This is a genomic window from Streptomyces sp. NPDC102259 (genome assembly GCF_044766465.1).
Lineage (GTDB): Bacteria > Actinomycetota > Actinomycetes > Streptomycetales > Streptomycetaceae > Streptomyces.
In genome coordinates this window covers 170,711-398,338 of sequence record NZ_JBIWMA010000005.1, presented here as the reverse complement: position 1 = coordinate 398,338, position 227,628 = coordinate 170,711, and the positions used below count along the sequence as shown (strand labels likewise).

At 71.9% G+C, this 227,628-nt stretch carries 200 protein-coding genes, 1 tRNA gene and 3 pseudogenes (2 of these 204 only partly in view); 119 read left to right on the top strand and 85 right to left on the bottom strand.

Features of this window, described 5'->3' with window-relative positions; translation table 11 throughout:
- The 3 genes from ACIRPU_RS15985 to ACIRPU_RS15975 form a co-directional block, all read right to left on the bottom strand.
- On the bottom strand, nt 1–405 hold the 5' portion of the coding sequence (locus ACIRPU_RS15985; protein ID WP_403867041.1) for a nickel transporter. The gene continues 1,296 nt to the left of window position 1, outside the view; 405 of the gene's 1,701 nt are visible here — the first part of the coding sequence; it begins with the start codon at nt 403–405; its stop codon lies beyond the left edge, outside the window.
- Nucleotides 402–2,069 carry a tetratricopeptide repeat protein gene (locus ACIRPU_RS15980; protein ID WP_403867038.1) on the bottom strand — a complete coding sequence of 556 codons (1,668 nt, stop codon included), beginning with the start codon at nt 2,067–2,069 and terminating at the stop codon, nt 402–404. Before ACIRPU_RS15980 ends, ACIRPU_RS15985 begins: the two co-directional genes overlap by 4 nt.
- A 175-nt stretch (nt 2,070–2,244) precedes the next feature.
- A complete protein-coding gene (locus ACIRPU_RS15975) occupies nt 2,245–3,753 on the bottom strand; it encodes a DUF4331 domain-containing protein (protein WP_355705003.1) in 1,509 nt (502 codons plus the stop codon).
- Nucleotides 3,754–3,963: 210 nt separating this feature from the next.
- Here ACIRPU_RS15975 and ACIRPU_RS15970 point away from each other — a divergent pair, with 210 nt between their 5' ends.
- From ACIRPU_RS15970 to ACIRPU_RS15960, 3 genes are all read left to right on the top strand, one after another.
- Complete coding sequence (locus ACIRPU_RS15970) at nt 3,964–4,506, top strand: sigma-70 family RNA polymerase sigma factor (protein WP_384114495.1); 543 nt, start codon at nt 3,964–3,966, stop codon at nt 4,504–4,506.
- A complete protein-coding gene (locus tag ACIRPU_RS15965) occupies nt 4,503–5,321 on the top strand; it encodes an anti-sigma factor domain-containing protein (RefSeq protein ID WP_403867033.1) in 819 nt (272 codons plus the stop codon). Before ACIRPU_RS15970 ends, ACIRPU_RS15965 begins: the two co-directional genes overlap by 4 nt.
- Before the next feature lie 126 nt (nt 5,322–5,447).
- Entirely contained in the window at nt 5,448–5,729 is a 282-nt protein-coding gene (locus ACIRPU_RS15960) for a hypothetical protein (RefSeq protein WP_078615612.1), read from the top strand.
- Nucleotides 5,730–5,764: 35 nt separating this feature from the next.
- Here the strand turns inward: ACIRPU_RS15960 and ACIRPU_RS15955 are convergent, their stop codons facing one another.
- The 4 genes from ACIRPU_RS15955 to hmgA are packed head-to-tail and all read right to left on the bottom strand — an operon-like array spanning nt 5,765 to nt 10,283.
- Nucleotides 5,765–6,973, bottom strand: coding sequence for a CaiB/BaiF CoA transferase family protein (locus ACIRPU_RS15955; protein ID WP_403867030.1), 1,209 nt, complete (start codon nt 6,971–6,973; stop codon nt 5,765–5,767).
- 10 nt (nt 6,974–6,983) lie between these two features.
- Nucleotides 6,984–8,129 carry a type ISP restriction/modification enzyme gene (locus ACIRPU_RS15950; protein WP_403867028.1) on the bottom strand — a complete coding sequence of 382 codons (1,146 nt, stop codon included), beginning with the start codon at nt 8,127–8,129 and terminating at the stop codon, nt 6,984–6,986.
- Between the two features lie 25 nt (nt 8,130–8,154).
- A complete protein-coding gene (locus tag ACIRPU_RS15945) occupies nt 8,155–8,904 on the bottom strand; it encodes a GntR family transcriptional regulator (protein ID WP_403867025.1) in 750 nt (249 codons plus the stop codon).
- A 26-nt stretch (nt 8,905–8,930) separates the two neighbouring features.
- Nucleotides 8,931–10,283: a homogentisate 1,2-dioxygenase gene (hmgA, locus tag ACIRPU_RS15940; protein WP_403867022.1), complete on the bottom strand. Its 1,353-nt coding sequence runs from the start codon at nt 10,281–10,283 to the stop codon at nt 8,931–8,933.
- A gap of 177 nt (nt 10,284–10,460) precedes the next feature.
- Here hmgA and ACIRPU_RS15935 point away from each other — a divergent pair, with 177 nt between their 5' ends.
- The 5 genes from ACIRPU_RS15935 (at nt 10,461) to ACIRPU_RS15915 (ending at nt 16,879) form a co-directional block, all read left to right on the top strand.
- Complete coding sequence (locus ACIRPU_RS15935) at nt 10,461–10,982, top strand: hypothetical protein (RefSeq protein WP_403867019.1); 522 nt, start codon at nt 10,461–10,463, stop codon at nt 10,980–10,982.
- A gap of 128 nt (nt 10,983–11,110) precedes the next feature.
- Nucleotides 11,111–11,728, top strand: a complete 618-nt coding sequence (locus tag ACIRPU_RS15930) for a TetR family transcriptional regulator (protein ID WP_385554976.1) — start codon at nt 11,111–11,113, stop codon at nt 11,726–11,728.
- Between the two features lie 95 nt (nt 11,729–11,823).
- Nucleotides 11,824–14,061 carry a molybdopterin oxidoreductase family protein gene (locus ACIRPU_RS15925; protein WP_403867015.1) on the top strand — a complete coding sequence of 746 codons (2,238 nt, stop codon included), beginning with the start codon at nt 11,824–11,826 and terminating at the stop codon, nt 14,059–14,061.
- A gap of 141 nt (nt 14,062–14,202) precedes the next feature.
- A complete protein-coding gene (locus ACIRPU_RS15920; protein WP_403867012.1) occupies nt 14,203–15,624 on the top strand; it encodes a CitMHS family transporter in 1,422 nt (473 codons plus the stop codon).
- Nucleotides 15,625–15,643: 19 nt separating this feature from the next.
- Complete coding sequence (locus tag ACIRPU_RS15915; RefSeq protein ID WP_403867009.1) at nt 15,644–16,879, top strand: MFS transporter; 1,236 nt, start codon at nt 15,644–15,646, stop codon at nt 16,877–16,879.
- Nucleotides 16,880–17,552: 673 nt separating this feature from the next.
- Here ACIRPU_RS15915 and ACIRPU_RS15910 read toward each other — a convergent pair.
- Nucleotides 17,553–17,687: pseudogene (locus ACIRPU_RS15910) on the bottom strand (hypothetical protein); the annotation flags it as partial.
- 121 nt (nt 17,688–17,808) lie between these two features.
- Between ACIRPU_RS15910 and ACIRPU_RS15905 the strand changes: the two are divergent.
- From ACIRPU_RS15905 to ACIRPU_RS15890, 4 genes are all read left to right on the top strand, one after another.
- On the top strand, nt 17,809–18,528 hold the full coding sequence (locus tag ACIRPU_RS15905; RefSeq protein ID WP_403867006.1) for a class F sortase: 720 nt from the start codon (nt 17,809–17,811) through the stop codon (nt 18,526–18,528).
- A 235-nt stretch (nt 18,529–18,763) separates the two neighbouring features.
- Nucleotides 18,764–20,101 carry an ABC transporter ATP-binding protein gene (locus ACIRPU_RS15900; RefSeq protein ID WP_403867003.1) on the top strand — a complete coding sequence of 446 codons (1,338 nt, stop codon included), beginning with the start codon at nt 18,764–18,766 and terminating at the stop codon, nt 20,099–20,101.
- A gap of 143 nt (nt 20,102–20,244) precedes the next feature.
- Complete coding sequence (locus tag ACIRPU_RS15895; protein ID WP_384114525.1) at nt 20,245–21,633, top strand: aldehyde dehydrogenase family protein; 1,389 nt, start codon at nt 20,245–20,247, stop codon at nt 21,631–21,633.
- 15 nt (nt 21,634–21,648) lie between these two features.
- Entirely contained in the window at nt 21,649–22,731 is a 1,083-nt protein-coding gene (locus ACIRPU_RS15890) for a Zn-dependent alcohol dehydrogenase (RefSeq protein WP_403867000.1), read from the top strand.
- Between the two features lie 348 nt (nt 22,732–23,079).
- Here the strand turns inward: ACIRPU_RS15890 and ACIRPU_RS15885 are convergent, their stop codons facing one another.
- The 3 genes from ACIRPU_RS15885 to ACIRPU_RS15875 form a co-directional block, all read right to left on the bottom strand.
- Complete coding sequence (locus ACIRPU_RS15885) at nt 23,080–24,087, bottom strand: DMT family transporter (RefSeq protein ID WP_403866997.1); 1,008 nt, start codon at nt 24,085–24,087, stop codon at nt 23,080–23,082.
- A 164-nt stretch (nt 24,088–24,251) separates the two neighbouring features.
- Nucleotides 24,252–25,145, bottom strand: coding sequence for an ArsR/SmtB family transcription factor (locus tag ACIRPU_RS15880; protein WP_403866994.1), 894 nt, complete (start codon nt 25,143–25,145; stop codon nt 24,252–24,254).
- A 34-nt stretch (nt 25,146–25,179) separates the two neighbouring features.
- A complete protein-coding gene (locus ACIRPU_RS15875; protein WP_351762708.1) occupies nt 25,180–25,821 on the bottom strand; it encodes a TetR/AcrR family transcriptional regulator in 642 nt (213 codons plus the stop codon).
- 91 nt (nt 25,822–25,912) lie between these two features.
- Between ACIRPU_RS15875 and ACIRPU_RS15870 the strand changes: the two genes are divergently transcribed.
- The 3 genes from ACIRPU_RS15870 to ACIRPU_RS15860 all read left to right on the top strand — a co-directional run bounded on the left by ACIRPU_RS15870 (nt 25,913) and on the right by ACIRPU_RS15860 (nt 28,125).
- The gene (locus ACIRPU_RS15870; protein ID WP_403867223.1) at nt 25,913–27,064 is read left to right on the top strand and encodes an acyl-CoA dehydrogenase family protein; all 1,152 of its coding nucleotides are present in this window, start codon (nt 25,913–25,915) and stop codon (nt 27,062–27,064) included.
- A 74-nt stretch (nt 27,065–27,138) separates the two neighbouring features.
- On the top strand, nt 27,139–27,426 hold the full coding sequence (locus ACIRPU_RS15865; RefSeq protein WP_020128241.1) for a YiaA/YiaB family inner membrane protein: 288 nt from the start codon (nt 27,139–27,141) through the stop codon (nt 27,424–27,426).
- A 72-nt stretch (nt 27,427–27,498) separates the two neighbouring features.
- Nucleotides 27,499–28,125: a TetR/AcrR family transcriptional regulator gene (locus ACIRPU_RS15860; RefSeq protein ID WP_355705022.1), complete on the top strand. Its 627-nt coding sequence runs from the start codon at nt 27,499–27,501 to the stop codon at nt 28,123–28,125.
- Between the two features lie 53 nt (nt 28,126–28,178).
- Here the strand turns inward: ACIRPU_RS15860 and ACIRPU_RS15855 are convergent, their stop codons facing one another.
- Complete coding sequence (locus ACIRPU_RS15855) at nt 28,179–28,640, bottom strand: MaoC family dehydratase (protein ID WP_310435249.1); 462 nt, start codon at nt 28,638–28,640, stop codon at nt 28,179–28,181.
- A 130-nt stretch (nt 28,641–28,770) separates the two neighbouring features.
- On the opposite strand from ACIRPU_RS15855, the gene soxR reads away from it, so the two are divergent.
- Complete coding sequence (gene soxR, locus ACIRPU_RS15850; protein ID WP_403866989.1) at nt 28,771–29,316, top strand: redox-sensitive transcriptional activator SoxR; 546 nt, start codon at nt 28,771–28,773, stop codon at nt 29,314–29,316.
- Between the two features lie 160 nt (nt 29,317–29,476).
- Here soxR and ACIRPU_RS15845 read toward each other — a convergent pair whose 3' ends face one another.
- The 3 genes from ACIRPU_RS15845 to ACIRPU_RS15835 form a co-directional block, all read right to left on the bottom strand.
- Complete coding sequence (locus tag ACIRPU_RS15845) at nt 29,477–30,544, bottom strand: RNA ligase (ATP) (RefSeq protein ID WP_403866986.1); 1,068 nt, start codon at nt 30,542–30,544, stop codon at nt 29,477–29,479.
- An 88-nt stretch (nt 30,545–30,632) separates the two neighbouring features.
- Nucleotides 30,633–31,382 (bottom strand): 3-keto-5-aminohexanoate cleavage protein, encoded by a 750-nt coding sequence (locus tag ACIRPU_RS15840; RefSeq protein WP_403866983.1) that lies wholly within the window; start codon nt 31,380–31,382, stop codon nt 30,633–30,635.
- 152 nt (nt 31,383–31,534) lie between these two features.
- Nucleotides 31,535–32,137, bottom strand: a complete 603-nt coding sequence (locus ACIRPU_RS15835; RefSeq protein ID WP_384124391.1) for a hypothetical protein — start codon at nt 32,135–32,137, stop codon at nt 31,535–31,537.
- 210 nt (nt 32,138–32,347) lie between these two features.
- Between ACIRPU_RS15835 and ACIRPU_RS15830 the strand changes: the two genes are divergently transcribed.
- Nucleotides 32,348–35,134, top strand: a complete 2,787-nt coding sequence (locus ACIRPU_RS15830; RefSeq protein WP_403866979.1) for a penicillin acylase family protein — start codon at nt 32,348–32,350, stop codon at nt 35,132–35,134.
- 57 nt (nt 35,135–35,191) lie between these two features.
- On the opposite strand, the gene ACIRPU_RS15825 is transcribed toward ACIRPU_RS15830, so the two are convergent.
- On the bottom strand, nt 35,192–36,472 hold the full coding sequence (locus tag ACIRPU_RS15825; protein ID WP_403866976.1) for a serine-threonine protein kinase: 1,281 nt from the start codon (nt 36,470–36,472) through the stop codon (nt 35,192–35,194).
- 223 nt (nt 36,473–36,695) lie between these two features.
- Here ACIRPU_RS15825 and ACIRPU_RS15820 point away from each other — a divergent pair, with 223 nt between their 5' ends.
- From ACIRPU_RS15820 to ACIRPU_RS15810, 3 genes are all read left to right on the top strand, one after another.
- Entirely contained in the window at nt 36,696–37,457 is a 762-nt protein-coding gene (locus tag ACIRPU_RS15820; protein WP_403866973.1) for an SDR family oxidoreductase, read from the top strand.
- A complete protein-coding gene (locus tag ACIRPU_RS15815) occupies nt 37,454–39,127 on the top strand; it encodes a class I adenylate-forming enzyme family protein (protein WP_403866970.1) in 1,674 nt (557 codons plus the stop codon). Before ACIRPU_RS15820 ends, ACIRPU_RS15815 begins: the two co-directional genes overlap by 4 nt.
- A 97-nt stretch (nt 39,128–39,224) precedes the next feature.
- Nucleotides 39,225–39,818 (top strand): TetR/AcrR family transcriptional regulator, encoded by a 594-nt coding sequence (locus ACIRPU_RS15810; protein ID WP_355705031.1) that lies wholly within the window; start codon nt 39,225–39,227, stop codon nt 39,816–39,818.
- Between the two features lie 65 nt (nt 39,819–39,883).
- Here ACIRPU_RS15810 and ACIRPU_RS15805 read toward each other — a convergent pair whose 3' ends face one another.
- The 3 genes from ACIRPU_RS15805 to ACIRPU_RS15795 all read right to left on the bottom strand — a co-directional run bounded on the left by ACIRPU_RS15805 (nt 39,884) and on the right by ACIRPU_RS15795 (nt 42,617).
- Nucleotides 39,884–41,098: an acyl-CoA dehydrogenase family protein gene (locus tag ACIRPU_RS15805; RefSeq protein WP_355705032.1), complete on the bottom strand. Its 1,215-nt coding sequence runs from the start codon at nt 41,096–41,098 to the stop codon at nt 39,884–39,886.
- Nucleotides 41,099–41,103: 5 nt separating this feature from the next.
- Nucleotides 41,104–42,135, bottom strand: a complete 1,032-nt coding sequence (locus tag ACIRPU_RS15800) for a phosphotransferase family protein (protein ID WP_403866966.1) — start codon at nt 42,133–42,135, stop codon at nt 41,104–41,106.
- Nucleotides 42,136–42,320: 185 nt separating this feature from the next.
- Nucleotides 42,321–42,617 carry a hypothetical protein gene (locus ACIRPU_RS15795; RefSeq protein ID WP_403866963.1) on the bottom strand — a complete coding sequence of 99 codons (297 nt, stop codon included), beginning with the start codon at nt 42,615–42,617 and terminating at the stop codon, nt 42,321–42,323.
- A 149-nt stretch (nt 42,618–42,766) separates the two neighbouring features.
- Here ACIRPU_RS15795 and ACIRPU_RS15790 point away from each other — a divergent pair, with 149 nt between their 5' ends.
- On the top strand, nt 42,767–43,771 hold the full coding sequence (locus ACIRPU_RS15790; protein WP_403866960.1) for an NADP-dependent oxidoreductase: 1,005 nt from the start codon (nt 42,767–42,769) through the stop codon (nt 43,769–43,771).
- Nucleotides 43,772–43,796: 25 nt separating this feature from the next.
- Here ACIRPU_RS15790 and ACIRPU_RS15785 read toward each other — a convergent pair whose 3' ends face one another.
- The 4 genes from ACIRPU_RS15785 to ACIRPU_RS15770 form a co-directional block, all read right to left on the bottom strand.
- Nucleotides 43,797–44,123 carry a DUF202 domain-containing protein gene (locus ACIRPU_RS15785; protein ID WP_403866957.1) on the bottom strand — a complete coding sequence of 109 codons (327 nt, stop codon included), beginning with the start codon at nt 44,121–44,123 and terminating at the stop codon, nt 43,797–43,799.
- Nucleotides 44,120–44,512 carry a YidH family protein gene (locus ACIRPU_RS15780; RefSeq protein ID WP_403866954.1) on the bottom strand — a complete coding sequence of 131 codons (393 nt, stop codon included), beginning with the start codon at nt 44,510–44,512 and terminating at the stop codon, nt 44,120–44,122. The genes ACIRPU_RS15785 and ACIRPU_RS15780 overlap by 4 nt, the downstream gene beginning before the upstream one ends.
- Nucleotides 44,513–44,582: 70 nt before the next feature.
- Nucleotides 44,583–45,098, bottom strand: a complete 516-nt coding sequence (locus ACIRPU_RS15775) for an NUDIX domain-containing protein (RefSeq protein ID WP_355705040.1) — start codon at nt 45,096–45,098, stop codon at nt 44,583–44,585.
- Between the two features lie 90 nt (nt 45,099–45,188).
- Nucleotides 45,189–46,082 carry a DMT family transporter gene (locus tag ACIRPU_RS15770; protein WP_403866951.1) on the bottom strand — a complete coding sequence of 298 codons (894 nt, stop codon included), beginning with the start codon at nt 46,080–46,082 and terminating at the stop codon, nt 45,189–45,191.
- A gap of 401 nt (nt 46,083–46,483) precedes the next feature.
- Between ACIRPU_RS15770 and ACIRPU_RS15765 the strand changes: the two genes are divergently transcribed.
- The 3 genes from ACIRPU_RS15765 to ACIRPU_RS15755 all read left to right on the top strand — a co-directional run bounded on the left by ACIRPU_RS15765 (nt 46,484) and on the right by ACIRPU_RS15755 (nt 48,894).
- Nucleotides 46,484–47,434 carry a hypothetical protein gene (locus ACIRPU_RS15765; RefSeq protein WP_403866948.1) on the top strand — a complete coding sequence of 317 codons (951 nt, stop codon included), beginning with the start codon at nt 46,484–46,486 and terminating at the stop codon, nt 47,432–47,434.
- A gap of 73 nt (nt 47,435–47,507) precedes the next feature.
- Nucleotides 47,508–48,287 (top strand): molybdopterin-dependent oxidoreductase, encoded by a 780-nt coding sequence (locus ACIRPU_RS15760; RefSeq protein ID WP_403866945.1) that lies wholly within the window; start codon nt 47,508–47,510, stop codon nt 48,285–48,287.
- The gene (locus tag ACIRPU_RS15755) at nt 48,271–48,894 is read left to right on the top strand and encodes a cytochrome b/b6 domain-containing protein (protein ID WP_355705044.1); all 624 of its coding nucleotides are present in this window, start codon (nt 48,271–48,273) and stop codon (nt 48,892–48,894) included. Before ACIRPU_RS15760 ends, ACIRPU_RS15755 begins: the two co-directional genes overlap by 17 nt.
- Nucleotides 48,895–49,116: 222 nt before the next feature.
- Here ACIRPU_RS15755 and ACIRPU_RS15750 read toward each other — a convergent pair.
- The 3 genes and pseudogenes from ACIRPU_RS15750 to ACIRPU_RS15740 all read right to left on the bottom strand — a co-directional run.
- Nucleotides 49,117–49,652, bottom strand: a pseudogene (locus ACIRPU_RS15750) (SDR family NAD(P)-dependent oxidoreductase); the annotation flags it as partial.
- 31 nt (nt 49,653–49,683) lie between these two features.
- Entirely contained in the window at nt 49,684–51,081 is a 1,398-nt protein-coding gene (locus tag ACIRPU_RS15745) for a gluconate:H+ symporter (RefSeq protein WP_355705047.1), read from the bottom strand.
- Nucleotides 51,082–51,137: 56 nt separating this feature from the next.
- Nucleotides 51,138–51,653 carry a gluconokinase gene (locus ACIRPU_RS15740; RefSeq protein WP_403866941.1) on the bottom strand — a complete coding sequence of 172 codons (516 nt, stop codon included), beginning with the start codon at nt 51,651–51,653 and terminating at the stop codon, nt 51,138–51,140.
- Nucleotides 51,654–51,793: 140 nt separating this feature from the next.
- Between ACIRPU_RS15740 and ACIRPU_RS15735 the strand changes: the two genes are divergently transcribed.
- A complete protein-coding gene (locus ACIRPU_RS15735; protein ID WP_403866938.1) occupies nt 51,794–52,495 on the top strand; it encodes a FadR/GntR family transcriptional regulator in 702 nt (233 codons plus the stop codon).
- A 34-nt stretch (nt 52,496–52,529) separates the two neighbouring features.
- Here the strand turns inward: ACIRPU_RS15735 and ACIRPU_RS15730 are convergent, their stop codons facing one another.
- The 3 genes from ACIRPU_RS15730 to ACIRPU_RS15720 all read right to left on the bottom strand — a co-directional run bounded on the left by ACIRPU_RS15730 (nt 52,530) and on the right by ACIRPU_RS15720 (nt 58,428).
- Nucleotides 52,530–52,964 (bottom strand): YchJ family protein, encoded by a 435-nt coding sequence (locus ACIRPU_RS15730; protein WP_403866935.1) that lies wholly within the window; start codon nt 52,962–52,964, stop codon nt 52,530–52,532.
- Between the two features lie 167 nt (nt 52,965–53,131).
- A complete protein-coding gene (locus ACIRPU_RS15725; protein ID WP_403866932.1) occupies nt 53,132–54,484 on the bottom strand; it encodes a M1 family metallopeptidase in 1,353 nt (450 codons plus the stop codon).
- A gap of 77 nt (nt 54,485–54,561) precedes the next feature.
- Nucleotides 54,562–58,428 (bottom strand): Pls/PosA family non-ribosomal peptide synthetase, encoded by a 3,867-nt coding sequence (locus tag ACIRPU_RS15720; RefSeq protein ID WP_403866929.1) that lies wholly within the window; start codon nt 58,426–58,428, stop codon nt 54,562–54,564.
- Nucleotides 58,429–58,909: 481 nt separating this feature from the next.
- On the opposite strand from ACIRPU_RS15720, the gene ACIRPU_RS15715 reads away from it, so the two are divergent.
- Complete coding sequence (locus ACIRPU_RS15715) at nt 58,910–59,791, top strand: ABC transporter substrate-binding protein (protein WP_403866926.1); 882 nt, start codon at nt 58,910–58,912, stop codon at nt 59,789–59,791.
- Between the two features lie 66 nt (nt 59,792–59,857).
- Here the strand turns inward: ACIRPU_RS15715 and ACIRPU_RS15710 are convergent, their stop codons facing one another.
- Together ACIRPU_RS15710 and ACIRPU_RS15705 are read right to left on the bottom strand one after the other, a co-directional pair.
- A complete protein-coding gene (locus ACIRPU_RS15710; protein WP_403866923.1) occupies nt 59,858–62,623 on the bottom strand; it encodes a SpoIIE family protein phosphatase in 2,766 nt (921 codons plus the stop codon).
- A gap of 207 nt (nt 62,624–62,830) precedes the next feature.
- A tRNA-Leu gene (locus ACIRPU_RS15705) sits at nt 62,831–62,915 on the bottom strand.
- 207 nt (nt 62,916–63,122) lie between these two features.
- Between ACIRPU_RS15705 and ACIRPU_RS15700 the strand changes: the two genes are divergently transcribed.
- The 3 genes from ACIRPU_RS15700 to ACIRPU_RS15690 all read left to right on the top strand — a co-directional run bounded on the left by ACIRPU_RS15700 (nt 63,123) and on the right by ACIRPU_RS15690 (nt 65,988).
- Entirely contained in the window at nt 63,123–64,451 is a 1,329-nt protein-coding gene (locus ACIRPU_RS15700) for a M20/M25/M40 family metallo-hydrolase (RefSeq protein WP_403866920.1), read from the top strand.
- A 177-nt stretch (nt 64,452–64,628) separates the two neighbouring features.
- Nucleotides 64,629–64,862 carry a chaplin ChpH gene (chpH, locus tag ACIRPU_RS15695; protein ID WP_054239358.1) on the top strand — a complete coding sequence of 78 codons (234 nt, stop codon included), beginning with the start codon at nt 64,629–64,631 and terminating at the stop codon, nt 64,860–64,862.
- 187 nt (nt 64,863–65,049) lie between these two features.
- Nucleotides 65,050–65,988: a chaplin gene (locus ACIRPU_RS15690; RefSeq protein ID WP_403866916.1), complete on the top strand. Its 939-nt coding sequence runs from the start codon at nt 65,050–65,052 to the stop codon at nt 65,986–65,988.
- Between the two features lie 69 nt (nt 65,989–66,057).
- On the opposite strand, the gene ACIRPU_RS15685 is transcribed toward ACIRPU_RS15690, so the two are convergent.
- Complete coding sequence (locus tag ACIRPU_RS15685) at nt 66,058–66,246, bottom strand: DUF5703 family protein (protein WP_005485166.1); 189 nt, start codon at nt 66,244–66,246, stop codon at nt 66,058–66,060.
- Between the two features lie 47 nt (nt 66,247–66,293).
- On the opposite strand from ACIRPU_RS15685, the gene ACIRPU_RS15680 reads away from it, so the two are divergent.
- A complete protein-coding gene (locus ACIRPU_RS15680) occupies nt 66,294–66,974 on the top strand; it encodes a hypothetical protein (protein ID WP_403866913.1) in 681 nt (226 codons plus the stop codon).
- A gap of 100 nt (nt 66,975–67,074) precedes the next feature.
- Here the strand turns inward: ACIRPU_RS15680 and ACIRPU_RS15675 are convergent, their stop codons facing one another.
- Together ACIRPU_RS15675 and ACIRPU_RS15670 are read right to left on the bottom strand one after the other, a co-directional pair.
- Entirely contained in the window at nt 67,075–69,435 is a 2,361-nt protein-coding gene (locus tag ACIRPU_RS15675) for a helix-hairpin-helix domain-containing protein (protein ID WP_403866910.1), read from the bottom strand.
- Entirely contained in the window at nt 69,432–70,418 is a 987-nt protein-coding gene (locus tag ACIRPU_RS15670; protein WP_355705058.1) for an aldo/keto reductase, read from the bottom strand. The genes ACIRPU_RS15675 and ACIRPU_RS15670 overlap by 4 nt, the downstream gene beginning before the upstream one ends.
- A 200-nt stretch (nt 70,419–70,618) precedes the next feature.
- Here ACIRPU_RS15670 and ACIRPU_RS15665 point away from each other — a divergent pair, with 200 nt between their 5' ends.
- On the top strand, nt 70,619–71,674 hold the full coding sequence (locus ACIRPU_RS15665; RefSeq protein ID WP_403866906.1) for an LLM class F420-dependent oxidoreductase: 1,056 nt from the start codon (nt 70,619–70,621) through the stop codon (nt 71,672–71,674).
- A 241-nt stretch (nt 71,675–71,915) separates the two neighbouring features.
- A complete protein-coding gene (locus ACIRPU_RS15660) occupies nt 71,916–72,704 on the top strand; it encodes a ferritin-like domain-containing protein (protein ID WP_403866903.1) in 789 nt (262 codons plus the stop codon).
- A 34-nt stretch (nt 72,705–72,738) separates the two neighbouring features.
- On the opposite strand, the gene corA is transcribed toward ACIRPU_RS15660, so the two are convergent.
- Nucleotides 72,739–73,734, bottom strand: coding sequence for a magnesium/cobalt transporter CorA (gene corA, locus ACIRPU_RS15655; RefSeq protein WP_384124694.1), 996 nt, complete (start codon nt 73,732–73,734; stop codon nt 72,739–72,741).
- Between the two features lie 62 nt (nt 73,735–73,796).
- On the opposite strand from corA, the gene ACIRPU_RS15650 reads away from it, so the two are divergent.
- The 4 genes from ACIRPU_RS15650 to mshC all read left to right on the top strand — a co-directional run bounded on the left by ACIRPU_RS15650 (nt 73,797) and on the right by mshC (nt 77,387).
- Nucleotides 73,797–74,483 (top strand): histidine phosphatase family protein, encoded by a 687-nt coding sequence (locus tag ACIRPU_RS15650; RefSeq protein ID WP_384124693.1) that lies wholly within the window; start codon nt 73,797–73,799, stop codon nt 74,481–74,483.
- Between the two features lie 112 nt (nt 74,484–74,595).
- Entirely contained in the window at nt 74,596–75,186 is a 591-nt protein-coding gene (locus ACIRPU_RS15645; RefSeq protein WP_384124691.1) for a DUF3090 domain-containing protein, read from the top strand.
- Nucleotides 75,150–75,992: an SCO1664 family protein gene (locus ACIRPU_RS15640; protein WP_403866898.1), complete on the top strand. Its 843-nt coding sequence runs from the start codon at nt 75,150–75,152 to the stop codon at nt 75,990–75,992. Before ACIRPU_RS15645 ends, ACIRPU_RS15640 begins: the two co-directional genes overlap by 37 nt.
- Nucleotides 75,993–76,157: 165 nt before the next feature.
- Nucleotides 76,158–77,387, top strand: coding sequence for a cysteine--1-D-myo-inosityl 2-amino-2-deoxy-alpha-D-glucopyranoside ligase (gene mshC, locus ACIRPU_RS15635; RefSeq protein ID WP_403866895.1), 1,230 nt, complete (start codon nt 76,158–76,160; stop codon nt 77,385–77,387).
- 123 nt (nt 77,388–77,510) lie between these two features.
- Here the strand turns inward: mshC and ACIRPU_RS15630 are convergent, their stop codons facing one another.
- The 8 genes from ACIRPU_RS15630 to ACIRPU_RS15595 all read right to left on the bottom strand — a co-directional run bounded on the left by ACIRPU_RS15630 (nt 77,511) and on the right by ACIRPU_RS15595 (nt 85,992).
- Nucleotides 77,511–78,446, bottom strand: coding sequence for a PAC2 family protein (locus ACIRPU_RS15630; protein WP_384123812.1), 936 nt, complete (start codon nt 78,444–78,446; stop codon nt 77,511–77,513).
- A 218-nt stretch (nt 78,447–78,664) separates the two neighbouring features.
- Nucleotides 78,665–79,336 (bottom strand): FadR/GntR family transcriptional regulator, encoded by a 672-nt coding sequence (locus ACIRPU_RS15625; RefSeq protein WP_020128291.1) that lies wholly within the window; start codon nt 79,334–79,336, stop codon nt 78,665–78,667.
- Between the two features lie 116 nt (nt 79,337–79,452).
- Complete coding sequence (locus tag ACIRPU_RS15620) at nt 79,453–80,748, bottom strand: amidohydrolase (RefSeq protein WP_403866890.1); 1,296 nt, start codon at nt 80,746–80,748, stop codon at nt 79,453–79,455.
- Complete coding sequence (locus ACIRPU_RS15615; RefSeq protein WP_403866887.1) at nt 80,745–81,503, bottom strand: nucleoside phosphorylase; 759 nt, start codon at nt 81,501–81,503, stop codon at nt 80,745–80,747. Before ACIRPU_RS15615 ends, ACIRPU_RS15620 begins: the two co-directional genes overlap by 4 nt.
- The gene (locus ACIRPU_RS15610) at nt 81,500–82,366 is read right to left on the bottom strand and encodes an ABC transporter permease (RefSeq protein WP_403866884.1); all 867 of its coding nucleotides are present in this window, start codon (nt 82,364–82,366) and stop codon (nt 81,500–81,502) included. Before ACIRPU_RS15610 ends, ACIRPU_RS15615 begins: the two co-directional genes overlap by 4 nt.
- Nucleotides 82,366–83,427, bottom strand: a complete 1,062-nt coding sequence (locus ACIRPU_RS15605) for an ABC transporter permease (RefSeq protein WP_403866881.1) — start codon at nt 83,425–83,427, stop codon at nt 82,366–82,368. Before ACIRPU_RS15605 ends, ACIRPU_RS15610 begins: the two co-directional genes overlap by 1 nt.
- A complete protein-coding gene (locus ACIRPU_RS15600; RefSeq protein WP_403866878.1) occupies nt 83,424–84,956 on the bottom strand; it encodes an ABC transporter ATP-binding protein in 1,533 nt (510 codons plus the stop codon). Before ACIRPU_RS15600 ends, ACIRPU_RS15605 begins: the two co-directional genes overlap by 4 nt.
- On the bottom strand, nt 84,937–85,992 hold the full coding sequence (locus ACIRPU_RS15595) for a BMP family ABC transporter substrate-binding protein (RefSeq protein ID WP_403866875.1): 1,056 nt from the start codon (nt 85,990–85,992) through the stop codon (nt 84,937–84,939). The genes ACIRPU_RS15600 and ACIRPU_RS15595 overlap by 20 nt, the downstream gene beginning before the upstream one ends.
- 380 nt (nt 85,993–86,372) lie before the next feature.
- On the opposite strand from ACIRPU_RS15595, the gene mtnA reads away from it, so the two are divergent.
- Complete coding sequence (gene mtnA, locus ACIRPU_RS15590) at nt 86,373–87,404, top strand: S-methyl-5-thioribose-1-phosphate isomerase (protein WP_403866872.1); 1,032 nt, start codon at nt 86,373–86,375, stop codon at nt 87,402–87,404.
- Nucleotides 87,405–87,526: 122 nt separating this feature from the next.
- On the opposite strand, the gene mtnB is transcribed toward mtnA, so the two are convergent.
- The 3 genes from mtnB to ACIRPU_RS15575 are packed head-to-tail and all read right to left on the bottom strand — an operon-like array spanning nt 87,527 to nt 89,462.
- Nucleotides 87,527–88,135, bottom strand: a complete 609-nt coding sequence (gene mtnB, locus ACIRPU_RS15585) for a methylthioribulose 1-phosphate dehydratase (protein ID WP_403866868.1) — start codon at nt 88,133–88,135, stop codon at nt 87,527–87,529.
- Entirely contained in the window at nt 88,132–88,866 is a 735-nt protein-coding gene (gene mtnC / locus ACIRPU_RS15580) for an acireductone synthase (protein WP_403866865.1), read from the bottom strand. The genes mtnB and mtnC overlap by 4 nt, the downstream gene beginning before the upstream one ends.
- Nucleotides 88,863–89,462 (bottom strand): 1,2-dihydroxy-3-keto-5-methylthiopentene dioxygenase, encoded by a 600-nt coding sequence (locus ACIRPU_RS15575; RefSeq protein WP_403866862.1) that lies wholly within the window; start codon nt 89,460–89,462, stop codon nt 88,863–88,865. Before ACIRPU_RS15575 ends, mtnC begins: the two co-directional genes overlap by 4 nt.
- A 542-nt stretch (nt 89,463–90,004) precedes the next feature.
- Between ACIRPU_RS15575 and ACIRPU_RS15570 the strand changes: the two genes are divergently transcribed.
- The 4 genes from ACIRPU_RS15570 to mtnK are packed head-to-tail and all read left to right on the top strand — an operon-like array spanning nt 90,005 to nt 94,913.
- Nucleotides 90,005–91,102, top strand: a complete 1,098-nt coding sequence (locus ACIRPU_RS15570; protein ID WP_403866859.1) for a substrate-binding domain-containing protein — start codon at nt 90,005–90,007, stop codon at nt 91,100–91,102.
- Nucleotides 91,089–92,642 carry a sugar ABC transporter ATP-binding protein gene (locus tag ACIRPU_RS15565; protein WP_403866856.1) on the top strand — a complete coding sequence of 518 codons (1,554 nt, stop codon included), beginning with the start codon at nt 91,089–91,091 and terminating at the stop codon, nt 92,640–92,642. Before ACIRPU_RS15570 ends, ACIRPU_RS15565 begins: the two co-directional genes overlap by 14 nt.
- 37 nt (nt 92,643–92,679) lie before the next feature.
- A complete protein-coding gene (locus tag ACIRPU_RS15560; protein WP_403866853.1) occupies nt 92,680–93,726 on the top strand; it encodes an ABC transporter permease in 1,047 nt (348 codons plus the stop codon).
- Nucleotides 93,727–93,740: 14 nt separating this feature from the next.
- Entirely contained in the window at nt 93,741–94,913 is a 1,173-nt protein-coding gene (mtnK, locus tag ACIRPU_RS15555) for an S-methyl-5-thioribose kinase (protein ID WP_403866850.1), read from the top strand.
- 19 nt (nt 94,914–94,932) lie between these two features.
- Here mtnK and ACIRPU_RS15550 read toward each other — a convergent pair whose 3' ends face one another.
- The 5 genes from ACIRPU_RS15550 to ACIRPU_RS15530 form a co-directional block, all read right to left on the bottom strand.
- Nucleotides 94,933–95,496: an SMI1/KNR4 family protein gene (locus ACIRPU_RS15550; protein WP_403866848.1), complete on the bottom strand. Its 564-nt coding sequence runs from the start codon at nt 95,494–95,496 to the stop codon at nt 94,933–94,935.
- 202 nt (nt 95,497–95,698) lie between these two features.
- Nucleotides 95,699–97,315 (bottom strand): glycerol-3-phosphate dehydrogenase/oxidase, encoded by a 1,617-nt coding sequence (locus tag ACIRPU_RS15545; RefSeq protein WP_355705082.1) that lies wholly within the window; start codon nt 97,313–97,315, stop codon nt 95,699–95,701.
- A 9-nt stretch (nt 97,316–97,324) separates the two neighbouring features.
- The gene (gene glpK, locus ACIRPU_RS15540) at nt 97,325–98,863 is read right to left on the bottom strand and encodes a glycerol kinase GlpK (protein ID WP_355705083.1); all 1,539 of its coding nucleotides are present in this window, start codon (nt 98,861–98,863) and stop codon (nt 97,325–97,327) included.
- Between the two features lie 74 nt (nt 98,864–98,937).
- Complete coding sequence (locus ACIRPU_RS15535) at nt 98,938–99,732, bottom strand: MIP/aquaporin family protein (RefSeq protein WP_355705084.1); 795 nt, start codon at nt 99,730–99,732, stop codon at nt 98,938–98,940.
- 425 nt (nt 99,733–100,157) lie between these two features.
- On the bottom strand, nt 100,158–100,922 hold the full coding sequence (locus ACIRPU_RS15530; RefSeq protein ID WP_355705085.1) for an IclR family transcriptional regulator: 765 nt from the start codon (nt 100,920–100,922) through the stop codon (nt 100,158–100,160).
- Between the two features lie 395 nt (nt 100,923–101,317).
- Here ACIRPU_RS15530 and metH point away from each other — a divergent pair, with 395 nt between their 5' ends.
- The 4 genes from metH (at nt 101,318) to ACIRPU_RS15510 (ending at nt 109,385) form a co-directional block, all read left to right on the top strand.
- Entirely contained in the window at nt 101,318–104,839 is a 3,522-nt protein-coding gene (metH, locus tag ACIRPU_RS15525; RefSeq protein WP_403866843.1) for a methionine synthase, read from the top strand.
- Between the two features lie 113 nt (nt 104,840–104,952).
- Entirely contained in the window at nt 104,953–105,651 is a 699-nt protein-coding gene (locus ACIRPU_RS15520) for an HAD family hydrolase (RefSeq protein ID WP_403866840.1), read from the top strand.
- 476 nt (nt 105,652–106,127) lie between these two features.
- A complete protein-coding gene (locus ACIRPU_RS15515) occupies nt 106,128–107,735 on the top strand; it encodes an ABC transporter substrate-binding protein (protein ID WP_403866837.1) in 1,608 nt (535 codons plus the stop codon).
- Between the two features lie 66 nt (nt 107,736–107,801).
- Nucleotides 107,802–109,385: an ABC transporter substrate-binding protein gene (locus ACIRPU_RS15510; RefSeq protein WP_403866833.1), complete on the top strand. Its 1,584-nt coding sequence runs from the start codon at nt 107,802–107,804 to the stop codon at nt 109,383–109,385.
- A gap of 82 nt (nt 109,386–109,467) precedes the next feature.
- Here ACIRPU_RS15510 and ACIRPU_RS15505 read toward each other — a convergent pair whose 3' ends face one another.
- Nucleotides 109,468–110,139, bottom strand: a complete 672-nt coding sequence (locus tag ACIRPU_RS15505) for a response regulator transcription factor (RefSeq protein ID WP_020128315.1) — start codon at nt 110,137–110,139, stop codon at nt 109,468–109,470.
- 14 nt (nt 110,140–110,153) lie between these two features.
- Nucleotides 110,154–111,230: a RecB family exonuclease gene (locus tag ACIRPU_RS15500; protein ID WP_403866830.1), complete on the bottom strand. Its 1,077-nt coding sequence runs from the start codon at nt 111,228–111,230 to the stop codon at nt 110,154–110,156.
- Nucleotides 111,231–111,417: 187 nt separating this feature from the next.
- Here ACIRPU_RS15500 and ACIRPU_RS15495 point away from each other — a divergent pair, with 187 nt between their 5' ends.
- From ACIRPU_RS15495 to ACIRPU_RS15485, 3 genes are all read left to right on the top strand, one after another.
- Complete coding sequence (locus tag ACIRPU_RS15495) at nt 111,418–113,013, top strand: site-2 protease family protein (protein ID WP_403866827.1); 1,596 nt, start codon at nt 111,418–111,420, stop codon at nt 113,011–113,013.
- Nucleotides 113,014–113,065: 52 nt separating this feature from the next.
- On the top strand, nt 113,066–113,968 hold the full coding sequence (locus ACIRPU_RS15490; RefSeq protein WP_046261810.1) for a tRNA (adenine-N1)-methyltransferase: 903 nt from the start codon (nt 113,066–113,068) through the stop codon (nt 113,966–113,968).
- Between the two features lie 206 nt (nt 113,969–114,174).
- Nucleotides 114,175–114,753 carry a hypothetical protein gene (locus ACIRPU_RS15485; RefSeq protein WP_403866824.1) on the top strand — a complete coding sequence of 193 codons (579 nt, stop codon included), beginning with the start codon at nt 114,175–114,177 and terminating at the stop codon, nt 114,751–114,753.
- Between the two features lie 57 nt (nt 114,754–114,810).
- On the opposite strand, the gene ACIRPU_RS15480 is transcribed toward ACIRPU_RS15485, so the two are convergent.
- Nucleotides 114,811–115,116: a ferredoxin gene (locus tag ACIRPU_RS15480; protein WP_403866821.1), complete on the bottom strand. Its 306-nt coding sequence runs from the start codon at nt 115,114–115,116 to the stop codon at nt 114,811–114,813.
- Between the two features lie 243 nt (nt 115,117–115,359).
- Between ACIRPU_RS15480 and arc the strand changes: the two genes are divergently transcribed.
- The 6 genes from arc (at nt 115,360) to prcA (ending at nt 121,502) form a co-directional block, all read left to right on the top strand.
- Nucleotides 115,360–117,126: a proteasome ATPase gene (gene arc, locus ACIRPU_RS15475; RefSeq protein ID WP_355706592.1), complete on the top strand. Its 1,767-nt coding sequence runs from the start codon at nt 115,360–115,362 to the stop codon at nt 117,124–117,126.
- 233 nt (nt 117,127–117,359) lie between these two features.
- Nucleotides 117,360–118,871 carry a depupylase/deamidase Dop gene (gene dop / locus ACIRPU_RS15470; protein WP_403866816.1) on the top strand — a complete coding sequence of 504 codons (1,512 nt, stop codon included), beginning with the start codon at nt 117,360–117,362 and terminating at the stop codon, nt 118,869–118,871.
- A gap of 188 nt (nt 118,872–119,059) precedes the next feature.
- On the top strand, nt 119,060–119,278 hold the full coding sequence (locus ACIRPU_RS15465) for a ubiquitin-like protein Pup (protein ID WP_020128324.1): 219 nt from the start codon (nt 119,060–119,062) through the stop codon (nt 119,276–119,278).
- 33 nt (nt 119,279–119,311) lie between these two features.
- Nucleotides 119,312–119,905, top strand: a complete 594-nt coding sequence (locus ACIRPU_RS15460; protein ID WP_403866812.1) for an endonuclease VII domain-containing protein — start codon at nt 119,312–119,314, stop codon at nt 119,903–119,905.
- Complete coding sequence (gene prcB / locus ACIRPU_RS15455) at nt 119,857–120,702, top strand: proteasome subunit beta (protein WP_403866809.1); 846 nt, start codon at nt 119,857–119,859, stop codon at nt 120,700–120,702. The genes ACIRPU_RS15460 and prcB overlap by 49 nt, the downstream gene beginning before the upstream one ends.
- A 62-nt stretch (nt 120,703–120,764) precedes the next feature.
- Complete coding sequence (gene prcA / locus ACIRPU_RS15450; RefSeq protein WP_403866806.1) at nt 120,765–121,502, top strand: proteasome subunit alpha; 738 nt, start codon at nt 120,765–120,767, stop codon at nt 121,500–121,502.
- Between the two features lie 63 nt (nt 121,503–121,565).
- Here prcA and ACIRPU_RS15445 read toward each other — a convergent pair whose 3' ends face one another.
- Nucleotides 121,566–122,582, bottom strand: a complete 1,017-nt coding sequence (locus ACIRPU_RS15445) for a LacI family DNA-binding transcriptional regulator (protein WP_403866803.1) — start codon at nt 122,580–122,582, stop codon at nt 121,566–121,568.
- Nucleotides 122,583–122,703: 121 nt separating this feature from the next.
- Between ACIRPU_RS15445 and ACIRPU_RS15440 the strand changes: the two genes are divergently transcribed.
- The 12 genes and pseudogenes from ACIRPU_RS15440 (at nt 122,704) to ACIRPU_RS15385 (ending at nt 134,820) form a co-directional block, all read left to right on the top strand.
- Nucleotides 122,704–123,963 (top strand): MFS transporter, encoded by a 1,260-nt coding sequence (locus ACIRPU_RS15440; protein WP_403866800.1) that lies wholly within the window; start codon nt 122,704–122,706, stop codon nt 123,961–123,963.
- Nucleotides 123,964–123,972: 9 nt separating this feature from the next.
- Entirely contained in the window at nt 123,973–125,334 is a 1,362-nt protein-coding gene (pafA, locus tag ACIRPU_RS15435; RefSeq protein ID WP_057607036.1) for a Pup--protein ligase, read from the top strand.
- Nucleotides 125,335–125,469: 135 nt separating this feature from the next.
- Nucleotides 125,470–126,465: an FKBP-type peptidyl-prolyl cis-trans isomerase gene (locus ACIRPU_RS15430; protein WP_384112557.1), complete on the top strand. Its 996-nt coding sequence runs from the start codon at nt 125,470–125,472 to the stop codon at nt 126,463–126,465.
- Nucleotides 126,466–126,527: 62 nt separating this feature from the next.
- On the top strand, nt 126,528–126,899 hold the full coding sequence (locus ACIRPU_RS15425; RefSeq protein ID WP_384112560.1) for an FKBP-type peptidyl-prolyl cis-trans isomerase: 372 nt from the start codon (nt 126,528–126,530) through the stop codon (nt 126,897–126,899).
- A gap of 130 nt (nt 126,900–127,029) precedes the next feature.
- A complete protein-coding gene (locus ACIRPU_RS15420; RefSeq protein WP_403866795.1) occupies nt 127,030–128,007 on the top strand; it encodes a helix-turn-helix transcriptional regulator in 978 nt (325 codons plus the stop codon).
- Between the two features lie 18 nt (nt 128,008–128,025).
- Nucleotides 128,026–129,105 carry a WYL domain-containing protein gene (locus ACIRPU_RS15415; protein ID WP_355706582.1) on the top strand — a complete coding sequence of 360 codons (1,080 nt, stop codon included), beginning with the start codon at nt 128,026–128,028 and terminating at the stop codon, nt 129,103–129,105.
- Nucleotides 129,102–129,392 carry a hypothetical protein gene (locus ACIRPU_RS15410; protein WP_355706581.1) on the top strand — a complete coding sequence of 97 codons (291 nt, stop codon included), beginning with the start codon at nt 129,102–129,104 and terminating at the stop codon, nt 129,390–129,392. Before ACIRPU_RS15415 ends, ACIRPU_RS15410 begins: the two co-directional genes overlap by 4 nt.
- A 20-nt stretch (nt 129,393–129,412) precedes the next feature.
- Nucleotides 129,413–129,607 (top strand): hypothetical protein, encoded by a 195-nt coding sequence (locus tag ACIRPU_RS15405; protein WP_403866791.1) that lies wholly within the window; start codon nt 129,413–129,415, stop codon nt 129,605–129,607.
- A gap of 283 nt (nt 129,608–129,890) precedes the next feature.
- Nucleotides 129,891–130,178, top strand: a complete 288-nt coding sequence (gene tatA / locus ACIRPU_RS15400; protein ID WP_351762481.1) for a Sec-independent protein translocase subunit TatA — start codon at nt 129,891–129,893, stop codon at nt 130,176–130,178.
- 47 nt (nt 130,179–130,225) lie between these two features.
- On the top strand, nt 130,226–131,185 hold the full coding sequence (gene tatC, locus ACIRPU_RS15395) for a twin-arginine translocase subunit TatC (protein WP_403866788.1): 960 nt from the start codon (nt 130,226–130,228) through the stop codon (nt 131,183–131,185).
- Between the two features lie 31 nt (nt 131,186–131,216).
- Nucleotides 131,217–131,898, top strand: a pseudogene (locus ACIRPU_RS15390) (diacylglycerol kinase family protein).
- 63 nt (nt 131,899–131,961) lie between these two features.
- Nucleotides 131,962–134,820: a DEAD/DEAH box helicase gene (locus tag ACIRPU_RS15385; protein ID WP_403866785.1), complete on the top strand. Its 2,859-nt coding sequence runs from the start codon at nt 131,962–131,964 to the stop codon at nt 134,818–134,820.
- Nucleotides 134,821–134,916: 96 nt separating this feature from the next.
- Here the strand turns inward: ACIRPU_RS15385 and atzF are convergent, their stop codons facing one another.
- The 4 genes from atzF to ACIRPU_RS15365 are packed head-to-tail and all read right to left on the bottom strand — an operon-like array spanning nt 134,917 to nt 141,605.
- Entirely contained in the window at nt 134,917–136,572 is a 1,656-nt protein-coding gene (gene atzF, locus ACIRPU_RS15380; RefSeq protein ID WP_403866782.1) for an allophanate hydrolase, read from the bottom strand.
- Nucleotides 136,573–136,630: 58 nt separating this feature from the next.
- Nucleotides 136,631–140,143, bottom strand: coding sequence for a 5-oxoprolinase/urea amidolyase family protein (locus ACIRPU_RS15375; protein WP_403866779.1), 3,513 nt, complete (start codon nt 140,141–140,143; stop codon nt 136,631–136,633).
- Nucleotides 140,140–140,781 carry an urea amidolyase associated protein UAAP2 gene (locus ACIRPU_RS15370; protein WP_403866776.1) on the bottom strand — a complete coding sequence of 214 codons (642 nt, stop codon included), beginning with the start codon at nt 140,779–140,781 and terminating at the stop codon, nt 140,140–140,142. Before ACIRPU_RS15370 ends, ACIRPU_RS15375 begins: the two co-directional genes overlap by 4 nt.
- The gene (locus ACIRPU_RS15365) at nt 140,778–141,605 is read right to left on the bottom strand and encodes an urea amidolyase associated protein UAAP1 (protein ID WP_403866773.1); all 828 of its coding nucleotides are present in this window, start codon (nt 141,603–141,605) and stop codon (nt 140,778–140,780) included. Before ACIRPU_RS15365 ends, ACIRPU_RS15370 begins: the two co-directional genes overlap by 4 nt.
- 170 nt (nt 141,606–141,775) lie before the next feature.
- Between ACIRPU_RS15365 and ACIRPU_RS15360 the strand changes: the two genes are divergently transcribed.
- From ACIRPU_RS15360 to ACIRPU_RS15335, 6 genes are all read left to right on the top strand, one after another.
- Entirely contained in the window at nt 141,776–142,402 is a 627-nt protein-coding gene (locus ACIRPU_RS15360) for a TetR/AcrR family transcriptional regulator (protein WP_403866770.1), read from the top strand.
- 279 nt (nt 142,403–142,681) lie between these two features.
- Nucleotides 142,682–144,310 carry a sensor histidine kinase gene (locus tag ACIRPU_RS15355; RefSeq protein ID WP_403866767.1) on the top strand — a complete coding sequence of 543 codons (1,629 nt, stop codon included), beginning with the start codon at nt 142,682–142,684 and terminating at the stop codon, nt 144,308–144,310.
- The gene (locus tag ACIRPU_RS15350; protein WP_355706570.1) at nt 144,307–144,714 is read left to right on the top strand and encodes a roadblock/LC7 domain-containing protein; all 408 of its coding nucleotides are present in this window, start codon (nt 144,307–144,309) and stop codon (nt 144,712–144,714) included. Before ACIRPU_RS15355 ends, ACIRPU_RS15350 begins: the two co-directional genes overlap by 4 nt.
- Entirely contained in the window at nt 144,711–145,142 is a 432-nt protein-coding gene (locus ACIRPU_RS15345; protein ID WP_403866764.1) for a DUF742 domain-containing protein, read from the top strand. Before ACIRPU_RS15350 ends, ACIRPU_RS15345 begins: the two co-directional genes overlap by 4 nt.
- Nucleotides 145,123–145,743: an ATP/GTP-binding protein gene (locus ACIRPU_RS15340; protein WP_355706568.1), complete on the top strand. Its 621-nt coding sequence runs from the start codon at nt 145,123–145,125 to the stop codon at nt 145,741–145,743. Before ACIRPU_RS15345 ends, ACIRPU_RS15340 begins: the two co-directional genes overlap by 20 nt.
- Before the next feature lie 92 nt (nt 145,744–145,835).
- Nucleotides 145,836–147,344: a cytochrome P450 gene (locus tag ACIRPU_RS15335; protein WP_403866761.1), complete on the top strand. Its 1,509-nt coding sequence runs from the start codon at nt 145,836–145,838 to the stop codon at nt 147,342–147,344.
- Here ACIRPU_RS15335 and ACIRPU_RS15330 read toward each other — a convergent pair.
- Nucleotides 147,338–148,309: an RluA family pseudouridine synthase gene (locus ACIRPU_RS15330; RefSeq protein ID WP_403866758.1), complete on the bottom strand. Its 972-nt coding sequence runs from the start codon at nt 148,307–148,309 to the stop codon at nt 147,338–147,340. The two genes, ACIRPU_RS15335 and ACIRPU_RS15330, sit on opposite strands and share 7 nt — an antisense overlap.
- 66 nt (nt 148,310–148,375) lie before the next feature.
- On the opposite strand from ACIRPU_RS15330, the gene ACIRPU_RS15325 reads away from it, so the two are divergent.
- A complete protein-coding gene (locus ACIRPU_RS15325; protein WP_403866755.1) occupies nt 148,376–148,957 on the top strand; it encodes a GNAT family N-acetyltransferase in 582 nt (193 codons plus the stop codon).
- Between the two features lie 112 nt (nt 148,958–149,069).
- On the opposite strand, the gene ACIRPU_RS15320 is transcribed toward ACIRPU_RS15325, so the two are convergent.
- From ACIRPU_RS15320 to ACIRPU_RS15310, 3 genes are all read right to left on the bottom strand, one after another.
- Nucleotides 149,070–150,626, bottom strand: a complete 1,557-nt coding sequence (locus ACIRPU_RS15320; RefSeq protein ID WP_403866752.1) for an amino acid permease — start codon at nt 150,624–150,626, stop codon at nt 149,070–149,072.
- Nucleotides 150,627–151,399: 773 nt separating this feature from the next.
- The gene (locus ACIRPU_RS15315) at nt 151,400–152,245 is read right to left on the bottom strand and encodes a siderophore-interacting protein (protein WP_403866749.1); all 846 of its coding nucleotides are present in this window, start codon (nt 152,243–152,245) and stop codon (nt 151,400–151,402) included.
- Between the two features lie 163 nt (nt 152,246–152,408).
- Nucleotides 152,409–153,347 carry a 5'-3' exonuclease H3TH domain-containing protein gene (locus ACIRPU_RS15310; protein WP_403867220.1) on the bottom strand — a complete coding sequence of 313 codons (939 nt, stop codon included), beginning with the start codon at nt 153,345–153,347 and terminating at the stop codon, nt 152,409–152,411.
- Between the two features lie 207 nt (nt 153,348–153,554).
- On the opposite strand from ACIRPU_RS15310, the gene ACIRPU_RS15305 reads away from it, so the two are divergent.
- The 4 genes from ACIRPU_RS15305 (at nt 153,555) to ACIRPU_RS15290 (ending at nt 158,214) form a co-directional block, all read left to right on the top strand.
- Nucleotides 153,555–154,640: a glycine betaine/L-proline ABC transporter ATP-binding protein gene (locus ACIRPU_RS15305; protein ID WP_403866746.1), complete on the top strand. Its 1,086-nt coding sequence runs from the start codon at nt 153,555–153,557 to the stop codon at nt 154,638–154,640.
- Nucleotides 154,633–156,447 (top strand): ABC transporter permease/substrate binding protein, encoded by a 1,815-nt coding sequence (locus ACIRPU_RS15300; RefSeq protein ID WP_403866743.1) that lies wholly within the window; start codon nt 154,633–154,635, stop codon nt 156,445–156,447. Before ACIRPU_RS15305 ends, ACIRPU_RS15300 begins: the two co-directional genes overlap by 8 nt.
- Nucleotides 156,448–156,910: 463 nt before the next feature.
- Nucleotides 156,911–157,495 carry a helix-turn-helix domain-containing protein gene (locus ACIRPU_RS15295; RefSeq protein WP_403866740.1) on the top strand — a complete coding sequence of 195 codons (585 nt, stop codon included), beginning with the start codon at nt 156,911–156,913 and terminating at the stop codon, nt 157,493–157,495.
- Nucleotides 157,495–158,214, top strand: coding sequence for a helical backbone metal receptor (locus tag ACIRPU_RS15290; RefSeq protein WP_403866737.1), 720 nt, complete (start codon nt 157,495–157,497; stop codon nt 158,212–158,214). Before ACIRPU_RS15295 ends, ACIRPU_RS15290 begins: the two co-directional genes overlap by 1 nt.
- Here the strand turns inward: ACIRPU_RS15290 and ACIRPU_RS15285 are convergent.
- Nucleotides 158,126–159,292, bottom strand: a complete 1,167-nt coding sequence (locus ACIRPU_RS15285) for a TDT family transporter (RefSeq protein WP_403866734.1) — start codon at nt 159,290–159,292, stop codon at nt 158,126–158,128. The genes ACIRPU_RS15290 and ACIRPU_RS15285 overlap by 89 nt on opposite strands.
- A gap of 70 nt (nt 159,293–159,362) precedes the next feature.
- Between ACIRPU_RS15285 and ACIRPU_RS15280 the strand changes: the two genes are divergently transcribed.
- Nucleotides 159,363–160,292 carry a LysR family transcriptional regulator gene (locus tag ACIRPU_RS15280; RefSeq protein ID WP_403866731.1) on the top strand — a complete coding sequence of 310 codons (930 nt, stop codon included), beginning with the start codon at nt 159,363–159,365 and terminating at the stop codon, nt 160,290–160,292.
- A gap of 92 nt (nt 160,293–160,384) precedes the next feature.
- On the opposite strand, the gene ACIRPU_RS15275 is transcribed toward ACIRPU_RS15280, so the two are convergent.
- Together ACIRPU_RS15275 and ACIRPU_RS15270 are read right to left on the bottom strand one after the other, a co-directional pair.
- Nucleotides 160,385–161,110 (bottom strand): gamma-glutamyl-gamma-aminobutyrate hydrolase family protein, encoded by a 726-nt coding sequence (locus ACIRPU_RS15275; protein ID WP_403866728.1) that lies wholly within the window; start codon nt 161,108–161,110, stop codon nt 160,385–160,387.
- A gap of 40 nt (nt 161,111–161,150) precedes the next feature.
- Nucleotides 161,151–161,885: a FadR/GntR family transcriptional regulator gene (locus ACIRPU_RS15270; RefSeq protein ID WP_403866726.1), complete on the bottom strand. Its 735-nt coding sequence runs from the start codon at nt 161,883–161,885 to the stop codon at nt 161,151–161,153.
- A gap of 104 nt (nt 161,886–161,989) precedes the next feature.
- Between ACIRPU_RS15270 and ACIRPU_RS15265 the strand changes: the two genes are divergently transcribed.
- The 3 genes from ACIRPU_RS15265 to ACIRPU_RS15255 are packed head-to-tail and all read left to right on the top strand — an operon-like array spanning nt 161,990 to nt 165,580.
- Entirely contained in the window at nt 161,990–163,360 is a 1,371-nt protein-coding gene (locus ACIRPU_RS15265; RefSeq protein WP_403866723.1) for a glutamine synthetase family protein, read from the top strand.
- Between the two features lie 46 nt (nt 163,361–163,406).
- The gene (locus tag ACIRPU_RS15260; protein WP_355706550.1) at nt 163,407–164,792 is read left to right on the top strand and encodes an aldehyde dehydrogenase family protein; all 1,386 of its coding nucleotides are present in this window, start codon (nt 163,407–163,409) and stop codon (nt 164,790–164,792) included.
- Nucleotides 164,789–165,580, top strand: coding sequence for a 3-oxoacyl-ACP reductase (locus ACIRPU_RS15255; RefSeq protein WP_355706549.1), 792 nt, complete (start codon nt 164,789–164,791; stop codon nt 165,578–165,580). The genes ACIRPU_RS15260 and ACIRPU_RS15255 overlap by 4 nt, the downstream gene beginning before the upstream one ends.
- A 33-nt stretch (nt 165,581–165,613) precedes the next feature.
- Here the strand turns inward: ACIRPU_RS15255 and ACIRPU_RS15250 are convergent, their stop codons facing one another.
- On the bottom strand, nt 165,614–166,816 hold the full coding sequence (locus tag ACIRPU_RS15250; protein WP_403866719.1) for an amino acid deaminase/aldolase: 1,203 nt from the start codon (nt 166,814–166,816) through the stop codon (nt 165,614–165,616).
- Between the two features lie 281 nt (nt 166,817–167,097).
- Here ACIRPU_RS15250 and ACIRPU_RS15245 point away from each other — a divergent pair, with 281 nt between their 5' ends.
- Both ACIRPU_RS15245 and mycP read left to right on the top strand, forming a co-directional pair.
- Nucleotides 167,098–169,248: a hypothetical protein gene (locus ACIRPU_RS15245; RefSeq protein ID WP_403866716.1), complete on the top strand. Its 2,151-nt coding sequence runs from the start codon at nt 167,098–167,100 to the stop codon at nt 169,246–169,248.
- The gene (gene mycP / locus ACIRPU_RS15240) at nt 169,245–170,447 is read left to right on the top strand and encodes a type VII secretion-associated serine protease mycosin (protein WP_403866714.1); all 1,203 of its coding nucleotides are present in this window, start codon (nt 169,245–169,247) and stop codon (nt 170,445–170,447) included. The genes ACIRPU_RS15245 and mycP overlap by 4 nt, the downstream gene beginning before the upstream one ends.
- Here mycP and ACIRPU_RS15235 read toward each other — a convergent pair whose 3' ends face one another.
- The gene (locus ACIRPU_RS15235; protein WP_403866711.1) at nt 170,448–171,431 is read right to left on the bottom strand and encodes a serine hydrolase; all 984 of its coding nucleotides are present in this window, start codon (nt 171,429–171,431) and stop codon (nt 170,448–170,450) included. It abuts the gene before it with no gap.
- 151 nt (nt 171,432–171,582) lie between these two features.
- On the opposite strand from ACIRPU_RS15235, the gene ACIRPU_RS15230 reads away from it, so the two are divergent.
- Nucleotides 171,583–172,314: an SseB family protein gene (locus ACIRPU_RS15230; RefSeq protein WP_403866708.1), complete on the top strand. Its 732-nt coding sequence runs from the start codon at nt 171,583–171,585 to the stop codon at nt 172,312–172,314.
- 9 nt (nt 172,315–172,323) lie between these two features.
- On the opposite strand, the gene ACIRPU_RS15225 is transcribed toward ACIRPU_RS15230, so the two are convergent.
- Entirely contained in the window at nt 172,324–172,701 is a 378-nt protein-coding gene (locus tag ACIRPU_RS15225; RefSeq protein ID WP_403866705.1) for a DUF1844 domain-containing protein, read from the bottom strand.
- A gap of 373 nt (nt 172,702–173,074) precedes the next feature.
- Between ACIRPU_RS15225 and infC the strand changes: the two genes are divergently transcribed.
- From infC to ACIRPU_RS15175, 10 genes are all read left to right on the top strand, one after another.
- Nucleotides 173,075–173,824 carry a translation initiation factor IF-3 gene (gene infC / locus ACIRPU_RS15220; RefSeq protein ID WP_403866702.1) on the top strand — a complete coding sequence of 250 codons (750 nt, stop codon included), beginning with the start codon at nt 173,075–173,077 and terminating at the stop codon, nt 173,822–173,824.
- A gap of 107 nt (nt 173,825–173,931) precedes the next feature.
- The gene (rpmI, locus tag ACIRPU_RS15215) at nt 173,932–174,126 is read left to right on the top strand and encodes a 50S ribosomal protein L35 (RefSeq protein ID WP_006374321.1); all 195 of its coding nucleotides are present in this window, start codon (nt 173,932–173,934) and stop codon (nt 174,124–174,126) included.
- Between the two features lie 98 nt (nt 174,127–174,224).
- Nucleotides 174,225–174,608 carry a 50S ribosomal protein L20 gene (gene rplT, locus ACIRPU_RS15210; RefSeq protein ID WP_020132316.1) on the top strand — a complete coding sequence of 128 codons (384 nt, stop codon included), beginning with the start codon at nt 174,225–174,227 and terminating at the stop codon, nt 174,606–174,608.
- A gap of 219 nt (nt 174,609–174,827) precedes the next feature.
- Nucleotides 174,828–175,691, top strand: a complete 864-nt coding sequence (locus ACIRPU_RS15205; protein WP_403866698.1) for a TrmH family RNA methyltransferase — start codon at nt 174,828–174,830, stop codon at nt 175,689–175,691.
- A gap of 53 nt (nt 175,692–175,744) precedes the next feature.
- Nucleotides 175,745–176,884 (top strand): ATP-binding protein, encoded by a 1,140-nt coding sequence (locus ACIRPU_RS15200; RefSeq protein ID WP_403866695.1) that lies wholly within the window; start codon nt 175,745–175,747, stop codon nt 176,882–176,884.
- A 151-nt stretch (nt 176,885–177,035) separates the two neighbouring features.
- Nucleotides 177,036–178,157: a phenylalanine--tRNA ligase subunit alpha gene (gene pheS / locus ACIRPU_RS15195; RefSeq protein WP_403866692.1), complete on the top strand. Its 1,122-nt coding sequence runs from the start codon at nt 177,036–177,038 to the stop codon at nt 178,155–178,157.
- Complete coding sequence (gene pheT, locus ACIRPU_RS15190; protein ID WP_403866689.1) at nt 178,157–180,679, top strand: phenylalanine--tRNA ligase subunit beta; 2,523 nt, start codon at nt 178,157–178,159, stop codon at nt 180,677–180,679. Before pheS ends, pheT begins: the two co-directional genes overlap by 1 nt.
- Nucleotides 180,680–180,888: 209 nt before the next feature.
- Nucleotides 180,889–181,944 carry a PP2C family protein-serine/threonine phosphatase gene (locus ACIRPU_RS15185; RefSeq protein ID WP_403866686.1) on the top strand — a complete coding sequence of 352 codons (1,056 nt, stop codon included), beginning with the start codon at nt 180,889–180,891 and terminating at the stop codon, nt 181,942–181,944.
- Between the two features lie 230 nt (nt 181,945–182,174).
- Nucleotides 182,175–183,515 carry a transcriptional regulator gene (locus ACIRPU_RS15180; RefSeq protein ID WP_403866683.1) on the top strand — a complete coding sequence of 447 codons (1,341 nt, stop codon included), beginning with the start codon at nt 182,175–182,177 and terminating at the stop codon, nt 183,513–183,515.
- A gap of 168 nt (nt 183,516–183,683) precedes the next feature.
- The gene (locus tag ACIRPU_RS15175) at nt 183,684–184,220 is read left to right on the top strand and encodes an NUDIX hydrolase (RefSeq protein ID WP_355706537.1); all 537 of its coding nucleotides are present in this window, start codon (nt 183,684–183,686) and stop codon (nt 184,218–184,220) included.
- Between the two features lie 7 nt (nt 184,221–184,227).
- On the opposite strand, the gene ACIRPU_RS15170 is transcribed toward ACIRPU_RS15175, so the two are convergent.
- Together ACIRPU_RS15170 and ACIRPU_RS15165 are read right to left on the bottom strand one after the other, a co-directional pair.
- A complete protein-coding gene (locus tag ACIRPU_RS15170; RefSeq protein ID WP_355706536.1) occupies nt 184,228–184,485 on the bottom strand; it encodes a hypothetical protein in 258 nt (85 codons plus the stop codon).
- A gap of 183 nt (nt 184,486–184,668) precedes the next feature.
- Nucleotides 184,669–185,541, bottom strand: a complete 873-nt coding sequence (locus ACIRPU_RS15165) for a 3-hydroxybutyryl-CoA dehydrogenase (RefSeq protein ID WP_307162312.1) — start codon at nt 185,539–185,541, stop codon at nt 184,669–184,671.
- A 182-nt stretch (nt 185,542–185,723) separates the two neighbouring features.
- Here ACIRPU_RS15165 and ACIRPU_RS15160 point away from each other — a divergent pair, with 182 nt between their 5' ends.
- Nucleotides 185,724–186,944 carry a glycoside hydrolase family 10 protein gene (locus ACIRPU_RS15160; protein WP_403866678.1) on the top strand — a complete coding sequence of 407 codons (1,221 nt, stop codon included), beginning with the start codon at nt 185,724–185,726 and terminating at the stop codon, nt 186,942–186,944.
- A gap of 1 nt (nt 186,945) precedes the next feature.
- Here the strand turns inward: ACIRPU_RS15160 and ACIRPU_RS15155 are convergent, their stop codons facing one another.
- Complete coding sequence (locus ACIRPU_RS15155; RefSeq protein ID WP_383478408.1) at nt 186,946–187,146, bottom strand: DUF1918 domain-containing protein; 201 nt, start codon at nt 187,144–187,146, stop codon at nt 186,946–186,948.
- Between the two features lie 43 nt (nt 187,147–187,189).
- Nucleotides 187,190–188,188, bottom strand: a complete 999-nt coding sequence (locus ACIRPU_RS15150; RefSeq protein ID WP_403866675.1) for a DMT family transporter — start codon at nt 188,186–188,188, stop codon at nt 187,190–187,192.
- Here ACIRPU_RS15150 and ACIRPU_RS15145 point away from each other — a divergent pair.
- From ACIRPU_RS15145 to ACIRPU_RS15135, 3 genes are all read left to right on the top strand, one after another.
- Nucleotides 188,187–189,641: a PLP-dependent aminotransferase family protein gene (locus ACIRPU_RS15145; RefSeq protein WP_403866672.1), complete on the top strand. Its 1,455-nt coding sequence runs from the start codon at nt 188,187–188,189 to the stop codon at nt 189,639–189,641. The two genes, ACIRPU_RS15150 and ACIRPU_RS15145, sit on opposite strands and share 2 nt — an antisense overlap.
- 45 nt (nt 189,642–189,686) lie before the next feature.
- Nucleotides 189,687–190,139: a GNAT family N-acetyltransferase gene (locus ACIRPU_RS15140; protein ID WP_403867218.1), complete on the top strand. Its 453-nt coding sequence runs from the start codon at nt 189,687–189,689 to the stop codon at nt 190,137–190,139.
- Between the two features lie 213 nt (nt 190,140–190,352).
- A complete protein-coding gene (locus tag ACIRPU_RS15135) occupies nt 190,353–190,946 on the top strand; it encodes a histidine phosphatase family protein (RefSeq protein ID WP_384125409.1) in 594 nt (197 codons plus the stop codon).
- Here ACIRPU_RS15135 and ACIRPU_RS15130 read toward each other — a convergent pair.
- The gene (locus tag ACIRPU_RS15130; RefSeq protein ID WP_403866669.1) at nt 190,928–191,371 is read right to left on the bottom strand and encodes a DUF6314 family protein; all 444 of its coding nucleotides are present in this window, start codon (nt 191,369–191,371) and stop codon (nt 190,928–190,930) included. The two genes, ACIRPU_RS15135 and ACIRPU_RS15130, sit on opposite strands and share 19 nt — an antisense overlap.
- Before the next feature lie 136 nt (nt 191,372–191,507).
- Between ACIRPU_RS15130 and ACIRPU_RS15125 the strand changes: the two genes are divergently transcribed.
- Nucleotides 191,508–193,997 carry an alpha-L-arabinofuranosidase C-terminal domain-containing protein gene (locus tag ACIRPU_RS15125; protein WP_403866666.1) on the top strand — a complete coding sequence of 830 codons (2,490 nt, stop codon included), beginning with the start codon at nt 191,508–191,510 and terminating at the stop codon, nt 193,995–193,997.
- A gap of 56 nt (nt 193,998–194,053) precedes the next feature.
- Here the strand turns inward: ACIRPU_RS15125 and ACIRPU_RS15120 are convergent, their stop codons facing one another.
- Nucleotides 194,054–194,737 (bottom strand): hypothetical protein, encoded by a 684-nt coding sequence (locus tag ACIRPU_RS15120; RefSeq protein WP_403867214.1) that lies wholly within the window; start codon nt 194,735–194,737, stop codon nt 194,054–194,056.
- 125 nt (nt 194,738–194,862) lie between these two features.
- Between ACIRPU_RS15120 and argC the strand changes: the two genes are divergently transcribed.
- From argC to ACIRPU_RS15095, 5 genes are read left to right on the top strand one after another with little or no spacing between them, the layout of a single operon-like run.
- Nucleotides 194,863–195,891: an N-acetyl-gamma-glutamyl-phosphate reductase gene (argC, locus tag ACIRPU_RS15115; RefSeq protein ID WP_403866663.1), complete on the top strand. Its 1,029-nt coding sequence runs from the start codon at nt 194,863–194,865 to the stop codon at nt 195,889–195,891.
- Nucleotides 195,888–197,039 (top strand): bifunctional glutamate N-acetyltransferase/amino-acid acetyltransferase ArgJ, encoded by a 1,152-nt coding sequence (gene argJ / locus ACIRPU_RS15110; protein ID WP_403866660.1) that lies wholly within the window; start codon nt 195,888–195,890, stop codon nt 197,037–197,039. Before argC ends, argJ begins: the two co-directional genes overlap by 4 nt.
- Nucleotides 197,036–197,989, top strand: a complete 954-nt coding sequence (gene argB / locus ACIRPU_RS15105; protein WP_403866657.1) for an acetylglutamate kinase — start codon at nt 197,036–197,038, stop codon at nt 197,987–197,989. The genes argJ and argB overlap by 4 nt, the downstream gene beginning before the upstream one ends.
- Nucleotides 197,986–199,170, top strand: a complete 1,185-nt coding sequence (locus tag ACIRPU_RS15100) for an acetylornithine transaminase (RefSeq protein WP_403866654.1) — start codon at nt 197,986–197,988, stop codon at nt 199,168–199,170. Before argB ends, ACIRPU_RS15100 begins: the two co-directional genes overlap by 4 nt.
- 30 nt (nt 199,171–199,200) lie before the next feature.
- Nucleotides 199,201–199,746: an arginine repressor gene (locus ACIRPU_RS15095; RefSeq protein WP_355706524.1), complete on the top strand. Its 546-nt coding sequence runs from the start codon at nt 199,201–199,203 to the stop codon at nt 199,744–199,746.
- A gap of 579 nt (nt 199,747–200,325) precedes the next feature.
- On the opposite strand, the gene ACIRPU_RS15090 is transcribed toward ACIRPU_RS15095, so the two are convergent.
- The 7 genes from ACIRPU_RS15090 to ACIRPU_RS15060 form a co-directional block, all read right to left on the bottom strand.
- The gene (locus tag ACIRPU_RS15090; RefSeq protein ID WP_403867211.1) at nt 200,326–201,063 is read right to left on the bottom strand and encodes an FAD:protein FMN transferase; all 738 of its coding nucleotides are present in this window, start codon (nt 201,061–201,063) and stop codon (nt 200,326–200,328) included.
- A 52-nt stretch (nt 201,064–201,115) separates the two neighbouring features.
- Entirely contained in the window at nt 201,116–202,201 is a 1,086-nt protein-coding gene (locus ACIRPU_RS15085; RefSeq protein WP_403866651.1) for an FMN-binding protein, read from the bottom strand.
- A gap of 56 nt (nt 202,202–202,257) precedes the next feature.
- Entirely contained in the window at nt 202,258–203,640 is a 1,383-nt protein-coding gene (locus ACIRPU_RS15080; RefSeq protein ID WP_403866648.1) for a ferric reductase-like transmembrane domain-containing protein, read from the bottom strand.
- A 116-nt stretch (nt 203,641–203,756) separates the two neighbouring features.
- A complete protein-coding gene (locus ACIRPU_RS15075) occupies nt 203,757–204,464 on the bottom strand; it encodes a L,D-transpeptidase (protein WP_403866645.1) in 708 nt (235 codons plus the stop codon).
- A gap of 83 nt (nt 204,465–204,547) precedes the next feature.
- Nucleotides 204,548–204,691, bottom strand: a complete 144-nt coding sequence (locus tag ACIRPU_RS15070) for a hypothetical protein (protein WP_403866642.1) — start codon at nt 204,689–204,691, stop codon at nt 204,548–204,550.
- Nucleotides 204,688–205,269, bottom strand: coding sequence for a pyridoxamine 5'-phosphate oxidase family protein (locus ACIRPU_RS15065; RefSeq protein WP_384118565.1), 582 nt, complete (start codon nt 205,267–205,269; stop codon nt 204,688–204,690). Before ACIRPU_RS15065 ends, ACIRPU_RS15070 begins: the two co-directional genes overlap by 4 nt.
- Before the next feature lie 168 nt (nt 205,270–205,437).
- Nucleotides 205,438–206,319 (bottom strand): hypothetical protein, encoded by an 882-nt coding sequence (locus ACIRPU_RS15060; RefSeq protein ID WP_403866639.1) that lies wholly within the window; start codon nt 206,317–206,319, stop codon nt 205,438–205,440.
- 219 nt (nt 206,320–206,538) lie between these two features.
- Here ACIRPU_RS15060 and argH point away from each other — a divergent pair, with 219 nt between their 5' ends.
- The 4 genes from argH to ACIRPU_RS15040 all read left to right on the top strand — a co-directional run bounded on the left by argH (nt 206,539) and on the right by ACIRPU_RS15040 (nt 211,278).
- Nucleotides 206,539–207,972 (top strand): argininosuccinate lyase, encoded by a 1,434-nt coding sequence (argH, locus tag ACIRPU_RS15055; RefSeq protein WP_403866635.1) that lies wholly within the window; start codon nt 206,539–206,541, stop codon nt 207,970–207,972.
- 57 nt (nt 207,973–208,029) lie between these two features.
- The gene (locus ACIRPU_RS15050) at nt 208,030–209,001 is read left to right on the top strand and encodes an aldo/keto reductase (RefSeq protein ID WP_403866632.1); all 972 of its coding nucleotides are present in this window, start codon (nt 208,030–208,032) and stop codon (nt 208,999–209,001) included.
- A 101-nt stretch (nt 209,002–209,102) separates the two neighbouring features.
- On the top strand, nt 209,103–209,663 hold the full coding sequence (locus ACIRPU_RS15045) for a TetR/AcrR family transcriptional regulator (RefSeq protein ID WP_355706516.1): 561 nt from the start codon (nt 209,103–209,105) through the stop codon (nt 209,661–209,663).
- A 91-nt stretch (nt 209,664–209,754) separates the two neighbouring features.
- Nucleotides 209,755–211,278 (top strand): MFS transporter, encoded by a 1,524-nt coding sequence (locus tag ACIRPU_RS15040; RefSeq protein ID WP_403866629.1) that lies wholly within the window; start codon nt 209,755–209,757, stop codon nt 211,276–211,278.
- 319 nt (nt 211,279–211,597) lie between these two features.
- Here the strand turns inward: ACIRPU_RS15040 and ACIRPU_RS15035 are convergent, their stop codons facing one another.
- Nucleotides 211,598–212,269: a 1-acyl-sn-glycerol-3-phosphate acyltransferase gene (locus ACIRPU_RS15035; protein ID WP_142269965.1), complete on the bottom strand. Its 672-nt coding sequence runs from the start codon at nt 212,267–212,269 to the stop codon at nt 211,598–211,600.
- Nucleotides 212,270–212,581: 312 nt separating this feature from the next.
- Here ACIRPU_RS15035 and ACIRPU_RS15030 point away from each other — a divergent pair, with 312 nt between their 5' ends.
- From ACIRPU_RS15030 to ACIRPU_RS15020, 3 genes are all read left to right on the top strand, one after another.
- Nucleotides 212,582–213,763 (top strand): glycerophosphodiester phosphodiesterase, encoded by a 1,182-nt coding sequence (locus ACIRPU_RS15030; protein ID WP_403866626.1) that lies wholly within the window; start codon nt 212,582–212,584, stop codon nt 213,761–213,763.
- Between the two features lie 67 nt (nt 213,764–213,830).
- Nucleotides 213,831–214,337 (top strand): sigma-70 family RNA polymerase sigma factor, encoded by a 507-nt coding sequence (locus tag ACIRPU_RS15025; RefSeq protein ID WP_403866623.1) that lies wholly within the window; start codon nt 213,831–213,833, stop codon nt 214,335–214,337.
- Between the two features lie 45 nt (nt 214,338–214,382).
- Nucleotides 214,383–214,880 (top strand): GNAT family N-acetyltransferase, encoded by a 498-nt coding sequence (locus ACIRPU_RS15020; RefSeq protein ID WP_403867207.1) that lies wholly within the window; start codon nt 214,383–214,385, stop codon nt 214,878–214,880.
- Here the strand turns inward: ACIRPU_RS15020 and ACIRPU_RS15015 are convergent.
- Nucleotides 214,870–215,292: a hypothetical protein gene (locus tag ACIRPU_RS15015; RefSeq protein WP_403866620.1), complete on the bottom strand. Its 423-nt coding sequence runs from the start codon at nt 215,290–215,292 to the stop codon at nt 214,870–214,872. The two genes, ACIRPU_RS15020 and ACIRPU_RS15015, sit on opposite strands and share 11 nt — an antisense overlap.
- Nucleotide 215,293: 1 nt before the next feature.
- The gene (locus ACIRPU_RS15010) at nt 215,294–215,653 is read right to left on the bottom strand and encodes a hypothetical protein (protein WP_355706511.1); all 360 of its coding nucleotides are present in this window, start codon (nt 215,651–215,653) and stop codon (nt 215,294–215,296) included.
- A gap of 698 nt (nt 215,654–216,351) precedes the next feature.
- Here ACIRPU_RS15010 and ACIRPU_RS15005 point away from each other — a divergent pair.
- The 8 genes from ACIRPU_RS15005 to ACIRPU_RS14970 all read left to right on the top strand — a co-directional run.
- On the top strand, nt 216,352–217,413 hold the full coding sequence (locus tag ACIRPU_RS15005) for a methionine ABC transporter ATP-binding protein (RefSeq protein ID WP_403866617.1): 1,062 nt from the start codon (nt 216,352–216,354) through the stop codon (nt 217,411–217,413).
- Nucleotides 217,410–218,147, top strand: a complete 738-nt coding sequence (locus ACIRPU_RS15000; RefSeq protein WP_403866614.1) for a methionine ABC transporter permease — start codon at nt 217,410–217,412, stop codon at nt 218,145–218,147. Before ACIRPU_RS15005 ends, ACIRPU_RS15000 begins: the two co-directional genes overlap by 4 nt.
- 76 nt (nt 218,148–218,223) lie before the next feature.
- Nucleotides 218,224–219,051 (top strand): MetQ/NlpA family ABC transporter substrate-binding protein, encoded by an 828-nt coding sequence (locus tag ACIRPU_RS14995; protein ID WP_403866611.1) that lies wholly within the window; start codon nt 218,224–218,226, stop codon nt 219,049–219,051.
- Between the two features lie 169 nt (nt 219,052–219,220).
- Complete coding sequence (locus tag ACIRPU_RS14990) at nt 219,221–219,859, top strand: GNAT family N-acetyltransferase (protein WP_403866608.1); 639 nt, start codon at nt 219,221–219,223, stop codon at nt 219,857–219,859.
- A 96-nt stretch (nt 219,860–219,955) separates the two neighbouring features.
- Nucleotides 219,956–221,179, top strand: a complete 1,224-nt coding sequence (gene cbiE, locus ACIRPU_RS14985; protein WP_403866605.1) for a precorrin-6y C5,15-methyltransferase (decarboxylating) subunit CbiE — start codon at nt 219,956–219,958, stop codon at nt 221,177–221,179.
- A 459-nt stretch (nt 221,180–221,638) separates the two neighbouring features.
- On the top strand, nt 221,639–226,051 hold the full coding sequence (cobT, locus tag ACIRPU_RS14980; protein WP_403866602.1) for a nicotinate-nucleotide--dimethylbenzimidazole phosphoribosyltransferase: 4,413 nt from the start codon (nt 221,639–221,641) through the stop codon (nt 226,049–226,051).
- Between the two features lie 148 nt (nt 226,052–226,199).
- Nucleotides 226,200–227,432 carry a uroporphyrinogen-III C-methyltransferase gene (cobA, locus tag ACIRPU_RS14975; protein WP_403866599.1) on the top strand — a complete coding sequence of 411 codons (1,233 nt, stop codon included), beginning with the start codon at nt 226,200–226,202 and terminating at the stop codon, nt 227,430–227,432.
- 63 nt (nt 227,433–227,495) lie between these two features.
- On the top strand, nt 227,496–227,628 hold the start of the coding sequence (locus ACIRPU_RS14970; RefSeq protein ID WP_384118589.1) for a TrmH family RNA methyltransferase. 722 nt of this gene lie beyond the right edge of the window; the window shows 133 of its 855 coding nt (coding positions 1–133); its start codon is at nt 227,496–227,498; its stop codon lies beyond the right edge, outside the window.

Sequence of the window (227,628 nt, the reverse complement as noted above, 5' to 3'; positions counted from 1 at the left end):
GGACACGGCGGGCAGCGGAGCCGTCAGCCCGCACTCCACCCGCAGGGTGTCGAGCCCCGCCTGACCGGGCCGTACGACCGCCTTGGCGGCACCGGCCGTGAGGGTGACGGCCCGGCCGTCCACGGTCAGCCTGCTGCCGGTCGCCGCCGTCGCGCAGCGCTGCCGGGCCCACTCCGTCATACCCAGCCGTTCGATGTCCGGCTTGGCCTGGGTCGCCGGGATCTCGGCGAGGTCCTCGACGTGGTCGACGCGGAGCTGTCCGGGGGCGGCGACGAGACCGTCGTAGCGGTTGACGGTGAAGTTGCCGAGGGGGTGCGCGCTCGCGTTGGCGGAAGGGACCAGCGCGAGCGCGCAGCCGGCCGTGAACACGGCCGCGCAGGAGGCCAGCAGACGACGGGAAATCACTTGCTCGCCTCCAGCGTCTTGAGTGCCGTACGGGCCTCGCGGGCGCCCAGCGCCGAGAAGCCGGGGTTCAGCTTCAGGGCGGCGGCGAGGTGGGTACGGGCGTCGGCGGGGTGTCCTGTGGCCTTCTCGATCACCCCGCGGTGGTAGAGGAAGGACGCGTTGCGGTAGCCGGTGGCCGTGGCCTGCCGGGCGTAGGGGAGGGCCTCGGCGTCCTTGCCGTTGACGTGCAGGGCCCAGGCGAGGGCGTCCGCCGTGTGCACGGTGTGCCGACGGGACCAGTCGTCCCGGGCCGCGCGCAGGGCCGTCGCCCGGTCACCGTGGTCGGCCGCGGCGAGCGCGGTGTCGAGGTCGGCGTTGACGCCGTTGGCGCGGGCGATGGCCGTCCACGCGTCGACCAGGAGGTACTGGTTCTCGGCCTTCGCCGCGTCGCCCTCGCCGCCCCTGGCCTCGTACAGCTCGCCGAGCTCCACCAGCGGTCCGGGGAGCGGATAGCGGGCGACGATCAGCTCCAACCCCTTGATCGCCGCCGCCTTTTGTCCGCTCGCGGCCTGGGCGCGGGCGCGGCCCTCCAGCGCGGGGAGGTAGTTCTCGTCGGCGGCGAGGGCGCGGGCGTAGTGGGTGAGCGCGGTGGTGTAGTCGCCCTGGTTCCAGGCGAGTTGACCGAGCTGGGCGGCGACGTAGGCGATGTCGCCGGGTGAGGTCGACGCGGCGAGCGCCCGCTCCAGGACCTGACGGGCCGTGGTGACGTCGCCGCGCAGTTCGTGGACGTACGCGTAGCGGGTGAACACCGGTACGCCCGGCTGCCGTTCGTCGGCCGTCTTCGCGGCCTCCTCGGCGTCGTCGTAACGGCCGAGCTCGACGAGGGCGTCGATACGGGAGCACAGGGCGCGCTCGCTGTAGGGGTTCTGCTTCAGCGCCCGGTCGGCCAAGGCCAGGGCGTTCGCGAAGTCGTGCCGGGCGGCGGCGAGGGCGGCCCGGCCGGCGAGCGCCTGGTCGTTGTCGGAGCGCAGCGAGAGGGAGCGCTTCAGGGCCTGCTCGGCCTGCGGGTAGCGCGACGGGTCACCCTTGGTGCGGGCCTGCTCGACATAGGCGAGACCGAGGGTGGCCCAGCCGCCGAAGTCCCTGGGCTGCGCCCGGAGATGGGCCTGGAGCGCGGTGATGCTCGAGTCGAGGTCGCCACTGGCGAGCAGTCCGGGGGAGACCGCCGCGGCGGTCGACACGGGCACGTTCTGTCCGTCCCGCGCCGCGCCGAGCGCGATCGCCCCGGCGGTGAGCGCCACGGCCAGCATGGCGGCGCAGGCGGTGAGTTGGGCGGCCCGCCACCGACGCCCGGCGGCACCCGCACGACGCACCGCGGCGACCCGCTCGTCGCCGTCGCCGTCGCCGTTGCCAGCGCCACCGACTTCGGCCTCGGCATCCGCGGCTGCACCTGCCTCGGCGCCGGTGTCGCTGTCGGCGTTCGCGTCGGTCTCGGTCTCGGTCTCGGGGGCGGCCGCGGGCTCCGCCGCGGCCGTGGTGTCCGTGCCGGAGGCTTCCTGGGGTTCCGGCACGGTGTCCGGCACCGGCTGCCCGGGTTCCGCGACCGGCCCACCGGACTTCGGTTCACCGGAGTCCGGTACCGGTCGGGTGGGCTCCGGCTCGCCGTCGATCGTCCGCGGGGACATGCCCTCTCCTAGGTCGCCTGGGGTCGTTCAGCCTGCTCGCGTGGGGGTGGCGCGGCCCGCGCCGTGGGGGATGAATACGCGGGCCGCGCCAGTCGGTGGGGCGGGCCGGGGAGCGCAGGATTCTCCCCGGCCCGCTCAGGAGAAGGGCCCAGTGGGCCCCGCTCAGGAGGAGGGCCTAGTAGGCCCGCCGCCGCCCGCGCCACCACATCAGCCCGCCGCCGATCAGCAGGATTCCGGCGGCGCCGGCGCCCGCGGAGGAGGCGATGAGGGTGGTGTTGCCGGTCGAGCCGGAGAGGGCGTCGCCGAGCTGGCTGCGGGTGGCCGCGTCGGTCTTGGCGGTCGCGCCGCGCGAGCCCTCGGTGGGCAGGGCCACGTACGGGAAGTACTTCTCGAAGGACTTGTCGTTCTTGTCGACCGCGTCGCCCAGGTCGTTCTTGGAACCGACCAGCTCACCCTCGACGACCTGGAGCGAGGCGTCGATCACGTCGTCGGTGAGGCGACGGCCGTTCGGGAAGCCCGCGTTGTCGCCGTCGAGGACGCCGAGCCGCTTGGGGCTGGCGGTCGGCTTGATCGAGGTGTTGAGGCGCAGCTCCTCGGACGGCGTCACGTACGGCGGCTGGTTGAGGCCCTTGACGCCCTTCAGGAACACGTCGACGAGGTCGTTGCGCGGCTCGGCCGGCGCCTTGATCTTGTAGATCGCCTCTATGAGCTTCGGCAGCTCGGGGTTGGTGACGTTCTTCAGGAACTGGCCGTCGTCCTTGGGCTCGGACGCGTTGAACTTGTCCTTGTCCTTGATCGGGTTGACGACCTCGTTGACCAGCGGCATGCCGAGCCGCGAGACCTGCGAGTAGTGGCCCTGGGCGTTCTCGCGCTGGGTCGTCGACCAGATGCCGACGATCGGCTGGTGCTCCGACTCGGCGATCATGTCGTTCGGGACCTGCAGCGCGATCGAGTTGACGTTGTAGCCCTTGAGCGTGTCGTTGCCGACCTCGGAGAGGTCACCGCCGTACAGCAGGTCGAAGACGCGCAGGTCGAGGAAGAACGGGTCGTCGGCCTGGCCCGCGAAGGTCTTGGCGCCGCTGGAGAGCTTGTAGATCGCCTGGTCGCGCAGCTTCGAGTAGTGCGGCATCGAGGCCTTGCCCACGTTCGACGGCGCCACCGGCACGTCGTCCGCGAGCTTCGTCTCGTGCTCGACCTTCCCCTTCTTCGACTTGATCAGTTCGAGGTCGTACGTCTGCGTGATGTTCAGGTCCGCGTCGTCCAGGCTCTCGACGGCGCCCGTGTTGTAGAGGAACGTCTTCTTGTTCTTCACGTGCGTCTTGAAGGTATAGCGGAAGGTCAGGTCCTCCTTCGCGTCACCGTTGTTGTCGATGTGCAGGTCGTACTGGGCGTCCTCGGCGAACGGGAAGAAGTTGGGACCGCCGGCCGGCTCCTCGAAGGGGATCCAGTTCGCGACGATCGTCGTCGTGTCCGGGTGGTCCGGGCTGACGAAGGCGTACACGTCGGTGTTGTCGTACTGCGGGGTGCCCGAGATGAGGGGGGCCTCGCGGTGGCTGGAGGCGTAGGCCGCCCCCGGCACCAGCGTGGCCACGCCGGCGGCTGCGAGCCCCCCGGCGGCCAACGCACCGCAGACGAGGGTCGCGACGCTCCTGCGTCCGTTGCCGCTCCTGGAGAAAGCTGTCATGCCGTCCGTCCTCTGTGCCAAGTTGCCTGACGGACAGTGATACGGAGCGAGGGGTGGGTTCGGATTGGTCCAAACTCAAAAACTTTTAATTTCCTGCTCACCCGCGTTTTCGGCGCTTCGATACGTACCCCCCATCCGGAGGTGTGTTCGTTGCGAATGCCTGGTGTGACGGGGCGGCCCGGGTGTGGTGGCCGCAGGGAGGGGGACCGCATGGAGGCGGACGAGCTACTGGTGCTCGTGGCTGGGGGCGACCAGCGCGCATTCGAACAGCTCTACGGACTGGTGTCGGGGCCGGTGTTCGGGCTCGTGCGCCGGGTCGTCAGGGATCCCGCGCAGTCGGAGGAGGTCTCCCAGGAGGTGCTTCTGGAGGCCTGGCGCTCGGCCGGCCGCTTCGACCCGAGCCGGGGCAGCGCCCTCTCCTGGATCCTCACCCTCGCGCACCGCCGCGCCGTCGACCGGGTGCGCAGCGCCCGCGCGGCCGTGGACCGTGAGCAGCGCGAGGCGTCGCGGTACCACGACCCCGCCTTCGACCAGGTGGCGGAGGAGGTCGAGGCGGGTCTGGAACGCCAACTGGTGCGTCGCTGCCTCGACCGGCTGACGGCGCTCCAGCGCCAGTCCGTCACCCTCGCCTACTACGACGGCTACACGTACCGTGAAGTGGCCGACCGGTTGTCGCTGCCGCTGGGCACGGTGAAGACCCGGATGCGTGACGGACTCACGCGGCTGCGCGACTGCCTGGGAGGTGCCGCATGAGTGTGCTCGGCCTGTTCCGCCGGGAGGACCTGCACTCGCTGGCCGCCCCCTATGCGCTCGACGCCCTCGAACCCGACGAACGCCGCCGCTTCGAGAAGCATCTGACGGGTTGCGACCGCTGCTCCGCCGAGGTGCGGGCGCTGGCCGAGGACGCCGTCCGGCTCGCCTGGTCCCAGGCCGCGCAGCCGCCGGCCCACCTGCGCAGCCGGGTGCTGGCGGCCGTGCAGAGAACGCCGCAGGAGTCCTCCCGCGCGCCGGTACGAGGGCGCGCGCCCCAACTGCCCGCGCACGTCTGGGGCACGCAACCGCCGCCCGGACGCTCCCGTACGCCCCGCGCGCGCCGCCCGCTGTTCGTGCCGTTCGCGACGGCCACCGCCGCCGCGGCCCTCGTCGTCGCCTCGCTCTTCGCCGTCCAGGCGGGTCGCGCGCAGGACGAACTGAAGGCCGAGCGCACCCAGGCTCGTGAGATCGCCCACGTTCTCGCAGCTCCCGACGCGCGGGCGAGCACCGGGAAGGACGCGGAGGGCCGCAGCATCGGCGTGATCGCCTCGGCCGCGGAGGGGCAGGCGATCGTCACCCTGAGCGGATACGCGGAGCTGCCCACCGGACAGGTGCATCAGCTGTGGCTCATGCGCCCCGACGCGCAACCGCGCTCCCTCGGGCTCTTCGACGGCGACACGCCCTTGGTCGCCACCGGTCTCGACAAGGTCGCGACATCACTCGCTGTGACCGTCGAGCCCGACGGGGGATCACCACAGCCCACTACGCAGCCAGTTGTCCAACTCACCCTGAAATCGGTTGGATTCGGAGAGTGATCGGGGAGGCGTCGTCAACCCCCTTACGGGGAAGGTGAATCCTGTGAGCTCGATACACGTGTGCCTCGACGGGGCGATAGGGTTACCCTGCCCGGGCCGGGCGGACTCGTACGGGTGGGGAGTGACATGGAACAGATAACGATGCACAGCAGGGCGCGGGTCCCTGCGATCACCTGCGGGAGCAGTGCGACCAGTTCGCGCCTCGACCGCCATCTCTCGGTGCTGGCGGGTCCCGCCATACCGCAGCGCGAGACGCTCGAGGCGACCTCGCTCATGCGGGAACTGACCGCGCGTGAGCCCGCGCGCGGCCACGGCCCCAAGACGGCGCGGGCACGGGTGAGCCGCGTCTCGCTCTTCGCGCCGCTGCGCCGACTGCGGCGCTCACTGTTCGGAGGCAACAAGCACTGACCGGCCGGCGCGTCCTCACGTACTGAGTCCCGCGCTCAGGCGGCCACACCGTCCCGGCGCAGCGCTGCGATCTCCTCGTCCGCCATCCCCACGGCACGCAGCAGCGCTTCGGTGTGCTCCCCGAGCGCGGGCACGTCTCCCATCCGTGCCTCCGCCCCGCCCGGCAACGTGATCGGGGGCAGCAGCGCCCGCAACGGCCCGACCGGCGTCCCCACCTCCCGCCACCGCTCGCGGGCCGCCAGCTGCGGATGCTCCGCCAGCTCGTGCAGATTCCTCAGGCGTGCGCACGCGATGCCCGCGCCCTCCAGTCGCGCGAGCGCCTCGTCGGCGTCCAGTGCGCCCAGGGCCCCGGCCACCAGCGCGTCCGTACGCTCCCGGTTCACCACCCTTGCCGCATTGGTCGCGTATGCCGGATCCGTCCCCAATTCGGGTCGGCCGACGACCTGTTCGGCCAGTCGGCGCCACTCCCGGTCGTTCTGCACGGACAGCAGCACCCGCCCGCCGTCGGCGGTGGCGTAGGCGTCGTAGGGCGCGATCACCGCGTGCGCGAGGCCGGTGCGGGCCGGGACGGCGCCGCCGTGCATCGTGTGGTGCAGCGGATGCCCCATCCACTCCGCGAGCGCCTCCAGCATCGACACCTCCACCGGCCCGCCCCGCCCGGTCGTGCCCCGCCGCACCAGCGCCGCCAGCACGCCCGAGAAGGCGTACATGGCCGCCGCGATGTCCGCCGCGGGGATGCCCGCCTTCACCGGCTGCTCCGGCGTCCCGGTCACCGACACCAGCCCCGCCTCGCACTGCACGAGCATGTCGTACGCCCGCTTGTCCGCGTACGGCCCGCTCGCCCCGTACCCGGAGATGTCGACGGCGATCAGCCGCGGATGCGCCGCGCACAGGGTGGCCGCGTCCAGACCCAGCCGGGCCGCCGCCCCCTGGGCGAGGTTCTGCACGAACACGTCCGCGTCGGCGATCAGCCGCCGTACGACGTCCAGGCCGCGCGGGTCCTTGAGGTCCAGCGCGATGGACTCCTTGCCCCGGTTGCACCAGACGAAGTGCGAGGCGAGGCCGGCCGCGGCCGTGTCGTAGCCGCGGGCGAAGTCACCGCCGTCGAGCCGCTCGACCTTGATCACCCGGGCGCCGAGGTCGGCGAGCTGGCGGGTGGCGTACGGGGCCGCGACCGCCTGTTCGACGGCGACGACGGTGAGGCCGTCCAGGGGCGGCGGCAGCGGCGGGGGGCTGTGGTCCATGAGGTGGATGCTAGAGCAGGGCGAACTGGCCCTCCGGGCCCTCCTCGTGGTGGTCGAGGACCGTCGCCGGGTGCCGGGCCGGCTCCGGGACCGGCAGGATGCCGGCCGCGCGCAGCTCGCGCGCCGTGATCGAGTCCGTCACCGTCAACTCCTCCTGCTGGGCGCGTGCTTGCGCGAACAGGGCCGACACCGTGATCAGTTCGAGGAGCTCGGACGTCCAGGTCTGCGTCCAGGCCTTCGGGCGGATCGCGGACAGGGTGCCCGGCTCGGGCTCCGCCGTCCGGGCCGCGAACCACTGCTCCAGGACGCGGATCCCGCCCGCCGTGAGGTCCCAGGCCGCGGGCGGGACCGGGGAGACCCGGCCGCCGTCGAGGTGCAGGGTCTCCTCGTCGCGGTCGTAGTGCAGCGTCAGGGGCCGGTTGGGCAGCGGGGCGCGGACGTAGGGGCGGCGGCCGCCGGGGAGCCGGGGGCGGTCGCCGTCGCGGCGGAGCAGCCACAGGGCGCGACGGCCCAGCTCCACGCCGCGGGCCCACAGCTCGGGGTCCCGGGTGAGCGGGACCGTGTGATCGGGGCGGACGGCGGTCAGGGTCCAGGCCAGGAAGTCCACCGGATCGGGGGAGTGGCCGAGATGCTCCAGGAGGCCCGGCGCCAGGTTGGGTTCCGCGCCGCCGGGGCGCCGGTACAGCGGGTGGACCCGGCCGGGACGCGCCAGCGGGATCAGCGAGGTCGCGAGCAGGGGCGGGCCCGGCGGGGACGGCGTCTCCACCACGAAGACCTGGTGCTCGTCCGCCACCCGCCACAGCTCGGGCCGGGCCGCGTCGATCAGCCGGTGGTCGGGGATGAGCCAGTGCTCGTCGAAGGGGGCGGCCAGTACCCGTACCGGCTCCGGGCAGCGGCCCGAGGCGCGGACGAGCCGCTCCGTGCCGCCGAGATGCCCGGGCAGCTGCCCGACCGCCGTGTGCAGGGTGCGTGAGCGCGTCGGCTCGAACAGGGCCTCGCGGTCCGGGCCCTCGGCCTTCACCAGGGCGTCCCAGCGCGCTTTGAGGGATGCCGGGTCGGGGTCCGTCGGCCACCCCCGGCCGAGCCGCGGCGGTGCGACGGACCACGGCATGAGGTCCGCCAGCGGCGGAGCGTCGTCGGGCGTCACGCTGGGCATCGTACGACGGGTCGCCCGCGGCCCGTCACGTCGCGTCGAGCGTGACCGTGAAGGAGAAACGGTCGCCCCGGTAGTGGATGACGGCCACGTCGAGGACCCGCCCGCCGGTGTCGTAGATGACGCCGGTGTAGTGCAGGATCGGGCTGAGCAGCGGGACCCCGAGCAGCCGGGCGGTCTCCGGGTCCGCCAGCCGGGCCTCGACCGTGTCCGTGATCCGGCTGATGTCCACGCCCACGAGGTCCCGCAGCACCTTCGTCATGGGCCGGCGCACCAGGTCGTCCGGGTCGATCCGGGCGGCGAGTTCGGGACGGACGTAGTTGCGGGCGTGGTTGGTCGGCTCGCCCGTGTTCTCGTCGCTCCTCAGCCGGTGATAGGTCGCCACCTCGGCCAGGTCCGGGAAGTGCTCGGCGACTTCGGCGGGGACGGTCGTACGGCCGTGACCGAGGAGCTCCGTCGTCATGGCGGACTGCTGGGCCACGATCGCGTCGACCGAGCCGAGGAGCCGGACCGGAGCGCCCCGCCGCGCGCTCGGCTCGATGAACGTGCCCCGCCGGCGGTGCCGGGTGATCAGCCCCTCGGCCTCCAGCTCCTTCAGCGCCTGCCGCATGGTCAGCACGCTCACCCCGTAGTGACCCGCCAGCTGCTCCTCGGTGGGCAGCCGGAGCGGGTCCTGTGGCGAGCGGCCGAGTATCGACGCGCGCAGCGACTGCGACACCTGGTACCAGAGCGGCAGCTTGCGGGTGAGGACGATCGAGTCCGGGGCGAAGGAGGTCACGGGCTATCCGTACCGGTCGGCACCGTTCAGTGCAATGTTGCGTCGGACGTTGCGTCGGACGGACGGAAGTGGCGTTCGAGGCCCTGCCAGACCTCGTCGTAGCGCGGCTGGAGGTGGTCCGCCCGCGCCGCGTGCGGGGTGAGGGTGAGCGGCCAGCGGGTCTCGAACATGAACGCCAGCCCGTCGTCGATCTTCTGCGGCCCCAGCTCGGCGGCGCTCGCCCGCTCGAACGTCTCCCGGTCCGGGCCGTGCGCCGACATCATGTTGTGCAGCGAACCGCCGCCCGGCACGAAGCCGCCCTTTCCGGCCGTCTTCGCGTCGTACGCGCCCTCGATCAGGCCCATGTACTCGCTCATCACGTTCCGGTGGAAGTACGGCGGCCGGAAGGTGTCCTCGCCGACCAGCCAGCGCGGGGCGAAGACCACGAAGTCGACGCCGGCCAGACCGGGGGTGTCGGACGGGGCGGTCAGCACCGTGAAGATCGACGGGTCGGGATGGTCGTAGGAGATGGTCCCGATGACGTTGAAACGGCGCAGGTCGTAGACGTACGGCACATGGTTGCCGTGCCAGGCGACCACGTCGAGCGGGGAGTGGTCGTACGTCGCGCTCCAGAGGTGGCCGCAGTACTTGTTGACCACCTCCACCGGGCCCTCGACGTCCTCGAACGCGGCGACGGGCGCGCGGAAGTCGCGGGGGTTGGCGAGGCCGTTGGCGCCGATGGGGCCGAGGTCGGGGAGGCGGAAGGGGGCGCCGTAGTTCTCGCAGACGTAGCCGCGGGCGGAGGCGTCCAGCAGGTCGACGCGGAAGCGGACCCCGCGCGGGATCAGCGCCACCTCGCCGGGCTCGGCGTGCAGCTGCCCGAACTCCGTGCACAGCAGCAGTCCGCCCTGCTCGGGAACGATCAGCAGCTCGCCGTCGGCATCGCTGAACACGCGTTCCATGGAGGCGTTCGCGTGGTACAGGTGCACGGCCATGCCGGTGCGCTGGGTGACGTCGCCGTTGCCGCCGAGGGTCCACAGGCCGCGGAGGAGGTCCGTGCCGGCCGACGGCTCGGGCAGGGGGTCCCAGCGCAGCCGGTTCGGGTCGGGGACCGTCTCGGTGAACGGGCCGGTGCGCAGCGCGCCGTCGTCGACGCGGGTGAACGCCGGGTGTGCGGCCGACGGGCGGATCCGGTAGAGCCACGAGCGGCGGTTGTGGGCGCGCGGCTCGGTGAACGCCGTACCGCTGAGCTGTTCCGCGTACAGGCCGAGGGGCGCGCGCTGCGGCGAGTTGCGGCCGTCGGGCAGGGCCCCCGGCACGGCCTCGGAGGCGTGCTCGTTGCCGAACCCGGAGAGATAGGCCAGGCCCTCGGCCGTCTTGCGTGCGTCCCCGCTGCTCATGTTCGCTCCCTCCGGCGCCCCGCGGGTGCGCCTGCTGATTCCTATGCATCACCGTAGGATTGCGATTTCCCCGGCGCAAGAGGTGCGCGGGTCCTCCTCCTGGAGGACGATCAAGACGGCCGGAACCAGACCTCAGGGGGATCCCGCGTGTCGGTGCGTTGTTCTACGCTCCCCCGCATGTCGTGGACGCGCGGAAGCCTCGCCGTGCCCGCGGTCTGTGTCCTGCTGTTGACCGGATCCGCTGGCTGCGGCACCAGTGATGCCCAGGAGCGGGGGGACGCGACGACCGCGGCGTCGGTCTCCCCCTCTCCGGTGGGCAAGGTCCTGAAGGACACGGACGACGAAGGGCGGCACTACCGCGAGGTGGAGAAGAAGGGGGCGCCCGAGGTCGGTGTCGAGGTGGAGCCCGAGGCCGACGGAAGCTGGGACGTCCGCCTGAAGGTGGAGAACTTCCGGTTCACGCCCACCGCGACGAAGGCGGGGGCGGCCCACGGCCGCGGCGCCGCCCGGCTCTACGTGGACGACCAGCCGGTCGCGGACCTGCGCACCCCGTCCTACCGCATCCCGGCCGGCTACCTCCCGCACGGCACCCACCAGGTCACCGCGCGGCTGTGCGCGGACGACGGCACGGTGTGGGCGGTGGACGGCAAGCCGGTGGAGAGCACGGCGTACATCACGGCGTCGGAGCCTTCCTCCTGAGGGGACTCCCGGCTCCCCTGTGACGGCTCCCAGGGGACGGCTCCCAGGTGACGGCCCGCGTTGAGTGCATCAGGCATCTTTCTCCGTATCGAGGGGTGAGGTTCACCCCGCCGCGACGGAAAGGCATCATGAGCTCCGTGCCCCAAGCGACATCGCTCCGTCGTGCGCCCGTGCAGCGGCGCAGTGCCGAACGGCTGACCAGAATCCTCGACGCCTGTGCCGACCTGCTGGACGAGGTCGGCTACGACGGCCTGAGCACCCGGGCCGTCGCCGAACGCGCCGCCGTCCCCATCGGCTCCGTCTACCGCTTCTTCGGCAACAAGCGGCAGATGGCCGACGCGCTGGCCCAGCGCAACCTCGAGCGCTACTCCGAACGCGTCACCGAGCGGCTGAAGGGGGCGCGCCGGGGCGACTGGCGGGCCGCCATGGACGCCGTGCTCGACGAGTACCTGGCCATGAAGCACACCGCGCCCGGGTTCTCCCTCGTCGACTTCGGCAACCAGATCCCGGTCGGAGCGCGGCACGCGGAACCCAACCACCGGGTCGCCGACCGCCTCACCGACCTGCTCTCCGACTATCTCGTCCGCGAGCCCGACGAGGACCTGCGCCGCACCTTCCTGATCGCGGTGGAGACCGCGGACACCCTCGTCCAGCTGGCCTTCCGGGTGGATCCGGAGGGCGACCCCAAGGTGATCGACGAGGCGCGGGAGCTGCTGCGGGCGTATCTGGCGCGGACCCTGGACTGAGCGGTCCGCCGGGACCCCTCCCCACCGTCCGTACCGGTCGGTATGCTCGGCTCCAGACCGTGCGTCATCGCTGCCGCCGCGCCCCAGGAGGACCCGTGTCCCGCACCGCCCTGCGAATCTGCCCGTTGTGCGAGGCCACCTGCGGGCTGACGCTCACCATCGAGGGGACGAAGGTCACCGGCGCCCGCGGCGACCGGGAGGACGTCTTCAGCAAGGGCTTCATCTGCCCCAAGGGCGCCTCCTTCGGCGCCGTCGACGGCGACCCCGACCGGCTGCGCACGCCCCTGGTGCGCCGGGACGGCGAGCTGCGCGAGGCCACCTGGGAGGAGGCCTTCGACGCCGTGGCCGCCGGGATCCGGCCGGTCGTCGAGCGGTACGGGGCGAACTCCGTCGGAGTCGTCCTCGGCAACCCCAACGTGCACACCATGGCCGGCGCGCTCTACCCGACCGTGCTGATCGCCGGCCTCGGCACCCGCAGCCTGTTCACCGCCTCCACGGTCGACCAGATGCCCAAGCACGTCTCCAGCGGACTGCTGTACGGCGACGCCAACGCGATCCCCGTGCCGGACCTGGACCACACCGACCATCTCCTGCTCATCGGCGCCAACCCCATGGAGTCCAACGGGAGTCTGTGCACCGCCGCCGACTTCCCCGGCAAGCTCAAGGCGCTCAAGGCCCGCGGCGGCACCCTCACCGTCATCGACCCGCGCCGCACCCGCACCGCGAAGCTCGCCGACCGGCACATCCCGATCCGGCCGGGCACCGACGCGCTGCTGCTCGCCGCCATGGCCCAGGTGCTCTTCGAGGAACTCCTCGTGGAGCCCGGCGAGTCGGCCCCCCACCTCGAAGGCCTCGAGGAACTCGCCGAGGCCGTAAGGGACTTCACCCCCGAAGCGGTGAGCGCCGCCTGTGACGTGGAGGCCTCGCTCATCCGCACCCTGGCCCGCGAACTCGCCGCCGCCCCCACCGCCGCCGTCTACGGCCGCATCGGCAGCTGCACGGTCCCCTACGGCACCCTCGCCAGCTGGCTCGTCGACATCCTGAACATCCTCACCGGCAACCTGGACCGGCCCGGCGGCGCCCTCTTCCCGCAGGCCGCCACCGACCGCACGCCCCGGCCGGCCGGTCCCGGCCACGGCTTCCAACTCGCGCGCTGGCACTCCCGGGTGAGCCGGCACCCGGAGGCCAAGGGCGAACTGCCGCTGTCGGCGCTCGCCGAGGAGATCGACACCGTGACGGCACAGGGCGAGCCGATCCGCGCACTCGTCGCCGTGGCCGCCAACCCCGTCCTGTCCGCCCCGGACGGCGACCGGCTCGACAAGGCGCTCGGCTCCCTCGACTTCATGGTCAGCATCGACCCCTACCTGAACGAGACCTCCCGCCACGCCGACGTGGTGCTGCCCCCGCCGCCGCCCTCGCAGAGCCCGCACCACGACTTCGCCTTCAACACCCTCGCCGTGCGCAACCAGGTCCGCTACAGCCGCCCGGCCGTCCCGCTCGAGCCCGGCCGGATGGCCGAGACCGAGATCCTCGCCCGGCTGACCCTGGCCGCCACCGGCATGCACGGCGCCGACCCGTCCGCCGTGGACGACCTGGTCATCGGCCAGACCCTCGGCAAGGCGGTGAAGGAACCGTACTCGCCCGTGCACGGCCGCGACCCGCGCGACCTCGCGGCACAGCTCACCGGCGAGACCGGTCCCGAGCGGCGGCTCGACATGATGCTGCGCCTCGGCCCCTACGGCGACGGCTTCGGCGCCCGCCCGGACGGACTCGGCCTCGCCCGGCTGCTCGCCCACCCGCACGGCATCGACCTCGGGCCGCTGCGCCCACGCCTGCCCCAGCCGCTGAAGACGCGCAGCGGGCGGATCGAACTGCTGCCGCGACCGATCGTCGACGATCTCCCGCGGCTGCGGGAGGGACTGAAGCGGGAGCCCGACGCACTCGTCCTGGTCGGCCGGCGCCATCTGCGGTCCAACAACAGCTGGATGCACAACGTCCCCGCGCTCACCGGCGGCACCAACCGCTGCACCCTGCACATCCACCCCGAGGACGCCGAACGGCTCGGTGTGCTCGACGGCGCGCCGGTACGGGTGAAGGGCGCCGGGGGAGAGGTGACCGCACCCGCCGAGGTCACCGACGGCGTGCGCCGGGGCGTGGTCAGCCTGCCGCACGGCTGGGGCCACGACCGCCCCGGCACCCGCCTCAGCCATGCCGCCACCGACCCCGGCGTCAACGTCAACCAGCTCCTCGACGGCAGTCTGCTGGACCCGCTGTCGGGCAACGCGGTGCTCAACGGAGTGCCCGTGGAACTCACCGCCGTGACGGCCCGCTGACCTGAGCAAAGCTGTGACCTGGACTTTTGCGCTTATTGCTCGCACGTCAACGTCTTGTTAACAGCGTTTGAACGGACCTAACGTCGACCCACCGCCGACCCCCAGGTGGGATGTTCAAGGGCGAACGTTAGGTATCCACTCATGCTGACCATCCTCGGCTTCGCCATGATCGCGACCTTCCTGGTCCTGATCATGCTGAAGAAGATGTCGCCGATCGCGGCGCTCGTGCTGATCCCGGCACTGTTCTGCGTCTTCGTCGGGAAGGGCGCCAGGCTCGGTGACTACGTCATCGACGGCGTCACCAGCCTCGCCCCCACGGCGGCGATGCTCATGTTCGCGATCGTCTACTTCGGTGTGATGATCGATGTCGGCCTCTTCGACCCGATCGTCCGGGGCATCCTGAAGTTCTGCAAGGCCGACCCGCTCCGCATCGTCGTGGGCACGGCGCTGCTCGCCGCGATCGTCTCCCTCGACGGCGACGGCTCCACCACGTTCATGATCACCGTCTCGGCGATGTACCCGCTGTACAAGCGCCTGAAGATGAGCCTGGTCGTGATGACCGGTGTCGCGGCGATGGCCAACGGCGTGATGAACACGCTGCCCTGGGGCGGCCCGACCGCCCGTGCCGCCACCGCGCTGAAGCTCGACGCCAGCGACATCTTCGTGCCGATGATCCCGGCCCTGGCCGTGGGCCTGCTCTTCGTCATCGCCCTCTCCTACGTCCTCGGCCGCCGCGAGCGCGCCCGGCTCGGCACGCTGACGCTGGACGAGGTGCTGGTCGAGGAGAAGGAGACCGAGACGGTCCTGGTGGGCGCCGGCGCCGGCGGCTCCGACGGCAAGACCCCCGTCCGCACGGGCGGTTCGGGCTCCGGCACCGACGCGCCGGACGAGATCGACCACGCCGACGAGGACGACGACGACTTCCAGGGCCTCGACCCGCAGCGGGCCACCCTGCGCCCCAGGCTGTACTGGTTCAACGCGCTGCTCACGGTCACGCTGCTCACCTCCATGATCATGGAGTGGCTGCCGATCCCGGTGCTGTTCCTGCTCGGCGCCGCGCTCGCCCTCTCCGTCAACTTCCCGCACATCCCCGACCAGAAGGCCCGGCTGGCCGCCCACGCCGACAACGTCCTCAACGTCTCCGGCATGGTCTTCGCCGCCGCCGTCTTCACCGGCGTCCTCCAGGGCACCGGCATGGTCGACCACATGGCCACCTGGATGGTGGACGTCATCCCCGCGGGCATGGGCCCGCACATGGCCCTCGTCACCGGCGTCCTGAGCCTCCCGCTCACCTACTTCATGTCGAACGACGGCTTCTACTTCGGCGTCCTGCCGGTCCTCGCCGAGGCCGGCGCCGCGCACGGCGTCTCGCCGCTGGAGATGGCCCGCGCCTCGCTCGTCGGCCAGCCCCTGCACATGTCGAGCCCGCTCGTCCCGGCCGTCTACGTCCTCGTCGGCATGGCCAAGGTCGAGTTCGGCGACCACACGAAATTCGTGGTCAAGTGGGCCGCCCTCACCAGCCTGGTGATCCTCGGCGCGGGCATCCTGTTCGGGATCATCTGAGCCATTCATGGAGGAACTTGTGAGGCCCGGCAGGAACCGCGGCTGGCTGCTCCGTCTCGTCATCGCCTTCGGCTTCGCGCAGGGGGCGGTCTCGATGGCCCGGCCCGCCGTCTCCTACCGGGCCCTCGCGCTGGGCGCGGACGAGCGGGCGATCGGCGTCATCGCGGGCGTGTACGCGCTGCTGCCGCTCTTCGCCGCCGTGCCGCTCGGCCGGCGCACCGACCACGGTCGCTGCGCGCCCCTGCTGCCCGTCGGCGTGGTCCTGATATCCGGCGGCTGTGTGCTGAGCGGTGTCGCCGGCTCCCTCTGGGCGATGGCCCTGTGGAGCGGGGTGATGGGCCTCGGCCATCTCTGCTTCGTCATCGGCTCGCAGTCGCTGGTCGCCCGTCAGTCCGCGCCGCACGAACAGGACCGCAACTTCGGCCACTTCACCATCGGCGCCTCGCTCGGCCAGCTGGTCGGCCCGATCGCGGCCGGCGCGCTGATCGGCGGCGCCGACATGGCGGCCGGCAGCGCCCTCGCCCTGCTGGTCGCGGGCGCCGGCTGCGCGGTCGCGTTCACCTCGCTGTGGCGCATCGAACACCGCGACACCGCGCCCAAGTCCCGTGCGGAGCAGGGGGAAAGGGTTCCCGTCGGCCGCATCCTGCACGCGCGGGGCGTCCCCGCCGGCATCCTCATCAGCCTGTCCGTGCTGTCCGCGACCGACATCCTCACCGCCTATCTGCCGGTGGTCGGCGAACACCGGGGCATCGCGCCGTCCGTCGTCGGCGTCCTGCTCAGTGTCCGCGCGGCGGCCTCCATAGCCTGCCGGCTCGTCCTCACCCCCCTGTTGCGACTGCTCGGCCGGACCCTGCTGCTCACCGGGACCTGTCTGCTGGCGGCCCTGCTGTGCGCCGGGATCGCACTGCCGGTGCCGGTCTGGGGACTGGGCGTGATCCTCGCGCTGCTCGGCTTCTGCCTCGGCGTCGGGCAGCCGCTGTCCATGACGACCGTCGTCCAGGCGGCGCCCGACGGGGCCCGTTCCACCGCCCTCGCGCTGCGCCTGACCGGCAACCGGCTGGGCCAGGTCGCCGCGCCGGCCGCCGCGGGGCTGGTGGCCGGGGTCGCGGGGGTGGCCGCGCCGTTCGTGATGCTGGGGGTGCTGTTGCTGGTGTCGTCGGGAGTCGCGGTGCGCTCGCGCGGGGAGGGCGGAGCGCAGGCGGCCGTGCCCCGGCGCCGGTCCGGATCGGGGTTGCGCCGGTCGAGCGATGTCTGACGGCGCGTCCGGCGGCGCTCCCACAGTCGTGGACGCCGATGTGAAAGAGAGTCAGGTGCAAGAGCGATTTGTATGAAAATCGTCCTGACTCGGAGGAATGCGCATGCCCAGCTCGACGCTCCCGTCCGCCCTCGGCTCCCGCCTCGGCGTCACGGCTCTCACGGTGCTCGCCGCGGCGGGGTTCACCTGCCTCTCGGCACCGTCCGCCGTAGCCGTGGGGGAGGCCGGTGACATCAGGATCCACCGCGAGCAGGTCCCCCCGGGCGTCTCGAAGGACGACCCGGTGGCCTGCCGCTTCTACCTCGACGCCGCCAACTTCGGCGAGCTGCCGACGGTCGCCTACACCATCAAGGCGCGGCCCCCGGCCCCCGACACCGCCACGGTCTCCGGCAACATCACCCTGACCCAGGGCGCCGGGCACACCGACACCCTGGGGCTGGCCGAGGGGTCGTACACGCTCGAGTGGACGATCGCCGGGGACGTTCCGCTCACGCCCAAGGTGAAGGTCTTCAAGATCAGCTGCCCCGAGGGCCGACGCGACGGGAACGGGAGCCCGAACCGGCCGATCACCGACGACGGCCGTGAAGCCGGCGGACCGAACGGCCAGGCAGGCGGCGGCCAGAACGGCGGCGGTCAGAACGGTGGCGGCCAGAACGGCACCGCGCAGAACGGCACCGCGCAGAACGGCACCGCGCAGAACGGCACCGCGCAGAGCGGAACCGCGCAGGGCGCCGGTGGCCGGGAAGGCGGAACCCAGGGCGGCTCCGCCTGGAGCGGCGAGAAGGGCGGCCCGGAGGGCGGCGTGCACGCGGGCGGCGGCGGCCTCGCCGACACCTCGCAGGCCTTCACCCCGCTGGCCGGGGCCGCGGCCGTCGGACTGGTGGCCGTCGGCGGAGTCGCCTACTTCCGACTGATCCGCCGCCGCACCCATGGTGCCGCGTAGGCGCGTACGCAGGCCCTGGCACCGGACCCGCGCCTACCGCCTCACCAGGACGGCCGTGCTCGCGGTCGTCCTGGTGACGGTCGGCGTCCGGTGCGGGGGGCACGACGGCCCGGCCACGGCGGCCCGGGCCGGGGAGGCGGCGTCCGGCGGGACGCAGGCCGCCCCGGCCGCCGGGGGCGACGCCGACGAGGAGGGCCGGACGGCGGGGAAGAAGGCGTCCGAGAGTCCGGGGCCCCCTCCCCGCCCGCTGCCCCGGTCCCCGGCGACCACCCTGCGAGTGCCCTCCCTGGGCATCGACGTGCCGATCGTCCCGCTCCGGCTCGGCCCGGGCCGGCACCTCGGGACACCCCCGCTCGACCGGCCCAAGCTGGTCGGCTGGTACGCGGGCGGCCCCACCCCGGGGGAGCGGGGCACCGCCGTCGCCGTGGGCCACCGCGACACCAAGACCGGCCCGGCGGTTTTCGCGGGCCTCGCACGCGTGGCCCGGGGCGCCCGGATCGAGGCCCTGCGCGCCGACGGCCGGACGGCCGTCTACACCGTGGACCGGGTGCGCGTCTTCGACAAGGCCACCTTCCCCGACAAGGAGGTGTACGGCCCGACCCGCCGCCCCGAACTGCGCGTCCTCACCTGCGGGGGCCTCTTCCGGCACGCGACGGGATACACCAGCAACGTCGTCGTCTTCGCCCATCTGACGGCGACCCGCTGACCCGCCGCCGGGCCGCGCCGACGTCCACGGCCCGGGGCCGACGCCGCTGAATCAGACAGTCCGGTTTCTCACCTGTCGGACGGGAGCGTCCGATCCGGGCGTGTCTCTTCCCCCGGGCGCACACAGTCCGTTAACTTCCGTGACTCACAAGCCCCGTTCGACCCGCACGGGGCAGGTCGGACAGCGGAGCACCGGCCGGGCCGGCCCGGCACACGAGTCCCCGGGGACACTACTCATGACACGCGCCATCTCGTTGCACGACGTCAGCAAGGTCCACACCCGAGGCGTCCGGGTCGTGGACCGGCTGTCGCTCGACATCGCGCCCGGCGAGTTCCTGGTCCTGCTCGGCCCCTCCGGCTGCGGCAAGTCCACCGTGCTCCGCATGATCGCCGGCCTGGAGCACATCACGGAGGGCGAGTTACGGCTCGACGGCGAGTACGCCAACGACCTGGCGCCCTCGGGGCGGGACATCGCGATGGTCTTCCAGAACTTCGCGCTCTACCCGAACATGACCGGCCGCGACAACATCGGCTTCCCGCTGCGCATCGAGGCCCCCGGCGCCGACCCGGGTCCCCGCGTCGACGCCACCGCCCGGATGCTCGGCATCGAGGACCTCCTCGACCGCTTCCCCGGCCAGCTCTCCGGCGGCGAACGCCAGCGCGTGGCCATGGGCCGGGCCATCGCCCGGCACCCCTCCGCCTTCCTGATGGACGAGCCGCTGTCCAACCTCGACGCCAAGCTCCGCAACCATCTGCGGGCCGAGATATCCAAGCTGACCCGGCATCTGGGCGTCACCACGGTCTACGTCACGCACGACCAGGCCGAGGCCATGTCGCTCGGCGACCGGGTCGCCGTACTGCGCGGCGGCGTCCTCCAGCAGGTGGGCACCCCGCGGTCGGTCTACGCCCTGCCGCGCAACGTCTTCGTCGCCGCCTTCATCGGCACCCCGCGCATCAACCTCCTGCGCGGCCTCGTCCGCGCCCCGCTCGACGGAGCCATGACGATCAGCCTCGGCAAGCAGGCGCTCCGGCTGCCCGAACCCCACTGCCTGGACCACAAGCTGCTACGGGTGCAGCAGGGCCGCGAGGTGATCGTCGGACTGCGCTCGGAGGCGGTCCGTATCGCCACGCCCGCCGACGCCCGGCCAGGCGAGACGCACATCACCGGTCTGGTGGAGCACGTGGAGTTCCAGGGTCACGAGGTGCTCGTCCACTTCAACACCGGATCCCGGCTCGCGGTCGTGCCGGAACTGGAGGCGCCCCGCCCCGTCCAGCGGCCGCCCCGGCGGCGCCGCCGGGGCGGCGGGGTGCTGGGCCGGCTGCGGAAGGGGGCGGGCGGCCTGCGGTCCGGTACGGTCGGCGTCCTGGACGATCCGGCGTCCCCGGAGCGGCCGCCCGCGTCCCCGGAGGCCCGCCCCCTCGGCGACCTCGTCGTGCGCACCACTCCCGACTTCGACCTCCGTCACGGGATGCAGGTGCCGCTCCTCGTCGACATCGCCCATCTCTTCGTCTTCGACCAGCACGGCGAGCGCATCAGCCCGGCTCCGGCCCGGCTGCCGGACCTCGACGAGTGAGCAGGCGTCCCGAGCCGTCCGCGGTCCGGTGACGGTCCGGTGTCCCGCGCGTTCCGCGTCCTTCACCCGCCGTCCCCTGGTGCCAGAAAACTAACAGCGCTAGTTTAGGTCGCGGACGACGAGGCCCGCCCGAAGGGAACGCGATGAAGGCACATGACGGCATCTATCTCGACGGCGCCTGGCGCCCGGCCGCGGGCCGGGATGTGATCGAGGTCGTCGACCCGGTGGACGAGCAGGTGATCGCCCGGGTCCCGGCGGCCGACGCCGTCGACGTCGACGCCGCCGTCCGGGCGGCCCGCGCCGCCCTGCCGGGCTGGGCCGCGACCCCGCCCGCCGAACGCGCGGCCCGCCTGACCGCGCTCCGGGACGTCCTGGCGGCCCGCAAGGACGAGATCGCCGAGACGGTCACCGCCGAACTCGGCTCGCCCCTGGCCTTCTCCCGGGCCGTCCACGCGGCGGTGCCGATCGCGGTGGCGGGCTCCTACGCCGAACTGGCCGCGACCCACTCCTTCGAGGAGAAGGTCGGCAACTCGACCGTGTTCCAGGAGCCGGTCGGTGTGGTCGGCGCCGTCACCCCCTGGAACTACCCGCTGCACCAGATCGTCGCCAAGGTCGCCCCGGCCCTCGCCGCGGGCTGCACGGTGGTCCTGAAGCCCGCCGAGGACACCCCGCTGACCGCCCAGCTCTTCGCCGAGGCGGTCCACGAGGCGGGCGTTCCGGCCGGCGTCTTCAACCTGGTCACCGGCCTCGGCCCGGTCGCCGGGCAGGCCCTCGTCGAGCACCCCGGCGTCGACCTGGTGTCCTTCACCGGCTCCACGGCGGTGGGCAGGCGGATCGCGGCGACGGCGGGCGCGGCCGTCAAGAAGGTGGCCCTGGAACTCGGCGGCAAGTCCGCCAACGTCATCCTGCCGAGCGCCGACCTCGCCAGGGCGGTCAACGTCGGCGTCGCCAACGTGATGTCCAACTCCGGCCAGACATGCAGCGCCTGGACCCGGATGCTCGTCCACCGCGACCGGTACGACGAGGCGGTCGAGCTCGCCGCGGCGGCGGCCGCCAAGTACGCCGACCGTATCGGCCCCGTCGTCAACGCCGCACAACGGGACCGGGTGCGGGGCTACATCGAGAAGGGCATCGCCGAGGGGGCGCGGCTGGTCGCGGGCGGCCTCGAATCCCCGCGCGAGCAGGGCTACTTCGTCAGCCCCACGGTCTTCGCCGACGTCACCCCCGACATGGCCGTCGCCCAGGAGGAGATCTTCGGCCCCGTCCTGTCGGTCCTGCGCTACGAGGACGAGGAGGACGCCCTGCGGATCGCCAACGGCACGGTCTACGGACTCGCGGGCGCCGTCTGGGCCGGCGACGAGGCGGAGGCGGTGGCCTTCGCCCGCCGGATGGAGACCGGCCAGGTCGACATCAACGGCGGCCGCTTCAACCCGCTCGCGCCCTTCGGCGGCTACAAGCAGTCGGGCGTCGGCCGCGAGCTCGGCGCCCACGGCCTCGCCGAGTACCTCCAGACCAAGTCCCTCCAGTTCTAAGGGAGTCAACCGAACATGGCTGTCCGCGCCGCCGTACTGCCCGCCATCGGCGCTCCGTTGCAGATCACGGAGATCGACCTTCCGGACCCCGGCCCCGACCGGGTCCGCGTCCGGCTCGCCGCCGCCGGCGTCTGCCACTCCGACCTGTCCCTGTCCGACGGCACCATGCGGCTGCCGCTTCCCGCCGTTCTGGGCCACGAAGGCGCGGGCACGGTCGTCGCCGTCGGCGAGGGGGTCGAACACCTGGCGCCCGGCGTCGGCGTCATCCTCAACTGGGCACCGTCCTGCGGAAGCTGCCACCCCTGCACGCTGGGCGAGGTGTGGCTGTGCGTGAACGCCCTCAACGGGGCCGCGGAGGTGTACGCCCGCACGACGGACGGCACGGACCTGCACCCAGGGCTGAACGTCGCCGCCTTCGCCGAGGAGACCGTCGTCCCGGCCTCCTGCGTGCTGCCCCTGCCGGACGGCATCCCGCTCACCGACGCGGCCCTCCTCGGCTGCGCCGTCCTCACCGGCTACGGCGCGGTCCACCACAGCGCGCAAGTCCGTCCCGGCGAGACGGTCGCCGTCTTCGGCGTCGGCGGAGTCGGCCTCGCCACCCTCCAGGCGGCCCGGATCGCCGGCGCCTCGAAGATCGTCGCCGTCGACGTCTCCCCGGAGAAGGAGGAACTGGCGCGGGCGGCGGGCGCCACGGAGTACGTGGTCGCCTCCGACCGGACCGCCCGCGAGATCCGCGCCCTCACCGGCAAACAGGGCGTCGACGTGGCCGTCGAGTGCGTCGGCCGCGCGGTCGCCATCCGTACGGCCTGGGAGTCGACCCGGCGCGGCGGCCGCACCACGGTCGTCGGCATCGGCGGCAAGGACCAGCAGGTCACCTTCAACGCCCTGGAACTCTTCCACTGGGGCCGCACCCTCGCCGGCTGCGTCTACGGCAACTGCGACCCGGCGAAGGACCTCCCGATCCTCGCCGACCACGTCCGGGCGGGCCGACTGGACCTGAGCGCCCTGGTGACGGAGCGCATCGCCCTGGAGGACATCCCGGGTGCCTTCGAGAACATGCTGGCGGGCAAGGGAGGCCGAGCACTGATCACGTTCTGACGGCGAACCCCACCGGGCTCTCGCCCCACGGGCGGTCTTAGCCCACCGGGGGGTCTCGGGCCACCGGGGGGTCTCGGCCCACCAGGGGTTTCGGGCCGCGTCCGGCGGTCTGGGCCGCTGCGGGTTTCGCCCGTTAGGCGGTTTCGGCTCATCGGGGGTCCGGGCCCACTGGGGGATTCGGTCCGTTCACCGGTCTGGGCCCACCGGGGGCCTTGGCCCGTCCAGGGGTCTGGGCCCACCGGGGTCCCGGCCGGTCCGGCGGTCTGGGCGTATTGGGGTCCCGGCCGGTCCGGCGGTCTGGGCGTACTGGGGTCCCGGCCGGTCCGGCGGTCTCGGCCTACTGGGGCCTCAGCCCGTCCGGGGGCCGACCTCGGGCCCCGGCTCCGGAACGTCCTCCCGCGCCGCACCCGCCTCCCGCGCCGCGTCCGCCCCCTGCGCCGGCGGCGTGCGCGGCGTGCGCGGTGTGTGGGGCCTCGACCGGGACACGGCCACACCCGCCAGGCACAGTGCTCCACCGGCCAGGGTGAGCAGCCCCGGCACCTCGCCCAACGCCAGCCACGACATCAGGACGACCAGCGCGGGCACCGCGTACGTGGTCGCCCCCATGCGGCTCGCGGTCGTCCGGGCCAGGGCGTACGCCCACGTGGTGAAGGCGAGGGCGGTCGGAAAGACGCCCAGGTAGACCATGTTGAGCGTCGCGGAGACCGGCGCGTCGGCCGCCTCGTGGACCAGCTGCCCCGCGAACGGCAGACACACGACCGTCCCGATGGCACACCCGAACGTCGTCACCTGGAGCGCGGTCGCCCGGCTCAGGGCGGGCTTCTGCGCGACGACCCCGCCCGCGTATCCGAAGGCGGCGAGCAGACACAGCACCACCCCGAGCACCGACGATCCGCCCTCGCCCGACATCGACAGTCCCACCGCGACCGCGCCCGCGAACGACACCGCCATCCCCGCCAGCAGCCGCGGCGGCATCACGTCACCGAGCAGCCGTGCGCCGAGCAGGGCGATGAGGATCGGCCCGATGTTCACCACCAGCGCCGCCGTCCCCGCGTCCACCTGCTGCTCGCCCCAGTTGAGGACGACCATGTAGAAGCCGAACCACAGCACGCCCGACACGGCGATCCCGCGCCAGGCGGCCCGCGGCGGCCACCCCGCGCGCCGTACGGCGCAGATGACCCCCAGCACCAGCGCTCCGGAGGCCAGCCGCCCGAGCGCCAGCGCCCCCGGCGAGTACGCATCGCCCGCGCTGCGGATCGACACGAAGGCCGAGGCCCAGAGCACGACGGTCACGGTGGCCGCACCGGCGGCGAGCAACTCTGTACGACGTTCGGTACGCCGGGGGCTGTGCATCATGCTCCTCAGGCTAGGAAGAGGGACGGGTCGAAAGCTCGCGGATTTCGGACGAGAGGCCGACGCGGCCGATGCGGCCGAGGAGGCCGGGGGCCGAGAGCCGAGTGGCCGGCGTCGGCCCCGCGGCGAGGCCTCCCGGCGGCGCCGTGCGGGCCGGCGGGTGCGGGTCAGCGCAGCGCCCCCGCCTCGATGCCCAGCAGCTCGGCCAGCGCCCGTTCGCCCGCCACCGTCACCTTCACGGCCCGCTCGGAGCCGATCCGCACGCACCATCCCGCGTCGAGGGCGTGCCGGCACAGGGCCGCGCCCGCCGCACCGGCCAGGTGGGGGCGGCGCTCGGTCCAGTCGAGACAGGCGCGGGCGAGCGGCCGGCGGGTCGCGCGGTCGAGCGCGATGCCGCTGTCCTCGAACCACCGCAGTCCGGCATCGGTCAGCAGGAACCCGGTGGCCCGTTCCCCGGACGCCGGTGCCGTCGGTCCGCTCGCGTGCGGCCCTGCTTCCGCTACCGCCCCCGTCCCGCCGCCGGTCGCCCCCTCCGCCCCCTCCGGCCCCTTCGGCTCCTCCAGCCCCTTCAGCCCGGTCGGCCCCTCCGGCTCGTTCGCCGTGCTCAGCAGTCCGTGGGCGGTGAGCGCGTCGGTGACGGCGATGCCGAGCCGGCCGGCGAGGTGGTCGTAGCAGGTCCGGCCCCGGGCCATCGCCGATCCGGCGCTCGCGGCGCGCAAGGTGCGCGGCCGGTCGGCGCGGCGCGGGGCGACCTGGCCGGCCAGGTCCTCCACGAGCTGGGCGACCCGGGTGTCGGCGAGCCGTACGTACCGGTGCCGCCCCTGCCGTTCCTCGGCCAGCAGCCCGCCGCCGACCAGCTTGCCCAGGTGCTCGCTCAGCGTCGACGGGGCCACGCCCGCGTGCCGGGCCAGCTCACCGGCGGTCCACGCCCGCCCGTCGAGCAGCGCCAGCAGACAGACGGCCCGCGTCTCGTCGGCGACGAGCCCGGCGAGGGCGGCCAGCCCCGGCGCCCGTGCGTCCCTGTCGTTCCCGGTGTCCGTGATGCTCACGTGTTCCAGCATGCGCGACGGACACTTCGGTGGCCGCCGAACCGTGCTAGGGCAGCTGCTCGAACTGCTGGGAGAGCCCGTCCAGCAGTGCCGTCAGCCCGGTCTCGAACGCCCGCTCGTCGATCTTCTCCTGCTGGTCGGCGAGGAGGTGGGCCTGCCCGAGGTGCGGGTAGTCGGCGGGGTCGTAGGCGCTCACGTCGTCGACGAAGCCGCCGGCGAACGAGCCGAGGGCGGAGCCCATGACGAAGTACCGCATCAGCGCGCCGATGGAGGTGGCCTGCGCGGGCGGCCACCCGGCGCGGACCATCGCGCCGTACACCGCGTCGGCGAGCCGCAGCCCGGCGGGCCTGCGGCCGGGGCCCTGGGCGAGCACCGGGACGATGTTCGGGTGGTCGCGCAGGGCGGCGCGGTAGGAGACGGCCCAGTCGTGCAGCGCGGTGCGCCACTCCCGGCCGTCCTCGAACATCGACAGGTCGACCTGCGCGCTCACCGAGTCGGCGACGGCCTCCAGGATCTCGTCCTTCGTGCGGAAGTGGTTGTACAGCGAGGGGCCGCTCACCCCCAGCTCGGCGGCGAGCCGCCGCGTGGAGACGGCCGGCAGGCCCTCCGCGTCCACGAGCGTCCGTGCGGTCTCGACGATCCGGTCGGTGCTGAGAAGGGGCTTGCGCGGTCGGGCCATGGCGCACATAGTAGGGCTGCACAACGTAAACTAGCAGTGCTAATTTAAATGCCAACGGTGAAGCGTTCCTGAAGGCCTTCCTCTGTGAGGTGATCTCGTGGTGAATCTGGCGCTCAGCGAGGAGCAGGAGGCCGTCCGGCGGCTCGCCAAGGACTTCGTGGACCGCGAGGTCGCCCCGCACGTCGTCGCCTGGGACCGCGCCGAGGACATCGACCGGTCCCTGGTCAAGAAGCTCGGCGAGGTCGGCTTCCTCGGCCTGACGATCGACGAGGAGTACGGCGGCTCGGGCGGCGACCACCTCGCGTACTGCCTGGTCACGGAGGAGCTGGGTCGCGGGGACTCGTCCGTGCGCGGGATCGTGTCCGTCTCCCTGGGGCTGGTCGCGAAGACCGTCGCGGCCTGGGGGGACGAGGAGCAGAAGCGGCGCTGGCTGCCGGGACTGACGTCCGGCGAGTACGTCGGCTGCTTCGGCCTGACTGAACCCGGCACCGGCTCGGACGCCGGCAACCTCGCCACCCGCGCGGTGCGCGACGGCGACTCCTACGTCATCAACGGCACCAAGATGTTCATCACGAACGGCACCTGGGCCGACGTGGTCCTGCTCTTCGCCCGTTCGACGGACGCGCCGGGCCACAAGGGCGTCTCCGCGTTCCTCGTTCCCACCGACACCCCGGGCCTGAGCCGCCGCGCGATCCACGGCAAGCTCGGCCTGCGCGGCCAGGCGACCGCCGAACTGGTCCTGGACGACGTCCGGGTCCCCGCCTCCGCGATGCTGGCGCCCGAGGGCAAGGGATTCTCCGTCGCGATGTCGGCGCTGGCCAAGGGCCGTATGTCGGTCGCGGCCGGCTGTGTCGGCATCGCGCAGGCCGCCCTGGACGCGGCGGTGCGGTACGCGGGCGAGCGCGAGCAGTTCGGCAGGACCATCGCCCACCACCAGCTGGTCCAGGAACTGATCAGCGACATCGCGGTCGACGTGGACGCGGCCCGGCTGCTGACCTGGCGGGTCGCCGACCTGATCGACCGGGGACAGCCCTTCGCCACCGAGTCCTCCCAGGCCAAGCTGTTCGCCTCGGAGGCGGCCGTCCGCGCCGCCAACAACGCCCTCCAGGTCTTCGGCGGCTACGGCTACATCGACGAGTACCCGGCGGGCAAACTCCTGCGCGACGCCCGCGTGATGACGCTCTACGAGGGCACGAGCCAGATCCAGAAGCTGCTCATCGGGCGGGCGCTGACGGGGGTTTCGGCGTTCTGAGAAGGAGCACCTGAGTACGGGTCTGAGTAGGTGCGCGGATGTGGCGCGGACCGCCGCCGCCGAAGCTTGTCCCCATGAGTGACACACCGGTCAAGCAGCAGAGCACGGCAGCGTTCTACGGACAGGCCGTGGCCTCCTTCGGCATCGCCATCGCGGCCACCGCCATCGGCATCTACAACCTCCACACCGACGCCTGGGTGCGCGGCTTCCTGGCGATCGCCGTCCTGTATCTGGTGACCTCCGCCTTCACGCTGGCGAAGGTGATCCGCGACCGTCAGGAGGCAGGACAGATCGTGAGCCGGGTGGACCAGGCCCGCCTGGAGAAGCTCCTCGCCGACCACGATCCCTTCGAGAAGATCTGAGCAGGCACTCTAAGCGGCCGCTCACCTTCGGCGGTATGGTGTAGCTCCTGTACCGAGAGGGGCGAACGAGCGATGAGTACGGCGGAGGAGACGGCCGGCGGCGAGATCGAGCCGTGGGAAGAGGTCACCCCTGACGCGGCCCGGCGACTGCTGGTCGCCGCCGTGGAGGCTTTCGCCGAGCGCGGATACCACGCGACGACGACCCGCGACATCGCGGGTCGCGCGGGAATGAGCCCGGCCGCCCTGTACATCCACTACAAGACCAAGGAAGAGCTGCTCCACCGCATCAGCCGGATCGGCCACGACCGTGCGCTGGGCATCCTGCGCGCGGCGGCCGCCGGCGAGGGCGACGCGACCCGGCGCCTCGCGGACGCCGTGAGCTCCTTCGTCCGCTGGCACGCCGGGCGGCGCACCACGGCACGGGTCGTCCAGTACGAACTGGACGCCCTCGGCCCCGACGCCCGCGCCGAGATCCTCGACCTGCGCCGACAGGTCGACGCCGAGGTGCGCGGGATCATCGAGGACGGCGTGGCGAGCGGCGAGTTCGCCGTACCGGACGTGCAGGGCACGACCCTTGCCGTGCTGTCCCTCTGCATCGACGTGGCCCGCTGGTTCAACGTGGACGGCCCCCGCACGCCCGACGAGGTCGGCGCGCTGTACGCCGACCTCGTGCTGCGGATGGTGGGCGCCGCGAAGTAGCGCCCCCAGGCCGTCGCCCGGTCGCCTACAGGCCGTCGCCTCCAGGCAATCGTCTACAGGTAGTAGCGGGCCACCGACTCCGCCACGCACACGGGCTTGTCCCCGCCCTCGCGCTCCACGGTGAAGGCGACGGCCACCTGGACGCCGCCGGTGACGTCCTCGACGCCGGTGATCGTCGCGGTGGCGCGCACCCGCGAGCCGACGGGTACGGGGGAGGGGAAACGGACCTTGTTCGTCCCGTAGTTGACGCCCATCTTCACGTTCTCGACCTTGATCAGCTGCGGGCCGAAGAGCGGCAGCAGGGAGAGCGTGAGATAGCCGTGCGCGATGGTGGTGCCGAAGGGGCCGGCGGCGGCCTTCTCGGGGTCGACATGGATCCACTGGTGGTCTCCGGTGGCCTCCGCGAAGAGGTCGATCCGCTTCTGGTCGACCTCCAGCCAGTCGGTGTACCCCAGCTGCTCGCCCACCGCCGCCTTCAGGTCGTCGGCGGACGTGAAGATCTTCGGCTCTGCCATGTCTGCGGCCCTCTCGCGTCACTAGCTGCCCATGTCACCATGCCATAGGTCTAAGCGACTGCTTAGCATGGTCGGGTCCCGGGCCGATGTCAACGGACCCGTGGACGAGCCGATGGGTAGGCTTCCAGGGGTGCCCCAGATTCCCGAGAAGATCCACGAGCTCACGGTCGGCCAGCTCGCCGCGCGCAGCGGCGCCGCCGTCTCCGCCCTGCACTTCTACGAGACGAAGGGGCTGATCAGCAGCCGTCGCACGGCGGGCAACCAGCGCCGCTACCACCGTGACACGCTGCGCCGCGTCGCCTTCGTCCGCGCGGCGCAACGCGTCGGCATCCCGCTGGCCACGATCCGCGAGGCCCTCGCCGAGCTCCCCGAGGAGCGCACCCCGACCCGTGAGGACTGGGCCCGGCTCTCGGAGGCCTGGCGCACGGAGCTGGACGAGCGCATCAAGCAGCTCAACCGGCTCCGCGACCATCTCACCGACTGCATCGGCTGCGGCTGCCTGTCCCTCGCCACCTGCGTCCTGTCCAACCCGGACGACGCGTTCGGCGAACGGGGTTCCGGCTCACGGCTGTTGGTGGCGCAGCGGGCGGGGGAGAAAGGGGCGGCCGAGCCGAGGGTGTCCGAGCCGAGGGTGGGGGAGGAGCGGGAGGAGGAGAAGGCGGCCGGCTGTTATTGAGCCGGGCCCGTTGGAGCGCCCGGCGGCCCGGCGCACCCGTGCACCCGGCGCACCCGGCGCGCCCGCATAAGTGGCGCACCCGGCGTGTCCGGGGCCCCTCGCGCCCGGCCGCGCGCCGCCGCCCCCTCCCGTCCTCGGTTCCCTCCCGTCCTCGGTTCCCTCACTCGTACTCGGTTCCGCCCTTGCGGGTCAGATACGCACCGCTCACCGCCTTGGCGATGGCCCGGCCCCCCGTCACCGGGCTGTACCGCTCGACGGCGGGCCGGATGACCACGCCCTCGCGCAGGTGCAGCCCTCGTCCGGACACCGTCTCGCGGCCGGTCGCGATCTCCAGGACCCGCTCGCTGTCGTACGGGCCCTCGAACAGGCGGGGTACGAGGGGCAGTTCGCCGTCAAGCAGCTCCGCCGCGTCCAGCCAGCGCACCACGCCGTCGATCTCCGCGGACACGTCGAACACCGCGTATCCGAGGGTGTCGCGTCGGCCGTCCGCGCCGTACGTCAGATCCTGCACGCCCGCTCCGTACACCTCCCCGAAGACGCCGATCCGGCGCGCGCCCAGTCGCTCGGCGAGACGGGCCGCCGCCGCGGGGACGCCATGGCCGTGCACGGCCCGCCAGTACAGGTTCCTCGGATCCTCCGTCAGGGCCAGGGACTTCGAGCCGAAGCCCTTCGAGGAGACGTACACCCGCTCCTCGTCCGCGACATAGGTCAAAAGGCACGCCGAGCCGTGCAGTTTCTCGGTCAGGACCACCGGCTCGCCGGGTTCGAAGATGCCGGGGTAGCGCTGGATGTTCTCGATGTCGACCCAGGGCAGCAGATCCGGCGCCGCCTCGACGTCGCCGCTCATGGTCGGCGGGATCGGCGGCACCCACTTGACGATGCCCAGCCGCTCCGCGAAGTCGGTGCCCTCCGCGGCGGCCAGCGCCAGGTCGACGTCCGCCAGCGCCTCGGGCCGGCACACGATCCCCTGCGACAGCTCGCCCCGCAGCCGCACCGCCTTCACCCGGTCCGACCCGCTGCCCGCCAGCCGCCCGGTCAGCCCCAGCTCCTCGACCAGTCCGGTGGGGAGCACCGACTGCTCGGGGATGTACAGGGCGGCCTCGCCGGTGCGGTACGCGCCCTTGGCGACGACGGCCCGGTACAGGCCGACCTGGGCCAGTTCGAGGGCGTCGGCGTTGGGGTGTTCGTGGACGGTCAGCACTTCGGCGGTGACGCGCAGCGTCGACATGAGGGCTCCTTCAAGGCCGCTGAGGGGTGGCTCAGTTGGGTTTCATCGCCCTCAACTCTCCCCGCCGGAAAGGGATGGAGCGACCCGATTAGCGGCTGGTACCGTCTCCTCCTCGCGCGGTGGGCTCACCCGCGCGCCGGGTCAGCGCCTCCGCCACCAACTGGGCGTTGGACAGCGCCCGTTCCCCGTCCGGCAGGGTCAGCATGTCCTCCAGGCCCACTCGGGTCGGCAGGCCCAGCCGCCCCGCCAGCCGCAGCACCGGCCATGCGCCTTCGTCCTCGCCGTGCAGCAGAATCGGACGGCCGAACGCGGTGCCCAGCTCGGCCAGGAGAGCACGCGCGGTCGACTCGGCCGTGTCCGGGGTGGTGTCCGTCACCTCCGCGAGCACCCGCAGCACCTTTGGGCCGAGGGGCGAGCGGGCGAACCGCGCCGCCCCGTCCGTACCGGACCAGATGCCGGCCTCCACGCCCACGCCTCTGTGGAGGAGGGCGGCGGCCAGCTCCTCCGCGCCCGGCTCGTGCCAGTTGACGGAGGCGTGGTCGGGCAGCACCGTCCAGTCGCGCACCCGGGTGAGCCGGGCCGCCGGGTCCGGGTGCGCCCAGGCGCCTGTCGTCACGCCGACCGGCACCGCCACCCGCGCCCGTATCGCGTCGAGGGTCGCCGCGACCACCCGCGGCGACATCGTGTCCTGTCCGCACGGGGTCTTGGGATGGACGTGGACGTCCGTGGCCCCCGCCGCGACGGCCTCGGCCGCGGCGTCCGCCATCGCCTCGGGCGTCAGCGGCACGATCGCCCCGTCCGCGGTGCCGCGCGCTCCGTTGAGACAGACCTGCACCATGCCTCGATGGTGACACCCGCCACTGACAACGGCGTCGGTCGTCGGCATCCGTCGCCCGCACCGGCGTGATGGGGGGTGCGGCATCCCCGGCGCACCCCCGCCGTGCTCTCAGGCCGGCCGCGGGCCGACCTTGGGCAGAACTCGGGCCGGTGTCAGGCCGACACCAGCAGACGTCCGCTCCTGGCGTAGGCCAGGGCCTCGGGCGTGAGCACGGGGCGCGGCACGAGAATCCCGCAGTCCGCACAGACCGGGCCGGCCGACGGTTCGTGATCCAGGTCGTACTTCCAGGGCAGCCGCTCGCCGCCGCACACCGGGCAGCCGGAACCCGGCGCGCGCTCCAACGCGGCGGTCAGCTTGCGCAGCACGTCGGCCAGCGGCTCACGGGGGTGGAGCCGCGGGTCGTCGCACCAGGCGACGCCGAAGCCGCCCCAGGTCAGCCGGTGCCAGTCGTCCACGCTGCCGGGCCTGCGCAGCCCGTCGTGCTTCTCCTTCTTGCGGCGTTCGGCGAACTCGGCCTCGTAGGCCAGCCACACCGCCCGCGCCTCCTCCAGCTCGTCCAGCGCGGCCACGAGCCGCGCTGGATCGGGGGAGCGGTCCTCCGGACCGAACCCGGCCCGGGAGCACAGGTGGTCCCAGGTCGCGCGGTGTCCGTAGGGGGCGAACCGCTCAAGGCACTTGCGCAGTGAATACCGCCGTAGTGCGAGATCGCACCGGGGGTCTCGCACCTGTCTCGCCAGACTCCGGAAACCGGCCATCGCCTTGCACCTCCGTCACATCTGCATCTGCACTTCGGTCACTTCGGCGTCGTCGTACGGACGTCGTCGAATAGACGTATCGACATGCGATTCGGCTCCATCCGATTTTCGAGGACCTCCACCTGTCGAAAACTTGACGCATGTTCATCTTCAATCCCGGGGATACCGGCGGTAACCTTCCGCCGACCCCCCCGTCGCTAGGAGCAGCCGATGCCACGGCGAACCCCCCGCTTCACTCTCGACAGACTGAGAACTCCCGGCAGATTCCCCGGGTTCCTGAAGACAGCCTCCGTATGCGCGCTGATCGCCGGTCTTTTGTCGCCGCTTTCCCAAATGGCGGTAGCCGCCGAGGCCACAGCGGCGAACGACTACTGCGGCGGCCAGTGTTCCGACATCCTGCCGCCCGGCGAGAACGGCAACGCCACCCTCGCGCAGGTCCTGCTCAACCAGGCATTCGGCACCCAGCCCGAGCATGCCGAGGACCAGCTCGGCCCCTACGCCAACCTGGCCAAGGGCTACTCCACCCTCACCAACGCCACGATCAACACGTTCTTCAACGACGCGTCGTTCGGTGTCGCTTCCGATCAAGTCGCCTCCACCCTGAGCCCGGCGGGCCGCGGCGACGTGACGATCGTCCGCGACAAGAAGACGGGCGTACCGCACATCACCGGTACCACCAGATACGGCACCGAGTTCGGCGCCGGATATGCGGCAGCCCAGGACCGGCTGTGGCTGATGGACGTCTTCCGGCACGTCGGCCGAGGCCAGCTCACCGCCTTCGCGGGTGGCGACCCCTCCAACCAGGGTCTTGAACAGCAGTTCTGGCGCAACGCTCCGTACACCGAGGCAGACCTCCAGGCCCAGATCGACAACGCCGTGGCCAACAACGGCACCCGCGGCCAGCAGGCCCTGGCCGACGCCAACGCCTACCTGGCCGGCATCAACGCCTATATCGACGCCTCCGACAGCGGCCGCTACTTCCCCGGTGAATACGTCCTGACCGGCCACAAGGACTCAATCACCAACGCGGGCACCATCGACCACTTCAAGATCACCGACCTGGTGGCGCTGGCCTCGGTCATCGGCGCGCTCTTCGGATCGGGCGGCGGCGGGGAGGTCAACAACGCGGTGTCGCTGCTCGCCGCGCAGGAGAAGTACGGCGTGGAGCAGGGCACCCAGGTCTGGGAGGCGTTCCGCGAGCGCAACGACCCCGAGGCCGCGCTCACCGTCCACAACGGCCAGAGCTTCCCGTACGCGGCCAAGCCCGCGAGCCCGCAGGGCGAGGCGCTGCCGGACAGCGGCTCGGTGGCCTCGGAGCCGCTGATCTACGACGCCACGGGCACCGGGGGCGACGCCACGGCGACCGTCACCTCCGCCACGGCGACCGCGACCGCCCTCAGCTCGGCCAGGCGGGGCATGTCCAACGCCCTCGTCGTCAGCGGCCAGGCCACCGCGAGCGGCCATCCGATCGCCGTCTTCGGCCCGCAGACCGGCTACTTCGCCCCGCAGTTGCTCATGCTCCAGGAGATCCAGGGCCCGGGCATCAGCGCCCGCGGCGCCTCCTTCGCGGGGCTGAGCATGTACGTCGAGCTCGGCCGCGGCCAGGACTACGCGTGGAGCGCCACGACCTCCGGCCAGGACATCATCGACACCTACGCGGTCGAACTCTGCCAGGACGACTACCACTACCTCTTCCACGGCACCTGCACGGCCATGGACGTGGTGGAGCAGAAGAACGCCTGGAAGCCCACCACCGCCGACGGGACGGCCGCCGGTTCGTACACGATGCGCGTGTACCGCACCAAGTACGGACCCGTGGAGTACCGGGCGACCGTGGGCGGCAAGAAGGTCGCCTACACGACCCTGCGCTCGTCCTTCATGCACGAGGCCGACTCGATCATCGGCTTCCAGATGCTGAACGACCCGGACTACGTCAAGAGCCCGCAGACCTTCCAGAGCGCGGTCCAGCACATCAACTACACCTTCAACTGGTTCTACGCCGACTCCACGCACACCGCGTACTACAACAGCGGCGACAACCCGGTGCGGGCGAGCGGCGTCGACGCCGAGTTCCCGGTGTGGGCGCAGTCGGCGTACGAGTGGAAGAGCTGGGTGCCGGCCACCAACACGGCCGCGTACACGCCGGCCTCGGCGCATCCCAACTCCATCGACCAGGACTACTACATCTCCTGGAACAACAAGCAGGCCAAGGACTACGCCACGGCGTCCTGGGGCGACGGGTCCGTGCACCGCGGCAACCTGCTGGAGGACCGGGTGAAGAAGCTCGTCGCGGCCGGCGGCGTCACGCGCGCGTCCCTGACGAAGGCGATGGCGGACGCGGCCCTCGCCGACCTGCGCGCCGAGGACGTCCTGCCCGACCTGCTGAAGGTGATCAACAGCTCCACGGTCACCGACTCCACGACCGCGGCCGCCGTGACCAAGCTCCAGACCTGGCTGACGGCGGGCGGCAAACGGACGGAGACGGCGGCCGGTTCCAAGACGTACGCCGACGCCGACGCGATCCGGATCCTGGACGCCTGGTGGCCGCTGCTGGTGAAGGCCGAGTTCGAACCCGGTCTCGGCACCGGCCTGTACACGGCGTTCACCGCGAACCTGCCGATCGACGAGACCCCGTCGGCCGCCCACGGCCCGACCGGGGCGCACGCCGGAAGCTCCTTCCAGTACGGCTGGTGGAGCTATGTCGACAAGGACATCCGGTCCGTGCTCGGCGAGTCGGTGCAGGGCGCGCTGCCCCAGAAGTACTGCGGCAGCGGCACCGTCAGCAGTTGCCGGGACGTCCTCATCAGCACCCTGAAGACGGCGGCCGGCAAGACCGCGGCCCAGGTCTACCCGGGCGACACCCTGTGTGCGGCGGGCAATCAGTGGTGCGCCGACTCGATCGTCCAGCGCACCCTGGGCGGCATCAAGCACGGCAACATCAGCTGGCAGAACCGGCCCACCTTCCAGCAGGTGGTGGAGTTCACGTCCCACAGATAGTCACGTTCCACGGGTAGTCGTGTCACGCCGGTAGTCCCTGCGACGGCGGGGCGGGTCCTAACGGATCCGGCCCGCCGCCAGCACCAGCCGCGCCAGCTCGGGGTGCACGATGTCACTGTGCGCCCCGGCCGGCGCCCCGCCACGCCGGACCACCGCCGCCGCGTCGACGTTGACGCACCCCGACGTCGGCAGCGGTCCGGACAGCGCGTCGGCGAGCACGCGCGCGTGCGTGCCCGGCACGGCCTGCACCCCGTCGTGCCCCATGGCGCCCCACTTGGCGCCCAGCGCCTCCCCGACGAGCCCCTGAGCGTCGCCCGCCATCCGCGAGGCGAGCGGGTACATCGTGCTCAGCGCCTGGTCGAACCGCGAGTAACAGCACACCAGGGGGCCGTCGATCCGGTTCTGCTGGCCCTGGAGCACCCCTCGCGGGGCGAACGCGTAGTGCGAGAAGGCCCCTTGGAGCAGCGTCACCGACTTCACCGTGCGCACCCCGTCCGGCAGCCCCCGCAGCGCGAACGACACCAGCCGCCCGCCGAAGCTGTGCCCCACCAGATGCACCCGGACGGCCGGCGCCACCGCCGCCAACCGCCCGACGAGCGGCCCGAGTCCACGCTCGCCGACCGTCCCGGCGCGCCGCTTCATCGCGTAGTACGTCGCCTGCCGCAGCAGCTCGTGCGCCCCGTCCCACGGGTCGGGCAGCGCGAACTCCCCGGCCCCCGGTGCGGAATCGAGGCCGGACAGGGCCCGCGCGAACTCCTCGCAGGCCACCGCCGTCGGGCAGGCGAACATCTCCGGCTCGTCCTGGGGCACACCCTCCGCCAGGGTGTCCGCTCCGAACAGAGCCTGCGGTCCCGGCGGGATCACGTCCACCAGCAGTCGCACCAGTCGGCCGAACTCCTCCAGCTCGGCCTCCTCGGGCGGCCGCTGCTCCAGCAGCCGTGCGATCCGGTCGACCAGCGTGGCCCGGCCGGGGAACGTCTCGAGGAGCGCGTGCCGGGTGTCCCCGTCCAGGGCCGGGCGTCGGGTCCGCGCGGCCGCCGCGGAGCGCGGGAGGTCGGGGATCGGCTCGTCCGAGAACCGCATCGACGGCCACACCACGCCCACGTAGCCGATGCGCGCCGCCGGGGCGAGTGCGGGGATCGGGGCGAAGAAGCGGCTGTAGAGCAGGGTCGCGCCGGTGCGGTCGCTGTTCCAGCCGTGCGAGAAGACGATCAGGTCACGGACCCCGCTCCGCTTCACCCCGGCCAGCAGCCGGTCCCGGCGTCCGGCGTCGACGTCCCCGTCGGCGTCGAAGGTCAGCTCCCAGTAGGGAGTCACGCTCATCGCCGGATCCGCCATGACAGGTCCCCTCGTCCCCCGAAGCGGTGCGCCAAGTGCGCGCATCGTCCTGCGAACGGGGGTAATTGGCCATACGTCACGGCTCATCCGTACAAGAGGCAATCCCGTCCCGTCCGCCGGAACGGGCCCGAGTCGATGCGGGGCACCCCTTCCGCCACAACATACCGACTGGTTAGTCTGACGGAGAGCCGATTCGTGCCGCAGTCGCGTCGAAGGAGACCGGGTGGAAGCCGTGCAGGATGCCGGAGTGGTCGTGACCGGAGCGGGAGGCGGTATCGGGGCCGCGCTGGCCCGCCGCTTCGCCGCCGAGGGAGCCCGGGTCGTCGTCAACGACCTCGACGCGGACCGGGCGCACGCCGTCGCCGACGAGATCGGCGGGATCGCGGTCCCCGGCGACGCTTCCCGGATCGTCGAGGAGGCCCGGGAGGCGCTCGGCGGCACCGTCGACGTGTACTGCGCCAACGCCGGAGTCGGCTCGGGCGGCTCTGAGTCGGCCGAGGAGGCCGTCTGGGCGCTGGCCTGGGACGTCAACGTCATGGCCCATGTCCGTGCGGCCCACGCGCTGCTCCCGGACTGGCTGGAGCGCGGCCGGGGCCGGTTCGTCTCGACCGTGTCCGCCGCCGGGCTGCTCACGATGATCGGCGCCGCTCCGTACAGCGTGACCAAGCACGGCGCGTACGCCTTCGCCGAGTGGCTGTCGCTGACCTACCGCCACCGGGGGATCAAGGTCCACGCGATCTGTCCCCAGGGCGTCCGCACCGACATGCTGGACGCCACCGGCAGCGCGGGCGACCTGGTGCTCAAGCCGACCGCGATCGAGCCGCAGGACGTGGCGGACGCCCTGTTCAAGGGCATCGCGGAGGACCGTTTCCTGATCCTGCCGCACCCCGAGGTCGCCGGGTACTACCAGGTGCGGGCCGGGGATCCCGACCGCTGGCTGACCAACATGAACCACCTCCAGCAGAAGTGGGAGACCGCCGAATGACCGCGCCCGCCTCCCGTTACGCGGCCAAGCCCTGGCTGGCCCTCCTCGACGAGGCCCAGCGTGCCCCGATCGACCCCGCCGACTCCCTCGTGCACGCCTTCCGCAGGTCCGTCGCCGAGGCCCCCGACCGCACCTGCCTCGCCTACTTCGACGGGCGGCTCGGCTACCGCGAGGTGGACGAGCTCAGCGACTCCGTGGCCGGTCACCTCGCCGCCCGCGGCCTGGAGCCCGGTGACCGGGTCGCCGTGCTGCTGCAGAACTCCCCGTCCTTCGTCATCGCCCTGCTCGGCGCGTGGAAGGCGGGCGCGACGGTCGTCCCCGTCAACCCGATGTACAAGTCGGGCGAGGTCGCCCACGTCCTGCGGGACGGCGAGGTGGCCGCGCTGATCTGCTCCGACCGGGCCTGGGAGTCGTATCTGCGGGAGACGGCCGCCGACTCGCCGGTGCGGATCGTGCTCACCGGCTGCGAGCTGGACTTCCAGACCCGGGGCGACGCGCGCGTGCTGACCTTCGAACGGCTCCCGCAGGCGTCGGACGCCGACGACCTCACCGCCGTCGCCCGCGCCGGCCACAAGGCCCCCGAGGGCCGCGAGGCCGCCCCCGGCGACATCGCCCTGATCAGCTACACCTCGGGCACGAGCGGCGCCCCCAAGGGCGCCACCAACACCCACCGCAACATCATGGTCAACGCCGAACGGCAGCGCACCGGCCTGCGCCTGCCCGAGGCGCCCGTCTACTACGCGCTCGCGCCGCTGTTCCACATCACCGGCATGGTCTGCCAGCTCGGCGCCTGTCTGAACAGCGCGGGGACACTCGTCCTGACGTACCGCTTCGAGGCGGGCGTCGTGCTGGAGGCGTTCGCCGAGCACAAGCCGCACTACACGGTGGGCCCGTCCACCGCCTTCATGGCGCTGGCCGCCCACCCCGACGTCACCCGGGACCACTTCGCGTCCTTCGTGCACATCTCCTCCGGCGGCGCGCCGGTGCCGCCCGCCCTGGTGGAGAAGTTCCGGGCGGGCTTCGGGCCGTACATCCGCAACGGCTACGGACTCACCGAGTGCACCGCGCCCTGCGCCTCCGTGCCGCCCCAGCACGAGGCGCCGGTCGACCCGGCCTCCGGGACCCTCGCCGTCGGCGTGCCCGGGCCCGACACGGTCGTACGCATCGTCGACGACCAGGGCGCGGAGGTGCCCTTCGGCGAGCAGGGCGAGATCGTCGTACGGGGCCCGCAGGTGGTCCCCGGGTACTGGCGCCTGCCCGAGGCCACCGCCGAGACCTTCCCCGGCGGCGAACTGCGCACCGGCGACATCGGGTTCATGGACGAACAGGGCTGGCTGTACGTCGTCGACCGCAAGAAGGACATGATCAACGCGTCCGGCTTCAAGGTGTGGCCGCGCGAGGTCGAGGACGTGCTGTACACGCACCCGGCGGTGCGCGAGGCGGCCGTCGTCGGGGTGCCGGACGGCTATCGCGGGGAGACCGTCAGGGCGTACATCAGCCTGCGTCCCGGCGCCGACGCGGATGCCGATACGCTCGCGGCCTACTGCAAGGACAGGCTGGCCGCGTACAAGTATCCGCGGCAGGTGGTGATCCTGCCCGACCTGCCCAAGACGGCGACTGGCAAGATCCTCCGTCGGGAGCTGCGTTCGCGCCCACAGGACAGTCGGTAACAATCAGCAGCAGATCCGCAGCAGGTCCGCGGCACGTCAGCGGTACGACAGCCGGTAAGGCTCGCCGATAAGGCATCGAGGAAGGCAGGTGGCGGCAGTGCCCAGGACGACGGACGGTGACGGGACACCCGTGCCGCAGCGGCTGCTGGCCGCCGCCACCCGGCTATTCGCCGAGCAGGGCTACGACCGCACGTCGGTACAGGAGATCGTCGAGGCGGCAGGCGTCACCAAGGGCGCGCTGTACCACTACTTCGGCTCCAAGGACGACCTCCTGCACGAGGTGTACGCGCGCGTGCTGCGCGTTCAGCAGGAGCGTCTGGACACCTTCGCGAACGCCGACGAGCCGATCGAGAAGCGGCTGCGGGGCGCGGCGGCGGACGTCGTCGTCACGACGATCGAGAACCTCGACGACGCGTCGATCTTCTTCCGTTCGATGCACCATCTGAGCCCAGAGAAGAACAAGCAGGTGCGGGCCGAGCGCCGGCGCTACCACGAGCGCTTCCGCGCCCTCGTCGAAGAGGGCCAGGAGGCCGGTGTCTTCTCCACGGCGACCCCGGCCGACCTGGTCGTGGACTACCACTTCGGCTCGGTCCACCACCTGTCGACCTGGTACCGCCCGGACGGTTCGATGGGCCCGCAGGAGGTCGCCGATCATCTGGCGGACCTTCTGCTGCGGGCCCTGCGGCCCTAAGTAGCCGACAGACGGGTAGACAGGTAAGGGGCGGTCGCCATGGCGACCGCCCCTTACCGCGTGTCCTAGAGGTACTTCTTCAGTTCCCGTCGGGCCAGTGACCGCTGGTGCACCTCGTCCGGCCCGTCGGCGATCATCAGCGTGCGCGCTCCGGCGTACAGCTCGGCCAGCGGGAAGTCCTGGCTGACGCCGCCCGCGCCGTGCAGCTGGATCGCCCGGTCGATGATGTCGACGACCGCGCGGGGCGTCGCGATCTTGATGGCCTGGATCTCCGAGTGGGCGCCCCGGTTGCCGACGGTGTCCATCATCCAGGCGGTCTTCAGCACCAGCAGCCGCAGCTGCTCGACCGTCACGCGCGCGTCCGCGATCCAGTTGTGGACCACGCCCTGCTGGGCCAGCGCCTTGCCGAAGGCGTCGCGGGAGACGGCCCGCCGGCACATCAGCTCGATCGCCCGCTCCGCCATGCCGATCAGCCGCATGCAGTGGTGGATGCGGCCGGGACCGAGCCGGGCCTGGGCGATGGCGAAGCCGCCGCCCTCCTCGCCGATCAGGTTCGTCACCGGCACCCGCGCCCGGTCGAAGACCACCTCGGCGTGGCCGCCGTGGGAGTGGTCCTCGTAGCCGAACACCTTCATGGCCCGCACGACCGTGACACCCGGTGTGTCGCGCGGGACGAGCACCATGGACTGCTGACGGCGGATGTCGGCGCCGTCCGGGTCCGTCTTGCCCATCACGATGAAGATCTTGCAGTCCGGGTTCATCGCCCCGGAGATGTACCACTTGCGACCGGTGATGACGTACTCGTCGCCGTCCCGCTCGATCAGCGTGGTGATGTTCGTGGCGTCGGAGGAGGCCACCTCCGGCTCCGTCATCGCGAACGCCGAGCGGATCTCCCCGGCCAGCAGCGGCTCCAGCCACTGCTTCTGCTGGCGCTCGTCGCCGAACTGGGCGAGCACCTCCATGTTCCCGGTGTCCGGGGCGGCGCAGTTCAGGGCCGTCGGCGCCAACTGCGGGGAACGGCCGGTGATCTCGGCCAGCGGCGCGTACTGGAGGTTCGTCAGACCGGCGCCGTGCTCGGCGTCGGGGAGGAACAGGTTCCACAGGCCCTGGCTGCGGGCCTGCTCCTTCAGCTCCTCGACCACGGCCGGGGTGTCCCACGGCGAGGCGAGCAGCGCGCGCTGCTCCTCGGCGACGGACTCGGCCGGGTACACGTGCTCGTCCATGAAGGCGAGCAGCTTGGCGCGGAGCTCCTCGGTGCGTGCGTCGAACGCGAAGTCCATGCCGGTCAGCCTTCCTGGAGAGTGGTCAGTCCGTGCTCGATGAAGACGGGGACGAGCTCCCCGATGCGGTCGAAGCCGCGTCCGACCGTCTGGCCCAGCGTGTACCGGTAGTGGATGCCCTCCAGGATCACGGCGAGCTTGAACCAGGCGAACGCCGTGTACCAGGAGACAGCCGACACGTCACGCCCCGAGCGGGTCGCGTACCGCTCGATCAGCTCGGCCGGCGACGGGTGCCCGGGAGCCGAGGCGGTCGTGGAGATGGGCGAGTTCGGGAGTTGCAGCGGCACGCTGTACATCGCCAGCAGCCCCAGGTCGGTCAGCGGATCGCCGAGCGTCGACATCTCCCAGTCGAGGATCGCCCGGATCGTGTCGTCGGGCCCGATCAGGACGTTGTCGAGCCGGTAGTCGCCGTGCACGACCGCCGGGGCGGGGGAGTGCGGCAGCCCGCGGCCGAGCGCCGCGTGCAGCTCGTCGATCCCGGGCAGCTCGCGGCTGCGGGAGGCGTCCAACTGCTTGCCCCAGCGGCGCAGCTGCCGGTCGAGGAAGCCCTCGGGGCGGCCGAAGTCGGCGAGGCCCACCGCGGCGGGGTCCACCGCGTGCAGCTCCACCAGCGTGTCCGCCAGCGAGAGGACCGTGTCCCGGGTGCGTCGCTCGCCGATCGGGGCGAGTTCGCCGGCCGTGCGGTACGGGGTGCCCTCGACGAACTCCATGACGTAGAAGGGCGCTCCGGGCGCCGCCTCGTTGTCGGGGTCCTCGCACAGCAGCACCGGGCGCGGAACCGGCACGCTCGTCGGGTGCAGGGCGCTGATCACCCGGTGCTCGCGCCGCATGTCGTGCGCGGTGGCCAGCACGTGTCCGAGCGGAGGGCGCCGCACGACCCACTTCGCGGTGCCGTCGGAGACCGCGTACGTGAGGTTCGACCGTCCGCCCTCGATCAGCCGGCCGGTGAGGGGGCCGTCGACCAGACCGGGACGCTCGCGCTCCAGCAGGACGCGCAGCCGGTCGAGATCGAGACCGGGCGGGTGGTCGGGGCTCATGCGCGGCTCCTGCGGACGGGACGGGAAATCAGCATGCGCACCATGATGCCGACCGGTCGGTATGCCGTCCAGTGGTCACGCCCAACGTGATCGGGGCCACGATAGGACGACGGCCCCCCGGGCCGTACCCGGGGAGCCGTCGCAGAGCGGTTCTCGGCCGCCTCGGCCGTCGTCCTCTGGACCGTTCAGTGGTCGTCCCAGTGGCCGTCGTGCTCGGCGTGCCGGTGCCCGTCGTGCAGGTAGTCCACGTGGTCGCCGTGTCGCACGCGCGCGTGCCCGCAGTCCTCGCCGTGCCGGTGCTCGTGCCCGGCGTGGGCCACGTGCCCGCCCGGCTCGCACTCGTCCCAGTGGCCGCCGTGCTCACGGTGCAGATGCCCGTCGTGGACGTAGTCGACGTGGTCGCCGTGCCGCACCTCGGTGTGCCCGCAGTCCGGGCCGTGCGTGTGGGTGTGGGCGGAGTGCTCGAGATGGAGGGTGGTCATGCTGCTCACCTTCGAAGCTGCGGGGTGATGACGTGGGTGATGTCATGGGTGGAGGCGTGGGTGATGACGTCGGACAGGCTGCCACGTGAACTCCGCATATCAGGTCATTCCGCTTGCGTGGCGTCCGGGTACCCCGGAGGGTCGGACCCATGAAGGCCATCAGCTACTCACGCTACGGCGGCGCCGAGACGCTCGTGTACGGGGACGTCCGCGAGCCCAAGATCGGCCCCGACTCGGTGCTGGTGAAGGTCCGGGCGGCAGCCGTGAACCCCGTCGACTGGAAGGCCCGCGAGGGCTACCTGGACCCGATGATCGACGCCGTCTTCCCGGTGATCCCCGGGTGGGACGTCTCCGGGGTCGTCGTGCAGCTCGGGGTGTCCGTCGCGGAGTACGCGGTCGGCGACGAGGTCATCGGCTACGTCCGCGAGGACTTCCTCTCCCGCGGCACCTTCGCCGAGTACGTCGGCGCTCCGGTGCGCACCCTCGCCCGTAAGCCGCGCAACCTCACCTGGGAGGAGGCCGCGGGCCTGCCGCTGGCCGGGCTCACCGCCTACCAGGTGCTCACCAAGGCCCTCCGGGTGAAGCGCGGCGAGACCGTCCTCGTCCACGCGGCCGCGGGCGGCGTCGGCTCCATCGCCGTGCAGCTCGCCCGCCATCTGGGCGCCCGGGTGATCGGCACGGCGGGCGAGGCCAACCACGACTTCGTACGCTCGCTGGGCGGCGAGCCCGTGACCTACGGCGAGGGGCTCGCCGAACGGGTCCGCGGGCTGGCCCCCGAGGGCGTGGACGCGGCCTTCGACACGGTCGGCGGCGACACGCTGAAGGTGTCCGCCAACCTGCTGGCCCAGGAGGGACGCCTGACGTCGATCGCCGACGGGGACGTCGTCGGCTACGGCGGCCGGTACTACTGGGTCCGGCCGGACGCCGAGGACCTCACCCGGTTGTCGGAACTGGCCGAACAGGGCGTGGTGTCCGTGCACGTCTCCGAGACGTTCCCGCTGGAGCGCGCGGCGGACGCCTACCGGCTGAACGAACGGGGCCGCACCCGGGGCAAGATCGTGGTGACGGTGGACTGGGCGGACGAGGCCCCCGAGGACGGGTCCACCGAGAACGAGGCCCCGGAGAACAAGACCCCCGAGAACGGGGAGCAGTGAGACCGGCGCGGTCCCGGACGGGGTCCTAGGCCACCACCAGCGCCGCGGCGCACACCGCCGTCGCCACCGCGCACAGGACCGCCGCCGTGGCGAGCCGCGGGGTGAGCGCCGCCGGGACGGCCGTGGCCGAGAGGGCGTGGATCCGGTGGTGGGCGAGCAGCAGGAAGGCCAGCCACAGGCCGCCGCACAGCACGCAGGCGACGATCCCGGACACCGACACCCCGCCGTGCAGCGCCGCCTTCACGGCGAGTACGGCGGCCACCGTGCTCGCCAGCGTCGTACGCCGCCAGGCGAGCCGGGTCCGCTCGGGCTGAAGACCGGGGTCACGCGTCGGCCGGGCTTCCTCGCTCACCCTTCCCACCCGACCAGCACCACGACGGTCATCGCCAGGGCCACCACCGCGACCAGCACGCCCAGCAGCGCCGGAAAGCGGGACACCGGCAGGTCCTCGCCCCGGCGCATCGCCCGTTCGCAGCGCATCCAGTGGTTGACCGCGCGCAGGGAGCACAGCACGCCCGCGGCCAGCAGGGCCAGCGCCAGCCCGACCCGCCAGCCCCAGCGCAGATCCGGCAGGAACTGGTCCACCGCGAAGCCCCCGCCGATCAGCGCGAGCGCGGTGCGCAGCCAGGCCAGGAACGTGCGCTCGTTCGCCAGCGAGAACCGGTAGTCGGGTGTGCGGCCCTCCTCCCGGACCTGCTCGGGAGCGAACCACAACCGGACGTTCTGTACGAACTCGATCACCCGCAGGACCCTACCCGCCGGCCGTCGTCCGCCCGGATCCCGGTGCCCGCCGGGGCGGTGTCCGCCCTGCTCAGCCGGTCGCCCGGTGCGCCTTGAGCCGCTCGTACGCCGCCAGGCCGTCCGGCACCCATTCCCAGACGGAGAGCCGCCGTTCGACCTCCTCCTCGGGGAGGAAGCCGTGCCAGGCCACCTCCTCCACCTGGGGGTCCACCGGCAGGTCGCAGCGGACCTCGTAGACGGCCGACCACCAGCTGCCGGCGGCCCCCGCGTCGTACAGGAACTTGAAGAGGAACTCCGGGCGGGGCAGGCCGCTCACGCCCAGTTCCTCCTCGGCCTCGCGCAGGGCGGCGTCGTCGTAGGCCTCGCCCGCGCCGACCACGCCGCCGACGAACATGTCGTACAGGGAGGGGAAGACCAGCTTGGTCGGGGTGCGGCGGTGGACGAAGACCCGGCCCTCGGCGTCCCGGGCCCGGACGAAGACGCAGCGGTGACGCAGCCCCTCGGCGTATGCCTGCCCGCGAGGGGACTGTCCGACCACCCGGTCGTTCTCGTCGACGATGTCGAGGATCTCGTCAGCAGCGCTCATGGACCCATCCAAGCAGGCCCACCACCGGGGTCGGCGGCCCACCACCGGGGTCGACGGCCCGCCACCGGGGTCGGCGCCGGGTGCCGGCGGCTACTGGGGCTGGAGGTCCGCGACCCGTTCCCGCGGCGCCGTGCCGCGTGGCATCGCCGGGTGCAGTCCGAGGAGCACGATGCCCGCGACGATCGCCGCGAGCCCCGCCGACTCCCAGGCCAGCGCCCCGGTGTCGGTGCGCAGCTGGTCACCGAGGAAGCCGACCCCGCAGATGATCCCCGCGAGGGGCTGGGCCGCGGTCAGCGCGGGCAGCGACATCCGCAGCGGCGCCGTCTCGAACGCGCTCTGAACCAGCACGAGGCCGGTCACGCCCAGGGCGAGCACCGCGTACGGCTGCCAGCCGGTCAGCAGCTCGCCGAGGCCGCCCGCCGTGAAACGCTGCCCGCTGACCCTGGTCAGCGCGTCCTGGACGCCGTACAGCAGACCGGCCGCGAGGGACAGCAGCACCGGGCCGGAGCTCAGCCGGGAGCGTTTGGCGTAGGTGGTGAGCAGCAGGGCCAGCCCGATCATCACCCCGATGATCAGCCAGTGCCGCAGCGGATCCGCGACCGCGGTGCCGCCGCGCGGCTCGCCCGCCACGATGAAGGTGGTCACCCCGCCCGCGAGCAGGACCAGGCCCGCCCAGCCCTGGCGGCCAAGGGACTGCTTCGTCTGATGCCGGGAGAGCGCGAGGGCGAACAGCAGGTTCGTCGCGAGCAGCGGCTCCACCAGGGAGATCTCGCCCTGTCCGAGCGCTATCGCACCGAGCGCCATGCCCGCCACCATGAGGCCGATGCCGCCCAGCCAGCGGGGCACCTTCATCAGGTCGAGCAGCAGCCGGGGGGAGAGGAAGTCACCGAGCGGAGCCCGCTGGGCCGCGTTCTGCTGAAGTACGAACCCGAAGCCGAGGCAGCAGGCGGCACTCACGGCGAGAACCAGAACCAGAACCGACACGCTGCCTACCTCGATCATCCGGTCGGACCACGGACGGGATACGCAGTGGCCGACTGTAGCGTCCCAGCGCCCTCGGCGCCTCGAGTACCCGGAACCGGGCGGTTGACTCGGCCGCGGCACCCGGGAACAGGGCCGGGTTGCGGGGCGGCCCTACGGCCATGGTGTGGGCTACGGGCGGGCCGCGCCATGGCGTACGCCACACCGGCCGCCCGGACACCCGGCGGCAGGGGGCCCCACCAGCGGCGCTCCGGCACCGGATTTCCGCCGCCGGTCGGCGGTCGGCATCTGTCGTGGTCTCCCGACCCTTGACGTTGAGTGTTCCCTAGGGATTGGCTGTGCGTGATCGGCCGATCGCAGGCCGATGCCAGAGCCGCCGCCGAGGGAGATGAGGAAGTCCCGCGGTGCCCTTACCCCCGCCCCCTCCCGGCCGTGATCACGAGCGCGTCCCCCGGACCCCCGACCCGGCCCTGGACGACACGGAGCTCGGCCTCGCCCGCGCCGCGCTGGCCCAGGGTCGCCGGCAGCCCGTCCGCTCCCTGCTGGCCCGGACCGGCGCCGACTGGGACCGCCGCGCGCACCGGACGACGGTGCTCGCCCTCGAGCCGGACGCGGCCGCCCGGGCCCACGAGTGGCTGCTCGACGAACCCGCCGGCGCCGACGCCGCCCTGCTGCTCGCCCTGGCCCAGGTCCGCCGGACCCTGCGCGGCAAGGAGGACGCGGCGGTCGCCCGAGCGGCGTGCCGTTCGGCCGCCGCGCTCGCCCCCGCCGACCCCACCCCCTGGCTCGGCCTGCTCCAGCTGGAACGGGACGGCGGGGCGCGGGCCGTGCGGATCTTCGAGGAGGTCCGGTCCCGGCACCGCGACCACCATCACGCGCACCACCTCATGGTCGCCCGGCTCGCCGAGCGTCGTGCGGACCGTGGCCCGGACCCCCTGCACGAGGTCCACGACTTCGCCGCCTGGGCCGCCGAACAGGCGCCCGCCGACTCCCCGCTGGCGATCCTCCCGGTCGTCGCGCACGCCGAGCGCTACCGCGTCCTGGCCGCCCACGGCTTCGCGCCCGCCGACCCCGCCGCCTGCGGGCACTGGCGGGACGGCCGGGCCAGGGGCGTGACGAAGGCCGCCTTCGACTGGTGGCTGGAGTGGGAACACGACGACCACCCCCGCCACCTGATCGACCTGAACTTCCTCGCCCACGCCAAGGTCCTGGAGGGCCGGGGCGCCGAGGCCGCCGCCCTCTTCCAGCGCATCGGCCGGCACGCCACCCCCGAGCCCTGGTCCTACCCGGACCGCGACCCCTGCCGGGCCTTCCACGCGGCCCGTGCCGCCGCGCTCGGTCTGAGAGCCGGGTGAGAAGTGATGACGTAAATCTGACGTCCGCCCGGGATCCCTGGCCCCGGCGGGCCCCAGGTGCTCGAATGGAAGGGTGAACTCCGAACCACCCGAGCCGGCCGAGGCACCCGAGGCATCCGAGCCCCCCGCCTCGGACGCGGTGCCCGCGGAACGTGGCACACCCGTCGGCCGGCGGGTCTTCCTCGGCACGCTCGCCCTCGGCGCCCTGGGAGTCGTCGCGGCGCCCCCGCTCCAGCGCGGTATGGAGGCCTTCCTCGGCAGCGCCGCCGACAAGGACCCCACCGGCCTCACGGGTCTGCTCCCCAACGGCGGCGGCTTCCGCTACTACTCGGTGACGTCCTCGGTCCCGCACAAGAGCGCCACGAACTACCGCCTCACCGTGGACGGCCTCGTCGACCGGCCCGGGAGTTACACGCTGGCCGACCTCAGGGCCCTGCCCCAGACCCGGATGGTCAAGGACGTCCAGTGCGTCACCGGCTGGCGGGTGCCGGGCACGCCCTTCGAGGGCGTCCGGCTGTCCGCCCTGCTCGACGCGGCCGGAGTGCAGGCCGAGGCCGGCGCCGTCCGCTTCACCTGCTTCGACGGCGCCTACACCGAGAGCCTCACCCTCGCCCAGGCCCGCCGTTCCGACGTCCTGGTCGCGCTGCGCATGCAGGACAAGGACCTCGGCCACGACCACGGCGGACCCGTCCGCCTCTATGTGGCGCCCATGTACTTCTACAAGTCCGCCAAGTGGCTCTCCGGCATCACCGTCACCGAGAAGGTGAAGCCCGGCTACTGGGAGGAGCGTGGCTACGACGTCGACGCCTGGGTCGGCCGCTCGAACGGACGGGACGATGAGCCTACGAGCTGAGGCGCCGCCGGCGACCACGGAGATCCCCCGCTTCACCCGCGCCGAACGGTGGGTGCACCGCACCACGGGCCTGCTGATGGGCGTGTGCGTGGTGACGGCGGCCGTGCTGTACATCCCCGAGTTCGCCCAGCTCGTCGGCCGCCGCGAGCTGGTGGTCCGCGTCCACGAGTGGGCGGGTCTGGCCCTGCCGGTGCCGGTCCTGGCGGGCCTCGCGTCCCGCGCGTTCCGCGCCGACCTGCGGCACCTCAACCGCTTCGGCCCGCACGACCGCCGCTGGCTGCGGGCCGCCCTGCGCCGGGACAAGCGCCGGCAGTCGCGTCCGGCGGCCAAGTTCAACGCCGGCCAGAAGGTCTACGCGTCCTGGATCGCCGGGGCGACCCTGGTGATGCTCGGCACCGGCCTGCTTATGTGGTTCACCCACCTCACCCCGATCATGTGGCGCACCAGCGCGACCTTCGTGCACGACTGGCTCGCCCTCACGATCGGCGTCGTCCTGGCCGGCCACATCGGCATGGCCCTGGGCGATCCGGAGGCCCGCCGCGGGATGCGCACGGGCTCGGTGAGCCGGGAATGGGCCGACCGGGAACACCGCCTGTGGCGGCCCTAGGGCCTGTCGTCTGGATCAGGTCGGCCTGACCGACGCGACAGGCGCCAGCCGAACCCCTCACCCGGTCGGTCTCCGCACCGGGCCTCCTCAACCACCGAAGTCCAGCAGCACCTTGCAGGAGCGGCCCCGGTCCGCGGCGAGCGCGAACGCCGACTCCGCGTCCCGTACCGGGACCACCGCGCTGATCAGGGCGTCGAACGCGAGCAGGCGCAGCGCCGCGTCGACGCCGTACGGTCCCCAGTCCGCGCACATGCCCTTGGTGAGCATCTTCAGCGCGCCCTTGGTGGCCGCGTAGGGCGCGATGCCCGGGCGGACCACCTCGCTCTGGAGCGAGCAGATGTTGATGATCTTCCCGTGGCCGCGTTCCGTCATCCCGCGGGCGGCCTCCCGGCCCACCAGGAACGCGCTGGTGAGGTTGGTGTCCAGCAGCCGGTGCCAGTCGGACTCGGCGAACTCCAGGAGCGGGGCGCGCAGTTGCATGCCCGCGTTGTTGACCAGGATGTCGAGCGGACCGACCCGGTCCTCGATCTCGGCCATCCCGGCCCCACCGAGGAGCCATCGGTGACGTCGAACACGCTCGTGTGCACCTCGCCGGGCAGTCCGGCGGCCGCCCGCTCGAGACGGTCCGCGTCCCGCCCGTTGAGGACCACCCTGCAGCCGGCCTCCGCGAGGCCCCGGGCCAGGGCCAGCCCGATGCCCCGGCTGGAGCCGGTGACCAGGGCGGTCCGGCCGCTGATGTCGAACAGGGGGTGACTCATCGCCGTACCCCTTCCCGCTCTCGGCGTACCGCTAGATGACCAGCGAGAGGAGCAGGACCAGACCGCCGGCGACCACGGAGATGATGGTCTCCATGACCGACCAGGTCTTGATGTTCTGGCCGACGGTGAGCCCGAAGTACTCCTTCACCAGCCAGAACCCCGCGTCGTTGACATGGCTGAAGAACAGCGAGCCGGCGCCGATGGCCAGGACCAGCAGGGCGGTGTGCGTGGTCGACATGTCGGCCGCGAGCGGCGCGACCAGGCCGGCCGCCGAGATCGTCGCCACGGTCGCCGAACCGGTCGCCAGCCGGATGGTCACCGCGATCAGCCAGGCCAGCAGCAGCGCCGGGATCGACCAGTCCTTGGAGATGTCCAGGACCATCTGACCCACGCCGCAGTCGATCAGCGTCTGCTTGAAGCCGCCGCCCGCGCCGACGATCAGCAGGATGCCCGCGATGGGCGCGAGGCCCTTCTCGACCAGCCCAGAGATCCGGTCCTTGGCGAACCCGGCGGGCCGCAGCAGGGTGAAGATGCCGACGAGCACGGCGGTGAGCAGCGCGATCAGCGGCGAGCCGACGACGTCGAAGACCCGCTGCACGGTGTGCTCGGGGTCGTCCACCACGATGTCGACCAGTGCCTTGGACAGCATGAGCACGACGGGCAGCAGGATGGTGGCGAGGGTGGCGCCGAAGCCGGGCCGCTTCTCCAGGTCCTCGGAGGGCCGCTGCGCGATCATGCGGTCGGGGGCGGGGACGTCGACCCAGCGGGCGGCGACCCGCGAGAACAGCGGTCCGGCGACGACGACCGTCGGGACGGCGATGAGCACGCCGAGCGCCAGGGTGACGCCCAGGTTGGCGCCGACCGCGTCGATCGCGACCAGCGGACCGGGGTGCGGCGGGACCAGACCGTGCATGACCGACAGACCGGCCAGCGCCGGTATGCCGATCCGCATGAGCGAGTAGTTGCCCCGCTTGGCGACCATCAGCACGACGGGGATCAGCAGCACCACGCCGACCTCGAAGAACAGCGGCAGACCGATGACGGAGGCGATCAGCACCATCGCCCACGGCATCGAGCGGCCGCCCGCCTTGGCGAGGATCGTGTCCACGATCTGGTCGGCGCCGCCGGAGTCCGCGAGCATCTTGCCGAGGATCGCGCCCAGCGCGATGAGCACGCCCACCCCGGCGACGGTGGCGCCGAGTCCGGTGGTGAACGAGGCGATGGCCTTGTCCAGCGGCGCCCCGGCGAACGCGCCGAGCGCGAGCGAGCCGATGGTCAGCGCCAGGAAGGCGTGGAGCTTGAACTGGGTGATGAGCAGGACGATCACGGCGATGCCCGCCAGAACGGCGATGCCCAGCTGCGCGTGGCCGGCCGAGGTGATCGGCTCGACGGTGTCCGCTGCCAGCATCTCGACACTGAGTCTGGTCACGGGTGATTCCCTTGCAGGTATGGGGATGGGGATGGGGAGGGGGGAACGCGGGGTGGTCAGGCGGGCTGAGCGAGCGCGTCGAGCGCGGTCACGGCCCGCCCGGTGATGGCCTCCGGGCTGCCGGAGACGTCGACGACGACGCCCGCCTCGTCCGGCTGGAGGGGCTGGAGCGTGGCGAACTGGGAGTCCAGCAGAGCGGTCGGCATGAAGTGGCCCTGCCGGTGCGCCATGCGGTCCTCGATCAGCGCGCGGTCGCCCGCGAGGTGCACGAAGACGACCCCGGGGGCCGCGGCCCGCAGCCGGTCGCGGTACGACCGCTTCAGCGCCGAGCAGCTCACGACCCCGCCGAGCCCGGCCCGCGCGTCCGCCCAGCCGCCGATGGCGTCGAGCCACGGCCACCGGTCCTCGTCGCCGAGCGGGGTGCCGGCCGACATCTTGTCGATGTTGGCCTGCGGGTGGAAGTCGTCGCCCTCGGCGTACGGCACGCCCAGCCGGGCGGCGAGCAGGGGACCGATGGTGGTCTTGCCCGTGCCGGCGACACCCATCACCACGACGACGTGCGGGGTACGCATCTCTGCCTCACTGTCTGCCTCGACGTCCGACGCCAACGGGCGCCGACGACACTGAAACCGATTAGGTACGACTAATTCAAGAGTGTGTGACAAATAAGTCTGACTTTTTGGCTCAGTGATCTACCCCGTACTCTGAGTGCATGACCACTCCGGGCCGGGGTCTGCACGGCCAAGTACTCGACGCCCTGGGCCCCGCGATCACCGCGGGTGAGTACCCTCCGGGCAGCGTTCTGCGCACCGACGAACTGGCCCAGCGCTTCGACGTCTCCCGCTCGGTGATGCGCGAGGCGGTCCGCGTCCTGGAATCCATGCACCTGGTCGAGTCCCGCCGCCGCGTGGGCGTGACGGTCCGCCCCCGGTCCGCGTGGAACGTCTACGACCCGGAGGTCATCCGCTGGCGGCTGGCCGGCGCCGACCGCCCGCACCAGCTGCGCTCGCTCACCGTCCTGCGCTCGGCGATCGAGCCGGTCGCGGCGGGCCTGGCGGCGAAACACGCCACGGCGGAGCAGTGCGCCGAGCTCACGGAGTGCGCGCTCGGCATGGTGGCCAACTCACGCGGCCACCGGCTGGAGGGATACCTCGTCCACGACATCGCCTTCCACCGGGTGATCCTCGCCGCCTCGGGCAACGAGATGTTCGCCCGCCTCGGCGACGTCGTCGCGGAGGTCCTGGCGGGCCGCACCCATCACGAGGTCATGTTCGAGGACCCCGACCCGACCGCCGTCACCCTGCACGTCCAGGTCGCGGAGGCGGTCCGCGAGGGCGACGCGGCCCGCGCGGAACGACTGACCCGGGAGATCACGGTCGGCGCCCTCCAGGAACTGGACATCCTGGCGCCCTAACGCGCCCTGGTGTGCGCCCCGGTGCGCCGTCGCGTCACTCGGGGAACTCCCCGTCCACGTACACCCACGCCCCGGCCACCCGCTCGAAGCGGCTGCGCTCGTGCAGCGCGCCGCCCCGGTAGGAGGCCCGGAACTCCACGGTCCCGGTCGTGTGGAAGGCGCTTCCGTCCGCCGTCCCGAGGATCTCCAGGCCCGTCCACCGCATCCCCGGATCGAGCTCGAGCCGCTCAGGTCGCGTCCGCGGATGCCACGTCCGCAGCAGATACCCCACGTCACCCCGGACGAAGGCGCTGTACCGCGACCGCATCAGCGCCTCCGCGGTCGGCGCGGAGTCGCCACCCGTGTGGAAGCGACCGCAGCAGGCCTCATAGCCCGCGGGCAGCCCGCAGGGGCAGCCGGCGGGCACGGCGGGGGAGGTGCGGACGGCGGCGGAGGCACGCGGTCGCGGGCGGGCGGTACGTCGAGCCATGACCCCATTGTGCCCGCCCACCGATCACGCCCCGCGAGGGGCCGCGCCCCCGAAGGGACGCGCGAGGGGCGCGGGGGACTTCGCGATCAGCCCCCACCCGCCCGCAGGCCACCCGCCCGCAGACTGACGACCGACCGTGCGACTCTCACCGCAAGGCCGGCGGAGCGCTACGCCGACTCCGCGCCCCGGCTCACCGAAGGGACCGGCAGCGGCGGCAGCGCCGTGCCGTACACCCACGCCTCGAACAGCTCGTCCAACGGCTCCGGCGCGAACCGTGCCGCGTGCGCGGCGAGCGTCGACGTCGTCACCGAACCGCCCCGGTGCAGCCCGAGCCAGGCGCGCAGCATCCGGAAGAACGCCTCGTCGCCGAGCGCGCAGCGCAGCGCGTGCACGGTGAGGCCGCCGCGCTCGTAGAGCCGGTCGTCGAACATCGACTTGCGGCCGGGATCGGCGAGGCGCAGGTCCTGCGGCAGCGACGACAGCGACCGGTGCGCGACCGCGGCGAGCTGCTGCGCGCTGCGCCCGCCCGACCGCTCCGACCACAGCCACTCCGCGTACTTCGCGAACCCCTCGTTCAGCCAGATGTGCCGCCAGTCGGCGATGGACACACTGTTGCCGAACCACTGGTGCGCCAGTTCGTGCGCCACCAGCCGCTCCGAACCCCGCGCGCCGTCCACGTGGTTGGCGCCGAACAGCGACAACCCCTGGGCCTCGACGGGGACATCGAGCTCCTCCTCCGTCACCACGACCGCGTACTCGTCGAACGGGTAGGGCCCGAAGAGCTGTTGGAAGAGGTGCATCATCCCGGGCTGCCGCGCGAAGTCCCGCGAGAACTCCGCCAGCAGCTCCGCCGGGAGGTGCCCGTGCTGGGGGACGCCCCCGAGTCCCGGGTCGCCCAGCAGGACGGTCTGGTACTTCCCTATCACCAGGCCGACCAGATAGCTCGACGTCGGCGCCGACTGCTCGTACACCCACGTGGTCGTCGAGGCCTTCGTGGTCCGCGTCAGCAGCCGGCCGCCCGCCACCACGGAGTACGCCGACGGCGTGGTGACCGATATCAGGTACGACGCCTTGTCCGCGGGCCGGTCGTTGCACGGATACCAGGAGGGCGCCCCGACGGGCTGGCTCGCCACCAGCGCCCCGTCGCCCAGCTCCTCCCAGCCGATCCCGCCCCAGGGGCTGTTCACCGGCTTGGGGTTGCCCGACCAGTGCACCTCGACGGTGAAGGCGGCCCCGGCGCGCAACGGCTTGGCGGGCCGCACCCGCAGCCGGCCGCCGCGGTGGGTGTAGTGCGTCGGCCGGCCGTCCACCCGGACCCGGCCGATCTTGAAGTCGGCCAGGTTCAACTGGAACTCCGGCAGCGCCGAGCGCCCCACGATGGCGTTGATCCGCGCCGCGCCCGACAGCCGGTTCGGGCCGGGCCGGTAGTCCAGCGTGAGCTCGTAGCGGTGCACCCGGTAACGGGAGTCACCGTTCGCCGGGAAATACGGATCCGGCCCTACCGCCTGCTGAACTGCCACTTCCCCGTCCGCTCCCTGACCTGTCATCGAACCACCCGCCGCCGGTTCACCGCCCGCCGACTCCGAGTGGCCCCTCCTCAGGGACGCCATGCCTCGATCGGGTTGCCGAGCCAGCGGGTGTCGTCCGGGACGGACTCCGCGGCCATGACGAGCGACGCGGGACCCAGGGTCGTCCGGGCCCCGATCGTGCTGCCGGGCAGCACGATCCCGCCAGGGCCCAGCGTGGCACCCTCACGGAGGACCACAGTATCCGTCCGCAAGATCCGGTCGTGGAAGAGGTGAGTCTGCAGGACGCACCCGCGGTTCACCGTCGCCCCGTCGCCGAGGGTCACCAGGTCCGACTCCGGCAGCCAGTAGCTCTCCACCCACGCGCCCTTGCCGATCCGCGCGCCGAGCCCGCGCAGCCACGCCGTCAGCACCGGCGTCCCCGGCACGGCGCCCGCCAGCCACGGCACCGCCACGACCTCGACGAACGTGTCCGCCAGCTCGTTGCGCCACACGAAGCCGCTCCACAGCGGATGCTCGCCGCTGCGATGCCGCCCGACGAGCAGCCACTTGGCGACGATCGACACGACGGCCGCCGCGCCCCCCGCCCCGAGCAGGACGAGCCCGGACAGCAGCGGCGCCCAGACGCCCAGCGCGCACAGCGCCGCCACCGTCAGCACGGCCAGCGCCGCCGAGCAGAACACCGGCACGATCCTGCACAGCTCCACCAGCGCACGCGCCCACAGCAGCCGCGCGGGCGGCTCGTAGGTGCGGCTCTGGTCACCGCCGGTCGTGTTCCGCGGCAGCTTCACCGGCGGCAGCCCCAGATACGAGCTGCCCTTCTTCGCCTTCTTCGGCGTCGCCGACAGCACGCCCACCAGGCCGCCGTCCGGCACGCTCCGCCCCGGCGCGGTCATCCCCGAGTTGCCGAGGAACGCCCGCCGACCGATCTCTGCCCGCCCGATCCGCATCCAGCCGCCGCCGAGCTCGTACGGCGCGGTCAGCGTGTCGTCGGCCAGGAACGCGCCCTCACCGACCGTGGTCAGGCTGGGCAGCGCGAGGACGGTCGACACCTCGGCGCCCTTGCCGATCCGCATCCCGAGCAACCGCAGCCACACCGGCGTGACCAGCCCCGCGTACAGCGGGAAGAGGGTCTCGCGCGAGTGGTCCATGAGCTGCGTGACGGTCCAGGCCTGCCAGCCGATCCTGCTGTGCGTGGGATGCGTGCCCTCGCGCAGGCCGAGGCTCAGGAGCCGTACGGCGATCAGCAGCAGCACGGCGTACGCCAGACCGAAGGCGAGCGTGGCCGGGACCAGGGCGAGCGCGGCGCCCCGCAGGGCCTCACCGAGCCCGCCGCCCGGGGTCACGAAGCGGCTCGCCACCAGCAGCGCCGCCCCGGCCGCCAGTACCGGCAGCGAGGTCAGCGCGACACCGGCCAGGCCGTACAGCACCCGCCAGGACGTGCCCCGGGCCGGCCGCTCCTTGGGCCAGTTGCGCTTGGCCTTGCCGAGTTTGACCGCGGGCGCGCCCGCCCACCGCTGACCGGTGGGGATCTGACCGGTGACCGCCGAGCCCGGCGCCACCTCGGCCCGCTTGCCGACCCGGGCGCCCGGGAAGAGCATGCTGCGCGTGCCGACGACGGCGTGCGCGCCCACCTTGACCGGCCCGACCTCCAGCCGGTCCCCGTCCAGCCACCAGCCGGACAGGTCCACCTCGGACTCCACGGCCGCGCCCCGGCCCAGCTTCAGCATGCCGGTCACCGGCGGCAGCGAGTGCAGGTCCACGTCCGGCCCGACCTTGGCCCCCAGGGCCCGCGCGTAGCGCTCCAGCCAGGACCCGGTCAGCGAGGTCGCCCCGCTGAACTCGGCCAGCCGCTCGGCCGTCCACAGCCGCAGATGGACGCCGCCACCGCGCTTGTGCCGCCCCGGCTGCACACCGCGCAGCAGCAGCCGCGCCCCGCCCGCGGCGATCGCGAGCCGTCCGGGCGGGCTGAACAGCAGCAGCGCGGCGGACCCGACCAGCCACCACGGGGCGGTCGGCAGCCAGGCGTACGCGGGCAGCAGATTGCCGAGCGCGGCCAGCGGCACCGTCCAGCGCAGCCCCATCAGCGTGAACAGGGGTACGAGCAGCAGCGTCTGGATCACCTTGGCGCGCGCGGGCACCGGCGCGATGACGCGGGTCGCCCCGTCGTCCTGCCCGGACTTCTCCAGGTGCCGGGCCAGCTTGCGCAGGGTGGGCTGCTGGTAGATGTCGAGGACGGCCGCGCTGGGGTAGCGGGTGCGCAGCCGCGTCGTCAGCTGGGCGGCGGCGAGACTGCTGCCGCCGATCGCGAAGAAGTCGTCGCGGGCACTGCCCACGGGGATGCCGAGGACCTCGGTCCACTGTTCCGCCAGCCAGGCCTCGGTGCCGTAGAGCTGCTCGGCCGGGCCGCCCGTCTCCACCCCTTCCAGGGGCCAGGGCAGGGCGTTGCGGTCGACCTTGCCCGAGGTGCGGGTCGGCAGGTCGTCCACCGGCGCGAGCAGCGGCACCAGGGCGGCGGGCAGCTCGGCGCGCAGCCGCCGCACGGCCGCCGCCTGGTCCCAGCCGTCCTGCGTCACGACGTACCCGACCAGGAGCTGGTTGCCGCTGCGGGCGGTCCGCACGGCGGCGGCGGCCCCCGCGACACCCGGCAGCGCCTGGAGTGCCGCGTCCACCTCGCCCAGCTCGATCCGCCGCCCGCCGAGCTTGATCTGCTCGTCGGCCCGCCCGAGGAAGACGAGCCCCTCGGCGTCGGCGCGCACCAGGTCACCGCTGCGGTACGCCCGCTCCCAGCCCAGCGACTTCAGCGGCGCGTACTTCTCCGCGTCCTTCTCGGCGTCGAGATAGCGCGCGAGCCCGACCCCGCCGATCACCAGCTGCCCGCTGCCGCCCAGCGGCACGGGCTCCCCGGCCTCGTCCACGACGGCCAGCTCCCAGCCCCTGAGCGGCAGCCCGATGCGGATCGGCTCCTCGCCGGACATCAGGGAGGCACAGGCGACAACGGTGGCCTCGGTCGGCCCGTACGTGTTCCAGACCTCCCGGCCCTCCGTCACCAGCCGCTGCACCAGCTCGGGGGGGCAGGCCTCACCGCCGAAGATCAGCAGCCGTACGTCGTTGAGCGTCTCGGGCTCCCACAGCGCTGCCAGCGTCGGCACCGTGGAGACGACCGTGATCTCCTGCTCGACCAGCCAGGGCCCCAGATCGGCGCCGCTGCGGACCTGGGAGCGGGGCACGGGCACCAGACAGGCCCCGTAGCGCCAGGCCAGCCACATCTCCTCGCAGGAGGCGTCGAAGGCCACGGAGAGCCCGGCCATGACCCTGTCGACGGGCCCGATCGGCTCCTCGGTGAGGAACAGCGCGGCCTCGGCGTCCACGAAGGCGGCGGCGCTGCGGTGACTGACGGCGACGCCCTTGGGCTTCCCGGTGGAGCCGGAGGTGAAGATGATCCAGGCGTCGTTCTCGGTGCCGGGTCGGGCGGCGGCCGCACCGGACGTGCCGTGGACGGTGATCTCGTGCCGGGCGCCGACGACGGCCCGCACGTCCGCCTCCCCGAAGACCAGCTCGGCCCGCTCGTCGGGATCCTCGGCGTCCACCGGGACATAGGCGGCGCCGGCGGCGAGGACGGCGAGGATCGCCACGTAGAGGTCGTTGGTGCCGGACGGGACACGGATGCCCACCCGGTCGCCGAGCCCGACCCCGGCGGCGGAGAGCCGGCGCCGGAGGTTCTCCACCTCGACGGCGAGGGCGCGGTAGGTGAGGGGCGTGCTGCCGTCGTCCAGGGCGAGCTCGTCGGGGAACGACCGCACGGACGCGTCGAAGACGTCCACGAGGGTGCGGGGGGAGGCGGCGGGGCCGCCGGAGAAGCGGGCGGTGTCGCCGAGTTGTGCGCGGATCTCTTCGTCGAGCAGGCCGAGAGCACTGCTCTCGTGGGTGGCTGCCATCGGTCCTCGCGTCTCGATCCCGGAAGCCTCCGGGGCGCCGGCGGGCCCGCAGGTCTGCCTGGGGTTGTCCGGTCCAGCTCCGTAACAAGCCGGAAATTTTAGTACGACGCTAGGCTCGCCGCAGGGGCCCGGCCACTCGGGGAGGCCGTCCGGGTGCCGTGGAAGATCAACGGAAACGCTCTGACCTGGAAGCTTCGCGCCGCGGCGAGACTTGCCCCACATCGAGGGGAAGGACGCCTCTGGCGACCTGATGTCCCGGTTTGAGGTGTGCGCGCCATGGGCGGCGACGGGGGCCGACACGGCGAGGGCGGCCGGCCGGTCGACCGGAACTTCCGAGACCCGAAACCCGTCCGGCCACTCCGGCGCCGCCGGAAGACGGGTGCCCGACCTGTGCCCCGCAGTCCTTCCGTGCGGCTCCGGCAGTCGTATGGTTCGTGGTGATTTATGGTGACTAAAGGAGCATGTCCCTACCGGAGGTGCCATGACGCGCGCCGCGGCAGCGATCGTCTCTCTGGCTGTCAGCGTGGCGTTCATCGTCGCGACATCGGCTTGTGACCAGGGCGGGGAGGACACGTCGAACGCCCACTACGGCGACTGCCCGGTTTCGGGACATTACGGGGAGTTCCGCCTGTCACCCGAGACGGCGGGCGCCCTCACGGTCAGAACGACCCTGCCCGCGCCCGGCTGGTGGAACGGCGACACGCCGGACTCGATCAAGAGTGGCTACGAGTACTGCATGGCCGCGAACATCGCCTATCGGTCCGGACTCGACCGGGTGAAGGTCGAGAACGCCCCCTTTCCGGACGTCGTGTCCGGCCGGACCAAGGACTTCGACCTGGCCCTGGCGCAGATCACGATCACCCCGGAACGGAGCAAGGTCGCCGAGTTCTCCCCGCCCTACCTCTCCTCGACGCTGGGAGTGCTGATCAGGGACGGCGAGAAGATCGACGAGGGCAACATCCGTGACGTCCGCATCGGAGTGGCCGAAGGCACCACGGGCGAGAAGTTCGTCGAGAAGCGCCTCAGGCCGACCAAGCCCGTCACCCCCTTCGCCAACGACCCGGCGATGGTCACGGCGCTGGAGGAGGGGCGGGTCGACGCGGTCGTCCACGACACGACGATTCTGCTGGCGTATCCCCCTAAGCGGGAGAGCAGGGTGCGCCTCGTGGGCCAGTACAGGACCGACCAGGGTTACGGCGCCTTGTACCCGAAGGGGTCACCCGACAAGGACGAGCTGGACCGGATCATCCGGCAGCTGATCGAAGACGGAACGCTCACCAAACTGTCGGCCGTCTATCTCGGGGCCGCCTTCGGCCAGGACCCGGCCAAGATCCCGTACTTCACGGTCGACGGCAGCTCCTGAACGCTCCCGGGTGTGCGCACACCCGGAGCGGCGGTCCGGATGCCGTCCCGCTTCACGGGTCCGCCATCAGTACGCGCTCAGGTCTCCGACGGCTCCGGCGGCGAGCGCCTGCTCGGCCCAGATGATTTTGCCCCGGTCGGTGTACCGGGTTCCCCAGCGGTCGGACATCTGTGCGACGAGAAGCAGACCGCGGCCGCCTTCGTCGGTGAAGGCCGCGCGGCGCAGGTGCGGGGAGGTGCTGGTGCCGTCGGCGACCTCGCAGATCAGGCTGTCGCGGTCGCGCAGCAGCCGCACGCTGATGGGGGCCGCTCCGTACCGGATCGCGTTCGTCACGAGTTCGCTGAGGATCAGCTCGGTCGTGAAGGCGGCCTCGCCGACTCCCCAGGACTCCAGCAGGCGAGTGGCCTCGGCGCGGATCCGGGAGACGGCCGCGGGGTCGTCGGGCACCTCCCACTCCTCGATCTGCTCCGGGTCGAGGAGCCGGGTGCGTGCGACGAGCAGGGCGACATCGTCACTCGATCTGGTGCGCAGCATCGCGTCGAGCACCGCCCGGCAGGTGTCGTCGGGGGTGGCGCCGTCCGTATGGGCGAGCGCCTGCCTCAGCATGCCGAGCCCGATGTCGATGTCACGGCCGCGCGCCTCGACCAGGCCGTCGGTGTACAGGACCAGCCGGCTGTCGGCGGCCAGTCGGAGTACGGCCGTCTCGACCGGCAGGCCTCCCCCCACGCCGAGTGGCGGGGCGACGGGGATGTCGGGGAAGGTCACGGAGCCGTCGGGCGAGACCAGCGCCGGACCGGGATGACCGGCCCGGGCGAGAACACACCGTCCGGAGACCGGATCGTAGACCGCGTACAGGCAGGTGGCGCCGGTGACGGCCTCGGTGTCGCCCTCGGCTGCCGCGCCCTGGTCGATCCGGGTGATCAGGTCGTCCAGGTGCGCGAGAAGCTCGTCCGGAGGCAGGTCCAGGGTGGCGAAGTTGTGCACCGCGGTCCTCAGGCGGCCCATCGTCGCGGCGGCGTGCAGACCGTGTCCGACGACATCGCCGACCACCAGGGCCACCCGGGCCCCCGGCAGCGGGATGACGTCGTACCAGTCGCCGCCCACCCCCGCCTGGGCGGGCAGGTACCGGTGCCCGACCTCCAGGGCGGACAGCTCGGGGAGCGCGCCGGGCAGCAGGCTGCGTTGCAGGGTGACGGCCGTGGTGTGCTCGCGGGTGTAGCGCCGCGCGTTGTCGATGCACACGGCCGCCCGGGCGGCGAGTTCCTCGGCGGGGGACAGGTCGTCCGGCTCGAAGGGATCCTGCTCCGAACGCCAGAACTCCACGACACCCAGCAATTGGCCTCGGGCCTGGAGCGGCACCGAGATCATGGAGTGGACACCGAATGCGATGACCTTCCGGGCCCGCTCCGGGTTCTGGACCCGCCATCCGTCGGCCATGGCGAGGTCCGCCACCAGGACCGGTCGGCCGGTGGTCATACCGATGGCCACGGGGTTGCCGGGCGCGTAGCGCATACGCCTCCCGACGGGGTAAAGGGGCACATCGTCCCGGATGCCCTGGGCTGCGATACGGCGCATTTCCCTGGTCGCCCCCGTCGGTTCACCCCCTTGCAGCACGGGCTCCAGCAACTCGACGGTGGCGAAGTCGGCGAAGCGCGGGACCGCCACCTCGGTCAGCTCCTCGGCGGTGCGCTTCATGTCGAGGGTGGTACCGATTCGCGTGCTGGCCTCGTAGAGCAGTTGCAGGCGTCCGCCCGCCACGTCCGCCCGGCCCGCGAGGGCGCGCAGCTCCGTGGTGTCCCGCAGCGTGGCCACGCTGCCTCCTTGCAGGCCCACCGGCCGCACGCTCACCGCGAGCAGGATGTCCCCGGCCAGGAAGACCTTGTCCGTGGCCGCCCGACCCGATGCCAGCAGTTCGGCCAGGGCCGGGTTCAGCCCGAGTTCGGTGACCGACCTGCCCTCGGCCTCCGGCGGCAGTGCGAGCAGCCGGCGCGCCTCGTCGTTGACCAGCAGCAGCCTTCCGTCACCGTCCAGAATGATCACGCCTTCGCGGACCGCGTGCAGCACCGCGTCGTGGTGCTCGTACATGCGGGTCATCTCCACCGGCCCCAAGCCCCGGGTCTGGCGCCGCAAACGCCCGCTGACCAGTGCCGACCCACCCGCGGCCAGCAGCAGTGCGACACCGCCGGCGGCGAAGATCACCGGCAGTTGGCGCTGCACCACACTGGTCACCTTGTCCGCCGTGACGCCCACGGTGACGAGGCCGACCGCGGTCCCCTTCTTGTCGAAGACCGCCACCGTCGAGTCGACCGCCTTCCCCAGACTGCTGTCGAACGTGGTCTGGTGGGGCTCGCCCTCGAGCGCCTGGTCGTAGGAGGTGGAGACGTGCTTCCCGATCTGGTCCGGGTCCGGGTGGGTCCACCGGAAGCCGTAGGGGCTCAGCGCCACGACGTAGTCGACGCCGGTCTTCTTGCGCACCGCCTCGGCATGGGGCTGGAGTGCCGCCGTCGGGTCATCGCTCTGCATCGCCTCCGCGGTGCCCGGGGCGTTCGCGAACGACTCGGCCGCCACCAGCGACCGGTCGCCGGCCTCCTGGATCGCGCGGTTGCGGTCCTGGATCACGAGCACCACCACGGCCGTGGCGACGAGCAGGAGGACGACCGCGAGTTGCAGCAGGAATACCTGACCGGCGACGCTGTGCGGTTTCCGCAAGAACAGCAGACGTCGGCCGGTCGTACGGTGATGGGCCTTCGGGCCGGCCTCCGGCGGCCCGCCCTTGGGTGGCACGCGGCCGGCCCGTCGGCTCGCTGGGACAGATTGCCCGAGTTTGCCCATTTTTCCAGTATCGGTGACCGGCTCGGCGGGCGCGGCCCGGGGTGGACCCGGGCCGCACGGTCGGACCGGCGCCGCAGTGGGTCCGCGGCGGGCAAGGAATGCGAAGGCTCCAGGAACGGCAAATTGCCGGTGAGTCATATGACTCACCGGCAATTTGTGAACCCGCCGAGTTCGATCTTGTGAACGTCTCGTCTGGTTCTTCTTCTGTGTCCGAGGGGGGACTTGAACCCCCACGCCCGATAAAGGGCACTAGCACCTCAAGCTAGCGCGTCTGCCATTCCGCCACCCGGACAAGGTGTCTGTCGTGCGGGGTTTCCCCCGCGGCGACGTCGTAAACATTACCAGGCTTTCCGGGGTGCCCGATCACGGGCGGTCGCCCCCGCCGGATGCCGTATCCCGCGTGAACGGCGTGTGACGGGCCGGGACCGGCCTTGGGCGGGGAGCGGGGGAGAGGGAGGATGAGGGGGACCCACCAGCAGTGACAGCGGGAGGAACCAGCGTGAGCGCGACCGACGGCACGGCCAGGAGCGTCACCGGCGAGGACGAGGTCGTGGACCTCTGCCGCGAGCTGATCCGGATCGACACCAGCAACTACGGCGACCACTCGGGCCCGGGTGAACGCAAGGCGGCCGAATGGGTCGCCGAGAAGCTCGCCGAAGTGGGGCTCGAACCGGAGATCTTCGAGTCGCACCCGGGACGCGCCTCCACCGTGGCCCGCATCGAGGGCGAGGACCCGTCCAGGCCCGCACTGCTCATCCACGGTCACCTCGACGTCGTACCGGCGAACGCGGTCGACTGGACCCACCACCCCTTCTCCGGCGAGGTCGCCGACGGATGCGTGTGGGGCCGGGGCGCGGTCGACATGAAGGACATGGACGCGATGACGCTGGCGGTCGTCCGCGACCGGCTGCGCACCGGGCGCAAGCCGCCCCGCGACATCGTGCTGGCGTTCCTCGCCGACGAGGAGGCGGGCGGCACCTACGGCGCCCGTCACCTCGTCGACAACCACCCCGAGCTGTTCGAGGGCGTCACCGAGGCGATCAGCGAGGTGGGCGGCTTCTCGTTCACCGTGAGCGAGGAGCGGCGGCTCTATCTCATCCAGACGGCCGAGAAGGGCATGCACTGGATGAAGCTGACCGTGGCCGGCACCGCCGGGCACGGCTCGATGATCCACCGGGACAACGCGATCACCGAGCTCTCCGAGGCGGTCGCACGGCTCGGCCGGCACACCTTCCCGGTACGGGTCACCAAGACGACCCGCGCCTTCCTCGACGAACTCGGCGACGCGCTCGGCACCCCGCTCGACCCCGAGGACATGCAGTCGACCCTGGCCAGGCTGGGCGGGATCGCCAAGCTGATCGGCGCGACCCTGAGCAACACCGCCAACCCGACCCAGCTGGGCGCCGGCTACAAGGTCAACGTCATCCCGGGCGAGGCCACCGCGCACGTCGACGGGCGCTTCCTGCCGGGGCACGAGGACGAGTTCCTCGCCGACCTCGACCGGATCCTCGGCCCGAAGGTGCGCCGTGAGGACGTGCACTCCGACAAGGCGCTGGAGACCTCCTTCGACGGGCCGCTGGTCGAGGCGATGCAGTCCGCGCTGCTCGCCGAGGACCCGACCGCCAAGGCCGTCCCCTACATGCTCTCCGGCGGCACGGACGCCAAGTCCTTCGACGACCTCGGTATCCGCGGCTTCGGCTTCGCCCCGCTGAAGCTGCCGCCGGAGCTGGACTTCGCCGGGATGTTCCACGGCGTGGACGAGCGGGTCCCGGTGGACGGGCTCCAGTTCGGGGTGCGCGTGCTCGACCGGTTCATCGACGCGTCCTGAATTGTCCCGGTGAAACGAGATTTCACCGGGCGGAGAACGGGCGAAGAAAATCGACCGCCTGTGCGGGCGCGACTGGGAAGAGTGAATGCGCCGATAAGCGCGTAGCCTCATTAATTCCCCCTCGTTACTGGTGATGCGATCCGCTGCTTGGGATCGCATTGCCAACAAGGAGGAATAATGATCAAGAAGGTCGTCGCTGCTGCGGCTGCCACTGGTGGGCTGGTTCTCGCGGGCGCGGGTCTGGCTGTTGCCGATGCCGGTGCCCAGGGTGCTGCCGTGCACTCCCCGGGTGTCGTCTCGGGCAACGTGATCCAGGTGCCCGTGCACGTCCCGGTGAACGTCTGCGGCAACACGATCTCGGTGATCGGGCTGCTGAACCCCGCCTTCGGCAACACCTGCATCAACAAGTGACGTCGACCCGCTGAGGGGTCGTCCGTCCTCACCGTCGGCCCCGGGGCGCGCGCCATGCGCTCCGGGGCCGACCGGTATTTCTCCGAAGGAAAAGCCGAAGAAGTCGAAGAGCCCGAAACGAATCGAACAGCTGCCATGATGCGAGCAATTCGGGACGAGTGACGAGATTGAAAGCAGGGATTCAGTAATGCGACAGGTCACCCGCAAAAGCCTCATGACCGTGGCGGCGGCGACGGGGGTGATCGCCGCCGCGAGCGGCTACGCCCACGCCGACGCCGGCGCGAACGGCGCCGCCACCGACTCGCCCGGCGTCCTGTCGGGCAACTCGGTGCAGGCGCCGGTCAACGTTCCGGTGAACGTCTGCGGCAACACCGTCGACGTGGTCGGGGCGCTCAACCCGACCTTCGGCAACTCCTGCGCCAACAAGGGCGGCGGTGCGCGGTCGGGCGGCTACGGCGACCACCGTGGCGGCGGCTACGGCGATCACCAGGGTGGCGGCTACGGCGGCCACCAGGGCGGCGGCTACGGCGACCACCAGGGCGGCGGCTACGGCGACCACCAGGGTGGCGGCTACGGCGACCACCAGGGCGGTGGCGGCCGGGGTGGAAACCACGGCGGGCAGCACGGCGGCGGCCATGGCGGCTCGGGCGCGCAGGGCGGCTCCGGGGGCGCGCACGCGGGCGGGTACACCGGCGGATCGCCCGGTGTCGGCTCCGGCAACCACGTCCAGGCGCCTATCGACGTGCCGGTCAACGTGTGCGGCAACAGCATCGACGTGGTCGGGATCCTCAACCCGTCCTTCGGCAACGACTGCGCCAACGACAGCGGTACCGGCGCCCACATGCCCCCCTCCCGCGGCCACGAGACGCCGGGCAAGCCCGCAGAGCACGGCCCCGGCAAGCCGGGCGGGCACGGACAGTCCAACCCGTCCCGACCCGGGGGTGTGCCGTCCACCTCGGATCACGTGACCCCGGCCGGCGCCTCCACCGTCCACCGGCCCGCCGCCCACGCCGCGCAACTCGCGCACACCGGCAGCGAACTGCCGATGGGCCTCGTCCTGCCGGCCGGCGCGGGCGCGCTGCTCGCGGGCGCGGTGCTCTACCGCAAGGCGCGTCCCTCCGCCTGAACCTCGGGAGAGCCCACGACGGAGCGGGCCCCGCCTCGGCGGGGCCCGCTCCGTATCCGTCGGCTCACCTCACCACGTGGCCCGCACCTGGCGGATGATCCGCCGACGCAGCCGCACCCTGCGGCTGCCGTCACGCAGCAGGCTCAGGCGGTCCAACTCCCAGTGTCCGTACTCGGCATGGTCGGTCAGCAGTCGGGTCGCGTCCTTGCGGGAGACCCCGCGCGGTACGTAGACGTCGACGAATTCGTATTCCGGCATCGCATCTATTGTGCGGTCTGGGGTCCGGTACGGATAGCGTCTGCACTATGTCTGATGCTGCGCAGCCCACCGCTGCCGAGGTACGCGCCGCCGCCGAGGCGGTCAAGACCGCGCTCGACCGCCACCTGGCGGCGGTCGAACGTAGGACGGGGGAGGACGACCCGGCTGTCTACGAGGCGTTCAACGAGCTGGCCGCGGCCGCCGAGGTCTACGACGAACTGCTCTACGACCGCTATGACGAGGTCACGCCCTTCGAGATCCCCGGCGCGGAAGACTCCCTGCCGCCGTACGCGGGTCCCGAGGAGCCGAACGCGCTGAGTGTGCTGATCCGCCGCGACTACGCCGTCGCGGAGCCACAGCGGCTGCTGGCGCAGGCCCAGCGGATCGAGGCGGCGGACGGCGAAGGAGTGGGCGGGGCGGTCTCGGACACGGTGCACGGGGCGCTGGGCATTCTGTTCGGCGAGTTCGAGACGGACGAGATCGCCTCCCGGCACAAGGAGTTCGGCCTGGAGGAGGGCGACTCCACGCTGTGGGTGCTGGCGGCCGACGAACCGGCCGAGCCGGGCGAGTGGCTGGAGACGCCGTTCGAGCAGGCCGACCCCGGCCGGGTCGTCTGCCGCTTCGACGTGAGCTCGGTGTTCGACGAGCTCGACGACGGCGACGACGACGAGGATCTCGCGGACGACCTCGAGGACGAGGAACTGGAGCCACTGGACGCGGACCGCTAGCCGCTGGCCGGCAGCCGGCAGCGGGGAAGCGGGAGCCTTCGGGTGTTCATGACGGCGGCGGTCGCGAGGGGGAGCCCCTTCGGGACCGCCGCCGTCCGCGTTACTCGGCCGCCGGGACCTGGGTGCGCAGCAGCACCGGCAGCCGCGTCGTGCGGGGCTTCGCCGGGACCTCGGCGACGGCCTTCGGCAGGGCCTGCTCGACGCCGTGCACCACGGACAGGTGGCGCTCCGCCCGGCCGAACGCCGTGTAGACCCAGGGACGTGAGAGGGCCTGCGCGGCGTCCCCGGGCAGGACCACGACGGCCGCGGGCCACCGGCTGCCCACGGCCTGGTGCGCGGTCAGCGCCCATCCGTGCCGTACGGCCTGCTCCACCCGTTCCCTCGGGACGACCACCGGGCCGTCGGCGCAGGACAGGTGCAGTCCGTCCGCGTCGGCCGTCACCACCCGGCCGGGCACCGTACGGCCCGGCGCGGGCGAGTAGGCGATCCGGTCACCGGGGTCGAAGCCGCCGAAGCGGCCGGGGCCGGGATTGAGCCGTTCCTTGAGGGCGGCGTTCAGCGCGCGCGTGCCGGCCGCGCCACCGTGTCCCGGGGTGATCGCCACCGTCTCCTCGGGGGTGATCCCGAAGGCCCGCGGCACCGAGTCGGCGACGAGCTGCACGGTCCGGTGCACGGCCTCGCCCGCCTCCCGCACCGGCACGATCACGATCTCCTTGCCGGGTGCGTCGACCTGGTTCAGCTCGCCGATGCCGACGCCGGAGACGAGTTCGCCGATCGGCCCCGGGTCGGGCGTGCGCGAGGCGACCTGCGGGCAGGCGCGCGCCGCGAGCAGATCGGCGAAGACCCGGCCCGGTCCGGCCGACCACAGCACCGCCGGATCCCCGCTCAGCACCAGCCGCGCCCCGTCCGGCAGCGACTCCGCCAGCATCGCGGCGCTCTCCACGTCCAGTTGCGGCGCGTCGAGCAGGACCAGCAGGTCGAGGGCGAAGGCCCCCTCGGCGTCCCGCCCGGGACCCTCGGCGCCGGCCAGCAGACCGGCGACGGTGACGACGGCGCCGTCCGCTGCCCGCTCGCCGAGGAGAGCCGTGAACCGCTGCCGTCCGTCCGGCGTGTGGCAGGCGGCGACCGCGCGCAGACCCAGGGTCCGCGCCGCGGTGAGCAGTGCCGCCGGTTCGGCGCGGGAGGCGTCGCCGCCGGTGTGCAGCACCAGACCGTGTCCGGCGACGGCGCGCAGCAGTTCGGCCGTGCTGCCGGACGCGCCGGCCGTCACCGACTCCCACCGTGCGGAGGATTCCTTGGCCAGGGAGTTGACCACCCGGGCCAGCGCGTCGGCGAGGCTCTCCTCCGCCAGCGCGTACCGCTCCAGCCCCACCAGGACACGGACCGGCCGGGTCTCCTCGCCGTCTTCGGCGCCCTCGTCCCCGCCGCTCTCGGCTCCGCCGTCGGCGCGGTTCTCGGCGGTCCCCCCGGGCCGGCCGGCGTCCACGGAGTCCAGGGCGTCCTGGAAGACGAGGGCGTCGCCCTCGGCCAGCGCGCTCTGTACGGCCGCCTCGGCGTCCGGCACGACCTGCCGGCCGAGGGCCGCGGTGAGCGTGGGCAACTCAAGGGCGGTGTGCCCGGCCAGGGCGGCCTGTTCCAGCAGCCAGACCGTCACCGCGCGGCCGCGCCGTTCGTCGTCGGGGGCGCACTCCGGGCCGAGCAGCGCCCGCGCGAACCCGTCGGCCTGCTCGGGACGCACGCCGGGGACGCGCAGCAGTTGCCACGGGTCCTCGCGCAGCAGATCCTCGGCGTCCTCGCCGAGCGCGGCCGCGGCCTGCGGCGCGAGTGTCTCGGGCGCGCCGCCCTCGGCGAGCACGCGCCGCACGCCCTCGACGGCTTCCGCCGCGGGCGCCGGCGCCGTGTCAGCGGTCGGGACGGCGGGCACCGGCTGGGGACGCCGTTCCGGCTCCGGGGCGGGGCGGCGCGGGGCGCGGGCCGGCTCGGCGAACACGGTGGCCGCAGGCTTCGCCCCGCCTTCCACCGCCCGCACGGCCGCCAGCAGGTCGGCGGCCTTCCCGCTCAGCTTGGTCCCGCTTTCGATGGGCTCCGCCTTCTCGGCCCGGCGCCGCTCGATCCGCTCCCGCTCGCGCTTCTGCGCGGCGAGCTCGGCCTGCGCCTCGGAGAGCTGCGCGGCCGCTTCGCCGTCGCCGGTCTTGCCGGCGTCTGCGTCTGCCCCGTCTGCCTCGGCCTCTGCCCCTGCGGCGAGCGTCTCCTCGCCTTCGCCCTCACTTTCGCCCTCGGTCACGACCTCTGCGCCGCGCGCGGGAGGGGTGTCGTCGTCGCTCGTCGGGGCGCTGTCGGCCGGCGCGGGTTCGGGCCGCGCCGTCGCGGTGTCGTCCGGGGTCCCGGGCTCCCCGGCCGCGTCCGGCGTCGCCGGTCCGGCGTTCTCCGTGCTCTCCGGGGGAACCGACTCCGTGCTCACAGCGTGCTCCAGTCGTGATCGGGATAGCGGTGCACGGGCGCCGACACGTCGTCGAGGGCCCGGCAGATCTCGTCAGGAAGACTAAGGGCCTCCACTGACAATGCCGCCGTGAGCTGCTGCGCGTTGCGCGCGCCGACGATCGGGGCGGCCACGCCGGGCCGGTCGCGGACCCAGGCGAGGGCGACCTGGAGCGGGGTCACCGCCAGCCCGTCGGCGGCGGTCGAGACGGCGTCCACGATGCGGCTCGCGGTGTCGTCGAGATACGGCTCGACGAAGAGCCCGAAGTGGTCCGAGGCGCCGCGCGAGTCGGGCGGCAGGGCGTCGCCCCGGTACTTGCCGGTGAGGACGCCGCGGCCCAGCGGAGAGGAGGGCAGCAGTCCGACGCCCAGATCCAGGGCGGCCGGCAGCACTTCGCGCTCGACGCCGCGTTGCAGCAGTGAGTACTCCATCTGCGTCGCGGCGAGGCGGGTCCGGGTGCCCGGCGCGGAGAGCTGCCAGGTGGCCGCCTTGGCGAGCTGCCAGCCGCAGAAGTTGGAGACCCCGGCGTAGCGGGCGCGGCCGCTGGCGACAGCGATGTCGAGGGCCTGGAGGGTCTCCTCCAGCGGTGTGTAGGGGTCGAAGGCGTGCACCTGCCACAGGTCGACATGGTCCGTGCCCAGCCGGGCCAGCGAGGCGTCGAGGGCGGCGAGGAGGTGCCCGCGTGAGCCGTCGTAGGGCCGCTCCGGGTCGGGGACGCTGCCCGCCTTGGTCGAGATGATCAGGTCCCGGCGCGGCACCAGGCCCTCCATCAGCCGTCCGAGCAGATATTCGGCGTCCCCGTCGCCGTACACGTCGGCCGTGTCTACGAGGGTCCCGCCCGCCTCCCAGAACGTCTTCAGGACGTCCGCGGCGTCGTGCTCGTCGGTGTCGCGGCCCCAGGTCAGGGTGCCGAGCCCGATGCGGGACACACGCAGGCCGGTGCGGCCGAGATGCCTCTGCTCCATGGTCGCCGAGATTACTGGCCAGAACTGGGCAGTGGGTTGCCTGTGGATAACCGAATCTCCGGGAGGGGGAGCCCAGTTCCGCAGGCCGCGGTCCCGGCTCCGATCGGCGCGACCCTCGCCACATCACCCTCCTCGGCCCCCGGCCCCCGCGCTAAGGTCTCCGTAACAGCGTCGTTACTGATCAGTAAGGGGAATCGGCCATGCAGCTCGGGATCAACCTCGGCTACTGGGGTGCCGGAATGGACGGCGACAATCTCGCCGTCGCCCAGGAGGCCGACCGCCTCGGATACGCCGTCTGCTGGGCCGCCGAGGCCTACGGCTCCGACGCGGCCACCGTGCTCACCTGGGTGGCCGCGCAGACCGAACGCATCGACGTCGGCTCGGCGATCTTCCAGATCCCGGCCCGCCAGCCGGCGATGACCGCGATGACCGCCGCCACCCTCGACTCGCTCTCCGGCGGGCGCTTCCGTCTCGGCCTCGGCGTATCGGGACCGCAGGTCTCCGAGGGCTGGTACGGCGTCAAGTTCGACAAGCCGCTGTCCCGCACGCGTGAGTACGTGGAGATCGTCCGCAAGGCGATGACGCGGGAGCGGCTGTCGTACGACGGCGAGCACTGGACGCTGCCGCTGCCGGGCGGTCCGGGCAAGCCGATCAAGCTGACCGTGCACCCGGAGCGCGAGCACATCCCGCTGTACATCGCCGCGATCGGCCCGAAGAACCTGGAGCAGACCGGCGAGATCGCCGACGGCGCCCTGCTCATCTTCCCGTCCGCCGAGCACCTCGAGGACACCGCGATCAAGCACCTGCGGGCCGGGCGCGAGAAGGCCGGCAAGACCCTCGAGGGCTTCGACGTCTGCCCGACGCTGCCGCTGGCCCTCGGGGAGGACAAGGACGTCGAGCGGCTCGCCGACACCTTCCGCCCCTACACGGCGCTGTACGTCGGTGGCATGGGCAGCCGCAAGCAGAACTTCTACAACCAGCTCGCGCGCCGGATGGGCTACGAGGCCGCGGCCGACGAGATCCAGGACAAGTACCTGTCGGGCGACAAGCAGGGCGCCGCGGCCGCCGTGCCGCACGAGCTGATCGACCGGACCACGCTGCTGGGTTCGGTGGAGCGGATCGCCGACCGGATGAAGGCGTACGCGGCGGCCGGCGTCACCACGCTCACCCTCGCCCCCGCGGGCTTCACCCTGGACGAGCGCCTCGCCTCGCTTCGAGCCGGCGCTCAGGCCATCGAGCTCGCCGGTGTGGGCTAGCCGGTACCGGGGCTTCGGGAATTCCAGCGGCCGTGGTGGGGGCTCGGGGGTCTTCCCCGCCACGGCCGTCACGCGGAACAACGCGCCACACGGCGCGCGGTTACGCTCCCGGGCCGACTCCTGGGGTCCCTCTTTTGGCGGAGTCGTCCGACACACCTGTTGCAGCGCCTCTCGTGCCGCATTTGACTCGTTCCTTGCGGAATGCTGCGGAATCCTGCGCGATGCGGAGAGGTGTCCCACGATGCTTTCGGCCAAGAGTCTGTTCCAGGAGATCATCGCCAACGACGAGTCCTTCGCGCTCTTCTGTTCCATCGCCGCCGGCGGGGAGTCCCAGGGCGGCTGGGAGAACGCCCGGATCGCCGCGCTCGTCCCGCGGAGCGAACGCCACCTCGCTCCCAAGATCGCCCGGCACGGCGCCGACGAGGACAAGCACGGGCGGATCTTCGACGCCCTGATGCGCAAGCGCGGGCTCGCCCCCGTGCCCGTCCCGCGCGACACCGACTACACGATGCTCCTGGAGCGCGCCGGCATCGGTCTCGCGCACGACCGGCTCCGGGCCGACCATCCGCTGACCGTGCACGACATCGTCACCTACCTCGCCCACAGCCGGGTCACCGAACAGCGGGCCTCCGAGCAGATGGAGCTGCTGCGCAGGCACTTCGCCGACCACCCCGACCTAGGCCGCGCGGTGAAGATGATCTCGAACGACGAGGACAACCACCTCGCCTACTGCCACGAGGAACTGCTGCGCCTGGCCCGCGCGGGGCACGGCCGCGCCATCCAGCGGACGCTGCGCGAGTACGCGCTCGCCGAGATCCGGGTCTACCGCGACGTGAGCCTGGCCGTCATGGCCCACATGGGAGACATCCTCGGCTGGCCGAGGGCCAGGTCGGCGTTCCTCGCGGCCGGCATCCACGCCGTGTTCGCGTGGGAGCGGTTCGCGGGGTGGCGACGGATGGTCTCCCTGGAGATGCCCGAGCGCCGTGACGCGCTCGGCGGCCCGGCGGTCACGGCTCCCGAGTTCGCCTGAGTCCCGACCGCGCGGACCGCCCCCGTAACCGCCCCTAGAGCCATCCCCGATGCTTGAACAGCCGGTACAGCAGCACCTCGAGCCCGGCCATCAGCGCGATCACCGTCGGATACGACCACACCCACCGCAGCTCCGGCATGTGCTCGAAGTTCATGCCGTAGATCCCCGCGATCATCGTGGGGATCGCGGCCATCGCCGCCCACGCCGAGATCTTCCGCATGTCGTCGTTCTGCCGGACGCTCATCTGCGCCAGGTGCGCCGAGAGGACGTCCGTGACCAGCCGGTCCAGCCCCTCCACGGACTCGTTCACCCGCGTGAGATGGTCGCTGACGTCGCGGAAGAACGGCCGCGCCCGGTCGTCCACGAAGGGCACCCCCGGGCTGGACGCGCCGGCGCCCGCCAGCCGGGTCAGCGGTGGCCCCAGCGGGCCGGTGGCCCGGCGGAACTCCAGGATCTGCCGCTTGAACCGGTAGATCCGCGACGCGGTGTGCCGGGTGCCGCCGCCGTCCGGCGAGAACACCTCCGCCTCCAGCTCCTCCAGGTCCGTCTGGAGTTCCGTCGCCACGTCCAGGTAGTGGTCCACGGTGGCGTCGGCGATCGCGTACACCACCGCCGTGGGGCCCTTGGCGAGCAGTTGCGGCTCGTGCTCCAGCCGGTGCCGTACGGCGGCCAGCGGAGCGCCCTCGCCGTGCCGGACGGTCACCACGAAGGCGTCACCGAGGAAGACCATCACCTCACCGGAGGAGACCGCGTCGCTCTCGGGCTCGTAGACGACCGGCTTGAACACCAGGAAGAGCGAGTCGTCGTAGATCTCCAGCTTGGGCCGCTGGTGGGCCTTCAGGGCGTCCTCGACGGCGAGCGGGTGCAGGCCGAACTCCCGCGTGACGTGGTCGAACTCCTTCTCCGTCGGCTCGTGCAGCCCGATCCACACGAACCCGCCCGCGGCCCGTGCCTCGGCCAGGGCGTCCGAGAAGTCCTCCGGGCCCTCGCTACGGTGCCCGTCGCGATAGACGGCGCAGTCGACGATCACTCGTCGCACTCTCCCTTCGGACGCTCACCGGCGCACGCCCGCGTGCGCCTACTCTGGGCCGCATGCCCACGTTGATCCTCGTCCGGCACGGCCGGTCCACCGCCAACACCTCCGGACTGCTCGCCGGCTGGACGCCCGGCGTCGCCCTCGACGAGCGCGGAGCCGCGCAGGCCGCCGCCCTGCCCGGGCGGCTCGCCGCGCTGCCGATCGCCGAGGTCGTCGCAAGTCCCCTCCAGCGCTGCCAGGAGACGATCCGGCCGCTCCTCGACGCCCGACCGGGGCTGCGCGCCCACACCGACGAGCGGATCGGGGAGTGCCACTACGGCGACTGGTCCGGACGCAAGCTCGCGGAACTGATGGACGAGCCCCTGATGGAGGTCGTGCAGGCGCACCCCTCCGCCGCCGCCTTCCCCGGCGGTGAGTCCATGCGGGCCATGCAGACCCGCGCCGCCGAGGCGGTACGGGAGTGGAACGCGCGCGTGGAGCGCGACCACGGCGCCGACGCCGTCTATCTGATGTGCTCGCACGGCGACGTCATCAAGTCGCTCGTGGCGGACGCCCTCGGGCTTCATCTCGACCTCTTCCAGCGGATCTCTGTGGAACCGTGTTCCGTCACCGCGATCCGTTACACCCGGCTGCGCCCCTTTCTCGTACGCCTCGGCGACACCGGCGACTTCGCGTCGCTCGCCCCGCGCGAGGAGCCGCCGGCCGGGGAGGCGACGGTCGGGGGTGGTGCGGGCGCACCGTGATCGTCGGCCGCAGTAGGGTGAAGCGGTCCGCAAACGCGCGCGTACCCGCAGGGACGTTCCCCCACGCGTTCCCCGGCCCCACGATCACCCACGATTCCCATGGAGACAGGACGTGTCCCGTCAGGTGTTCCTCTACGACCCCCCGGACCGCTTCGTGGCCGGTACGGTCGGACTGCCCGGGCGCCGTACCTTCTTCCTCCAGGCCACCGCCGGCGCCCGAGTGACCAGCGTGGCCCTGGAGAAGACCCAGGTCGCCGCGCTCGCCGAGCGCATGGACGAACTGTTGGACGAGGTCGTCCGCCGGAGCGGCGGCAGCGCCCCCGTGCCCGCGATGTCGCCCGCCGAGAACACCGACACGGGCCCCCTCGACACTCCGATCGAGGAGGAGTTCCGGGTCGGCACCATGGCCCTCGCCTGGGACGGTGAGGAACAGCGCATGATCGTCGAGGCGCAGGCCCTCGTGGAGCTCGACGCGGACTCCGAGGAGGACCTCGCCGAGGCCGAGGAGAAGCTCCTCCAGGACGAGGAGAACGGGCCCCCGATGCTGCGGGTCCGGCTGAGCGGCGCGCAGGCGAGGGCCTTCGCCAAACGCGCCCTCGATGTCGTCAACGCGGGCCGGCCGCCGTGTCCGCTGTGCAGCCTGCCGCTCGATCCGGAAGGACACGTATGTCCGCGTCAGAACGGATACCGCCGGGGGGCGTGACGACCACCGACCCGGCCGCCGCGGCGGCGTACGAACTTCTCGCGCGCGGCGAGCTCACCGTCCGCGGACGCATCCGCGGCGCCTCGAACGCGGCCCTGTACTGCACCGTCGCGCACGAGGGCCGTGAGGCCGCCTGCGTCTACAAGCCCGTCGCCGGGGAGCGGCCGCTGTGGGACTTCCCCGACGGCACCCTCGCCCAGCGCGAGGTCGCCGCCTACGAGGTCTCCGAGGCGACCGGCTGGGGCCTCGTGCCGCCCACCGTGCTGCGGGAGGGGCCGCACGGCGAGGGCATGTGCCAGCTGTGGATCGAGACGGCCCCGGAGTCGGAGCTGCTCGCCCTGGTGGACGCGGAGGAGCCCGAGCCGGGCTGGCGGGCGATCGGGTTCGCCGAGGTCGGCGAGGGCCGGACCGCGCTGCTGGTGCACGCCGACGACGAACGGCTTCGCCGGCTCGCCGTCCTCGACGCGGTGATCAACAACGCCGACCGCAAGGGCGGCCACCTGCTGCCCACCGCCGACGGCCGGCTGTACGGCATCGACCACGGGGTCACCTTCAACGCCGAGAACAAGCTGCGTACGCTCCTGTGGGGCTGGGCGGGGGAGACCCTGACCGACGAGGCCGTCGAGGTGCTCGAGGGCCTCAGAGGCGCCCTGGAGCCCGGCGGACGGCTGGCGGTCACCCTGGCCGCCCTCATCACCCCCGCCGAAGTCGACGCCGCACGCGCGCGTACGGACGCGCTGCTGGCGGCCGGGAAGCATCCGGAGCCGAGCGGCGACTGGCCGGCCATCCCCTGGCCCCCGGTCTGACGGTCTGAGGGTCTGAGGGTCTGGCCGGCGGCCGTACGCCGAGACGCCGGCCGGAACGCGTGCCGCCCGGAAAGCACGCCGGCCGGCATCACACAAGAGGGCCTTCCCGGCCATCTGGCCTGCTCCGGTTCGTATACGCAACTTCCGTCCGGTTAGGCTCATGACATGCATGCCTGGCCCGCTTCCGAGGTCCCCGCCCTGCCTGGTCAGGGCCGCGACCTGAGGATCCACGACACCGCGACCGGCGGCTTGGTCTCCCTCGACCCCGGTCCCGTCGCCCGTATCTACGTCTGCGGCATCACGCCGTACGACGCGACCCACATGGGTCACGCGGCGACCTACAACGCGTTCGACCTCGTCCAGCGCGTGTGGCTCGACACCAAGCGGCAGGTTCACTACGTCCAGAACGTCACCGACGTCGACGACCCGCTCCTGGAGCGGGCCGAACGCGACGGCGTCGACTGGGTCGCCCTCGCCGAGAAGGAGACGGCGCTCTTCCGCGAGGACATGACGGCCCTGCGGATGCTGCCGCCGCGACACTACATAGGCGCCGTCGAGGCGATACCCGGCATCGTCCCGCTCGTCGAACGGCTGCGGGACGCCGGCGCCGCCTACGAGCTCGACGGCGACGTCTACTTCTCCGTCGAGTCCGACCCGAACTTCGGCCGGGTCTCGGGCCTGGACGCGGCCGCCATGCGGCTGCTCTCCGCCGAGCGCGGCGGCGACCCCGACCGCCCCGGCAAGAAGAACCCGCTCGACCCGATGCTCTGGATGGCGGCCCGCGAGGGCGAGCCCAGCTGGGACGGCGGCTCGCTCGGCCGCGGCCGGCCGGGCTGGCACATCGAGTGCGTGGCCATCGCCCTGGACCACCTCGGGATGGGCTTCGACGTGCAGGGCGGCGGCTCCGACCTCGCCTTCCCGCACCACGAGATGGGCGCCTCCCACGCCCAGGTGCTGACCGGCGAGTTCCCCATGGCCCAGGCGTACGTCCACGCCGGCATGGTCGCCCTGGACGGCGAGAAGATGTCCAAGTCCCGGGGCAACCTCGTCTTCGTCTCGAAGCTGCGCCAGGACGGCATCGACCCCGCCGCCATCCGGCTCACCCTCCTCGCCCACCACTACCGGGCCGACTGGGAGTGGACCGACCAGGTCCTGGCGGACGCCGAGGCCCGGCTCGGGCGCTGGCGCGCCGCCGTCTCCCGGCCCGACGGGCCGCCCGCCGAGGCGCTCGTCGAGGAGATCCGCGAGGCGCTCGGCAACGACCTCGACGCCCCGGCCGCCCTCGCCGTCGTCGACCGCTGGGCGGCGCTCCAGCAGGAGCGGGGCGGTACGGACATCGGGGCCCCCGGTGTCGTCTCGCGGGCCGTGGACGCGCTGTTGGGCGTGGCGCTGTAGCCGAAGGCGTCTCTCCACCCGGTAGGCCACCGGGTACGCCACCGAGTACGACAAGGGGCGGTGCGCCGAAGCGCACCGCCCCTTGTCGGTCCTGTGTCCTGCCCGCTGTACCAGTCCTCCGAATCAGTCCTCCGAGGAATCGCTGTCGTCGGAGACGTCACCACTCGGCTTCGGCGGCTTCGGGGGCCGGGTCCGTTCCCCGGGCCCGGGCGGGCCGCCGCCGTCCCGGCGCCGCAGATAGCGCTCGAACTCGCGGGCGATCGCCTCGCCCGACGCCTCCGGCAGCTCCGCGGTGTCCCGCGCCTCCTCCAGCGTCTGCACGTACTCGGCGACCTCGGTGTCCTCGGCGGCCAGCTGGTCCACGCCCACCTGCCAGGCACGCGCGTCCTCGGGCAGCTCGCCCAGGGGGATGCGTACGTCGATCAGGTCCTCGAGGCGGTTGAGGAGGGCCAGCGTCGCCTTCGGGTTCGGCGGCTGCGAGACGTAGTGCGGCACGGCCGCCCAGAGGCTCACCGCGGGCACCCCCGCGTGCGAGCACGCCTCCTGGAGGACGCCGACGATGCCCGTGGGGCCCTCGTACTTGGTCTCCTCCAGGTCCATCCGCTGCGCCAGGTCCGCGTCGGACGTGGTCCCGCTGATCGGCACCGGACGCGTGTGCGGGGTGTCACCGAGCAGGGCGCCCAGGATGACCACCAGCTCCACGCCCAGCTCGTGCGCGAAGCCCAGCAGCTCGTTGCAGAACGAGCGCCAGCGCATGGACGGTTCGATGCCGCGGACGAGCACCAGGTCGCGTGGCTTGTCGCCGCCCACCCGGACGACCGACAACCTTGTCGTCGGCCACGTGATCTTGCGCACGCCGGCGTCCATCCACACCGTGGGGCGGTTCACCTGGAAGTCGTAGTAGTCCTCGGCGTCCAGCGCCGCGAACACCTCGCCCTTCCACTCCCGCTCCAGGTGCCCGACCGCGGTGGAGGCGGCGTCGCCGGCATCGTTCCAGCCCTCGAACGCGGCCACCATGACCGGGTCGATCAGCTCGGGAACCCCCTCGAGCTCGATCACCCAGCGCCTCCTTCCGACGTGCCCTCGCTTGACCACCCAACCTTACGGCGTTCCGCGGGGGCGCTCGCAGCCCCCTTGCACGGGGGAGTGAACGGATCACTGCCCCGTTCGCCACCCCCGAACACCCCTGGCCGGACCCGACTCACGGCATCGACTCACAGGTGGCGCACAGGGTGGGGGCACAGGGTGGGTGCACGGGGTGGGCGCACGTCTCGGAGTCACAGCGTCGAGCGCAGCCACTGCTCCACGCTCGCGATGTGCACCGTCGCCCAGGACCGCGCCGCCTCCGCGTCCCGGTCGCGCAGGGCCGCCAGGATCGCCCGGTGCTCGCGCAGCGTGCCGGCGACCGCGTCCTCCTGCGTCAGACCCCGCCAGATACGGGCCCGGGTGGTGGGCCCGGACAGCCCGTCGAGCAGCGAGCACAGCACCGAGTTGCCGGCGCTCTGCACGATGCCCCGGTGGAACTCCAGGTCGCCCGCGACCAGTTCCTCCACCGAGGGCTCGGCCCCGAGCTTGTCCAACTGGGCGTCGAGCGCGTCCAGTTGCTGCTCGCTGATGCGCAGGGCGGCCATCGCGGTGGCGGCCGGCTCCAGGATGCGGCGCACGGCCAGGAACTCCAGGACCGTGTCGTCGCGGTGGAAGTCGACGACGAAACTCAGCGCTTCCAGGAGCAGTTGCGGATCGAGACTGGTGACGTAGGTGCCGTCGCCCTGCCGCACGTCCAGGATCCGGATCAGCGACAGGGCGCGCACCGCCTCCCGCAGGGAGTTGCGGGACAGGCCCAGATCGGCGGCCAGCTCGCTCTCCTTGGGGAGCCGGTCCCCGGGGCGCAGCGCACCCGAGACGATCATGCCCTTGATCTTCTCGATCGCCTCGTCGGTGACTGCCATGACCGGCCTCCCTGTCGTTCGTCGCCCAGACATCGGAATTCAGACATCAGATCCCGACATCGGATCCGGACATCAGATCCAGACATCGGATGTCTCAGCGCCATTATGGGGGCAGATCAGAGCAGTGCCTCCAGATCCGCGATCACCGCCCGCTCGTCGACCGTGGTCAGCGCACGATCGCGCATCAGCACCCGCCCGTCGACGACGGTGTCCCGCACGTCCGACGGGTGCGCCGCGTACGCCAGCGTCGACCACGGGTCGTGGCGCGGCCGCAGATGCGGTGCGTCCAGATCGAGGACGATCAGGTCGGCGCGCTTGCCGGCCTCCAGCGAACCGAGCTGCTCGTCGAGCCCGAGCGCCCGCGCGCCCTCGATCGTCGCCATCCGTACGGCCTGCTCGGCGCCGACCGCCGTCGGGTCGCCCGCCGCCTTGTGCACCAGTGCCGCCTGCCGTACGGCCCCCAGCACGTCCAGCGAGTTGGAGCTGACGGCGCCGTCCGTGCCCAGACCCACCGTCACGCCCGCGCTCAGCAGTCGCGGCACGGGCGCGATGCCGCAGCCCAGCTTCAGGTTCGACACCGGACAGTGGGCGACGGCCGTGCCCGTGCGGGCCAGCGCCGCGATCTCGGGCCCGGTGAGGTCGACGGCGTGCGCGAGCAGCACGTCGGGGCCGAGCAGCCCGAGGGAGTCGAGCAGCTCCACCGGCCGCTTCCCGTGCAGCACCTCGACGGTGGCGACCTCGGTGGCGTTCTCGGCCGCGTGGATGTGCACCAGGGCCCCGAACTCGCGGGCCAGCGCGAAGATTTCGGTGAGCTGGCCGGGGGAGAGGGTGTACGCCGAGTGCGCGAAGACGACGGGCCGGTGGCCGGGCCGGGCGGGCCCGCGTGCCTCGAGGTCGCGCCGCGCCCACCCGAGCCGCTCCTCGTACGCGATGCCGTCCGGCGGCCCGGGCACGTCCATGAAGGTCGGTCCGGTGTGCAGCCGCCAGCCCGCCGCACGGGCCGCCCGCTCGGCCGCCTCGTGGAACCAGTACATGTCCAGCGCCGACGTCACTCCGGCCCGCAGGCTCTCCGCGACCGCCAGCCGCACCGCCGCCGCCACGTTCTCCGGCGCCAGCAGCTCCGCCTCCCACTTCAGGACCCGCTCCAGGAAACCCTGGAGGGTGACGTCGTCGGCGCGGCCGCGCAGCAGGGTCATCGCGAGGTGGGTGTGCGTGTTGATCAGCCCGGGGAGGACGAGACAGCCGGCGGCGTCGATCTCCTCGGCGGCGGTGTGGCGCTCGCGCAGCTCGTGGGCCGGTCCCACGGCGACGATCGCGCCCTCGTGGACCGCGACCGCCCCGCCCTGGACGACGGTTCCGGCGTCGTCCATCGTCAGGACGTCGCCGCCGTGCACCAACAGGTCGATGCTCACGCCTGGTCGCCTTCCGCTTCCGCCAGCAGCCGCAGCGCCTCCAGCGACACCACCGCGCCGCGCTCGACGCCGGCCGCGACGATCTCCCGGTGCGGGTCGTAGCCGCCCGTGGCCTGTTCGTCGACCAGTTCGTCGGCGTTGGCCCCGTCGATCACCAGCACCCCGCCCGCGACCAGGCCCCGCAGCGAGGCGGTGACCAGCAGCGCGGACAGTTCCATCTCGATGGCGGCGAGCCCGGCGCCGGCATAGGAGAAGAGCGGCAGCAGGCCCGGCTGGAAGGCCGCCCGGGTCCACACGACGCCCCGGTGGTGCGGGGCGCCGGCCTGGCGGGCCGCCCGCTGGAGGGCGAGGACCGCCTCGGGCGCGGACACCGCCGGGTACTCCGGGGGCAGCAGTTGGTGGGTGACGCCGTCGTCGCGGACGGCCGCCTCCGCGATGACCAGGTCGCCGTCCCCGATGCCCGGCTTCATCGCGCCCGCCGTGCCGAACCGCAGGAACGTGCCGACGCCCGCGTCCGCCAGTTCCTGGAACAGCAGGATCGCGCCCGGCGCGCCCACCCCGTGCGAGGCGACGACGACCGGCAGGCCCTTCCAGCTTCCGCTGAACACCCGGTACTCGCGGTGGTACGAGACCTCCTCGGCGCCGTCGAGGAGCGCGGCGACGGCCGCAGCGCGGGCCGGGTCGCCGACGACCACGGCGTGCGCCGGGAGACCGGTGCGCGGGATGCGGGTGACGGGCAGCAGATCCTGGGTCATTGGACGGCTCCGGTGGTACGGGGGCGGCGACGGCGGCGGGCCGTCGTGAGGAACAGCGCGCCGAGCGTGACGACATAGGGCGCGGCGTCGGTCGCCTGCTGCGGCAGGCCGAGACCCTGGAGGCGGAACCCGGCCGCTTCGGCGAGCCCGAACAGCAGCGCGGCGAGCAGGACGCCCAGGGGCGCGGCGCGGCCCAGCATGACGGCCACGACAGCGATCCAACCACGGCCCGCCGTCATGTTCTCCGTGAACAACGTGACGTTGCCGAGGGCGAGCTGGGCGCCCGCGAGTCCGCACAGCACTCCCGACAGCAGGATCGCGCCGTACTGGTACTTCGCCGGGCTCACCCCGAGGGTGGCCGCCGCGTCGGGCGCCTCGCCGACCCCGCGCAGCCGGAGTCCCCAGACATGCCGCGACAGCAGCAGGGCTGCGACCGCGACCGCAGCCCAAGAGAGGTACGCGAGCGGGGTGAAGCCGCCGATGAGCGGCAGCCCGGCCAGGGACGGATCGTCGAAGGTGCCCTGCACGCCGAAGACCGTGCGCAGCAGGAAGCTCGTCAGGCCGACGGCCAGCAGGTTCATGGCGATGCCGAGGACCACCGCGTCCCCGCGCAGGGTGACCGCCCCCACGGCCAGGATCAGCGAGTACGTGGCCGCCGCGAGGGCCGCGGCCAGGACGCCGAGCCAGGGGCTGCCGGTGAACCAGCTGGTCGCCACGGAGGTGAAGCAGCCCATCAGCATCATGCCCTCGAGGCCGATGTTGAAGACCCCGGCGCGCTCGCACAGGGCGCCGCCGAGGGCCGCCAGCAGGATCGGGGTGAGCGCGCGCAGCGCCGACATGAGGAGATCGGAGTCGAGGAACATCACACCGCCTCGCTTTCCCGCGCGCGGCGGCCGAACGGACGGCTGGGGAACAGGTGGCCGGGGAAGCGCAGTCGGGCCGCGAGGAACACGATCACGATCGCCTGGAGCACCTGGGTCAGTTCGCGCGGCACCTCGGTGGTGCGCTCCATCGCCAGTCCGCCGACCTGGAGGACGGCGAAGAAGAACGCGGCGACCACCGTGCCCAGCGGAGCCGCGGTGGCGAGCAGGGCCGCGGTCAGGCCGGTCCAGGTGTAGCCGGGGGCGGTGAGCGAGCCGTCCACGAAGCGGTAGGGGAAGCTCAGCACGCCGATGGCGCCCACGAGCCCGGCGAGGCCCCCGGAGAGCGCCATCAACTTCAGGGTCAGACCCCGGCGTTCGACGCCCGCGTACGCGGAGAAGCGGGGGTTGAGGCCCGTCATGCGGATCTCGTAGCCGACGGCGGTGCGCCGGTCGGTGAACCAGTACGCGGCGGCGGCGATCACGACGAGGACGAGCCCGAGGGTGACCGTGGAGTCGCCGAACGCGGGCAGCGCCACCCCGTCCGGCAGCGCCCGGGTCTGGGGCAGGCTGGAGCCCGGCTCCTTGAGCGGGTAGCGCGCCAGGTAGGAGGCCAGCGACACCGCCGGGTAGCTGAGCAGCAGGCTGCTGACCAGCAGCGGGACCCCGAGGCGGTTCTCGCACAGGGCGGCCAGGACGGCGTACCCGGCGCCCGCGGCCATGCCGGCCAGCAGGGCCAGGGCCACGGTGAGGGGCGCGGGGAGCGGCGAGTAGAGGCCGGTCACGGCGGCGGTGATCCCGCCGAGCACCATCTGCCCGTCGCCGCCGAGGTTGATCAGCCCGGCCCGCAGCGGGATCGCCAGCGCGAGCGCCAGACCGAGCACGCTGGTGCCGGTGGTCAGGGTCGAGCCGATGCCGTCGGCGCCGAGCGCGCCGGTCACGACCGCTTCGTAGGCCGAGACCGGGTCCGCGCCGGTGCCGAGCAGGAACAGCGCGCCGATGACGAGGCCCGCGAGGACGGAGAAGGTGAGGGGGGAGCGCAGGGCTCCGGATATGCGTGTCATGTCAGTGGGTTCATCTCGGTGGCCTCCACGGGGGCGCCCGCCATCGCGAGGCCCAGCGTCCGCTCGTCCGCCTCGTCCTTGGTGTACGAGGCCGCGACCCGGCCCTCGTACAGGACGAGCACACGGTCCGCGAGGCCGCGGATCTCGCTCAGCTCGGCCGAGACGAGGAGGACGGCGTGACCGGCGTCGCGGTAGGCGATCAACTGGTCGTGGATGTTCTGGATGGCGCCGATGTCGACGCCCCGGGTCGGCTGCTCGACCAGCAACAGCGGTGCCTCATGGGCGAGTTCGCGGCCGATGAGCAGCTTCTGGAGGTTGCCGCCGGACAGCGCGGAGGCGGGGACCTCGGTGGTCGCCGCTTTGACGCCGAAGCGTTCGACGAGCCGCCGGGCGTGCGCGCGGACGGCCGCGGGCGGCAGCAGGCCACGGGTGGAGAGGGTGGTGCGGTGGTGGCCCATCGCCAGGTTGTCCGCGACCGAGGCGGCGGGGGCCGTACCGACCGCGTGCCGGTCCTCGGGGACGTAGGCGAGCCCCTTCGCGCGCCGCTCGGTGGCCGAGGCGTGCGTGATGTCGTCGCCCTGGAGCGTGACCTGTCCGGCGGCGACCGGGCGCAGCCCTGCCAGCGCCTCGACCAGCTCGCTCTGGCCGTTCCCGGCGACCCCCGCGATACCGACGATCTCACCGGCGTGCACGGTGAGGTCCACATCGTGGACGGAATCCGTGCGGAAACCGGTGACCCGCAGCACCGGCTCACCCGGCGTTCCCGGTGCGTGGACGCGGTCCAGCTCCACCGCGCGGCCCGTCATCGCGGCGGCTATCTCGTCGGCCGTCGTGTCGGAGGTGACCAGCCGGGCGGCGACCCGGCCGTCCCGCAGGACGGTCACCCGGTCGCTGCCCTCCAGCACCTCGCGCAGCTTGTGGGTGACGAGCACGACCGTACGGCCCTGCGCGGTCAGCGACTTGAGCACGCCGAACAGGGTGTCCGCCTCGGCCGGGGTGAGCACGGCCGTCGGCTCGTCGAGGATGAGCGTACGGGCGCCCCGGTGCAGCAGCTTGAGGATCTCCACGCGCTGCCGCAGCCCGACCGGCAGGTCGCCGACCCGGGCGTCGGGATCGACGGCCAGCCCGTGCTCCGCGGCGAGTTCGCGCACCCGGCGGCGGGCCGCTGCCCGGTCCACCAGGCCGAAGCGGCGCGGTTCGGCTGCGTAGACGACGTTCTCGGCGACCGTCAGCGAGTCGAACAGCTTGAAGCTCTGGTGGACCATGCCGAGCCCCGCGGCCATGGCGTCGGAGGGGCTCGTGAACCGCACCTCCCGCCCGTCGATCCGGATCGACCCGGCGTCGGCGCGCTCCATGCCGTACAGGACCGACATCAGCGTGGACTTGCCCGCGCCGTTCTCGCCCATCAGGGCGTGGATCTCACCGCGGCGGACGGTCAGGTCGACGGCGTCGTTGGCGAGCGTGCCGGGGAACCGCTTGGTGATTCCCCGGAGCTCGACGGCGAGGTCCTCAAGAGGCGGCGGGGTCATCGACCTTCAGCTCTCCGGAGACGATCTGGTCGCGCAGCGCCTCGACCTTCGTCAGGACGTCCTTGTGGTCGGCGATCACGCACTTCGACGTGTCCACGCCGTCCTCCAGGCCGGTCAGGCTGATGCCGCCCTCCTTCAGGCCGTACGAGACGGTCGTGCCGGTCGTGCCGCCGAGGACCGTCTCGACGCCCTTCTCGACGGCGATGTCCGTGCGCTTGATCACGTTGTCGACGACCGTGCCGGGCGCCGAGGCGCACTGGTTGACGTCGACGCCGTACGCGAACGCGCCCTTGGCCTTCGCGGCCTCGAAGACGCCGTAGTTGCCGGCCGCCGCGGCCGCCATGATCTGGTCGTAGCCCTTGGCGAGCAGGGTGTTCGCCTGCTCCTTGGCGCGGGCCGAGTCGTCGAAGGGGGACTGGCCGCCGACGAAGCGGGTCGACGTCTCCGTCGTGGCGGCGACCTTCTTGGCGCCGGCCGCGAACGGGTCGCTGTAGCGGCGGAACTGGGGGGTGTCGAGCACGTCGACCGCGCCGACCTTGCCGGACTTGCTCAGCAGGCCCGCCTCGGCGCCGGCGAGATAGACGCCCTCGTGCTCACGGAAGACCGCGCAACTGACGTTCTTGAAGGTCTTGGTGGTGCACGCGTCAATGATCAGGAACTGCTGGCTCGGGTTCTTCGCGGCCTGCTGGGCGACGATGTCGGCGAACTCGAAGCCGACGAGGACGATGACGTCCGGCTTGGCGTCCACCGCGGCCTGCACGTTCTGCTGCTGCGAGGCGGTGTCGGTGGACTCGTAGACCTTCTGGGTCCCGTCGTGCTGCTTCGCCGCGCTCTCGACGCCGGTCACCGCGAGCTTGAGGAACTCGTTCTGGCCGACGGCGTCGGGGGTGACGAGGGTGAAGGACTTGCCGCTGCCGCCGCTCGCGCTCGTGGCGGAATCGTCCTTCTTCGCGGCGGCGTTGCAGGCGGTGGCGAGGAGCACGGTGCCGGTCGCGAGGGCGGCGAGCTGCACGGAGCGGCGGTGTCTGCGGGGCATCGGGGAACCTTCCGGGTATGCCGAGCGGCGCATCACGATGCTGAGGTGCGCGCGTACGGCGGGGTGAGGTGAGCGACGGTGCTCGGTGCGGCAGAGACCGCGGGGGAGGGCCGAGGGGACGGACTCAGCCGCGACAGCCGTCGCCGGCGCAGCGGCCGAAGTCGAGGAAGCGGCGCCTGGTGAGCAGCGGCATGCGTTCCCCCTTCGTCTCGATCTGCGGGATGCTGGTATCGCCCTGCGGATGCAGGTGCTGGACTCTAACACTCGTTTCCGGACATCGGCCCGGGTGTCCCGAACTCTGGTTCGCTCACCGTTCCTCGGGTGTTCTTCGAGGTCATGTACGGTGTCGAACACCATTGGAACATCAGGAGCGTCCCGTTATGTCCCAGGAACTGCGCGCCGTCGAGTGGACCGGAACCGGCCTCGCGCTGATCGACCAGACCGCTCTTCCGCATCGCACCGTGACCGTCGATGTCCACGATGTGGACACCCTGGTCGACGCGATCCAGCGGCTGGTCGTGCGCGGCGCCCCCGCGATCGGCGCCGCGGGCGGGTACGGCGTCGCGATCGCACTGCTCCAGGGTGAGCGCGAGGGCTGGACGGAGAACGAGACGCGCGAGGCCGTCGCCCGCGTCCGCGAGGCGCGCCCGACCGCCGTCAACCTCATGGTGTGCGTGGACCGGGTCATGACCCGCTTCGACGAGGGGCTCGACGCGGTCCTGGCGGAGGCGGCCGCGGTCCAGCGCGAGGACGTCGAGGCCAACCGTGCGATGGGCGCGTTCGGCGCGGACTGGCTGCTGAAGCGGGTCGGCGACGACCGCCCGCTGCGGATCCTGACGCACTGCAACACCGGCGCGCTGGCCACCGCGGGATGGGGCACCGCCCTCGGTGTCATACGCGAACTGCACGCGCGCGGACGCCTCGAGGTCGTCTACGCCGACGAGACCCGCCCGCTGCTCCAGGGCTCGCGCCTGACCGCCTGGGAGCTGGTCCAGGAGGGCATCCCGCACTTCGTCCAGGCCGACGGGGCCGCCGCCGGCACCATCCTGCGCGGCCAGGTCGACGCGGCGATCGTGGGCGCCGACCGCATCGCGGCCAACGGCGACACCGCCAACAAGGTCGGCACCGTGGGGGTCGCCCTCGCCTGCGCCGACGCGGGCATACCGTTCCTGGTGGCGGCGCCCACCACCACGGTCGATCTCTCGACGCCGGACGGCGCAGCCATCCACATCGAACTCCGCGGCGAGGACGAGGTGCTGGAGTGGGGCGGGGTGCGGACGGCGCCCGCCGAGTCGCGCGGCCACAACCCGGCGTTCGACGTCACCCCGGGCCGACTGGTGACGGGCCTGGTGACCGAGCGGGGCGTCCTGGAGGTGTCCACGGGGGAGTTGCCCGGGGACCGGCTGCGCTGAGCACACCACTTCGCACACCACTGCGCGCACCGGCCGTGCCGGACACACCGAAGGCCACGGTCGGGGGACCGTGGCCTTTCGCGTGACCCGCGTGACCCGCGTGACCCGCGTGTCCGTCGTGGTCAGCGCCGCGTCAGCTCCAGCTCCAGGAGCCATTCGACGACCTCGGTGTGGTGGCGGGCCTGGCGCGGGGTGTCGCCCCACACGTACAGGCCGTGCCCGGCCACGACGACCGCCGGCATCCGGGTTTCGCGGGCCGCCTCCAGCCGGTCGCCGAGGACCTTCATGTCCTGGCTGTTGGCGATGACCGGCAGCGTCACCTCGACGTCGTGCGCCGGCTGGCCGAGGCCCTTGAGCATCTCCAGGTCCTTGAAGACGATCCCGCCCGGGTGCCGGTGGCCGAGCGCCACCGAGGCCACCGTGTGCACGTGCACGACCGCACCGGCACCGGTCAGCGCGGCCACGCGCGCGTGCAGCTCGGCCTCGGCGGACGGCTTGCCCCCCTGCACGGCGGCACCGTCCCCGTCGACCAGCACCACGTCCGCGGGCGTCAGTTCACCCTTGTCGTGGCCGCTCGCGGTGACCGCGAGCCGCAGCGGATCGCGGGTGAGCACGACCGACAGGTTGCCGGAGGTGCCCCGCATCCAGCCGAAGGAGGCGAACCGGGCGGACTCGGCGGCGAGGACCGCCCCCGCCTCCTCCAGGTCGAGTGCGGTGAGGTCGGCGGTCATGAGGTGCTCCTGGAGTTGCTGACGGCGATCTCGTCGAACGTCCCCGCTTGTGCGTGGTCGCCGACGCCCTGCTGGAAATACGGTTCTCCCGGCCGCCGGATCCCGACCGCGTGCCAGCCGGCCTCGCGGGCCGCGTCCAGCTCCCCCGGCCGGTCGGAGAGGAAGAGCAGCCGGTCGGCCGGCACGCCGGTCGAGACGGCGATACGGCGGTACGACTCCGGCTCCTGCTTGGGGCCGGCGTTCTCGGTGTCGTACAGACCGGAGACGAGCGAGGTCAGGTCGCCCGCCGGGCTGTTGGTGAACCAGGCCCGCTGGGCGGACACCGAACCCGACGAGTAGACGTACAGCCGCAGCCCCGCCGCGTGCCAGGCGCGCAGCCGCGGCACGACGTCGTCGTAGAAGTGCGAGACGAGGTCGCCGCGTGCGAAGCCCTCGGACCAGATGACGCCCTGGAGGCTCTTCAGCGGGGTCGCCTTGCGGTCCTCGTCGAGCCAGGCGTTCAGCGTCTTCTCGATCGTGGCCGCGTCGGCGTCCGGCCGGTCCGTCAGCTCCCGCACCTGCTCGATCGCCCGTGCCACCGCGGGCTCCCCGGCCCGCTCGGTGAGCAGTTCGGCGAAGCGGGCGCGCGAGTACGGGTACAGCACGTCCACCACGAAGCCCGTGGCGCTCGTGGTGCCCTCGATGTCGAGCACCACGGCGTCCACGTCGTACGTCAGGCCGCGCACGCTCACGCGGCGGCCCGGTCGGCCTCGTAGCCGGCCGCGATCGTGTCGTAGTCCGGGAAGCGGCCGGCGATGGTGGAGCCGGTGAAGCTGCCGATCCAGCCGTCCTCCTCGTGGAAGAAGCGGATCGCCGTGAACGACGGCCGGGTGCCCATGTCGAACCAGTGGGTGGTGCCGCGCGGCACGCCCAGCAGATCGCCCTTCTCGCAGAGGACGGCGTGCACCTCGGCGTTCACGTGCAGGTAGAAGATGCCGGAGCCGGAGACGAAGAAGCGGACCTCGTCGTCGTCGTCGTGGGTGTGCTCCTGGAGGAACTTCTCGCGGGCCGCCTTCGCCTTCGCCGGGAACTCCGGGTCGTCGCTCGGGTGCAGGCCGAGGACGTCGACGGTGGTGAAGCCCTCCTCCTCGTTCAGCTTCTCGATCTCCGGGCCGTACGCCGCGAACACCGTCTCGCTGTCGGCGTCGAACGGCACGTCCGAGCGGACCGGCCACTGTTCGTAGCGCACGCCCAGCGGCTCGAGGGCCGCGGCGATCTCGACGGGGTCGGAGGTGCGGCGGACCAGGGTCTCCGGGCCGGACTCGGGCCAGGTCGTCAGCAGCGTCATGGAAGCAACTCCAGGATTCTGAAAGGGATGTCCGGATACCGAGACGGATCGGACGGGGAGGGGAAGGGCGAGGCGGGCGGCGAGGACGGTCACTCAGCCGCGACACAGCGCGCCGGGACAGCGCCGCATGCGGGGCATGCGCAGCGCGTTCGCGCGATATGTGGTCATCGGGGCCTCACTGTGCCGGGTCGGATGCCGGTTCCGTGATGGTAACTCCCGGCGGCACGTCCACCGCCTGTGACGTAATCGTTGTCTCGGGTATTGAGATGCGGCGTCCATTCCTTTGACGGGTGGCTGGAATCGTTCTCATGATCTGCATATGAAGACGCTGCTGCTCGTGCGGCGGCTGTACGTGGACTTGCTCCGGTCGACCACAGCCAGCTGTCGCTGACCCCTCCCGGAGCTCCGACGCGCCCCCGTTCCCGGGGCGCCGCCCGCCACGCGCGGTGGCTTGTTCCCGTCCTTCGCTCCGGGCTCACGCATCCCTGCTTCGCCTCCCCTCCGCCCCACCCCTCTGCGTCACCCCGCACCTGGAGCCCCTCATGTCCCGTGTCCGTCTGCCTCTCGCCGCGCTCTCGCTGGCCTCCGTCTCCGCTCTCGTCCTCTCCGGCTGCGCGCAGTCCACGGACGCCTCGAAGGACACCGGCAACGCCGCTGCCTCGGCCTCCGCCGCCACCGGCAAGAAGCCCGCCCCCTTCAGCGCGGGGGCGGTCAAGGTGGCCCTGGTCCGGCAGAGCGGCGCCGGCGACTACTTCGAGCAGTGGGGCAACGGCGCGAAGGCCCAGGCCAAGGCGCTCGGCATCGGCCTGACCGTGTACGACGCCCAGGCCGACAACGCCAAGCAGGCCACCGACCTGTCCTCGGCGATCAACTCCGGGGCGAAGGCGATCATCATCGACCACGGCTTCCCGGCGACCATCCAGCCGGAGATCGACAAGGCCGTGAAGAAGGGCATCAAGGTCGTCGTCTACGACGTCGAGACCGCCACCGAGGGTGTCGTCTCCACCAAGCAGGACGACGCGAGCATGGCCCAGGCCGTCCTCGACGTGATGGCCAAGGAGGTCGGCAAGAACGCCAAGGTCGGCTACGTCAACGTCGCCGGCTACGCGGCCCTCGACAAGCGCGACAGCGTCTGGAAGTCGACGGTGACCTCGCAGGCCTGGAAGCAGCAGTTCAAGGTCGGCAAGGTCACCGACTCCACGGCCACCGACAACGTTCCCCTCGTCTCCGCCGCGCTCACCCAGCACTCCGACGTGGCCGGCGTCTTCGCGCCCTACGACGAGCTGGCCAAGGGCACCGTGCTCGCCGTGCAGAACAAGAAGCTCCAGGACAAGGTGAAGGTCTTCGGCGCCGACGTCTCCAACGCCGACATCCAGCAGATGACCGCCGCCGACAGCCCCTGGGTCGCCACGGCGGGCACCGACCCGTCCGCGGTCGGCGCGGCCGTCGTGCGCACCACCGCGCTGGAGCTGGCCGGTCAGTTGAACAAGACCTCCGTCGAGTTCCCGGCCGTCGCCATCACGCAGGACTTCCTGCGCGAGAAGAAGATCGCGAACATGGACCAGCTGCGGGAGGCGCTGCCCGCGCTGAACCTGTCGCAGGTCTCCACCGCGGACTGGATCTCGAATGTCGCCCACTGAGGCCGGCCCTTCGCAGGCCGTCCCGGCGATCGGTCTCACCGACGTCAGCATGGCCTTCGGCGGCAAGACGGTGCTCGCCTCCGTCACCCTCGACATCGCACCGGGCAGCGTCGTCGCGCTGCTCGGCGCGAACGGCGCCGGCAAGTCCACGCTGATCAAGATCCTCTCCGGCGTCCACACGGACCACGGCGGCGAGGTGCGCGTCGACGGCACACCGGTCGCCCTCGCCTCTCCGCTGGCCGCCCGTCAGCTGGGCATCCAGACGGTGCACCAGCGGATCGGCGAGGGCATCGTGCCCGGCCTCACGGTCGCCGAGAACCTGGTCTTCGAGGAGCTCGCGCAGAAACGCGGCAACCCGTTCCTGAGCGGCCGGAGCACGCTCGCCCGCGCCCGCGAGATCCAGGCCGGCCTCGGCCTGGACTGGCGCGACCCGGTGCTCAAACAGGACGTCGGCGAACTCGGCATCTCCGACCGGCAGTTGCTGATCCTGGCCCGCGCGCTGGCCACCCGCCCCCGGCTGCTCATCCTCGACGAGCCGACCTCAGCCCTCTCCGCCGCCGAGGCGCAGCGGCTGTTCGCGCTCGTCGGCAGGATGCGCGAGGACGGCATCGCCGTGCTCTACGTCTCCCACCGGCTCGGCGAGATCGACGCGCTCGCCGACCGGCTGGTCGTACTGCGCGACGGTCTCCTGACCGAGGACCAGACCAAGCCCTTCGACTGGGACGCGGCCCTGCGCGCGATGCTGCGACACGGGCCGGCCCGGCAGGCCCACGAGGCGACGAGCACGCGGCCCGCCAGGGAAGGAGCCGAAGGGGCGGTCGCCCTCTCGCTGCGCGGTGTGCGGCTCTTCGAAGGCCGAGACCCCCTCGACCTCGACCTGCGCTCCGGCGAGGTCACCGGCGTCGTGGGCCTGCTGGGCGCGGGCAAGACCGAGCTGGCCCGCGGCCTGTTCGGCGCGGAGCCCTTCACCACCGGCGCCGTGCAACTGGACGGTACGGCCTACGCGCCCCGCCGCCCCTCCGACGCCATCCGCGCCGGCGTCCACCTCGTTCCCGAGGACCGGCACGCCGACGCCCTGGTGCCCGGCTGGTCGGTCGCGCGCAACATCTCGCTGCCGTTCCTGAAGTCCTTCTCCCGGGCAGGCCTCATGAACGGGGCGAAGGAGGACGCCCTGGGCCGCGAGACGATCGACGCCCTCGGTGTCGTCACCCGCGACGAGCACAGCACCGTCGAGGAACTGTCCGGCGGCAACCAGCAGAAGGTCGTCGTCGGCCGCTGGCTGGCCCACACGCCGCGTGTCCTCATCCTGGACGAGCCGTTCCGAGGCGTGGACATCGGCGCCCGGCGCGACATCGGCCGCCGGGCCCGCGCCCTCGCCGCCGAGGGCGCGGCCGTCCTCGTCCTGTCCGCCGACGTCGACGAGGTCCTGGAGGTGGCCGACCGGGTCGTCGTCCTCGCGGCCGGTGAGGTCCATCTCGACGCGTACGGCGAAGACGCGGAACGCGACCGCGTGATCCAGACCATCTCGGCGTCCGTCTGATGCCGGCCCGCCCCCACGAAGGCCCAGGAAGCACCCCATGACCACCACCCAGAGCACCGAGGTCCCCACCAAGGCGGCGATCCGGCCGGCGACCAGCACGGCGGTGCGCGTCCAGAACGCCGTGATCAAGTACGGCTTCATCTTCGTGACGGTCGTGCTGTTCCTGTACTTCGCGCTGAGCGAGGGCTCCTTCCGCGAGTCGGCCACCCTGCTCGACACCCTGCGGTACGTCTCCGTCGCCGCGATCCTCGGGCTCGGCGTCACCCTCACCATGGCCGTCGGCGGGATGGACATGTCCGTCGGCGCCGTCGCCGGACTGGGCGTCTCCGTCGCCGCGCAGACGATGGTCGTCTTCAACCAGGTCGGCACGGTCGCGATCCTCGCGGTCCTGGTGGCGGGCGCGCTCGCCGGCCTGCTCAACGCCCTGCTGATCGTCGTACTGAAGATCCCCGACATGCTCGCCACGCTCGGCACGATGTTCGTCATCCAGGGCAGCAAGCTGATCCTCGTCGACGGCCAGTCGATCACTCCCGGCATGACGATGTCCGACGGGTCCACCGCGCCCGGCAGGTTCACCGACGGCTTCCTGAAGATCGACCGCGGCACGGTCCTCGGCATCCCGATCTCCGTGCTGATCTTCGGCGGTCTGACGATCGCCGCCTGGGTCTTCCTCGCCCGCACCCGCTGGGGCCGCGTCCTGTACGCCATCGGCGCCAACCCCGAGGCCGCCCGGCTGGCCGGCATCCGCGTCGGCGCCTACCGCTCCCTGGCCTACGTCATCTCCGGCGTGCTCGCCTCGGTGGGCGGCCTCATCCTGGCGTCCAGGATCGGCCAGGGCGATGTGTCGGCCGGCACCTCCCAGCTGCTGGAGGCGGTGGCGGTGGCACTCGTCGGCACCTCCGTCCTGGGCCGCGGCCGGCCGAACGTCTGGGGCACCGCCCTCGGCGCGGTGCTCATCGGCATCATCACCACCGGCCTGACCATCAAGGGTCTGCCGTACTACACGCAGGACGTCGTCGAGGGCGCGGTGCTGATCCTCGCCCTGGTCTTCAGCTTCACCCTGTCCAAGCGCCGCACCGCATAAGGGAGTTCACGACCATGGGCTACCGCATCCTGGAGACCGACGACATCCCCGCCTACCTGGGCGAGCGGGGCCACTGGGAGGACCTCGCGGACATCCGGGTCCGGGAGGTGTCGGACGGCAACATGAACCGGGTGTTCCTGGCCTCCTCCGCCGACGGCACCCGCAGCCTGGCCGTCAAGCAGGCTCTGCCCTGGGTCCGCGTCGCCGGCCCCTCCTGGCCGATGAACCCCGACCGCGCCGACGCCGAGGCCCGCGCCTACGAGCAGGTCGCCAAGGTCGCCCCCGACAAGATCCCGGTGGTGCACGGCTACGACCCCGAGAACTACGCCCTCGTCATGGAGGACATGTCCGACCTCGAGGTGCTGCGCACGCTGCTCAACGAGGGCGCGGCCTACGGCCCGCACATCTCGGCGAGGATCGGCGAGTTCGTCGCCCAGTTCGCCTTCGCCACCAGCGACTTCGGCATGCCGTCCGCCGAACGCAAGGCGCTGATCGCGGCCTCCGTCAGCCCGGAGCTGTGCAAGATCACCGAGGACGTCGTGCTGTCCGAGCCGTACGTCGAGCACGAACACAACCACTGGCACCCCGGCCTCGACGACCTGGCGGCCGCCTTCCGTGCCGACAGCCGGCTGCGCACCGAGGTCGCCGACCTCCGCCACACCTTCATGACCAGCGCCCAGGCCCTCCTGCACGGTGACCTGCACACCGGCAGCGTCATGGTCGGCACCCGCGAAGGCGCGCCCGTCGTCCGGGTCTTCGACCCCGAGTTCTCCTTCGTCGGGCCCATCGGCTACGACCTCGGCCTGTACTGGGCCAACGTGCTGGTCTCCGAGGAACGGGCCCGCGCCCTCGGCGTCCTGGCCGACCACACCGACCAACTCCGCCTGACCTGGGAGGCGTTCGAGGCCGAGTTCCGCCGTCTGTGGCCGACCCGCGTCGACGCCTTCTTCGACGACGCCTATCTCGACCGCTTCCTGCGCCGCGTCTGGACCGACTCCGTCGGCTACGCCGGCACGGAGATCGTCCGCCGCATCATCGGCTTCGCCCACCTGACCGACCTGACGACCCTGCCGGACCCGGTACCCGCGTCCCGGCGGTCCCTGCTCCTGGGCCGCGAACTGATCGTGCGACGCGAGGAACTGACGGACGTCGACGCGGTACGGGCGCTCGTGGAGTCGCTGGGCTGACCGGCCCGGGGACGGCCGCTCACTCGACGTCGAACCACTCCTTGCCCGCCGCCCAGTGCGCCACCCAGCCCGCGAAGCCGGGCGCGCAGGTCGTGCGCCCGGACTCCGCGTCGAACGGCAGGGCACCCACGTCGGTCACCAGCCATATCCGCCCCCGGTGGGGGCCGGTGACGACGAGGTGCCAGTTCATCGCGCAGCCGTCCGTCCCCAGCACGACGGAACCGTGGTTGAGCACCTGCTCCACGACCGCCTCGGGGTCGTCGTCCTCATGGGGGGCGTCCTCCTCCCACAGCCACTGCCGCGTGAGCGGGAACGGCTTGGCCAGGTCCCGGCGCGCCTCGTCGTCGCCCCAGTCCGAGGGCAACTCGGCCAGCCCCACGAGGCCGTACTCCGGCGGCCCCTGGAACGACCCGTCGGCCACCTCCGCCACGAACGTGCGGTACGGCTCCGGCAGCACCACCCCGTGCTCCGTCTCGAAGGCGCGCACGGCCTCCCAGCCGAGCGCCGACTCCCCGCCGTCGTCCACGGCGAAGGCCTTCCGCAGGGCCGCCAGTTCGGCGGGATCCGCCTGATCGATGTCCATGTCCCCAGGAAAGCACCCGGCACTGACAACCCGACCGCCGCGAGGGCGAACGGGCATGCGGAAGGGGCGGCTCCATAGGGGTGGAGCCGCCCCTTCCTGTTCCGGCCCCGGTACGGAGGGGCCGTCCCCGACGCCGGCCCGGGTCAGGGGAGCGGGCCGGCGGAGGATCTTCCGGAGGGTCTCTTCTCCGGGTGAGCCGGACCTACTTCTTGTCGAGCAGGTCCTGGACCTTGCCGCGGACGTCGTCCGTGGCGAGGCCGCGGATCGTCAGCGTCGTACGGCGGCGCAGCACGTCGTCCGCCGTCTGAGCCCACTCGTTGTCGCGGGCGTAGACGACCTGCGCCCAGATCTCGGGGGCCTCCGGGTGGACGCGCTCGCCCAGCTCGGGGTTGTCGTTGGCCAGCCGGGCGATGTCGAAGGCCAGCGAGCCGTAGTGGGTCGCCAGGTGCCGGGCGGTGTCGGCCGCCATGCGCGGGCCGGGCGCCGGATTGTCGACCAGCAGACGGTGGGCGACCGCGCGCGGGTTGGCGACGCCGGGCAGCGGCAGCTTCTTCGGCAGCGAGGAGATCGGCTCGAAGTCGTCGCCCAGCGGGTGGCCGGGCAGCGCCTCCAGCTTCTGCATGACCGTACGGCCGATGTGCCGGAAGGTCGTCCACTTGCCGCCGGCGACGGACAGCATGCCGCCCCTCCCCTCGGTCACCACGGTCTCGCGCTTGGCCTTCGCCGTGCTGCCGGGACCGCCCGGCAGCACCCGCAGGCCCGCGAAGGCGTACGTGATCAGGTCCCGGTCCAGCTGCTGGTCGCGGATGGAGAACGCGGCCTCGTCGAGTATCTGGGCGGTGTCCTTCTCGGTGACCGAGACGTCCGCCGGGTCGCCCTCGAACTCCTCGTCGGTGGTGCCGAGCAGCAGCATGTCCTCCCAGGGGAGGGCGAAGGTGATGCGGTACTTGTCGATGGGGGTCGCGAGCGCGGCCTTCCAGGGGGCGGTGCGCTTGAGGACCAGGTGGGCGCCCTTGGAGAGGCGGATGGACGGAGCCGCGTTCGGGTCCTCCATCTTGCGCAGGTGGTCGACCCACGGGCCGGTCGCGTTCAGCACCAGCCGGGCGCTCACGCCGAACTCGTCACCGGAGAGCCGGTCGCGCAGTTCGGCGCCCGTGACCCGGCCCTTGGTGAAGCGCAGCCCGGAGACCTCGGCGTGGTTGAGGACGACGGCGCCCGCCTCGACGGCCGCGCGGACCGTCATCAGCGCCATGCGCGCGTCGTTCATCTGGTCGTCGCCGTACACGGCCACGGCCTTGAGGTTGTCGGTGCGCAGTTCGGGCACGTCCTGCGCGGCCTTGGCCGGGGACAGGAGGTGACCGACGCCGTCGCCGAACGCCGACAGTGCGGAGTAGGCGAAGACGCCCGCCCCGAGCTTCGCCGCGCCGTGCGGCCCGCCCTTGTACACGGGGAGGTAGAACGTGAGCGGGTTCGCCAGGTGGGGGGCCACCTGGCGGGAGACCGCACGGCGCTCGAAGTGGTTCTCCGCCACCAGCTTCACCGCGCCGGTCTGCAGGTAGCGCAGACCGCCGTGGAGAAGCTTGGAGGAGGCGGAGGAGGTGGCGCCGGCGAAGTCGCCGGCGTCGACCAGAGCCACCCTGAGCCCGGACTGTGCGGCGTGCCAGGCGGTGGAGATGCCCAGGATGCCGCCGCCGATGACGAGAAGGTCGAACGACGCCTTGGAGAGCTGTTCCCGGGTCTCGGCACGGCTCGGGTTGGAGCCGGACGCCGGGTGCGTCCCCAGGGCAGGCACGGACTTCAGGGTGGTCTGACTGGTCATGTGGGGTTCTTACTCCTCGTCCTCGAGCCAGCCCATGGTCCGCTCGACGGCCTTGAGCCAGCTCTTGTACTCACGGTCGCGGGTCTCCGCGTCCATGCGGGGGGTCCACTCGGCGGCCCGGCGCCAGTTGGCGCGCAGATCGTCGGTGCTCGTCCAGAAGCCGACGGCGAGACCGGCGGCGTAGGCGGCGCCGAGGCAGGTCGTCTCGGCGACCATCGGGCGCACCACGGGGGCGTCCACGAAGTCCGAGAGCGTCTGCATCAGCAGGTTGTTGGAGGTCATGCCGCCGTCGACCTTGATCGCCGCGAGCTCGACGCCGGAGTCCTTCGTCATGGCGTCGGTGATCTCACGGGTCTGCCAGGCCGTGGCCTCCAGAACGGCGCGCGCGAGGTGCGCCTTGGTGACGTACCGGGTGAGGCCGGCGATCACACCGCGGGCGTCGGAGCGCCAGTACGGGGCGAACAGACCGGAGAAGGCCGGCACGAAGTAGGCGCCGCCGTTGTCCTCGACCGAGAGCGCGAGGGTCTCGATCTCGGCGGCGGTGGAGATCAGGCCCATCTGGTCGCGCATCCACTGCACCAGCGAACCGGTGACGGCGATCGACCCTTCGAGGGCGTAGACCGCCTTCTGCTCGCCGATGCGGTAACCGACCGTGGTGAGCAGGCCGTTGTAGGAGTTGACCGGCTTCTCGCCGGTGTTCATCAGCAGGAACGTGCCGGTGCCGTACGTGGACTTGGCCTCGCCCTCGGCGAAACAGGTCTGGCCGAACAGGGCCGCCTGCTGGTCACCGAGCGCCGAGGCGACCGGGATGCCGCCGAGCAGGTCGCCGAGCTTGCCGCCGGTGATCTCGCCGTACACCTCGGCGGAGGAGCGGATCTCGGGGAGCATCGCCAGCGGGACGCCGATGGACTCGGCGATCTTGTCGTCCCACTCCATGGTGTGCAGGTTCATCAGCATGGTGCGGGAGGCGTTGGTGACGTCGGTGACGTGCCGGCCGCCGTTCACACCGCCCGTCAGGTTCCAGATGACCCAGCTGTCCATGGTGCCGAAGAGGATGTCGCCCGCCTCGGCACGCTCGCGCAGACCCTCGACGTTGTCGAGCAGCCAGCGCGCCTTCGGACCGGCGAAGTACGAGGCCAGGGGGAGGCCCGTCTCGCGGCGGAAGCGGTCCTGGCCGACGTTGCGGCCGAGCTCCTTGCAGAGCGCGTCGGTGCGGGTGTCCTGCCAGACGATGGCGTTGTGGACGGGCTGACCGGTGTTCTTGTCCCACAGCAGCGTCGTCTCGCGCTGGTTGGTGATGCCGATGGCCTTGATGTCGTCGCGGGTGATGCCGGCCTTCGCGATGGCGGAGGCGACGACCTCCTCGACGTTGGTCCAGATCTCGTTGGCGTCGTGCTCGACCCAGCCCGGCTTCGGGAAGATCTGCTCGTGCTCCTTCTGGTCGACGGAGACGATACGGCCGTCCCGGTCGAAGACGATGCAGCGCGAGGAGGTGGTGCCCTGGTCGATGGCGGCGATGAAGGGGCCGGCGGTGTGCGCGTCGGTCACGGTGTGCTCCTGGGGTTCCGTGGTGAGGGGGCTGTCTGTACGGCGCTGATGACTACGCGGTGTGGCTGGTGCTCTTAAGCAAAAGCGACGTTGTAGATACCCGCAGCGATCGCGCCGCCGATCAGCGGACCGACCACCGGGATCCAGGCGTAGCTCCAGTCGGAGCCGCCCTTGTTGGGCAGGGGCAGGAGGGCGTGCACGATGCGCGGACCGAGGTCACGGGCCGGGTTGATCGCGTAGCCGGTCGGGCCGCCGAGGGACAGACCGATCGAGACGACCACCAGCGCGGTGATCAGCGCGCCCAGGTTGCCCAGGCCGTTGCCCTTGTCGTTCAGGCCCTGCGTGAGCACGGCGAGGACGAGCACGATGGTGCCGATGATCTCCGTGGCGAGGTTCTGCCAGACGACCCGGATCTCCGGGCCGGTGGAGAAGACGCCCAGGACCGGGCCGGCGCCCTGTTCGCGCGCCTCGACGGACTTGGCCTTCGCGGCCTCCGCGTCCGGCTCGCCGACGATCTCCTTGTCGGTGAGGTGCGCGTGGAACTGGCCGTAGTAGGCGACCCAGACCAGGGTGGCGCCGATGGCGGCACCGAGCAGCTGCCCGGCCCAGTAGACCGGAACGTTGCTCCAGTCGTCGTCCTTGATCGCGAGTGCGAGCGTGACCGCCGGGTTGAGATGGGCGCCCGAGAGGGGCGCCGAGGTGTAGACAGCCGTCAGAACGGCGAAACCCCACCCGAAGGTGATGGCGAGCCAGCCGGCGTTACGGGCCTTGGAGGCCTTCAGCGTGACGGCGGCGCAGACGCCACCGCCCAGCAGGATGAGTATGGCGGTACCGATGGTCTCGCCGATGAAGATGTCGGAGCTGGACACCCGCGACTCCTTTGTCCTTCGTCCAGGAAGCCGAACCCCGGGTCCCGCCGGGGGTTCGAGCGCCCTCGGGGGTGAGAGCGATGCCGGCCTTTGGCGTTGTCACACTCTAGCGCGTATTGCCGTTAGGTGTTCGACAATGTCGACCGGTGGACGGGAGTCTTGCCCCGGTGTTACGTGTGCGTCAAGAGTGTTGTTCTCGAAAGCGCGATCGTTATTGATCGCCACGAGTTATCGATCTTCGCGTCGGTGCGCATGCTCTCGCCCTGTTTGCCCAGTTCGGGCGGCTATTGCGGCGTATGGCAAAGGCCGGAACGTCAAGGGCCGGAACGTCGAAGGACGTCCCGGCCTGCTCTTACGTGCTTCTCAGGAGCGAGGGGTCGGCGGCGGGTCGAGCCGTGCGCCGACGGTGCGTCGAGCGGGGCCGCTCAGAAACGCCCGGCGCCCAGGTCGCGCGAGACCGCGCGGGCGCAGTCCCGCACCGCGGCGATCAGCTCGGGGCGCACCTCGCCGTCCCGGCCCAGCCGCTCCACCGCGCCGGTGATGCCGACCGCGCCCACGGGCATGCGCCGCCGGTCGTGGATGGGCGCGGCGATGGAGGCGACGCCCTCCCAGGTCTCCTCGACGTCGGCCGCGTACCCCCGCGCGCGGGTCAGGTCGAGGACCCGCTCGAAGGCCTCCGGTTCGCACACCGTGCGGTCCGTGAACGGCTTGCGCTCGGCCTCCAGGACCTCACTGTGCGCGACCGGGTCGTAGGCGGAGAGGACCTTGCCCAGGGCGGTGGAGTGCAGCGGCTGCATGGCCCCGATCTCCAGCACCTGTCGGCTGTCGTCGGGCCGGAACACGTGGTGCACGATCAGTACGCCCTGCTGGTGCAGCACCCCCAGGTGGACGCTCTCGCCGCTGGACCGGGCCAGGTCGTCCGTCCACACGAGGGCACGCGCGCGTAGCTCGTGCACGTCCAGATAGGTGGTGCCCAGGCGCAGCAGCTCCGCGCCCAGCTGGTAGCGCCCGGAGGCGTCGTCCTGCTCGACGAAGCCCTCGTGCTGGAGGGTGCGCAGGATGCCGTGGGCGGTGGCCTTGGCCAGGCCTGTGGACGAGGCGATGTCCGACAGGCCCAGTCGCCGCTCGCCGCCGGCGAGCAGCCGCAGCATCGCGGCCGCACGTTCGACCGACTGGATGTTCCGTGCCATCGCCGTCCTGCCTCCGTCCCCTCGACCGTCAACGCGCGGCATCAAGTGCCGTCGTTCGGCAATGTCGAACACTACCGGTCCATGTCGACCTCTCGCTAATGTTCGGTCGATACGTGTTACGCCATTCGCCTCCACGCAGTGACGCGGCCGTCGCACGCTCGTGTTCCGGTGGCGCTCCGCTCGTGTTCCGGTGGCGCTCCGCTCGTGCCCGGCTCCAGCCCGGCTCGTGGCCGCCCCGGGAAAGGCCGCCACACCCGTCCGTCCCGTGGACGCCCCTGACCATAAGGCCTCCGTCCCGGCTACCCTGACGGCGTGCGCTCGTCTCGGGAAGCCTTCCTGCCCGCATTCCGAGGTGACGCAAAGCCGACAGCCGTCGCATCTGAGGGAGCCCTTTCATGGCCTCTGTGCCGCCGACCCCTTCCGCCGACAGCCGGACCCGTGTGTCCGCGCTCCGAGAGGCCCTGGCCACCCGTGTGGTGGTGGCCGACGGAGCGATGGGCACCATGCTCCAGGCCCAGGAGCCCACCCTCGACGACTTCGAGAACCTCGAGGGCTGCAACGAGATCCTCAACATCACCCGGCCGGACATCGTCCGCTCCGTGCACGAGGAGTACTTCGACGCGGGTGTGGACTGCGTCGAGACCAACACGTTCGGCGCAAACCACTCGGCCATGGCCGAGTACGACATCTCCGAGCGGGTGTTCGAGCTGTCCGAGGCGGGCGCCCGTATCGCCCGTGAGACGGCCGACGCATTCGCCGGACGCGACGGACGCACGCGCTGGGTGCTGGGCTCGATCGGCCCCGGCACCAAACTGCCCACGCTCGGCCACATCGGCTACGGCACCCTGCGCGACGGCTTCCAGGCCAACGCGGAGGGCCTGCTCGCCGGTGGCGCGGACGCCCTGATCGTCGAGACGACGCAGGACCTCCTCCAGACGAAGTCGTCGATCCTGGGCGCCAAGCGCGCGATGGAGGCGACCGGCTTCGACGTGCCGCTGCTGGTCTCGATGGCGTTCGAGACGACCGGCACGATGCTGCTCGGCTCGGAGATCGGCGCGGCCCTGACCGCCCTCGAGCCCCTCGGCATCGACATGATCGGCCTGAACTGCTCGACGGGCCCGGCCGAGATGAGCGAGCACCTGCGCTATCTGGCCCGCCACTCCCGCACCCCGCTGCTGTGCATGCCCAACGCCGGTCTGCCGATCCTCACCAAGGACGGCGCCCACTTCCCGCTCGACGCCGAAGGCCTGGCCGACGCCCAGGACACCTTCGTACGCGACTACGGGCTGAACCTGGTCGGCGGCTGCTGCGGCACGACGCCCGAGCATCTGCGGCAACTCGTGGAGCGGGTCCGGGGCGCCTCGCCCGCCGAACGGCAGCCGCGGCCCGAGCCCGGCGCCGCCTCGCTCTACCAGACCGTGCCGTTCCGCCAGGACACCGCGTACATGGCGATCGGCGAGCGCACCAACGCCAACGGCTCGAAGAAGTTCCGCGAGGCCATGCTGGAAGGCCGCTGGGACGACTGTGTGGAGATGGCCCGGGACCAGATCCGCGAGGGCGCGCACATGCTCGACCTGTGCGTCGACTACGTGGGCCGCGACGGCGTCGCCGACATGGACGAGCTGGCCGGCCGGTTCGCCACCGCCTCCACGCTGCCGATCGTCCTGGACTCCACCGAGGTCCCGGTCATCCGGGCGGGCCTGGAGCGGCTCGGCGGCCGCGCGGTCATCAACTCCGTGAACTACGAGGACGGCGACGGCCCCGAGTCCCGCTTCGCCAAGGTCACCGAGCTGGCCCGGGAACACGGCGCCGCGCTGATCGCGCTGACCATCGACGAGGAGGGCCAGGCCCGGACCGTCGAGACGAAGGTCGCCATCGCCGAACGGCTCATCGAGGACCTGACGACGAACTGGGGCATCCAGGAGTCGGACATCCTCATCGACACCCTGACCTTCACCATCTGCACCGGCCAGGAGGAGTCCCGGGGAGACGGCGTCGCCACCATCGGGGCGATCCGCGAGCTCAAGCGCCGCCACCCCGACGTGCAGACCACGCTGGGCCTGTCGAACATCTCGTTCGGCCTCAACCCGGCCGCGCGCATCCTGCTCAACTCGGTCTTCCTCGACGAGTGCGTGAAGGCGGGCCTGGACTCGGCGATCGTCCACGCGTCGAAGATCCTGCCCATCGCCCGCTTCACCGAGGAGGAGGTGACCACCGCCCTCGACCTGGTCTACGACCGCCGCCGCGAGGGCTACGACCCCCTCCAGAAGCTGATGGCGCTGTTCGAGGGCGCCACCACCAAGTCCCTCAAGGCCGGCAAGGCCGAGGAACTGGCCGCGCTGCCCCTGGACGAGCGGCTCAAGCGCCGGATCATCGACGGCGAGAAGAACGGCCTGGACGCCGACCTCGCCGAGGCCCTCCAGACCCGCCCCGCCCTCGACATCGTCAACGCGACGCTCCTGGACGGCATGAAGGTGGTCGGCGAACTGTTCGGTTCCGGCCAGATGCAACTGCCGTTCGTGCTCCAGTCCGCCGAGGTCATGAAGACCGCGGTCGCCTACCTCGAACCGCACATGGAGAAGTCGGACGCCGAGGGCAAGGGCACCATCGTGCTGGCCACCGTGCGCGGCGACGTCCACGACATCGGCAAGAACCTCGTCGACATCATCCTGTCCAACAACGGCTACAACGTCGTCAACCTCGGCATCAAGCAGCCGGTCTCCGCGATCCTGGAAGCCGCCCAGGAGCACCGGGCCGACGTGATCGGCATGTCGGGTCTGCTGGTGAAGTCCACGGTGATCATGAAGGAGAACCTGGAGGAGCTCAACCAGCGCAAGATGGCGGCCGACTACCCCGTCATCCTCGGTGGCGCCGCCCTGACCAGGGCCTACGTCGAACAGGACCTGCACGAGATCTACCAGGGCGAGGTCCGCTACGCCCGGGACGCCTTCGAGGGCCTGCGCCTGATGGACGCCCTGATCGGCGTCAAGCGCGGGGTGCCCGGGGCCGCGCTGCCGGAGCTGAAGCAGCGCCGGGTCCGCCCGAGCGCCGCCGCGGCCGTCGAGACCGAGGAACGCCCGGAGGAGGGCCACGTCCGTTCCGACGTCGCCACCGACAACCCCGTCCCGAAGCCGCCGTTCGACGGCACCCGTGTCATCAAGGGCATCCAGCTCAAGGAGTACGCCTCCTGGCTCGACGAAGGCGCCCTGTTCAAGGGCCAGTGGGGTCTGAAGCAGGCCCGCGCCGGCGACGGACCGACCTACGAGGAGCTCGTCGAGACCGAGGGCCGGCCGCGGCTGCGCGGCCTGCTGGACAAGCTCCAGACCGACAACCTCCTCGAAGCGGCCGTCGTCTACGGCTACTTCCCCTGTGTGTCCAAGGACGACGACCTGATCATCCTGGACGAGCAGGGCAACGAGCGGACCCGCTTCACCTTCCCCCGCCAGCGCCGCGGCCGCCGCCTGTGCCTGGCCGACTTCTTCCGCCCGGAGGAGTCGGGGGAGACGGACGTCGTCGGCTTCCAGATCGTCACGGTCGGCTCGCGCATCGGCGAGGAGACCGCGAGGCTCTTCGGCTCGAACGCCTACCGCGACTACCTCGAGCTGCACGGCCTGTCCGTGCAGCTCGCCGAGGCCCTCGCCGAGTACTGGCACGCGCGCGTGCGTGCCGAACTCGGCTTCGCGGGCGAGGACCCGGCCGACGTCGAGGACATGTTCGCCCTGAAGTACCGCGGCGCCCGCTTCTCCCTCGGCTACGGCGCCTGCCCCGACCTGGAGGACCGCGCCAAGATCGCCGAGCTGCTCCGGCCCGAGCGGATCGGCGTCCACCTGTCGGAGGAGTTCCAGCTCCACCCCGAACAGTCCACGGACGCCATCGTGATCCACCATCCCGAGGCGAAGTACTTCAACGCACGGTGACTCGGGCGTGCCACTGAGCACACTGATCGGATAAGTCGTACACTTGTCGGTCCACTGAAGGCCGGTTCCCCACAACGGGAACCGGCCTGCTCGTCCCTCAAGGAGGTATGTGGATGACCAGTACGGTTCCCGCGCCAGTAACCCGTACGGCCGAGGGCTCCGCCCTGCAGGCCGTGCTGCTCGACATGGACGGCACCCTGGTGGACACCGAGGGTTTCTGGTGGGACGTCGAGGTCGAGATCTTCGCCGGCCTGGGCCACACCCTCGACGACTCATGGCGCCATGTCGTGGTCGGCGGCCCGATGAGCCGCAGCGCCGGGTTCCTGATCGAGGCGACCGGGGCCGACATCGACCTCGCCGCACTCACCGTCCTGCTCAACGAGGGGTTCGAGGACCGCATCATCCGCGCGCTGCCCCTGATGCCGGGCGCCGCGCGGCTGCTCGCCGAGCTGGCCGAGCACGAGGTGCCCACGGCCCTCGTCTCCGCCTCCCACCGGCGCATCATCGACCGGGTCCTGACCTCGCTCGGCGCCGAGAACTTCCGCCTGAGCGTGGCCGGCGACGAGGTCCCGCGGACCAAGCCGTACCCCGACCCCTACCTGTTCGCGGCCGCCGGACTGGGCGTGGACCCCGCCAGGTGCGCCGTCATCGAGGACACCGCGACCGGGGTCGCCTCGGCCGAGGCGGCGGGCTGTCACGTGGTCGCGGTGCCCTCCGTGGCGCCGATCGCGCCGTCCCGCAGGCGCACCGTCGTCTCCTCGCTGGAACAGGTCGACCTGGCATTCCTGCGCGACCTGATGCCGCTCCGATGATCGGCACCGCGATCATTGGTGATCGGCCGATGACGGAAATGCGATAGGAGTTCACCCAGCGTGCACCGCCGATAACAAGGAATTCGGCGGGTGTGCGCGCGGTGGAATTCCGATCTACGGCAGGTCCCGGTGACGGCTGAATTCCACCCCACCCGAACCCCGTACTGCGTGTGACGTTCCCCACCCGTGCGGGGGTCGACAGTTGACTGTCCGTATGCATGACGCCCTGATGAACTGGGCTTCGGCGCGTCTTTGTGTCCCGATTGATGGGCGGCTGTACGAATCCTTCCGCTGAGGGTTGTTCAGTGCGTCCGCGGCCGGTTTCGCAGCGTGATGGGGTTTCAACTCCGCTGGCTGCGAACCCTCGTGCTGGTGCGGACTAATCTCATCGCGAGAACCTCGCCCTAACCCGTGATCCGCCGCGACACCCCTGCATGCCGGGTACACGGACTCGACAGCTCTGGAGAAACTCGAGCATGAACCGCAAGACTTTGGTGCTGCCGGCCGTGGTCAGTCTGCTCGCGCCCGTACTCGCCGCCTGCGGCGGGTCCGACGGCGGTAGCGGCAGTGGGGACGCCATCGTCATGGGCACCACCGACCGGTTCTCCGTCACCAAGGACGCCCCGGCGCCGCTCGACCCGGCGTACTCCTACGACGTGGGCACCTGGAACATTCTGCGCCAGACCGTGCAGACCCTGATGATCCAGCCCAAGGGCGAGGGCGAACCCGTCCCGGAGGCGGCCCAGAGCTGCGGCTTCACCGACACCGGCAACGAGCGCTACGCCTGCAAGCTGCGCAGCGGCCTCAAGTTCGCCAACGGCGACGCGGTCACCGCCGAGGACGTCAAGTTCTCCATCGAGCGCGCCCGCGCCATCAAGGCCGACTCCGGCGTGTTCGCCCTGCTCTCGACGATCGACACCATCGAGACGCAGGGTGACAACGAAGTCATCTTCCATCTCAAGACCGCCGACGCCACTTTCCCCTTCAAGTTGTCGACTCCGGTCGCCGGCATCGTCAATCCCGACGACTACGAGAAGGACAAGCTGCGCGACGGCTTCTCGATCGACGGCTCGGGCCCCTACACCCTCAAGGCCGAGACCGACGGCGACGAGATGACCAAGGCCGTGTTCACCAAGAACCCCAACTACAAGGGGACGCTGAAGGTGAACAACGACCAGGTCGACATGGTCTCCTACGAGGACGCCGACGCCATGGGCACCGCCCTCGAAAAGGGCGACATCGACCTCATGACCCGCACCATGTCGCCGGAGCAGATCCAGAAGCTCTCGGAGTCCTCCGCGGCCGGGGACATCGGCCTCGTCGAGCTGAACGGCCTCGAGATCCGCTACCTGGCCTTCGACACCACCGACCCGTCGGTCAAGTCCAAGGCCGTGCGCCAGGCGATGGCCCAGGTCATCAACCGCAGCGAGCTCGTCTCCGAGGTGTACGGCTCCCAGGCCGAGCCCCTCTACTCGTTGGTCCCGGCCACCCTCACGGGTCACTCCAACTCGTTCTTCAACACCTACGGCGACCCGAACGTCAGCAAGGCCAAGAGCCTGCTGGAGGACGCGGACATCAGCGCCCCGGTGAAGCTGACGCTGAACTACACGACCGACCACTACGGTCCGGCCACCAAGCAGGAGTTCGAGGTGCTGCAGAAGCAGCTCAACGACAGCGGCCTGTTCGACGTCACCATCAAGGGAACGGCCTGGGACGCGTTCGTCCCGGCCGAGCGCAAGGGCGAGTACGCGGTGTACGGCATGGGTTGGTTCCCCGACTTCCCCGATGCCGACAACTTCGTCGCCCCGTTCCTCGACAAGGACAACTTCCTCAAGTCCCCGTACTCCAACACGGACATCATCGACACCCTGATCCCGGCGTCCCGCCGCGAGGCCGACCGCCTCAGCGCCGCGAAGAACCTGACGAAGATCCAGGACATCGTCGCCCGGGACGTCCCGATCCTGCCGCTGTGGCAGGGCAAGCAGTACGTCGCCGCCAACAACGACGTCACCGGCACGGCCTACGTGCTGAACTCCTCCGCGACCCTTCAGCTGTGGGAGCTCGGCAACGGCGCGAGCAACTGACGCACCCCCCCTCCGGGGCCGGCCACCACGGCCCCGGTGTGCAGAGAAACAACGACAAGGCATTTTGTGAACATGCGTAACCAGTGGCCAGTCCTGCCGATCGTGGCGGGACTGGCCTCCGGCCTGTTGACCGGCTGCGGCACCCAGAGCGGGGGCTCCGGGGGTGACGCCTCCTCCGTGGTCCTGGGGATGTCCGACGACGTACTGGCCACGGACCCCGCCTCCGGCTACGACCCGGGCTCCTGGCTGTTGTTCAACAACGTCTTCCAGTCACTGCTGAGCTTCCCCAAGGGCGGTACGGAACCCGAGCCGGACGCGGCCCGGGAGTGCTCCTTCACCGACACGCGGACCCAGGTCTACACGTGCACGCTGAAGGACGGCCTGCGGTTCAGCAACGGCGACGCGCTCACCTCCGAGGACGTCAAGTTCTCCTTCGACCGCATGCTGAAGATCGACGACGAAGCCGGCCCGGCGATCATGTTCCCCCTGCTCGACAAGGTCGAGACACCCGACGCCAAGACGGTCGTCTTCCGGCTCAAGGCGCCCGACGCCACCTTCCCCAGCAAGATCGCCTCGGGCGCCGGCTCCATCGTCGACCACGAGGAGTACGACGCCGACGGCCTGCGCGAGGACGGCGCCGCCGTCGGCTCCGGCCCCTACAAGCTGGACTCCTTCGGCGACGACCAGGCCGTCTTCTCCGTCAACGACAACTACCGGGGCAGCGCAGGCGATCCCGACAACACCGGCGTCACCCTGAAGTTCTTCGGCGGCGACCAGAAGGCCCTCAAGCAGGCCCTGCTCGCGAACGAGATCGACATCGCCTACCGGGGCCTCACCGCCGCCGACGTCTCCGACATCCAGCAGAGCACCGCCGACGGGGGCGCCGAGGTCGTCGAGGGCAGCAGCGCCGAGGTCCAGCACCTCGTCTTCAACATGGACGACCCGGTCGCCGGAAAGCTCGGCGTCCGCCAGGCCATCGCCCACCTGATCGACCGCGAAGCCCTGATCAAGGACGTCTACGAGGGCACCGCCGACCCCCTCTACTCGATCGTCCCGGCCGGAATCGCGGGCCACAACACCGCCTTCTTCGACCGCTACGGCGCCCGCCCGTCCCGGGCCGCGGCCGCCGCCGCGCTCGCCGACGAGGGCATCACCGACAAGGTGAAGCTCACCCTCTGGTCCACCCCGACCCGCTACGGCCCGGCCACCGACCAGGAACTGAAGGCGATCGCGGCCCAGCTCAACGCCAGCGGCCTGTTCGACGCCGACGTCCGGTCCGTCGCCTACGGCCAGTACGAGAAGGACGTCGTCGACGGCAAGTACGGCGTCTACGTCAAGGGCTGGGTGCCCGACTACCCGGACGCCGACAACTTCACGTCGCCCTTCTTCGGCAAGGGCAACGTGCTGAGCAACAACTTCGCCGACGCCGCCATCACCGGCACGCTCCTCCCGCGCACCGCCGCGCAGAGCGACCGCACCGCCACCGACGCGGACTACGCCGAGCTGCAGAACATCGTCGCCGAGCAAGTGCCGGTCCTGCCCCTCTGGCAGGCCAAGCAGTACGCGGTCGTCGGCGAGAACGTCTACGGCCTGGAGAACTGCCTGGACGCCTCCACGGTGTTCCGCTTCTGGGAACTCAGCAAGAGCTGACGACCCGACAGTCACCCGCCACACGCAGGAAGGCGCCCCCTGACCAGGGGGCGCCTTCCTGTTTCCTCCGGTATCTCCAGTGCTACTGCGCGCCGGGACGCACCAGACCGCTCTCGTACGCGTACACCGCGGCCTGCACCCGGTCGCGCAGGCCCAGTTTGTTCAGCACATGACCCACGTGCGTCTTCACGGTGGTCTCGCTGACGAAGAGGTCGGCGGCGATCTCGGCGTTCGACAGCCCGCGCGCCACCAGCTTCAACACCTCCACCTCACGGTCGGTCAGCGTGTGCAGCGTGTCCGGCACCGGCTCGTCGCCCGACGGCAGATGCGTGGCGTACTTGTCGAGCAGCCGACGCGTGATGCTCGGCGCCAGCATGGCCTCGCCCGAGGCCACCACCCGGATCGCCTGGACCAGTTCGTTGGCGGGCGCGTCCTTCAGCAGGAACCCGCTCGCCCCGGCCCGCAGCGCCTCCACCACGTACTCGTCGAGGTCGAAGGTGGTCAGCACCAGCACCTTCGCCGGCCCGTCCCGCCCCGGCCCGGTGATCTGCCGGGTCGCCTCCACCCCGTCCATCCGCGGCATGCGGATGTCCATCAGCACCACATCGGGCTGCAACGCCCGCACCTGGTCGAGAGCCTGGAGGCCGTCTCCGGCCTCGCCGACGACCGCGAGATCCTGCTCGGCCTCCAGGATCATCCGGAAGCCGGTACGCAGCAGCGGCTGGTCGTCGACGAGTAGGACGCGGATGGCCACGTATGTCTCCTTCTTTAGCCCGGCCCCATTCTGCCCTGAGCCCCGCCCTCGGACTCCGCCGCCCTCACCGGCAGCGTCACGGGAAGCGGATACGGCGGGGGAGTGCCGCCGAACTCCGGGCAGTGCGCCTGGTGGTCGCACCAGCCGCACAGCTTGGTCGGCCGGGGACGCCACTCACCCGTCTCCGTCGCCAGCCGGATGGCTTCCCACAGCGCGAGCAACTTGCGCTCGACGCGCTCCAGATCGGCCAGGACCGGGTCGTACGTCAGCACGTCGCCGCTGCCCAGGTACACGAGTTGAAGCCGCCGGGGGACGACGTTCTTCAGCCGCCACACGACCAGGGCGTAGAACTTCATCTGGAACAGCGCGCCCTCGGCGTACTCCGGCCGGGGCGCCTTGCCCGTCTTGTAGTCGACGATCCGCACCTCGCCGGTGGGCGCGACATCGACCCGGTCGATGATCCCGCGCAGCCGCAGCCCCGACTCCAGCTCCGCCTCGACGAACAGCTCCCGCTCGGCGGGCTCCAGCCGCGTCGGATCCTCCAGCGTGAACCAGCGCTCGACCAGCCGCTCGGCCTCCACCAGCCAGCCGGCCAGCCGCTCGCCCTCCGGATCGTCGGCGAACAGCTCCACGACCTCCGGCCGCGACTCCCGCAGCCGGTCCCACTGGCCCGGGATCAGCGACTTGGCCCGCGGCGCGGTCCGCTCGGCCGCCGGCGCGTCGAACAGCCGCTCGAGGACCGCGTGCACCAGCGTGCCCTTCGTGGCCGCCGGGCTGGGCTTCTCCGGCAGCCGGTCGATCACCCGGAAGCGGTACAGCAACGGGCACTGCATGAAGTCACCGGCCCGCGAGGGCGAGAGCGAGGCGGGCGCTTTGGCGGCGACGGCCGTCGCCACCGCGTCCGGGACCACCGCGTCCGGGACCGCCGCGCCCGGGACCACCGCGCCCGGGACCGCCGGGCCCGGGATGATCGCCTCCGGGGCGGCCGACTCCGGGGCGGCCGTCGCCGGGGTGCTCGTCTCCGTATGCGCCGGATCCTCCACGACACCGCCGTCGTCCACCCGGGCGACGCCCTCGCTGCTGCTCTCCATGACCCCAGACCTTACGGCCCACCACTGACAGTCACCCAGCGCGCGCACCCCGGCTCGTCCCGAACACCGGCGACGACCGGGGAAACACGGGGGGTGCCGGGGCGGAACACGTCACGACCGCCGCATACCATCGGTCCGAGACCCTCCCGCCCTGTACGAGCGGGGGACGCTTCGACGAGGGGACACCGTGGTGGAAAGCGGCGGGACCGGGCGGCCGCGGCCGGACAACGAACAGTCGGCCGAGCACCCCGCGACACCTGCGTCTCCGGCCACCGACCTCGCGCAGACCCCGGACCCCGGCACCCCCGGCCCGGCCACGCCCGACGCGGAACCCGCGCCGGCCACGTCCGAGGCACCGGCGCCGAGCGAAGCCGCGTCCGCCGAAGCCGCGTCCGCCGACGGTGGGGACGCTCCGCAGGAGCCCTCGACCCCCGGCGACGACCACGGCACGACCGGTGCGAACGGGGTCGGCGAGGGCGAAACCGAGGCCGGGGCCGAACCCGAGGTCGGGGCCGAACCCGAGGTCGGGGCCGAACCCGAGGCCGGGCAACGGGTACCTCCCACCCCCACCCCTGCCCCCGCCTCCGTGCCGGCCCTCCCGAAGGGCCCCCCGCCCCAGCGTCCCCCGGAGCAGCCGCGCGGCGGCCTCCTCATGGGGCGCCCCTTCGGTGTGCCCGTCTACGTGGCGCCCAGCTGGTTCCTCGTCGCCGCCCTCATCACCTGGGTCTTCGGCAACCAGCTCGACCGAGTGCTCCCCGAACTCGGCGCCCTGCGCTACCTCGTCTCCCTCTTCTTCGCGGTCGCCTTCTACGCCTCCGTGCTCATCCACGAACTCGCCCACACCATCGCCGCCCTGCGCTTCAAGCTCCCGGTCCGCCGCATCCAGCTCCAGTTCTTCGGCGGCGTCTCCGAGATCGAGAAGGAGGCCGAGACCCCCGGCCGCGAGTTCTGGCTCGCCTTCGTCGGCCCGCTGCTCTCCCTCGTCCTCGCCGGCGTCTTCTACCTCGCGATGCAGCCCGTGGAGCCCGGCACCGTCCCGGGCGTCCTGCTGGCCGGCCTGATGATCTCCAACCTCATCGTGGCGATCTTCAACCTGCTGCCCGGCCTTCCTCTCGACGGCGGCCGCATGCTCCGCGCCGTCGTCTGGAAGCTCACCGGCAAGCCCATGAACGGCACCATCGCCGCCGCCTGGGTCGGCCGGGCCCTCGCCGTCTCCGTCCTCATCGGCCTGCCCCTGCTCACGCAGTCAGGCGCCCTCGGCTCCAGCGCCGAGGACAGCGTCGGCATGGACACCGTCACCGACGCCCTCCTCGCGGCCATCCTCGCCGCGATCATCTGGACCGGCGCCGGCAACAGCCTGCGCATGGCCCGCCTGCGCGAACACCTCCCCGAACTGCGCGCCCGCACCCTCACCCGGCGTGCCGTCCCCGTCGAGACCCACACCCCCCTCTCCGAGGCCCTGCGCCGCGCCAACGACGCCGGCGCCCGGGCCCTGGTCGTCGTCGACGCCCACGGCGAACCCCTCTCCCTCGTCCGCGAGGCCGCCATCGTCGGGGTGCCCGAACACCGCCGCCCCTGGGTCGCCGTCAGCGGCCTCGCCCAGGACCTCACCGACGGCATGCGCGTCTCCGCCGAGCTGGCCGGCGAGGACCTCCTCGACGTCCTGCGCGCCACCCCGGCCACCGAGTACCTCGTGGTCGAGGAGACCGGCGAGATCTTCGGTGTCCTGTCCGCCGCCGACGTCGAGCGCGCCTTCGTCAAGGCCATGGCCAGGCCGTCCTAGCGTGGTCGTCCCCGTGGTCGGCGGCCCCGGCAAACCCCGGTAGGCTGTTCACATGTCCGAACCGACCGGTGCCGCCCGCAGGCGCGGGCCCTTCAAGGTCGGGGACCAGGTTCAGCTGACCGACCCCAAGGGCCGCCACTACACGTTCACGCTCGAGGCCGGGAAGAACTTCCACACCCACAAGGGTTCCTTCCCGCACGACGAACTGATCGGTGCTCCCGAGGGCAGCGTTGTCCGCACCACCGGGAACGTCGCCTACCTCGCGCTGCGCCCCCTGCTCCCCGACTACGTCCTGTCCATGCCCCGCGGGGCAGCCGTCGTCTACCCGAAGGACGCGGGGCAGATCCTCGCCTTCGCCGACATCTTCCCCGGCGCGCGCGTCGTCGAGGCCGGGGTCGGCTCCGGCTCGCTCAGCAGCTTCCTGCTGCGCGCCATCGGCGACCAGGGCATGCTGCACAGCTACGAGCGCCGCGAGGACTTCGCCGAGATCGCCCAGCAGAACGTGGAGCGCTACTTCGGCGGCCCGCACCCCGCCTGGCAGCTCACCGTCGGCGACCTCCAGGACAACCTGTCCGACACCGACGTCGACCGCGTCATCCTCGACATGCTCGCCCCCTGGGAGTGCCTGGAGGCCGTCTCCAAGGCGCTCGTGCCCGGCGGCATCCTGTGCTGCTACGTGGCCACCACCACCCAGCTCGCCCGCACCGTCGAGTCCATCCGCGAGATCGGCTCCTTCAACGAGCCGACCTCCTGGGAGTCGATGATCCGCAACTGGCACGTGGAGGGCCTGGCGGTCCGCCCGGACCACCGGATGATCGGCCACACCGGCTTCCTGCTCACCGCCCGTCGCCTCGCCGACGGCGTCGAGCCGCCGATGCGCCGCCGCCGCCCCGCCAAGGGCGCCTACGGCGAGGACTACACCGGTCCCAACGCCGACGGAGGCAGCGGCCGCTGACGCCGCCCCAGCACAGCGTCCAACGACAAGGCGCCGACCGGAGACCGATCCGGCCTCCGCCGACACGGCTCGACAGCGAAGGCCGACGCGTCCCGGATCCGCGTCCGATATCCCGTACCCCGCCGTTCCCCCACCCTGTGACGTGTGGCACGATGCTGGCCAATCCCCCACCCCCACCGGCACAGCCACCACAGGAGACACTGCCAGTGCAGCAATCCGCCGTCCCGGAACTGGCACACACCCACACCCGGCCGATCCACTGGGTCGCGACCGCCGCCGCGCTCGCCGGCGTCGTCGCCTTCTCCTCGCTCCTGCAACCCAAACCCGCGACAGCCGCCCAGGCCGCGGGCCCGGACGCCAAGCCCGCTCCGGTCACCACCGCGGCCCCCGCCACCACCGGCGTCGACTTCCCGCTCGAATGCGGCCCCGTACAGGCGCTCGTGGTCAAGAAGGCCAGCGGCGACCTCGACGGCGACGGCACCCCGGAGACCGTCGCCGCGGTCCATTGCGACGCCCCCATGGGAACCCCGCCCGACGGCGTCTACGTCCTCACCCAGGGCGCGGACAGCACGCACGCGCGCGTGGTCGCGACCCTCGTCGACCCGAAGGCCCGCAACACCGTCACGAGCCTCTCCGTCACCGACGGAGCCGTCCTCGCCACGCTGCTCGGCTACTCCACGGCCGACGTACCCAGTTGCTGTCCCGACGTGAAGGACAGCGCCAAGTGGCAGTGGAAGGACGACAGGTTCATGCGCTCGACGCCCGCGGGCGCCCACAGCGTCTGATCCGGGCCATCGGCCCTGTGAGAAATCAGACAGGTGTGACAGTGCGCGTCCGTGAGCTCACTCCGCGTCCGGACCGTAGACCTCGACGCTGTCCGAAACGCGGCGCACATGAATACAGTCGCCCGGGCATTCCCGCGCCGAGTCCACCACGTCCGTCAACAACGGCAACGGCACCGGGGTCGTGGCCCCCTTGGCCTGGAGCAGCTCGTCGTCGCCGCCCTTGACGTAGGCCAGGCCGTCGATGTCCAGCTCGAACACCTCGGGCGCGTACTGGGCGCAGATCCCGTCGCCGGTACAGAGATCCTGGTCGATCCAGACCTCCAGCTCTTCGCTGCCGACACCGGTCTCCTGCTGCACGCCCATATCTCCTGCCGTTTACCGCCGAGCCGCAAGGGAACGATGCAGGCTCTGACGGGTGTTGAACACTTCGACCCTACCCTCGGCGGCTTCCGGACCGTGTTCGGTGGGTATTCCCCTGGCGTGAGGGAGAGCGCAAGGGTGAAGATCGGACACACCCCGACAGTCTTTGTGATCTAGGGGTTTCAATCGACACCCACCCAGGTAGGGTCTGGAAGCGTCCAGCTCCCCTTGGAGGAGGTGAGGACCGTGGCAGCCCACGACGACGACATGAACCGCGGCATCCGCCCGGGACGAGGGTCCGACGACCCGTCCGGGCAGATTGCCTACCTTGAGCAGGAGATCGCCGTCCTGCGACGCAAGCTCGCCGACTCTCCGCGACACACGAGGATTCTCGAAGAGCGGATCGTCGAGCTACAGACAAACCTGGCCGGCGTGTCCGCCCAGAACGAGCGACTCGCGAACACACTCCGTGAGGCACGCGACCAGATCGTGGCTCTCAAGGAAGAAGTCGACCGGCTCGCCCAGCCGCCGGCCGGCTTCGGTGTCTTCCTCACGGCGAACGAGGACGGCACGGCCGACATCTTCACCGGGGGCCGCAAGCTCCGGGTGAACGTCAGCCCCGGCGTCGAGCTCGAAGAGCTCCGGCGCGGCCAGGAAGTGATGCTCAACGAAGCGCTCAACGTGGTCGAGGCCATGGAGTACGAGAGCGTCGGCGACATCGTCACCCTCAAGGAGATCCTCGAGGACGGCGTGCGCGCCCTCGTGCAGGGGCACACCGACGAGGAACGGGTGGTCCGGCTCGCCGAGCCGCTCCTCGACGTCGTCATCCGCCCCGGCGACGCCCTCCTGCTCGAACCCCGCTCCGGCTACGTCTACGAGGTCGTGCCCAAGAGCGAGGTCGAGGAACTCGTCCTCGAAGAGGTCCCGGACATCGGCTACGAGCAGATCGGTGGTCTGGGCAACCAGATCGAGATGATCCGCGACGCCGTCGAGCTCCCGTACCTCTACCCGGACCTCTTCAAGGAGCACGAGCTGCGCCCGCCCAAGGGCGTCCTGCTCTACGGGCCTCCCGGATGCGGCAAGACGCTCATCGCCAAGGCCGTCGCCAACTCGCTGGCCAAGAAGGTCGCCGAGGTCACCGGTCAGGCCACCGGCAAGAGCTTCTTCCTCAACATCAAGGGACCCGAACTCCTCAACAAGTACGTCGGTGAGACCGAGCGGCAGATCCGTCTCGTCTTCCAGCGTGCGAGGGAGAAGGCATCCGAGGGCACCCCCGTCATCGTCTTCTTCGACGAGATGGAGTCCCTGTTCCGCACCCGTGGCTCCGGCGTCAGCTCGGACGTGGAGAACACCATCGTCCCGCAGCTCCTCGCCGAGATCGACGGTGTCGAAGGCCTGCAGAACGTGGTCGTGATCGGCGCCTCCAACCGTGAGGACATGATCGACCCCGCCATCCTGCGCCCCGGCCGGCTCGACGTGAAGATCAAGATCGAGCGTCCGGACGCGGAAGCGGCCAAGGACATCTTCCAGAAGTACCTCACCGAACGCCTGCCCCTGCACTCCGAGGACGTGGGCGAACACGGCGGCGACAGGACCACCACCGTCCAGAGCATGATCCAGACGGCCGTGGAACACATGTACGCCGAATCCGAGGAAAACCGCTTCCTGGAAGTCACCTACGCCAACGGCGACAAGGAAGTCCTCTTCTTCAAGGACTTCAACTCCGGCGCGATGATCGAGAACATCGTCGGCCGTGCCAAGAAGATGGCCATCAAGGACTTCCTCGACCACAACCAGAAGGGCCTTCGCGTCTCCCACCTCATCCAGGCCTGCGTGGACGAGTTCAAGGAGAACGAGGACCTGCCGAACACCACCAACCCCGACGACTGGGCCCGGATCTCCGGAAAGAAGGGCGAACGGATCGTGTACATCCGTACCCTCATCACCGGAAAGCAGGGCGCGGACACCGGACGCTCCATCGACACGGTGGCGAACACCGGACAGTACCTGTAAGAGCGGGGCGGCTGCGGGTGCCCACCACGGGTACCCGCAGCCGACTGCTTTCCGGGCCACGGCTGGAGCAAGGCAATGACGCAAATGATCTCCCCACCAGCGCGGAGGCGTTCTAGGCTCTTCCGTACCGCCGGGTCGCGCAGTGCGGGGACGGGCACCGCACACGCACCGGAGCACCACCGGTATCTGAGCGGCGCCCACGACCGAGGGTGCCGCCGGGCAAGGAGGGCCGCATGACCGTACGGCGAGTAATGGGCATCGAGACGGAGTACGGCATCTCCGTCCCCGGCCACCCCAACGCCAATGCCATGCTCACCTCGTCCCAGATCGTCAACGCCTACGCGGCGGCGATGCACAGGGCCCGCCGGGCCCGCTGGGACTTCGAGGAGGAGAACCCGCTGCGGGACGCGCGCGGCTTCGACCTCGCCCGCGAGGTCGCCGACTCCAGCCAGCTCACCGACGAGGACATCGGCCTCGCCAACGTCATCCTCACCAACGGCGCACGCCTCTACGTCGACCACGCCCACCCCGAGTACAGCGCGCCCGAGGTGACCAATCCCCGCGACGCCGTCCTCTGGGACAAGGCCGGCGAGCGGATCATGGCCGAGGCCGCCGAGCGTGCCGCCGCACTGCCCGGCGCGCAGCCCATCCACCTCTACAAGAACAACACCGACAACAAGGGCGCCTCCTACGGCACGCACGAGAACTACCTGATGAAGCGGGAGACCGCCTTCTCGGACATCGTGCGCCACCTGACGCCCTTCTTCGTCTCGCGCCAGGTGGTCACCGGCGCCGGCCGCGTGGGAATCGGCCAGGACGGCCATGAGCACGGATTCCAGCTCAGTCAGCGCGCCGACTACTTCGAGGTCGAGGTCGGCCTGGAGACGACGCTGAAGCGCCCGATCATCAACACGCGCGACGAGCCGCACGCCGACGCGGAGAAGTACCGACGCCTCCATGTGATCATCGGCGACGCCAACCTCTCCGAGATCTCGACGTATCTGAAGCTGGGCACGACGGCGCTGGTCCTGTCGATGATCGAGGACGGCTTCATCGCGGTGGACCTGGCGGTCGACCAGCCGGTCCGCACCCTCCACCAGGTCTCCCACGACCCGACCCTGAAGCGACTGGTCACCCTGCGCAGCGGCCGTACGCTCACCGCGGTCCAGTTGCAGATGGAGTACTTCGAGCTGTCGCGCAAGTACGTGGAGGAGCGGTTCGGCTCCGACGCCGACGATCAGACGAAGGACGTCCTCGCGCGCTGGGAGGACACCCTGAACCGTCTGGAGAACGACCACATGAGCCTCGCCGGCGAACTGGACTGGGTCGCCAAACGGGAGCTCATGGAGGGCTACCGGCGCCGTGACGGCCTCGACTGGGACGCCGCCCGTCTCCACCTCGTGGACCTCCAGTACGCCGACGTACGGGCCGACAAGGGCCTCTACAACCGTCTCGCGGCCCGCGGCCGCATGAAGCGTCTGCTGGACGAGGGCGAGGTCGAGCGGGCGGTCACGAAGCCCCCGGAGGACACCCGCGCGTACTTCCGCGGCCGCTGCCTGGAGCAGTACGCCGACGATGTCGCCGCCGCCTCGTGGGACTCGGTGATCTTCGATCTGCCGGGTCGGGATTCGCTCCAGCGCGTCCCAACCCTCGAACCTCTTCGCGGAACGCGAAATCACGTCAAGGAGCTCCTGGACCGCTGCCGCACGGCAGAAGACCTGGTCAAGGTCCTCTCGGGCGGCTGAACGACGACCCGGACGCAATCTCCGGGACGGGGTGGAAACCCTCCCGTCCGGGAATCATCGAGGTGGCTCCCGTACGTTGTGGCAACTGCGGGGCCGATGTCGGACCCGGCTTGTAGGGTCTGATCATCACCGATCGGCAGGAATGCCGACCTGTCGACCATGTCGGGCGAAAGAGCGGGGTGAGGGTTATGGCGACCAAGGACACCGGCGGCGGCCAGCAGAAGGCGACGCGCTCCACGGAGGAGGTCGAGGAGCAGGCGCCCGAGGCGCAGGCTTCGGAGGACCTCAAGGAGCGCCAGGAGAAGCTGAGCGACGACGTCGACTCGGTTCTTGACGAGATCGACGATGTCCTCGAGGAGAACGCCGAGGACTTCGTTCGAAGTTTCGTCCAGAAGGGCGGCGAGTAGCCTTCGAATTGAAGGCTATGGGCGGCTCTGGAATTGGCGATCGAAGATGTTGTGAAGAGCTGCTCGCGGTGCGGGGAGTCGAAGCCACGGGCAGCCTTCGCCAGTAACAGAGCGGCGAAGGACGGGTTGCAGGCCTACTGCCGGGAGTGTTGGGCGGCATATCACCAGGCTCGCCAACTCGCGAAGGGCCGGAACGTGCGGCCGCGGGTGGAGACGCCCGAAGGGCACAAGTTCTGCCGCAGCTGTGAGGAGATCAAGCCGCACAGCGAGTGGCACCGCAACGCGACAGCGTCCGACGGCCTTGCGACCTGCTGCAAGGCATGCAAAGCAGTCAAGGGGCGCCGCGGACACCTGAAGCGCCATTACGGCATGACCGAAGCCGAGCGTGACGCGATGGTGGCCTCTCAGATGGGTCTCTGCGTGATCTGCCTGAAAGCTTCGGCCGTCCATGTGGATCACTGCCACGAGACGGGTAGGGTCCGAGGCGTACTGTGCTTCAACTGCAATTCGGCCATCGGCAAGTTGGGAGATGATCCCGACGCTGTTCGTCGGGCAGCCGCTTACCTGGAAGGAACTCCATGGAAGCCAACACTCGTAGCACCGGGCGTCTACCGGCTGCCTTCCTGACGCCCGGGTCCTCGTCCTTCATGGACTTTCTCTCCGACCACCAGCCGGAGCTGCTGCCCGGCAAGCGGCAGCTGCCCCCGACGCAGGGTGTGATCGAGGCGCCGCACGGCACGACGATCGTCGCCGTGACGTTCCCCGGTGGCGTCGTCCTCGCCGGTGACCGTCGCGCCACGATGGGCAACGTCATCGCGCAGCGCGACATCGAGAAGGTCTTCCCGGCTGACGAGTACTCGGCCGTCGGAATCGCCGGTACCGCCGGCCTGGCCGTCGAGATGGTGAAGCTGTTCCAGCTGGAGCTGGAGCACTTCGAGAAGGTCGAGGGAGCCCAGCTCTCGCTCGAGGGCAAGGCGAACCGGCTGTCGACCATGATCCGTTCCAACCTGGGCATGGCCATGCAGGGTCTGGCGGTCGTGCCCCTCTTCGCCGGGTTCGACGTGGACCGGGACCGGGGCCGGATCTTCTCCTACGACGTCACGGGCGGCCGCTCCGAGGAGCTCAACTACGCCGCCACCGGCTCCGGCTCGATCTTCGCGCGCGGGGCGATGAAGAAGCTCTTCCACAACAGCCTGACCGAGGCGGAGGCCACGACCCTCGTGGTCCAGGCCCTCTACGACGCGGCGGACGACGACTCGGCGACCGGTGGTCCCGATGTCGCGCGCCGGATCTACCCCATCGTCACCGTGATCACCGAGGACGGCTTCCGCCGGCTCACCGATGAGGAGTCGTCGGAGATCGCCCGCGCGATCCTGGCGCGTCGCCTGGAGCAGCCGGACGGCCCGCGCGCCGCCCTGCTGTAGCCGGCGGCCCCGTTCTCATCCCAGGTGATCCAGTGACTTCGACAGAAAGGGACGGATAACCGGTGTCGACGCCGTTCTATGTCTCACCCCAGCAAGCGATGGCCGACCGCGCCGAGTACGCCCGCAAGGGCATCGCGCGCGGGCGCAGCCTCGTCGTGATCCAGTACGCCGACGGCATCGTGTTCGTCGGTGAGAATCCGTCCCGCGCGCTGCACAAGTTCAGCGAGATCTACGACCGGATCGGCTTCGCGGCCGCCGGCAAGTACAACGAGTACGAGAACCTGCGGATCGGTGGCGTCCGGTACGCCGATCTGCGTGGTTACACCTATGACCGTGACGACGTGACCGCCCGAGGCCTCGCCAACGTGTACGCCCAGACCCTGGGCACGATCTTCTCCTCGGCGGGCGAGAAGCCCTACGAGGTGGAACTGGTGGTGGCCGAGGTCGGCGCCACGCCGGACGGGGACCAGATCTACCGGTTGCCGCACGACGGTTCGATCGTGGACGAGCACGGTTCGGTGGCGGTCGGCGGCAATGCCGAGCAGATCAACACTTACCTGGATCAGCGTCACCAGGACGGCATGAGCCTTGCCGAGGCGCTGAAGCTGGCCGTGCAGGCCCTGTCGCGCGACACCAACGGCACGGAGCGGGAGATCCCCGCCGAGCGCCTGGAAGTGGCCGTGCTGGACCGTACCCGGCCGCAGTCGCGAAAGTTCAAGCGGATCGTGGGCCGTCAGCTGGGCCGGTTGCTGGAGACGGACGGCGCCGCGACGGAGGCGGAGAGCTCCGACGAGGAGTGACACCGTCCGCGTTTCACGCCCTGTGCGCCCCGGTCGATTGATTCGGCCGGGGCGCAGGGCGTCTCAGGAGGCGTTCGGCGGCGCCGTGGAGGCCCGTACGACCAGTTCGACGGGGATGTCCCCGCCGTCCGGCGTGCGGCCCTCCAGGACGGCCAGGAGGGCCCGCATGCCCCGTTCGCCGAACAGCTCGGCGTCCAGTCGTACCGTCGTCAGCTCGGGGTCGAGGGCGGTGGCCAGGGCGAGGTCGTCCAGGCCGGTGACGGACACGTCGTCGGGGACGCGCAGGCCGAGGCGCCGCAGGGCCTTGTAGACGCCCGCCGCGAGCTTGTCGTCGTCGCACACGACGGCGGTGGGCCGCGGTCCCGGAGCGCTCAGCGCCGCCTCCGCGGCGGCCAGGGCGCCGTCGATGGAGATCGGGGCGGGGGCGGTGCGCAGAGTGGTCCCCGCCGCCGCGCCGACCCGGGCGGCGAGTTCACGCGCGCGTACCTCGAAGGTCCAGGACGGGATGTCGGCGGCGAGGTGCAGGAAACGGCGGTGGCCGAGGCCCAGCAGATGGTCGGCGACCTGGCGGACGCCGTCGGCGATGTCCAGGTTGACCGTGGCGGCGCCGAGGCTTCCGGCGGGGTCGCTGTCCAGCATCACCAGGGGGAGCTGGTCGCCGCGGATGGCGGTCAGCGCGTCGGCGGCCATCGACGAGGCGAGGACGCCGTCGAGGGCGGCCTGGGCGGAGGCGAAGGGGTCGCGGGCGGGGCCGACGCCCTCGGGGGAGGGGTAGAGGACCACTCCGAAGCCGTGTTCGGCCGCCACGCGCGCCGCCCCGGTGTAGACGCCGGCGAAGAACTCCGTGGTGAGCGCGGGGACGACGAGCAGGACCGTGCGGGTGCGGCCGAGGCGGAGGTTGCGGGCGGCGAGGTTGGGCCGGTAGCCGAGGTCGCGGGCCGCCTCCCGTACGCGCTGCGCGGTGGTCTCGGAGACACGGCCGCGCCACTTGTCGCCGAGCACGAGGGAGACGGCTGCCTGGGAGACCCCGGCGGCCTGGGCGACGTCACGGCTCGTCGGGCGCGTGCTACCTCGTGCCACCGTGGGCCTGCTCCTTCGTCTGGACTGGCGAACAGCGCACATGGTACGTATGACAAGAGACGTTATACGTAAAACCTCGAGGTGGGTTCACCGCCTCGGGCGAGCCGACGGAGGCAGGACATTGGCCGCGGGGTACCTGGAGATCCTCAGGGCGAAGCATGCCGCCCGGCTGCTGACCGGCACCCTCGTCGGCCGGCTGCCCAACGCCACGGCCGCCATCGCGATCGTGCTGTTCGTGCGCGCGCAGGGCGGCACGTACAGCCTCGCGGGCGCGCTGGCGGCCGTGTACGGCGTCGCCAACGCCGTCGGGCAGCCGCTGCTGGGGCGGCTGGTCGACGTGCACGGGCAGCCGCGGATCCAGTTGCCCGCGGCGCTCGTCTCGGCCCTCGCCATGGCGGCCTTCGCCTTCGTGGGCACGGACCCGCTGCCGCTCGCCTACACGACGGTGGCGGCCGCCGGACTCTTCACGCCGCCCCTGGAGGGTGGCCTGCGGGCGCTGTGGCCGGCGGTGCTGCGCCGTGAGGACCAGGTGCACACGGCGTACGCGATGGACGCGGTGGCGCAGGAGGTGATGTTCACCGTCGGGCCGCTGCTGGTGACCCTGTGCGTGTCGGTGTGGTCGGCGCAGGGGGCCCTGCTGCTGCTGAACGCGGTCGGGGTGGCCGGCGCGCTGTCGGTGGTCGTGTCGCCGCCCTCGCGCGCGTGGCGCTCGGCCCCACGCGCGGCGCACTGGCTGGGCGCGCTGCGGTCGCCCGGTCTGCTGGCGCTCCTCGGCGCGTTCCTGTTCATCGGCGTCGCGCTCGGTTCCATCACGGTGGCGTCCGTGCCGTACGCGGACGACCATGGTGGCGACGTGGTGTACGGCTGGCTGATGGCGGCGCTGGGGCTCGGCGCGCTGGTCGGCGGTGTGGTGTACGGGGCGCGGCAGTGGACGGGGCCGCCGGAGCGGCGACTGCGGGGGCTGGTGGCGCTTCTGGCGGTGTGTTACCTGCCCTTGACGCTGATGCCGGGTGCGGTGGCCATGGTGGCGCTGACGGCGCTCGCGGGGGTGTTCCTGGCGCCCGCCATCGCGTGCGCGTTCGTCATCGTGGACCGGCACGCGCCGCGCGGGACGGTCACGGAGGCGTTCTCCTGGCTGGTGACGACGTTCACGGTCGGCGCGTCGGTGGGAACGGGCCTGGCGGGTCCGGTCGTAGAGGCCGGCGGCGCGCCGTGGGGGTTCACGGTGCCGGCCGTCGCGGGCGCCGTGTCGCTGGTGGTTTTGCTGGCCACAGGGCGGGTAATGGCAGTTCCCGTCGGAAGTGGGGTCGTTGCGGCTTCATCGGAAAATGATCCAAACCGTGCTGCCGAACCCCGTTTCAGTTCAGGGGATCGGGCGTAATGTTCACTCATGGACCGCCGCATTTTCGGGCTGGAGAACGAGTACGGCGTCACATGTACGTTCAGGGGACAGCGTCGGCTGTCTCCCGACGAGGTGGCGCGGTACCTCTTCCGCCGTGTCGTGTCATGGGGCCGAAGCAGCAATGTCTTTCTGCGAAACGGCGCCCGCCTCTATCTCGACGTGGGATCGCATCCGGAATACGCGACACCGGAATGTGACAACGTGACCGAGTTGGTCACCCACGACAAGGCCGGCGAGCGCATTCTCGAAGGACTCCTGGTGGACGCGGAGCGACGCCTGCACGAGGAAGGAATCGCGGGCGACGTCTACCTCTTCAAGAACAACACGGACTCGGCGGGCAACTCTTATGGTTGCCACGAGAACTACCTGGTGGCCCGGCACGGGGAGTTCTCCCGGCTCGCGGACATCCTGATCCCGTTCCTGGTGACCCGCCAGCTGCTGTGCGGCGCGGGCAAGGTGCTCCAGACGCCCCGTGGGGCGGTCTACTGCGTCAGTCAGCGGGCCGAGCACATTTGGGAGGGCGTCTCCTCCGCGACGACCCGCTCGCGGCCCATCATCAACACACGCGACGAGCCGCACGCGGACGCCGAGCGTTACCGCCGTCTGCATGTCATCGTCGGCGACTCCAACATGTCCGAGACGACCATGCTGCTGAAGGTCGGCGCGACCGACCTGGTGCTGCGCATGATCGAGGCGGGCACCGTGATGCGGGATCTGACGCTGGAGAACCCGATCCGGGCGATCCGTGAGGTCAGTCACGACATCACGGGCCGGCGCAAGGTGCGGCTGGCCAGCGGCCGGGAGGCCTCCGCGCTGGAGGTGCAGCGGGAGTACTACGAGAAGGCCGTGGACTTCGTCGAGCGCCGGGGTGTGCGCACCGGCACCGTGGACCAGGTCCTGGAGCTGTGGGGCCGCACGCTGGACGCGATCGAGGCGGAGGACCTCGACCGGATCGGCACCGAGATCGACTGGGTGATGAAGTACAAGCTCATCGAGCGGTACCGGGCCAAGCACAACATGACCATGTCGCATCCGCGAGTGGCGCAGATAGACCTCGCTTATCACGACATTCACCGTCGTCGTGGTCTGTACTACCTGTTGGAGCGAAAAGGCCAAGCCGCGCGGATCTGCAACGACTTGAAGATCTTCGAGGGCAAGTCGGTGCCGCCGCAGACCACCAGGGCGCGGTTGCGCGGCGACTTCATCCGCCGTGCGCAGGAACAGCGCCGGGACTTCACGGTGGACTGGGTGCACCTGAAGCTCAACGACCAGGCACAGCGCACCGTGTTGTGCAAGGACCCGTTCCGGTCGGTGGACGACCGGGTGGAGAAGCTGATCGCCGGAATGTGAGTGACGTGTTCCGCACGCGCCGCGGAACGCGACACGGGCGCCGTACGTTCCCGTACGGCGCCCTTCGCACGTCGAGAAACGTCGCTAAGGTAGCGCGCACGCCATCAGAAGATCGACCGATTACGAGGCTTCATCGTGCGCCGACGCTCACTCATCCTTGCCGCCGTACCCGCTGGACTCGCCACTCTCGCCGCGTGCGGCGACGACAAGTCCGACTCGAGCAAGGCGAGCGACAGCGCGTCGTCCTCCGCCGGGGCCACGCCGCCACCGAAGATCGTCGACGGCCCGCTGCCGGCCATCACGGCCGGAGTGAAGTTCGACGAGAAGCCGACGGTCGCCAAGGGCACCGGTGAGCCCTCGGACCAACTGGCGGTGAAGACGGTGATCGCGGGCAGCGGCAAGACCGTCGCGGAGAACGACTACATCCAGGCCAACTGTCTCGGCCAGATCTGGGACAGCGCGAAGGTCCTCCTCAACACCTACGACACCAAGAAGCCGCTGTTCACCCAGCTCGCGCAGGGCGGCACCATCGACGGCTGGCGCTATGCGCTGACGGGCAAGAAGACCGGCAGTCGGGTGCTCTTCTCGGTGCCGCCGACCTGGGCCTTCGGCAAGGACGGCGACGCGGACACGGGCATCAAGGGCACCGACACGCTGGTGTTCGTCTTCGACATCCAGGACACGTTCAACGCGAAGAGCTCGGCCAAGGGCAAGGACGTGCCGCAGGACGACGCCGCCGTGCCGAAGGTGGGCACGAACACCGACGGCAAGGCGCCCTCGATCGAGATCCCCAAGTCGGCCCCGCCCACCAAGCTGGTGTCGAACTACGTGATCGAGGGGGACGGCCCGAAGCTCGCGGCCGACGACACCGTCCTGGTGCAGTACAAGGGCGTCGTCTGGGACACGGGCAAGGAGTTCGACTCCTCGTACAGCCGCAGTTCGCTGACCTCGTTCTCGCTCCAGGAGGTGGTCAAGGGCTGGGCGCAGGGTCTGACCGGCAAGAAGGTGGGCAGCCGGGTCGTCATCGTCGTCCCGCCGTCGCTGGGTTACGGCGACAGCCCGCCGAGCGGCAGCGGTATCGAGAAGGACTCCACGATGGTCTTCTCGGTGGACATCATCGCCAAGGTGTGAGGCCGGCCAAGGTGTAAGACTGTCCGTGTTGCCTTTCCGTGAGACATGCAGGAGCCAGTGACGTGAGTATCGAAAAGCCCGAGATCGACTTCCCCGGCGGCCAGCCCCCGGCGGACCTCGAGATCAAGGACATCTGGGAGGGCGACGGCGAGGTCGCGCAAGCCGGCCACAACGTCAGCGTCCACTACGTCGGTGTCGCCTTCAGCACCGGTGAGGAGTTCGACGCCAGCTGGAACCGTGGGACGCCGTTCCGCTTCCCGCTCGGCGGCGGACGGGTCATCAAGGGCTGGGACCAGGGCGTGCAGGGCATGAAGGTCGGCGGCCGTCGCCAGCTGACCATCCCGGCCCACCTCGCCTACGGCAACCAGAGCCCCACCCCGGCGATCAAGCCCGGCGAGACGCTGATCTTCGTCGTGGACCTGCTCGGGGTCTGACCGTCGTACGACCAGTGTTGATCACCTGGGGTCCATGCCCGCCCGGGCGTGGACCCTCGGCTTTTGTCCGGGAGCCGCGGGGCGGTACGGTCGTCGATCGTAAGCACCATAGGGGAGGCGAAGGGCGTCGATGGCCATTGCCAAGGCCGAGCGGCTGATGAACCTGGCGCTGTGTCTGCTCGGGACGCGCCGGCCGCTCAGCAAGCGCGAGCTGCGCGACTCCATCGAGGCGTATGTCGAGACCTTCCGGCCCGGCAACGGCGCGGCGGGGTCGGACGATTCCTTCAACCGGATGTTCGAGCGGGACAAGGACGATCTTCGCGAGCTCGGCCTGGTCATCGAGACCGTGGAGAGCCTGGACGGCGAGATCGGCTACCTCGCCCGCCGCGACAGCAACCGGCTGCCGCCCATCACCCTCGACGCCGAGGAGGCCGCGGCGCTGGGCCTGGCCGCCAAGGTGTGGCAGCAGGCCCGGCTGGCGGGTGCCGCGAGCGGCGCCCTCCAGAAGCTGCGCGCGGCCGGGCTCCCCGAGGACGTCGACCCGTACGAGCCGCACGGCGCCCTGGAACCCCGGATTCCCGTGCACGAGGCCGCGTTCGAGCCGCTGATGCTGGCCTGCCGCGACCGCCGGCCCGTCATGTTCGACTACCGCAAGGCCACCGCCGCGCACCCGGAGCCTCGGCACGTGGAGCCGTGGGCGCTGGAGTGCTGGCGCGGCCACTGGTACCTGGCCGGCTTCGACCGCGACCGGGGTGCCGAGCGCGTCTTCCGGCTGTCGCGGATCACCGGAAAGGTGCGCTCGCGCGGGACGAGCTTCACCGCGCCGGTCCCCGATGTCGTCACCGTCCGTGAGACGGTCGCGAGCTGGGCGGGGGAGAACGCCGACCGCAGCGCGCTGATCCGACTGCGGACGGACGCCGGGTACCCCTTGCGGGCGAAGGCCACCGCGGTGCGGGAACTCGGGGACGGCTGGGACGAGTTGGAGATTCCGTACGGGCACGGGCTGGACGCCTGGCTGGTGGAGTTCGGGCCGGACGTGGTGGTCCTCGATCCCGCCGAGCTGCGCGCGGACGTCGTGGACCGGCTACGGGCCGTGGCGAAGGGCTGAGGGGGAGCGAGCAACACAGTGGCAGGCAAACCGGTCAGGCCGACGAACGCCATCGACCAGACGCGGCGGATGCTCTCCCTGGTGACGTATCTCAGGGAGCGCCCCGGCGCGCGGATCGAGGACGTGGCGCGCGCGTTCGGGATCACCGAGGACGAGCTGGTCTCGGACCTCGACGTGCTGCCCATGTGCGGCACCAGCTTCCGCGGCGGCGATCTCCTCGACATCGACACCGACGGTGAGCGGATCTGGTGGCACAACCCGGCCGCGCTCGGCGCGGAGGCCGCCGAGCCGCTGCGGCTGGCCGCCGACGAGGCGACCGCGCTGCTGGTGGCGGCCCGGGCGGTGTCCACACTGCCGGGACTGCGCGAGGGCGACCGGCAGGCGCTGCTGCGGGCTACGGCCAAGGTGGAGGCCGCGGCCGGTGAGGCGGCGGGCGCGAGCGCGCGGCTGTCGGTGACGTTCGAGTCGGAGGGCGGGGTCTTCGCGGACGTCGACCGGGCGATCTCCGAGCGGCGCCGGCTGTGGATCCGTTACTACTCGCCCGCTCGCGATCAGGTCACCGAGCGCGAGATCGACCCCATCCGGCTGGTCAGCGTCGGGCACACGTACGTGGAGGCCTGGTGCCGCCGCTCGGAGGCGCGCCGCACCTTCCGGCTGGACCGGGTCGCCGAGATCAAGATCCTCGACGAGCCGTCCGCACCGCCCGAGATCGAGCTCCGGGACCTGTCGGAGGGGCTCGTACAGCCGGCCGCCGAGGACCCGGAGGTCGTCGTCGAGGTCGGCCCGGGCGGCCGCTGGGTCGCCGAGTACTACCCGCACGACAGCGCCGATGAGCTTCCCGACGGCGGACTGCGTATCACTCTGCGCACGCCCGAACCCGCCTCGCTCAGGCGGCTGGCGCTGCGGCTCGGCCGTGACGGCCGGATCGTCTCGCCGCCGGAGCTCGCCGACAGTGCCCGCAGGGCCGCCCGTGAGGCGTTGGCGGCGTACGACGGGATCGAGGCGCGCGGCGCGGCCGACGGGCCGCACGCGGTGCCCGGCGAGCAGCCGGGACCGCTGGGCGAGAGTCGGTTCGACGGGCGGGAGCAGGGACAGTGAGCGAGTCGACGGTGTCCGGTGTGCGGGGCGTCTCGGTGGCCTCCGCGTTCGCCGGCATGAGGAGCGCGGGGCCGGTGCGCTTCCGGGCCGGGTGCCCCGACTGCCGGGGCGCCTTCGAGCTGGCCGCGAGTGCCCTGCTGCTGGCGATCGGCGCGTCCAGCCGGACCACCTTCTACTCCTTCACCTGCCCCGACTGCGGTACCGCCGTGCGCAAGCCGGCCGGCGAGCGGATCGTCGAACTGCTCACCGGCGGCGGGGTCAGGACCCTGCGGCTGCACACCCCCTAGGACGGTCTAGGCTCGGCCCCATGTTCTGGCCGATGTTCGCGGTTGCCGTGGGTTTCGCAGGTCTCGCCGTCCTCGCGGTGTTCGCCGTACGGGTCTTCTCGGAGGCCCGGCGTCTGGGACGGCAGGTCGCGGAGTCCGCGCGCCGGATCGACCGGGCGGCCCAGGACCTGGAACGGGCCGCCGCGAGCGCGGCCCGTTCCGTGGACACCTTGTGACGTCCGCTGTGGCGACTCCCGGGTAGCGCTGTGGGCGTCCTGTGAGTCCTGCGGCCCCTGCGTTTTGGGCCACTTCGCCCTCCCGCCCCGGTGGGGAGGGCAGGTACGCTGCTGGTCGCGGCTCGGAGAACGAGGCCCGGACCGCGGACCGGGAGTACGCACGGGGATTGCCTCACGTTTACCCCTGAGCGTTACGATCGCTGTCAACACGATCGTTCGGACAGGCGTCCGACCGGTCGGACGGCAACCCACCCCCGCAGCCTCGGTGAGAAGGTAAAGACTTATGTTCGGAAGGCTCGGCGCCCCCGAGATCATTCTCATCCTCGTCGTCGTCATCCTGCTGTTCGGCGCCAAGAAGCTTCCCGACATGGCGCGCTCGCTCGGCAAGTCCGCTCGCATCCTCAAGAGCGAGGCGAAGGCGATGAAGGAAGAGGGCGGCAGCACGGCCACCCCGGCCGGCCCGCCCAACAACGACGAGCAGCCCCCGGCTCAGCGCACCATCCAGGCTTCCCCCGGCGACGTGACCAGCTCCCGTCCGGTCACCGAGCCGACGGACACGACCAAGCGCTGACGCAGGGCCGGTGACCTCCGGCCCGCCGCACGAGATGGGAACGTGGGTTGCTGAAGCCTGCCCGCAAAGAGGAGAAGGACCCCGAGGGGCGGATGCCCCTCGCGGATCACCTTCGTGAGCTCCGCAACCGGCTCGCGAAGGCGATGCTGGCCATCGTCCTGGTGACGGTCGTAGCCGCCTTCTTCTACAACGACATCATCAACTTCCTCACCAAGCCGATCCTCGACTCGGTCGGCTGTGGGAAGACTTTCGAAGAGATCGCGGGCCAGCTCAATTCGGGCGACGCCACCAACAAGTGCGCGAGCATCACGATCAACGGTCTGCTCGCGCCCTTCACGCTCGCCCTCCAGGTCTCCCTGATGGCCGGCGTCGTCTTCGCCTCGCCGGTCTGGCTCTACCAGCTGTGGGCCTTCATCGCCCCCGGCCTGCACAACCACGAGCGCAAGTACGCCTACGCGTTCGTCGGCCTGGGCGCCCCGCTCTTCCTGGGCGGCGGCTACTTCGCCTACGCGGTGCTGCCGACCACCGCGAAGGTGCTGATCGACTTCACCCCGGGCGGCGTCAGCAACCTCCTGCCGCTGGACGACCTGCTCCAGCTCGTCACGCGCATGGTCATCGTCTTCGGCCTCTCCTTCGAGCTGCCGCTGCTGCTGGTCTTCCTCAACCTCACCGGGATGGTCACCGGCAAGCGCATGCTCGGCTGGTGGCGCGCCATGATCATCGGCATCACGGTGTTCGCCGCCGTCGCCACGCCCAGCACCGACCCCATCTCGATGCTGGCGCTCGCCGGACCGATCTGGATCCTGTACTTCGGCGCGACCGCCTTCTCCCTGCTGAACGACCGGCGCAGGCGCCGCCGCGACGCGCTGGGCCCCGCCGACGACGAGGCTTCCGAGCTGGACCTCAGCCCCGAGGCCATCGGCGAGGTCGAGTCGGTGACCGCGAGCCGCGTGCTGCCGGAACAGACGAGCACGGACCGCGTCAACGGTTATGACGACGTGACCTGACAGACGTCGGAGAGCTCTTGAGGTCATCCCCGTGACCAGCGAGATCACCCTCTTCGTCAACCCCGCGGCGGGCCGCGGCCGGGGCGCTCACGCAGCGCTGCCGGCCGCTTCCGCGTTGCGGGCGGCCGGCTGCACGGTGCACACGGTCCTCGGTGCGGACGGCGAGGACGCCCTCGCACGCGCGCGCGTGCCGCCGTCGCCGACGGCACCGGCGCCCTGATCTCCGTCGGCGGCGACGGAGTGGCCCACCTGGCGCTCCAGGCCGTCGTCGGCACCCGCACCCCGCTCAGGCTGGTCGTCGTCGGCACCGGCAACGACTTCGCCCGCGCCCTCGGCCTGCCCGTCCGTGATCCGGCCGCCGCGGCCCGGCTGGTCGCCGACGCCCTCAAGGGCGCCCGGATCCGCGACATCGTCGCGGTCGGCAACGGATCCTCCTACGGCGGCGGCATGCGGATCTGCCTCGGCGCCGGCCTCGCCGACGGACTGTTCGACGTCACGGTCGTCGGGGACTGCGGCCGCGGGACGCTGCTGCGGGGGTTCCCGAAGGTGTACCGGGGGACGCACATCGACCATCCGAAGGCCACCGTGGTCCGGGCGGCGAAGGTCGAGATCGCCGCGGCGGGCGTCTCGGGCTACGCCGACGGGGAGCGGCTCGGGGAGCTGCGCTCACCGCGCGGTACGTGCCGGGCGCGGGGCGGCTCATCGGCCCCTGAAACGGGCTGCCGATGCGCCCGTGAGCTGGGCGTACCGAGGTTTGGCAAGACCGGATCCGGATAATGATCGTCCTGTTGTCAGTGCGGCCCGGTACGCTCGAAAGCACGATGACAGAGGATCTCTCACCGGCCGAGCGGTACGCGGCAGCACGTAAGCGCGCCGTCGAGCAGGCCACCGCGCTCGCGTCCTTCCGCGAGATGTACGACTTCGGTCTCGACCCCTTCCAGATCGAGTCCTGCCAGGCGCTCGAAGCGGGCAAGGGCGTCCTGGTGGCCGCCCCCACCGGCTCGGGCAAGACGATCGTGGGCGAGTTCGCCGTCCACCTCGCCCTCCAGCAGGGCAAGAAGTGCTTCTACACGACGCCCATCAAGGCGCTGTCGAACCAGAAGTACTCCGACCTGTGCCGCCGCTACGGCAACGACAAGGTGGGTCTGCTCACCGGCGACAACAGCGTCAACTCGGACGCCCCGGTGGTCGTGATGACCACCGAGGTGCTGCGGAACATGCTGTACGCCGGCTCGCAGACCCTCCTCGGCCTCGGGTACGTGGTGATGGACGAGGTGCACTACCTCTCCGACCGCTTCCGGGGCGCCGTGTGGGAAGAGGTGATCATCCACCTTCCCGAGTCGGTCACCCTGGTCTCGCTGTCGGCGACCGTCTCCAACGCCGAGGAGTTCGGCGACTGGCTGGACACCGTGCGCGGCGACACCGAGGTGATCGTCTCCGAGCACCGGCCCGTGCCGCTGTTCCAGCACGTGCTCGCCGGGCGGCGGATGTACGACCTGTTCGAGGAGGGCGAGGGCCAGCGCAGAGCCGTCAACCCCGACCTCACGCGGCTGGCCCGCATGGAGGCGAGCCGGCCCTCGTACCAGGACCGCAGGCGTGGCCGAAACATGCGCGAGGCCGACCGTGAGCGGGAGCGCAGGCAGCGCTCACGCGTGTGGACCCCTGGGCGGCCGGAGGTCATCGAGCGTCTCGACGCGGCGGGGCTGCTGCCCGCCATCACGTTCATCTTCAGCCGTGCCGCCTGCGAGGCCGCCGTCCAGCAGTGCCTGCACGCCGGGCTGCGGCTGAACGACGAGGACGCGCGCGCTGTGGTGCGCGCCCTGGTCGAGGAGCGCACCGCCGCCATCCCCCACGAGGACCTGCACGTCCTCGGCTACTACGAGTGGCTGGAGGGCCTGGAGCGAGGCATCGCCGCCCACCACGCTGGCATGCTGCCGACCTTCAAGGAGGTCGTCGAGGAGCTGTTCGTGCGCGGCCTGGTCAAGGCCGTCTTCGCGACCGAGACCCTCGCCCTGGGCATCAACATGCCCGCCCGCTCGGTCGTGCTGGAGAAGCTGGTCAAGTGGAACGGCGAGCAGCACGCCGACATCACACCCGGCGAGTACACGCAGCTCACCGGCCGCGCGGGCCGACGGGGCATCGACGTCGAGGGGCACGCCGTCGTGCTGTGGCAGCGCGCGATGAGCCCCGAGCACCTCGCCGGACTCGCGGGCACCCGCACGTACCCGCTGCGCTCCAGCTTCAAGCCGTCGTACAACATGGCGGTCAACCTGGTCGAGCAGTTCGGCCGGCACCGCTCGCGCGAGCTGCTGGAGACCTCGTTCGCGCAGTTCCAGGCGGACCGGTCGGTGGTCGGGATCTCCCGGCAGGTGCAGCGCAACGAGGAGGGGCTCGAGGGCTACCAGGCCTCCATGACCTGCCACCTCGGCGACTTCGAGGAGTACGCGGGGCTGCGCCGTGACCTCAAGGACCGCGAGACCGAACTGGCCAAGCAGGGCGCGAACCAGCGCCGTACCGAGGCCGCCGTGGCACTGGAGAAGCTCAAGCCGGGGGACGTCATCCACGTGCCCACCGGCAAGCACGCGGGGCTGGCGCTGGTGCTCGACCCGGGCCTGCCCGCCGGCCGGGTCAACGGGCACCGCGGTTTCGACCACCAGGACGGGCCGCGTCCGCTGGTCCTCACCGCCGAGCGGCAGGTCAAGCGGCTGGCCTCGATGGACTTCCCGGTGCCGGTGGAGGCGCTGGACCGGATGCGGATCCCGAAGTCGTTCAACGCGCGTTCGCCGCAGTCCCGCCGCGATCTCGCCTCCGCGCTGCGCACCAAGGCCGGGCACATCCCGCCGGAGCGGGCCCGCAAGCAACGCGCGCAGGCCGCCGACGACCGTGAGATCGCCCGGCTGCGCGCCGCGATCCGCGCGCACCCCTGTCACGGCTGCTCCGACCGTGAGGACCACGCCCGCTGGGCCGAGCGCTACCACCGGCTGCTGCGGGACACCTCGCAGCTGGAGCGCCGTATCGAGGGACGCACCAACACGATCGCTCGTACGTTCGACCGGATCGTGGCGCTGCTGACCGAGCTCGACTATCTGCGGGGCAACGAGGTCACCGAGCACGGCAAGCGGCTCGCCCGGCTCTACGGCGAGCTCGACCTGCTCGCGAGCGAATGTCTGCGCGCGGGCGTGTGGGAGGGGCTGGCCCCCGCCGAACTGGCCGCCTGCGTATCGGCGTTGGTCTACGAGTCGCGGGCCGGGGACGACGCCATGGCGCCGAAGCTGCCCTCGGGCAAGGCGAAGGCAGCGCTCGGCGAGATGGTGCGCATCTGGGGCCGGCTGGACGCCCTGGAGGAGGACTTCCGGATCAGTCAGACCGAGGGCGTCGGGCAGCGCGAGCCCGATCTCGGATTCGCCTGGTCGGCCTATATGTGGGCCTCGGGGAAGGGCCTCGACGAGGTGCTGCGGGAGGCCGAGATGCCCGCCGGTGACTTCGTGCGCTGGTGCAAGCAGGTCATCGACGTGCTGGGGCAGATCGCGGCGGCCGCTCCCGTCTCCAACCAGGGCTCGACGGTGGCGAAGAACGCCCGCAAGGCGGTCGACGAGCTGCTGCGGGGAGTCGTGGCCTACTCGTCCGTGGGGTGATCCTGGTCGGCGGCGGGTGCGGGGAGCGTGTGAGCGCTCGCGCCCGCCGACGGAGCCGCAGGTCGACCCGGCCCCGCGCCCCCGAAGGGCCTCACCTCAGCGCGTGTCGAGATACGTCCGCCAGCCCCCGTACGCCGTGATGTCCTCCGCGTCGGTGAGGGCGGACGGTTCGCACAGGAAGCCGGGGACCCGGGCGCCGTCGGTGAGTTCGACGCTGCCCAGGGCCATCGGGCGGGGGAGTGCGGCCAGCAGGTTGCCGAGACCCTCCGCCGGGAGGCGCCAGATCTCCACCTCGATCGCGGCGCCGCCCTCGCCCACGTGCGCGAGACCCGGCTTGGGCGGGTCCGTGCGCAGGGCGTGCAGGCGGTAGACCGGGGCCGTCGTGGTCGTACGGTCCAGCACCGCGCCCAGGGACAGCAGTTGGGGGTTGAGGGGCTGGCTGGTGAGATGGGCGCCCGCCACCGCCACGTACACCTCGGGCCGCAGCAACTGCGCGATCCGGGCCAGTCGTTCGTCCGTGAAGGCCGGGCCGACCAGCATCACGCCGAAGGGCAGGCCGTTCACCTCGCCGGCCGGGACGGCCGCCGCCGCCAGGTCGAAGAGGTTGGTGGAGTTGGTGAAGCGGCCCAGGCGGGCGTTGGCGCCCAGGGGGTCGGCGGCGACCTCGGCGAGGGTGGGGTGGCCGGGGGCGGTGGGCAGCAGCAGGGCGTCCGAGTCGGCGAGTTCGGCCAGCGCGCGGGTGCGCAGGGCCGTCAGGCGTTCGGTGTCCGTGTAGAGCCGGTGCGCCGGGATGTCCCGGGCCCGGGTGATGATGCCGGCGACCGTCGGGTCCAGGCCCGCGCCGCCCTCCGCGGTCAACTTGTCGACGAAAGCACCCACGGCCGTGTAGCGCTCGGCGACGAACGCGCCCTCGTAGAGCATCGCGGCGGCCTCGGTGAACGGGCCGAGGTCGATGCCCCGGATCTCCGCCCCGGCCGCCCCGAGCCGCCGTACCGCCGCCTCGTAGGCGGCCGCCCAGCCCGGGTCCAGTTCGCCCAGCTGGTCGAGGGGCGGGACCGCGATCCGCCAGGGGCCGGGACGACGGGCGGGGAGCGCGGGGAGGGCCCGGCCGGCCGGCGAAGCCATGTGCGCCAGGGCCCGCTCCGCCTCGGGGAGCGTGCGGGCGAAGACCGTCACGCAGTCGATCGAGGCGCAGGCCGGGACGACGCCCTCCGTGGGGACCAGGCCCCGGGTGGGCTTGAGGCCGACGATGCCGTTGAAGGCGGCCGGGACCCGCCCCGAACCCGCCGTGTCCGTGCCCAGGGCGAGGTCGACGATGCCGAGGGCCACCGCGACGGCCGAACCGGAACTGGAGCCGCCGCTCACCCGCGACGGGTCGACGGCGCCCCGCACCGCGCCGTGCGGGGAGCGGGTGCCCACCAGGCCGGTCGCGAACTGGTCCAGGTTCGTGGTGCCCAGTACCAGTGCGCCGGCCGCACGGAGGCGGGCGACGGCCGGGGCGTCGGCGGCGGGCCGGTAGGCGTACGCCGGGCAGCCCGCGGTGGTGGGGAGTCCGGCCACGTCGATGTTTCCCTTGACGGCGAGCAGCCGGCCGGCCAGGGGGAGGCGCTCGCCCCGAGCCAGCCGCTCGTCGAGCGTGCGGGCCTCGGCCTCGACGTCCGCCGGCGGCCGGAGATCGATCCAGATCTCCGGGCGGTCCGTGGCCTCGATGCGGGCGTACGCGGCGCGGACGCGGGAGACGGTCGTGGACATGCGTGCTCCTTGCAAGGGGTGGGTCGGGTCGGTCCGCTCGGTCGGCTGGGTCGGCTCGTCAGGGCACGGCCGGGGCCAGGACGAGCAGGGCCGTTCCCGCCTCGACCTGGTCGCCGGGTCGGGCCAGGATCTGCGCCACGACGCCGTCGACCGGCGCGTGCACCCTGGACTCCATCTTCATGGCCTCCAGGGCGAGCAGCGGCTGCCCCGTCGTCACCTCGTCGCCCGGCGACACGTTCAACTGCCAGACGGAGGCGGCGAACTCGGCCTCGACCAGGCGGCCGCCCGGCGGTACCGCCACCTCGGCCGGGGGAGCGGCCGGCGCCTCGGCGGCCGCCGCCCGCGTGAACTCGCCCGCCGCCTCCCAGGCGTCCCGCTCCGCCGCGAACGCGGTCTGCTGGCGGGACCTGAACTCCGCTATGGGGTCGGCGTGTTCGGCGAGGAAGGTCTGGTACTCGGCGAGCGAGAAGGTGCCCTCCTCGATACGCGGCACGAAGCGACCCGACGTGATGTCGGCCCGTAGCTCGAGGAGTTCGTCCGCGTCGACCGGATACCAGCGGATCCGGTCGAAGAAGCGCAGCAGCCAGGGCGAGCCGGGCTCGAACGCGCCGCGCTGCTGCCAGGGCGACCACACCTGGGTCGTCCGGCCCACGAACTGGTAGCCGCCGGGTCCCTCCATGCCGTAGACGCAGAGGTACGCCCCGCCGATGCCCACCGAGTTCTCGGCCGTCCAGGTGCGCGCGGGGTTGTACTTCGTCGTCACCAGACGGTGGCGCGGGTCGAGCGGGGTGGCGACCGGGGCGCCCAGGTAGACGTCGCCCAGGCCCAGGACCAGGTACTCCGCGGCGAACACCGTGTCGTAGACGTCCGCCACCGTGTCCAGGCCGTTGACCCGGCGGATGAACTCGATGTTCCACGGGCACCAGGGCGCGTCGTCGCGGACGCCCGCCATGTAGCGGGCGATGGCCTCGCGGGTCGCGGGGTCGTCCCAGGACAGCGGCAGGTGCACGGTGCGGGAGGGGACGACCAGTTCGTCCGAGGGCGGGAGGGCGGCCGTCATCTCCCGGACCACCGCGAGGAGTTCGCGCTGCGGGAGGCGGCCGGGGTCCGTCCGGATCTGGAGGGAGCGGATGCCCGGGGTGAGATCGGTGACGCCGGCCAGGTCCGCCGCGTTCACCGCCTCCATCAGCGCGTGGACCCGCATGCGCAGCGCCAGGTCCAGCTGGAGGGGTCCGAACTCGACCAGCAGGTTGTCGTCGCCGCTGCGCCGGTAGGTCACGTCGCCGTCCCGGGCCAGCACGCCCCCGTCGACGATGTCGGGGCGCGGCGCGCCGTCCCCGTCCACCGGTGTGAAGCGGACCGTGTCGCCCGGGCGCAGCTGGCCCAGCTTCCACCGCTCGGAGCTGAGGACCGTCGCCGGGCACACGAACCCGCCGAGGGAGGGGCCGTCCGGGCCCAGCAGCACCGGCATGTCGCCGGTGTAGTCCACGGCGCCGACGGAGTAGGGGGTGTCGTGGATGTTGGACGGGTGCAGACCCGCCTCGCCGCCGTCGGTGCGTGCCCAGCGCGGCTTGGGCCCGACCAGGCGCACGCCGGTGCGGGCCGAGTTGAAGTGGACCTTCCAGTCGGCGGCGTAGAAGTCGCGGATGTCGTCCTCGGTGAAGAACTCCGGTGCCGCGTGCGGTCCTTCGACCGCGCCGAGGTGCCAGACCGGGGTGAACTCCGGGCGGTCCGGGACGGGTACGGCGGCGCCCTCGACGACGGTCCCGCCGTGCAGGACGTCGCCCGTCCGCAGCGCCCGCCCGCCGTGGCCGCCGAACCGGCCCAGCGTGAACGTGCTCGCGCTGCCCAGGAAGGCGGGGACGTCCAGGCCGCCCGCGAACAGCACGTACGTCCGCAGGCCGTGCTCGCTGGGCGCGCCGATCTCCAGCAGGGCCCCGGCCGGCACGGTCACCGGTTCCCACCGCGCCACCGCCGTGCCGTCCACGGTGACCGGGGCCGGCGCGCCCGTCACGCACACGGTGGTGGCGTGGGTGAAGCGCAGGGCCGGCCCCTGGAGGGTGCACTCCAGGCCCGGGGCGCCCTCGGGGTTGCCCAGGGCCCGGTTGCCGAGGCGGAACGAGCGGTCGTCCATCGGGCCGGACGGCGGGACGCCGACCTGCCAGTGGCCGGTGCGGCCGGGCCAGTCCTGCACGGTGGTCAGCGTGCCGCCGGAGACGACCTCGACGCGCGGGGTCGGATCGGTGACGGTGGCGAGGGTCGCCGTCGAGTGGACCGCCGTCGTGAACCGGGAGTCCGCCAGCGCCGCCCGGACCAGCCCGAGGTTCGTCTCGATGCCGTCGACGCGGGTCCGGGCCAGCGCCTCGTCCAGGCGTCGCAGCGCGTGCTCCCGGTCCGAGCCGTACGCGATCACCTTCGCGAGCAGCGGGTCGTACGACGTCGTCACCTCGGTGCCCGTCTCCACCCAGCCGTCGACGCGCACCCCGGCCGGGAACTCGACCCGCGTCAGCAGGCCGGCGCCGGGCCGGTGGTCGCGGCGGGGATCCTCCGCGTAGAGGCGTGCCTCCACGGCGTGGCCGCGGGGCGGCCCCGGGTCGCGTACGACGTCCTGTTCGCCGCGTGCCAGGCGCAGCATCCAGGCGACCAGGTCGACGCCGTAGATCTCCTCGGTGACCGGATGCTCCACCTGGAGACGGGTGTTGACCTCCAGGAAGTAGGCCTCCTCGCGGGCCGCGTCGTAGACGAACTCGACGGTGCCGGCGGAGCGGTAGCCGACCGACGCGCACAAGTCGTGTGCACTCGCGGCGAGTTGCTCTCGTACGTGCGCGGGCAGGCCGGGGGCCGGGGCCTCCTCCACGACCTTCTGGTTGCGGCGCTGGAGGGAGCAGTCCCGGTCGCCGAGGACGACGACCCGGCCCGCGCCGTCGCCGAAGACCTGCACCTCGACATGGCGGGCGTGCTCCACGAGCCGTTCCAGGAAGACGCCGGCGGAGGAGAAGGAGGCGGCGGCGACGCGCTGGACGCGCTCCCAGGCGTCGGCCAGTTCGTCGGCCGAGCGGCAGGCCGACATGCCGATCCCGCCGCCACCGCCGGTCGCCTTGAGCATGACCGGGTAGCCGATGAGCCGGGCCTGCTCCAGCGCCTCGGGCAGGTCCGCCAGGAGTCCGGTGCCGGGGGCGAGGGGCACCCCCGCCGCCTCCGCCGCCGCCCGCGCGGTGTGCTTGGCGCCGAACAGCTCCAGCTGCTCCGGCGTCGGACCGACGAACACGATCCCGGCGTCGGCGCAGCGGCGCGCGAAGGCCGCGTCCTCGGAGAGGAAGCCGTAGCCCGGGTGGATCGCGCCCGCGCCGGTGTCCTTGGCCGCGGCCAGGACCAGGTCGGCGTCGAGGTACGACTCCTTCGCGGGGGCCGGGCCGAGCCGCACGGCCTCGTCGGCGAGCCGGACGTGGGGTGCCGAGCGGTCCGGGTCGGAGTACACCGCGACCGTGCGCAGGCCCAGGTCGCGGGCCGTGCGCAGGACACGGACGGCTATCTCGCCGCGGTTGGCGACCAGCAGCTTGTCGAAGGTCATGCCGGGTCCCCGTCCCGTTCGTCGCCCGTGGCGTCCTGGTCGGATCCGGTGATCGTCATCTCCACCGCCGTCGGCTCGAAGCCGTTGCAGGGGTTGTTGATCTGGGGGCAGTTGGAGACCAGCACGAGGACGTCCCGTTCGGCTCGGAGCGTGAGCGAGAGGCCCGGCGCGGAGAGTCCGTCGACGATGCCGAGGGTGCCGTCCTTCTCGACGGGCACGTTCATGTACCAGTTGATGTTGGAGACCAGGTCCCGCTTGCCGAGGCCGTGCCGGGCTCCTTCGGCGAGGAAGTTGTCCACGCACGCGTGCTGCGCGTAGGTGTGGTGGCCGTAGCGCAGGGTGTTGGACTCCTTGGAGCAGGCGCCGCCGACGGTGTCGTGGCGGCCCACGCCGTCGGCCGTCACCGTCATCAGGGGAGTGTGCTCGCTGGACATCAGCACACTGTCGGTGGTGAGGAAGATGCCGCCCTGGGCCTGGATCGTGTCGGGCGCGCTGTAGCGCACGGACGTGTCGTGGGCGTCGTACACGAGGAAGTCGACGGCCTGGTTGCCGTGCAGGTCGGTGATGGTCAGCGTCTCGCCCTCGCGGACGACCGCGGACCAGGAGGCGCGGGCCGCCACCACGGTGCTCGTGCTCATGCGAGCCCCCTCGCGGTCAGGAATTCGGCGGTGTTGAGGAAGGCGCGGCGGCCCTCGGGCGTGGCGTCCCACAGCGGGTCGCCCGGCCGGGTGGCCGCCGCCCGCCAGGCGAGGACCTCCAGCGGGGTGCTGACGTACCCCGGCCGGGGGTCGGCCGGGTGCGGCACGTTGACGATCAGGACCGTCACGTCCTGTTCGGCGCGCAGGGTGACGCTGCCGCCGGGGCCCGCCGAGCCGGTGAAGTCGAGGGTGCCGTCGTCCTGGACCTCGACCCCCTGGAAGAAGGAGAGCGAGGGCGGCAGATCGCGCGGCTCCAGACCGTTCTTCGCGGCGGCCAGCTTGAACAGCTCCCGGCCCGCCGGGGAGGCGGACTGCGGGCTGCCGTCGCCGTAGCGCTCGGTGTTGCGTACGAGGGTGGAGGTGCCGCACAGGGCGTCGTGCCGGCCGGCGGTGTCGGCGACGACCGAGGCGAGGACGCGGCCCTGGTCGGACAGGAGCAGCACGCCCTCGCCGAGGTAGGCGTTCCACTGGACCTTGACCGTGTCGGCGACGTTCAGCCGCTCCCAGGGGCGGCCCTCCACGTGGAGGAGCAGATGGGCGCAGGCGTCGCCGTGCAGGTCGGTCAGGCGCAGTTCGGTGCCGCGCGCGAGGACCCGGTGGGTGTAGTTGCCGCCCGCGACCGTCTCGGCCCACACCAGGTGACCCGCCTCGCAGGGCGGGTCCTGCCAATCCCGGGCCGGGACGACCGGCATGGCCTCGGCCCGGGAGCCCTCCTGCGCCCGGGCGTGGGCGCGTGCTCCGTATGTGGTCGCTGTCGCCGCCATTGCGGACCTCCGCAGCTCGGTTCCGTCGCTGTCGCGGTATTTCTGTCGCCCGACAGAAATTAGGTCCGGGGCGGGTCGCCGCCGTTGCCCTCCGGTTGCGGGACGGTTACCGACTCCTCACCGGATCGCTCGAAGATCGCCGTCCGGGGCCGTGTGCGAGGATCGAACGCATGGGGACGAGCAGCGGACGTCGAGTGGGCCGCCCACGGGCCGCGCAGCGCCCGGACAGTGGGCTCGAGCCGCGCGCCGAACTGCTCGTGGCCGCAGCGGAGTTGTTCACCACGCGCGGCTACGCCGCCACCACCACCCGGGCCGTCGCCGAACGCGCGGGAATGCGACAGGCGTCCATGTACCACTACGTCTCCGGCAAGGAGGAGCTGCTCGCCGCGCTGCTGGAGTCGACGGTCACGCCCTCGCTGACGTACGCCCGTGAGCTGCTCGCCGACGACGCGCGTACGGCTGAGGACCGGCTGTGGGAGCTGTGCCGCACCGACGTCGAGCTGCTGTGCGGCGGCTCGCACAACCTCGGCGGCCTCTACCTGCTGCCCGAGGTGCGCACCGAGCGGTTCGCCGGTTTCCACGCCGTGCGCGCCGAACTCAAGGACGGCTACCGCCAGTTGATCGCCGCCACGGCCGCCGGCGGGGCGCTCGCGAAGAGCGCGCTGGATCTGCGCACCGACCTGGTCTTCGGTCTCATCGAGGGCGTCATCCTCGTACACCGCTCGGATCCCGACCGCTCGGTATCGGAGTTCGCCCGCGCCACCGCCGACGCGGCGCTGCGTATCGCGGGGAACTGACCACCGCCCGAACCCCTCACGGGCGCTCGTCTCATCCGTCCCGGTGAACTGTTTCGCACACCCGTACGTCATTACGCAACGTGTTCGATCGAATGCCAAGCGTGCAAATGACCTGAGGTTACTCCACGTACGGAAGCGGTTTCAGGCGGTTGCGGAATATGACACGGCGATGATCCGGTCGGACTAAGCTCGCCCGCGGCGCACCGAGTTGAGGCGTATTCGTGCGCTTGTTCCCAAACTTCCCGAAGATGCCGACAGATCCCTACAGAGGGTGCCCACATGGTGAGTGTTCAGTCCCCACCCGGTCGCCGAGAACTTCCCTACGCGCGCGTGCTGTTGCTGCCGGCGATACTGATGGCCGCGGCGACCGGAGCCGCCGTCGCCCTGGTGGCGGCGCAGGCCCGGCTCGCCGTCGGCGTCTGCGGAACCGTCGCCACCCTCCTGGTGATCGCGGCGGGAGCCGAGTCGGTGCGCCGTGGGCGGCACCTGCGGGAGCTGCGCGCGGAGCGGGACCAGCGCGTCGCGTACCTGGAACAGCGGGTGGCCGGCCACATGGAGGAGAACCGCCGCCTCGCCCAGGAGTTCGTGCCCAACGCCGTGGAGTGGCTGCGGGCCGGAAACTCCCCCAGGGAGGTGATGCGCGACTTCAGCGAGAGTGATCCCGACTTCCGCGACCTCGACGACGCGCAGCGCGCCGTGATCAGGAAGATCCTCGACATCGTCGACCACGAGGAGTCCCTGCGCGACTCGGCCCAGCGCTCCTTCGTCAGCATCGCCCGCCGGATGCAGGCCATCGTCCACCAACAGTCCGCGGAACTGCGGGAGATGGAGGAGGACCACGGCCGCAACCCCGAGGTCTTCGACGACCTGCTGCGCATCGACCACGGCACGTCGCTGATCGGCCGCCTCGCCGACTCCATCGGTGTGCTCGGCGGCGGCCGGCCCGGCCGCAACTGGCCCCAGCCGGTCCCGCTGTACAGCGTGCTGCGCGGTGCCATGTCGCGGATCCTGGAGTACCGGCGCATCCAGCTGGACTCCATCGCCAAGGTGAACATCCGCGGCCTCTCCGTCGAGCCGCTCCTCCACGCGCTCGCGGAACTCCTCGACAACGCCACCCGCTACTCGCCCCCGCAGAGCAAGGTGCACGTCAACGCCGTCGAGGTGCAGACCGGCATCGCCATCGAGATCGAGGACGCCGGCGTCAGCCTCAGCGAGGAGGCCCGCGCCAAGGCCGAACGCATGCTGGAGCAGGCCAAGGCGGGCGTCGACATCCAGGACGTCGGCGGCACCCCGCGCCTGGGCCTCGCCGTCGTCGGCCGTCTGTGCACGTCGTTCAACCTCGAGGTGTCCCTGCGCACCTCGGCCTACGGCGGCGTCAGGGCCGTCCTCATCGTGCCGAGCGAGATGCAGACCTCCGATCCCGCGCCCGGCTTCGCGCACGGCATCGGCGCCACCGCCGTACCCCAGATCGACCTGAGCCAGATCGGCGAGGGCCCCAAGCGCCCGCCCAAGAAGCGCCGCCCCACCAACGCGCGTATCCCGGCCGGAGTCTCCCTGACCGACGACGAGGTGCCCGAGGTCACCGAGTGGACCGATCAGGGCCTGCCGCAGCGCCGCAGCAAGACCACGATCCCGATCACCCAGCGCTACGCCGAGGCGTACGCCGCTCAGGAGGCCGAGCGTCTGGGCAAGCCCGACCCGTTCGCACAGCGCCGGCCGGAGCCCGAGCCGGAGCCCCAGAAGAAGCGGGAGCCCGGCCTGGCGTTCGAGGCCTTCTGGGAAGGCCTGGTCAAGGCGGCCCCGCCCGGCGTGCACCCCACCGACTTCACCCGCAATCCCACCGCATATCTGCACCTGCTCGAAGACAAGGCCAAGCCCGAGGCCGACGATGAAGGGGACCTCACGTGATCCAGCAGCGCCAAAACTTCGACTGGCTGCTCAAGGAGCTCTACGACGGGGTTCCGGGCATCGAGATGATCGTGGTCCTCTCGGCCGACGGACTGCGCATCGCCCGCTACGCCGGCGACCCCGACGCCGCCGACCGGGTCGCCGCCGCCTGCGCCGGCCTCCAGAGCCTGGCCGCCGCGGTCGGCCAGGAGATCCAGTCGAGCACCGGCGAGATGGACATGGTCGTCATCGACCTGAGCGGCGGCTACTTCTACATGATGTCGGCCGGCGCCAACGCCTACCTCGCCGTCCTCGCCGACGTGCGCTGCGAGGCCAGTCGGATGAGCGGCATGATGCGCGACCTCGTGGTCCGCATCGGCGCCCATCTGACCACTCCGCCCCGCCGCAACGGGCAGAGCGTATGACGCCTCCGCAACGCCGCCGGCGACAGCCCCTGCCACCACCGCCCCCGCCGCCCCCGCCCCTCCCGAAGGACTCGAAGGACTCGAAGGAGGGAGCCGAGGGGGAGGGCAAGAACCCCGAGCGGCTGTACATCATCACGGGCGCGGACGGCGAGCGCGCACCCGTCGACCTCGTCACGTTAGTCGTGGCGCGCGCCGAACCGCCCTCGTCGGCCACCCCGGAGCAGACGGCGGTGCTGCGGATGTGCGCCGCCCCGCTGTCGGTGGCCGAGATCTCGGCCTACCTCGGCCTGCCGTTCAGCGTGGTGACGGTGCTGCTCACCGAGATGCTGGCGGCCGAACTCGTACAGGCGCGCGCCCCCATCGTCCGGCAGCAGCTCCCCGACCGTTCCCTTCTCGAAGCGGTGATGCATGGACTTCAACGGCTCTGACACGATTCCCGGCCCACGGGCCGAGGACCATCTGCCGCACACCACCACCGCCGCGGCGAAGATCGTCATCGTGGGCGGCTTCGGCGTCGGCAAGACGACCATGGTCGGCTCCGTCAGCGAGATCAGGCCGCTGACCACCGAGGAGACCATGACCCAGGCGGGCATCGGGGTCGACGACAACTACGGCTCCGAGACCAAGACCGCCACCACCGTGGCCATGGACTTCGGCCGGATCCGCATCACCGAGCAGGTCGTGCTCTACCTCTTCGGCACGCCCGGCCAGGAACGCTTCTGGTTCCTGTGGAACGGGCTGTTCGAGGGCGCGCTCGGCGCGGTCGTCCTGGTCGACACCCGTCGCCTCGAGGTCAGCTTCGAGGTCATGGGACGGCTCGAGGAGGGTGGCGTGCCCTTCGTCGTCGCCGTCAACACCTTCCCCGACGGGCCCCGTTACCCCATGGACGACCTGCGCGCGGCCCTCGACCTGCCGCCCGAGATCCCGATCGTGGAGTGCGACGTCCGCCGCCGCGCCTCCAGCCGTGACGTCCTGATGACCCTCATGCGTTTCCTGCACTCCCTGGCCCTGACCCGCAGCCTCATCTGACTCCCAGCCTCATCCGACCCCCAGCCTTATCCGACCCGCACGGCAACACCTCCCCACACACCGGATTCAGCACAGTTTCGGAGCGACCCCCTGTGACTCCCGAACACCACACCCCGACCGGCCCGCACGACCTCGCCCTGGACCCGCCGGCCGGCTGCCCCGCGCACGGCCGGGGCCCCGGCGGACTGGCCCGCCTCTACGGCCCCGGCGCGCAGGACCTGAACGAACTCTACGAGCGGCTGCGCGAGGAACACGGCCCCGTGGCCCCGGTCCTGCTCCACGACGACCTGCCGATGTGGATGGTCCTCGGGCACGCCGAGAACCTGCGCATGGTGCGCACGCCCTCGCAGTTCACCAAGGACAGCCGCACCTGGTCGCAACTGGTGGACGGCAAGGTCAGGCCCGACCACCCGCTCATGCCGCACATCGCCTGGCAGCCCATCTGCGCCCACGCCGAGGGCGACGAGCACAAGCGGCTGCGGGGCGCGGTCACCGCCGCCATGGCGACCATCGAAGACCGCAGCGTGCGCCGCTACATCAACCGCTCCAGCCAGCGCCTGGTCAACCGCTTCTGCGAGGAGGGCCGGGCCGACCTGGTCGGCGACTTCGCCGAGCACCTCCCGATGGCCGTGATGTGCCATGTCCTCGGCATGCCCGACGAGTACAACGACAAGATGGTGCACGCCGCCCGCGACGCGCTCAAGGGCAGCGAGACCGCGGTCGCCAGCCACGAGTACGTCGTGCAGGCGCTCGCCCGGCTCACCACCCGCCGCCGGGCCGAGCCCGAGGACGACTTCACCAGCCACCTCATCACCCACCCGGCCGGACTCACCGACGACGAGGTCCGGGAGCATCTGCGCCTGGTGCTCTTCGCCGCGTACGAGGCCACCGTCAACCTGCTCTCCAACGCGCTGCGCATGGTCCTCACCGACCCGCGTTTCCTCGCCCAGCTCAACGGCGGCCAGATGACGGTGGCGGAGGCGGTCGAGCAGTCCCTGTGGGACGAGCCCCCGTTCAGCACGATCTTCGGCTACTTCGCCAAGCAGGACACGGAGCTGGGCGGCCAGCGCATCCGCCGGGGCGACGGTCTCTTCTTCGCGCCCGCCCCCGGCAACGTGGACCCCCGGGTGCGCCCCGACCTCTCCGCCCATATGCAGGGCAACCGCTCCCACCTCGCCTTCGGCAGCGGCCCGCACGAATGCCCCGGCCAGGACATCGGCCGCGCCATCGCCGACGTCGGCGTCGACGCGCTGCTGATGCGGCTGCCGGACGTGCAACTCGACTGTGCCGAGGACGAGTTGCGGTGGACGACGTCGATCGCGTCGCGGCACCTGGTGGAGCTGCCGGTCCGGTTCGAGCCGAAGGACCAGCAGGACGTCAAGCACAAGCCGAGCCACGCCCCGATTCCGCCGCAGCGCCTCACGCGGCCGGTGAGCTCGGCACCGCGGCCCGCGCCGGCGCCCGCCCCCGAACCGGTGGCCGCTCCGGCGCCCGCGCCGCGTCCGGCGCCGCACGCCGCGCCGGCCGTCCCGCAGTCGACGGGGCCGGTCCGCAGGCCCAACGCCTGGCGGCGCTTCCTGTCCTGGTGGCGCGGCTACTGACCGGCGCCCGTCGACGGAGCGGCGGCCCAGCCGTCGTACGACGTCCAGGCCTCGAGCACTCGGCCGCTCCGCAGCCGGTGCTCCGTCCCCGTGACCGGATCGGTGAACTCCAGCTCCCGCGCCAGCAGTTGAAGCGGACGCCGGAAGTCGCCGGCCGGCACGGCGGCGGCCACCTCGGGGTAGAGCGGATCGCCGAGGATGGGCACGCCGAGCGTGTTCATATGGACGCGCAGCTGATGGGTCTGCCCGGTGGCGGGCAGCAGCCGGTACCGGCCGAGTCCCCGCGCACCGTGCTCGACGAGCTCGACACGGCTCACGGCGTTCGGTTCGCCCGCCACCTCGTAGGCGGCCAGGACCCCGCGCTCCTTGACGATCCGGCTGCGCACGGTCCGGGGCAGGGCGAGATCCGGGTGGTACGGCGCGACCGCCTCGTACACCTTGCGCACCCTGCGGTCGCGGAACAGCGACTGGTACGCGCCGCGCTCCTCGGGGCACACGGTGAACAGCACGAGCCCGGCGGTGAGCCGGTCGAGCCGGTGCGCGGCGCCGAGCGCGGGAAGGCCCAGCTCCCGTCGCAGCCGGGCCAGCGCGCTCTCGGTGACATGGCTGCCGCGCGGGGTGGTGGCCATGAAGTGCGGCTTGTCGACGACGACGATGTGCTCGTCGCGGTGCACGATCTCCAGCGGGAACGGCACGGGCACCTCGGGCGGCAGCTCGCGGTGGTACCAGACGAACATCCCCGGTACGTAGGCCGCGTCCGGCGCCACCGCCCGCCCGTCGGCGCCGACGACGAGCCCGGCCTCCAGCATCCCGTCCACGATCCCGGCGCGCGCCGCGCCCAGTCGCTCCACCAGGTGCTCCCGCACGGTGGCCCAGGCGCCCTCGCCGGGCAACCGCACCCGCACCGGGTCGATCCCGTCGCGTTGCGGCAGCGGGGAGGGCGGGGGCGGCGTACGGCGTCTCATCGGGGTCAAGCCTACGGGCCGGAAAACCCGTTGGTCGGCCCGTGGTCCGTTGGCAGGATGCGGCTCATGCCCTTCACTGCCGACGTCGTCCTGCCCGCCGGAACCCTCTCGGGGACCCCACAGCCCGTGCTCCGCAGCGGCGACGGACTGCTCCTGCGCCCGTGGCGGGCCGAGGACGCCCCCGCCGTGTACGCCGCCTTCCAGGACCCGGCCATGCACCAGTGGCACATCAGGGCCGCCGACTCCGAGGAGGAGGTCGCCGGCTGGATCGAGGAGTGGCGCGGGAGCTGGGCGCAGGAGCGGAACGCCCAGTGGGCCGTCGTCGACGCGGACACCGGTGAACTGCTCGGGCGGGTGGCCCTGCGCGGCATCCTGCTCGCCGAGGGCGTGGCCGAGGTCGCCTACTGGACGACGAGATCGGCCCGTGGCCGGGGAGTCGCACCCCGGGCCACGACCGCCCTCAACCGCTGGGCCTTCGACGAGATCGGCTTCCACCGCCTGGAGCTGATGCACGCCACCGCCAACGAGGCCTCCTGCCGGGTCGCCGGCAAGGCCGGCTTCCTCCTGGAGGGCACCAGGCGCAGCGCCGCCCTCCACCAGGACGGCTGGCACGACATGCACCTGCACGCGCGCGTGCAGGGCGACTGAGCGGGGCCCGCCCCGTCGGCGGGCCCCGGGCGGCCGCGCCGGGCAGGCCAGGCGCGTCGGACGCTCCGGGCAGGTCGGGCACGCCGGGGTCTCCCGACGCGCCCGCCAGGGACTACGCGGTTGCCGTCTCCGGTGCGGCCGTGGCCGGTGCCGGTGTCCGCCTGCGGTAGGCCCGGAAGGCCACGCCGAGGGTGAGCGTCGCGCCGAGGAACAGCACGGTGAACCACTGGAAGTACCAGTGGCCGCCCGCCGGGTCGTACACCGCCGCGCGCGGCCAGGCCAGGTTGACCGTCATCAGCAGGCCGTACAGGAGCGCGAGGGCGTTCACCGGGACGCCCCAGCGGCCCAGGGAGAACAGGCGGGCGCCCGTCTCGTCCGTGCCGGCCGAGGAGAACTCCCCGCGCAGCCGGCGCACCAGCAGCGGGCCGGTGACCATCGCGTACGCCAGATACAGCATCACGATGCAGGTCGTGCCGATGGCCAGGAAGGCGTCCGGTGAGGCGAAGTCGAGCAGCAGCAGGGCCGCCGCGAGGACGCCGACCACCAGCGCCGGGGCGCTCGGCATGCCGGTGCGGGGGTGCACGCGCGCGAGGCGGCCGGAGAACGGCAGCTGTCCGTCGCGGGCCATGGAGAACAGCATCCGGCAGGCCGCCGTCTGGATGGCGAGCGTCGCCACCGCGATGGCGACCACCACGTCCGCCAGCAGCACCTTGCCGACCCCGTCGCCGAGGCTGCTGGTGAGGACGTAGCTGAGGCCGTCGACCCCCAGGCGTCCGTCGGTGAGGCTGGGGGCGGCCAGCAGCCCGCCCAGCACGATCAGCCCGCCGAGCAGACCGGCCGCGCCGAGCGCGGTGAGGATCGTACGGGGCGCCGTACGGCGGGGGTTGTGCGTCTCCTCGCTCATCTCGCCCGCGCTGTCGAATCCGATCATCACGTACGCGGCCGTGAACGAGCCGACGAGCAGCGCCCCGAACAGACCGTTCTGCGCGGCCCCTGTGGTGTGGAACGTGATGGTCGGGGTGCGCTCGGAGTGGGTGAGCAGCAGTACGACGATGAGCACCGCGCCGATGATCTCCGCGGTCACGCCGACCCGGTTGATCACGGACATCACACGGTTGTCGACGACGTTCACGAACGTGGTCAGCACCAGCAGGAGCACACCGAGCAGCGCCGCGTTCGCCGCGCCGTCGGGCGAGATGGGCGCCGGGTCGCTGCCGATCAGCTGGAAGCCGGACCAGATCGCCGGCAGCACCATCTGGAGCGCCAGCGCCGCCGCGGCGACCACGACGATCTGCCCGATCACCATGATCCAGCCGGCGAACCAGCCGAACGAGGGCGTCGACAGTCGCGACGACCACTGGTAGATCGCGCCCGAGATCGGGTAGCGCGCCGCCAGCTCCGCGAAGCACGCGGCGACCAGCAACTGACCGATCAGCACGGCCGGCCAGGCCCAGAAGAAGACCGGGCCGCCGAAGGCGTAACCGAAGGCGAAGAACTGGAAGACGGTCGTCAGGACGGAGATGAAGGAGAACCCGGCGGCGAACGAGGCGTACCGGCCCAGGCTGCGGTGCAGTTCCTGGCGGTAGCCGAACTCGGCGAGTGAGCCGTCGCCCGGGTCGGGGGAGTGCGGCGGGTCGGGGCGTACGTCGGAAGGGGCTGTTGTCGTCACGGCGGAACCTGCCTTGGGCCCAGAGGGAACGTAATTCCTGTCGGGCGACAGAAATTAGGGACGCGCTGTTTCGTGCGCGTCACGCCGCCGTGTCCGGGGCGGGCCCAAGTCCTCACGTCCTCGCGCGCCTCATCCGATCGCGTTACATCGCGTCGTGGATTCCCTGAGTGGGCGCCAAGGGCAGCCGTGGGTGGCGGCAGCGTCATCCCCCTCGATCGCCATGACTCCGGGCGCCGCCCGGAGGGTCACCGGCGAAGGGGGCGCCGAGGGGGTGGAGGCGGTGCGCCCAGGTCTCGCACGCATCCTCTTCGGCGAGCTGCCTGACCCTGTGTGGCACGGTGCAAGTCCCGGACCCTGAAGGCGATCATCTCGGCCCTGGGGGCATGTGAGGGGACGGAGATCCCTCCCGCCGACCAGCTCCCGCCGCTGCACGTCACGGGCACCTTGGATCCTCGGTGCACGAGGGCCGTCGGTGAGGAGAGCGATGGCGGGAGCGAGAGCGCCGACGGGAGCGAGAGCGCCGACGGCGAGGGCTCATGGTCGGCCCCAGTGCGCTGGACCGGGCGATGGTCGCAGGCCGTTCGGCCCTGTCCGTCGACCCCGAGTGGGGCGCGGTGCGCTCGCGACGGCGGCCGTGTGGCTGTCGATCAGGACGTTCCGGTCGTACCAGCGGCGGTCCGGTGCGGCCCCACGGAGTCGCGGGGGCCCTCACGGGGTCGCAGGGGCGGCCGCGCCACGAGTGCGGGCCGCTTCCGCCAGGTCACGCCGCCAGGTCACGCGGCCGGCGCCGCGCCTTCCTGCTCCGCCTCGACGCGCGCGTTCCAGTCCCGCTTCGAGGCCTGCCAGCCGTCCTCGTTGTGGCCGAGCCGCCAGTAGCCGGAGATCGACAGATCCTCGCGGGAGATCTGGAGCTCGACGCGCAGGAGTTTGCGCAGCTCCTTCACGCAGGCGGCCTCGCCGTGCACGAAGGCGTGCACGCGGCCCTCGGGGAACTCCAGCGCCCGTACGGCCTCGACGAGCAGCTCGCCGACCGGCCGGTCGCCGCGGTGCAGCCAGACGACCGCCACGGCGGAGTCGATCTTCTGCTCCTCCTCGGGGCCGGTCACCTCGATGAAGGCGTGGGCGAGGCTGCCGGCGGGCAGCGACTCCAGGGCGGCCGCGATGGCGGGCAGGGCGCTCTCGTCGCCGGCCAGCAGATGCCAGTCGGCGGCCGGGTCGGGCGCGTAGGCGCCGCCGGGGCCCATGAAGCGGACGGTCTCGCCCGGCTGGACGCGCGCCGCCCACGGCCCGGCCAGGCCCTCGTCGCCGTGGACCACGAAGTCCAGGGTCAGCTCGCGCAGTTCGGCGTCCCAGTTGCGCACGGTGTACGTGCGGGTCACGGGCCACTGCTCGCGCGGGAACTCGGCGCGGATGCGTTCCAGGTCGAAGGGCTCCGGGTAGGTCACGCCCTCGGGGCCGAAGAGCAGCTTGACGTAGTGGTCCGTGCAGCTGCCTGCCGTGAAGTCGGCCAGGCCCTCGCCGCCGAGCACGACGCGCTGCATGTGGGGGGTGAGCCGTTCGGTGCGGACGACCTGCGCGGAATGGGGCTTCCGCGGCTTCCGTGCCGGACGTTCTGCCATGACGGCCTCCCATGTGGGTATGGTTAGGTTAACCTAAGTTAGCACCTGTCCCCCAGGTGATGCTCCCCCGTTGCGAGAGGTTGACCGACCTCTCACCCGGATCTCATGCAGAGGATGACTCCCGGCCGGCGCCCGTGTCATTCCCCCGACGCGAGAGCAATGATCACGCAGTCGGTGCGCCCAGTGTCGTCAACAGCCGCTGGAGCGACCCGCCGAGTCCCCAGCGCCGCGCCAGTGCCTCCAGTGTCGCTCCGTCCCGCGGCGCGTGCGGCAGCGCGGTGTCCACGTCCGGCAGCGGCACGTCGTCGGCGACCTTGACGACCTTCGGCGCGACGGCGAGGTAGGGCCGCGACTCGTCCAGCCGTCTGCGCTGCGTCGGGGTCAGCTTCGCGAACGGGTCGTCGACCGCCGCCACGATCCCGGCCAGGTCGCCGAACTCGGCCAGCAACTTGGCCGCGGTCTTCTCCCCGATGCCCGGCACGCCCGGCAGGCCGTCGCTCGGGTCGCCGCGCAGCAGCGCCAGATCCGCGTACCCGCTCCCGTCGACGCCGTACTTCTCGCGCAGCCACGCCTCGTCCGTGAGCTGGAGCGTGCCGACGCCCTTCAGCGGGTACAGCACGCGCACTCCGCGTGCGTCGTCCACCAGCTGGTAGAGGTCGCGGTCGCCGGTGACGATGTCGACCGGGCCCTTCGCCCGCCCGGTGAACGTGCCGATCACGTCGTCCGCCTCGTAGCCGGCGACGCCCACCCGCGCGATGCCGACCGCGTCCAGGACCGCCTCGATGATCGGCACCTGCGGTGAGAGCGTGTCCGGCACCTCCTCCTCGTCCGGGCCCGTCTCGCGTTCCTCGGCGACGCGGTGCGCCTTGTAGGAGGGGATCAGGTCGACCCGCCACTGGGGGCGCCAGTCGGCGTCCATGCAGGCGACCAGCTCGTCCGGCCGGTGGTCCTTCACCAGTCGGTCGATGAATTCCAGCAGCCCGCGCACGGCGTTCACCGGGGTGCCGTCCGGCGCCTTCACGGAGTCCGGGACGCCGAAGTAGGCGCGGAAGTAGAGCGAGGCGGTGTCGAGGAGCATCAGTCGTCCGGTCACGCCTCGCATCATGCCGCACGCGTGCCCTGGCGACCGGCGCGTATTCACTCCCGTGGCACGAGTGAACCTCTTGTGAAACCTGCTGTGAACTGAACCACTCGTACGTTTGCCCCCATCGGACCAGGGCAGGGGCGGCCTCGGAGCAATGACCGGTTGCACTTTCAACTGTTTGCTGTTGCCGAATGCTCCTATTCCTGTCCCCGACGAGAGGTACGCGTGTCCTCCAGGCTTGAGGCCGAACATCTGCACAAGGTGTTCGGCAGACGACCGCAGCAGGCAGTCGAGCGGCTCCGGGAGGGAGCCGACCGGGAGGAACTGCGTGCCGACGGCACCACGGCCGCCGTCATCGACGCCTCCTTCACGGTGGAACCGGGCGAGATCTTCGTCGTCATGGGGCTGTCCGGTTCGGGCAAGTCCACCCTGCTGCGGATGCTCAACGGGCTGCTGGAGCCGACCGCCGGGCGCGTCCTCTTCGACGGCCAGGACCTCACCGCCCTCGCCGACCGCGGACTGCGCGAGGTCCGGGCGAAGAAGATCAGCATGGTCTTCCAGCACTTCGCGCTCTTCCCGCACCGCAGCGTCCTCGACAACGCCGCCTACGGCCTCGCCGTCCAGGGCGTCCCCCGCCGCGAACGCGAGGAGCGCGCCGTCGAGGCCCTGCGGCTCTGCGGTCTGGCCGGCTGGGAGAGGTCCTGGCCGGACGAGCTGTCCGGCGGCATGCAGCAGCGCGTCGGCCTGGCCCGCGCCCTCGCCACCGACGCCGACCTGCTCCTGATGGACGAGTCCTTCAGCGCGCTGGACCCGCTGATCCGCCGCGACATGCAGGATCAGCTCCTCACCCTCCAGCAGACCCTGAAGAAGACCATCGTCTTCATCACCCACGACCTCAACGAGGCCATGCGCCTGGGCGACCGGATCGCCGTCATGCGCGACGGCCGCATCGTGCAGACGGGCACGGCGGAGGACATCCTGATCCGCCCCGCGAACGACTACGTGGCCTCCTTCATCCAGGACGTCGACCGCTCGCGCGTGCTCACCGCCTCCGCCGTCATGGACACCGTCGTGCGCGGCGACGAGGCCGACTGCGGCTGCGAGACCGCCACCCCCGACACCCCGTTCACCGCGCTGTGCGCGCTCAGCGCCCGCCTGACCCATCCGGTCGCCGTCCTCGACGGGAAACGGGAACTCGTCGGCGTCGTGTCGGGACAGCGCCTCGTCCGCTTCCTCGGCGACGAACAGGGTCAGGCGAGGGCCTGCGACGGTCCGCGCGACGGCGGGAAGAAGGTGATGGCCCGTGCCTAGGCTCCACCTCGGCGACTGGGTCGACTCCGGCGTCGACTGGCTCGTCACCCACATGTCCTGGCTCTTCGACGCGATCAAGACGGTCGTCGAAGGCATGTACGACGGCCTCGACACCGTCCTCACCGCCCCGGAACCGCTCCTCCTCGCGGGCATCCTCGCGGTGCTCGCCTGGTGGCTGCGCGGCCTCGTCGCGGGCGTCCTGGCCTTCGCCGGGTTCGCCCTCATCGATTCCCTCGCCCTGTGGGACGAGGCGATGTCGACGCTCTCCCTGGTGCTGGTGGCCACGGTGATCGCCCTGGTGGTCTCCCTCCCGCTGGGCATCTGGGCCGCCCGTTCCAAGGCCGTCAGCGCCACCCTGCGGCCCGTGCTGGACCTGCTCCAGACGATGCCGTCGATGGTCCTGCTGATCCCGGCCATCCTGTTCTTCGGCATGGGCGTCCCCGCGGGCGTCATCGCCACCCTGATCTTCGCGCTCGCCCCGGGTGTCCGGATGACCGAGCTCGGCATCCGCCAGGTCGACGCCGAACTCGTCGAGGCCGCCGAGGCGTTCGGCACGACGCCCCGAGACACCCTGCTGCGCGTGCAGTTGCCGCTCGCCCTGCCGACGATCATGGCGGGCATCAACCAGGTCATCATGCTGGGCCTGTCGATGGTCGTCATCGCCGGCATGGTCGGCACCGGCGGCCTCGGCGGCGCCGTCAACGAGGCCATCGGCCAGCTCGACATCGGCCTCGGCTTCGAGGCGGGCCTCGGCATCGTGGTCCTCGCCATCTACCTGGACCGGATGACCGGCGCCCTCGGCACCCGGATCTCGCCGCTCGGCCGTCGCGCCGCCGCCAAGGCCCGCGGCACGGTGTGGACGTACCGTCCGCGTCCGGCCGTGGCCGTGGTCGGCGTGGTCGTGCTCGCCCTGGTCGCCGGCGGCATGAACGTCTTCGGCTCCTCCTCCGGTACCGCCGAGGCCTCCGCCTCGGACATCGGCAAGGGCGACGAGGTCAAGATCGGCTACATCCCGTGGGACGAGGGCATCGCCTCCACCTACCTCTGGAAGGAACTCCTGGAGGAACGCGGGTTCGACGTCACCACCACCCAGTACGCCGCCGGCCCCCTCTACACCGGCGTCGCCACCGGGCAGATCGACTTCCAGACCGACGCCTGGCTGCCCACCACCCACGACGAGTACTGGAAGAAGTACGGCGGGCAGCTCGACGATCTCGGCTCCTGGTACGGCCCCACCTCCCTGGAGCTCGCCGTCCCCTCGTACGTGAAGGACGTCGGCTCCCTGGCGGACCTGAAGAGCCACGCCGCCGAGTTCGACGGCGAGATCACCGGCATCGAGCCCAGCGCCGGGATGATGGGCCTGCTCAAGGACAAGGTCCTGAAGCAGTACGGCCTCGACGGCTCCTACAGCGTCGTCGACGGCTCCACCCCGGCGATGCTGGCCGAACTCAAGCGCGCGTACGCCGCCAAGAAGCCGATCGTCGTCACCCTCTGGTCGCCGCACTGGGCGTACAGCGACTACGACCTGAAGAAGCTCGAGGATCCCAAGGGCGCCTGGGGCAAGGGAGACGGCGTGCACACCGTCGCCCGCAAGGGCTTCGCCGCCGACAACCCCGAGGTCGGCAAGTGGCTGAAGGACTTCAGGATGACCGAGGCCCAGCTCACCGGTCTGGAGGCGCGGATCCAGGAGGCCGGCAAGGGCAAGGAGCAGGACGCCGTCCGCTCCTGGCTGAAGGAGAATCCAGGACTGGTCGAGAAGTGGGTACCGGTCGCCGATTCGGGGCAGGAAAGCCGGGCGGCCCGGTGACCTGACAGCACCGTGACCGCCCGACGAGGGGCGGGCACCGACGTACGGCCTTCCGGGCCCGCGTCGGGGCCCGCCCCTCGTGTCGTCCCCGGCCGTTCACCCTGCCTCCGACCCGTCACGGCGCACGTCCGGCCCGGTCCGCGTGCCGCCCTGCCACAGCAAGGATCCGGCCAAGTACGGAGAGCTATGCCCATGCCCGAACCGGAGTTCCGTGAAGCCGGGGACGAGCGGGAACATGCGCGGCCGTTCGCGCATTGAACCGGACAAGCGGAGAGCGGGCCCGTGCCGGGCGCGTCCGGGGTCCGATCGGCTGGCGCGAACTGTGAGGTCGGTGGTTGCACCAGGTGTCCTCGATGTGACGGGCGCATGAAACGGTTTGCCGAACATGCGTAGGGTGCAGACAACTCCTCGAAGGGCGTGGAGGACGTCACGGCAGCGACGAGCTAAGGAGGGAGCCGGAGCGATGGGCGACCACAAAGAACAACCCCTGCGGGTGGGCGCGGCCGTGCGGCGTCGACGCCGGTCCCTCGAGCTCACCCTCGCCGTCGTGGCCGAGCGCAGCGGCCTGTCGGTCCCGTTCCTCAGCCAGATCGAGAACGAGCGCGCGCGGCCCAGCACCAGCTCCCTGGAGAAGGTCGCCGACGCCCTGCGCACCACGGCCGTCGAGCTCCTCGCCGCCGCCGACCCCGCGTGCAGCGTGGACGTCGTGCGCGCCGAGGTGACCGAGCCCGGTCCGGGTCCGGAGCCGCTCTCCCGTTCCCTGGTGCGAGGTCATCACCAGATGCACGCCTCGGAGTTCACCGGCGACCATGACGCGGGCCGTGAATTCCAGTACCGCAACGACCAGTTGATGTACGTGGCCGACGGCGCCGTGGAGATCGAGGCGGAGGGCCGCGCCTACCGCCTCGGCCGCGGCGACACCCTGTACCTCACCGGCGGGGTCCGCCACCGCTGGCGGGCGACCGTGCCGGACACCCGGGTGGTGGTCGTCGCCGTGGCGGAGCACATCGAGGCGGTACGCGACCGGGACCGGGGCCGGAAGCGGTAGTGCGGATCGTCTCGCTGGTGCCGTCGCTCACGGAGGCGGTGGCCTCCTCCGTGCCCGGCGCCCTGGTCGGGGCCACCGACTGGTGCAGCCACCCTGCGGATCTCGACGTCGCCCGGATCGGCGGCACCAAGAACCCCCGGGTCGACCGGATCGTCGCCCTCGCCCCCGACCTGGTGATCGCCAACGAGGAGGAGAACCGGGAACCGGACCTGGCCGCTCTGCGCGCGGCGGGCCTCGAGGTCCTGGTGACCGAGGTCCGGGACGTCCCGCAGGCCTTCGGCGAGCTGGCGCGGGTGCTCCGGGCGTGCGGGGCGTCCGCGCGACCGCGGTGGCTCGACGAGGCGGAGGAGGCGTGGGCGGCGCCGCTGCCGTCCAGCCGCCGCCGGACGGCCGTCGTACCGATCTGGCGCCGTCCGTGGATGGTGCTGGGCCGAGACACCTTCGCCGGGGACGTGCTGGCCCGCCTGGGCGTCGACCAGCTGTACGCCGGACACGCCGAACGCTATCCGCGGATCCCGGTCGAGGAACTGCTCGCCGCCGCACCGGACCTGGTCGTGCTGCCGGACGAGCCCTACCGCTTCACCGCCGACGACGGCCCGGAGGCCTTCCCCGGGCTGCCCTGCGCGCTGCTCAGCGGACGGCACCTGACGTGGTACGGCCCGTCGCTCGCCGAGGCGCCGAAGGTGCTGGGCGAGGCGCTGCGAGCAGCTCACCCCTGAGCAGCCCGCGGACGGTGTGCGTGGCGGCGACGGTCCACGCGGCGACGAGGAGGACGTACAGCGCGCAGGCGAGCACGTCGTAGGCGGCCAGCCCGGTGTGCCGGGCCAGCGCGGCGGCCCCGGTCACACAGGTGCCGACCGGGAACGTGAACGCCCACCAGGTCATCGCGAAACCCATCCCGTGCCGGCGGGCCCGCACCGCGTGCGCGCAGGCCAGGCACAGCCAGAACAGGGCGAACCCCATGACGGGCACCCCGTACAGCACGGCGAGCACGGCGAGACCGCGGCTGTCCGGGCCGGGCAGGACCCCGGGAGCGACCTCCGCGAACTTTCCGACGGCGGTCGTGGACTGCCCGAGCGGGCCCAGGACGAGGAACAGGGTCGGGGTGAGGACGAGGGGCAGCGGCCCGCCGGTCACCAGCCGGGCGAACACCACCGGCAGCATGACGAGCGTGGCGAGCAGGCTCAGTCCGAACAGCGCGAAGCACGCCAGGAGCAGCGTCTGCCGCGGCTGCCCGGCCGGCAGATACGGCACCAGCGGCGGCCCGAGCGCGGCGGACACCATGGGCGCGACGAGCGGCAGCAGCCACACGGGCGTGGCCTGGGAAGCCCGTACCCGATGACGGACGGCCATCAGGTAGGGGACGGCGACGGCGGCCGTGAGAGCCACGGCCGTCCCGACGGTGAACAGCACGGCGTCGAGGGCGACCGCGGCCCGGATGCCGATCCAGTCCCGGCCGACGGTGAGGGCGCCGCCCCCGACGGCGAGCAGCGCCATCGCCAGGCAGCCGTAGAACGGCGCCGTGGCCGGATCCAGCAGATGGGCGCGGGCCTGGTCGCGGTGGTGGCGCCAGTGCAGGGCGCGGGTGCCGAGCAGGACCGACAGGAGGACGAGGGAGAGGGCCCAGCAGGCGGTGAGGAGCGGCCGCAGCCCCGGCGGACGGACGGGGAGCGAGGCTCCCGCCGTGGCGAGGATCGCGGTCCCCATGACCGTGGCGTACCAGTTCGGTCCGAGGTGACGGACGGCGCCGGCGCGCGCACGGGGGAGGGCGTACAGGGGCTGGGCGGCGGTGACCATGCCTCCACGGTCGCCCGGTCGCCCGCCCGCGACCAGGGAGGACGACTCTATGGGGGCATAAGCTGGGTTTATGGGGAGTGTCGAGGAACAGCCCGCGGACACCGCGTCGGGTTCGATCGCGCACCGCGTCCCGGACCTGGGCGCGCTGGAACTGCTGCTGGCGGTGGCACGGCTGGGCAGTCTGGGCGCGGCCGCGCGGGAGCTGGGCATCACCCAGCCGGCCGCGAGCAGCCGGGTCCGTTCCATGGAACGCCAGTTGGGGGTGGCCCTGGTGGACCGCTCGCCGCGCGGCTCCCGGCTCACGGACGCCGGCGCGCTGGTGACGGACTGGGCGGGGCGGGTCGTCGAGGCGGCACGGGCCTTCGACGCGGGGGCGCAGGCGCTGCGGGTCCGGCGTGACTCGCGGCTGCGGGTGGCGGCGAGCATGACGATCGCCGAGTACCTGCTGCCCGGCTGGCTGCTCGCGCTGCGCGCCGGGCGGCCGGACACGGCGGTGTCGCTGCTCGCGGGCAACTCGGCGGCCGTCGCCGAGCGGCTGCTCTCCGGGGAGGCGGACCTCGGTTTCGTGGAGGGCCTCACGGTGCCGCCCGGCCTGGACTCCGCCGTGATAGCCCACGACCACCTGATCGTCGTGGTCGCGCCCGCCCACCCGTGGGCCCGCCGGCGGCGGCCGCTGCCCGCGGCCGAGCTGGCCTCGACGCCGCTCATCCTGCGGGAGAAGGGTTCGGGGACCCGTCAGGTGCTCGACACGGCGCTGGGCGGTCTGGCCCGGCCGCTGATCGAGCTCTCCTCGACGACCGCGGTCAAGGCGGCGGCGGTCAGCGGGGCGGGTCCTGCGGTGCTGAGCGAACTGGCGGTCGGTGAGGAGCTGGGGTCGCGGCGGCTGGTGAAGGTGCCGGTCGAGGGGGTCGTGCTGGCGCGTGATCTGCGGGCCGTGTGGCCGACCGGGCATCGCCCTGCCGGGCCGGCGCGGGAGCTGTTGTCGTTGACGCGGGGGTAGCGTCTCTCGCCCGCGCCCTCGCCGCCCTTACCCTTCCCGTCCCTGGGGGCTGCGCCCCCAGACCCCCTTTCGGCCCTGAACGGGCCTTGTCCTCAAACTCCCCCAGAGGGGGTGCCCCCGGACGGGCTGGATTGCGCCGCCGTCACCAGGGCTCGCACGACGCGTACGTCCTCGTCCATCTCCGGGTGCCACTGGACGCCCAGCACCCAGGCCGCCGACGGCAGTTCGACCGCCTCCACGGTGCCGTCCGTCGCGTACGCCGACGGGATCAGGCCCGTGCCGAGACGGTCCACGGCCTGGTGGTGGTAGGCCGGTACGGAGGTCTCCTCGTCGACGGCCGCGGCGTACCGGGTGCCGGGGACCGGCTTGACCGGGTGCCGGCCGAAGGCGCCGACGACCTCGGCGTGTCCGTCGATGTGCTGGGTCAGGGTGCCGCCGAGCGCGACGTTCAGCAGCTGCATGCCCCGGCAGATGCCCAGCAGCGGGAGGTCCGCCGCCAGCGCCGCCTCGATCAGGGCCAGCTCCCAGGCGTCCCGCTCCCGCGCCGGCGGCCCGGTGCGGGGGTCGGGCTCGGCGCCGTAGCGGGCCGGTTCGACGTCGGGGCCGCCCGCTATCACCAGGCCGTCGAGGCGGGCCACGGTCGCCGCCGCGTGCTCGGGAGCGTCCGGCGGGAGCATCGCGGCCAGACCGCCGGCCCGCTGCACCAGCCGCGGGTACCCGACGGGCAGCAGCGCGGCGTCCAGCGCCCACACGCCCCAGCGCGCCGCGGACTCCAGATACGTGCTGACGCCGATCAGCGGCCGTGCGCCGTTCGCCATGTGTCCTCCCGCTCCCGCAATGGATCGTAGTCATACCATTTCATGTCAGGAAGCCCCTGAGCAGCGCCGCCGTCCCCGCGCAGTGCTCCCGCATCATCTCCCGCGCCCCGTCCGCGTCCCCGTCCAGCACCGCCTCGACCAGCGCCATGTGCTGCCGCTGTGAGTGCTCCAGGTTGCGCACGAGGAGCGGGATGCAGTCGAGCAGGTCGTTCACCGTGGCCCGGACCGCCGCGTACCGCCCGGTCAGCGAGGGCGAGCCGCTCAACTCGGCCAGGGTGAGATGGAGCATCGTGTCCAGGCGGCGGTAGTCGGCCAGCGGCGCGTCCGCCGTGCGGGCCAGCGCCTCGCGCAACCGGCCCGCCTGCTCGTCGTCCAGGCCGTGTGCCGCGCACAGGCCCGCCGCGCCCACCTCGAGCACCTCCCGGAAGCGCAGCACGTCCTCGACGTCGACCTCCGCGATCCGCCGCCGCAGCTCGTCCTCGCCGCCGGCGTCCGTACGCGGCAGCACAAACGTTCCGCCGTAGCGGCCCCGGCGGGACTCGACCAGCCCCTGGTCCTGGAGGACCTTCAGCACCTCGCGCAGCGTCACCCGGCTGATCCCGAGCCGTTCCGCCAGGTCCCGCTCGGCCGGCAGCCGTTCGCCCCCCGGCACCAGACCCAGCCGTACCACCTGGAGAATCTGCTCCAGCGCCTCCTCGAAGCCGTTCCCGGCCCGCACCGGCCGCAGTACCGGCGTCAGCCGGTCGTCCGGTCCGCCGTCAGCGTCCACCGACATCTGGCCGTGCCCCCTTCCCAAGCAATGGTTCTCCGCAATACCTTATGGCTCCCGGCCCGCCCGAAGAAGACGAAGGAGCCGGGGAAGCCGAAGGAGGCCCTCCCGTGGCAGACCGCACACCCCCGCTCAGTGTCGAAGAGCTGCACGCTCACGTCGCGAGCGGTGAGATCGACACTGTCGTCCTGGCCTTCCCCGACATGCAAGGGCGTCTCCAGGGCAAGCGGTTCGCCGCCGGATTCTTCCTCGACGAGGTCCTCCAGCACGGCACCGAGGGCTGCAACTACCTCCTCGCCGTCGACACGGAGATGAACACCGTCGACGGGTACGCCATGTCCTCCTGGGACCGCGGATACGGCGACTTCGCCATGCGCCCCGACCTGTCGACCCTGCGCCGGGTGCCCTGGAACGCCGGGACCGCCCTGCTCATCGCCGACCTGGCCTGGAACGACGGCTCGCCCGTCGTCGCCGCGCCGCGCCAGATCCTGCGCCGTCAGCTGGAGCGCCTCGCCGAGCACGGCTTCACCGCCCAGGTCGGCACCGAGCTGGAGTTCATCGTCTTCAAGGACAGCTACGAGGCCGCCTGGGACGCGAACTACCGCGGACTCACCCCGGTCAACCAGTACAACGTCGACTACTCGGTGCTCGGCACCGGCCGGGTCGAGCCGCTGCTGCGCCGCATCCGCAACGAGATGGCCGCCGCCGGGCTCACCGTCGAGTCCGCGAAGGGCGAGTGCAACCCCGGCCAGCACGAGATCGTCTTCCGCTACGACGAGGCCTTGGTCACCTGCGACCAGCACGCGATCTACAAGACCGGCGCCAAGGAGATCGCCGCCCAGGAGGGCGTCTCGCTGACCTTCATGGCCAAGTACAACGAGCGCGAGGGCAACTCCTGCCACATCCACCTCTCGCTCACCGACGCCGACGGCGCCAACGTCATGGCCGGCACCTCCGAGGACCCCGGCGGGATGTCCGACGTCATGCGGCACTTCCTCGCCGGACAGCTCGCCGCCCTGCGCGACTTCTCCCTCCTCTACGCCCCCAACATCAACTCCTACAAGCGGTTCCAGCCGGGCTCCTTCGCCCCGACCGCCGTCGCCTGGGGACACGACAACCGCACCTGCTCCCTGCGCGTCGTCGGCCACGGCCGCTCGATGCGCTTCGAGAACCGGCTGCCCGGCGGCGACGTCAACCCTCACCTCGCGGTCGCGGGCCTGGTCGCGGCCGGGCTGTACGGCATCGAACAGAAGCTGGAGCTGCCCGAGGCCTGTCCCGGCAACGCCTACACCGCCGAGTACGCACACGTCCCGACCACCCTCCGCGAGGCCGCCGAGCTCTGGGCGAACAGCCCGATCGCGCTGGCCGCCTTCGGCGAGGAGGTCGTCGCGCACTACCGCAACATGGCACGCGTCGAGCTGGAGGCCTTCGACGCGGCGGTCACCGACTGGGAGCTGCGCCGCTCCTTCGAACGCCTGTGACCCGTCCCGCCCGTCCGTGCCGCACCCGCCCGTGAAAGGCCCTTCCGTGTCCGACCCGCACCCGCACCCGCCCGAACTGATCGTCCTCAACCCGGCCACCGAGGAGGTCGTCGCCACCGTCCCGGCCGCGGACGCGGCCGACGTGGACCGGGCGGTCGCCCGCGCGAGCGCCGCCCAGCGGGCCTGGGCGGCCGCCGCCCCGGCCGACCGGGCCCGGCTGCTGCGCCGCTTCGCCGACGTCGTGGACGCACACGTCGAGGAACTGGCGCTCCTCGAGGTCCGCGAGGCCGGCCACCTCCTGGGGAACGCCCGCTGGGAGGCCGGCAACGCCCGCGACCTGCTCCTGTACGCGGCCGGCGGGGTCGAACGGCTCCTGGGCCGCCAGATCCCCGTACCCGGCGGCTGGAACATCACCTTCCAGGAGCCGCTCGGCGTGGTCGGGGTGATCGCCCCCTGGAACTTCCCGATGCCCATCGCCGCCTGGGGCTCCTTCCCGGCCCTCGCGGCAGGCAACGCCGTTGTCCTCAAGCCCGCCGAGACCACCCCGCTCACCGCCCTGCGCCTGGCCGAACTGGCCCTGGAGGCAGGCCTGCCGGAGCACCTCTTCCAGGTGCTGCCCGGCCACGGAGCCGTCGCCGGCCGCGCGCTCGTCGACCACCCGGGCGTGGCGAAGATCGTGTTCACGGGCTCCACCCGCACCGGCCGCGAGGTCATGGAACGCTGCGCCCGCCAGGTCAAGCCCGTCACCCTGGAACTCGGCGGCAAAAGCCCCAACATCGTCTTCGCGGACGCCGACCTGAAGGCCGCGGTCGACCCGTTCTCCTTCCTCGACAACTCCGGCCAGGACTGCTGCGCCCGCACCCGCGTCCTCGTCCAGGAATCGGTCTACGACGAGGTGGCCGACCACCTGGCGCGGGAACTGGCCGCCGTGACGGTCGGCGACCCGGCCGACGAGAAGACCCGGATGGGCCCGCTGATCTCCCGGCAACAGGTGGACCGCGTACGGTCGTTCGTGCCGGACGACGCCGAGGCGCTGCGCGGCGCCGCGCCCGAGGGGCCCGGCTTCTGGTTCCCGCCGACCGTCCTCACCGGCGTCGCGCCCGACGCGCCCGCCGCCCGCGAGGAGATCTTCGGCCCCGTCGCCGTGCTGCTCCCCTTCACCGACGAGGCCGACGCCATCCGGCTCGCCGACGACACCCCCTACGGCCTCTCCGGCTCCATCTGGACCAGGGACGTCGGTCGGGCGCTGCGCGTCTCCCAGGCCGTCCGCGCCGGCAACCTGTCCGTCAACTCCCACTCCAGCGTCCGCTACTGGACCCCCTTCGGCGGCTACAAGCAGTCCGGCGTCGGCCGCGAACTGGGTCCGGACGCCCTGGCAGCCTTCACCGAAACCAAGAACGTCTTCATCAGCACGGAGGGCCCCGCACAGTGACCGCATCGCCTGACGAGATCATCTGCCGCCGTCTGGTCGGCCGCACCGCAGTCATCACCGGAGCCGGCAGCGGCATCGGCCTCGCCACCGCCCGCCGGCTCGCCTCCGAGGGAGCGCACGTCGTCTGCGGCGACATCGACGAGACCCGCGGCAAGGCCGCCGCCGAGGAGGTCGGCGGCACCTTCGTGAAGGTCGACGTCACCGACCCCGAGCAGGTCGAGGCGCTGTTCAGGACCGCGTACGACACCTACGGCAGCGTCGACATCGCCTTCAACAACGCCGGCATCTCACCGCCCGACGACGACTCCATCCTGGAGACCGGTCTGGAGGCCTGGAAGCGCGTCCAGGAGGTCAACCTGACCTCCGTCTACCTGTGCTGCAAGGCCGCGATCCCCTACATGCGACGCCAGGGCAGGGGCTCCATCATCAACACGGCGTCCTTCGTGGCCCGGATGGGCGCCGCCACCTCGCAGATCTCGTACACGGCGTCCAAGGGCGGCGTCCTCGCCATGTCCCGTGAGCTGGGGGTGCAGTTCGCGCGGGAGGGCATCCGCGTGAACGCCCTCTGCCCGGGGCCGGTCAACACCCCGTTGCTCCAGGAGCTGTTCGCCACGGACCCGGAGCGGGCCGCCCGCCGACTGGTGCACATCCCCGTCGGCCGGTTCGCCGAGGCGGAGGAGATCGCCGCCGCCGTCGCCTTCCTGGCCAGCGACGACTCCTCCTTCGTCAACGCCTCCGACTTCCTGGTGGACGGCGGGATCTCCGGGGCGTACGTGACGCCCCTCTAGGGCACCCCGCGCCCGGGCACCCCGCTCAGGGGCTCAGAGGAACGTCCGGCCCTCGCCCCGGTAGGTCGGCACGGTCGCCGTCACCGCGTCCCCCTCGACGAGGTGCAGCACGTCGAACCGCTCGCACAGCTCACCGGCCTTCGCGTGCCGGAACCACACCTTGTCGCCGATCAGCAGATCGTCGGCGGGGGAGCCGAGCAGCGGCGTCTGCACCTCGCCCGGCCCCTCCTGGGGGTCGTAGCGCAGCCCTTCCGGCAGGTACGGCACGGGCAGCCGGTCGGGTCCCGCGGCGCCGGACGCGGGATACCCGCCGCCGAGGACGGTCACGATCCCCACCCCCGGCCGCCGGACGACGGGCTGGGCGAACAGGGCCGCCGGACGCCCGCTGAAGGACGTGTAGTTGTCGAACAGACGCGGCACGTACAGCCCCGACCCGGCCGCGATCTCCGTGACCGCGTCCTCGGCGGCGGTGTGCTGCACACTCCCGGTGCCGCCGCCGTTGACGTACTCCAGATCCGGTACGACGGCCCGCACCGCGCGCACGACCGCGGCGCGGCGCTCGGCGAGTTCGCGCCGGGCGGTGGCCTGCATCAGCCGGATGGCCCGGGACCGGAAGGGCCGTCCGGCGAGCGAGTCGCCGACCCCGGCGATGTGCCCCTCGTAGGCCATGATCCCCACGAGCTTGAAACCGGGCCGCCTGGCGACCGCCCTCGCCACGTCGGCGACCTGGGCGGGGGAGTGCAGCGGCGAGCGCAGGGCGCCGACCCGGACCCGGCCGCCGAGGAGTTTCAGCGCGGTGTCCAACTCCAGGCAGACCCGGATGACTTCGCGCCCTTCGCCGCGCGCGCCGTCGATCAGGTCGAGCTGGGAGACGTCGTCGACCATGACGGTGACGGCGGCGGCGAGCTTGGGGTCGGCGGCCAGTTCGGCGAACGCGGTGCGGTCGGCCGACGGGTAGGCGAGGAGGATGTCCTCGAATCCGGACCGGGCCAGCCACAGGGACTCGGCGAGGGTGAAGGACATGATGCCGGCGAAGCCGTCCTTCGCCAGGACGCGCTCCAGGAGCGTCCGGCAGCGGACGGACTTGCTGGCGACGCGGATCGGCTTGCCGCCGGCCCGGCGGGCCAGGTCCTCGGCGTTCGCGTCGAAGGCGTCCAGGTCCACGAGGGCGAGAGGGGCGTCGAGATGGGCGGTGGCCCGGTCGTATCGGGCCCGGTCGGCGGCGCGCGCAGTCATGAACGCAGCCTGCCAGACAGGATTACCGCAGGGTAGGGGGACGTTCCGGGCAGAAGCCCCGGGCGTCGCGGACTGGTTCCCGTTCGCCCGGCGACAAGCCGTAGAGTGACGCGCACGCACGGAGGACGGCTCCGGCCGGGCAACCGTGTCGGGATGCCGGTCCGCCCGTGCGGGTATGCGTGCCCGGAACGGACTGCCGCGTCCGCGCCGGGCCGCCCGGGCACGAGATCGACCGCCCGCGTACCAGAACGACGGCCCGGGGACGAGGAAACGGGGGGTGCATGAGTACGGAAGCACGCCGCGCCTCGGTCCCCCCGCGCCCGGACGTGCCGCCCCAGCCCGGCGTCCCGCCCCGCCCGGCCACTCCTCCCCGCCCGTCCCGGCCCCCGGCCGCCCCCACGGACCGGGAGGGCGCCGGCCAGGCCCCCGCCGAGCCGCCGTCCCGCGACCCCGCACGCCGGGCGACCCCCGACGCGGAGCCGCGGGAACCCGCCGTACCGCCTCGGACGCCCACCGACCCGCCGCGACAGCAGGCCGTGCGGGAGGGCGCGCGTGAGGTGACTCCCGGCCCGGCCGAGCCGCAGGGCGGGCGTCGAGGGTCCGCCGGCCCGGCCGGAGCTCGGGCGACCACCCGGGGCGAGGGCACAGCCGGCGAGGGCACGGTCGGCGACGGCTTCCCCTCCTCGGACACCGACTTCCCCTCCTCGGACACCGGCTCCCCCTTCTTCCGCACCGTCCCCCGCTTCACCGACCTGCGGGCCCAGCACACGGACGCCATGCCCCCGCCACCGCCGCCCGCGTCGGCCCGCTTCCCGGACACCCCGCCGCAGCCGGCCCCGCCCGCGCAGACAGCACGACGCGACGACACCGGGACGCCCGCGCGAGCCGAGGAACGCCCGGCCGCCCCCCAGGTCCCCCGTCCCGCCCCGCCGCACGACTTCCGTCGCGCCCCCCGGCCCACCAGGCCGGCCACCCGCCCCACCCCCTCGGACGACTCCCGCCCCGAGGGCTCGGGCAGCGCGTCCCTCCGCCCCGGTACGACTGCTCCCCGTCCCGCCGACAGGGATGCCACCCGCCCCGCCGGCCCCGAGACCTCCCCTCCCGCGGGCACCCGTCCCACCGGCCCCGAGGACACGCGTCCCGCCGGCACGGACGGCTCCCGGCCCGCCGGTTCGGACGACCTCTTCTCCGCCGGCTCGGGCGCCCGTCCGGTCGCGCCGCCGCCTTCCCGACCCGTCGTTCCTCCGCCGCCGGCCTCCCGTCCCGCGAGCTCGCCAGGCGCCCCCTCGGACGCGCCCGGGTCCGAGAGCGCCTGGTCGCCGTTGCCCCGCGGCTGGGTGCCCGCGCCCGGGCGGAGTCGGCGGGAGACCGAGGCAGAGGGCGCCGCGGGCGGCCCGCGCGGTGACTCCCGGGCGGTCCCGGCGGAGGCGGACGACGGGCCGGCCTGGAGCCCCGGCGCGGCCGTGCGGCAGCCCGGGTTCACCGTGCCGCCCGCCCCTGCCGCGCCCCCCGTGCCGACGGCTCCGCAGCGGACCGACAGCGGACCGGGCATGGCGGGCGGCCCCGATCCGTCGCTTTCGTGGAGCGCTCCCATGACCCCGGGCGGCACCCTCGGCGCCACCCGGCCCGTGGTGACCTTCGCGCGGCCCGAGGGGTACGGGGACAGGCCCCGGACCTTCGGCCGGCGGGGACGCGTCGCTACGGCCGCCGCCTGTGTCGTCCTCGGCCTGGGGCTCATCGGCGGTGCGGTCACCGGCAGTTGGCTGGTCGGGGACTCGGCGGACGCCGCCGAGCGCAGCACCTACGTCACCGCCGGCGGGCTGTGGCACAACGTGCCGGTCGATCAGCTGTTCCCGCCCACGGTCGACGGTCAGGGCGCGGGTCCCGGCGGCGCCGACCGCACCTGGACACGGATCGCCGTCGCCCCGGACGGCGGCTGCGCCGACGCCTTCGACCCGCTGCTGCTCAAGGCCCTCGCCCCGGTCGGCTGTCAGCGGCTCCTGCGTGCCACCTACACCGACGTCACCCAGAGCTATGTGACCACCGTGGGCCTGCTGTTCACCACGGCCGACGCGGCCGCCATGCGTGCGCTCGACACCCGTTTCACCAAGGAGGGGCTGGCCGAGCGGACGGACCTGATGCCCCGGCCGTACGCAGCCAAGGGCACCGTCGCCGCCGCCTTCGGCGCCGGGCAGCGCGCGGCGTGGACGGTCTCCGTCCTCACCGACGCGCCCGTCGTCGTCTACGCCGTCTCCGGCTGGGCCGACGGCCGTGTGGTCGACACCCCGCAGCCCGCCCCGGCGGCCACCGCGGCGGGCGCCACCACGGCCCCCGCCCAGGCGGGCCTCGGCAACGAGGCCCAGGGCCTCGCCGACCGCATCGAGCGCGGCCTGCGCAAGACCGCCGTCACGCCCTCGGAGCAGCCCTCATGAGCACCCGTACGACCCGTACGACCCGCAGGGCCGGGCTCCTGTGCTGTCTCCTCGCCGCCGCCGTCGCCCTCGTGCCGCCCTCCACCGCCTACGCCGACGGCATCCGTGCCAAGCAGTGGGCCCTGGAGGCCCTGCACACCCAGGAGGCCTGGCAGACCACCAAGGGCGGGGGCATCACCGTCGCCGTCCTGGACACCGGCGTCGAGGCCGACCACCCCGACCTCGCAGGCAATGTGCTCACCGGCAAGGACATGGTCGGCTTCGGAGCCGGGCCGGGCGAGCGCGCGTGGGCCCGCCACGGCACCGCGATGGCGGGCATCATCGCCGGTCACGGCCATGGAGACGGCAACGCGGACGGTGTGCTCGGCATCGCCCCGGAGGCGAAGATCCTGCCCGTGCGCGTGATCCTGGAGGACGGCGACGCGCAGCGCGCCAAGGCCCGCAACACCCGCGGCAACGCCCTCGCCGAGGGCATCCGCTGGGCCGCCGACCAGGGCGCCGACGTCATCAACCTCTCCCTGGGCGACGACTCCGCCTCCGCCCATCCCGAGCCCGCCGAGGACGAGGCCGTCCAGTACGCGCTGAAGAAGGGCTCGGTCGTCGTCGCCTCGGCCGGCAACGGCGGCGAGAAGGGCGACCACATCTCCTACCCGGCCGCCTACCCGGGCGTCATCGCCGCGACCGCCGTCGACCGCTACGGCACCCGCGCTTCCTTCTCCACCCGGCGCTGGTACGCCACGGTCAGCGCGCCCGGCGTCGACGTCGTCATCGCCGACCCGGACCACAAGTACTACGAGGGATGGGGCACCAGCGCCGCTTCCGCCTTCGTCTCGGGGGCCGTGGCGCTCATCAAGGGCGCCCACCCCGGGCTCACTCCGGCCCAGATCAAGAAGCTCCTGGAGGACACCGCCCGCAACGCCCCCACCGGCGGGCGCGACGACTCCCGCGGCTTCGGGTTCATCGATCCGGCCGCCGCGATCAAGGCCGCCGCCGGGCTCGAGCCGGAGGGCCTGCAGTCCGCGGCCTACGGCGAGCGGTACTTCGGCTCCGGCCCGGACAAGCCGAAGGCGGACGACGACACGGCCGGCTGGGCGGGCCTGCTCGCGGGCGGTGCCGGGGGAGTGCTGCTGGTGACGGCGGTCGTCCTGTGGCGCGGCCGCCGCGAGCGCGACCGGCCCGAGGCCTACGAGGGGCTCTAGCTATTCGGCGGACGGCGAGGCGGACGCGGACGCGTCCCGCATCGCCGACACCGCCGCCCGCGCCACCTGCTCGACCAGCGAGATCCCGGCCGCCTGCGTCGCGTTGCCGTTCGACAGCACGGCCACCAGGCAGTCGTGGCCGTCGACGGTCACCCGGCCGATGCTGTTGATGTCCCACAGCCCGGTCGTGCTGCGCGCCAGCCAGCCGTTCTTCAGCGCCCACGAGGACCCGTCGGCCGCCGCCGAGACGCCCCAGTGCTGGTCGACGGCTATCTGCCCCATCAGGCCCTTGAGGTACGTGCGCGACGCCTCGCTCAGCTCCGAGTCGTCCCCGAAGACCTGCTGGAGCAGGATGAGCTGATCGGCGGCCGTGGTCTGGGTCAGGCCCCACAGCATGTCGTCGCCGCCCGCGGTGTCCGTCAGCCCGAACCGCTCGTTCGCGGCGTCGAGCCCCTCCGCCTTCCCGATGATCCGCCACAGCGCCGACGCCGAGTCGTTGTCACTGTTCTCGATCATCGCGGTGGCGTACGTCTTCTCGGCAGTGGTGAGATGCCGGTCCGCGTCCTGTGCCTGGAGCAGCAGCGTCGCCAGGATGTCCACCTTGACGATGCTCGCCGTGTCGAAGGCGTTCTCGCCGTACGTGGCGTTGTCGCCGGAGTCCAGGTCGAGCACGGCCGCGGACACGGCCGCGTCCCCCGGCACGGTCACCGACTTCAGCGCGGACGCCAGCAGCGCGTCGTGGTCCACCTCGGGCGCCGCCACCGTCTCCACCGACACCTTTCCGCTTCCCGAACCGGACGCCGACGGCGTCGCGGAGGACGACGACGATACGGCTCCCGTCCCCGAGTGCGCCTGTGCCTTCACATAAACGGTCCCGCCCGCCGTCGCCGCCAGGACGGCGACCGTGGCGAGCGCGGTGCGCAGGAGCGGACGGCGCCGGGAGGGGTGAGCGCGGCGGTCGCGACGTGCTCTGGAGGACTCCATGACCGTTGATGCTCGGGCCGCCGACTGTGCGCGCCGTTAGACGGAGGTTAGAGGCGCGTCAGGGATGTCTGAGAATCCCGTGAAAGTCGTCACCGCCGTGTTTCGGGCCCCGCACAAGCCCAGCATCATCCCCCCGATAGGGTCGACGACCGTGGCGAACAAGAACATTCCCGACTCCGGCTTCTCCGACGACGACGGCTCCGCCGACCCCGGGCTGAGCGCGGCGTTGGCCGCCTGGGCCGAGGACCGCACCGCCGTGGGCCCGGTCCTGGCGGCCCTCAAGGGCGCCCGGCTCCTCGTGCCCGTGGTGGCCGTGCTCGGCGAGGTGGAGGAGGACGAGAAGGGTCTGCGCCGCGAGAAGACGAGCGACATGGCGGTGCCGACGCTGAAGGCGGGCGCCCGCACCGCGCTGCCCGCCTTCACGTCCACCGACTCCCTGGCCCGCTGGGACCCCGAGGCCCGACCGGTCGCCGTACCCCTGCACCAGGCGCTTCAGGCCGCCGCCCACGAGAAGGCGGACACGGTCGTCCTCGACCTGGCCGGACCGGTGGCCTTCGAACTGACCGGACCGGCGCTGCTGGCCCTCGCCGAGGGCCGCACCTCGACCGACCCGCTCGCCGACCCGGCGGTGCGGGCGGCGGTACGGGCCGCCGCGGCCGCCGAACCGGCGGTCCTCAGCGCCCACCTCGGGCCGGGGCGGGCGGACGGCACCCTCGCCCTCGTCCTCGATCCGGCCGCCGTCCCCGCCGAGGCCGCCCGGGCGGTGGCCGAGCGGCTCGCCGCCGACGAAACACTGAGGGCCCGCCTGGTGCGCGGCCTCGACCTGGCACTGCTGCCGGCCGGGACGACGCCTCCGGGCGAGCCCCTGTACGTGAAGAGCTGAACCGACGGCTCAGCCGTAGATCGGGCCCGTGTACTTCTCACCCGGGCCCTGGCCCGGCTCGTCCGGGACGAGCGACGCCTCGCGGAAGGCCAGCTGGAGCGACTTCAGACCGTCGCGCAGCGGCGCCGCGTGGAAGGAGCTGATCTCGGTCGCGCTCCCGTCCAGCAGACCGGCGAGGGCGTGGATCAGCTTGCGGGCCTCGTCGAGGTCCTTGTACTTGTCGCCCTCCTCGGTGAGGCCCAGCTTCACGGCCGCGGCGCTCATCAGGTTGACGGCGACCGTCACGATCACCTCGACGGCGGGGACCTCGGCGATGTCGCGGGTCATCTCGTCGAAGTCGGGGGTGCCGGGGGTCTCGGCGGAGCCGGTGGGGGAGGTCTCACTCATGCCCCACACGATAGGCGCAGGCCGGTCCGGGGTTCGTACCGAGGCTCGATTGGCCGTTCCTGGCGCCGACTGGTAATCTCGTGTATCGACCGGTCGGACACGCGTGCCCCTCAGCAGGCGGATCCGGCCCACAAGTGGAGGCTCCGAACTCCCACCCGACCGTCCCCAGGGATGGCGGGTCACCCCGGTCAGGCGGCCACCATCGTTCCGTACGGACGATGGAGTCGCCCGGTAGTGCGCCCCGCGATCCTTGCGGCGGTGCTCCGGTAGTGCTTGGAGCCCCGCATGTGATCGTTCGGGGCATTTTTTTGTGCTTCGGCGTGGTTATAAAACTACCGAACACAGACGTTACGCGGCCGTCCGCCAGACTGCCGTGTGGTGCTACCAAGGAGGATCCATCAGCACTGAGCCCCGCATCAACGACCGGATTCGCGTTCCCGAAGTGCGACTTGTCGGTCCCAGTGGCGAGCAGGTCGGCATTGTGCCGCTGGCCAAGGCCCTGGAGCTTGCGCAGGAGTACGACCTCGACCTGGTCGAGGTGGCGGCGAGCGCTCGCCCGCCGGTCTGCAAGCTCATGGACTACGGGAAGTTCAAGTACGAGTCGGCCATGAAGGCCCGTGAGGCGCGCAAGAACCAGGCGCACACGGTCATCAAGGAAATGAAGCTCCGGCCGAAGATCGACCCGCACGACTACGACACCAAAAAGGGTCACGTCGTCCGGTTCCTCAAGCAGGGCGACAAGGTCAAGATCACGATCATGTTCCGTGGTCGCGAGCAGTCCCGGCCGGAACTCGGCTACCGACTGCTGCAGCGTCTCGCGTCGGACGTCGAGGACCTCGGCTTCATCGAGTCGAACCCGAAGCAGGACGGCCGGAACATGATCATGGTTCTCGGCCCGCACAAGAAGAAGACCGAGGCCATGGCCGAGGCACGCCAGGCGCAGGAGGCCCGCAAGGCCGAGGCGAAGGCCAACCCGGGCCGCTCGCAGAACGCCGCGGACGCCGACGCCGTGAACGCCGAGGGCGACCTCGCCGAGGGTGACCTCGCCGAGGGTGACGTCGAGGACGGCGTCGAACTCGAGGCTGACGCCGAGGCCCCTGCCGAGGCTTCCGCCGAGGCGTGATCCGCGGGACGCGAGTCCCCTGGACATAACCGATACCAGCGACGTTCCACCGTGCCCGGTTTCACGACCGGGCACCGGAACGCCACCGACGAGGAGAGAACGGCGCTATGCCGAAGAACAAGTCGCACAGCGGTGCCAGCAAGCGCTTCAAGATCACCGGCTCCGGCAAGGTGCTCCGTGAGCGCGCCGGCAAGCGCCACCTGCTCGAGCACAAGTCGTCCCGCGTGACGCGCCGCCTCACCGGCACCGCCGAGATGGCCCCGGGCGACGCCGCGAAGATCAAGAAGCTTCTCGGCAAGTGACGTCGGGCGCGTCGATGCGCGCCTGACCTCAGACCGGGACCCAATCGATTCCGGGTCGTGTGAGTCCCACCACGACCCCGCTACAAGGAGTTAAACAAGTGGCACGCGTCAAGCGGGCAGTCAACGCCCACAAGAAGCGCCGGGCGATCCTCGAGGCGGCCTCCGGCTACCGCGGTCAGCGTTCGCGCCTGTACCGCAAGGCCAAGGAGCAGGTCACCCACTCGCTGGTCTACAACTACAACGACCGCAAGAAGCGCAAGGGCGACTTCCGTCGGCTGTGGATCCAGCGCATCAACGCCGCTGCCCGCGCCAACGGCATCACGTACAACCGCTTCATCCAGGGTCTGAACGCGGCGAACATCGAGGTCGACCGCAAGATCCTGGCCGAGCTGGCCGTGAACGACGCCACCGCGTTCGCCGCGCTGGTCGAGGTCGCGCAGAAGGCCCTCCCGGCGGACGTGAACGCGCCCAAGGCCGCGTGACGCTGCGCCGGCTCTAGGCCGACGTGACTGAAGGACCCGCAGGTTTCAGCCTGCGGGTCCTTTGCTGCTTGCCCGTTCCGGCGGTCGTTCGGGTGCGGGCTGTCGGTGGCCGGTCGCGCCCACGCGGCGGAGCCGCACATCGATAGAGCCCCGCGCCCCTCGGGGGTCGCAGTCGCCCCCGCTGCCAAGCCGGCCGCACAGATACCGAAGGTGAACCACATGCCCCCCGCCAGCCCCGAGCTGATCTCCCCCCGTTCGCCCCGGGTCGCCGCCGCCCGGCGGCTCGCCAGGCGGAACTTCCGGGGGAAGGAACGGCTGTTCCTCGCGGAGGGGCCGCAGGCCGTCCGGGAGGCGGCCGCGCATCGGGCCGACGGCGACGACGCGACCCTCGTGGAGCTGTTCGCCACCGTCGAGGCCGCGGAGCGCTACGCCGACATCGTCGGCGAGGCCCGCGCCGCCGGGGCCCGGGTGCACCTCGCCGACGAGCAGGTCATCGAGGACGTCTCCACCACCGTCACCCCGCAGGGGCTCGTCGGGGTCTGCCGCTTCCTGGACACGCCCTTCGAGCAGATCCTCGCCGCCCGGCCGAAGCTGGTCGCCGTACTGGCCCATGTGCGCGACCCCGGCAACGCCGGCACCGTCCTGCGGTGCGCGGACGCCGCGGGCGCCGACGCCGTCGTACTGACCGATGCCTCCGTCGACCTCTACAACCCCAAGGCCGTCCGTGCCTCCGTGGGCTCCCTCTTCCACCTTCCCGTGGCGGTCGGGGTCCCCGTCGAACAGGCCGTGGCCGGGCTGAAGGACGCCGGGGTACGGATCCTCGCCGCCGACGGCGCCGGGGACGACGACCTCGACGACGAGCTGGACAAGCGGACGATGGGCGGGCCCACGGCGTGGGTGTTCGGGAACGAGGCCTGGGGGCTCCCCGAGGAGACCCGGGACCTCGCGGACGCCGTCGTGCGGGTTCCGATCCACGGGAAGGCCGAGAGCCTGAACCTCGCGACCGCCGCCGCCGTATGTCTCTATGCATCGGCCCGTGCACAGCGCGCCTCCGGAGGGTGCCGCTCCGTCACCGAGAGCTAGTAGGGTGACCAGCTCGGGGGCCCCTCAGTCGTCTGAGAGGTGGGGTACGGGGAATGAGCGTCGGCATGAGCGGTACACGGGATGCGCAGACCGGTCCCGACGCCGCCGCACCCCGGCCGGACGGTGACCTCGCCGGCCTCGGCATCGACCCCGACGACCTGCCCGACGGGCTCGTGGTCGCCGACGAACACGGGCACGTCGTCTGTTTCAACGCCGCCGCCCAGCGCATCACCGCCGTCTCCGCCGCCGACGCCCTCGGCCGGCGGCTCGAGAAGGCCCTGCCGCTGGAGGACCTCGAAGGCCGCCGCTGGTGGCAGTTGACCGACCCCTACGGCGGCCTCGCCATCCGGGTCGGACAGCCCGAGCGCAACCTGCTGCTGCCCGGCGGCCGCGAGGTGCTCGTCACCGTGCGGTACGTCCGCGGCGAACCCACCGGACCGGTCCGCCGGGTCGTCGTCTCGATCCGCGACACCGAGGCCCGGCGGCGCACCGAACGCAGCCACGCCGAGCTCATCGCCACCGTCGCCCACGAGCTGCGCTCGCCCCTCACCTCGGTCAAGGGCTTCACCGCCACCCTGCTCGCCAAGTGGTCGAGGTTCACCGACGACCAGAAGCGGCTGATGCTGGAGACCGTCGACGCCGACGCCGACCGGGTCACCCGCCTCATCGCCGAGCTGCTCGACATCTCGCGCATCGACTCCGGGCGGCTGGAGCTGCGCCGCCAGCCCGTCGACATGGGCGCGGCCGTGGGACGGCACATCCAGGCCTACGTCGCGGCCGGACAGCCGGCCGACCGGTTCCTGCTGCGCCTCGAACAGCCGCTGCCCGCCCTGTGGGCCGACCCCGACAAGGTCGACCAGGTCCTCAGCAACCTCATCGAAAATGCGGTGCGCCACGGCGAGGGAACCGTCACGATCGACATCACGCCCGCCGCCTCTCCCCGTGAGGGAGAGGACACCGGCACATCGGTCACCGTGAGCGACGAGGGCGCAGGCATCCCGGAGGAGTCCATGAACCGCGTCTTCACCCGCTTCTGGCGGGGCAGCAAGCGCGGCGGCACGGGCCTTGGGCTGTACATCGTCAAGGGCATCGTCGAAGCCCACGGCGGCATCATCACGGTCGGCCGCGCCCCCGGCGGCGGCGCCGAGTTCCGATTTACGTTGCCCGTGAGCGTCCCGGCGTATCTCACCTGAGAACCTGCCGGGCGGCCCGCGGGCGCATGCGCACACCTTCACCCCGTTAGACTCGGCCTTTGGCACCTTTGTGTCCCATGGACGGCCCTCTGACCTCTGCGTGAGTCGGTGACGGGGACCTTCAGCCAGCCAATCGGAAGCACGGGAAGAGATGTCGGCACCGAATAAGTCGTACGACCCGGTAGAGGTCGAGGCGTTGAAACCGCAAGAGATCGAGCGCATGCGGGACGAGGCGCTCGCCGCCTTCGCCGCCGCGGACTCCCTCGACGCACTCCAGGAGGCCAAGGTCGCCCACACCGGCGGCACGTCGCCGCTGGCCCTGGCCAACCGCGAGATCGGCGCCCTGCCCCCGCACGCCAAGGCGGCCGCCGGCAAGCTGGTCGGCCAGGCCCGGGGCGCGGTGAACAAGGCCCTCGCCGCCCGCCAGGAGGAGCTGGAGGCCGAGCGCGACCAGCGCGTGCTGGTCGAGGAGGCGGTGGACGTCACACTGCCGTACGACCGCGTGCCGGCCGGCGCCCGCCACCCGCTCACCACCCTGTCGGAGCGCATCGAGGACGTCTTCGTGGCCATGGGCTACGAGGTCGCCGAGGGCCCGCAGGTCGAGGCCGAGTGGTTCAACTTCGACGCCCTCAACATCGGCCCGGACCACCCGGCCCGCGGCGAGGCCGACACGTTCTTCGTGCAGGGCCCGCAGGGCGGCACCGAGTCCGGTGTCGTGCTGCGCACCCACACCTCGCCGGTCCAGATCCGCTCGCTGCTCGGCCGTGAGCTGCCGGTGTACGTGATCTGCCCCGGCCGCGTGTACCGCACCGACGAGCTGGACGCGACGCACACCCCGGTCTTCCACCAGGTCGAGCTGCTGGCCGTGGACGAGGGCCTGACCATGGCCGACCTCAAGGGCACCCTGGACCACATGGTCCAGTCGCTGTTCGGCGAAGGCATGAAGACCCGGCTGCGGCCGAACTTCTTCCCCTTCACCGAGCCGTCCGCCGAGATGGACATGGTGTGTTACGTCTGCCGCGGCGAGTCCGTCGGCAACCCCGACCGCCCCTGCCGGACCTGTTCCAGCGAGGGCTGGATCGAGCTCGGCGGCTGCGGCATGGTCAACCCCAAGGTGCTGGCCGCCTGCGGCGTGGACCCGGAGAAGTACAGCGGGTTCGCCTTCGGGTTCGGCATCGAGCGGATGCTGATGTTCCGCCACAACGTCGAAGACATGCGAGACATGGTCGAGGGTGACGTCCGGTTCACCCGGCCGTTCGGGATGGAGATCTGATGCGGGTCCCGCTTTCCTGGCTGCGGGAGTACGTCGACCTGCCGGCCACCGAGACCGGCCGTGACGTGCAGGCCAAGCTCGTCTCGGCGGGCCTCGAGGTCGAGACCGTCGAGCCCCTCGGAGCCGACCTCAAGGGCCCGCTCGTCGTGGGCCAGGTGCTGACCATCGAGGAGCTCGAGGGCTTCAAGAAGCCGATCCGCTTCTGCACCGTCGACGTCGGCACCGCCAACGGGACCGGCGAGCCCCAGGAGATCGTCTGCGGCGCCCGCAACTTCGCCGTCGGCGACAAGGTCGTCGTGGTCCTCCCGGGCGCCGTCCTCCCCGGCAACTTCGCCATCGCCGCACGCAAGACGTACGGCAAGACCTCCCACGGCATGATCTGCTCCGGCGACGAGCTGGGCATGGGCGACGACGGCAGCCACGGCATCATCGTGCTGCCGCCGGAGACCGAGGTCGGCAAGGACGCCATCGAGCTGCTCGAGCTGGTCGACGAGGTCCTGGACATCGCCGTCACCGCCAACCGCGGCGACTGCCTGTCCATCCGAGGCGTGGCCCGCGAGGTCGCCATCGCCTACGGTCTGCCGCTGCGCGACCCGGCGCTGATCGACGTACCGGCGCCGAACGCCTTCGGCTACCCGGTGCAGGTCTCCGAGCCGATGGGCTGCGACCGCTTCACCGCCCGCACCGTCACCGGTCTGAGCCCCGAGGCACGCTCCCCGATCTGGCTGACGCGCCGGCTCCAGAAGGTCGGCATGCGCCCGATCTCCCTCGCCGTCGACATCACCAACTACGTGATGATGGAGATCGGCCAGCCGCTGCACGCCTACGACCGTTCGCTGGTCCAGGGCACCATCGGCGTGCGCCGGGCCGGGGAGGGCGAGCGGATCGTCACCCTCGACGGGGTGACGCGCGAGCTGCACGCCGAGGACCTGGTGATCACCGACGACCGCGGTCCCATCGGCCTCGCCGGTGTCATGGGCGGCGCCAACACCGAGATCGCCGATCACGACGCCGCCGAGAACGGAGGCGCCTCCACGACCGACGTGGTCATCGAGGCCGCCCACTTCAACGCGGTGTCGATCGCGCGTACGGCCCGCCGGCACAAGCTGTCCTCCGAGGCGTCCAGGCGCTTCGAGCGCGGTGTCGACCCGCAGGCCGCGGCGGCCGCCGCGCAGCGCACGGTCGACCTGCTGGTCCTGCTCGCGGGCGGTACGGCCGACGCGGGCGTCACGGAGATCATCGCCCCCTCCGCCCCGCACACGATCAGCATGCCGGCCGACCACCCGGACAAGGTCGCGGGCGTGGAGTACGGCCGCGAGACCGTCGTCCGCCGCCTCCAGGAGATCGGCTGCGACGTGTACGGGCAGGACGAGCTGCTCGTCACCGTCCCGTCCTGGCGGCCCGACCTCGCCGAGGTCAACGACCTGGCGGAGGAGGTCATCCGGCTGGAGGGCTACGAGAACCTGCCCTCCACGCTGCCCAAGCCGCCCTCGGGCCGCGGTCTCACCCACCGCCAGCGCCTGCACCGCCGCGTCGGGCGCGCGCTGGCCGGCGCCGGCTACGTCGAGGCGCCGAACTACCCGTTCATCGCCGAGCAGGTCTTCGACCAGCTCGGCCTGGACGCCGACGACCCGGCCCGCCGTGTCGTGAAGCTCACCAACCCGCTCAACGACGAGGAGCCCGCGCTCCGTACGTCGCTGCTGCCGGGCCTGCTGGCCGCCCTGCGCCGCAACGACGGCCGGGGCTCGCACGACCTGGCGCTCTTCGAGACCGGGCTGGTGTTCCTCCCGCAGGAGGAGCAGCGCGTCGCCGGGCACCTGCCCGTCGACCGCCGTCCCACCGACGAGGAGCTCGCGTCGCTGGACGACGTGCTGCCCGCGCAGCCGCGCCATGTCGCCACCGTGCTCGCGGGCGCCCGCGAGCAGGCCGGCTGGTGGGGCAAGGGCCGTCCGGCGGACTGGGCCGACGCCGTCGAGTCCGCGCGTGCCGTCGCCCGTGAGGCGGGGGCCGAACTGATCGTCCGCAGCGGGCAGTACGGGCCGTGGCACCCCGGCCGGTGCGCCGTGCTGCTGGTCGTCGTCGACGGCGCCGAGCGCGTCGTCGGCCATGCCGGTGAGCTGCACCCGCGGGTACTGAAGGCCTTGGGGCTGCCCTCGCGCACCTCCGCGATGGAGCTGGACCTGGACGTGTTGGAGCAGGTCGGCGACGACACGCCCCAGGCGCCGAGCATCTCGGTGTTCCCGGTGGCCACGCAGGACGTCGCCCTCGTCGTCGACCGGTTCGTCCCGCACGCCGAGGTGGAGGCGGCGCTGCGCGAAGGCGCGGGTGAACTGCTGGAGGGAATCCGGCTGTTCGACGTCTACGAGAACGCGGACCAGCTCGGTGACGGGCGGAAGTCGCTCGCGTACGCGCTGCGCTTCCGTGCGCACGACCGGACGCTGACCGTCGACGAGGCGTCGGCCGCCCGGGATGCGGCGGTCGCCCTGGCGGGCGAGCGTACGGGAGCCGTTCTACGCGGTTAGGAGTCGGTGCGGTGCCGGGGGAGCCGCGTTCCCGGTCGGCGGCGACGCCGTCCGCGCTCCCTCGGTCACCTCACTCCTTCGGGTGAGATCTTCCGGTGATCCGGCTTTTCCGGCCGTCACCTCGACAGAATCGGACCGGCCTTTCGGGGTCGGTCCGATCTGCGTTGTCGGGGCCTGGACGGGGGACCAACGACATGTTGACCGACGACATGTTGACCAAAGACATGTTCGGCATCGGGCGGCCGTTACGCCGGGCCCTCTCGCTGGGGCTGCCCACGGCCTGGGGGGCCCTGGCGATCGCCTACAAGCTGTTCTGCCCGCTGGCCCGACAGGACGGGCTCCTGGCCAGGATCGTCACCAGTGCCGTCTTCTTCGCCGTCGGCACCGGGCTGGTCCTCCACATGCGGCAGGCCCTGGTGCGTGAGCTGAAGCAGGCGCGGCGGGTGGCCGGGGCCGCGCAGAGCGTGCTGTTGCGTCCGCCGCCGCCGCGCGTCGCGGGGCTGAACGCGGCGGCCGCCCAGCTCTCCGCGGACCGGGGCGCGAGCGTGGGCGGCGACCTGTACGAGGTGATCGCCACCGAGCACGGTGTGCGGGTCGTGATGGGCGACGTCCGCGGGCACGGGCTCCCCGCGCTCGGCACCGTCGCCGCCCTCCTAGGCAGCTTCCGCGAGGCGGCCCACGACGAGCCCGACCTCGGCCGTGTCCTGCGCCGCCTGGAGCGTGCCCTGGAGCGGCATCTGCGCGAACGGGCCCGGGACACCGCCGACGCCACGGTGACGGAGGAGTTCGTCACCGTGCTGGTGCTGGAGATCCGGGAGGACGGCGAGCTGCACGTCCTGAACTGCGGGCATCCGTGGCCGTATCTGCTGAGCGGCACGAGCGTGCGGCCGTCGTCGCGGGCGGACCCGCTGCCGCCCCTCGGCCCGTTCCCCCTGCCGGCGGAGTTGCCCGCCACGCCCTGCGGGCGGTTGCTCCGTGGCGAGTCCCTCGTCCTCTTCACGGACGGCGCGGAGGACGCGAGGGACGCCCGGGGCAGGTTCTTCTCGTTGCCGGAGGCGCTCATCAAAGCGGCGCACGATCATCCCGTCTCCCCCCAGCAGATCCTCCGCACGATCCTGGCCGCACTCCTGCGCCACACGGCCGGCAGACCCACGGACGACATCGCCCTGCTGGCACTGGAGAACGACCGCGCGTCCAGCCCCTGGGGGGCGCGGGGAACCGCGCGACCAGCCACGACACACCCGCAGCCGACAACGCGCCGATAGTCCGCCCGACCCGCGGACCGCACCGCACCGCCGGGCCGTCGCTTTATGAGGGGGGAGCCGACGGCCCGGCGAACCTCTTGCGAGGCGTTCCAGTCAACCGACCGGGAACGCTCCGCGACAGCGCGCGCACCCTGCGAATGCGCGTACTCCGTTCACACCCCGTGTGAGATCACACCCCGTGTGAGAGCGGACCCACTACTCTGACGGCACCGAGGCACCGGGGGGCACCCATGCAGCCCAACACTCTGCTCGACGCGATCCTGGACGAGGCGGGCGTCTCGCACGCGGGCCTCGCCGCCCACGTCAACCAGGCCGGACGGGCTCGCGGACTCGCGCTGCGGTACGAGCACACGGCGGTGGCCCGGTGGCTGAAGGGCCAACGGCCGCGGGGCCAGGTACCCGACCTGATCTGCGAGGTGCTCGCCGGGCGGCTGCACCGGCCGGTCACCCTGGACGACATCGGCCTCGGCGTGCCGGGCGAACCGGCCGGCCCGCACGGCACCTCGCTCTCCGGCTTCGTCGAGCGGGCCACCGCCCTGTGGCGCTCCGACGAGCAGCAGCGCCCGCACCTCCTGGGGGCGCCCGCCGTCACCGGCACGCCGGCCGTGATGCCGGTGTGGGAGTGGGAGAACCCGCCGGAGGACGTCGACGTCTCCCGGGGCGGCCGGCATCGTGTCACCTCGGCCGACCTCGAGATGCTGCGGGCCGCCCGCGCCCACTACGAGCAGATGTACCGCAAGGCGGGCGGCATCGCGACCCGCAGCCGTATCGTCGGCTTCCTCAACGCGGAGGCGGCGCCCCTGCTGCGCGGCGGCTACACCGACGAGACGGGTCGTCAACTGCACCGGGCCACCGGCGGGTTGGTCGCGGTCGCCGGGATCTGCGCCTACGACTCGGACGCGCACGGTCTCGCCCAGCGCTACTTCCACCAGGCGCTGCGACTGGCAAAGGCCAGTGGGGACCGGGGACTCGGGGCGTACGTGATAGCCCTCCTCGTCAACCAGTCGCTGTTCATGCGGGAGTACCGGCAGGCCGTCGCCTTCGCGGAGGCCGCGCTGCGGGCGGCGGGCCGGCACATCACGCCCGCCCTCGCCTCCGACCTGTACGCGATGCAGGCCAAGGCGTACGCCCATCTCGGCGACGGCACGAGCGCCCTGTCGTGCATCCGGCGTGCGGAGACCGCCGCCGATCACATCCGGCGCGGACACGAGCCCGACGAGACCGGCTATGTCCAACCGGGCCTGGTCAACGTCCAGGTGGCGGAGGCGCTGCTCAGCCTCGGCGACCTCACCGCCGCCGCCGAGCACGCCGCGGCCGCCGTCGACACCCCGGCGCACGACCGGGGGCGGGTGCACCGGCTCGCCATGCTCAGCACGATCGAACTCCGTCAGGGCAACACCGACAAGGCGGTGGTCACCGCGGTGCAGATGGCCGAACAGGCCCGGGGAATGGAGTCCCAGCGCCTGCGCGACAGACTCCGGGCGGTGCGCGAGCATCTGGTGCGCAGTGGCTGCGCGGGCACGGCCGAGGCCGCCGAACTCATCGACGGGGCACTGCGCGTACCGCTGTAGGCGGGGCGCAGCGGGGTATCCGACCGGCATCCGACCACCGACACCGACCTCTGCACTGTCACCTACACCGTCACGACACCTGCACGGGCGCCGACACCGGCAGCTTCGCCGACGCTGCATAGTTCCTGCTGCGATATTGCCACTCACTCGACGGAAGGTGGCAGAACCGTGCAGTGGACGAAACAGAACGAACAAACTGTGTATGAAAACCGCTGGTTCAGCGTCAACCTGGCAGATGTGGAGCTGCCGGACGGCCGACACCTCGACCACTTCCTCATACGGCTGAGGCCGGTGGCGGTCGCGACGGTCGTGAACCGGGCCAACGAGGTTCTCCTGCTGTGGCGCCACCGCTTCATCACCGACAGCTGGGGATGGGAACTCGCGGCGGGCGTCGTGGAGGACGGCGAGGACATCGCCCGCGCGGCCGCCAGGGAGCTCGAGGAGGAGACCGGCTGGCGGCCGGGGCCGCTGCACCACCTGATGAGCGTGGAGCCGTCCAACGGGCTCACCGACGCCGTCCATCACATCTACTGGTCGGACCACGGCGAGTACGTGGGACACCCGGTGGACGACTTCGAGTCGGACCGCCGGGAATGGGTTCCCCTCAAGGTCGTTCCCGACCTGGTCGCCCGGGGGGAGGTCCCGGCCGCCAACATGGCGGCCGCGTTGATGCTGCTGCACCACCTCAGGCTCGCCGAGGGCTAGCGGAGGCTCAGTGGGCCAGCGCCTGCCAGACCGTGGCGACCAGTGCTCCCAGGGCCGTGAGCGCCGCGAGCGAGGGCAGCGGCCAGCGTGCGTGTTCCAGCGAGATCATGCGGGTGTTCAGCGCGTCCAGTTCCTTGGCGGTCTCCTCGGTGCGGTGGGACAGCAGGGCGAGTCCGCCCTCGACGCGGGCGTAGGCCACATCGAGCCGGCGACGTAACTCCGCGACTTCTCCATGAACGACGGGATGCTCGGGGTCGGCGGTCACGTGTCCGCTCCTTTCCGTAGTCGTCTCACATCCCTTGCATGCGCATGATGAGTGAACTCGCCTGGTGGGCCGGTGAGGAGAGTGTGCGCGAGGCATATGCGGACCCGCGACGCACACGGCGTGTGAATGCCGCGGGCCCGGCGCTCCGAGGAACGCCGGGCCCGTGCGGAACACGGTGGGTGATCAGTAGGCGTAGAAGCCCGAGCCGGTCTTGCGGCCCAGCCGGCCCGCGTCCACCATGCGCTGGAGCAGCGGGGGAGCGGCGTACAGCGGCTCCTTGTACTCGTCGTACATGCTCTGCGCCACCGAGGCGACGGTGTCCAGGCCGATCAGGTCGGACAGCTTCAGCGGGCCCATCGGGTGGGCGCAGCCCATCTCCATGCCGTTGTCGATGTCCTCGCGGCTGGCGATGCCCGTCTCGAACATCCGGATCGCGGAGAGCAGGTAGGGGATCAGCAGCGCGTTGACGACGAAACCGGACCGGTCCTGGGCGCGGATCGCGTGCTTGCCCAGCACCTTCTCGGCGAACAGCTGGGCCCGGCTGAGCGTGCCCTCGGAGGTGGTCAGCGCCGGGATCAGCTCGACGAGCTGCTGCACCGGAGCCGGGTTGAAGAAGTGGATGCCGACGACGTGGTCGGGCCGCGAGGTGGCGACCGCCAGCTTCACCAGCGGGATGGAGGAGGTGTTGGAGGCGAGGATCGCGTCCGGACGGGTCACGACCTGGTCGAGGACCTGGAAGATCTCGGTCTTGACCTGCTCGTTCTCGACCACGGCCTCGATGACCAGGTCACGGTCGGCGAACTCGCCGAGATCGGTGGTGAAGCTGAGGCGCGCGAGGGTGGCGTCCCGCTCCTCCTCGGAGATCTTGCCGCGCTCGGCGGCCTTGGCCAGGGAGTTCAACAGCCGGGTACGGCCGATCTCCAGGGCTTCGCCGGTGGTCTCGGCGACCTTCACGTCGAGACCGGCGCGGGCGCAGACCTCTGCGATGCCCGCTCCCATCTGGCCGCAGCCCACCACTCCGACCCGTGAGAGATCTCCCGCTGGGGTGCCCGTCACATCAGTCCCTTTCGCCGCGCTGACTCAGATGGCAGGGGCAGGTCGGCCGGGTTCCGGTCGCCCTGCTCCGATCGTGCACGTTACTAGCAAGTATCGATGATCGATCGTCGGGGTGGAGGCATGCTGGAGCGCGAAACGATCCGTGACCGAGCGGATCCGCAGAGTGTGTGGGGATGTGTGCGATGGGGCGACTGACCCGGCGGGCGTTCGCGCTGGCAGCGCTGTCGACGTTCACCACGACGGGCGCGGCGGCCGCTCCCGTGGGGGAACGGCGGGCGGCGACCGAGATGCGGGGGATGTGGCTGGCGACCGTCGGCAACCGCGACTGGCCGTCCCGCTCCGGCCTGACCGCCGCCGCGCAGCGCGCCGAACTGATCGCCATGCTCGACCTGGCGGTGAGCCGGCGGCTCAACACGGTGATCTTCCAGGTGCGGCCCACGGCGGACGCGCTGTGGCCCTCCCCGTACGAGCCGTGGTCGCAGGTGCTCACCGGCACCCAGGGCAGGTCACCGGGCTGGGACCCGCTGGGCACGGCCGTCACGGAGGCGCACGCGCGGGGCCTGCAGCTGCACGCCTGGTTCAACCCCTACCGGGTCGCGACCCACGACGACCCCTCGAGGCTCGTCGCCTCCCACCCGGCGCGCAGGCATCCGAAGTGGGTGATCTCGTTCGGCGGGAAGCTCTACTACAACCCCGGACTGCCCGAGGTCCGCGCCTTCGTCCAGGACGCCATCCTCGACGCCGTGAAGAAGTACCCCCTGGACGCCGTGCACTTCGACGACTACTTCTATCCGTACCCGGTGGCCGGCCAGACCTTCGACGACGGGGCCGCGTACGACACCTACGGCGGCGCCTTCCCCAGCCGGGCGGCCTGGCGGCGCGACAACGTCGACCGGCTGGTGCTGGAGACGGCCGCCCGGATCAAGGAGGTACGGCCCGGCACCCAGTTCGGTATCAGCCCCTTCGGGGTGTGGCGCAACGCCTCCACCGACTCGCGCGGCTCGGACACCCGGGCGCTCCAGTCGTACGACGACATCCACGCGGACACCCGGAAGTGGGTGCGGGAGGGCTGGATCGACTACGTCGTCCCGCAGCTCTACTGGAACATCGGGCTGTCGGTCGCCGACTACGCCAAGCTCGTGCCCTGGTGGGCGGAGGTGGCGAAGGGCAGCCGCACCCGCCTCTATCTCGGCGAGGCCCTGTACCGGGCGGGCGACCCGGCGCAGCCCGCGGCCTGGCAGAACCCGGCCGAGCTGTCGGACCATCTGGATCTGGCCGCCGCTCACCCCCAGGTGCGCGGGCATGTCTTCTTCGCCGCCAAGGACGTGCGGACGGACCGGATCGGGGCGATGGCGCGGGTGGTCGCCGACCACTACCGGCAGCCGGCGGAGCCCCCGCGCTGATCTACCGCTGTTCCTCGGTGGTCCTGTGACGGATCTCGGTGTCGGGGCCGGGCGAGCACACGCCCACATGCCCGTCCGTGAAGCGGACGCGGTACGGGGGATTTCCTCCCTGGCCCATGACTTCGACGATCTCGCCGACCTTGTCGTGCTGGCCGACCACCCTGCCGTGCTGGACGAACTGGTCGCCCTTGGTTGCGCGCATCTGCGAGGCCTCCTCACCGGGTGCGACGGTACGTCTGCCGTGACTAGCCGCGCGCCCGCTGTGTGACGGCGATGCAGACGAGCACGGCGGCGGCCGTCAGCGGAGCGGCGGGCGTGAGGTGCTCGCCCAGCAGCAGCACCGACCACACCAGTGTGAGCAGGGGTTGGGCCAACTGCAACTGGCTGGCCTTCGGAATGCCGATGATCGCCATGCCCCGGTACCAGACGACCAGGCCGAGGAACTGCGAGCCCGCCGCGACCCACAGCAGTCCGGCCACGCTGTGCGCGGTCAGCTGCGCGGGTTCATGGGTCAGGGCGAGCGCGGCGCCGGGCACGGTGAGCGGCAGGCAGAACACCAGCGCCCAGCCGATGACCTGCCAGCCCGGCATGACCCGGGCCAGCCGGCCGCCCTCGGTGTAGCCGGCCGCGCACACCAGCAGCGCCCCGAACAGATACAGATCGGCGGTGGTCAGGGCCCCGCCGCTCTGCTGCACGGTGAACGCCACCACGGCCGCGGCACCCGCCAGCGCGGCCGCCCAGAAGGTGCGGGAGGGGCGGGTCCCCATGCGCAGGGCGGACAGCAGCGCCGTCGTCAGCGGAAGCAGGCCGACCACGACGGCGGCGTGCGCGGTGGTGGACGTCCGCAGGGCGAGCGTGGTGAGCAGCGGGAAGCCGACGACGACCCCGGCGGCCACGACGGCGAGTCCCGCCCAGTGCCGCCGGGCGGGCGGCGGGACGCGCAGGGCCAGCAGACACCCGCCCGCGATCAGCGCGGCCAGGACGCTGCGCACGGCGACCAGCGACCAGGGGCCGAACCCCTCCAGACCCCAGGCGGTCGCGGGGAAGGTCAGGGAGAAGGCGACGACACCGAGGGCGGCCAGGAGGGTACCGAAGCTACTCGCCTGCGGGGCGCCGGCGAGGCGGTCGGCCCGTGAGTTGGCCGGTGTGTCGGCCGGTGGCTCGGCCCGTGTGCCGGGCTGTGCGTCGACCGGGGTGCTGACCGCTATCGCCTGCCGCTCGGTAGCGCTACTCTGTGTCTTCATGCAAGAGCGTAGCAGTGTGGGTGAACTGGCGGATCGGCTGCGGCAAGAGCTCGACCGCTACTCTCCCGGTGGAAAGCTCCCGTCGAGCCGCGCCCTGGTCGAACGGTTCAGGGTGAGCCCGGTGACCGTCTCGCGGGCTCTCGCGCAGCTGGCCGCCGAGGGGCTGGTGGTCACCCGGCCCGGCGCGGGCGCCTTCCGGGCCCGACCGGCGCGGGCGAGCGCCGCCCCCGCTGGCGACACCTCCTGGCAGGAGGTCGCGCTGAGCGCGGACGGCGCCGCCGACCTCGTCCCGCGCTCGGTGGACGCCTCCGGCGTCACCGTGTCGCTGGCCGCGCCGCCACCCGGCGTGATCGAGTTCAACGGCGGCTATCTGCACCCCTCGTTGCAGCCGGAACGGGCGATGGCCGCCGCCCTGGCCCGGGCCGGGCGGCGGCCGGGCGCATGGGGCAGGCCGCCCATGGAGGGCCTGCCCGAGCTGCGCGAGTGGTTCGCGCGGACCATCGGCGGGTCCGTCACCGCGGCCGAGGTGCTGGTCAGCGCGGGAGGCCAGACGTCACTCACCACCGCCCTGCGAGCCCTCGCGCCGCCCGGAGCGCCGGTGCTCGTCGAGTCGCCCACCTACCCGGGCATGCTCGCCATCGCCAGGGCGGCGGGGCTGCGCCCCGTGCCGGTCCCGGTCGACCCGGACGGGGTCAGGCCCGAGCTGCTCGCCGACGCCTTCCGGGCGACCGGCGCCCGGGTCTTCGTCTGCCAGCCGCTGTTCCAGAACCCGACCGGCGCCGTCCTCGCCCCCGACCGGCGCGCGCAGGTGCTGCGCATCGCGCGGGAGGCGGGCGCGTTCGTCGTCGAGGACGACTTCGTGCGGCGGCTCGCGCACGAGGACGCCGGGCAGCTGCCGCGCCCGCTCATCGCCGACGATCCCGACGGCGTCGTCGTGCACGTCGGCTCGCTGACCAAGGCGACCTCGCCGAGCTTCCGGGTCAGCGCGCTGGCCGCCCGTGGCCCGGTCCTGGAACGGCTGCGCGCCATTCAGGTCGTCGACACCTTCTTCGTGCCCCGCCCGCTCCAGGAGGCGGCCCTCGAACTCGTCGGCTCGCCCGCCTGGCCGCGTCATCTGCGTTCCATCGCCGCCGAGTTGAGGGTCAGGCGGGACGCGATGACCTCCGCGCTGCGGCTGCGGCTGCCCGAACTGGCCCTCCCGCACATCCCGTCCGGGGGCTACCACCTGTGGCTGCGGCTGCCCGACGGCGGCGACGAGAGCGCGTTCACGGCGGCCGCCCTGCGCGCGGGCGTCGCCCTCACCCCGGGCCGCCCGTACTTCAGTGCCGAACCCCCGGCCGCCCAGGTGCGGTTGAGTTTCGCGGCCGTCGCCGGGACGGAGGAGATCGCGGAGGGGGTGCGGCGGCTTCGGGCGGCGTGCGACGAGGTGTTCCCCGGAAAGCGTTCGACATGACGATCGCCGCACTGTGAGGATCCGGCCATGACTGCCATGGATGCCATGAACGCCGTTCCGCCCCTCGCCGAGGGCTATGAGATCTCCGCCGACTCCGCCCGCATCGACGTCGATCGTGTGCACCGCTGGCTGTCCACGGACGCGTACTGGGCGCTCGGACGTGAGCGGGAGAGGCAGGAGCGGGCGATCGCCGGGTCGCTGAACTTCGGCGTCTACGACACCGCGTCGGGGGAGCAGGTCGCCTACGCGCGGGTCGTGACCGACCTCGCGGAGTTCGCGTGGCTGTGCGACGTGTACGTGGACCCGGCGGCGCGCGGCAAGGGTCTCGGGACGGCTCTCGTCGCCGCCGTCCGCGACCACCTGCGGGCGCACGGGCTGCGCCGCATCCTGCTGGCCACGCACGACGCGCACGGGGTCTACCGGCAGGTCGGCTTCGAGGCGCTGGAGAAGCCGGACCAGTGGATGGCGCTGATCTTCGCGAAGCCCGCGCCGGCGTGAACGGGCTGGGGTGAAGCGGGCCGGAACGAGCGGTCGGAGTGAGCCGAGCCGCGTGCGCGGGGCGGCGCGATGGGACGGCGTGATCCGGACACCGTGTGGGGGACACGGTTTTCTGGCGACTTGTCCGGCAGGTCCACACCCGTCGGTAGGTTTTCTTCCAGCCGTCGGCCAACACCCCTTGACCTGCGCAGTTACGCGGCTCACCATCACCGCATGCCACTTCGGGTCACGTTCGTCGCCGCCGCTCGCAGCTCCGCGCTGCTCGCGGAACGCTTCGAGGACGACCGGCCGCTGGACCAGGACGGCTGGGGTGAGGTGCTGCAGGTGGCCGACGCCCTGCTGCCGCTCGCGGCGGCCGAGCTGCGCTACTGCTCACCGACTCCGCGCAGCCGCGCCACCGGGGACGCGCTCGGTTACGCCCCGCTGGTGCAGCTCGCCCTGCGGGACTGCGACATGGGCCGCTGGCGCGGTTTCACGCTGGGCGAGGCGATGGCCCGCGAGCCGGAGGCCGTGGACGCCTGGCTCTCCGACCCGCTCGCCACCCCGCACGGCGGCGAGTCGCTGTTCGCGTTCATCACCAGGGTCGCCGGCTGGCTCGACACCCGGCCGGTGGGCGACGGTGGCCGCATCGTCGCCGTCGCCGAGCCGAGCGTGATCCGCGCGGCCCTGGTGTACGCGTTGAAGGCGCCGCCCGCGACGTACTGGAACATCGATGTGCGTCCGCTGTCGACGACCACGGTCACCGGCCGGGCCGGTCGCTGGAACCTCCGCATCGAAGGGGCCTCGGCTCAGCCCACCCGCGCGTAGTCGGTGGTGAGCGACAGGTCCTTGGCGGGGCCCGCCACACGCCAGACCGTCCGCCAGTGGTCCGCGTCCCGGACGGTGAACTCGCCCCGGTAGAGGTCGGCGGAGCAGGGGTGGTCGGCGATGTGCCGCCCGGTCCTCAGGTCCAGATCGTGGAAGGGGCGGTCGTCGGCGAACCGTACGTCCGCCGTGCCGGGCGTCGACCCCGGCAGAAAGCGCAGGGTGCGCTCGGCGGGCCGGGGGACCCCGAGCCAGACGAACGTGCCGGACTCCTCGTGCAGCAGCCCGCCCTCGTCCAGGGCGCCGAACACCGTGACGCCCGTGAAGCGGCCCTCGGCGCCGCTCGCCCGGTCCCGTACCGACCGGGTCACCCGCCAGCTGCCCAGGAGGTAGGCCAGGGCGTCCGGCACTGGCCGGAACTCATCCATGCGTTCCTCGCTTCCGACACTTTCGCTGCTGCACGCCCCATTGACGCGTCCCGGCCCCCTCCCTATCTTGCCGTTCGAAGTGCTGATCATCGTCTGATATTTCGAACAACTCGCCTTACCGAGCCGCGGAGTATTCATGTCACGCAGCACCACCCGCACCCGCTGGAGACTGGGCCTCACGACCACCGCCCTCCTGACGGCCACCGCCCTCGTCCCCCTCCCGGCGCACGCCGAGTCCGTGACCGACTACGCCATCACCGTCGATCCCACCGCCAAGGGCGCGAAGATCGACGACACGATGTACGGGGTCTTCTTCGAGGACATCAACCGGGCGGCCGACGGCGGCCTGTACGCCGAACTCGTGCAGAACCGGTCCTTCGAGTACTCCACCGTCGACAACCGGTCGTACACCCCGCTGACCTCCTGGACGGTCGACGGCACCGCGCAGGTCCTGAACGACGCCGGCCGACTCAACCAGCGCAACCGGGACTACCTGTCGCTGGCCGCCGGTTCCTCCGTGACCAACACCGGCTACAACACCGGCGTCCGGGTCGAGCAGGGCAAGAAGTACGACTTCTCCGTGTGGGTCCGCGCCGAGAGCGGCAGCACGCTCACCGTGAGCCTTCAGGACGCCGACGGCGCGCTGGCGACCGCCCGCAAGGTCGCCGTGCGCACGGGCGGCTGGGTCCAGTACCGGGCGACCTTCACCGGCGCCCGCACCAGCAGTGCCGGCCGTCTGTCGGTGGCCTCCTCGGCCGCGGTCGCCCTCGACATGGTGTCCCTGTTCCCCCGTGACACGTACAAGAACGAGCCCAACGGTCTGCGCAAGGACCTCGCCGAGAAGATCGCCGCCCTGGATCCGGGCTTCGTGCGCTTCCCCGGCGGATGTCTGGTCAACACCGGCTCCATGCAGGACTACAGCGAGGCCTCCGACTGGCAGCGCGCCCGTTCCTACCAGTGGAAGGACACCGTCGGGCCCGTCGAGGAGCGCGCCACCAACTCCAACTTCTGGGGTTACAACCAGAGTTACGGCCTCGGCTACTACGAGTACTTCCGCTTCGCCGAGGACGTCGGGGCGATGCCGCTGCCCGTCGTGCCGGCCCTGGTGACCGGCTGCGGCCAGAACAAGGCGGTCGTCGACGACGCGCTCCTGAAGCGCCACATCCAGGACACCCTGGACCTCATCGAGTTCGCCAACGGCCCGGTCACCTCCACCTGGGGCAAGAAGCGCGCGCAGATGGGCCACCCCAAGCCCTTCCACCTCACCCACCTCGAGGTCGGAAACGAGGAGAACCTGCCCGTCGAGTTCTTCGCCCGCTTCGAGCAGTTCCGCACCGCGATCGAGGCGAAGTACCCGGACGTCACCCTGATCTCCAACTCCGGTCCCGACGACGCGGGTTCGACCTTCGACGCGGCCTGGCAGCTCAACCGGGACGCGGACGTCGCGATGGTCGACGAGCACTACTACAACAGCCCGCAGTGGTTCCTCCAGAACAACGACCGCTACGACACCTACGACCGCGGCGGTCCCAAGGTCTTCCTCGGCGAGTACGCCTCCTGGGGCAACGCCTTCAAGAACGGCCTCGCCGAGGCGGCCTTCATGACCGGCCTGGAACGCAACGCGGACGTCGTGAAGCTCGCCTCCTACGCGCCGCTGTTCGCGAACGAGGACTATGTGCAGTGGAGTCCGGACATGGTGTGGTTCAACAACCACGCCTCCTGGAACTCGGCCAACTACGAGGTCCAGAAGCTGTTCATGACGAACGTGGGTGACCGGGTGGTGCCGTCCACGGCTACCGGGACCCCGTCCCTCCAGGGCCCCATCACCGGCGCCGTCGGACTGTCCACCTGGGCCACCGGCGCGGCGTACGACGACGTGAAGGTGACCGGCGCGGCCGGCGAAACGCTGCTGAGCGACGACTTCTCCGGCGACGCCTCGCAGTGGACGCACACGGGCGGCGGCAGCTGGGCGCTCCAGGACGGGCAGTACGTGCAGACCGACACCGCCGCCGAGAACACCATGGTCTCGGCGGGCGACGCCGGCTGGCACGACTACGACCTGCACGTGAAGGCCACCAAGAAGTCCGGCAAGGAGGGCTTCCTCGTCGCCTTCGGCGTCAAGGACACCGGCAACTACTACTGGTGGAACCTCGGCGGCTGGAACAACACCCAGTCCGCCGTCGAGCAGGCCGTGGACGGCGGCAAGTCGACGCTGATCTCCAAGGCCGGATCCGTCGAGACGGGCCGCGCCTACGACATCGACGTCAAGGTGCGGGGCCGCCAGGTCACCCTCTACCTCGACGGTCAGGAGTGGGGCGGCTTCACCGACGACAAGCCGGCCGAGCCGTTCCGCCAGGTCGTCACCAAGGACAAGAAGACCGGCGACCTGATCGTCAAGGTCGTCAACGCCCAGTCCACTGAGGCCCGTACCGCGATCGACCTCGGTGGCGCCGAGGTCGCGTCCAAGGCGAAGGTGACCACGCTGTCCGCCGCACCGGACGCGGTCAACACGGAGGCCGGGACCTTGGTCGCGCCGGTGACCTCCACCTTCACCGGGGTGGCGGGCGAGTTCACCTACACCTTCCCGGCGAACTCGATCACCTTCCTGCGGATCAGGCAGCGGTAGCGGATCCGGCGGGCGTGGGCGTCCTCGGCCCACGCCCGCCGGGCGTCCACTGCCTCTCAGAAACCCTTGCGCCGGAACCAGCCGCGCCTGGCCGGCGGCAGATGGGGCGGCGACTGCGGGGCGGCCGGTCCGCCGAAGGGCGGCAGGGCCTTGAAACGGTCGTCGAAGGTGATCGTGGGCGTGATCCGGCGCAGGGCGGCCCGTACGAGCGTGAGCGGATGGTCGGGGAACTCCGCGTCCCACCGCTCGTCGTCGCCGACGTGGCACGGCAGCCCGCCCGGCTGTCCGCCCGTCTGTGGGCCCGGTCGCCCGCCCGCGTAGGGGTGGGGCCGGAAGTACTCGGCCGGGCCCACCCGCGCCATGATCATGGCCTCCCGCATCCCGGTCGTGGCGCCCTCGGCGGCCTGCACCTTCACGACCGTGCTGGACTGGGCCCTGGGCGCGGTCCAGGAGCCGAGGAACGCCTGCCCGGGTCGGCTGCCCAGCGGCATCTTGACCAGCTGGCGGACCGCCGGGACGCCGTCCACGGAGCCGGGCGCCGCCTCGATCAGCCCGCCCCCGGCCCCGGTCACGAGCTGCGCGAGTCCGGCCCCGAGGCGCTCCGGCTCGTGCAGCGGGGCCGGCAGGTCCGGGATCAGCGAGAAGAAGTGGACCGACAGGACGAGTCCCGCCGCGTCGGTCCACACCCCCGGTTCACGCTCGGTGAAGCCGGTCAGGTCCAGGCTGGATATCGGGGTCATGGCGATCACCGGGTCGAGGTTACGCAGGCCCACGGCCTGGGCAAAGATCGCTCCGGGCCCCGCCTCGGGGAGATTGCATAAACGTGCAGCGAAACGTATAGTCATGCCATCCAGGAGGAGGAGTCATGGTGGTACGTGCGGCGGTGGCCGGAGCGAGCGGGTATGCGGGCGGAGAGCTGCTGCGCCTGCTCCTCACGCACCCCGAGGTCGAGATCGGCGCCCTGACCGGCAATTCCAACGCGGGCCAGCGCCTGGGCGCGCTCCAGCCGCACCTGCTGCCGCTGGCCGACCGGGTCCTCCAGGAGACCACCCCCGAGGTCCTCGCCGGACACGACGTCGTCTTCCTCGCCCTGCCGCACGGCCAGTCCGCCGCCGTCGCCGAGCAGCTCGGTCCGGAGGTCCTCGTCGTCGACATGGGCGCCGACTTCCGGCTGACGGACGCGGGTGACTGGGAGCGGTTCTACGGCTCCGCGCACGCCGGGACCTGGCCCTACGGCCTCCCCGAGCTGCCGGGCGGCCGCGCGGCGCTCGCGGGGTCCAGGCGCATCGCGGTCCCGGGCTGCTATCCCACGGCCGTCTCGCTCGCGCTCTTCCCGGCCTACGCGGCGGGCCTGGCCGAGCAGGAGGCCGTGATCGTCGCCGCCTCCGGCACCTCCGGCGCCGGCAAGTCGCCCAAGACGCACCTGCTGGGCTCCGAGGTCATGGGCTCGGTCTCCCCGTACGGTGTCGGCGGCGGCCACCGGCACACGCCCGAGATCATCCAGAACCTGAGCGCGGCGGCGGGGGAGCCGGTCGCCGTCTCCTTCACTCCCACCCTCGTGCCGATGTCCCGCGGCATCCTCGCCACGTGCAGCGCCAAGGCGAAGCCCGGCGTCACCGCCGACTCCGTCCGCGCCGCCTACGAGAAGGCCTTCGCCGACGAGCCCTTCGTGTACCTGCTTCCCGAGGGGCAGTGGCCCGCCACGGCGTCCGTCCACGGTTCCAACGCCGTTCAGGTGCAGGTCGCGTACGACGCCGCCGTGGACCGGATCATCGCCATCAGCGCCATCGACAACCTGACCAAGGGCACCGCCGGCGGCGCCCTCCAGAGCATGAACATCGCCCTCGGGCTCGACGAGACCACCGGGCTTTCCACGATCGGAGTCGCACCGTGAGCGTCACGGCAGCCAAGGGATTCACGGCGGCGGGCATCGCCGCCGGGATCAAACAGAACGGCAACCCGGACCTGGCCCTCGTGGTCAACAACGGGCCCCGTCTGTCCGCCGCGGGCGTCTTCACCTCCAACCGCGTGAAGGCCGCGCCGGTGCTGTGGTCCGAGCAGGTCCTCAAGAGCGGCCAGGTGTCCGCCGTGATCCTCAACTCCGGCGGCGCCAACGCCTGTACGGGGCCGAAGGGCTTCCAGGACACCCACGCGACCGCAGAGAAGGTCGCCGAGGTGCTGGGCGTGGGCGCGGCCGAGGTCGCCGTCGCCTCCACCGGCCTCATCGGCGTCCTGCTCCCGATGGAGAAGCTGCTGCCGGGCGTCGAGACCGCCGCCGGTCAACTCTCGGAGCACGGCGGCGAGAAGGCCGCCATCGCCATCAAGACCACCGACACCGTCCACAAGACGTCCGTCGTCACCGAGGGAGGCTGGACGGTCGGCGGCATGGCCAAGGGCGCGGGCATGCTCGCCCCCGGTCTCGCCACCATGCTGGTCGTCCTCACCACCGACGCCGACCTCGACAGCGAGACCCTGGACAAGGCGCTGCGCGCCGCCACCAGGGTGACCTTCGACCGCGTCGACTCCGACGGCTGCATGTCGACCAACGACACCGTGCTGCTGCTCGCCTCCGGCGCGTCCGGGGTCACCCCGGCGTACGAGGAGTTCGCCGCCGCCGTGCGGACCGTCTGCGACGACCTCGGCCAGCAGCTGATCCGGGACGCCGAAGGCGCGAGCAAGGACATCAAGGTGGAGGTCGTCAACGCGGCGAGCGAGGACGACGCCGTCGAGGTGGGCCGCTCCATCGCCCGCAACAACCTCCTCAAGTGCGCGATCCACGGCGAGGACCCCAACTGGGGCCGGGTGCTGTCCGCGATCGGCACGACCGGGGCCGTCTTCGAGGCCGACCGGCTCAACGTCGCCATCAACGGCGTCTGGGTCTGCAAGAACGGAGGCGTAGGGGAGGACCGCGAGAAGGTGGACATGCGCTACCGCGAGGTGCACATCGTCGCCGACCTCGCCGCCGGCTCCGAGACGGCCACCATCTGGACCAACGACCTCACCGCCGACTACGTCCACGAGAACAGCGCGTACTCGTCATGAGCACTACTCGCAAGCACACCGCGCTGCCCAAGGCCCAGATCCTCATCGAGGCGCTGCCCTGGCTGACCCGGCACAACGGCAGGACGGTCGTCATCAAGTTCGGCGGCAACGCCATGATCGACGAGGACCTGAAGGCCGCCTTCGCCCAGGACGTCGTCTTCCTGCGGCACGCCGGTCTCCATGTCGTCGTCGTGCACGGCGGCGGCCCGCAGATCAGCGCCGCCCTCGACAAGCACGGCATCGTCAGCGAGTTCAAGGCAGGCCTGCGGGTCACCACCGAGGACGCCATGGACGTCGTACGGATGGTGCTCGCCGGGCAGGTCCAGCGCGAACTGGTCGGGCTGCTGAACCAACACGGGCCGCTCGCCGTCGGGTTGACCGGCGAGGACGCGCACACCATCACCGCCACCAAGCACCAGCCCGAGATCGACGGCGAGTTGGTCGACATCGGGCGGGTCGGCGAGATCACCGCGATCGACACGGGCGCCATCGAGGCGCTGCTCGCCGACGGCCGCATCCCGGTCGTCTCGTCGATCGCCCGCTCCCAGGACGACGGACATGTCTACAACGTCAATGCTGATACGGCGGCTGCGGCACTCGCTGCGGCACTTGGCGCCGAAACCCTCATGGTCCTCACGGACGTCGAGGGCCTCTACGAGGACTGGCCCAACAGCGACGAGGTGATCAGCCGCCTCACCGCTTCCCAACTCGAGAAGCTGCTGCCGGAGTTGAGCTCCGGGATGGTCCCGAAGATGGAGGGCTGTCTGCACGCCGTCCGCAACGGCGTGAACACCGCCCGCGTCATCGACGGGCGGGTCCAGCACTCGATCCTGCTGGAGATCTTCACCGACGAGGGCATCGGCACGATGGTCGTGCCCGACGACAAGCCGCACGCAGAGCCGCACGCAGAGCCGCACGCACAGCCGGGCGCACAGGGGGAGCCGTCATGAGCAACGAGGAACTGACCGCGCGGTGGCAGGGCGCGCTCATGAACAACTACGGCACCCCGCTGCTGCCCCTGGTGCGCGGCGCGGGCAGCCGGGTCTGGGACGCCGACGGCAAGGAGTACCTCGACTTCGTCGGCGGCATCGCGGTCAACGCGCTCGGCCACGCCCACCCGGCCGTCGTCGAGGCCGTGAGCCGGCAGATCGGCTCCCTCGGCCACATCTCCAACTTCTTCATGGCCGAGCCGACCGTCACGCTCGCCGAACGGCTGCTCCAGCGGTTCGGCCGGGACGGCAGGGTCTTCTTCTGCAACTCGGGCGCCGAGGCCAACGAGGCCGCCTTCAAGATCGGCCGGCTGACCGGGCGCACCCACGTCGTCGCCACCGAGGGCGCCTTCCACGGCCGGACCATGGGCGCGCTCGCGCTCACCGGCCAGCCCGGCAAGCGGGACCCGTTCCTGCCGCTGCCCGGCCACGTCACCCATGTGCCGTTCGGCGACGCGCAGGCGCTGGCCGCCGCGGTCACCGAGGAGACGGCGCTCGTCGTCCTCGAACCGATCCAGGGCGAACTGGGCGTCGTGGTGCCGCCGGCCGGCTATCTCAAGGCCGCCCGCGCGATCACCGCCGCGACCGGCGCGCTGCTGGTCCTCGACGAGGTGCAGACCGGCGTCGGCCGGACCGGACACTGGTTCGAGTACCAGGCCCACGAGGGCGTCCTGCCGGACGTCGTGACGCTGGCCAAGGGCCTCGGCGGCGGGCTGCCGCTGGGCGCGACCATCGCCTTCGGGCGGGCCGCGGAGCTGCTGCGGCCCGGCCACCACGGCACCACGTTCGGCGGCAACCCCGTCGCCTGCGCCGCCGGACTCGCCGTTCTCGACACCATCGAGAACGAGGGGTTGCTGGAGAACGTCAAGCGGCAGAGCGAGAAGTTGCGGACCGGGATCGAGGGTGCGGGCCACTCGTTGATCGATTATGTCCGGGGAGCGGGCCTGCTCCTGGGTATCGTGCTCACCGAGCCCCGCGCGCCCCAGGTGCGGGCGGCGGCTCAGGAGGCCGGATTCCTGGTGAACGTGCCCGCCCCCGACGTCGTCCGGCTGATGCCGCCGCTGAACCTCGGCGACGACGAGGTGGAGGCGTTCCTCCGGGCACTGCCCGGCATCCTCGACGCAGCCGCGAGCGGGGAGTGACGATCCGGAGAACCGGAGAATGAGACGACGATGAGTCAGGCGCAGGACCATGAGCAGCCGGGCGCGGGCGGGCCCGCCGTGCCGCAGACCCGCACCGCGCGTCACCGCCGGATCGTGGACATCCTCAACCGGCAACCGGTGCGGTCGCAGAGCCAGTTGGCGAAGCTGCTGGCCGACGACGGGCTGAGCGTCACCCAGGCGACGCTGTCGCGGGACCTGGACGAGCTGAACGCGGTCAAGATCCGCAACAACGACGGCGACCTGATCTACGCGGTGCCCAGCGAGGGCGGTTTCCGGACCCCTCGGGCACCGCTGGGGGAGTCGGCGAAGGAGGAGCGGATGCGGCGGCTCTCGCAGGAGCTGCTGATCTCCGCGGAGGCGTCCGCCAACCTCGTGGTGCTGCGCACCCCGCCGGGTGCGGCCCAGTTCCTCGCCTCGGCGATCGACCAGGCCGAGCTGCAGGACATCCTCGGGACCATCGCGGGCGACGACACGTTGCTGTTGATCAGCCGCGAGCCGACGGGCGGGCAGGCGCTGGCCGATCACCTGCTGCGACTCGCCCAGAACGGTCACTGATCGTTCACGGCAGCGGTTTCTCCGGGATGTTCGCCGACCGCGGGGGAGTGGGGACCGGTCGCGCCCACGCGGCGGAGCCGCATGGCGACACGGCCCGCACCCCTGCGCAAGCGCCGTCGCCCGAGCGGCTCGGTCACCCACGCCGCCCAGCCGCCCTCACCCACCGCAACCCACCACCGCCGCCCACCCCCCCGTGCGGCCTGTACCTACCCGAGCGGGCCGTGGCCACCGGTACGGCCGGTACCAACCCGTGCCGCCTGCGCCCTCCGGTACGGCCTGTCCCGACCCGTGCCGCCTGCGCCCTCCGGTGCGGCCTGAACCGACTCGTGCGGGCCGTGGCTAACGGTGCGGCCTGTACCAACCCGTGCGGCCTGTACCAACCCGTGCGGCCTGTACCAACCCGTGCGGCCTGTACCAACCCGTGCGGCCTGTCCCGACCCGTGCGGGCCGTGCCCACCCGTGCCGCCTGCGCCCGCGCGGGGCGCGGCGGCAGCGCGTCCGCGTGCCGGGTCGCGTCGCCCGGCCGCCCGCCCGCGCGCCGGTCGCGTCGCCCGCACCTCCCCGGCGGAGGGCCGCTGCTCAGCCGAGTCGGCCGGCCAGGCCCCCCGTGCAGCGCACCTCGTCGCCCGCCGTGATCAGCAGGGCTTCCACGTCCGGCAGGGACTCCAGCCAGCCCAGCGCCTCCCGCGATCCCATCGCGAACGCGGCTGTCGCCCAGCAGTCCGCCCAGGTCAGCTGGGGGGTCACCACCGTCACGGCGACCAGGTCGGTCACCGCGGAGCGGCCCGTTCGCGGGTCCACGATATGGGCGCCCCGCTCCGCCGTACCGGACGTCGCGACCGCCAGTTCGTCCGCTCCCGCCGCCGAGACCACCGCGGCGAGGCCGCCCGGGCGCAGCGGGTCCGACACGCCGACCCGCCACGGCCGCTCGGGCCCGGGGACACCCAGCAACTGCACGTCCCCGCCGCCGTTGACGCTCACCCCGCTCACGCCCGCCGCCGCGACCAGCCGGGCCGCGCGTTCGGCGGCCCAGCCCTTCACGATGCCGGTCGGGTCGAGCCGGCCCTGGTAGCGCATGCTGAACCAGCCGTCGCTCACCCGTTCCGCCTCGGCGCCCAGTTCCAGCACCTCCGCCACTTCCGGATCGCACTCCTCGACGGTCAGCTCACCGCGTACCAGCCGGGACACCTGGCTGTCCTCGCGGTAGGTGCTGAACACCTCGTTCACCCGGTGCAGCGAGGCGACCGCCTCCTCCAGCGCCGCCCGCACCGCCCCGGCCTCCCCGCCGCGCACGTCGAAGGAGAAGACGGTTCCCATGACCTCTTCCGCGTGACGCAGCACGGCGGGCGCCGCCGACTCGGCCACCGTGTCAGCCACCGGCCTGGTCCAGCGCCGACTGCAAGGACTTCTTGTAGCCCTCGCTGGTGAAGGTCGCGCTGGAGACGGTGTCGATGTCGGCGCTGCCGGCCGCGACCGCCGCCGCGTTGAGCTTGGGGACGGCGAGCGCGGTCTTCTGGTCGCTGGTTCCGCCCTTGGGGGCCTGGACGGCCTCCGCCTTGGTGATCTTGCCGTCGGCGACGGTGATCCGGACCTGGACCGCGCCGTACTGCGTCTGCGCGACGGCGCCGGTGACGGTCTTGGCCTGCGCGGCCCCCGAAGCGGCCCCCGCGTCGCCGGACCCGGACGACGAACCCGCCGTCGCCTTCGCCTTGTCCAGCGCCGACTGGAGGGACTTCTTGTAGCCCTCGCTCGTGTAGGTCGCGCTGGAGACGGTGTCGATGTCGGCGCTGCCGGCCGCGACCGCCGCCGCGTTGAGCTTGGGGACGGCGAGCGCGGTCTTCTGGTCGCTGGTTCCGCCCTTGGGGGCCTGGACGGCCTCCGCCTTGGTGATCTTGCCGTCGGCGACGGTGATCCGGACCTGGACCGCGCCGTACTGCGTCTGGGCCGCGTCCCCGGTGAAGGTGCCGGCCGCCTGCGCGCTGCCGGATCCCTGGGAGGACCCTGACCCGGCGCTCGCGTTCGCCTTGTCGATCGCCGACTGGAGGGACTTCTTGTAACCCTCGCTGGTGTACGTGGCGCCCGACACCGTGTCGATGTCCGGGCTCTGCTTGGCGACCACGTCGGCGTTGAGCTTGGGGACGGCGAGTGCCGTCTTCTGGTCGCTGGTGCCGCCCTTGGGGGCCTGCACCGCCTCGGACTTGGTGATCTTGTTGTTGACGACGGTGATCCGGACCTGCACAGCCCCGTACTGTGTCTGCGCCGCGTCACCGGTCATCGTCCCCGACACGACCGCCCCGGACCCGCCCTGCGCCGCTTCCTGCGCCGACGCGCCCGCACCGGCCGCCTGGGCCGCGCCCGGGTCGGCCGACGGCTTCAGCGACAGCAGCAGCACGATCCCGGACACGGTGGCGGCGGTGGCGAGTACGACGCGCCGAAGAGGGTGGCTCTTCCTCATCTCTTCCTGAGCTCCTGATTCCCGTTGGTGGCGAGGTTCCCGTGAGTACGGGTCGCTCACATCTCGAACGACTCGTGGTGGATGCGGCGGGCGGGGACCCCGGCGCCGCGCAGTGCCTCGTACACCCCTTGGGCGAAGCCGTTGGGTCCGCACATGAAGACGTCGTGACTGTCGATGTCGGGGATCTTCCGCTGGAGGGACTCCGCCGAGATGTCGGGGCGCTCCCCGTCGGGGCTGTTGACGGCGTACATCAGCCGCGCCCCACGCTCGTCGGCGATCTTCGCCAGCTCGTCCCACAGCGCCAGATCCTGGGTGCTGTTGGCCCGGTAGAGGAGGGTGATGTCACCGGCCCCGCCCGGCAGCGTCTCGAACAGCGCGCGCATGGGCGTGATGCCGACCCCGCCGGCCACCAGCAGCACCTTGCCGCGGCTGCGCCGGGACGCCGTCATCGCACCGTACGGACCCTCGGCCCACACCTTCGTGCCGGGCTGGAGCTCACGCAGTGCCGCGCTGTGGTCGCCGATCGCCTTGACGGTGATCCGCAGGAGGTCGGGGCGGGGGGCCGCCGACAGCGAGTACGGGTGGGAGCTGAACCGCATCCCCGGCGCCATGAACCGCCACCGGAAGAACTGCCCGGCCTCCGCGCCCATCCGGTGCAGCTTGCGCCCGCCGATCAGCACCGACACGATGCCCGGCGTCTCCTCGATGACCGCCTCGACGCGCAGCCGGTGCCGCAGGTTCAGCCGGACCGGAACGACGATGCGGTACCAGACGACCAGCGCGGTGACCGACCCGTACAGCCCGTACCAGACGGTCTTCGCCGTCGGCTCGATCGCGAAGTCGTTGCCGGAGGTGATCTGGTGCCAGAACGTCAGGAACACGGCCGCGTACGTCATCAGATGGATGTGGTACCAGGTGTCGTACGGCATCCGGCGGCGCACCGGGCCGATCGACACCAGCCCGATGAGCAGGAACAGACCGGTGCCGATCGCCGCCTTGCCCATGTCCGGAAGCTGGTTGATGGAGTCGATCGTCTGCTGGACGATGTCGCCCAGCGTCTTGCCGGCCTGGAGCGCGTATCCCCACATGATGAGGAACACATGCGCGAAGACCAGGCAGAGCGTGTACCGGCCGCTCATCGCGTGCCAGCGCGCCACCCGGTCCGAGCCCACCCGCCGCTCCAGCGCGGGCACCCGCGCCATCTGAAGCACCACGAGCGCCATCAGGTACCCGGCGAGCAGCCCGGTGATCCGTCCCGCGTTGAGGATCTTGCTGTTGTCGTCCGCGATGTTCGGCGTGTTGGCCCACCACAGCCACAGCACACCCGCCGCGCCCGCCCATACGGCGAGCAGCAACGGGACGGCCGGGGAGCGGCGCGGGCGGATGCGGCGCATCGTCTGGCGGCGGGCGGCACGGCCGCCGGCGATCGTCGTCGTCACTGTTCCTCCGTGGATACGGACCCTTGGCCCTCAGATACGGGCCACGGTCGCGGAGTGTTCAGCGCACCGCGGAGCCCGTCACCGGACGCGACCACCGGTGATCGTCGCCAGGCGGCTCAGTAGCGGGTGATCGCCGTCCGGCCGTCCGTCGTGCCGATCGCGAGGTGCGGTCGCCGCCACGGCCGGGCCCATGACAGGAGCGCCCGCATCGCCCCCGCCGATACCGACACACAACCGGCCGTCGCCCCCCGCCCGTTGACGTGCAGGAAGATCCCCGCCCCGCGGCCACGCACCGGTTTGTGGTAGTTGAACCCGATGACCAGCGCGTACGCGTACTGCGCGCGGTACGCGAGCAGGTGCTCGGACTCGGCCGCGCGGCAGTCCGCGGGACGCGGCTCGGTCCACCGGTTGTAGGCGCGGGACTTGTTGTCCTGGCACCACCAGGAGCTCTCGCGCACCGGGCGGTAGGCGTACGACGTCCCGCGCGGGGCCGGCTGGACGCCGAAGGCGTAGGGGAGGTCGTACAGGCCCGTGGGCGTCGTGTTCGTGCCCTGCCGGCGCGAGGCGCCCTCGACCAGGCCCTTCGCGCCGAACCGGGCGGGCGTGGAACCGGCCGGGGTCCACCGGCCGTTCCGCAGGTCCCACCAGGTGAGCGTGCCCGAGGTGGAACCGGCCCGCGGGGCCTCGGCGGTGATCAGCTGGGTGCCGCCGCCGGTGTCCGCCATCCGTGCGGGCAGCGGCGGGGCGGCCCCGGTGTCCGGAGCGGCGCCGAGCAGGCCGAGGGAGGCGCAGACGAGGGCGGTGGCGACGACACGAGGGCGCATGCTCAGACGCTAAGCGGGGGTGGCGGCACCGGCAGGCCGGGTGGGCCGACCGTGCGAGGCGCCGGCCCACCCGCCCCGGCCGCTCAGGTCACCGGACCCGGCGGGTTGAGCTGGTCCGCCCGTCCCTCAAAGGCGTACAGCAGCAGGTCGGTCATCTCGAAGACGTTCTTGGCGTCGCGGTCCCCGACCGGGCTGAGGAACCTGTACAGAAAGCATATGCGCGTCAAATCGGGCTCAGGGGCAACGGCAGTCCGGGCAGGCCGTCCATGCTCGTGGCGATGTACTCCTTCTTCGCGAAGTACGCGCTGAGCGACTCGTCGTCCTCCCGCGCGAACCGCTTGGCGTGCAGCTCGCGGTCCTCGTCGTACGTCATGAACGGGACCGCGTACCCGCAGGTGTCCCGCACGAGTTCGGCGTGCACGACGATGATCGCGCGCAGCCCGTGCGGGGTCGGGTCCAGGTCGGCGAAGTGGGCGAGGAGCTCCCGGAAACGGGGGTCGTCACGGAAGACCGGTTCGCCGCGGCCGTGCACCCGCACGATGTTCGGCGGCCCCTGGAAGGCGCACCACATCAGCGTGATCCGGCCGTTCTCCCGCAGGTGCGCGACGGTCTCCGCGTTGGAGCCGGCGAAGTCGAGGTAGGCCACGGTGTGCTCGTCGAGGACGGCGAACGAGCCCTTGAGGCCCTTGGGGGAGAGGTTCACCGTGCCGTCGCCGGACAGGGGGGCGGTCGCGGTGAAGAAGAGGGGCTGCTCCTCGATGAACGTGCGGAGTCTGCCGTCGATGCGCTCGTAAGTCTTTCCCATGTCTAAGGATTATCCGGGAAAGCCTTTCGCGTGTCTAAGGAAATACGGGATTCCCCTGGTGGGGGGGCGGTGTGGGTGCGTGGGTGCGGGTGCGTGGGTGGGCGCGCGGGTACGCCACAGCGGCCGCCCCGGTCGGCGCTTCTCGGGGCGGCCGCTGTGCCTGTCACGTCACTTGTTCAACGTGCAGGCGGCCAGCGCGTCGAGGCCCTGCGGCTTGGTTCCCTTGCGACCGATCGAGATGGCGATGCGGTCGATCGTGGAGACCCGCTTGTCCGCCAGCGGGCCGAGGATCGCGTTCTGCACGAAGTTGGCGCCACCCTGGCCGACCGTGTTCTGGAGGCGGGTGTTGGCCTCGTCGATCTGCGTCTGGAGCAGCGCCAGGTTCCGGTCCACCTCGGCCTGCGCGGTGGCGGGGATCTCCGGGAGCTGCGAGGCGACGTCCGGGCAGCTGATGGTGCCCACGCCGGCCGCGTCGCCGCCAGTGTCGTCCCCCGTCTCCGCCGCGCCGTCGTCCGCTCCCTGGGCTGCGGTCTCCTCCGCGCCGGGGGTGGCCTCGGCCTCGTCGTCCGCGGCGGCGTCCTCGCCGGTGTCCGCGACGCCGCCCGCGTCGAGGGCGCACGGCGCCAGCGCGTCGAGGCCCTGCGGCTTGGTTCCCTTGCGGCCGATCGAGATGGCGATGCGGTCGATCGTGGAGACCCGCTTGCCCTCCAGCGGGCCGAGGATCGCGTTCTGCACGAAGTTCGCCCCGCCCTGGCCCACGGTGTCGACCAGCCGCTTGTTGGCCTCCGCGATCTGCGTCTGGAGCAGGGCCAGGTTGCGGTCGACCTCGGCCTGCGCGGAGGCGGGGATCGCGGGAAGCTGGGAGGCCACGTCCGGGCACGAGATGGTGCCGGGGCTGGCGAGCGTCTTGGCGTTGGTCGAGCCGCTGCTCTTGGACGACTCCCCGGCAAGGGCGGAGTTGACGACGACCGCGCCGGACAGTGCCAGAGCGGCGGCCGCGCCGATGACGACCACGCGACGCTTGTTGTACTTCGGAAGAGCCCTGGACATGCGGATGCCTCACTTGGGTCAGGAGTGGGTGTACAAACGCGGCGCCGGCGTTCAGTCGTGAGTACGGGTAAGCGGTTGCTGTTGTTCAAACTCCTTTCAAAAACTTCTCGGGATCCGGAACCGGGCGGCAACCCGGAGTTGAATTGACGAATCATGCATAGCACTGCATACTCATGCATAACGTTGAGCGCAGTGGTGCAGTGGTGAGGAGCAACGCAAGTGAGCAGCAACAGCGGTGACGTAAGGCTCTGGGGCGGTCGTTTCGCCGACGGTCCCGCCGAGGCCCTGGCGAAGCTGTCCGCCTCCGTCCACTTCGACTGGCGCCTCGCGCCGTACGACATCGCCGGTTCGCGGGCCCACGCGCGCGTGCTGCACAAGGCGGGCCTGCTCACCGAGGACGAACTGACCCGGATGATCGCGGGCCTCGACCGGCTGGAGGCCGACGTGGCCGACGGTTCCTTCGTGGGCACCATCGCCGACGAGGACGTCCACACCGCCCTGGAGCGCGGCCTCCTGGAGCACCTCGGCGCCGACCTGGGCGGCAAGCTGCGCGCCGGACGCTCCCGCAACGACCAGGTCGCCACCCTCTTCCGGATGTACCTGCGCGACCACGCCCGGATCATCGGCGGCCTGATCGCCGAGCTCCAGGACGCCCTGATCGGCCTGGCGGAGGCCCACCCGGACGTGGCGATGCCCGGCCGCACCCACCTCCAGCACGCCCAGCCGGTGCTCTTCGCCCACCACGTCCTCGCGCATGTGCAGTCGCTGTCCCGGGACGCGGAACGCCTGCGGCAGTGGGACGAGCGCACCGCCGTGTCGCCGTACGGCTCCGGTGCCCTCGCGGGTTCCTCCCTCGGCCTGGACCCGGAGGCGGTGGCGAAGGACCTCGGCTTCGAGCACGGCAGCGTCGGCAACTCCATCGACGGCACCGCGTCCCGCGACTTCGTCGCCGAGTTCGCCTTCATCACCGCGATGATCGGCGTGAACCTCTCCCGGATCTCCGAGGAGATCATCATCTGGAACACGAAGGAGTTCTCCTTCGTGACGCTGCACGACGCGTTCTCCACGGGCTCGTCGATCATGCCGCAGAAGAAGAACCCCGACATCGCGGAGCTGGCGCGCGGCAAGTCGGGCCGCCTGATCGGCAACCTGACCGGCCTCATGGCGACCCTCAAGGCCCTCCCGCTCGCGTACAACCGTGACCTCCAGGAGGACAAGGAGCCGGTCTTCGACTCCTGCGACCAGCTCGAGGTCCTGCTGCCCGCCTTCACCGGCATGGTCGCCACCCTCACCGTCCACCGCGAGCGCATGGAGGAGCTGGCCCCGGCCGGGTTCTCGCTCGCCACCGACATCGCCGAGTGGCTGGTCAAGCAGGGTGTGCCGTTCCGGGTCGCGCACGAGGTCGCCGGCGAGTGCGTCAAGGTCGCCGAGGCCGACGGCAAGGAGCTCGACGGCCTCACCGACGAGCAGTTCGCGAAGATCTCCGCCCACCTCACCCCCGAGGTGCGCTCGGTCCTCAACGTCCCCGGCGCCCTCGCCTCCCGCGACGGCCGCGGCGGCACGGCGCCCAGCGCGGTGGCGATCCAGCTGGCAGAGGTGAAGCAGAACGTGGCGGCCCAGCACGAGTGGGCGACCGCCAAGACCAAGCGGTAAGGCGCTCGCGGGTTACGTTGGTCGAAGCCGAACCGGAGTCGACCAACGGAGCCCGCGATGCCCTTCGCCCGACTGGCCTCAGCGACAACCCCCACCTGCCACCTCGGACTCGGTCTCGCCGCCGTCGGCCGTCCCGGCTACATCAACCTCGGCCGAGACCACGACCTCGGCGAGGACCGCAGCGTCGAGACGCTGCGCGCCCGCACCCACGAACTCCTCGACGCCGCCTACGCCCAGGGCGTCCGCTACTTCGACGTGGCCCGCTCCTACGGCCGTTCCGAGGAGTTCCTCGCCGGGTGGCTGAAGGCCAGGCCCGACGTGGACGACATCGTGGTGGGCAGCAAGTGGGGTTACACCTACACCGCCGACTGGACCACGGACGCGGAGCGGCACGAGGTCAAGGACCACGGGCTACCGACGTACGAACGTCAGCGCGCCGAGACGGCGGAACTGCTCGGCGACCGGCTCGACCTCTACCAGATCCACTCGGTGACCCCGGACAGTCCCGCCCTCACCGACAAGGAACTCCACGCGAAGCTGGCCGAGTCCGCCGCGCAGGGTCTCACCGTCGGTTTCTCCACCAGCGGCCCCGCCCAGGCCGACGCCATCCGCGCCGCCCTCGCCGTGACGGTCGACGGCGAGCCCCTCTTCCGTACCGTCCAGTCGACGTACAACGCGCTGGAGACCTCGGCCGGCCCCGCCCTCGCCGAGGCCCATGACGCCGGGCTCACGGTGATCGTGAAGGAGGGCATGGCCAACGGGCGGCTCGCGCAGCCCCAGGCGCCGGAGGCCCTGAGGTCCGTCGCGGCGCAGACGTCGCTCGGCTGCGACGCGGTCGCCCTCGCGCTGATCCTGCGGCAGCCCTGGGCCGGCGTCGTCCTCTCCGGCGCGGCGACCGCCACCCAGCTGGCTTCCAATCTGCACGCGGCGGTCGTGGACCTCGACGACGACCAGGTGGACCGGCTGGCCGGGCTGGCGGAGGAGCCGCGGGCGTACTGGGAGCGGCGCGGCGGCCTGCCCTGGCACTGAGGCGTCCGCCGGACCGTCGATCATCGGCAGCGCGCACGACTGAGTGATCCACACACCTTTAGAATGAGACATCGCTGTCTCACTTGCGCTACTCTTGTCTCATGGCTGTCGATCGTGATCAAGTGCTGCGCGGTGCCGCGGCCCTGCTGACCCACAAATCCACGGCGACGATGGACGAGGTCGCCAAGGCGGCCGGGATCAGCCGGGCCACCCTGCACCGTCACTTCGCCGGCCGTGACGCGCTGGTGCGGGCCCTGGAGGCCCTCGGCATCGCGGAGTGCGAGTCCGCCCTGGCCGCGGCGCGGCTGGACGAGGGGCCCGCGCGCGACGCCGTACGCCGGCTCGTCCAGAGAATCGAACCGGCGGCCGGCCTGCTCGCCTTCCTCTACACCGAGAACCAGTTGTTCGAGGGCGAGGAGCAGAACCAGGGCTGGACCCGGATCGACGACCTGATCTCGGACCTGTTCCGGCGCGGACAGTTGAGCGGCGAGTTCCGCATCGACCTCACCCCCGCCTGGCTCACCGAGGCGCTGTTCGGCCTGCTGGCCTCCGGCGCCTGGATGGTGCAGAGCGGCAAGGGCGCCCCCAAGGACTTCCAGCACATGATCGCCGAGCTGCTGCTCGGCGGCGTGCTGAGGCCTCCCGCACCGCAGACCCCCTGAGCGGGCGACGCGACACCACGCATCCCGCACGGCACAACCCCGCACGACACATCCCCGCACCGCACAACCCCGCACCACAGAGAGAGGAATCATGACCAGCACCCTGCGGCCGGCGACCACGACCGGGGCGGTGAAGCGCCCGGACCGTTGGCTCGCGCTCTCCGTCCTCGTCCTCGCCGTGCTGCTGGTGGCCGTCGACGCGACCGTCCTCGGTCTCGCGACCCCGTACATCAGCGAGGACCTCGAGCCCTCCGGCACCCAGCTCCTCTGGATCGGCGACGTCTACTCCTTCGTCATAGCCGGTCTGCTCGTCTCGATGGGCAGCCTCGGCGACCGCATCGGCCGCAAGAAGATCCTGCTCATGGGCGCCACCGCGTTCGGGCTGATATCGGTCCTCAACGCCTACGCGACGACCCCGGAGACGATGATCGCGGCCCGGGCCCTGCTCGGCGTCGCCGGCGCGACCCTGATGCCCGCCACCCTCGCCCTGATCCGCAACCTCTTCCACGACCCGCGCGAGCGCAGCCTCGCGGTCGGCATCTGGGGTGCGACCGCCTCCGCGGGCACCGCGGTCGGGCCCATCGTGGGCGGCTTCCTCCTCGAACACTTCTGGTGGGGCTCGGTCTTCCTCATCAACCTGCCCGTGATGGTCGTCCTGGTCGTCGTCGGCATCCGGACGCTCCCCGAGTCCCGCACCCCGAACCCCGGCCCGTGGGACCTGCCCAGCGTGCTGCTGTCCCTGGTCGGCATGATCGGCGTGGTCTACGCCGTCAAGGAGGCCGCCACCCACGGTCTCACCGGGGTCTCGCTCGGCACGGCCCTGCTCGGCGCGGCCGCGCTGTACGGCTTCGTCCGCCGCCAGCTGACCCTGCCGACTCCGCTGCTGGACATGCGACTGTTCCGCAACCGCGGCTTCAGCGGCGCGGTCCTGGCCGACCTGCTGACCATCCTGGGCCTGTCCGGCCTGGTGTTCTTCCTCTCCCAGTACCTCCAGCTCGTCCAGGGCCGACGCCCGTTCGAGGCCGGTCTGGCCGAACTGCCCGCCGCCGTCGGCGCGGTGGTGGCCGGTCTGATCGCGGGCCGAGCGGCCCGCCGCTTCTCGGTACGGGCCGTGGTCTCCGGAGGTCTCGCGGCGATCGGCCTCGCGCTGGCGGCCCTGACGACGATCGGTCAGTCCACCGGTTACCCCCTGCTGGGCGCCGCCCTGCTGGTGGTCGGCGTGGGCGCGGGATTCTCCTTCACGGTGACCGCCGACGTCATCCTGGGCTCCGTGCCCAAGGACCAGGCGGGAGCGGCGTCCGCGGTCTCCGAGACGGCGTACGAACTCGGCGCGGCCCTCGGCATCGCCGTACTCGGCTCGATCGTGACGGGTGTGTACAGGGACTTCGCGGCCCCGGCGGGCACACCGGAGGGCGCCCACGAGTCACTGGGCGGCGCGGTGGAGGCGGCGGGACACATGTCGCCGACCACGGCCGAGCAGATGCTGTCGTCGGCAAGAGAGGCGTTCGTCGACGGCCTGGTCGTGGCGGTCGGAGTGGGCGCGGCGATCCTGCTGGCGACAGCCGCGGCCGCATGGTTCCTGCTCAGGGGCCGACACCTGGAGACCGAGGGCTAGAACCCACCCAGGAGAAACCCCCAGGGCCGCGGGGAACCGCGCGAAAACGACAACGCACCCGCACCCGATCCTCGGCGGCGGGGAAAGCACCCCCCCAGGGGCGCGGGGAACTGCGCAAAAACGACAACGCACCCGCACCCGATCCTCGGCGGCGGGGAAAGCACTCCCCCCCCCAGGGGCGCGGGGAACTGCGCGAAAACGACAACGCACCCGCACCCGATCCTCGGCGGCGCGGGAAGCACTCCCCCCCAGGGGCGCGGGGAACTGCGCAACAAACCCCGACGGACCCGCACTCGAAATCGGCCAACCGCCGGAGGCGCTACGCGGCCTTCGCCTTCGTGGCGTACATGTCCACGTACTCCTGCCCCGACAACCGCATGACCTCGGTCATCACCGAGTCCGTCACGGCCCGCAGCACATAGCGGTCCCGGTCCATCCCGTCGTACCGGGAGAACTCCATCGCCTCGCCGAACCGGACGGTGACCCGCCCCGGCCTCGGCATCCCCGCCCCGCCCGGCTGCAACTTGTCGGTGCCGATCATCGCGAAGGGAACGACCGGCGCCCCGGTCATGAGCGTCAGCCGGGCGATACCGGTCCGCCCGCGGTACAGCCGACCGTCGGGCGACCGTGTGCCCTCGGGGTAGATGCCGAAGACCTTGCCCTCCTCCAGCACGCGCCGTCCGGTCATCAGCGCCGCGACGCCGCCGCGGCCGCCGTCGCGGTCCACCGGGATCATGCCGACCCCGGTGAAGAACCAGGCCATGAAGCGGCCCTTGAGGCTCTTGCCGGTGACGTACTCGTCCTTGCCGATGAAGAAGACCTGACGGTCGCACACGAGCGGCAGGATCATCGAGTCGATGAACGTGAGGTGGTTGCCTGCCAGGATGACGGGGCCGTCGCCAGGGATGTGCTCCGCGCCCTCGACCCGGGGGCGGAACATCAGGCGCATGACCGGTCCGAGTACTGCCTTGATGAGCACGAAGCGGGACAACGAGCCCTCCGATGTCAAGGGAAAAGGGTATGAGTCTGTGCAGGTGAGGACGATACTCGCGGCACCGGCGGTGGCGCACATCGGGTCACCCAGGTCTTACGCACTGTTGACGTAGGTCTACCTGTACGGCGGTATCGTCGCCTGCTTGTCATCTGCCCGGAACGTGGCGAACTACCGCGCGGAACCGGCCGGATGGCCGTACGGCACATGCCATCCGCCGTCACCCGCGTGTTAGGACCGAGGTCTCCCGACGGTCATGTCCACGCCCCTACGATCGGGCCGCACGGACGAGCCGACGGCAGGAGACCCCTCATGGGAACGCAGGGCAAGCAGGAGTCGAACCAGCAGGCGAGCGCGGGCGGAACCGGACGGCGGGCGCTCCTCGGCGCCGCCGTGCTCGGTGCCACCGGAACGGTCCTCGGCCTGTCGGGCACGGCGAGAGCCGCCGAGTCGTCCCGCTCCGGAAAGGGCCTGAAGAGCCTGCCCGTGCCGACGATCATCGGTCACCGCGGCGCGAGCGGCTACCGGCCGGAGCACACCTTCGGCTCGTACCAGCTCGCCCTCGACCTGGGCGCCGACATCGTCGAGGCGGGGGACCTCGTCCCCACCAGGGACGGTCACCTGGTGTGCCGTCACGAGCCGGAGATCGGCGGCACCACCGACGTCGCCGACCATCCGGAGTTCGCCGGACGCAAGACCACGAAGGTCCTCGACGGCGTCTCCACGACCGGCTGGTTCACCGAGGACTTCACCCTCGCCGAGCTGAAGACCCTGCGCGCGGTCGAACGCATCCCGGCCAACCGCCCGCACAACACGCTCTACAACGGCCGCTGGGAGATCCCCACCTTCGAGGAAGTCCTGAGGTGGCAGGACGAGCAGACCCGCAAGCGCGGCAAGCAGGTCTGGATCTACCCCGAGACCAAGCACCCCACCTACTTCCGCAAGCTGGGCCTGGGTCTGGAGGAGCGGGTCGCCAAGCTGCTGCACAAGTACGGCAAGGACAAGAAGAACTCGCCGGTCATCGTGCAGTCCTTCGAGCCGAGCAGCATCCAGCGCCTGAACAAGCTGGTCGACAACCCCCTCGTGGTACTGCTGTCCGGCGCGAGCTCGCGCCCCTGGGACTTCATCGAGGCGGGCGACCCGCGCACGGTCGCCGACCTGGTCACCCGGGCGGGTCTCAGGGAGATCGCCGGCTACGCCCAGGGCATCGGCCCGACCCTCGACCTGGTGATCCCGAAGGACGCCGCCGGCAACCTCACCACGCCGACCACGCTGGTGAAGGACGCCCACGCGGTCGGTCTGGTGCTGCACCCCTACACCATGCGCAACGAGAACCCCTTCCTGCCCACGAGCTTCCGCAAGGGCACGGACGCGGACGCCTACGGCGACTCCTTCGGCGCGTTCCGCACCTACTTCGCGACCGGCATCGACGGTGTCTTCACGGACAACCCGGACACCGGGCTGCTGGCCCGCGCGGACTTCGTCAACGGCTGAGTCCCCGTTGGAGTGACAGTCGGCCGCCCCGGCAACCAGCCGCCCGGGCGGCCGCATCGTGTGGCACATGACGCACGACCTGCTCACCACCCTGCGCCCGCTCCTCACCGCGGAGGCCTCCGCCGAGGCCCATGCCACCGGGACCGAACCCGGCGACCTGGAACAGGCGGTCTGGCTCCGTCTGCTGGAACGCCTCGCCACCGACGGCCCGCCCCCGGACCCCCAGGGCTGGCTGCGCAGGGCCGTCCGCGCCGAGGTCCGCCGCGCCCGCCGTACGACCCGCCGCGAGCAGCCGTACGAGAGCGACCCCGCCGACGACCTCGACCGCGGCCCCGAGCAGCTCGCGCTGGCCGCCGCCCGGCACCGCGCCCTGCGCGAGGCGGTGCACCGGCTGCCCGGCCGTTGCTCCCGTCTCCTCCAGGCGCTTCTCTCGCCCCGGGACCTCACCTACCGCGAGATCGCGGGGGAGTTGGGTATCTCACAGGGCAGTCTCGGACCGGAACGTTCCAGATGTCTGGGATGTCTGCGGCGATTGCTGGCGCCGGAGGTTGCGGCCCGCGAAGTGCGGGGATAGGAGTGAAGGACCACAGGCGATCAGGTGAGCGAGGGGCGTGCGCACATGGGCATGAGCGTGACCATCTCGGTGGCGACCGAGCAGGATGCCGAGCAGATCTTCAGATTGCAGTACCTGTGCTTCCAGAGCGAAGCCGCGCTGTACGCCAACTACCGCATCGCCCCGCTCGTCCAGAGCCTCGACTCGGTCCGGCAGGAACTCGCCGCCGACTGCGTCTTCGTGGCCCGTCTGGGCGACGAGGTGGTCGGCTCCGTGCGAGGCAGTCTCACCGAGGACGGCGCCGCCGCCATCGGCAAGCTCTGCGTCCACCCGCGCCTCCAGGGCCACGGCATCGGCGCGCGGCTGCTCCGCGCGGCCGAGGCGGCGCTGGCCGGGGAGCGCGGCGCCAAGAAGTTCCGCCTCTTCACCGGCCATCGCAGCGAGGGCAACCTCCGCCTCTACCGCCGGGTCGGCTACGAGACGGTCGGCACCTCGCAGGGCGCCGACGGCGTACCGATGATCGTCCTGGAGAAGCAGGTCGGGGAGTACGCGGCTACGGCCTAGACGCGGCCGTACGGGACTTCCGCAGCCAGTACAGGGCGGACAGCGGCAGCAGCACGGGGATGAACACGTACCCCATCCCGTACTTCGACCACACGGTCGAGTCCGGGAAGGCCGACGGCTCGACCAGGGTCCAGGTGCCGACGATCAGCACCCCCGCCAACTCGGCGGCGCAGCACACCTGCGCCGCTCTGCGGGCTGTCTCGCCGCCCCGCACCAGCGAGTACGTGATGAATCCGTACACCACGCCCGCCACGGCCGACAGCGTGTAGGCCAGCGGCGCCCGGTCGAACTCGGTCGCGATCTGGTACGCCGACCGCGACACCGCCCCGACCACCATCACGCCGTAGAACCACACCAGCAGCATGCCGGGCCCGCTGATGAGCCGGTCCGGCTTGTCGTCCACCGCCGCCATCTCAGCCTCCCCAGATGTCGTAGAGCCGCACTTCGAGCACGGCGAGCACCACACCGCCCGCGGCTGCCGTCACCGAACCCCAGCGGGTCCGCTCGGACAGCGACATGAACCCCACCGCCGGAACGCACGCGACCGCTCCGAGCAGATACGCCACGAAGATCGCCGTGCCCTGCTCCGGCTTCTCGCCGCGCGCCAGCTGGACGATCCCGACCACCAGCTGGATCACGGCCAGCAGGGAGACCACGGCCATCCCGATGAAATGCCAGTCCTTCGTCGGTTGGTCACGGTAGGCGGCCCAGCCGCACCAGGCGGCGAGCAGCAACGCGGCGACGCCGGTCACCAGCGTCAGGGCATCAAGCATGCTGTGACCTTATTACGGCGTATCAGGCGTCCCGCGATCGGCCCCGGGCCCCGGTGTCGACCCCGGCTCGGGCCCCGGCTCGGGCCCCGGCGCGGACCTCGGCGCGGACCTCGGCGCGGACCTCGGCGCGGAGTCGGCGCGGAGACGGGACCGTGCCCGGCGTCGTCGGCCCCGCCGTCCGATGACCGTGGCGTTGACCACAGCCCGGCAGGTCGACGAGTTCGGCGCGGACCAGGGCGCGATGACGCGGTCCGCCTTGTCGGCGCTGGTCACGGACGGGGGAGCGGAGAGTCGTGTGCGCGGCCGGGGCGATCCCGTACCCCGTCCACGGCTGTCCGGCATGCGGACAGCGGGGTCTTGGTCAGGACCGTACGTCTGCTTTACTGATGCTCATGACCACTACGAGCAGCCGCACCCTTGCGACCGAGGCGACCATGACGCCCGGTGCTCGTTGTATGTGTCGAATGTGCGCCTTCTAGAGGGCCCCCGCACCACCACCCCCGAGCTCGCGCCCCGAAGCGAGACGCCGTGGCATGTCCGTGCGCCGCAAGTCCGCCGTACATGACGTAGCCGCGCCCCGCGCACATGTTTCTCCCCGGTTCCCCGCCACAGCGAGAGCCGTGTCGCGTCCCTGACAGCCTGCACCCGTGCGCCCGGGCACACCCACGCCCGCGCACTCGACAGTGACGGAAATCCACGTGATCACCACCACGGGCCTCACCAAGGTCTACCGCTCGCGCGGCCGTGAGGTCACCGCCCTCGACGGCGTCGATCTCCACGTCCGCGAAGGCGAGGTGTACGGCGTCATCGGCCAGTCCGGCGCCGGCAAGTCCTCGCTCATCCGCTGCATCAACCTCCTGGAGCGTCCCACCGCCGGCACGGTCACCGTCGCCGGACAGGACCTCACCGCGCTCGCCGGGCGCGGACCCCGGGCCGGCAAGGAGCTGCGGCAGGCGCGCAGCCGGATCGGCATGGTCTTCCAGCACTTCAACCTGCTGTCCTCGCGGACCGTGCAGGACAACGTCGAACTGCCCCTGGAGATCCTCGGCGTCTCGGGGCAGGAACGTTCCCGCAAGGCGCTGGAGCTGCTCGACCTGGTCGGTCTCGCCGACAAGGCGAAGTCCTTCCCGGCCCAGCTCTCCGGCGGTCAGAAGCAGCGCGTCGGCATCGCCCGCGCACTCGCCGGCGACCCCAAGGTGCTGCTCTCCGACGAGGCCACCAGCGCGCTCGACCCGGAGACCACCCGCTCCATCCTCCAGCTGCTGCGCGACCTGAACCGGCAGCTGGGCCTCACCGTCCTGCTCATCACCCACGAGATGGACGTCGTGAAGTCGATCTGCGACTCCGCCGCGCTGATGCGGAACGGCCGGGTCGTCGAGTCCGGCACGGTCGGCGAGCTGCTCGCGACCCCCGGCTCGGAACTGGCCGGCGCGCTCTTCCCGGTCGGCGGCGACGCCACCGGCGAGGACCGCACGGTCGTCGACGTCACCTTCCACGGCGAGGCCGCCACCCGGCCCGTCATCTCGCAGCTGTCGCGCACCTACAACATCGACATCTCGATCCTCGGCGCCGCCATCGACACCGTCGGCGGGCTCCAGGTCGGCCGGATGCGCATCGAACTGCCCGGCCGCTACGAGGACAACGTCGTGCCGATCGGCTTCCTGCGTGAACAGGGCCTCCAGATCGACATCGTCGAGCACACGGCCGACACGGCGAACTCGGCCCAGGAGTCCGTGCTGCTGAAGGAAGGTGCCAAGTGACCTGGTCCGAGATGCAGCCCCTGCTGTCCCAGGCGTGTTGGGACACCCTCTACATGGTCGGCTGGTCGACGCTCATCGCCATCGCCGGCGGCCTCCCGCTCGGCGTCCTGCTGGTCCTGACCGACCGGGGCGGCCTGTTGCAGAACCTCGTCGCCAACAGGGTGATCGGGCAGGTCGTGAACATCGCCCGCTCGCTGCCGTTCATCATCCTGATGGTCGCGCTGATGAACTTCACCCGCACGATCACCGGGACGACCATCGGCCGCGAGGCCGCGATCGTGCCGCTCGCCATCGGGGCCATCCCGTTCTTCGCCCGCCTGGTCGAGACGGCCGTCCGCGAAGTGGACGGCGGACTCGTCGAGGCCGTGCAGACGATGGGCGGCAACACCTGGACGATCGTGCGCAAGGTCCTCGTGCCGGAGTCCCTGCCCTCGCTCATCGCGAGCACCACGACCACGATCGTGGCCCTGATCGGCTACTCCGCCATGGCCGGCACGGTCGGCGCGGGCGGCCTCGGCGACATCGCCATCCGCTACGGCTACCAGCGCTTCGAGACCGAGCTGATGTGGATCACGGTGGCGATCCTCGCCGTCGTCATCTCGCTCATCCAGTTCGCCGGCGACTACGCGGCCCGCTCGCTGCACCGCCGCGGCGGCGGCTCGGGCCCCCTGCCGAAGCTCCGCCTTCTCAAGGCCAAGGAGCCGGCCGCCGCGGACATCGGCAAGGTCGCCTGAGCGCTCCCAAAGCCGCTCCCACAGATCCCCCGCACACCCCACGCGGGCCGCAACACCCTCAGGAAAGGCACTTTTCGTGCGTAACACCGCCAAGCTCACCACCGCAGTCCTCGCCGTCGGCGCCCTCACCCTGGGGCTCACCGCCTGCGGCTCGGACAAGGACTCCGCCTCCGACACCAGCGGCCCGCTGGTCGTCGCCGCGAGCCCGACCCCGCACGCCGAGATCCTGAACTTCGTCAAGGACAAGCTGGCGAAGAAGGCGGGACTCGACCTGGAGGTCAAGGAGTTCACCGACTACGTCACGCCGAACACGGCGACGGAGGACGGCTCGGTGGACGCCAACTACTTCCAGAACCAGCCGTACCTCGACGACTTCAACAAGAAGAACGGCACCCACATCGTGCCCGTCGTCACGGTCCACCTGGAGCCGCTCGGCCTCTACTCCCACAAGGTCAAGAGCGCCGACGCCCTGAAGAGCGGCGCGACGGTCGCCGTCCCGAACGACAGCGTCAACGAGGCCCGCGCGCTCAAGCTGCTCGCCGCGAACAAGCTGATCACCCTCAAGGACGGCGTGGGCAACGAGGCGACCCCCGCGGACATCACCGAGAACCCCAAGAAGCTCAAGTTCAAGGAGCTGGAGGCGGCGCAGACCCCGCGCTCCCTGGACGACGTGGACGCCGCCGTCATCAACGGCAACTACGCCATCGAGGCCGACCTGAAGCCCGCGTCGGACGCCCTCGTCCTGGAGTCCGCCACGGACAACCCGTACGGCAACTTCCTCGCCGTCAAGGACGGCGACGAGGACGACCCGCGAGTGAAGAAGCTGGCCAAGCTCCTCACCTCCGCCGAGGTCAAGAAGTTCATCGAGGACACGTACGACGGCTCCGTCATCGCCTCGTTCTGACCACCTCCACCGGCCGGGGGACCGGCACATGCGCCCGGGGTCCACTCCCTCACTCGGTGTGGACCCCGTGGTGTGGTTCCGTGCTCACATGCTGCATGCTGGGCAGTTCAGCGGACCCTGACGGGGCGGCAGGTCGCACCCCGAAGTCTCGAAGGTTACGGAGCGGCGCATGACGAGCACCTTCCCCAACATCTCCATCAGCACGGAGCGGTTGGTGCTGCGCCCCCTCGACGAGGACGACGTGCCCGCCCTGGCCGACATGATGAACGACGAGCAGGTCGCCGCCTGGACGGCCGTGCCCCAGCCGTTCGACGAGGCGGCCGCCCGCCGCTGGATCACCGAGTACGCGCCCACCGAACGCGCCGAGGGCCGCGGCCTCGACCTCGCCGTCACCGAGTTCCTCACCCAGCGCCTGGTCGGCGTCATCCAGCTCACCAAGACCAACTGGCACGTCCGCTCCACCGAACTGTCGTACATCATCGCGCCCTGGGCGCGCGGCGAGGGCTACGCCTCCGAGGCGGCGCTGGCCACCGCCCAATGGCTTCTCGACGACCGGAAGTTCGAGCGCGTCGAGCTGCGCACGGCCGCCGACAACACCGCCTCCCAGCAGGTCGCGCAGAAGATCGGCTGTATCAGCGAGGGCGTGCTGCGCGGCGCCTGCATAGCGCGGGTGCGGGCCGAGGACGGCAGCTGGAACGAGGTGCGCACCGATTACATCGTGTGGAGCCTCCTCCCGGAGGACCTGGAGGGTCCCGGGGAGCACTTCGCCGAGAGCGGCGGTTTCACGTCGTACACCGACTGGAACTGACCCCCGGGCCGGTGCCACCGCCATTGCCGTGACCCACCGACCAGGTACCCTCACGGAGCCCGCTACCTGCGTGAACCCCGGGGGAGACTGACGACGATGGCCGACCGCGTCACGGTGATCGGATGGGACGGTTCGCCGCTGACCGCCGCGGCCCGTTCCGCCCTGGGTGCCGCCACGCTGGTGGCCGGCGCCCCCCACCACCTGACGCTGCCCGAGGTGCCACCCTCGGCGGAACGCGTCCGGCTCGGCAGCGTCTCCCTCGCCGCCCGCCGCATCGCGGGCCACCGTGGCAGCGCGGTCGTCCTCGCCGACGGCGACCCGGGCTTCTTCGGCGTCGTACGGACCCTGCGCGCACCCGAGTTCGGCCTGGAGGTCGAGGTCGTCCCGGCCGTCTCCGCCGTCGCCGCCGCCTTCGCCCGGGCCGGCATGCCCTGGGACGACGCCCACGTGGTCGTCGCCCACCGGCGCACCCTGCGCCGCGCCGTGAACGTGTGCCGCGCCCACACCAAGGTCGCCGTCCTCACCTCCCCGGGCGCCGGCCCCGCCGAGCTCGGCCTGCTGATGGAGGGCGTGCACCGCACGTTCGTCGTCTGCGAGGAACTCGGCACCACCCGCGAACAGGTCAGCGTCGTCACCTCCGACAAGGCCGCCGACCACACCTGGCGCGACCCCAACGTCGTCATCGTCATCGGCGGTCCCACCGGGCCGGTCGTATCCGGGGACAGCGGCTGGATCGCCGGCCGCGACCCGGCCGCCGGCCCGCGCGGCTGGGCCCTGCCCGCCGAGGCGTACGGCGGCGGACTGGGCGAGGGCGAGGCGGAGCTGCTGCGCGCCGCCCAACTCGCCCGGCTCGGACCGCGCGTCGGCGACCTCGTCTGGGACATCGGCTGCGGCAGCGGCGCCTTCGCGACCGAAGCGGCGCGGGCGGGTGCCGCCGTGATCGCCGTCGACCGGAACCTCGACGCGTGCGCCCGCACCGACAGCTCCGCGCGCCGCCACGGCGTCCAGCTCCAGATCGTCCACGGCACCGCCCCGCACGTCCTGGAGAACCTGCCCGAACCCGACGTCGTACGGATCGGCGGCGGGGGAGCGGCCGTGGTCTCCGCCGTCGCCGACCGCCGCCCGCAGCGCATCGTCACCCACGCCGGGACCCGCGACGCCGCCGAGCTCGTGGGCCGTGACCTGACCGAGCATGGCTACCGCGTCGAGTGCTCCCTCGTCCAGTCCGTCGAACTCGACACGCGGGCCTGGACGGAACGGGAACGGAGCGTCGCGTTCCTCCTCACCGGAGAGATCGTGCGGCGCGCATCGCCTCGTTGAGGCCGGCGGACAGGTGAGGGACACGTGAGGGACGCGTGAGGGACCGGTGCCGGACGGGCGACGGCCAGGGCCTTTCCGACCGCCGATCGTGACCCGGCGCGCCCTCCCCGTGATCCTGTTGTCGTACCGCGCGCGGTAGGCTGGCCGATCGTCGTACCGCTTCCGGTCGCCCGGCACTTCGTCGGTCAATGTCCGGAAAACACATCCCTTTTGGGGTGGGTGTGGTACGGCAGAACCGGAGGGCGCGCAACGTGGCGCAGTCCACAGCGGGGCGTCGCGGATCAAGCTGTCGCGACGCGACTACGGCCGGGACAATGCCACTGAATGGCTTTGTCGCTTTTTCGGACGGGGTCGTTCGTGCCGCTGGGCGCGGACGCTCGTTCTTCACTACGGGGCGGTCGGTGCGCCGCTCCGGGTGAGCTGGTCGTAGAAGCACTAACCGATGGGCGAGGGGTACGCATGACCGACACCGGCCAGGTCCCGGGCGAGGGGTTGCCGGAGAGCGTAGGCATGGTGGAACAGCCGGGCGCCCCCGCGCACGGTGCGTACACCTACCTCTCCGAGACCACCGCCGAGGACGAAGACCTGTTGCTGCTGCCGGGTGCCCAGAGCGCGTGGGGCAACGAGGTGGCGCCGCCCGCCCCGGAGCCGGTGGTCGAGACGGTGCACGAGCCGGGCCCGCACGAGACGGCAGGCCGCGACAGCGGTTCGGTCGACCTCAGCGGCGTCCGCCTTCCGGGCTCGTCGGCGCCCCAGGCGGCCCCGCGCCGCCCCCTGCATCTCGGCCCGCAGATCCCCGACGCCTCCGCGAGCCCGGTCCGTTCGCTCGCCGATCGCGGCCCCGCGGGCGCGCCGGTACGGCAGCCCGGCCCGTCCGCGTCCGGCCCCGAGTACCTCGACGCCCCGCACCTGCGCGAGATGCCCCCGCAGGGTGCGTCCCCCTGGGGCGCCGCGCAGCCGCAGGTCGAGCACGGGGGGACGGCTGCGGAAACGGTTATTCCGGCGACGGCCGCGGCGGCGCAGCAGCGCGAGCCGGTCGGCGTGGCCCAGGCCGCCGTGGCCCGGGTGGCGACCGAGGCTATCGCCGCGACCGCCCCCCAGGAGCCCCAGGAGCCCCAGGAGCCCCAGGAGCCCCAAGAGGTCCAGGAGTCCGAGGCCGTCGGTGAGGTGCCCGTGCCCGCACAGGCCTCCGCGGCCTACGGAGTCATCGACCCCGGTGAGTTGCTCGGCGCCGCGATGATGGCGGAGGCGGAGGAGGTACCCGCGGTCCCGGTCGCCCAGGTCGGGCAGGACGCGGCCGACGTCCCCCTCTCCGGAGACGACCGCGCCTCGTACGGCAGTGCCGTGTCGGCCGTCGACACGCCGGCGGAAGCGGCGCCGGCGCCGGGAGCGGCACAGGGTCCCGAGGCCGTGTACGCGGAGCAGCCGGTCGCCGCCGCCGAAGGCGCCCCGCCGACCGAACCCGCTGTGGCCGAGGCGGCCGTGGCCGAGGCGGCCGTGGCCGATGTGGCTGTGGCCGATGTGGCTGTGGTGACCGAGGCGGCTGGGGCGACCGACGCGGCCGAGCCTGCCCAGACGGCAGAGGCCGCCGAGGTGGCAGAGCCTGCGGAGGTTCCTGACGCGAACTCCGTCGCGGAGACGGTCGCTCAGCCGGCCGAGGCCGGGCAGACGATCCCGGTCGAGACGCCTCAGCCGCAGGAGCCCCAAGAACCCCACGAACTCCACGAGGCCCAAGAAGCCCAAGAGCACGAGGCGCCTCACGCGGAACTCGGCGACACGTCGGCCCAGGTCTACGAGGCGCCGACGGCGGAGGCGGTCCCGGTCGCCGAGTTCGTCCCCGCACCCGCGCCCGCCGCCGCTTCCGAAGTCCCCGTGTCGGATCCCGCCGTGGCCCTCGAGCCCACGCCTGCTGAGCCGGCTCCCGCGCCCGCGGTCGCTCAGGCTCCCGAGCCCGCGGCCACCGTCGTCCCCGACGCGCCCGAACCTGCGGCGCCCGCGCAGGAACCGCCCGGCCCGGTGGCCGAGGCCGTCGCGCCCGAGGCGCCCTCCGCGCCGCAGGTCTCCGACCCCGCCGCCGCTCCCGCCCCCGTGCCCGCCGCCGCTCCCGAGTCCGTCCTGCTCGTCGACGCCTTCGTGGCGTCCGCCGAGATCGCCGCCGCGGCCGCCGCCGAGTCGACCGCCCCGCAGGCGGAACCCGCTCAGGAGCAGGCCGTCCCGTCGATCCCGGACGTTCAGCCGGAACCGGAGCCCCGGACGGTGGTGGAGGCGGCGAACGAGACCTCCGCCGTGGCCGCGGCCGCCCACATCGCGGTCCCCGCGTCTCACATCCCGGAAGCGCCTGCTCCCGACACGGCCCCGCAGCCCGCGCTCGAGGTCGCACCCACACCCGCACCCGCAGCAGAACCCGAAGCCGAACCCGCGCTTGAGGCCGAGGCCCTGACCGAGCAGCTGGAGTCCGCCCCGGCCGCAACCCTCGCGGAGCCGGAGCCGGAACTGTCGACGACGCCGGAGCCGCAGCCGGAACCGCCGACGGCGGAGTCACCGATCGGGGCACCCCCCGCGCCGGTCCTACCCGAGGCCCAGCCCCAGCCCGAGCCCGTGGCGGTCGCGGTGTCCGTGGACGCCTCCGCCATCCCGCAGCCTGCACAGCCGGAGCACGCGCATGCGCATCCGCAGCCCGTCCAGCAGTTGGTGGCCGCCGCCCCCCTGGCTCACCAGCCGGATCAGCCGGATCAGCCGGCGCAGCCCTCCGCGGACCAGCCCCTGGGCCAATTCGTCCCGGTCGAGGGCATGGTGCCCACCACCCCGCACCTCGCCCCCACCCCGCCGCACCCCCTCGTGCTCCCCACGGAGGAGCAGACCGCCCACCCGGCGGCGGAACACACGGCGGCGGAACACCCGGCGGCGGAACACCCGGTGGCGCAACCGCACCAGGCCGCCGACGCAGGCGCCGCCCTTCCCCCCGTCACGGTCCCCGCCCCCCGCGGCGCCGACCCCGCTCCCGCCCCCGCGATCCCGGGCACGGAGCCCGAGACCGGCATCGACCCCGATGTCGCACAGAGCCCGGAGGACCTGGAAACCAGGGCCGCCGACCAGGAAGAGAGCCCGGCCCCAGTGGAAGAAGTTCGAGAGTCCACCGGCCCCGCCGCGCCCGCGTACGACGACGCCGAGCGCGAGGCCGTCCTCAAGGTCATGCGCGAGCGCCGGGACATCCGCAACGGATTCCGCCCCGACCCGATCCCGCACGAGGTGCTGCTGCGTGTTCTGGAGGCCGCCCACACCGCGCCCTCCGTCGGTCACTCGCAGCCCTGGGACTTCGTCGTCATCCGCTCCGCGGACACCCGGCGCGCGATGCACGAGCTGGCGACCCGTCAGCGTGACGCGTACGCGAAGTCGCTGCCCAAGGGCCGGGCGAAGCAGTTCAAGGAACTGAAGATCGAGGCCATCCTCGACACCCCGGTGAACATCGTCGTCACCGCCGACCCGACCCGTGGCGGCCGCCACACCCTGGGCCGTCACACCCAGCCGCAGATGGCGCCGTACTCCTCCGCGCTCGCGGTCGAGAACCTCTGGCTCGCCGCCCGCGCCGAGGGCCTCGGCGTCGGCTGGGTCAGCTTCTTCGACGAGCGCGAGATGGTCCGCGCGCTGGGCCTGCCCGAGCACCTCGAAGTGGTCGCCTACCTCTGCGTCGGATACGTCGACGAGTTCCCGGACGAGCCCGAGCTGATGCAGGCCGGCTGGGCCAAGCGCCGTCCGCTGTCGTGGGTCGTCCACGAGGAGACGTACGGCCGTCGCGCGCTGCCCGGCGAGGACCCGCACGACCTGCTCGCCGAGACCGTCGCCAGCGTCCGCCCGCTCGACGCGAAGGCGCTCGGCGAGGCCTGGGAGCGGCAGAAGCGGATGACGAAGCCGCCCGGCTCGCTCGGCATGCTGGAGATCATCTCCGCGCAGCTGTCCGGTCTGTCCCGGCAGTGCCCGCCGCCCATCCCGGAGCCCGCGGCCGTCGCGATCTTCGCCGGCGACCACGGGGTGCACGCGCAGGGGGTCACCCCCTGGCCGCAGGAGGTGACGGCCCAGATGGTCGCCAACTTCCTCGGCGGCGGAGCGGTCTGCAACGCCTTCGCCACCCAGGTGGGCGCCGAGGTCTGCGTGGTGGACGTGGGCGTCGCCTCCGACCTCCCCGCGACCCCCGGTCTCCTGCCGCGCAAGATCCGCGCGGGCACGTCCGACATGACCACCGGCCCCGCGATGACCCGCGACGAGGCCAAGCAGGCCATCGAGGTCGGCATCGAGACCGCCCGCGACCTGGTCGCGGCCGGCAACAAGGCGCTGCTCACGGGCGAGATGGGCATCGCGAACACCACGGCGTCCGCGGCCCTCATCTCGGTCTTCACGGGCGCCGACCCGGCCGAGGTCACCGGCCGCGGCACCGGTATCAACGACGAGACCCTCGCCCGCAAGACCGAGGTCGTGCGCCGCGCCCTGGAGGTCCACCAGCCGGACCCGGCGGACCCCATCGGGGTCCTGGCCGCGATCGGCGGCTTCGAACACGCGGCGATGGTCGGCCTCCTCCTCGGCGGCGCCTCCCTGCGTACGCCCGTGATCCTGGACGGCGTCAGCGCCGGCGCCGCCGCCCTGGTCGCCCGCGCCATCGCCCCCGAGGTCCTCGCGGCCTGCATCGCGGGCCACCGCAGCGCCGAACCCGGTCATGTCGCGGCCCTGAACAAGCTGGGCCTGCGTCCCCTGGTCGACCTCGACCTGCGCCTCGGCGAGGGAACGGGCGCCCTGCTCGCCCTGCCGCTGGTGCAGAGCACGGCCCGGGCGATGCACGAGGTGGCGACGTTCGATTCGGCGGGGGTCACCGAGAAGTAGGACCCGCTCCGGGGCCGGCGGGCACGCCCTTGTGCTGCCCCCGGCCCCGCCGCATGCTGAAGTCACCTCTAAAATGCGCACGTCAGGGCCGCTCCAGAGCCGCAGCGCCCACCCTCTGCTCTCTGCCCGTACGAGGAGCCGCACCCTCATGGCCGAACACCCCGCCTACCCCGTAGGCCTCCGTCTCGCCGGCCGCAGGGTCGTCGTCCTCGGCGGCGGCCAGGTCGCCCAGCGCCGTCTTCCCGCGTTGATCGCGGCAGGCGCCGACATCCACCTCGTCTCCCCCGCGGCGACGCCGTCGGTGGAAGCGATGGCGGACGCGGGCGAGATCACCTGGTCGAAGCGCCCGTACGCCGCCGGCGATCTCGCCGAGGCCTGGTACGCCCTCATCGCCACGAGCGACTCCGAGGCGAACGGCCGGGCCTCCGCCGAAGCCGAGGCGCACCGCGTCTGGTGCGTCCGCTCCGACGACGCCGACGCCGCGACCGCCTGGACCCCGGCGACCGGCCACAGCGAGGGCGTCACGATCGCCGTGCTCACCACCGACGCCCGCGGCCGCGACCCGCGCCACACCGCCGCCGTCCGTGACGCGGTCGTCGAGGGGCTGCGCGACGGCACCCTCGTGGCCCCCCACCACCGCACCCGGACCCCCGGGGTCGCGCTGGTCGGCGGCGGTCCCGGCGACCCGGACCTGATCACGGTGCGCGGGCGTCGCCTGCTCGCCGAGGCGGACGTCGTCATCGCCGACCGGCTCGGCCCGCGCGACCTCCTCGCCGAACTCCCGCCGCATGTCGAGGTGATCGACGCGGCGAAGATCCCGTACGGCCGGTTCATGGCCCAGGAGGCCATCAACAACGCGCTGATCGAGCACGCCAAGCAGGGCAAGTCGGTCGTCCGCCTCAAGGGCGGCGACCCGTACGTCTTCGGCCGCGGCATGGAGGAGCTCCAGGCCCTCGCAAAGGCCGGCATCGCCTGCACGGTCGTGCCGGGCATCTCCAGCTCGATCTCGGTGCCCGGCGCGGCCGGCATCCCGGTCACCCACCGGGGCGTCGCCCATGAGTTCACGGTGGTCAGCGGGCATGTCGCCCCCGACGACGAGCGGTCCCTGGTCGACTGGCCCTCCCTCGCGAAGCTCACCGGCACCCTGGTGATCCTCATGGGCGTCGACAAGATCGGGAAGATCGCCGAGACGCTCGTCGCGCACGGCAAGTCGCCCGACACCCCGGTCGCCCTCGTCCAGGAGGGCACGACGGCCGCCCAGCGTCGTGTGGACGCGACCCTCGCGACGGTCGCCGAGGCGGTCCGCACGCAGGAGGTGAGGCCCCCGGCGGTGATCATCGTCGGCGCGGTCGTCGCCGTCGGCTCGCGGAGCTCCGAGTAACCGCGGGTAACACAACCGTTCCGAGCCGTTGGCAGCACACCCAGGACAAGGCAGTATCACCCTGTGGCCGATCTCATCACCGTTGAGGACCCCGACGACCCGCGCCTGCGCGACTACACCGGCCTGACCGACGTCGAGCTGCGCCGCAAGCGCGAGCCCGCCGAGGGCCTGTTCATCGCCGAGGGCGAGAAGGTCA

Excerpts from the sequence above, each read along its gene's own strand:
- ACIRPU_RS15980 (WP_403867038.1), bottom strand. The coding sequence starts at position 2,069 with ATGTCCCCGCGGACGATCGACGGCGAGCCGGAGCCCACCCGACCGGTA.
- ACIRPU_RS15975 (WP_355705003.1), bottom strand. The coding sequence starts at position 3,753 with ATGACAGCTTTCTCCAGGAGCGGCAACGGACGCAGGAGCGTCGCGACC.
- ACIRPU_RS15970 (WP_384114495.1), top strand. The coding sequence starts at position 3,964 with ATGGAGGCGGACGAGCTACTGGTGCTCGTGGCTGGGGGCGACCAGCGC.
- ACIRPU_RS15965 (WP_403867033.1), top strand. The coding sequence starts at position 4,503 with ATGAGTGTGCTCGGCCTGTTCCGCCGGGAGGACCTGCACTCGCTGGCC.
- ACIRPU_RS15960 (WP_078615612.1), top strand. The coding sequence starts at position 5,448 with ATGGAACAGATAACGATGCACAGCAGGGCGCGGGTCCCTGCGATCACC.
- ACIRPU_RS15955 (WP_403867030.1), bottom strand. The coding sequence starts at position 6,973 with ATGGACCACAGCCCCCCGCCGCTGCCGCCGCCCCTGGACGGCCTCACC.
- ACIRPU_RS15950 (WP_403867028.1), bottom strand. The coding sequence starts at position 8,129 with ATGCCCAGCGTGACGCCCGACGACGCTCCGCCGCTGGCGGACCTCATG.
- hmgA (WP_403867022.1), bottom strand. The coding sequence starts at position 10,283 with ATGAGCAGCGGGGACGCACGCAAGACGGCCGAGGGCCTGGCCTATCTC.
- ACIRPU_RS15935 (WP_403867019.1), top strand. The coding sequence starts at position 10,461 with ATGTCGTGGACGCGCGGAAGCCTCGCCGTGCCCGCGGTCTGTGTCCTG.
- ACIRPU_RS15930 (WP_385554976.1), top strand. The coding sequence starts at position 11,111 with ATGAGCTCCGTGCCCCAAGCGACATCGCTCCGTCGTGCGCCCGTGCAG.
- ACIRPU_RS15920 (WP_403867012.1), top strand. The coding sequence starts at position 14,203 with ATGCTGACCATCCTCGGCTTCGCCATGATCGCGACCTTCCTGGTCCTG.
- ACIRPU_RS15905 (WP_403867006.1), top strand. The coding sequence starts at position 17,809 with ATGGTGCCGCGTAGGCGCGTACGCAGGCCCTGGCACCGGACCCGCGCC.
- ACIRPU_RS15900 (WP_403867003.1), top strand. The coding sequence starts at position 18,764 with ATGACACGCGCCATCTCGTTGCACGACGTCAGCAAGGTCCACACCCGA.
- ACIRPU_RS15895 (WP_384114525.1), top strand. The coding sequence starts at position 20,245 with ATGAAGGCACATGACGGCATCTATCTCGACGGCGCCTGGCGCCCGGCC.
- ACIRPU_RS15890 (WP_403867000.1), top strand. The coding sequence starts at position 21,649 with ATGGCTGTCCGCGCCGCCGTACTGCCCGCCATCGGCGCTCCGTTGCAG.
- ACIRPU_RS15885 (WP_403866997.1), bottom strand. The coding sequence starts at position 24,087 with ATGATGCACAGCCCCCGGCGTACCGAACGTCGTACAGAGTTGCTCGCC.
- ACIRPU_RS15880 (WP_403866994.1), bottom strand. The coding sequence starts at position 25,145 with ATGCTGGAACACGTGAGCATCACGGACACCGGGAACGACAGGGACGCA.
- ACIRPU_RS15875 (WP_351762708.1), bottom strand. The coding sequence starts at position 25,821 with ATGTGCGCCATGGCCCGACCGCGCAAGCCCCTTCTCAGCACCGACCGG.
- ACIRPU_RS15865 (WP_020128241.1), top strand. The coding sequence starts at position 27,139 with ATGAGTGACACACCGGTCAAGCAGCAGAGCACGGCAGCGTTCTACGGA.
- ACIRPU_RS15860 (WP_355705022.1), top strand. The coding sequence starts at position 27,499 with ATGAGTACGGCGGAGGAGACGGCCGGCGGCGAGATCGAGCCGTGGGAA.
- ACIRPU_RS15855 (WP_310435249.1), bottom strand. The coding sequence starts at position 28,640 with ATGGCAGAGCCGAAGATCTTCACGTCCGCCGACGACCTGAAGGCGGCG.
- ACIRPU_RS15845 (WP_403866986.1), bottom strand. The coding sequence starts at position 30,544 with ATGTCGACGCTGCGCGTCACCGCCGAAGTGCTGACCGTCCACGAACAC.
- ACIRPU_RS15840 (WP_403866983.1), bottom strand. The coding sequence starts at position 31,382 with ATGGTGCAGGTCTGTCTCAACGGAGCGCGCGGCACCGCGGACGGGGCG.
- ACIRPU_RS15835 (WP_384124391.1), bottom strand. The coding sequence starts at position 32,137 with ATGGCCGGTTTCCGGAGTCTGGCGAGACAGGTGCGAGACCCCCGGTGC.
- ACIRPU_RS15830 (WP_403866979.1), top strand. The coding sequence starts at position 32,348 with ATGCCACGGCGAACCCCCCGCTTCACTCTCGACAGACTGAGAACTCCC.
- ACIRPU_RS15825 (WP_403866976.1), bottom strand. The coding sequence starts at position 36,472 with ATGGCGGATCCGGCGATGAGCGTGACTCCCTACTGGGAGCTGACCTTC.
- ACIRPU_RS15815 (WP_403866970.1), top strand. The coding sequence starts at position 37,454 with ATGACCGCGCCCGCCTCCCGTTACGCGGCCAAGCCCTGGCTGGCCCTC.
- ACIRPU_RS15805 (WP_355705032.1), bottom strand. The coding sequence starts at position 41,098 with ATGGACTTCGCGTTCGACGCACGCACCGAGGAGCTCCGCGCCAAGCTG.
- ACIRPU_RS15800 (WP_403866966.1), bottom strand. The coding sequence starts at position 42,135 with ATGAGCCCCGACCACCCGCCCGGTCTCGATCTCGACCGGCTGCGCGTC.
- ACIRPU_RS15795 (WP_403866963.1), bottom strand. The coding sequence starts at position 42,617 with ATGACCACCCTCCATCTCGAGCACTCCGCCCACACCCACACGCACGGC.
- ACIRPU_RS15790 (WP_403866960.1), top strand. The coding sequence starts at position 42,767 with ATGAAGGCCATCAGCTACTCACGCTACGGCGGCGCCGAGACGCTCGTG.
- ACIRPU_RS15775 (WP_355705040.1), bottom strand. The coding sequence starts at position 45,098 with ATGAGCGCTGCTGACGAGATCCTCGACATCGTCGACGAGAACGACCGG.
- ACIRPU_RS15755 (WP_355705044.1), top strand. The coding sequence starts at position 48,271 with ATGAGCCTACGAGCTGAGGCGCCGCCGGCGACCACGGAGATCCCCCGC.
- ACIRPU_RS15740 (WP_403866941.1), bottom strand. The coding sequence starts at position 51,653 with ATGCGTACCCCGCACGTCGTCGTGGTGATGGGTGTCGCCGGCACGGGC.
- ACIRPU_RS15735 (WP_403866938.1), top strand. The coding sequence starts at position 51,794 with ATGACCACTCCGGGCCGGGGTCTGCACGGCCAAGTACTCGACGCCCTG.
- ACIRPU_RS15730 (WP_403866935.1), bottom strand. The coding sequence starts at position 52,964 with ATGGCTCGACGTACCGCCCGCCCGCGACCGCGTGCCTCCGCCGCCGTC.
- ACIRPU_RS15720 (WP_403866929.1), bottom strand. The coding sequence starts at position 58,428 with ATGGCAGCCACCCACGAGAGCAGTGCTCTCGGCCTGCTCGACGAAGAG.
- ACIRPU_RS15715 (WP_403866926.1), top strand. The coding sequence starts at position 58,910 with ATGACGCGCGCCGCGGCAGCGATCGTCTCTCTGGCTGTCAGCGTGGCG.
- ACIRPU_RS15710 (WP_403866923.1), bottom strand. The coding sequence starts at position 62,623 with ATGGGCAAACTCGGGCAATCTGTCCCAGCGAGCCGACGGGCCGGCCGC.
- chpH (WP_054239358.1), top strand. The coding sequence starts at position 64,629 with ATGATCAAGAAGGTCGTCGCTGCTGCGGCTGCCACTGGTGGGCTGGTT.
- ACIRPU_RS15690 (WP_403866916.1), top strand. The coding sequence starts at position 65,050 with ATGCGACAGGTCACCCGCAAAAGCCTCATGACCGTGGCGGCGGCGACG.
- ACIRPU_RS15685 (WP_005485166.1), bottom strand. The coding sequence starts at position 66,246 with ATGCCGGAATACGAATTCGTCGACGTCTACGTACCGCGCGGGGTCTCC.
- ACIRPU_RS15680 (WP_403866913.1), top strand. The coding sequence starts at position 66,294 with ATGTCTGATGCTGCGCAGCCCACCGCTGCCGAGGTACGCGCCGCCGCC.
- ACIRPU_RS15670 (WP_355705058.1), bottom strand. The coding sequence starts at position 70,418 with ATGGAGCAGAGGCATCTCGGCCGCACCGGCCTGCGTGTGTCCCGCATC.
- ACIRPU_RS15665 (WP_403866906.1), top strand. The coding sequence starts at position 70,619 with ATGCAGCTCGGGATCAACCTCGGCTACTGGGGTGCCGGAATGGACGGC.
- ACIRPU_RS15660 (WP_403866903.1), top strand. The coding sequence starts at position 71,916 with ATGCTTTCGGCCAAGAGTCTGTTCCAGGAGATCATCGCCAACGACGAG.
- ACIRPU_RS15650 (WP_384124693.1), top strand. The coding sequence starts at position 73,797 with ATGCCCACGTTGATCCTCGTCCGGCACGGCCGGTCCACCGCCAACACC.
- ACIRPU_RS15640 (WP_403866898.1), top strand. The coding sequence starts at position 75,150 with ATGTCCGCGTCAGAACGGATACCGCCGGGGGGCGTGACGACCACCGAC.
- mshC (WP_403866895.1), top strand. The coding sequence starts at position 76,158 with ATGCATGCCTGGCCCGCTTCCGAGGTCCCCGCCCTGCCTGGTCAGGGC.
- ACIRPU_RS15625 (WP_020128291.1), bottom strand. The coding sequence starts at position 79,336 with ATGGCAGTCACCGACGAGGCGATCGAGAAGATCAAGGGCATGATCGTC.
- ACIRPU_RS15615 (WP_403866887.1), bottom strand. The coding sequence starts at position 81,503 with ATGACCCAGGATCTGCTGCCCGTCACCCGCATCCCGCGCACCGGTCTC.
- ACIRPU_RS15610 (WP_403866884.1), bottom strand. The coding sequence starts at position 82,366 with ATGTTCCTCGACTCCGATCTCCTCATGTCGGCGCTGCGCGCGCTCACC.
- ACIRPU_RS15605 (WP_403866881.1), bottom strand. The coding sequence starts at position 83,427 with ATGACACGCATATCCGGAGCCCTGCGCTCCCCCCTCACCTTCTCCGTC.
- ACIRPU_RS15600 (WP_403866878.1), bottom strand. The coding sequence starts at position 84,956 with ATGACCCCGCCGCCTCTTGAGGACCTCGCCGTCGAGCTCCGGGGAATC.
- ACIRPU_RS15595 (WP_403866875.1), bottom strand. The coding sequence starts at position 85,992 with ATGCCCCGCAGACACCGCCGCTCCGTGCAGCTCGCCGCCCTCGCGACC.
- mtnA (WP_403866872.1), top strand. The coding sequence starts at position 86,373 with ATGTCCCAGGAACTGCGCGCCGTCGAGTGGACCGGAACCGGCCTCGCG.
- mtnB (WP_403866868.1), bottom strand. The coding sequence starts at position 88,135 with ATGACCGCCGACCTCACCGCACTCGACCTGGAGGAGGCGGGGGCGGTC.
- ACIRPU_RS15575 (WP_403866862.1), bottom strand. The coding sequence starts at position 89,462 with ATGACGCTGCTGACGACCTGGCCCGAGTCCGGCCCGGAGACCCTGGTC.
- ACIRPU_RS15570 (WP_403866859.1), top strand. The coding sequence starts at position 90,005 with ATGTCCCGTGTCCGTCTGCCTCTCGCCGCGCTCTCGCTGGCCTCCGTC.
- ACIRPU_RS15565 (WP_403866856.1), top strand. The coding sequence starts at position 91,089 with ATGTCGCCCACTGAGGCCGGCCCTTCGCAGGCCGTCCCGGCGATCGGT.
- ACIRPU_RS15560 (WP_403866853.1), top strand. The coding sequence starts at position 92,680 with ATGACCACCACCCAGAGCACCGAGGTCCCCACCAAGGCGGCGATCCGG.
- mtnK (WP_403866850.1), top strand. The coding sequence starts at position 93,741 with ATGGGCTACCGCATCCTGGAGACCGACGACATCCCCGCCTACCTGGGC.
- ACIRPU_RS15550 (WP_403866848.1), bottom strand. The coding sequence starts at position 95,496 with ATGGACATCGATCAGGCGGATCCCGCCGAACTGGCGGCCCTGCGGAAG.
- ACIRPU_RS15545 (WP_355705082.1), bottom strand. The coding sequence starts at position 97,315 with ATGACCAGTCAGACCACCCTGAAGTCCGTGCCTGCCCTGGGGACGCAC.
- ACIRPU_RS15530 (WP_355705085.1), bottom strand. The coding sequence starts at position 100,922 with ATGGCACGGAACATCCAGTCGGTCGAACGTGCGGCCGCGATGCTGCGG.
- metH (WP_403866843.1), top strand. The coding sequence starts at position 101,318 with ATGGCCTCTGTGCCGCCGACCCCTTCCGCCGACAGCCGGACCCGTGTG.
- ACIRPU_RS15520 (WP_403866840.1), top strand. The coding sequence starts at position 104,953 with ATGACCAGTACGGTTCCCGCGCCAGTAACCCGTACGGCCGAGGGCTCC.
- ACIRPU_RS15515 (WP_403866837.1), top strand. The coding sequence starts at position 106,128 with ATGAACCGCAAGACTTTGGTGCTGCCGGCCGTGGTCAGTCTGCTCGCG.
- ACIRPU_RS15500 (WP_403866830.1), bottom strand. The coding sequence starts at position 111,230 with ATGGAGAGCAGCAGCGAGGGCGTCGCCCGGGTGGACGACGGCGGTGTC.
- ACIRPU_RS15490 (WP_046261810.1), top strand. The coding sequence starts at position 113,066 with ATGTCCGAACCGACCGGTGCCGCCCGCAGGCGCGGGCCCTTCAAGGTC.
- ACIRPU_RS15480 (WP_403866821.1), bottom strand. The coding sequence starts at position 115,116 with ATGGGCGTGCAGCAGGAGACCGGTGTCGGCAGCGAAGAGCTGGAGGTC.
- dop (WP_403866816.1), top strand. The coding sequence starts at position 117,360 with ATGACCGTACGGCGAGTAATGGGCATCGAGACGGAGTACGGCATCTCC.
- ACIRPU_RS15465 (WP_020128324.1), top strand. The coding sequence starts at position 119,060 with ATGGCGACCAAGGACACCGGCGGCGGCCAGCAGAAGGCGACGCGCTCC.
- prcB (WP_403866809.1), top strand. The coding sequence starts at position 119,857 with ATGGAAGCCAACACTCGTAGCACCGGGCGTCTACCGGCTGCCTTCCTG.
- pafA (WP_057607036.1), top strand. The coding sequence starts at position 123,973 with ATGGACCGCCGCATTTTCGGGCTGGAGAACGAGTACGGCGTCACATGT.
- ACIRPU_RS15420 (WP_403866795.1), top strand. The coding sequence starts at position 127,030 with ATGGCCATTGCCAAGGCCGAGCGGCTGATGAACCTGGCGCTGTGTCTG.
- ACIRPU_RS15405 (WP_403866791.1), top strand. The coding sequence starts at position 129,413 with ATGTTCTGGCCGATGTTCGCGGTTGCCGTGGGTTTCGCAGGTCTCGCC.
- tatA (WP_351762481.1), top strand. The coding sequence starts at position 129,891 with ATGTTCGGAAGGCTCGGCGCCCCCGAGATCATTCTCATCCTCGTCGTC.
- ACIRPU_RS15385 (WP_403866785.1), top strand. The coding sequence starts at position 131,962 with ATGATCGTCCTGTTGTCAGTGCGGCCCGGTACGCTCGAAAGCACGATG.
- atzF (WP_403866782.1), bottom strand. The coding sequence starts at position 136,572 with ATGTCCACGACCGTCTCCCGCGTCCGCGCCGCGTACGCCCGCATCGAG.
- ACIRPU_RS15375 (WP_403866779.1), bottom strand. The coding sequence starts at position 140,143 with ATGACCTTCGACAAGCTGCTGGTCGCCAACCGCGGCGAGATAGCCGTC.
- ACIRPU_RS15370 (WP_403866776.1), bottom strand. The coding sequence starts at position 140,781 with ATGAGCACGAGCACCGTGGTGGCGGCCCGCGCCTCCTGGTCCGCGGTC.
- ACIRPU_RS15365 (WP_403866773.1), bottom strand. The coding sequence starts at position 141,605 with ATGGCGGCGACAGCGACCACATACGGAGCACGCGCCCACGCCCGGGCG.
- ACIRPU_RS15360 (WP_403866770.1), top strand. The coding sequence starts at position 141,776 with ATGGGGACGAGCAGCGGACGTCGAGTGGGCCGCCCACGGGCCGCGCAG.
- ACIRPU_RS15355 (WP_403866767.1), top strand. The coding sequence starts at position 142,682 with ATGGTGAGTGTTCAGTCCCCACCCGGTCGCCGAGAACTTCCCTACGCG.
- ACIRPU_RS15345 (WP_403866764.1), top strand. The coding sequence starts at position 144,711 with ATGACGCCTCCGCAACGCCGCCGGCGACAGCCCCTGCCACCACCGCCC.
- ACIRPU_RS15340 (WP_355706568.1), top strand. The coding sequence starts at position 145,123 with ATGGACTTCAACGGCTCTGACACGATTCCCGGCCCACGGGCCGAGGAC.
- ACIRPU_RS15330 (WP_403866758.1), bottom strand. The coding sequence starts at position 148,309 with ATGAGACGCCGTACGCCGCCCCCGCCCTCCCCGCTGCCGCAACGCGAC.
- ACIRPU_RS15325 (WP_403866755.1), top strand. The coding sequence starts at position 148,376 with ATGCCCTTCACTGCCGACGTCGTCCTGCCCGCCGGAACCCTCTCGGGG.
- ACIRPU_RS15315 (WP_403866749.1), bottom strand. The coding sequence starts at position 152,245 with ATGGCAGAACGTCCGGCACGGAAGCCGCGGAAGCCCCATTCCGCGCAG.
- ACIRPU_RS15310 (WP_403867220.1), bottom strand. The coding sequence starts at position 153,347 with ATGCGAGGCGTGACCGGACGACTGATGCTCCTCGACACCGCCTCGCTC.
- ACIRPU_RS15295 (WP_403866740.1), top strand. The coding sequence starts at position 156,911 with ATGGGCGACCACAAAGAACAACCCCTGCGGGTGGGCGCGGCCGTGCGG.
- ACIRPU_RS15285 (WP_403866734.1), bottom strand. The coding sequence starts at position 159,292 with ATGGTCACCGCCGCCCAGCCCCTGTACGCCCTCCCCCGTGCGCGCGCC.
- ACIRPU_RS15280 (WP_403866731.1), top strand. The coding sequence starts at position 159,363 with ATGGGGAGTGTCGAGGAACAGCCCGCGGACACCGCGTCGGGTTCGATC.
- ACIRPU_RS15275 (WP_403866728.1), bottom strand. The coding sequence starts at position 161,110 with ATGGCGAACGGCGCACGGCCGCTGATCGGCGTCAGCACGTATCTGGAG.
- ACIRPU_RS15270 (WP_403866726.1), bottom strand. The coding sequence starts at position 161,885 with ATGTCGGTGGACGCTGACGGCGGACCGGACGACCGGCTGACGCCGGTA.
- ACIRPU_RS15250 (WP_403866719.1), bottom strand. The coding sequence starts at position 166,816 with ATGACTGCGCGCGCCGCCGACCGGGCCCGATACGACCGGGCCACCGCC.
- ACIRPU_RS15245 (WP_403866716.1), top strand. The coding sequence starts at position 167,098 with ATGAGTACGGAAGCACGCCGCGCCTCGGTCCCCCCGCGCCCGGACGTG.
- mycP (WP_403866714.1), top strand. The coding sequence starts at position 169,245 with ATGAGCACCCGTACGACCCGTACGACCCGCAGGGCCGGGCTCCTGTGC.
- ACIRPU_RS15235 (WP_403866711.1), bottom strand. The coding sequence starts at position 171,431 with ATGGAGTCCTCCAGAGCACGTCGCGACCGCCGCGCTCACCCCTCCCGG.
- ACIRPU_RS15225 (WP_403866705.1), bottom strand. The coding sequence starts at position 172,701 with ATGAGTGAGACCTCCCCCACCGGCTCCGCCGAGACCCCCGGCACCCCC.
- rpmI (WP_006374321.1), top strand. The coding sequence starts at position 173,932 with ATGCCGAAGAACAAGTCGCACAGCGGTGCCAGCAAGCGCTTCAAGATC.
- ACIRPU_RS15205 (WP_403866698.1), top strand. The coding sequence starts at position 174,828 with ATGCCCCCCGCCAGCCCCGAGCTGATCTCCCCCCGTTCGCCCCGGGTC.
- ACIRPU_RS15200 (WP_403866695.1), top strand. The coding sequence starts at position 175,745 with ATGAGCGTCGGCATGAGCGGTACACGGGATGCGCAGACCGGTCCCGAC.
- pheS (WP_403866692.1), top strand. The coding sequence starts at position 177,036 with ATGTCGGCACCGAATAAGTCGTACGACCCGGTAGAGGTCGAGGCGTTG.
- pheT (WP_403866689.1), top strand. The coding sequence starts at position 178,157 with ATGCGGGTCCCGCTTTCCTGGCTGCGGGAGTACGTCGACCTGCCGGCC.
- ACIRPU_RS15185 (WP_403866686.1), top strand. The coding sequence starts at position 180,889 with ATGTTGACCAAAGACATGTTCGGCATCGGGCGGCCGTTACGCCGGGCC.
- ACIRPU_RS15180 (WP_403866683.1), top strand. The coding sequence starts at position 182,175 with ATGCAGCCCAACACTCTGCTCGACGCGATCCTGGACGAGGCGGGCGTC.
- ACIRPU_RS15160 (WP_403866678.1), top strand. The coding sequence starts at position 185,724 with ATGGGGCGACTGACCCGGCGGGCGTTCGCGCTGGCAGCGCTGTCGACG.
- ACIRPU_RS15155 (WP_383478408.1), bottom strand. The coding sequence starts at position 187,146 with ATGCGCGCAACCAAGGGCGACCAGTTCGTCCAGCACGGCAGGGTGGTC.
- ACIRPU_RS15145 (WP_403866672.1), top strand. The coding sequence starts at position 188,187 with ATGCAAGAGCGTAGCAGTGTGGGTGAACTGGCGGATCGGCTGCGGCAA.
- ACIRPU_RS15150 (WP_403866675.1), bottom strand. The coding sequence starts at position 188,188 with ATGAAGACACAGAGTAGCGCTACCGAGCGGCAGGCGATAGCGGTCAGC.
- ACIRPU_RS15140 (WP_403867218.1), top strand. The coding sequence starts at position 189,687 with ATGAACGCCGTTCCGCCCCTCGCCGAGGGCTATGAGATCTCCGCCGAC.
- ACIRPU_RS15135 (WP_384125409.1), top strand. The coding sequence starts at position 190,353 with ATGCCACTTCGGGTCACGTTCGTCGCCGCCGCTCGCAGCTCCGCGCTG.
- ACIRPU_RS15130 (WP_403866669.1), bottom strand. The coding sequence starts at position 191,371 with ATGGATGAGTTCCGGCCAGTGCCGGACGCCCTGGCCTACCTCCTGGGC.
- ACIRPU_RS15125 (WP_403866666.1), top strand. The coding sequence starts at position 191,508 with ATGTCACGCAGCACCACCCGCACCCGCTGGAGACTGGGCCTCACGACC.
- ACIRPU_RS15120 (WP_403867214.1), bottom strand. The coding sequence starts at position 194,737 with ATGACCCCGATATCCAGCCTGGACCTGACCGGCTTCACCGAGCGTGAA.
- argC (WP_403866663.1), top strand. The coding sequence starts at position 194,863 with ATGGTGGTACGTGCGGCGGTGGCCGGAGCGAGCGGGTATGCGGGCGGA.
- argB (WP_403866657.1), top strand. The coding sequence starts at position 197,036 with ATGAGCACTACTCGCAAGCACACCGCGCTGCCCAAGGCCCAGATCCTC.
- ACIRPU_RS15100 (WP_403866654.1), top strand. The coding sequence starts at position 197,986 with ATGAGCAACGAGGAACTGACCGCGCGGTGGCAGGGCGCGCTCATGAAC.
- ACIRPU_RS15095 (WP_355706524.1), top strand. The coding sequence starts at position 199,201 with ATGAGTCAGGCGCAGGACCATGAGCAGCCGGGCGCGGGCGGGCCCGCC.
- ACIRPU_RS15090 (WP_403867211.1), bottom strand. The coding sequence starts at position 201,063 with ATGGGAACCGTCTTCTCCTTCGACGTGCGCGGCGGGGAGGCCGGGGCG.
- ACIRPU_RS15085 (WP_403866651.1), bottom strand. The coding sequence starts at position 202,201 with ATGAGGAAGAGCCACCCTCTTCGGCGCGTCGTACTCGCCACCGCCGCC.
- ACIRPU_RS15075 (WP_403866645.1), bottom strand. The coding sequence starts at position 204,464 with ATGCGCCCTCGTGTCGTCGCCACCGCCCTCGTCTGCGCCTCCCTCGGC.
- ACIRPU_RS15065 (WP_384118565.1), bottom strand. The coding sequence starts at position 205,269 with ATGGGAAAGACTTACGAGCGCATCGACGGCAGACTCCGCACGTTCATC.
- ACIRPU_RS15060 (WP_403866639.1), bottom strand. The coding sequence starts at position 206,319 with ATGTCCAGGGCTCTTCCGAAGTACAACAAGCGTCGCGTGGTCGTCATC.
- ACIRPU_RS15050 (WP_403866632.1), top strand. The coding sequence starts at position 208,030 with ATGCCCTTCGCCCGACTGGCCTCAGCGACAACCCCCACCTGCCACCTC.
- ACIRPU_RS15045 (WP_355706516.1), top strand. The coding sequence starts at position 209,103 with ATGGCTGTCGATCGTGATCAAGTGCTGCGCGGTGCCGCGGCCCTGCTG.
- ACIRPU_RS15040 (WP_403866629.1), top strand. The coding sequence starts at position 209,755 with ATGACCAGCACCCTGCGGCCGGCGACCACGACCGGGGCGGTGAAGCGC.
- ACIRPU_RS15030 (WP_403866626.1), top strand. The coding sequence starts at position 212,582 with ATGGGAACGCAGGGCAAGCAGGAGTCGAACCAGCAGGCGAGCGCGGGC.
- ACIRPU_RS15025 (WP_403866623.1), top strand. The coding sequence starts at position 213,831 with ATGACGCACGACCTGCTCACCACCCTGCGCCCGCTCCTCACCGCGGAG.
- ACIRPU_RS15020 (WP_403867207.1), top strand. The coding sequence starts at position 214,383 with ATGGGCATGAGCGTGACCATCTCGGTGGCGACCGAGCAGGATGCCGAG.
- ACIRPU_RS15015 (WP_403866620.1), bottom strand. The coding sequence starts at position 215,292 with ATGGCGGCGGTGGACGACAAGCCGGACCGGCTCATCAGCGGGCCCGGC.
- ACIRPU_RS15010 (WP_355706511.1), bottom strand. The coding sequence starts at position 215,653 with ATGCTTGATGCCCTGACGCTGGTGACCGGCGTCGCCGCGTTGCTGCTC.
- ACIRPU_RS14990 (WP_403866608.1), top strand. The coding sequence starts at position 219,221 with ATGACGAGCACCTTCCCCAACATCTCCATCAGCACGGAGCGGTTGGTG.
- cbiE (WP_403866605.1), top strand. The coding sequence starts at position 219,956 with ATGGCCGACCGCGTCACGGTGATCGGATGGGACGGTTCGCCGCTGACC.
- cobT (WP_403866602.1), top strand. The coding sequence starts at position 221,639 with ATGACCGACACCGGCCAGGTCCCGGGCGAGGGGTTGCCGGAGAGCGTA.
- cobA (WP_403866599.1), top strand. The coding sequence starts at position 226,200 with ATGGCCGAACACCCCGCCTACCCCGTAGGCCTCCGTCTCGCCGGCCGC.